Source organism: Pseudomonas sp. FW305-3-2-15-E-TSA4 (assembly GCF_058787295.1).
Genome location: NZ_JBYSZP010000010.1, coordinates 1 through 166187 on the forward strand (window position 1 = coordinate 1; position 166187 = coordinate 166187).

The 166187-nt window shown below is 60.4% G+C and carries 146 protein-coding genes, 3 pseudogenes and 1 riboswitch; of the genes and pseudogenes, 75 read left to right on the plus strand and 74 right to left on the minus strand.

Features of this window, described 5'->3' with window-relative positions; translation table 11 throughout:
* The first annotated feature begins 229 nt into the window (after positions 1-229).
* A riboswitch (cobalamin riboswitch) is annotated at positions 230-451 on the plus strand.
* 123 nt (positions 452-574) lie between these two features.
* The 4 genes from AC3WMV_RS15060 (at position 575) to cobM (ending at position 2720) form a co-directional block, all read left to right on the plus strand.
* Complete coding sequence (locus AC3WMV_RS15060) at positions 575-772, plus strand: CbtB domain-containing protein (protein ID WP_003225486.1); 198 nt, start codon at positions 575-577, stop codon at positions 770-772.
* Positions 773-783: 11 nt separating this feature from the next.
* Positions 784-1482: a CbtA family protein gene (locus AC3WMV_RS15065; protein ID WP_103366942.1), complete on the plus strand. Its 699-nt coding sequence runs from the start codon at positions 784-786 to the stop codon at positions 1480-1482.
* Positions 1479-1892: a cobalamin biosynthesis protein gene (locus AC3WMV_RS15070; RefSeq protein ID WP_098964192.1), complete on the plus strand. Its 414-nt coding sequence runs from the start codon at positions 1479-1481 to the stop codon at positions 1890-1892. Before AC3WMV_RS15065 ends, AC3WMV_RS15070 begins: the two co-directional genes overlap by 4 nt.
* 81 nt (positions 1893-1973) lie before the next feature.
* Positions 1974-2720 (plus strand): precorrin-4 C(11)-methyltransferase, encoded by a 747-nt coding sequence (gene cobM / locus AC3WMV_RS15075; RefSeq protein WP_103366941.1) that lies wholly within the window; start codon positions 1974-1976, stop codon positions 2718-2720.
* A 201-nt stretch (positions 2721-2921) separates the two neighbouring features.
* On the opposite strand, the gene nfuA is transcribed toward cobM, so the two are convergent.
* The 3 genes from nfuA to AC3WMV_RS15090 all read right to left on the minus strand — a co-directional run bounded on the left by nfuA (position 2922) and on the right by AC3WMV_RS15090 (position 7065).
* The gene (gene nfuA, locus AC3WMV_RS15080; protein WP_003225494.1) at positions 2922-3506 is read right to left on the minus strand and encodes a Fe-S biogenesis protein NfuA; all 585 of its coding nucleotides are present in this window, start codon (positions 3504-3506) and stop codon (positions 2922-2924) included.
* 57 nt (positions 3507-3563) lie between these two features.
* Positions 3564-4589, minus strand: a complete 1026-nt coding sequence (locus tag AC3WMV_RS15085; RefSeq protein ID WP_097087279.1) for an acyltransferase family protein — start codon at positions 4587-4589, stop codon at positions 3564-3566.
* 181 nt (positions 4590-4770) lie between these two features.
* Positions 4771-7065 carry a fatty acid cis/trans isomerase gene (locus tag AC3WMV_RS15090; RefSeq protein ID WP_103367199.1) on the minus strand — a complete coding sequence of 765 codons (2295 nt, stop codon included), beginning with the start codon at positions 7063-7065 and terminating at the stop codon, positions 4771-4773.
* A 156-nt stretch (positions 7066-7221) separates the two neighbouring features.
* Here AC3WMV_RS15090 and metH point away from each other — a divergent pair, with 156 nt between their 5' ends.
* Positions 7222-10932: a methionine synthase gene (gene metH / locus AC3WMV_RS15095; RefSeq protein WP_103366940.1), complete on the plus strand. Its 3711-nt coding sequence runs from the start codon at positions 7222-7224 to the stop codon at positions 10930-10932.
* A gap of 50 nt (positions 10933-10982) precedes the next feature.
* Here the strand turns inward: metH and AC3WMV_RS15100 are convergent, their stop codons facing one another.
* On the minus strand, positions 10983-17999 hold the full coding sequence (locus AC3WMV_RS15100; protein ID WP_103366939.1) for an NEL-type E3 ubiquitin ligase domain-containing protein: 7017 nt from the start codon (positions 17997-17999) through the stop codon (positions 10983-10985).
* Between the two features lie 177 nt (positions 18000-18176).
* On the opposite strand from AC3WMV_RS15100, the gene AC3WMV_RS15105 reads away from it, so the two are divergent.
* A complete protein-coding gene (locus AC3WMV_RS15105; RefSeq protein WP_007967863.1) occupies positions 18177-18395 on the plus strand; it encodes a DUF2970 domain-containing protein in 219 nt (72 codons plus the stop codon).
* 6 nt (positions 18396-18401) lie between these two features.
* On the opposite strand, the gene AC3WMV_RS15110 is transcribed toward AC3WMV_RS15105, so the two are convergent.
* A complete protein-coding gene (locus AC3WMV_RS15110) occupies positions 18402-19475 on the minus strand; it encodes an ABC transporter substrate-binding protein (RefSeq protein ID WP_103366938.1) in 1074 nt (357 codons plus the stop codon).
* Positions 19476-19999: 524 nt separating this feature from the next.
* Here AC3WMV_RS15110 and AC3WMV_RS15115 point away from each other — a divergent pair.
* Both AC3WMV_RS15115 and AC3WMV_RS15120 read left to right on the plus strand, forming a co-directional pair.
* The gene (locus AC3WMV_RS15115) at positions 20000-21658 is read left to right on the plus strand and encodes a nitrite/sulfite reductase (RefSeq protein ID WP_007967865.1); all 1659 of its coding nucleotides are present in this window, start codon (positions 20000-20002) and stop codon (positions 21656-21658) included.
* The gene (locus tag AC3WMV_RS15120) at positions 21642-22136 is read left to right on the plus strand and encodes a DUF934 domain-containing protein (RefSeq protein WP_098964198.1); all 495 of its coding nucleotides are present in this window, start codon (positions 21642-21644) and stop codon (positions 22134-22136) included. The genes AC3WMV_RS15115 and AC3WMV_RS15120 overlap by 17 nt, the downstream gene beginning before the upstream one ends.
* A 24-nt stretch (positions 22137-22160) precedes the next feature.
* Here AC3WMV_RS15120 and AC3WMV_RS15125 read toward each other — a convergent pair whose 3' ends face one another.
* Both AC3WMV_RS15125 and sohB read right to left on the minus strand, forming a co-directional pair.
* Positions 22161-26927 (minus strand): NEL-type E3 ubiquitin ligase domain-containing protein, encoded by a 4767-nt coding sequence (locus AC3WMV_RS15125; protein WP_256584851.1) that lies wholly within the window; start codon positions 26925-26927, stop codon positions 22161-22163.
* 244 nt (positions 26928-27171) lie between these two features.
* A complete protein-coding gene (sohB, locus tag AC3WMV_RS15130; protein WP_027613703.1) occupies positions 27172-28203 on the minus strand; it encodes a protease SohB in 1032 nt (343 codons plus the stop codon).
* A gap of 204 nt (positions 28204-28407) precedes the next feature.
* On the opposite strand from sohB, the gene AC3WMV_RS15135 reads away from it, so the two are divergent.
* Together AC3WMV_RS15135 and AC3WMV_RS15140 are read left to right on the plus strand one after the other, a co-directional pair.
* Positions 28408-29118 (plus strand): histidine phosphatase family protein, encoded by a 711-nt coding sequence (locus tag AC3WMV_RS15135; RefSeq protein ID WP_103366936.1) that lies wholly within the window; start codon positions 28408-28410, stop codon positions 29116-29118.
* Positions 29119-29182: 64 nt separating this feature from the next.
* A complete protein-coding gene (locus AC3WMV_RS15140) occupies positions 29183-29500 on the plus strand; it encodes an SCP2 sterol-binding domain-containing protein (protein ID WP_027613701.1) in 318 nt (105 codons plus the stop codon).
* 233 nt (positions 29501-29733) lie between these two features.
* Here the strand turns inward: AC3WMV_RS15140 and AC3WMV_RS15145 are convergent, their stop codons facing one another.
* From AC3WMV_RS15145 to AC3WMV_RS15190, 10 genes are all read right to left on the minus strand, one after another.
* Positions 29734-31308, minus strand: coding sequence for an ABC transporter ATP-binding protein (locus AC3WMV_RS15145; protein ID WP_103366935.1), 1575 nt, complete (start codon positions 31306-31308; stop codon positions 29734-29736).
* Position 31309: 1 nt separating this feature from the next.
* On the minus strand, positions 31310-32332 hold the full coding sequence (locus AC3WMV_RS15150) for an ABC transporter permease (RefSeq protein ID WP_103366934.1): 1023 nt from the start codon (positions 32330-32332) through the stop codon (positions 31310-31312).
* The gene (locus tag AC3WMV_RS15155; RefSeq protein ID WP_103366933.1) at positions 32332-33396 is read right to left on the minus strand and encodes a microcin C ABC transporter permease YejB; all 1065 of its coding nucleotides are present in this window, start codon (positions 33394-33396) and stop codon (positions 32332-32334) included. The genes AC3WMV_RS15150 and AC3WMV_RS15155 overlap by 1 nt, the downstream gene beginning before the upstream one ends.
* Positions 33383-35233: an extracellular solute-binding protein gene (locus AC3WMV_RS15160; protein WP_103366932.1), complete on the minus strand. Its 1851-nt coding sequence runs from the start codon at positions 35231-35233 to the stop codon at positions 33383-33385. Before AC3WMV_RS15160 ends, AC3WMV_RS15155 begins: the two co-directional genes overlap by 14 nt.
* Before the next feature lie 223 nt (positions 35234-35456).
* Entirely contained in the window at positions 35457-38099 is a 2643-nt protein-coding gene (locus AC3WMV_RS15165; RefSeq protein WP_103366931.1) for a TonB-dependent receptor, read from the minus strand.
* A 117-nt stretch (positions 38100-38216) separates the two neighbouring features.
* Positions 38217-38720, minus strand: a complete 504-nt coding sequence (locus AC3WMV_RS15170; protein WP_027613695.1) for an RES family NAD+ phosphorylase — start codon at positions 38718-38720, stop codon at positions 38217-38219.
* Positions 38717-39193, minus strand: a complete 477-nt coding sequence (locus tag AC3WMV_RS15175; RefSeq protein WP_027613694.1) for an MbcA/ParS/Xre antitoxin family protein — start codon at positions 39191-39193, stop codon at positions 38717-38719. Before AC3WMV_RS15175 ends, AC3WMV_RS15170 begins: the two co-directional genes overlap by 4 nt.
* Before the next feature lie 269 nt (positions 39194-39462).
* Positions 39463-42384 carry a TonB-dependent receptor gene (locus AC3WMV_RS15180; RefSeq protein ID WP_103366930.1) on the minus strand — a complete coding sequence of 974 codons (2922 nt, stop codon included), beginning with the start codon at positions 42382-42384 and terminating at the stop codon, positions 39463-39465.
* Between the two features lie 90 nt (positions 42385-42474).
* On the minus strand, positions 42475-43422 hold the full coding sequence (locus tag AC3WMV_RS15185; RefSeq protein WP_103366929.1) for a FecR domain-containing protein: 948 nt from the start codon (positions 43420-43422) through the stop codon (positions 42475-42477).
* Positions 43419-43928 carry a sigma-70 family RNA polymerase sigma factor gene (locus tag AC3WMV_RS15190; protein WP_103366928.1) on the minus strand — a complete coding sequence of 170 codons (510 nt, stop codon included), beginning with the start codon at positions 43926-43928 and terminating at the stop codon, positions 43419-43421. Before AC3WMV_RS15190 ends, AC3WMV_RS15185 begins: the two co-directional genes overlap by 4 nt.
* Positions 43929-44223: 295 nt before the next feature.
* Between AC3WMV_RS15190 and AC3WMV_RS15195 the strand changes: the two genes are divergently transcribed.
* From AC3WMV_RS15195 to AC3WMV_RS15210, 4 genes are all read left to right on the plus strand, one after another.
* A complete protein-coding gene (locus tag AC3WMV_RS15195; protein WP_103366927.1) occupies positions 44224-45942 on the plus strand; it encodes a hydrogenase maturation protein in 1719 nt (572 codons plus the stop codon).
* A gap of 308 nt (positions 45943-46250) precedes the next feature.
* Positions 46251-47114 carry a LysR family transcriptional regulator gene (locus AC3WMV_RS15200; RefSeq protein WP_045122483.1) on the plus strand — a complete coding sequence of 288 codons (864 nt, stop codon included), beginning with the start codon at positions 46251-46253 and terminating at the stop codon, positions 47112-47114.
* Positions 47115-47226: 112 nt separating this feature from the next.
* Positions 47227-48372: a sterol desaturase/SRPBCC family protein gene (locus AC3WMV_RS15205; RefSeq protein WP_103366926.1), complete on the plus strand. Its 1146-nt coding sequence runs from the start codon at positions 47227-47229 to the stop codon at positions 48370-48372.
* On the plus strand, positions 48369-49439 hold the full coding sequence (locus AC3WMV_RS15210) for an SMP-30/gluconolactonase/LRE family protein (RefSeq protein WP_103366925.1): 1071 nt from the start codon (positions 48369-48371) through the stop codon (positions 49437-49439). Before AC3WMV_RS15205 ends, AC3WMV_RS15210 begins: the two co-directional genes overlap by 4 nt.
* A 304-nt stretch (positions 49440-49743) precedes the next feature.
* Here the strand turns inward: AC3WMV_RS15210 and AC3WMV_RS15215 are convergent, their stop codons facing one another.
* Together AC3WMV_RS15215 and AC3WMV_RS15220 are read right to left on the minus strand one after the other, a co-directional pair.
* The gene (locus tag AC3WMV_RS15215) at positions 49744-49908 is read right to left on the minus strand and encodes a hypothetical protein (RefSeq protein WP_166495921.1); all 165 of its coding nucleotides are present in this window, start codon (positions 49906-49908) and stop codon (positions 49744-49746) included.
* A gap of 108 nt (positions 49909-50016) precedes the next feature.
* Positions 50017-50259, minus strand: coding sequence for a DUF465 domain-containing protein (locus tag AC3WMV_RS15220; RefSeq protein ID WP_027613686.1), 243 nt, complete (start codon positions 50257-50259; stop codon positions 50017-50019).
* 204 nt (positions 50260-50463) lie between these two features.
* Between AC3WMV_RS15220 and AC3WMV_RS15225 the strand changes: the two genes are divergently transcribed.
* Entirely contained in the window at positions 50464-50985 is a 522-nt protein-coding gene (locus AC3WMV_RS15225; RefSeq protein ID WP_103367861.1) for a DUF4142 domain-containing protein, read from the plus strand.
* 62 nt (positions 50986-51047) lie between these two features.
* Here AC3WMV_RS15225 and AC3WMV_RS15230 read toward each other — a convergent pair whose 3' ends face one another.
* On the minus strand, positions 51048-51317 hold the full coding sequence (locus tag AC3WMV_RS15230) for a hypothetical protein (protein ID WP_027613684.1): 270 nt from the start codon (positions 51315-51317) through the stop codon (positions 51048-51050).
* A 250-nt stretch (positions 51318-51567) separates the two neighbouring features.
* Between AC3WMV_RS15230 and AC3WMV_RS15235 the strand changes: the two are divergent.
* From AC3WMV_RS15235 to AC3WMV_RS15260, 6 genes and pseudogenes are all read left to right on the plus strand, one after another.
* A pseudogene (locus tag AC3WMV_RS15235) lies at positions 51568-52420 on the plus strand (STAS domain-containing protein).
* Between the two features lie 4 nt (positions 52421-52424).
* Positions 52425-52787: an STAS domain-containing protein gene (locus AC3WMV_RS15240; protein ID WP_095136273.1), complete on the plus strand. Its 363-nt coding sequence runs from the start codon at positions 52425-52427 to the stop codon at positions 52785-52787.
* Entirely contained in the window at positions 52784-53185 is a 402-nt protein-coding gene (locus AC3WMV_RS15245; RefSeq protein WP_103367862.1) for an anti-sigma regulatory factor, read from the plus strand. Before AC3WMV_RS15240 ends, AC3WMV_RS15245 begins: the two co-directional genes overlap by 4 nt.
* Positions 53182-54192 carry an ATP-binding protein gene (locus AC3WMV_RS15250; protein ID WP_103367946.1) on the plus strand — a complete coding sequence of 337 codons (1011 nt, stop codon included), beginning with the start codon at positions 53182-53184 and terminating at the stop codon, positions 54190-54192. Before AC3WMV_RS15245 ends, AC3WMV_RS15250 begins: the two co-directional genes overlap by 4 nt.
* Positions 54185-55060 (plus strand): sensor histidine kinase, encoded by an 876-nt coding sequence (locus AC3WMV_RS15255; protein WP_103367863.1) that lies wholly within the window; start codon positions 54185-54187, stop codon positions 55058-55060. Before AC3WMV_RS15250 ends, AC3WMV_RS15255 begins: the two co-directional genes overlap by 8 nt.
* On the plus strand, positions 55050-56993 hold the full coding sequence (locus tag AC3WMV_RS15260) for a response regulator (protein WP_103367864.1): 1944 nt from the start codon (positions 55050-55052) through the stop codon (positions 56991-56993). The genes AC3WMV_RS15255 and AC3WMV_RS15260 overlap by 11 nt, the downstream gene beginning before the upstream one ends.
* Positions 56994-57189: 196 nt before the next feature.
* Here AC3WMV_RS15260 and AC3WMV_RS15265 read toward each other — a convergent pair whose 3' ends face one another.
* The 3 genes from AC3WMV_RS15265 to AC3WMV_RS15275 form a co-directional block, all read right to left on the minus strand.
* Complete coding sequence (locus AC3WMV_RS15265) at positions 57190-59823, minus strand: excinuclease ABC subunit UvrA (protein ID WP_103367865.1); 2634 nt, start codon at positions 59821-59823, stop codon at positions 57190-57192.
* 177 nt (positions 59824-60000) lie between these two features.
* Positions 60001-62112 carry a hybrid sensor histidine kinase/response regulator gene (locus AC3WMV_RS15270; RefSeq protein WP_103367866.1) on the minus strand — a complete coding sequence of 704 codons (2112 nt, stop codon included), beginning with the start codon at positions 62110-62112 and terminating at the stop codon, positions 60001-60003.
* 133 nt (positions 62113-62245) lie between these two features.
* Positions 62246-62935: a GntR family transcriptional regulator gene (locus tag AC3WMV_RS15275; protein WP_027613675.1), complete on the minus strand. Its 690-nt coding sequence runs from the start codon at positions 62933-62935 to the stop codon at positions 62246-62248.
* Positions 62936-63026: 91 nt separating this feature from the next.
* On the opposite strand from AC3WMV_RS15275, the pseudogene AC3WMV_RS15280 reads away from it, so the two are divergent.
* Positions 63027-63134: pseudogene (locus AC3WMV_RS15280) on the plus strand (flavin reductase family protein); the annotation flags it as partial.
* 167 nt (positions 63135-63301) lie between these two features.
* On the opposite strand, the gene AC3WMV_RS15285 reads toward AC3WMV_RS15280, so the two are convergent.
* The 8 genes from AC3WMV_RS15285 to AC3WMV_RS15320 all read right to left on the minus strand — a co-directional run bounded on the left by AC3WMV_RS15285 (position 63302) and on the right by AC3WMV_RS15320 (position 72014).
* Positions 63302-63961 carry a DUF799 domain-containing protein gene (locus tag AC3WMV_RS15285; RefSeq protein ID WP_027613674.1) on the minus strand — a complete coding sequence of 220 codons (660 nt, stop codon included), beginning with the start codon at positions 63959-63961 and terminating at the stop codon, positions 63302-63304.
* A complete protein-coding gene (locus tag AC3WMV_RS15290; protein ID WP_003225593.1) occupies positions 63958-64326 on the minus strand; it encodes a DUF4810 domain-containing protein in 369 nt (122 codons plus the stop codon). Before AC3WMV_RS15290 ends, AC3WMV_RS15285 begins: the two co-directional genes overlap by 4 nt.
* 28 nt (positions 64327-64354) lie before the next feature.
* Positions 64355-65041, minus strand: a complete 687-nt coding sequence (locus tag AC3WMV_RS15295) for a CsgG/HfaB family protein (RefSeq protein ID WP_167734216.1) — start codon at positions 65039-65041, stop codon at positions 64355-64357.
* A 285-nt stretch (positions 65042-65326) separates the two neighbouring features.
* Positions 65327-68425 (minus strand): error-prone DNA polymerase, encoded by a 3099-nt coding sequence (locus tag AC3WMV_RS15300; protein ID WP_207264406.1) that lies wholly within the window; start codon positions 68423-68425, stop codon positions 65327-65329.
* Positions 68401-69816: a Y-family DNA polymerase gene (locus tag AC3WMV_RS15305; protein WP_103367868.1), complete on the minus strand. Its 1416-nt coding sequence runs from the start codon at positions 69814-69816 to the stop codon at positions 68401-68403. The genes AC3WMV_RS15300 and AC3WMV_RS15305 overlap by 25 nt, the downstream gene beginning before the upstream one ends.
* Before the next feature lie 7 nt (positions 69817-69823).
* On the minus strand, positions 69824-70441 hold the full coding sequence (gene imuA / locus AC3WMV_RS15310) for a translesion DNA synthesis-associated protein ImuA (protein ID WP_007968686.1): 618 nt from the start codon (positions 70439-70441) through the stop codon (positions 69824-69826).
* Positions 70441-71058: a transcriptional repressor LexA gene (gene lexA, locus AC3WMV_RS15315; protein WP_027613669.1), complete on the minus strand. Its 618-nt coding sequence runs from the start codon at positions 71056-71058 to the stop codon at positions 70441-70443. Before lexA ends, imuA begins: the two co-directional genes overlap by 1 nt.
* A 38-nt stretch (positions 71059-71096) precedes the next feature.
* Entirely contained in the window at positions 71097-72014 is a 918-nt protein-coding gene (locus AC3WMV_RS15320) for a LysR family transcriptional regulator (protein ID WP_103367869.1), read from the minus strand.
* A gap of 103 nt (positions 72015-72117) precedes the next feature.
* Between AC3WMV_RS15320 and AC3WMV_RS15325 the strand changes: the two genes are divergently transcribed.
* From AC3WMV_RS15325 to AC3WMV_RS15335, 3 genes are all read left to right on the plus strand, one after another.
* Positions 72118-73860 carry an amidohydrolase gene (locus tag AC3WMV_RS15325; RefSeq protein ID WP_103367870.1) on the plus strand — a complete coding sequence of 581 codons (1743 nt, stop codon included), beginning with the start codon at positions 72118-72120 and terminating at the stop codon, positions 73858-73860.
* Between the two features lie 188 nt (positions 73861-74048).
* A complete protein-coding gene (locus AC3WMV_RS15330) occupies positions 74049-74786 on the plus strand; it encodes a TorF family putative porin (RefSeq protein ID WP_103367871.1) in 738 nt (245 codons plus the stop codon).
* A gap of 223 nt (positions 74787-75009) precedes the next feature.
* Entirely contained in the window at positions 75010-76668 is a 1659-nt protein-coding gene (locus AC3WMV_RS15335; RefSeq protein WP_103367872.1) for a phosphoethanolamine transferase, read from the plus strand.
* Between the two features lie 127 nt (positions 76669-76795).
* Here the strand turns inward: AC3WMV_RS15335 and AC3WMV_RS15340 are convergent, their stop codons facing one another.
* The 11 genes from AC3WMV_RS15340 to AC3WMV_RS15390 all read right to left on the minus strand — a co-directional run bounded on the left by AC3WMV_RS15340 (position 76796) and on the right by AC3WMV_RS15390 (position 87617).
* On the minus strand, positions 76796-77074 hold the full coding sequence (locus tag AC3WMV_RS15340; RefSeq protein WP_103367873.1) for a DUF971 domain-containing protein: 279 nt from the start codon (positions 77072-77074) through the stop codon (positions 76796-76798).
* Positions 77071-78033, minus strand: a complete 963-nt coding sequence (locus AC3WMV_RS15345; protein WP_103367874.1) for a HEAT repeat domain-containing protein — start codon at positions 78031-78033, stop codon at positions 77071-77073. The genes AC3WMV_RS15340 and AC3WMV_RS15345 overlap by 4 nt, the downstream gene beginning before the upstream one ends.
* A complete protein-coding gene (locus AC3WMV_RS15350) occupies positions 78030-78878 on the minus strand; it encodes an ABC transporter ATP-binding protein (protein WP_103367875.1) in 849 nt (282 codons plus the stop codon). The genes AC3WMV_RS15345 and AC3WMV_RS15350 overlap by 4 nt, the downstream gene beginning before the upstream one ends.
* Positions 78878-79660 (minus strand): ABC transporter permease, encoded by a 783-nt coding sequence (locus tag AC3WMV_RS15355; protein WP_103367876.1) that lies wholly within the window; start codon positions 79658-79660, stop codon positions 78878-78880. The genes AC3WMV_RS15350 and AC3WMV_RS15355 overlap by 1 nt, the downstream gene beginning before the upstream one ends.
* 268 nt (positions 79661-79928) lie before the next feature.
* Complete coding sequence (locus AC3WMV_RS15360; RefSeq protein WP_103367877.1) at positions 79929-81332, minus strand: ABC transporter substrate-binding protein; 1404 nt, start codon at positions 81330-81332, stop codon at positions 79929-79931.
* Positions 81333-81557: 225 nt separating this feature from the next.
* On the minus strand, positions 81558-81803 hold the full coding sequence (locus AC3WMV_RS15365; protein ID WP_003225615.1) for a 4Fe-4S dicluster domain-containing protein: 246 nt from the start codon (positions 81801-81803) through the stop codon (positions 81558-81560).
* A 26-nt stretch (positions 81804-81829) separates the two neighbouring features.
* Positions 81830-83560, minus strand: coding sequence for a fumarate reductase/succinate dehydrogenase flavoprotein subunit (locus AC3WMV_RS15370; protein WP_103367878.1), 1731 nt, complete (start codon positions 83558-83560; stop codon positions 81830-81832).
* A 1-nt stretch (position 83561) separates the two neighbouring features.
* Positions 83562-84308 (minus strand): GntR family transcriptional regulator, encoded by a 747-nt coding sequence (locus AC3WMV_RS15375; protein WP_027613658.1) that lies wholly within the window; start codon positions 84306-84308, stop codon positions 83562-83564.
* A gap of 160 nt (positions 84309-84468) precedes the next feature.
* The gene (locus AC3WMV_RS15380) at positions 84469-85437 is read right to left on the minus strand and encodes a Gfo/Idh/MocA family protein (protein ID WP_103367879.1); all 969 of its coding nucleotides are present in this window, start codon (positions 85435-85437) and stop codon (positions 84469-84471) included.
* Between the two features lie 25 nt (positions 85438-85462).
* Positions 85463-86350 carry a Dyp-type peroxidase gene (locus AC3WMV_RS15385; RefSeq protein ID WP_103367880.1) on the minus strand — a complete coding sequence of 296 codons (888 nt, stop codon included), beginning with the start codon at positions 86348-86350 and terminating at the stop codon, positions 85463-85465.
* A 229-nt stretch (positions 86351-86579) separates the two neighbouring features.
* On the minus strand, positions 86580-87617 hold the full coding sequence (locus AC3WMV_RS15390) for an AraC family transcriptional regulator (protein WP_103367881.1): 1038 nt from the start codon (positions 87615-87617) through the stop codon (positions 86580-86582).
* Between the two features lie 210 nt (positions 87618-87827).
* Here AC3WMV_RS15390 and AC3WMV_RS15395 point away from each other — a divergent pair, with 210 nt between their 5' ends.
* The 3 genes from AC3WMV_RS15395 (at position 87828) to AC3WMV_RS15405 (ending at position 89497) form a co-directional block, all read left to right on the plus strand.
* Complete coding sequence (locus AC3WMV_RS15395; protein WP_103367882.1) at positions 87828-88775, plus strand: SphA family protein; 948 nt, start codon at positions 87828-87830, stop codon at positions 88773-88775.
* 253 nt (positions 88776-89028) lie between these two features.
* Positions 89029-89223 (plus strand): type II toxin-antitoxin system RelB family antitoxin, encoded by a 195-nt coding sequence (gene relB, locus AC3WMV_RS15400; protein ID WP_095136765.1) that lies wholly within the window; start codon positions 89029-89031, stop codon positions 89221-89223.
* 16 nt (positions 89224-89239) lie between these two features.
* On the plus strand, positions 89240-89497 hold the full coding sequence (locus AC3WMV_RS15405; protein ID WP_103367883.1) for a type II toxin-antitoxin system RelE/ParE family toxin: 258 nt from the start codon (positions 89240-89242) through the stop codon (positions 89495-89497).
* A 48-nt stretch (positions 89498-89545) separates the two neighbouring features.
* Here AC3WMV_RS15405 and AC3WMV_RS15410 read toward each other — a convergent pair whose 3' ends face one another.
* The 9 genes from AC3WMV_RS15410 to gspG form a co-directional block, all read right to left on the minus strand.
* Complete coding sequence (locus AC3WMV_RS15410) at positions 89546-102043, minus strand: filamentous hemagglutinin family protein (protein WP_103367884.1); 12498 nt, start codon at positions 102041-102043, stop codon at positions 89546-89548.
* 191 nt (positions 102044-102234) lie between these two features.
* A complete protein-coding gene (locus AC3WMV_RS15415; RefSeq protein ID WP_103367885.1) occupies positions 102235-103344 on the minus strand; it encodes a substrate-binding domain-containing protein in 1110 nt (369 codons plus the stop codon).
* 465 nt (positions 103345-103809) lie between these two features.
* Positions 103810-105021: a type II secretion system inner membrane protein GspF gene (gene gspF, locus AC3WMV_RS15420; RefSeq protein WP_103367886.1), complete on the minus strand. Its 1212-nt coding sequence runs from the start codon at positions 105019-105021 to the stop codon at positions 103810-103812.
* Complete coding sequence (gspE, locus tag AC3WMV_RS15425; protein ID WP_103367887.1) at positions 105021-106427, minus strand: type II secretion system ATPase GspE; 1407 nt, start codon at positions 106425-106427, stop codon at positions 105021-105023. The genes gspF and gspE overlap by 1 nt, the downstream gene beginning before the upstream one ends.
* Before the next feature lie 235 nt (positions 106428-106662).
* The gene (gene gspD, locus AC3WMV_RS15430) at positions 106663-109041 is read right to left on the minus strand and encodes a type II secretion system secretin GspD (RefSeq protein ID WP_103367888.1); all 2379 of its coding nucleotides are present in this window, start codon (positions 109039-109041) and stop codon (positions 106663-106665) included.
* Positions 109038-109586, minus strand: coding sequence for a type II secretion system protein GspM (gspM, locus tag AC3WMV_RS15435; RefSeq protein WP_103367889.1), 549 nt, complete (start codon positions 109584-109586; stop codon positions 109038-109040). The genes gspD and gspM overlap by 4 nt, the downstream gene beginning before the upstream one ends.
* A complete protein-coding gene (gene gspL / locus AC3WMV_RS15440) occupies positions 109579-110763 on the minus strand; it encodes a type II secretion system protein GspL (RefSeq protein ID WP_103367890.1) in 1185 nt (394 codons plus the stop codon). The genes gspM and gspL overlap by 8 nt, the downstream gene beginning before the upstream one ends.
* On the minus strand, positions 110760-111713 hold the full coding sequence (gene gspK / locus AC3WMV_RS15445; RefSeq protein ID WP_103367891.1) for a type II secretion system minor pseudopilin GspK: 954 nt from the start codon (positions 111711-111713) through the stop codon (positions 110760-110762). Before gspK ends, gspL begins: the two co-directional genes overlap by 4 nt.
* A gap of 8 nt (positions 111714-111721) precedes the next feature.
* Positions 111722-112180, minus strand: coding sequence for a type II secretion system major pseudopilin GspG (gspG, locus tag AC3WMV_RS15450; protein ID WP_003225640.1), 459 nt, complete (start codon positions 112178-112180; stop codon positions 111722-111724).
* Positions 112181-112328: 148 nt separating this feature from the next.
* Between gspG and gspI the strand changes: the two genes are divergently transcribed.
* Positions 112329-112703: a type II secretion system minor pseudopilin GspI gene (gene gspI, locus AC3WMV_RS15455; protein WP_103367892.1), complete on the plus strand. Its 375-nt coding sequence runs from the start codon at positions 112329-112331 to the stop codon at positions 112701-112703.
* A gap of 245 nt (positions 112704-112948) precedes the next feature.
* A complete protein-coding gene (locus AC3WMV_RS15460; protein ID WP_178085233.1) occupies positions 112949-113587 on the plus strand; it encodes an EcsC family protein in 639 nt (212 codons plus the stop codon).
* A 246-nt stretch (positions 113588-113833) separates the two neighbouring features.
* Here AC3WMV_RS15460 and AC3WMV_RS15465 read toward each other — a convergent pair whose 3' ends face one another.
* A complete protein-coding gene (locus AC3WMV_RS15465; RefSeq protein ID WP_095136351.1) occupies positions 113834-114193 on the minus strand; it encodes a DUF6124 family protein in 360 nt (119 codons plus the stop codon).
* 458 nt (positions 114194-114651) lie between these two features.
* Here AC3WMV_RS15465 and AC3WMV_RS15470 point away from each other — a divergent pair.
* From AC3WMV_RS15470 to AC3WMV_RS15485, 4 genes and pseudogenes are all read left to right on the plus strand, one after another.
* Positions 114652-114816, plus strand: a pseudogene (locus AC3WMV_RS15470) (IS3 family transposase); the annotation flags it as partial.
* Positions 114817-115012: 196 nt separating this feature from the next.
* Positions 115013-116911 carry an ABC-three component system protein gene (locus tag AC3WMV_RS15475; RefSeq protein ID WP_146038493.1) on the plus strand — a complete coding sequence of 633 codons (1899 nt, stop codon included), beginning with the start codon at positions 115013-115015 and terminating at the stop codon, positions 116909-116911.
* Positions 116908-117504, plus strand: coding sequence for an ABC-three component system middle component 1 (locus tag AC3WMV_RS15480; protein ID WP_103367894.1), 597 nt, complete (start codon positions 116908-116910; stop codon positions 117502-117504). Before AC3WMV_RS15475 ends, AC3WMV_RS15480 begins: the two co-directional genes overlap by 4 nt.
* 2 nt (positions 117505-117506) lie before the next feature.
* Positions 117507-120476, plus strand: coding sequence for an AAA family ATPase (locus tag AC3WMV_RS15485; protein ID WP_103367895.1), 2970 nt, complete (start codon positions 117507-117509; stop codon positions 120474-120476).
* A gap of 1071 nt (positions 120477-121547) precedes the next feature.
* On the opposite strand, the gene AC3WMV_RS15490 is transcribed toward AC3WMV_RS15485, so the two are convergent.
* The 13 genes from AC3WMV_RS15490 to AC3WMV_RS15550 form a co-directional block, all read right to left on the minus strand.
* On the minus strand, positions 121548-121910 hold the full coding sequence (locus AC3WMV_RS15490; RefSeq protein WP_103367896.1) for a Mor transcription activator family protein: 363 nt from the start codon (positions 121908-121910) through the stop codon (positions 121548-121550).
* Positions 121907-122374 (minus strand): gp16 family protein, encoded by a 468-nt coding sequence (locus AC3WMV_RS15495; protein ID WP_103367897.1) that lies wholly within the window; start codon positions 122372-122374, stop codon positions 121907-121909. Before AC3WMV_RS15495 ends, AC3WMV_RS15490 begins: the two co-directional genes overlap by 4 nt.
* Positions 122375-122558: 184 nt before the next feature.
* Complete coding sequence (locus AC3WMV_RS15500; RefSeq protein WP_103367899.1) at positions 122559-122801, minus strand: hypothetical protein; 243 nt, start codon at positions 122799-122801, stop codon at positions 122559-122561.
* 1 nt (position 122802) lies between these two features.
* On the minus strand, positions 122803-123492 hold the full coding sequence (locus AC3WMV_RS15505; protein ID WP_103367900.1) for a DUF2786 domain-containing protein: 690 nt from the start codon (positions 123490-123492) through the stop codon (positions 122803-122805).
* A gap of 1 nt (position 123493) precedes the next feature.
* Entirely contained in the window at positions 123494-124120 is a 627-nt protein-coding gene (locus AC3WMV_RS15510) for a DUF3164 family protein (protein ID WP_007969379.1), read from the minus strand.
* Positions 124110-124592, minus strand: coding sequence for a hypothetical protein (locus AC3WMV_RS15515; RefSeq protein ID WP_103367901.1), 483 nt, complete (start codon positions 124590-124592; stop codon positions 124110-124112). The genes AC3WMV_RS15510 and AC3WMV_RS15515 overlap by 11 nt, the downstream gene beginning before the upstream one ends.
* The gene (locus AC3WMV_RS15520; protein WP_103367902.1) at positions 124589-124906 is read right to left on the minus strand and encodes a hypothetical protein; all 318 of its coding nucleotides are present in this window, start codon (positions 124904-124906) and stop codon (positions 124589-124591) included. Before AC3WMV_RS15520 ends, AC3WMV_RS15515 begins: the two co-directional genes overlap by 4 nt.
* 1 nt (position 124907) lies before the next feature.
* The gene (locus AC3WMV_RS15525; protein ID WP_103367903.1) at positions 124908-126089 is read right to left on the minus strand and encodes an ExeA family protein; all 1182 of its coding nucleotides are present in this window, start codon (positions 126087-126089) and stop codon (positions 124908-124910) included.
* Entirely contained in the window at positions 126089-127864 is a 1776-nt protein-coding gene (locus tag AC3WMV_RS15530; protein WP_103367904.1) for a DDE-type integrase/transposase/recombinase, read from the minus strand. The genes AC3WMV_RS15525 and AC3WMV_RS15530 overlap by 1 nt, the downstream gene beginning before the upstream one ends.
* A 3-nt stretch (positions 127865-127867) precedes the next feature.
* Positions 127868-128800 (minus strand): AAA family ATPase, encoded by a 933-nt coding sequence (locus tag AC3WMV_RS15535; protein ID WP_103367905.1) that lies wholly within the window; start codon positions 128798-128800, stop codon positions 127868-127870.
* A 10-nt stretch (positions 128801-128810) separates the two neighbouring features.
* Complete coding sequence (locus tag AC3WMV_RS15540) at positions 128811-129113, minus strand: helix-turn-helix domain-containing protein (protein ID WP_103367906.1); 303 nt, start codon at positions 129111-129113, stop codon at positions 128811-128813.
* Entirely contained in the window at positions 129110-129589 is a 480-nt protein-coding gene (locus tag AC3WMV_RS15545) for a hypothetical protein (RefSeq protein WP_103367907.1), read from the minus strand. Before AC3WMV_RS15545 ends, AC3WMV_RS15540 begins: the two co-directional genes overlap by 4 nt.
* 355 nt (positions 129590-129944) lie before the next feature.
* A complete protein-coding gene (locus tag AC3WMV_RS15550) occupies positions 129945-130157 on the minus strand; it encodes a DNA-binding protein (RefSeq protein ID WP_103367909.1) in 213 nt (70 codons plus the stop codon).
* A gap of 35 nt (positions 130158-130192) precedes the next feature.
* Here AC3WMV_RS15550 and AC3WMV_RS15555 point away from each other — a divergent pair, with 35 nt between their 5' ends.
* The 14 genes from AC3WMV_RS15555 to AC3WMV_RS15620 all read left to right on the plus strand — a co-directional run bounded on the left by AC3WMV_RS15555 (position 130193) and on the right by AC3WMV_RS15620 (position 139319).
* Positions 130193-130651: a hypothetical protein gene (locus tag AC3WMV_RS15555; RefSeq protein ID WP_103367910.1), complete on the plus strand. Its 459-nt coding sequence runs from the start codon at positions 130193-130195 to the stop codon at positions 130649-130651.
* A gap of 9 nt (positions 130652-130660) precedes the next feature.
* Complete coding sequence (locus tag AC3WMV_RS15560; RefSeq protein ID WP_103367911.1) at positions 130661-131092, plus strand: hypothetical protein; 432 nt, start codon at positions 130661-130663, stop codon at positions 131090-131092.
* A gap of 260 nt (positions 131093-131352) precedes the next feature.
* The gene (locus AC3WMV_RS15565; RefSeq protein ID WP_103367912.1) at positions 131353-131901 is read left to right on the plus strand and encodes a hypothetical protein; all 549 of its coding nucleotides are present in this window, start codon (positions 131353-131355) and stop codon (positions 131899-131901) included.
* Positions 131902-132012: 111 nt separating this feature from the next.
* On the plus strand, positions 132013-132513 hold the full coding sequence (locus AC3WMV_RS15570) for a structural protein (protein ID WP_103367913.1): 501 nt from the start codon (positions 132013-132015) through the stop codon (positions 132511-132513).
* A complete protein-coding gene (locus AC3WMV_RS15575) occupies positions 132510-132728 on the plus strand; it encodes a DUF7940 domain-containing protein (protein ID WP_103367914.1) in 219 nt (72 codons plus the stop codon). The genes AC3WMV_RS15570 and AC3WMV_RS15575 overlap by 4 nt, the downstream gene beginning before the upstream one ends.
* Positions 132729-132923: 195 nt before the next feature.
* Positions 132924-133538 carry an SAM-dependent methyltransferase gene (locus tag AC3WMV_RS15580; RefSeq protein ID WP_103367916.1) on the plus strand — a complete coding sequence of 205 codons (615 nt, stop codon included), beginning with the start codon at positions 132924-132926 and terminating at the stop codon, positions 133536-133538.
* 72 nt (positions 133539-133610) lie between these two features.
* The gene (locus AC3WMV_RS15585) at positions 133611-133760 is read left to right on the plus strand and encodes a TraR/DksA C4-type zinc finger protein (RefSeq protein ID WP_238547109.1); all 150 of its coding nucleotides are present in this window, start codon (positions 133611-133613) and stop codon (positions 133758-133760) included.
* Positions 133757-134062, plus strand: a complete 306-nt coding sequence (locus AC3WMV_RS15590) for a DUF2730 family protein (RefSeq protein ID WP_007969405.1) — start codon at positions 133757-133759, stop codon at positions 134060-134062. Before AC3WMV_RS15585 ends, AC3WMV_RS15590 begins: the two co-directional genes overlap by 4 nt.
* A complete protein-coding gene (locus AC3WMV_RS15595) occupies positions 134059-134352 on the plus strand; it encodes a VpaChn25_0724 family phage protein (RefSeq protein WP_034155734.1) in 294 nt (97 codons plus the stop codon). The genes AC3WMV_RS15590 and AC3WMV_RS15595 overlap by 4 nt, the downstream gene beginning before the upstream one ends.
* Positions 134353-134354: 2 nt before the next feature.
* Positions 134355-134906 (plus strand): phage protein Gp27 family protein, encoded by a 552-nt coding sequence (locus AC3WMV_RS15600; RefSeq protein ID WP_103367917.1) that lies wholly within the window; start codon positions 134355-134357, stop codon positions 134904-134906.
* Entirely contained in the window at positions 134903-136507 is a 1605-nt protein-coding gene (locus AC3WMV_RS15605; protein WP_103367918.1) for a hypothetical protein, read from the plus strand. Before AC3WMV_RS15600 ends, AC3WMV_RS15605 begins: the two co-directional genes overlap by 4 nt.
* Complete coding sequence (locus AC3WMV_RS15610) at positions 136504-138000, plus strand: DUF935 domain-containing protein (RefSeq protein ID WP_103367919.1); 1497 nt, start codon at positions 136504-136506, stop codon at positions 137998-138000. Before AC3WMV_RS15605 ends, AC3WMV_RS15610 begins: the two co-directional genes overlap by 4 nt.
* Before the next feature lies 1 nt (position 138001).
* The gene (locus tag AC3WMV_RS15615) at positions 138002-138832 is read left to right on the plus strand and encodes a phage head morphogenesis protein (RefSeq protein WP_103367920.1); all 831 of its coding nucleotides are present in this window, start codon (positions 138002-138004) and stop codon (positions 138830-138832) included.
* Positions 138833-138842: 10 nt separating this feature from the next.
* On the plus strand, positions 138843-139319 hold the full coding sequence (locus tag AC3WMV_RS15620; protein WP_103367921.1) for a phage virion morphogenesis protein: 477 nt from the start codon (positions 138843-138845) through the stop codon (positions 139317-139319).
* Positions 139320-139441: 122 nt separating this feature from the next.
* On the opposite strand, the gene AC3WMV_RS15625 is transcribed toward AC3WMV_RS15620, so the two are convergent.
* A complete protein-coding gene (locus AC3WMV_RS15625; protein ID WP_103367947.1) occupies positions 139442-140740 on the minus strand; it encodes an RES family NAD+ phosphorylase in 1299 nt (432 codons plus the stop codon).
* A gap of 172 nt (positions 140741-140912) precedes the next feature.
* Here AC3WMV_RS15625 and AC3WMV_RS15630 point away from each other — a divergent pair, with 172 nt between their 5' ends.
* From AC3WMV_RS15630 to AC3WMV_RS15665, 8 genes are read left to right on the plus strand one after another with little or no spacing between them, the layout of a single operon-like run.
* A complete protein-coding gene (locus AC3WMV_RS15630; protein WP_103367922.1) occupies positions 140913-141932 on the plus strand; it encodes a phage protease in 1020 nt (339 codons plus the stop codon).
* 8 nt (positions 141933-141940) lie between these two features.
* Positions 141941-142309, plus strand: a complete 369-nt coding sequence (locus AC3WMV_RS15635) for a head decoration protein (RefSeq protein WP_103367923.1) — start codon at positions 141941-141943, stop codon at positions 142307-142309.
* A 13-nt stretch (positions 142310-142322) separates the two neighbouring features.
* A complete protein-coding gene (locus AC3WMV_RS15640) occupies positions 142323-143303 on the plus strand; it encodes a major capsid protein (RefSeq protein ID WP_103367924.1) in 981 nt (326 codons plus the stop codon).
* A 3-nt stretch (positions 143304-143306) separates the two neighbouring features.
* Entirely contained in the window at positions 143307-143738 is a 432-nt protein-coding gene (locus tag AC3WMV_RS15645) for a gp436 family protein (RefSeq protein WP_103367925.1), read from the plus strand.
* Positions 143738-144226: a Gp37 family protein gene (locus tag AC3WMV_RS15650; RefSeq protein WP_103367926.1), complete on the plus strand. Its 489-nt coding sequence runs from the start codon at positions 143738-143740 to the stop codon at positions 144224-144226. Before AC3WMV_RS15645 ends, AC3WMV_RS15650 begins: the two co-directional genes overlap by 1 nt.
* A complete protein-coding gene (locus AC3WMV_RS15655) occupies positions 144223-144456 on the plus strand; it encodes a hypothetical protein (RefSeq protein WP_103367927.1) in 234 nt (77 codons plus the stop codon). The genes AC3WMV_RS15650 and AC3WMV_RS15655 overlap by 4 nt, the downstream gene beginning before the upstream one ends.
* Before the next feature lie 6 nt (positions 144457-144462).
* Entirely contained in the window at positions 144463-145887 is a 1425-nt protein-coding gene (locus AC3WMV_RS15660; protein ID WP_103367928.1) for a phage tail sheath subtilisin-like domain-containing protein, read from the plus strand.
* A complete protein-coding gene (locus AC3WMV_RS15665; protein ID WP_103367929.1) occupies positions 145887-146411 on the plus strand; it encodes a phage major tail tube protein in 525 nt (174 codons plus the stop codon). The genes AC3WMV_RS15660 and AC3WMV_RS15665 overlap by 1 nt, the downstream gene beginning before the upstream one ends.
* 45 nt (positions 146412-146456) lie before the next feature.
* Here AC3WMV_RS15665 and AC3WMV_RS15670 read toward each other — a convergent pair whose 3' ends face one another.
* The gene (locus AC3WMV_RS15670) at positions 146457-146741 is read right to left on the minus strand and encodes a hypothetical protein (RefSeq protein WP_103367930.1); all 285 of its coding nucleotides are present in this window, start codon (positions 146739-146741) and stop codon (positions 146457-146459) included.
* Between the two features lie 157 nt (positions 146742-146898).
* Here AC3WMV_RS15670 and AC3WMV_RS15675 point away from each other — a divergent pair, with 157 nt between their 5' ends.
* Positions 146899-147240 carry a phage tail assembly protein gene (locus AC3WMV_RS15675; protein ID WP_103367931.1) on the plus strand — a complete coding sequence of 114 codons (342 nt, stop codon included), beginning with the start codon at positions 146899-146901 and terminating at the stop codon, positions 147238-147240.
* 35 nt (positions 147241-147275) lie between these two features.
* Here AC3WMV_RS15675 and AC3WMV_RS15680 read toward each other — a convergent pair whose 3' ends face one another.
* Positions 147276-147542 carry a hypothetical protein gene (locus AC3WMV_RS15680; RefSeq protein WP_103367932.1) on the minus strand — a complete coding sequence of 89 codons (267 nt, stop codon included), beginning with the start codon at positions 147540-147542 and terminating at the stop codon, positions 147276-147278.
* A gap of 15 nt (positions 147543-147557) precedes the next feature.
* Here AC3WMV_RS15680 and AC3WMV_RS15685 point away from each other — a divergent pair, with 15 nt between their 5' ends.
* From AC3WMV_RS15685 to AC3WMV_RS15705, 5 genes are read left to right on the plus strand one after another with little or no spacing between them, the layout of a single operon-like run.
* Positions 147558-150236: a phage tail tape measure protein gene (locus AC3WMV_RS15685; protein WP_103367933.1), complete on the plus strand. Its 2679-nt coding sequence runs from the start codon at positions 147558-147560 to the stop codon at positions 150234-150236.
* Positions 150236-151117 (plus strand): phage tail protein, encoded by an 882-nt coding sequence (locus tag AC3WMV_RS15690; protein WP_103367934.1) that lies wholly within the window; start codon positions 150236-150238, stop codon positions 151115-151117. The genes AC3WMV_RS15685 and AC3WMV_RS15690 overlap by 1 nt, the downstream gene beginning before the upstream one ends.
* Positions 151117-151323, plus strand: a complete 207-nt coding sequence (locus AC3WMV_RS15695; RefSeq protein WP_103367935.1) for a tail protein X — start codon at positions 151117-151119, stop codon at positions 151321-151323. Before AC3WMV_RS15690 ends, AC3WMV_RS15695 begins: the two co-directional genes overlap by 1 nt.
* Positions 151311-152423 carry a phage late control D family protein gene (locus tag AC3WMV_RS15700; RefSeq protein ID WP_103367936.1) on the plus strand — a complete coding sequence of 371 codons (1113 nt, stop codon included), beginning with the start codon at positions 151311-151313 and terminating at the stop codon, positions 152421-152423. The genes AC3WMV_RS15695 and AC3WMV_RS15700 overlap by 13 nt, the downstream gene beginning before the upstream one ends.
* 16 nt (positions 152424-152439) lie before the next feature.
* The gene (locus tag AC3WMV_RS15705) at positions 152440-152991 is read left to right on the plus strand and encodes a phage baseplate assembly protein V (protein WP_103367937.1); all 552 of its coding nucleotides are present in this window, start codon (positions 152440-152442) and stop codon (positions 152989-152991) included.
* Here AC3WMV_RS15705 and AC3WMV_RS15710 read toward each other — a convergent pair.
* Entirely contained in the window at positions 152988-153986 is a 999-nt protein-coding gene (locus AC3WMV_RS15710) for an acyltransferase family protein (RefSeq protein WP_103370541.1), read from the minus strand. The genes AC3WMV_RS15705 and AC3WMV_RS15710 overlap by 4 nt on opposite strands.
* Positions 153987-154135: 149 nt before the next feature.
* Here AC3WMV_RS15710 and AC3WMV_RS15715 point away from each other — a divergent pair, with 149 nt between their 5' ends.
* From AC3WMV_RS15715 to AC3WMV_RS15760, 10 genes are all read left to right on the plus strand, one after another.
* Positions 154136-154513: a GPW/gp25 family protein gene (locus AC3WMV_RS15715; protein WP_103367939.1), complete on the plus strand. Its 378-nt coding sequence runs from the start codon at positions 154136-154138 to the stop codon at positions 154511-154513.
* Positions 154497-155618 carry a baseplate assembly protein gene (locus AC3WMV_RS15720; protein ID WP_103367940.1) on the plus strand — a complete coding sequence of 374 codons (1122 nt, stop codon included), beginning with the start codon at positions 154497-154499 and terminating at the stop codon, positions 155616-155618. Before AC3WMV_RS15715 ends, AC3WMV_RS15720 begins: the two co-directional genes overlap by 17 nt.
* Complete coding sequence (locus AC3WMV_RS15725) at positions 155611-156159, plus strand: phage tail protein (RefSeq protein WP_103367948.1); 549 nt, start codon at positions 155611-155613, stop codon at positions 156157-156159. The genes AC3WMV_RS15720 and AC3WMV_RS15725 overlap by 8 nt, the downstream gene beginning before the upstream one ends.
* Positions 156159-157304, plus strand: coding sequence for a hypothetical protein (locus AC3WMV_RS15730; protein WP_178085234.1), 1146 nt, complete (start codon positions 156159-156161; stop codon positions 157302-157304). Before AC3WMV_RS15725 ends, AC3WMV_RS15730 begins: the two co-directional genes overlap by 1 nt.
* 9 nt (positions 157305-157313) lie before the next feature.
* On the plus strand, positions 157314-157892 hold the full coding sequence (locus tag AC3WMV_RS15735) for a phage tail protein (protein WP_256584861.1): 579 nt from the start codon (positions 157314-157316) through the stop codon (positions 157890-157892).
* A gap of 2 nt (positions 157893-157894) precedes the next feature.
* Positions 157895-158347, plus strand: coding sequence for a YiiX/YebB-like N1pC/P60 family cysteine hydrolase (locus AC3WMV_RS15740; protein ID WP_103367941.1), 453 nt, complete (start codon positions 157895-157897; stop codon positions 158345-158347).
* A 138-nt stretch (positions 158348-158485) separates the two neighbouring features.
* A complete protein-coding gene (locus tag AC3WMV_RS15745) occupies positions 158486-158680 on the plus strand; it encodes a zinc finger domain-containing protein (RefSeq protein WP_103367942.1) in 195 nt (64 codons plus the stop codon).
* Complete coding sequence (locus AC3WMV_RS15750) at positions 158649-158801, plus strand: hypothetical protein (protein ID WP_178085235.1); 153 nt, start codon at positions 158649-158651, stop codon at positions 158799-158801. Before AC3WMV_RS15745 ends, AC3WMV_RS15750 begins: the two co-directional genes overlap by 32 nt.
* On the plus strand, positions 158798-159922 hold the full coding sequence (locus tag AC3WMV_RS15755) for a GNAT family N-acetyltransferase (protein ID WP_103367943.1): 1125 nt from the start codon (positions 158798-158800) through the stop codon (positions 159920-159922). The genes AC3WMV_RS15750 and AC3WMV_RS15755 overlap by 4 nt, the downstream gene beginning before the upstream one ends.
* Positions 159913-160524: a formyltransferase family protein gene (locus tag AC3WMV_RS15760; RefSeq protein ID WP_103367944.1), complete on the plus strand. Its 612-nt coding sequence runs from the start codon at positions 159913-159915 to the stop codon at positions 160522-160524. The genes AC3WMV_RS15755 and AC3WMV_RS15760 overlap by 10 nt, the downstream gene beginning before the upstream one ends.
* Positions 160525-160635: 111 nt before the next feature.
* Here AC3WMV_RS15760 and AC3WMV_RS15765 read toward each other — a convergent pair whose 3' ends face one another.
* Positions 160636-161064: a type II secretion system protein N gene (locus AC3WMV_RS15765; protein WP_492561394.1), complete on the minus strand. Its 429-nt coding sequence runs from the start codon at positions 161062-161064 to the stop codon at positions 160636-160638.
* Between the two features lie 133 nt (positions 161065-161197).
* Here AC3WMV_RS15765 and gspH point away from each other — a divergent pair, with 133 nt between their 5' ends.
* Positions 161198-161650 (plus strand): type II secretion system minor pseudopilin GspH, encoded by a 453-nt coding sequence (gene gspH / locus AC3WMV_RS15770; RefSeq protein WP_103369821.1) that lies wholly within the window; start codon positions 161198-161200, stop codon positions 161648-161650.
* A complete protein-coding gene (locus tag AC3WMV_RS15775; RefSeq protein ID WP_103369820.1) occupies positions 161647-162255 on the plus strand; it encodes a type II secretion system protein GspJ in 609 nt (202 codons plus the stop codon). Before gspH ends, AC3WMV_RS15775 begins: the two co-directional genes overlap by 4 nt.
* A 338-nt stretch (positions 162256-162593) precedes the next feature.
* On the opposite strand, the gene AC3WMV_RS15780 is transcribed toward AC3WMV_RS15775, so the two are convergent.
* Genes AC3WMV_RS15780 through AC3WMV_RS15790 form a run of 3 tightly spaced genes read right to left on the minus strand, consistent with a single transcriptional unit; the run spans position 162594 to position 164777 of the window.
* A complete protein-coding gene (locus AC3WMV_RS15780; RefSeq protein ID WP_103369819.1) occupies positions 162594-163532 on the minus strand; it encodes a FecR family protein in 939 nt (312 codons plus the stop codon).
* Between the two features lie 31 nt (positions 163533-163563).
* Positions 163564-164115, minus strand: a complete 552-nt coding sequence (locus AC3WMV_RS15785) for an RNA polymerase sigma factor (protein WP_103369818.1) — start codon at positions 164113-164115, stop codon at positions 163564-163566.
* Positions 164112-164777 carry a secretin and TonB N-terminal domain-containing protein gene (locus AC3WMV_RS15790; RefSeq protein WP_256584967.1) on the minus strand — a complete coding sequence of 222 codons (666 nt, stop codon included), beginning with the start codon at positions 164775-164777 and terminating at the stop codon, positions 164112-164114. The genes AC3WMV_RS15785 and AC3WMV_RS15790 overlap by 4 nt, the downstream gene beginning before the upstream one ends.
* Before the next feature lie 207 nt (positions 164778-164984).
* Between AC3WMV_RS15790 and AC3WMV_RS15795 the strand changes: the two genes are divergently transcribed.
* Positions 164985-165329, plus strand: coding sequence for a hypothetical protein (locus tag AC3WMV_RS15795; RefSeq protein ID WP_103369816.1), 345 nt, complete (start codon positions 164985-164987; stop codon positions 165327-165329).
* A 236-nt stretch (positions 165330-165565) separates the two neighbouring features.
* Here the strand turns inward: AC3WMV_RS15795 and AC3WMV_RS15800 are convergent, their stop codons facing one another.
* Positions 165566-166006, minus strand: coding sequence for a carboxymuconolactone decarboxylase family protein (locus AC3WMV_RS15800; RefSeq protein ID WP_095136362.1), 441 nt, complete (start codon positions 166004-166006; stop codon positions 165566-165568).
* Positions 166007-166187 lie beyond the last annotated feature (181 nt).

Below are 166187 nucleotides of genomic sequence, written 5' to 3' on the forward strand. Positions count from 1 at the left end.
CACAGCGAGAGGAGGTGCAGCGAAGCAAACCGTAGGCGCTGCCCCCGGATGAATACCGGAGCGAAGGAACCCGAGCCTAAGCGAGGGCCGAACGTCAGGGTAAAGCCCTTTTGGTTACTTTTGGGGCGTTTGCCAAAAGTGACCCGCCGTAAGGGCGGAACCGTAATCAGCAACACCCGCAGCAACGGATCCACCCACAAAATTGACTACATTCCCCAACCCATGCTCTCCTACACAACTTGTTACGGGTGCCCTTCACAGGGTGAAACGGGAAACCGGTGAATCATGTGCTTTACTCAAAGCCATGTCAGTCCGGTGCTGCCCCCGCAACGGTAAGCGAGCGAAGCGTCAAATCCACTGTGCCATTACGGCATGGGAAGGTGACGCTTGCCGGTCGGCCAGACGCCAACCCCTCGTGAGCCCGGAGACCGGCCCGCAACACACAGTGCGCATTTTGCGTCACTGAACATAACAAACCCGCGGTGGGCGGGCGCTGTTCGAACCTCTGCGTGCCCGACTCGCAGGGGTTTTCATGCGCTCTATATCACCCGCTGACACTCCAGAGGGAAGCGCCATGTCGATCATCAGCAGCACCGGTAGCAACACCGACAAAATCTCCAGCACCGCCACCTTGAGCCAACGCCTGACCGCCGCGATCTTCGCGTCGATTCTGGGTGCCAGCCTTGTGTACTTCGCCGGTTTCTCGCACATCGAAGCGGTGCACAACGCCGCTCACGATACCCGCCACAGCGCCGCGTTCCCGTGCCACTGAGACCTGCCGACATGATCAAGCGTATCGCGCAAACCGCAGGCTTCACCGGCCTGCTGGCCGCCCTGCTGCTGACGTTGCTGCAAAGCTTCTGGGTCTCGCCGCTGATTCTGCAGGCCGAAACCTTCGAGAAGTCCGAACCGGTGGCCGTTCACGAACACGCCGCCGGCACGGCCGCACACACCCATGACGCCGAAGCCTGGGAGCCGGAAGACGGCTGGCAACGCGTGGTCTCGACCACCGGCGGCAATCTGGTGGTGGCGGTCGGTTTCGCCCTGATGCTCGCTGGCCTGTACACCCTGCGTGCACCGACCAAAACCTCGCAAGGCCTGCTCTGGGGCCTGGCCGGTTACGCGACCTTCGTGCTCGCACCGACCCTGGGCCTGCCGCCTGAACTGCCGGGCACCGCTGCAGCCGATCTGGCGTCGCGGCAAACCTGGTGGATCGGCACCGCCGCTTCCACCGCTGTTGGCCTGGCGTTGATTGTGTTCAGCCGCCACTGGTTGATGAAGCTGCTCGGCGTGGCGATCCTCGCCGTGCCGCACGTGATCGGCGCGCCGCAACCAGAAGTGCATTCGATGCTCGCCCCGGAGGCGCTGGAAACTCAGTTCAAAATCGCTTCGCAGTTGACCAACGTGGCGTTCTGGCTGGCCCTGGGCCTGATCAGCGCCTGGTTGTTCCGCCGCAAAAGCGATGGTCAATACCACGCATGACCGATGACCGCGCAGCGCCGACCTTTGTGGTCGGCCTGGGCTGCCAGCGCGGCTGCCCGGTCAGCACGCTGCGCGCGTTACTCGATCAGGCGTTGCAGGCGCATCGTATAGAACTTGAAGCGGTCAAGGCCTTGGCCAGCATCGACCTTAAACGCGATGAACCCGGCCTGCAGGAACTGGCCAGCCAACTGGCGTTGCCGCTGTTGTATTTCAGCAGCGACGAACTGGCCAATTATCAGCAACGTCTGAGCCACCATTCGCAGATCGCCTACGAGCGTACCGGTTGCTACGGCGTGGCGGAAAGTGCCGCCCTGGCCCTTGCCGAACAGTTGATTCAGGCACCGGCAAAACTGCTGATTTCCCGGCAAAAATACGCTCAGGCGACCTTGGCATTGGCCGGCGCTGCGTAAATTCCCGATAATCCCCCCGTTTGATCATGAGCAATCTTCATCTGAAGCGTTGCCCTGCCCCGTTTTTCACAGGATTTCTTCATGACCGTCTACTTCATCGGCGCCGGCCCCGGCGACCCGGAATTGATCACCGTCAAAGGCCAGCGGCTGATCCGCAGTTGCCCGGTGATCATCTACGCAGGCTCGCTGGTACCGGCTGCGGTGCTGGAGGGGCATCAGGCTGAAACCGTGGTCAACAGCGCTGAATTGCATCTGGAGCAGATCATTGAACTGATCAAATCCGCCCATGCCAAGGGCCAGAACGTAGCGCGGGTGCATTCCGGCGATCCGAGCCTGTATGGCGCGATTGGCGAGCAGATTCGTTATCTGCGCGAGCTGAATATTCCGTTCGAGATCATTCCCGGCGTCACCGCGACCGGAGCGTGTGCGGCGTTGCTTGGCACGGAACTGACACTGCCGGACGTGTCGCAGAGCGTGATTCTGACCCGCTACGCGGACAAGACCGCAATGCCGGCGGGTGAGGAGCTGAGCAGTCTGGCGCAGCATGGCGCGACCATGGCGATTCATCTGGGGGTCAATCATCTGCAAAAGATCATCGCTGAACTGCTCCCGCATTACGGCGCGGATTGCCCGATTGCGGTGATTCACCGGGCGACGTGGCCGGATCAGGACTGGGTGGTGGGGACGCTGGAGGATATTGCCGAGAAGGTTGCGGCCAAAGGGTTTCGGCGTACAGCGTTGATTCTGGTGGGTCGGGTGCTGGGCAGTGAGGTGTTTAGCGAGTCATCGCTGTATCGCGCGGGGCATGCACACCTCTACAGACCCTGAATCATATGGGATTGGGTGCCAACCTGTGGCGAGGGGATTTATCCCCGATGAACTGCGCAGCAGTTCCTTTTCTGGGGCTGCTTCGCAACCCATCGGGGATAAATCCCCTCGCCACACAATAAACAGGCACTCATTAATCAAGTGCATAAAAAAACGGCGCTCACGGGGCGCCGTTTTTCGTGTTCGCAGTGAACACCTTACTCAGTAGTAGGCGTTTTCTTTCTGCGTGTGGTCGGTCACGTCGCGCACACCTTTGAGCTCTGGAATACGTTCGAGCAAGGTGCGCTCGATGCCTTCCTTCAGGGTCACATCGGCCTGGCCGCAGCCTTGGCAACCACCACCGAACTGCAACACGGCGATGCCGTCCTCGACCACATCGATCAGGCTGACCTGACCGCCGTGGCTGGCCAGCCCCGGGTTGATTTCGGTTTGCAGGTAGTAGTTGATGCGCTCGTTGACCGGGCTGTCGGCATTGACCATCGGGACTTTGGCGTTTGGCGCCTTGATGGTCAGTTGGCCGCCCATGCGGTCGGTGGCGTAATCGACGACGGCGTCGTCAAGGAACGCTTCGCTGAACGAATCGATATAGGCGGTGAAGCTTTTCAGCCCCAGCGCGGTATCTTCAGGTTTTTCTTCGCCCGGCTTGCAGTAGGCAATGCAGGTTTCGGCGTACTGGGTGCCAGGCTGGGTGATGAAGACGCGGATGCCGATGCCTGGAGTGTTCTGCTTGGAGAGCAGATCGGCCAGGTAATCGTGGGCGGCGTCGGTAATGGTAATAGCGGTCATGGAAACTCCTCGCAGGCTTGGGCGCAGTTTACGCCAATCATTGCGCCGGACAAAGTCCTAGTATTTTTGTCGGGAAAGATTCTCGACAGGTGCGCGCATCGGTTCGCCCTCGATCCGCGCTTTAAGCCACTGATAGCTGCGTTTTTCCACCCATTCGTAGCTCAACCATGACCCCACACCAATCGCCAGAGCGCAGACGATGAACATCAGATACGGGTTGATTCCGTAGCGTCGCGCGATAAAACCACCAACCGACAACACCAACACGTGCATCAGATACACCGAATAGGAACAGTCACCGAGCCATTTCATCACCCGATTGCGCTCGACGTAGCGCTCCAGCGCCATGCAAGCCATCACTAGCACCGCGCTCGGCACGCCCCAGTTCAATAACCTTGGCGCCGGTGCCAGGTGATAGATCGCCATCATCGCAGCGCCCATCGCCAACAGCGGCAGCCACAGGCCGGCGCCAATCCAGCCCCGGCGATAGAGCACGCCAATGCCGATCCCCAGCAGAAACTCGTAGACGATGTCGGAACGGTAAAACTCGTTGAGCCAGCCGAACGCCTGACACACCGAAAACAGCAACGCGGCGACCACCAGCAAACGCACCTGCCAGCGGAACACCAGCGCGCATGCAAACAACACATAGAAGAGCATTTCGTAGTTGAGCGTCCAGCCGACATTCAGCGTCGGATAAATCCCGTAGCCGCCGGGGTTTTGCGCAGGAATGAATAACAGCGACGCGAGGAAATGCGCCCAATCCACCGTCTGATCCGGCAACATCGGCCGGGCGAACAGCACCAGCAACGCCATCAACAGCGTGTACAGCCAGTACGCCGGGACAATGCGAAACAACCGATACAGCAGAAACCGCGCCGGAGGCAGCGCTTTGCTTTCGGTGGAGAGGAAAATCACCAGACCACTGATGACGAAGAAAACATCGACGCCGACTGCGCCTTTGTCGATGAAGAACTGCCCGACCGGGCCGCGCGCCTTGAAGTCGAAGAAAATCTGCATGAAGTGGTGACAGACCACCGTCCACGCGGCAAGCGCCCGCAGGGCCTGCACTGAAATCAACATCAGCCGCTCCCGATCACAATTGCAAAAACACCACTTCACCCTGTGGGAGCGAGCCTGCTCGCGAAAGCGACGGCAAGTTCAATGTATTCGGCGCCTGACACTCCGCCTTCGCGAGCAGGCTCGCTCCCACAGGGGATTTGTGTGTTACCTGAAGCTGTGACAGTCGGCCTGTATTAAACGATCAAAGATTCTGGTAGCGATTCATGTCCAGCACGCCCTCTTCCACCGGATCGGTTTCGTGGATGTATTGGCTCAGGTCGTGGAAATAGAACCAGAATTGCGGATGACTGCGACGGATCCCCCAACGTTCGACGATTTTTTCGAACTGCTGCGCATCCTTGGCATTCTCCATGGCATCGACAAAGGCCGGCACTTGCTCGGCCGGAATGTTGAAGATGAAATTCGGATAGCTGCTCAGTACGCCCGGGTAGATGGTCAAGGTGTCCAGCCCTGGCTGATAGCGCAGCGACTCGCCCAACAGGAACGCCACGTTACTGTGCGCACGGTTGCGCAGCAGGCTGTACATCTCGCGTTTACCGCTGCGGGTTTCGATGCGCAGCATGGTTGCTTCCGGCAATTGGTCGATAACCTTCAGACCGGCGGCCGGACGTGACGTCAGGCGACTCAGCGCCTGCTCGGCATTCTGCAGCGCCGGGTCGATATTCGGTCGCGAGCAATAGGCGCCGTCACAGCGATTGATCGGATCCGGCCGCGCATTGAGGTCGCCGTAACGCGCCAGCAACTGCATGGCGAAATCGTATTTCGGGTCCTTCGGATCGAGTTTCAGCGCGGTCGGTTTGTCGTCGTCAATGGCTTCGTAGTCGAGCCACATCTTGAACTGGCCACTGCTCTGATACCAATCGTCGAGGTAGTCCTCGCGGGAATCGGCCGGCATCAGGCGCAGGAAGTTCTGCTCGGCACCGTTGCGGATCAGGTCGAAATACAGACGAGTCTGCGCCTGATGGGAGACGTTGCCGAACACATCGAAGTTGACCGCCAACTGATAATAGGTGCGCTCCAGCAGTGGATAGTCGAACAGCCACAGGGTCTGTGGCACTTCGCCGATCAGGCCTTTGGTCACCGACGCACTGTCGAAGTGGCGGAAAATGCTCAGCAGCGCGTTGTCGTTACCGGCCCACAGGGTTGACCAGCTCGGCGCCGGCAGTTCGGCGTAACTGTCGCGGCGCAGGGCTTCGTATTCGTTGCGCTTGTTGCGGTAGTTGTGCCACAGGCTCAGCACACTTCCGACGTCGTCGTTCTGCCCGGGCATTGCCAGCAACGGCGTGGCCTGGCCACGATAGTTGGGATCGGTGATGTACAGATCGTGTTCCGGCGCCTGGAACAGCGCCCAGAAGTTATCGCGGATCACATCCGTCGCAATCTGCCCACGGCACACCGGCCCGCGAATGAAGGTGCGGACGAAGTATTCAGCGTTATCGAGCATGAACTGATAACGCGCCTGCGCCGGAATCGCCTCGAAGGTGGCGAACGGGTTGGCCCGGCTCTGCGGCCCGTATCCCGGCAGCGCGTTGACCTGCCAGTTGCCGCTGTAGAACAGACTCTTCACCCGCGCCATCTTCGCCGCACTCAGCGGATAGGTGATGTGAGTCTTGTGCACGATCACCCCTTGCACCGGCCACAAGCGGTAATACACCTGAGTGCCCGGATCGTCATTCGGGCGACGGGTGGCGATCAGGTCGATCGGCTGCCCTGTCGGCGTGCGCGAACGCACCCACTGGAAGTAGTGCCCCGGCTCGCCGTCCTTGAAATAGATATGCGCGAGGAACCAGTGTTCGAACAGCCAGCGCCCGACCAGACTCTGCCGCGCCCCCGGCGCATTGAGCAGGTTTTCCCACTGGACGATTTGCAGCGCTTCCTTGGCGCTCGGCGCCAGCCCCTGCTCGTCGATCGGCGCACCGGACGCCAGCCAGCGCTGCAGGGTCTGGTATTGCTGATCGGTCAGCCCGGTCACCGCCAGCGGCATGCCTTCTTTCGGGTGCGCGCCGGCATAGCCGTCAAACTCGGCGGGCATCGCGCACATGTTTTCCCGTTGCAGGCCGAGGACGATGTCTTCCGGCAGCTTGGCATTCGGGGTCAGCGGGGTTTTGTGTCCCAGTTCGAGCATCCGCGCCATCAGCGCCGCCTGGCTGCCCTGGGCATCGAGTACCGAGTAGAAGCCTTTCTGCTGCCAGGCACGTTTGCCGAAGGCGTCGTAGAACAGCCGAGTGGTCGGCGCCGCCTGAGTGCGTTCGCCGTCGTAGACCGGCATCTTGCTTGCGCCCCGCCCTGCGCCTTCGCCGCTGCCCAGATTGAGCTGGCACGCCGAGTCGTAGCAGGCATGGCAGGCCACACACTTCTCGGTGAAGATTGGCTGGATGTCACGCGTATATGAAATAGAAGGTGAGATCGCGGGTTCCTGCGCAATGGCGCCCCAGCTTAAGAACAGCAAGAAAATGCTGATGACGCGGTACGACATGCCCATGATCCCGATCGTGAAAAAAACGCCCGCGATTCTACAGTATGACGCTCGTACCAACATGAACGATATTCATGCAAAAGCAGCACGTGCTCCAAAAGCGCACAGGTTTGTTATGATCCCGGCCCTTCGTCATGGTCTTTTCGAGTAGTCCCAATGTCCGATCGCAGCGTCCGCCTTCAAGCTCTCAAGCAAGCCCTCAAAGAGCGCATCCTGATTCTCGACGGCGGCATGGGCACGATGATCCAGAGCTACAAGCTCGAAGAGCAGGATTATCGCGGCAAACGCTTCGCTGACTGGCCGAGTGATGTCAAGGGCAACAACGACCTGCTGGTGATTACCCGTCCGGACGTGATCGGCGGCATCGAAAAGGCCTATCTGGATGCCGGCGCCGACATTCTGGAAACCAACACCTTCAACGCCACGCGCATTTCCATGGCCGACTACGGCATGGAAGAGCTGGCGTACGAATTAAACGTAGAAGGCGCACGACTGGCGCGCAAGGTGGCCGACGCCAAGACCGCCGAAAACCCGGACAAGCCACGTTTCGTCGCCGGCGTGCTCGGCCCGACCAGCCGTACCTGCTCGCTGTCGCCAGACGTGAACAACCCCGGCTACCGCAACGTCACCTTCGACGAACTGGTGGAAAACTACACCGAGGCCACCAAGGGCCTGATCGAAGGTGGCGTCGACCTGATCCTGATCGAAACCATCTTCGACACCCTCAACGCCAAAGCCGCGATCTTCGCCGTGCAAGGCGTGTTCGAAGAGCTGCACATCGAACTGCCGATCATGATTTCCGGGACCATCACCGATGCGTCCGGTCGCACCCTCTCGGGCCAGACCACCGAAGCGTTCTGGAACTCCGTGGCCCACGCCAAGCCAATTTCGGTCGGCCTCAACTGCGCCCTCGGCGCCAGTGAGCTGCGCCCCTACCTGGAAGAGCTGTCGAACAAGGCCAGCACCCACGTTTCCGCGCACCCGAACGCCGGTTTGCCGAACGAGTTCGGCGAGTACGACGAGTTGCCGGCGCAAACCGCCAAGGTCATCGAAGAATTCGCCCAGAGCGGCTTCCTCAATATCGTCGGCGGCTGCTGCGGCACCACCCCGGGCCACATCGAGGCCATCGCCAAAGCCGTCGCCGGTTACGCGCCGCGACAGATTCCGGACATTCCCAAGGCTTGCCGTCTGTCGGGTCTGGAGCCGTTCACCATCGATCGCAGCTCGCTGTTCGTCAACGTCGGCGAGCGCACCAACATCACCGGTTCCGCCAAGTTCGCCCGTCTGATCCGTGAAGATAACTACACCGAAGCCCTGGAAGTCGCCCTGCAGCAGGTCGAGGCCGGCGCGCAGGTGATCGACATCAACATGGACGAAGGCATGCTCGATTCGAAGAAGGCCATGGTGACCTTCCTCAATCTGATCGCCGGCGAACCGGACATTTCCCGCGTACCGATCATGATCGACTCCTCGAAATGGGAAGTGATCGAAGCCGGTCTGAAGTGCATTCAGGGCAAGGGCATCGTCAACTCGATCAGCATGAAAGAAGGCGTCGAGCAATTCATCCATCACGCCAAGCTGTGCAAACGCTACGGCGCTGCGGTGGTGGTGATGGCGTTCGATGAAGCCGGTCAGGCCGACACCGAAGCGCGCAAGAAAGAAATCTGCAAACGCTCCTACGACATTCTGGTCAACGAAGTCGGCTTCCCGCCGGAAGACATCATCTTCGACCCGAACATCTTCGCCGTGGCCACCGGCATCGAAGAACACAACAACTACGCTGTGGACTTCATCAACGCCTGTGCCTACATCCGCGACGAGCTGCCGTATGCGCTGAGTTCCGGCGGCGTGTCCAACGTGTCGTTCTCGTTCCGTGGCAACAACCCGGTGCGTGAAGCGATTCACTCGGTGTTCCTGCTGTACGCGATCCGCGCCGGCCTGACCATGGGTATCGTCAACGCCGGTCAGCTGGAAATCTACGACCAGATCCCGCAGGAGCTGCGTGACGCCGTCGAGGACGTGATCCTCAACCGCACGCCGGAAGGCACTGATGCCCTCCTCGCCATCGCCGACAAGTACAAGGGCGACGGCAGCGTCAAGGAAGCCGAGACCGAAGAGTGGCGCAGCTGGGACGTCAACAAGCGTCTGGAGCATGCGCTGGTCAAGGGCATCACCACCCACATCGTCGAAGACACCGAAGAGTCGCGCCAGTCGTTCGCGCGGCCGATCGAAGTCATCGAAGGCCCGCTGATGTCCGGCATGAACATCGTCGGCGACCTGTTCGGCGCCGGCAAAATGTTCCTGCCGCAGGTGGTGAAATCCGCCCGCGTGATGAAACAGGCCGTGGCGCATCTGATCCCGTTCATCGAACTGGAAAAAGGCGACAAGCCGGAAGCCAAGGGCAAGATCCTGATGGCCACGGTAAAAGGCGACGTACACGACATCGGCAAGAACATCGTCGGCGTGGTGCTGGGTTGCAACGGTTACGACATCGTCGACCTCGGCGTGATGGTCCCGGCGGAGAAAATCCTCCAGGTGGCCAAGGAAGAAAAGTGCGACATCATCGGCCTTTCCGGCCTGATTACCCCGTCGCTGGACGAGATGGTCCACGTTGCCCGCGAAATGCAGCGTCAGGATTTCCATCTGCCGTTGATGATCGGCGGCGCGACCACGTCCAAGGCGCACACCGCCGTGAAGATCGAGCCGAAGTACAGCAACGATGCGGTGGTCTACGTGACCGACGCCTCGCGTGCGGTCGGTGTGGCGACGCAGTTGCTGTCCAAGGAACTCAAGGCCGGTTTCGTCGAGAAGACCCGTCTGGAATACGTCGATGTGCGTGAGCGCACCGCCAACCGCAGCGCCCGTACCGAGCGCCTGAGCTACGCGGCGGCGATTGCCAAGAAGCCACAGTTCGACTGGGCGAACTACACGCCGGTCAAACCGACCTTCACCGGCACCCGCGTGCTGGACAACATCGACCTCAACGTTCTGGCCGAGTACATCGACTGGACGCCGTTCTTCATCTCTTGGGACCTGGCCGGCAAATTCCCGCGCATCCTCGAAGACGAAGTGGTCGGTGAAGCGGCCACCGCGCTGTACAAGGACGCGCGGGAAATGCTCACCAAGCTGATCGACGAGAAGCTGATCAGCGCCCGTGCGGTGTTCGGTTTCTGGCCGGCCAACCAGGTGCACGACGACGACATCGAACTGTACGGCGATGACGGCAAGCCGATGGCGCGCCTGCATCACCTGCGTCAGCAGATCATCAAGACCGACGGCAAGCCGAATTTCTCGCTGGCCGACTTCGTTGCACCGAAAGACAGCGAAGTGACCGACTACGTCGGTGGCTTCATCACCACCGCCGGCATCGGCGCCGAAGAAGTCGCCAAGGCCTATCAGGACGCTGGCGATGACTACAACTCGATCATGGTCAAGGCACTGGCCGACCGTCTGGCCGAGGCCTGCGCCGAATGGCTGCACCAGCAAGTGCGCAAAGAGCACTGGGGTTACGCCAAGGATGAGATGCTGGACAACGACGCGCTGATCAAAGAGCAGTATTCCGGTATCCGTCCGGCACCGGGATACCCGGCCTGCCCGGATCACACCGAGAAAGCCACGCTGTTCACCCTGCTCGATCCTGAAGCCAGCGAAATGCGCGCGGGCCGCAGCGGCGTGTTCCTCACCGAGCATTACGCGATGTTCCCGGCGGCAGCGGTCAGCGGCTGGTACTTCGCCCATCCGCAGGCGCAATACTTCGCCGTCGGCAAGGTCGACAAGGATCAGGTGCAGAGCTACACCTCGCGCAAAGGTCAGGAGCTGAGCGTGACCGAGCGCTGGCTGGCGCCTAACCTCGGTTACGACGAATAAGCGCAACGCTCAGTCCCCGGATCTGCCGGGGACTGACCGTTCAGCGGGTTTTACCCGCCTGACAATGGCCCGGATGTACCGGGCCGTTGTGCGTTGCCGGCAGACAAACCGATCCGTTCAATCTCCTGTCGCGACAATTCGATGAGCCTGGCATTTCGCGCCGCCGCCTGATCGAACAGCCTGCTCAGATACAGCGGATCGTCAGCACTCAGGCCGTCATCCTCGCCCTCCTCCAGCAACTGCGTTTCATCCATTTGCCTGAACGCTTCAGGCTGCTGCTCCTTGAGATAATCCAGCCAGAAATCGCGCTGAATCAGGTCCTCCAGAAATCTCTCGGAGCGTTCCGCGCTGACCACCTCGGCCCGCGCATTGACCAACTGCTGCGGGGTGACACCGGAGGCAAATTTCATGTTTTTCGGCTGCCCGGGCAATTCCAGTCCATCGTCCCAGCCCCCGGTCAGACCGATCCGATAACCGAGGCGGACTTCGGCTTCGTCGAAACCACTGCGCGCAGCGGCCGCTTTTGCCAGTTCATCGACCTTGTCCAGCCGGAACAGCTGCCGCGACAGCGACAACAAGGCCTCGCCGCGGATTCCCGGACGGCCGGCCGGCAAATCGAGCAAGGCGTTGTAGGTGAAGACCTTGCTCTCCAGACCACTGAACGTAAGGATGCGCCCGTCCACGCAAGTCCCGTGTGTGGCCGAGCCGGCGAAAATCACCTCGCGCAGCTCACTGTTGGCGGCCGCCGCCTCCATGACCATCCACACCCGTCGCGTCAGATCGGCGTTGGCTACGCGAAACTCCTGGGTGTCCTGCAATCGGTCAAGCAAATGGAAGAATGCCGCGCTATCCGGTTCCGCCGCCAGTTGATCCCAGAGTTTGTCGCGTACGGACGCCTGCTCCGCAGGCAGATTCGCCAGCCACGGCGCTTTCTGTTGCGCATGGGCCTGTTCGCCCGGCAGGGTTTCGTCGGACTCGATGCTGTCGGTGGTTTCACTGAGCCCGCCGGCAACGTCGTCAGCCATTTCCTCCAGATCGGAACTGGAGAAACCAAGCACTCGCGGGCGGTTACCCGCAGCTTGATAGGTTCTGAGCCTTTCAAGCGACTCCTCCGACAGGTTGTAGTTGTCAGTCAGGTCGGTGCCGTCCATCAGCTCATCGTGCTGACCGTCCAGCGCCTGATCGGGGATGGCGGTGATGTCGTTGCGACTGAGGTTGAGTGTCCGCAGGTGCTGCGCATCCAGCGTCCCGGCCGGCCATTCGGTGAGGTTGTTGTTGCGCAGATCCAGACTTTGCAAATGCTCGAAATAACTGACGTCGAACTCATCAAGATGGTTGTAGCTCAGGTCCAGTGTCTGCAGATTTGGCAGACCGGACAGCGCGGCATACAGCGGCTCGCTGTCAGTGAAGTTGTTGCTGGCCAGCTCGAGTTGCTCGAGCTGCGGCATTTGCCGGACGCCATCAGGCAGCGCTGCGAGTTCATTGCCACTGAGGGTCAGACTGCGCAGGCGGGTGAAAGCCTTGAGAAAGCCGTTGCTGCCCTCGGCCGTCACTCGTGTGCCTGTCAGGTTCAAACTGCCGACATGCCCAAAGTCCTCAGGCAGCGGCGGCAGATCGCCCAATTGCAGGCCGTTGAGATCCAGAACCGCATCGCCCCCGACAGTCGATAACCGTGCGCGCCAGCAGGTGAGGATGCGCCACGCCGCCAGGCTGCGTGATTGCGAGGAGATGACCCAATCGACGCCACGGGTTTCCCGGGTATACAGCCAGCCATTGAGTTGGCGAACGAGGGTTTCAAAGGTCTGACTCCAACCGGTGATCCGCTCGCTGATCTGCACTTCGGTCGCACCCTCATTGCGCAGCGCCTCGATCATTTGCGTGGCTTGTTCATCGCTAAGGGCCGGCTGCACTCGCTGCAGGTCCTGGCGCATCCGTGTCAGCCCGGTACTGACCGGCGCCTGCGTCAGCGGCAGCAACTGGCGGGCCACTGATACACCGTTCTCTGCCGGCGGAAAGGTCGCCGGCACCGGCTGCCGGGCAAACGCATCCAGCGCGCCGGCAGGCAGGCCGAGGGTGTCTTCGAGCCGCCGTTGCGCCAGACGCAGTTCAGCCGACGCCGCGGCGGTCAGCGGCGTACCGGTCAGGTTGGTATTGAGCAGTGCGGTGCTTTCAAGCACGGCAGGCGGCAGCGTGCTGATACGGGTGTCGCGCAGATCCAGCCACGCCAGTTGCGGCAGACCTTCGGCCCCTGTCGGCCACTGTTGCAGGTGCGTTGCCTGCAGGTCGAGGGCCTTCAAGCGCTGCAGGCTGCCAACGTTCATCTCGCTCAGCGGATTGTTCCGCAGATTCAACTGTTCGAGCGCAGGCAATTCACTCAATCCGCGCTCCAGGCCTGAAGCGTCGGTCAACTGGTTGTCGGCCAGATCCAGGTGCACCAGGCGCGAAAGGCTCTGCGGCTCGATCGGCCATTCGTGCAAGGCATTGTCACTCAGATCAAGGGTTCGTACTTCGCTGAACGCACTGAGGAAACCGCGCATCTGCACGGCTGCAACGCGCTGGCCGTTGAGCAGCAGCGTGCGTACATGCGCAAATGCGTCAGCGGGTAACGCCGGCAGTTCGCTGAGCATCAGCCCCGACAAGTCCAGGGTCGAAGCACTGATGGTCGCGCCATAGCGCTTGAACATGCCCTTGCGCCAACTGGTTTTCAGGACATGGGCCAGGTTTGATCGCGCGACAAGTTCGCGCAGCGATTCTTCCGACACCACCACGCGCTGCTGCCACTGACTGAGCTGGCTATCCAGCGCAGCATATTGATCGCTCAAGGCATTGATCGCGGTGAAACGCTGCTGCTCATCCGGCCATTGCTCGAAGAAACGATTGAACACCCCCTCGGGCGACTGATTCACGCCCTCACCCAGGCGCCGCAACTCGCCGCGGCAATAATCCCTGACCATCGTCTCTCGATCGATCAGGTGTTCTGGATGGGTCTTGACGTATTCGTACACGCCCGTGAAGTTTTCCCGGGAGAATCTTGACCAGTCCAGCGACAGCCCCGACCAGAGTTTTCCATGCCCCTGCAACAGTGTTGCCGGCACGGTGCTGATTCCGGTGTCCCTGAGGTTCAGACGTTCCAGGGCCGGTAACTCCAGCGCCCCCGCAGGCCAGTCGAACAATGAATAGGCGACGATTTCCAGCGTGTGCAGATTACGCATGCCACTGACGTCGAAGGCCAGCGGCTGATAGCTCGAGGTGCTGACGCTCAATGCTTCAAGACGGGTCAGTTGAGCCAGGCGTGCCGGCATGTCAGCGGCAAAGGGCATTGCACTGTAAAGCGTCAGGTCAGTGAACTCCGGCATGTTCTGCAACGCCACCGGCACGTTGGTAAATGTTTCAGCGGTGGCATTGATGCGCAGCGCCTTGAGCCTGGGGAAACTGCCCAACAGTTCATCGACGTTGGCATCGGTGATGCACCGCCCCCTGACTCGCAGATCGCGCACATGCGAGAAGTCCGCCGTCAGCACCGGCAACGGGTCATCGCAGATCAGATCGAGGCGTGCCGCACTCACGTGACTATCGGCCAGCGGCGAATTGCGCCAGCTCTGCTTGAGGCTGCGCACCACGCTGAATCGACCGCCGATCATCGACTCCAGCGTCGACTCAGGGGCCGGCACACCTTCCCATTGCGCCAGCCACGATTCGAGTTCCTGCCATTCACGCAGGCGCCTTTGCAACAGCGCGTAGATCTGTGCGTCAGTCCGCCCGGCGGCCAACTGCTTGAGAATGAACCCGCCCGCCTGCTGATCCGTTAGCGCCGGATACACATCCTGCACGCGCGTCACCAGCAACGGATTGACGCCTTCGCCGCGACCGCTGGCGTAATAACCGAGCCCGTGCTGGCGTACCCGCACCGGCGCCTTGAAGCGTTGCTTGTGGCCATGGCGTCTGCTCGCCAGTCGAGCCAGTTCGGCACGGTGTCGGGCCACATACCGGATCAGTGCCCGACGCAGTCCGGCGCTACGCGCAACCTGGGTAAAACCCAGGGCCTGTCGCGACTGGTCGGGCAAGGCATGGAGGATTGAGGCAAAAAAATTGTCGCCGTGACGCGGAATGCTGTTCAGCTCTTCGCCGCGCTCGTTGTACGCCTGATAGACCGGCCCGCGCTTGACCAGATACTTGGTTTGGCCGGCACTTTCGCTGCCGACGCTGTCAATCAACGGCCCGTCGAGGCTGCCTTCGCGCACCTCGAGACGCACCTCGTCCGACCAGCCCGGCAGTCGTTCCAGGGCGCGCAAGGCCAGCCATTGGCTTTCGCTGCCACCCGAATTCTCCATGTGCAGGCCGGCGACCGCATGATTGAAGCGGCGTTGCCGGGCAAATTCACGGGAGATCTCCAGCAACCGCAACGGTACCCGCTCACCGCTTTGCAGGCGCGTCAGTTCCTCGGCGTTCGCCTCCAGCAGCACGCGGATTGCCGCCGAGCTGCCCAACCCCGGTGTGGCGGCTTGTAGCCTGGCGATTCGCGGGTCGTTCAACGCGGGCTCGTCATAGAGCCTGTCGAACATCGCCGGTTGCCGGGTGCGCAAGTAATCGGCGATCTGTTTGCGCAGTTCCAGCGGCCGCGATTCGACCACACGCGCCGGCTCGGCGCCCAGCAGCCAACGTGTTTGCGGCTCATCCAGCGCGGCCAGAATACGCTCAGGCAATTGGCCGTCGAGCACTTCGGCGCGGGTCACCTGGATCGGTGTATGCGTCTGGCCCTCGATCAAGCCTGATTCTGCGCCGAACAGCCGGCTGGGGCCGAACAGCTGCGCTCCGTCGAAGACTTGCAGAATCTTTCCGCTCGGCCAGCGCGGCATTTGCGTGAGCATTGGCAGCGTCAGCAGATACGAATCATCCAGGGGGGTTCCTCGTTCGACCTGATCGATCAGCCGCCCGACCTGCTGATCCGCCTCGTACAAACGTAGCGTATCGGCCAGGGCCAGTGGTGCTGGCTGATGATCGAGGTGCATCTGGCGCAGGGCTTCATCACTGACACCACTGACATCGGCGATTTCGAGCAGTTGCGCATCCGAAAACGCCTCAGTCGAATGCCCGATGCGCCGCAGCAGGGTCAGTCGATCCCAGCTCAGCGGTCGCTCCAGGTTGTGGCGCCAGGCCCCCAGTCGATTGTGCTCAAGGATCGGTTGATACGCCGCAGGATCATGCGGATGGCGGATGCGCCAGCTTTTCAAGGCCTCGTCGTAGTGCGTCTGGTAGACCTTGCCCTGCTGGCGAATGAAGGTCTTGCCGTCGAATCGATACACGCCCTGCGCATCGGGCACGGCACTCGCCGGCAGGACACTGTCGCTGACATAAGCGTCGAGGTCAGGCTTCCACAGGCGGACTGAGCCATCAGGCCGCTCGACCGGCTGCAGATGCTCGATCACGGGCTCGGCGGAGGCCGCCTGGAGTCGGCCTGCGCCCTTGCCGACCGCGCCCATCACGCCAATCAGCGCCAGGTTCTGCGCCACATCGACCAGATGCGCCTTGGCAGCCTGGCGATCACCTTCCGACCATTCGATGGCGCCTTCGAATGATTCATAGAGCAACTGCCCGGCCATCACGGTCATCATGATTTCGCCCAGTACCGGGACGAACATCGACACCATGTTCAACGCCATCATGCCGAGTTCGAGCAGATGACTGAGTTTTTCTGAGCGTACCCGGGCGTCGACGTCTGCTGTGGGGACGGCGTGGGCCTTCGCATCGGCGATGAATTTGGCCCGGTGCTGTTCGTAGAGGTATTGCCACAGATCGGTGTTGTCGGCCCAGATCCCGGCCACGCCTTTGCGCGTGGTTGGCAACGGGTCGAGAAACGGGTCAGGCTGCGGCTCGCGCTTGCCGGGGGCTTCGGGTGGCAGCTCCTTGATCCGCGCGATGGTCGACAATGGCGGTATCAGCTGCGCGACCTTGACCCAGATCGAATGCAACGGGTCACTCGGGGAGTCCGCAGCCTTTTGGGTGAACTGACTGAAATAGTAAGGACGGTCGGCATAGGCCACGAACTGACTGAAAAACTGCTGGTAAGCAGTCGGTCCTTGCGCGGGAGTCGTAGGATCAGTCGCGGTGAACTTGCGTTTGAACACCTCACGCATCTGCGCCATGGTGTAGCGCTTGAGCGGGTGTTGCGGGTCATGGGGAATGTAGACGATGAACTCGTTGGTGTAGCGGTAGCGCTCGCTGATGCTGAACACCACGCAACCGGTCATCCGCCGCTTCATCAGGCTCAGGTCGCGAAACCACACGGCCTTGCCGCCGAGCTGCGGGTGGATCTGGCTGTCCACCACCGACAGAATCATCCGGTAGTCGGCGGGCTCGATGTCCTGTTTCAGCAGCGCCCATTCAGCGGCGGCACGCAACGCGGTTTTCTGGCTGGCAATGAAGTGCCGGCGCAAGGTGTCGGTTTTCTCGAAAAACGTTTTGATCCTTGCCTGATAACGGGCACCGACGTCCAGCGAACGACACAGCGTCAGAAACTGCCTGACCGTGATGCCGATGTCTACTGCCTGAAACTCGCCCGGGGTTGCCGTCTCGACCACGAAACCGGATCTGGCGTGATAGGCACCGGCTTCACATTCCGAAGCCTCGAAGTTGTGCAATGCCGCTTGCAGCAAGGGCAGCTTCAACACTTCGAACGTGGAAACTTCCACTTCCAGCACCCCGAGTTCGAGGGGCCGTCTGAGACACAGCAAGGTCTTGTCGAGATCGACCGTCACGTTGAACTGGTTCTTGAGTGCCTTGCCGAGCAGCGTCTGGGCAAATGCATCGACGCTTTCAAGGCCGGCCATGGTCTTGTCGAGTCGGCTCTGGGCGACAAAGGCCGCCGTGACCCGGTCTTTCAAGGCTTGTTGCTGCTCATTCGAGAAATGGTGATAGCCGTGTGCTGGCCGGGTACTCACCGCTTTCAGCGCGGCTTGCCGCTCGGGCGAAGCGGCAATCAGCCAATCGGGGATCAGCTGCTCCAGCAGCTTGCCGTGAAGGCTGGCGCTGACCGGCGCGCGGGGCAATGTCGGGGGATGAGTGGACATCCTGTCTCTCCTGAAAAATGGGAGGACAGGACACCATGTCCGCCACGGTGATCTGCGGTACATAGTTATCGTATCGGCATGGACGTGTTACCGGACAAGTCTGGAACCCGCGTGCGACCACGGCACAACTCGCTGGATTGACTATGCTGTCGGGACAGCCTTTCGGACGGGGGATTTATGGACGATCCAGTCGACAACAAGCCACCGAGCTTCTGGCAGATGCTGCACAGCGTGATGGCTGCGGCATTCGGCGTGCAAAGCGGGAAAAATCGGGCAAGGGACTTCACCCATGGCAAGCCCAGCCATTTCGTGATCCTGGGGATCGGCTTCACCGCCGTGTTCGCTTTGACGCTGTTTGTCATCGTCAAGCTGGTACTGCATTTCGCCGGGGTCTGACAGGGTTCAGTGCATCAGGATCTGCAGGCTGAACGGGTAGCGATAGGACGCGGGACGGTCCTTGGCCGACAACTTGCGAAAACTCACGCCGTAATCCGGCGCGGCGCCCATGGCCAGCATTTGCTGTGCCTGATGCTTGTCGATCAGTTGCAGCAGCGACAATTGCCGGTCACGTCCGCCATAACGATCCAGATCGACGCCCTGATCGTAATCATGCAACTCCACCAGCGCCCAGCCACCCAGCGTGAAGTGTCCGCCCACCAGCGCGCTCAAGCGCCCGTCGACCACCGCCTGCAACGCCTCGGGTGAGGTATTGACCGCGCTGAACAGCACATCCTTGCCAGGGACTTTGCCGGCTTCGGCAAACGCATGCATGGCGCCGAACGCCATTTCATCATTGGCTGCCCACACCAGCGACACCTTCGGATAACGGCTGACCAGTTGCCGCGCCTGCTCGTAGGCACGCTGCCGGGTCCAGCCGCTGTACACCAGTTGCCGCAGTCGTACCTGCGGATACTCGGCCAAGGCGCGTTGCATGCCCTGCTCGCGCAATTGCGCTGACGGGGTGATCTTCAGGCCGGAAAACGCCAGGACTTCGATCTGTTCGCCCCGCGCCACGGGAGGGTGCAGGCGAATCAGCTCCTTCATCATCAGGTAGCCGCCCTCCTCGTCATTCGGCACCAGGCTGCCGATGCGATCGGCACGCTCGCCGATCAGCGCCTGCTGATCGGGGGTGAGCACCGCGTTGAACATGAACAGCTTGACCCCGCTGCCCTCCGCCATACGCAGGATCTGCGGCGCCACGTACTGCTCGTTGACGAATACCAGATAGTCGGGACGATTCGGTCCCTGCAGGGCAACTCTGGCCTGGGCCAGGGTGAATTCCGGCTGGCGCTGGGAATAGAGAATCTGCAAATCGACGCCCAGGTCGCGGGCGGCCGCCTGCATGAATTGCGAATAGCTGACCCAGAAGGCTTCCTGAGTTGACCCAGGATTGAGGAACAGCACCGACTCGGCCCGGGCCGCAGAGCCGAAAACCGCACCGAACAGCAGAAGGCTGAGGTGGAAAAACTTCAACATGAATGATCCGGGCCCAAGGAAAAATGGCCGCGCATTATAGCCCCCTAATCAGCGGCTATTGACGCCTGGTCCCGTTTTTTGTCCGACAATCGTCGGAAGCGGACCCGGATCGGTCGTTTACTGATGACTGACCCAGAATACCGCCGTCCCTACTACCAGAATAATCAGGAACAGAATGGCCCATGCATCGACACTGCTATCGCTTTTTCTTGCCTTGGTCGGATTGCTCATTGCATCGCCTCTTGTCGGTTTTATCGGTGATTGCAGAAAGACTCGATCACAGTTAAGACGATGATTGTCCCCGCGACAAATGTGGGTTAATCAACAACTATTCTCGTTAGGCGATTTGGTTCTTTACATATACTCAAACATCACTTTTGCGCATAACTGCAAACGGGTATATTGCCCCGGCTCCGTTAGGGAGTGCGCGGCCGTGCGCGCGTAATTGCCGAGGCACCATCGGACTCCAGCAAGCGAAAACGCAGCGTTTTCCGAGTAGCCCAAAGCCTGAGAACAGGACTTATATGTACGTATACGACGAGTACGATCAGCGGATCATCGAGGACCGCGTCAAGCAGTTCCGTGATCAGACCCGACGCTATCTGGCAGGCGAGCTGAGCGAAGAAGAATTCCGCCCCCTGCGCCTGCAAAATGGCCTCTACATCCAGCGTTTTGCGCCGATGTTGCGCGTGGCGGTGCCTTACGGCCAGCTGACTTCCCGTCAGGTGCGCATGATGGCCAAGATTGCCCGCGACTACGACAAGGGCTACGCCCACATCAGTACCCGGCAGAACGTGCAGTTCAACTGGCCGGCGGTGGAAGACATCCCGGACATCCTCGCGGAACTGGCTACCGTGCAGATGCACGCGATCCAGACCAGCGGCAACTGCCTGCGCAACGTCACCACCGACCAGTTCGCCGGTGTCGCTGCCGATGAACTGATCGACCCACGCCCATGGTGCGAAATCGTCCGTCAGTGGACTACATTCCACCCGGAATTCGCCTACCTGCCGCGCAAGTTCAAGATCGCCGTCAACGGTTCGACCGCTGACCGTGCGGCCATCGAAGTCCACGACATCGGCCTGGAGCCGGTCCACAACGCCGCCGGCGAGCTGGGCTTCCGTGTGCTGGTCGGCGGTGGCCTGGGCCGTACCCCGGTGGTCGGCGCCTTCATCAACGAATTCCTGCCATGGCAGGACCTGTTGAGCTACCTCGACGCCATCCTGCGGGTGTACAACCGTTATGGCCGTCGCGACAACAAATACAAGGCGCGGATCAAGATCCTCGTCAAGGCGCTGACCCCTGAAGTGTTCGCGCAGAAAGTCGATGCCGAGATGGAACACCTGCGCGGTGGCCAGACCACACTGACCGAAGCCGAACTGCATCGCGTCGCTAAACACTTCGTTGATCCGGACTACAAGGCGCTGGAGAACCAGACTGCCGCCCTGGCCGAACTCGACAAAGAGCATCCGGGTTTCGCCCGCTGGCGTTCGCGCAACACCCTGGCGCACAAGAAGCCGGGCTATGTGGCCGTGACCCTGTCGCTGAAGCCGACCGGCGTTGCGCCGGGCGACATCACCGACAAGCAGCTCGATGCCGTCGCCGATCTGGCCGAGCGCTACAGCTTCGGTCAACTGCGCACGTCCCACGAGCAAAACATCATTCTCGCCGACGTCGAGCAGAGCCAGTTGTTCACCCTCTGGGGCGAGCTGCGTGAAGGTGGTTTCGCCACGCCGAACATTGGCCTGCTGACCGACATCATCTGCTGCCCGGGCGGTGATTTCTGCTCGCTGGCCAACGCCAAGTCGATCCCGATCGCCGAATCGATCCAGCGCCGTTTCGACGACCTGGACTATCTGTTCGACATCGGTGAGCTGGACCTGAACATCTCCGGTTGCATGAACGCCTGTGGTCACCACCACGTAGGCCACATCGGCATCCTCGGGGTGGACAAGAAAGGTGAAGAGTTCTACCAGGTGTCCCTCGGTGGCAGCGCCAGCCGTGACGCCAGCCTGGGCAAGATCCTCGGCCCGTCCTTCGCCCAGGACGACATGCCGGACGTGATCTCGAAGCTGATCGACGTGTACGTTGAACAACGTACCGAAGACGAGCGCTTCATCGACACCTACCAGCGTATTGGCATCGACCTCTTCAAGGAACGCGTCTATGCAGCGAATCATTAAGAACAACGAGGTGGTCGACGAAACCTGGCACTTGCTGCCCAAGGACGCGACCCTCGACGGCATCTCCAACTGCGACGACCTGATCGTGCCGCTGGCCCTGTGGCGCGATCATGCTCACGCGCTCAAGGCCCGCGACGGCGGGCTGGGTGTGTGGCTGGACGCCGATGAAGAAGCCGAGGAAATCGGTGACGACGTCGCGCAGTTCCAGGTGATCGCGCTGAATTTCCCGGCTTTCACCGACGGCCGCAACTACTCCAACGCCCGCCTGCTGCGTGACCGTTACGGTTTCAAAGGTGAACTGCGGGCGATTGGCGATGTGCTGCGCGATCAGCTGTTCTACATGCACCGTTGCGGTTTCGATGCGTTCGCCCTGCGCGCCGACAAGGACCCGTACGAGGCACTGGAAAGCCTGAAAGACTTCTCGGTGACCTACCAGGCCGCCACTGACGAACCGCTGCCGCTGTTCCGTCGCCGCTGACTCGAATACGCCTTGAGCACCTGCTCAAGGCGTACTTCCCTCCTCTTCTGTATCCGAACTGGCCAGCTCATTGGCCGGATGGCGCGCGAGTGCCTGATCGGTGAGTTGGCGAATCAGCGCCTGACGTTCATTTCTGAAATTGTCGTGAATCGCGTTCATCTGCACCGCTGCCTGATCGCGCGTCAGCTCCGCCTGCTCCTCCAGGCGCGCCAATGCCTGCGAGGTTCGAACATAGACAAGGGCGAAAGCGTCGGGATGCGCCGATTCGAGAAACTCGACCCAGAATCGCTGGCCGATACACCAGTCGGGAAACGCCGAAGAGCCTTGGATACGCATCACGGCCTGATAAGCCTGATCCAGTTCTACCTGCGATACCTCGACATTCAACGGGCTGCTCATCGCCCTTGGCTGCCCAGGCAAATTCAGGCGCTCCGCCAGCCCCACCCGATAGGCCAGACTGAATTCGAGCGCATGCTCGTAGACACTCGGTTGGGCGCGGGTGTTGATCTCTGCCAAGGTCTGCTCTTCCAGCGTTTGCAGGCGAAACAAGCCTCTGAGCAAATGCGTCAGTTGCCGCTCCAGCGGCGCGCCATCGATCCCGGCCGCGACCGTGGCTCGATAACACAGAACCTGGACTTCCATCTCACTGAACACCACAGAATAACCATCGACACTGGTGGCGACGCGCGCCGTGCGGAACAATTCGCTGCGCAACCGCGTGTCTTCAGCGGCCGCCTCGACCACATTCCACACACGCTGGCTGAAATACGGGTACAACCGGGTGTAATCGGCCGTGTGGATCAATTGTGAAAGTACATTGAAGAAATCCCGCGAGCCGGGCGCTGCCCTTACCGCCTCCCAGGTAACGCTGCGCGGTATCGCTTCGACGGCAGGCCTGCCGGTCAGCCAGCGCGCACTCTGACCTTCATACGACACGCTGGGTAGCGGCTGGTGTTGATAGACCCGGGCCATTACACCGAAACTGACGCTGTTCGCCTGCTGATACGTCGCAATCTGTCGCAAGGCGTCAGGCGACAAGGGGTTACCCATCAGGCGAACGGCGCGGGTGACCACCAACGGAGCCCTGAGTACCGCCTCCGGCACCGTGCTTATCTGGTTATCGCGCAGATCGATCAGTTGCGGTCGTTGCAAACCGGTGGTTCCCTCGGGCCAATGATCGATTGCGCAACCGCGCAAGCGCAGTCTTTCCAGATCCGGCAGTGAGCTGACATCCGGGGCATGCGCAAGATCAACATTGAAGTCCAGGCTCAGCACCCGCAGCTTTTTCAATTGCGCCAGTGACGGCACCGATGCAGAAGATAGACGAATACGGTTCTCGCTCAGATCCAGATGCGTCAGCCAGGGCATGCGTTCCAATGTCACCGGTAACTGGGTCAATTGGTTCCCCCTCAGGGAAAGGCTGCGCAAATTTCTGAAATGACGCAAAAATGCCGTCAGCCCCAGCGGCGTAGTGCCGTCCATGATCAGATGCGTGACGTGGCTGAAATCCCCGACCAGCACTGGCAACTCTCCCAACGGCTCCGGGGCGAAAATCAAGGTGTCGGGTGGCGCGTCGCCCGAGGCCCCCGGTTCTCTGCGCCAGCAGCGGATGATCGCGCGCATGGCCCGGGACTTCGCCGACTGTGGAACATCAAGCAATGAGCCATCGATCCCGTTGTACTGCGTTTGCCGCGTCACCCAACGACTCAGGACTTCGCGAATACCGAGAAACTCCAGGCGCAGCAATTCCAGTTTCATCAGCACCAGGATCTCATTGCGGCCCAAGACGTTGAGTAGCGCATGGATCTGTGCAGGGGAATGGGCCGGGTAGAGTTCCTGAATACGGCGCACCATCACTGAAACGCTCACACCTGAGTTCGCCCATGGCCCCGCCGGGGGCCGGTCAGCCAGGGCCATCGGCGAATAGTCGCCGGGACGTTCGCCCATGGTCCTGGCAAACGTTGTTCGCCGCTGCATGGCAAGCTCGGTGATTTTCTCCCGTAGCCCGTTCGCCCCGGCCTCGATCGACAGGCCCAACGCGACCTTGCGTTGCGCCGACAACCCATGCCAGAGGGCCTGGAAATAATGCTCGCGGGTGCGTCCGGAAAATGTTTTCAGCGCAGCATCAGTACCCTGCAGAACGCTGATGCGGTTCGCCAACACATTGATGATCACCCGCTCACTGGATGAGCTTGACGCCGTCGTTGCAACACTGCCGTGACTGCCCGACCACTCCTGTATCTCGATCGCTGAAGCCCCTGACCAGCCCGGCAAATGTTCAAGGGTATCGAGCACCAGGCGATTGGTACTGTGACCACCGCCACTCTCCAGGTACAGGCCTTCATAGGCTCGACACACAGCAATCGCCTGTTGATAGCGGCGCACCTCCTGCGCCAGCCGCAATGGTACGCGGGCAGCGTCCAGCTCCTGCGCTTCGCCATCCAGGGCACTGCCCGCCAACTCCTCGGCAACACTGGCAGGCAGATCGGCAAAGGTCTTCATCAGCAACGCCACCCGACCATTGCTCGGCGCTTCGTGGCGTCGATAAATTCGCTGGAACAACGGCTCCCGTCGCCCTTGTGCCTGTTCGCCGACGATTTGCACCAGTTTGCGCGTCTGAACCGCCGAATCCTGGCTCGTCAAGCCGAGCAAGTTCTTGCGCCGCTGGCTGCCGAGTGCAGCCAGCAGAGAACGGTACAGTTTCCCCCGATGCACATCCTGCTGAGTTATCTTCAGGATCGTGGTGGCGTGGGTTGCGCCATAACGATTGATTGGCGTGCCCGCTGCATCGACGACACTAATGGCGCAGTCTGCCGGCCAACTGGCCGATGTCGTCAGCAGGTGCAATTGCAGGTCAGCATCCGCCATGGGGGCCGACAACGGGATCTGCAGTTGCTCGATAAACTCCGTCACCGCTGCATCGGCGCGAAATCTCCACACCGTGTCGAGCAGCAAGGCCGGCGGATGACCGCGATCTACATGGATCTGACGCAACACGCTGTCTTCGATACCGCAGACAGCCAGAGCCTGCAGCGCACTGGCATCCGACAGCTCCTCGCGGGGATGGCCGAAGCGGCGCAGCAGCTTCAATCGATCCCAGTCCTGAACCAGCTCGCTGTCATGACGCCAGGCACCCCGATCGTTGGTTTCGAGCAGCGGTGCATAGCGGCTCGCCGATTCCGGCGGCGCCTGCACTTCCCACAGCCCGGTCTGAGGTTCGGGGCGCACTGCATAGTGCAGATCATCGAGCGTCAGGTACGCCTGGCCATCGACCCAACGCAAGCCGCGACCATCGCGACGCACTCCGGCAGGCAAGGCCCGACGCTGTTGATACACGTGCAGGTCAGGCTTCCAGAGGCGAGACAGCCCTGAAGCCAGTTTGACCATGCGCAAGCGCTCGATAAAAGCCGATGACCTGACGACTTTGAACGCTGTGCCCACCGCCCTGGTACTCGCAGCGAAAGCCGCCATCAGGATCAGGTTTTCGACGACATCGAAAAAGTAATCCGTTGCCTGTTCCTGCTCGCCTCTGGACCAACTGGCAATCCCTTCATAGACCTGCGAGAGCAACTGCACCGCGGTCACCGCCAACAGAGCCTCTCCGACTACAGGTATGAACGATACAGCGACCAACAGCAGGTCGACCCCGATTGCCTTATAGGTGTCCAGTCGGGCCAGCCGGGTTTTCTCGTCTTCATCGTCGGTTGGGACCACTACGAGCCGAGCGTCGGCCATGGTCTGTTCGACGTGCTGGCGATACATCAGGCTGAACGGGTCACCCGCAAAATCGATGCCGGACAACGTCACGTAGAACGCGGCACGAGGCAGGATTGAATGACTGTGCGGATACAAACGCCCATCGAGTTCGGTCACCCACGCTGCGCGCTCACTGATCTTGATGTAGCGCATGAAGAATTGGCGAAACGCTGCGCCTTTCAACCGCTGGCTCAACTGTTTCTCGAAATCGCTGAAGGATGAATACTCCTTGAGCGGGTGCAACGGATCACCTGGCAGGTAAACAACGCATCGATAGTCGTCATCGGCGTGCTCACTCACCGGGCCGATAAACAGCACACCGTTAAGTGTGACACCCAGCATCTGCAAGCCCTGATAACCCAGGGTGTTGTTGCCCAGTTTGAGCGTGTCCTGGTTATCCTTGACTGCCTGCAACATCTCATGCACTTCGACACTGATATGTTTCTTCAGCAATGCGACGTGCCTATCCACTTCGAACCGACACCGCAGGTTCGCAGTAAACTTGCCGCGTAACGGATGGATCTCAGCATCCACATTGAAGACCGCACGAAGATGAGTCTGATATTGCTTGCCCAAGTCGAGGGTTCGACACAACAGCGCAAACTCGTGGGGCTGGATCGATAATATATTCGCCTCTCGACCGGTTACTTTTTCGGGAATATAGATCAAGGAGGTATCGGTGTAATTTGTGGCCTGAGTCTCGCTGAGTTCGAAGTTTTCGCAGGCGGCCGTGAGCAGATCCCGATCAACTGGCAACACCAGTTTCCTGCGCAAGCCCAAAAGACTGGAGGTGGAGCGCACGTGCTGAAAAATCACCCCGACGATATCCAGCGAGTGGCCGATCTTTTGCGACATGGCGCTGGCCAGTAACGGTGCGCAAAATTCTTCTGGAGACTTGAGGTCCTTCAGAAACGGGTCCATTTCACTCTGGGCGCGATGGCTGGCCATCACGCTTTGATAAAGTGTTTGACGCAGTTCATCCGATGCCGACAGCAGCCAGCCGGGAGCATTGTTCTTGATTAACTCAAAGAACATGCCTTTTTGTTCGGGTGTTAATACAGGCGCGACAGCCTGTACAGGTAAGGAAGACATACTGAATATCTCGAAAACTGAAAGTAGCAACAGCTTATCGAGCAGGCTTTTTTATAAAAGCGCGAATTGCCGATGAAAAACTTCAAGTTCGAATCAACTATTCAAACTCAAACTATACATATATACCGCCACCATAAAAAAACCCCTTCCACCGTTACGGTGAAAGGGGTTTTTCTTTGGCCTTTTCTTACCAGAAGCGTTGCTGGGTCAAGCGGCTCCACCAGCTCAGCAGCACGCGATCCACTGAACCGCTGGCGGCCATGCCGATGCGCTCCTGCAGGCTCTTGCGCTCGGCGTAATGCAGGTGATAAACCTCGGCTTTCTTCGCCCGGTCGGCCAGGTATTCATCGCTGGTCTTGAGCTCGTCGACCAGTTGTTTGTCCAGCGCTGCAACACCAAGCCAGACCTCACCGGTAGCCACTTCATCAATCGCCAGTTGCGGGCGATAGCGCGAAACGAAGTTCTTGAACAGCTGGTGGGTGATGTCCAGGTCTTCCTGGAACTTCTCCCGGCCCTTTTCGGTGTTTTCGCCGAACACGGTCAGGGTGCGCTTGTACTCACCGGCGGTCAGCACTTCAAAATCGATGTCGTGCTTTTTCAGCAGACGGTTGACGTTGGGCAACTGCGCCACCACGCCGATCGAGCCGAGAATCGCGAACGGCGCGCTGATGATCTTCTCGCCAATGCACGCCATCATGTAACCGCCGCTGGCCGCGACCTTGTCGATACACACGGTCAACGGCACGCCGGCTTCGCGAATACGTGCCAGTTGCGAAGACGCTAGGCCGTAGCTGTGCACCATGCCGCCGCCGCTTTCCAGACGCAGTACCACTTCGTCCTTTGGCGTGGCGAGGGTCAGCAGTGCGGTGATTTCGTGACGCAGGCTCTCGGTGGCCGAGGCCTTGATGTCACCGTCGAAATCGAGCACGAACACCCGGGATTTGCTCTCGGGTTTGTTCTTCTGCTTCTTCTCGGATTTTTCCGATTTGGCCTGGCCCTTGCGCAAAGCCTTGAGCTGATCCTTGTCGAGCAGGGTCTGCTCCAGACGTTCACGCAAGCCTTTATAGAAATCGTTGAGCTTGCTGACCTGCAACTGCCCCGCCGACTTGCGCCGGCCCTTGCTGCGCAATGCAGCAAAACTGGCGAGCACCACCAGGATGGCGACCACCAGCGTTACGGTCTTGGCCAGGAAGCTGGCGTATTCGGTGAAAAACTCCACAGAGACTCCTTAAAACAATGCGCGGATGCAAAACACGCGCGGGATGGTTCCAGCATACCCATGCGCCGCCTCGTCGGCCAGCCGTGAAACCTCTGGCAACAGGCCTGTAACGAGCATTTCAAACAAGCGTATGTTTTTTCATTGACAGCACTCTTTCATCCTCATAACCTCGCCAAACCTTCAACGTACCGGGATGACGCGGACGTGGGCAGCATCTATCTGATTCGACATGGCCAGGCCTCCTTTGGTGCAGACGACTATGACGTCCTGTCGCCCATCGGTGTGCGCCAGGCAGAAGTCCTCGGCCAGCACCTCGCCGAGCTGGGAATCCGCTTTGATCGCTGCCTGGCCGGCGACCTGCGTCGTCAGCAGCACACGGCCACCAGTGCGCTGGAGCAATTCAGCGCCAAGGGCCTGTCGGTACCGACGCTGGAGACCGACTCCGCGTTCAACGAGTTCGATGCCGACGCGATCATCCGCGCCCTGATCCCGGCCATGCTCGAGGACGAGCCGGAAGCCATCGACATCCTGCGCAACGCGGCGCAGAACCGCGCCGAATTCCAGCGTATCTTCGCCCTGGTCATCGAGCGCTGGCTGGCAGGCACCTACGACACCCCCGGGCTGGAAAGCTGGCTGGGTTTCGTCGAGCGGGTACAGGCCGGACTGCACCGGATCCTCGAACAGGCCGACGGCAACCAGAAAATCGCCGTGTTCACCTCCGGCGGCACCATCACCGCCCTGCTCCACCTGATTACCCAGATGCCTGCCCGGCAGGCCTTTGAACTGAATTGGCAAATCGTCAACACCTCGCTCAACCAGCTGAAGTTCCGCGGTCGCGAGGTGGCTTTGGCCTCCTTCAACAGTCACGCACATCTGCAACTGCTGAAGGCTCCGGAACTCATCACTTTCCGCTGAGTCCGGATAATTGTGACCCTTGCTGTAATCAACCAGCGCCTATTACCCAAGAAAGGATCGAACCATGACCTCCGTAGCTGATGCCGTAAAAGCGATGCAAGCCAAGTTCAACCCAGCCGCTGCTGCCGGTCTGGATCTGGTTTTCGGTTTCAACATCACCGACGAAGACAAGCACTACGCGCTGATCGTCAAAGACGGTACTTGCGACATCCAGGAAGGTGAAAACCCGGACGCCAACTGCACCCTGGTACTGGACAGCGCAACTCTGAAAGACATCGTCAGCGGTGAAACCGACGGCATGCAAGCGTTCATGGGCGGCAAGCTGCGCGTTGAAGGCGACATGATGCTGTCGATGAAGCTGTCCGAGCTGTTCCCGTCGTAAGACGTCGTTCGTTTTGAAGAAAATCCCGCCCCTGTGGCGGGATTTTTGCGTCTGGCTCCCGGGTTTCGTCATAAACAGGTCATAGGTGGGAGGGGGCTTGCTCCCGAAGACGTCGGATCAGCCACAAGTTTTGCCGCCTGTCACACCGCTTTCGGGAGCAAGCCCCCTCCCACATGGGTCACGTGGCGCACCATAAACCGTGGCATGCACCTTCTACTACGTTGGAGCTGTCATCAACCAGCAAATGATGCCGCCAGCAGCTCCTGCGTATAGGGATGCTGCGCATCGCTGAATAGCGCACTGGTCTCGCCACGCTCCAACACTTCGCCATCCTTCATCACTATCAGGTCATGAGCCAATGCCCGCACCACCGCCAGGTCATGGCTGATGAACAGATAAGTCAGCCCATGCTCTTCCTGCAGCCGCCGCAATAAAGCAACGATCTGCTTCTGCACCGTGCGATCCAGCGCAGAAGTCGGCTCATCGAGCAGAATCAAATCAGGCTTGAGCACCAGCGCTCGAGCGATGGCAATCCGTTGTCGCTGGCCACCGGAGAACTCGTGCGGATAGCGATGTCGGGTCGCCGGATCGAGACCGACTTCGCGCAGCACATCGATCACCGCCTGCTCACGCTCGGCAGCATTCAAGTCGCTGTGTACCTGCAAGCCCTCGGCAATGATCTGCTCCACACACAAGCGCGGGCTGAGACTGCCGAACGGATCCTGAAACACCACTTGCAGGCGTTTGCGTAGCGGCCGCAGCTGCTTGCCGCTCAATTGCTCCAGCGCCTCACCGGCAAAGCGAATGCTGCCCTCGGCGTCGATCAGGCGCAAAATCGCCTGACCCAAGGTCGACTTGCCCGAGCCCGACTCGCCGACAATCCCCAGGGTTTTGCCGCGCTGCAGGTTCAGATCAATGCCCTTGACCGCCTGCAGCCAAGTCTTCGGTCGCAGCCAACCGCCCCCCAGGCGAAAACGCACATGCAGATCGCGCACCTGCAACAAGTTCTGCGCCACATCCCGGCACAGCGCTTCGCCCCCCGGCTCGGCATTGAGCAATTCGATGCTGTAGGGATGCTGCGGCGCACGGAACAGTTGCTCGCACGACGCCTGCTCGACGATCCGCCCACTGCGCATCACCGCCACCCGCTGCGCAATGGTGCGCACCAGATTCAGGTCATGGCTGATGATCAGCAACGCCATGCCGAGCCGCTGCTGCAAGTCTTTGAGCAGCAACAGAATCCTGCGCTGCACCGTCACATCCAGCGCCGTGGTCGGCTCGTCGGCGATCAGCAGTTGCGGCTCGCAGGCCAGCGCCATGGCGATCATCACCCGTTGGCGTTGACCTCCGGAGAGTTGATGCGGATAGGCCTTGAGCCGTTCGCGCGGCTTCTGAATGCCGACCAGCTCCAGCAACTCAAGAATGCGCTCACGGGCTTGCGCGCCCGCCAGGCCTTTGTGCAGCGCCAGACTCTCGCCGAGTTGCCGTTCGATGGTGTGCAGCGGATTCAGCGAACTCATCGGCTCCTGAAAAATCATCGCGATACGGTTGCCCCTTAACTGGCGCAGATAGCGCTCGTGCACGCCGAGCAGCTCCTCCCCGGCATAACGAATGCTGCCGTCGATCCGCGTGATGTTCGGGTCAAGCAACTGCAGGATGCTGTGAGCAGTCACCGATTTGCCCGAGCCGGACTCGCCGACCAGCGCCAGGCATTCGCCCGGACGAATATCGAGGTCGATGCCATGCACCACAGGCTGGCCGTTGAATGCCACACGCAGGTCGCGGATTTCGATCAGGTTATCGCTCATCTCAAGCCCTCGGATCATAAGCATCTCGGCAGGCCTCACCGATGAACACCAACAGAGAAAGAATCAGCGCCAGGGCAAAAAATGCCGTCAGCCCCAACCACGGCGCTTGCAGATTGCTCTTGCCTTGGCCGATCAGTTCGCCCAGTGAGGCGCTGCCGGCGGGCATGCCGAAACCGAGAAAATCCAGCGCCGACAAGGTCGCGATCGCCCCGGTGAGAATGAACGGCAGATAGGTCAGGGTCGCGCTCATGGCGTTGGGCAGGATGTGCCGGCAGATCACCTGCGCGTCGCTGACACCCAGCGCCCGCGCGGCTTTCACGTATTCCAGACCGCGGCTGCGCAGGAACTCGGCGCGCACCACATCGACCAGACTCAGCCAGGAAAACAGCGCCATGATCCCCAGCAACCACCAGAAATTCGGCTCGACGAACCCGGACAGAATAATCAGCAGATACAACACCGGCAGCCCCGACCACACCTCCAGCAATCGCTGCCCGAGCAGATCGACCCAACCGCCGTAATAGCCTTGCAAGGCCCCGGCCGCAATGCCGATCAGCGCACTGGCGGCGGTCAGTGCCAAGGCAAACAGCAGCGACACCCGCGTACCGAAGATCACCCGCGCCAGCACATCCCGCGCCTGATCGTCGGTGCCCAGCCAGTTCTCGCCGCTCGGTGGACTCGGTGCCGGTTCAGTCAGGTCGTAATTCACCGTATCGAAACCGAACGGGATCGGCGCAAACCACATCCGCCCGCCCTGCCCCTCGATCATTTGCCGCACCTGCGCGCTGCGATAGTCCGGCTGGAACGGCAACTCGCCGTCGAAATCCTGCTCGGTGTAGCGCTTGAACGCCGGGAAATACCACTGGCCCTGATACTCGACCAGCAGCGGCTTGTCATTGGCGATCAGCTCGCCGCCTAGGCTCAGGCCGAACAGCAGCAGAAACAGCCACAGTGACCACCAGCCACGTCGATGGGCCTTGAACCGCGTCCAACGGCGCTGTCCGATGGGAGATAGAGTCAACATCAGGCAGTCCTCGCGGTGAAGTCGATGCGCGGGTCGACCAGCGTGTAGCACAGGTCGCCAAGCAGTTTTATCAGCAGGCCGAACAGGGTGAAGATGAACAGCGAACCGAACACCACCGGGTAGTCGCGCGACACGGCCGCCTCGTAGCTGAGACGGCCGAGGCCGTCGAGCGAGAAGATCACTTCGATCAGCAACGAACCGCCGAAAAACACCGTCACCAGCGCCTGCGGTAATCCGGCGACCACCAGCAACATCGCGTTGCGGAACACGTGGCCGTATAGCACCTGACGCTGGCTGAGGCCCTTGGCCCGTGCCGTCACCACATACAGGCGCGAGATCTCGTTGAGAAAGCTGTTTTTGGTGAGGATGGTCAGCGTGGCGAATCCACCGATGACCAGCGCGGTGACCGGCAACACCAGATGCCAGAAGTAGTCCGCGACCTTGGCCCACGGCGACAGCTCGGCGAAGTTGTCGGAGACCAGTCCGCGTACCGGAAACCAGTCCAGCGCGCTGCCGCCGGCAAATACGATGATCAGCAGCAGAGCAAACAGAAACCCCGGCATCGCGTAGCCGACGATGATCGCCACGCTGCTCCAGACATCGAACGCCGAACCGTTGTGCACGGCCTTGCGGATGCCCAGCGGAATCGACACCAGGTAAGTGATCAACGTGGCCCACAAGCCCAGTGACAAGGTCACTGGCAGCTTCTGCCAGATCAGTTCGGTGACGCTGGCACCGCGGAAAAAGCTCTGGCCGAAATCCAGTTGCGCGTAGCTCTTGAGCATCAGCCACAGGCGCTCATCAGCCGGTTTGTCGAAGCCGTACTGGCGCTCGATGTCGGCCACCAGTTTCGGGTCGAGACCCCGGGTGGCGCGGGATTCGCCACCGATGGTTTCGACATGACCACCGCCCACCGCCGCGCCGACACCAATGCCCTGCAACCGGGCAATCGCCTGTTCCACCGGGCCACCCGGCGCGGCCTGCACGATGACGAAGTTGACCAGCAGAATGGCGAGCAACGTCGGCACGATCAGCAGCAGACGCCGCAGGCTATAACCCAACATGGGCGTACTCCTTTTGCTGTTGCTGCATCTGCGTGGCGGTCAGCGCGGTCGGGCTGATTTCCCACCAGGTATCGAGTCCGGCGTCATACAACGGCGCCGTCGCCGGACGACCAAAACGGTTCCACCACACCGTGGAAATTCCCGGTGGGTAGTAATTGGGAATCCAGTAATAGCCCCACTGCAACACCCGATCCAGGGCATGGGCATGGCGCAGCAGGCTTTCGCGGTTATCGGCCTGCACCAGCCCTTCGAGCAAGGCATCGACCGCAGGATCACGCAGCACCATGTAGTTGTTCGAGCCGGGATCGTCGGCGCCGTCGGAGCCGAAGTAATTGAACATCTCGCGCCCCGGCGCCTGACTCACCGGGTAGCCGACCACGATCATGTCGTAGTCGCGATTGCGCACGCGGTTGGTGTATTGCGCGGTGTCGACCTGGCGAATATCGAAGCCGATACCGATCTGCGCCAGGTTGCGCTTGAACGGCAGCAGCAGCCGTTCAAAGCCCTTCTGGCCGTTGAGAAAAGTGAACTGCAGCGGCTCGCCGTTGGCATTCACCAACTGATCGCCACGGGGTTTCCAGCCGGCGGCTTCCAGCAGTTTCAGGGCTTGCAACTGCTCGGCGCGAATGTTGCCGCTGCCGTCGGTTTTCGGCGCTTCGAAGACTTGGGTGAACACCTCGTCGGGGATCTTGCCGCGCCACGGTTCGAGGATTTGCAGTTCCTCGGCGTCCGGCAACTCGGTGGCCGCCAATGCGCTGTGCGAGAAGTAACTGCGCTGGCGCAGGTACATGCTGCGCATCATCTGCCGATTGCTCCACTCGAAATCCCAGAGCATGGCGATCGCCTGCCGCACCCGGCGATCCTGAAACACGGGTTTTTGCAGGTTGAACACGAAACCCTGCGAACCCTGCGCGGCACCCGGCGCCAGATGTTCGCGGAGCAATTTGCCCTGCTCCAGCGCCGCGCCGGCATAGCCGATGGTGTAACTGGTCGCGGAAAACTCGCGGTTGTAATCGAAGCCGCCAGCCTTGAGGACTTGCCGGGAAACATCGGTGTCGGCGAAGAACTCCACGCTCAAGTGATCGAAGTTATAGAGACCACGAGTGATCGGCAGGTCCTTGGCCCACCAGTCGGCGACACGCTGAAATTTCACGCTGCGCCCGGCATCCACCGCGCTGATCCGGTACGGGCCGCTGCCCGGCGGGATCTCGAAACCGGCGCCCTCGGCGAAGTTGCGCGTGCGCCACCAATGTTCGGGCAACACCGGCAGTGTCGCCAGATCCAGTGGCAAGGTGCGGCTGTCGTTGTTCTTGAAGTTGAAGCGCACTTGTGTCGGCGATTCCACCACGACGTCGGCGACATCACGAAACTGCTGGCGATATTTGAGGCTGCCCTGTGTGGTGAGCAGCTCGAAGGTATAGCGCACATCCTCGGCGGTGATCGGCGTGCCGTCGTCAAAGCGGGCCTTGGGATTGAGGTAGAAGCGCAGCCAGCGACGATCCGCATCCAGTTCCATCTGCTGCGCCACCAGACCGTAGACGCTATAGGGTTCGTCCTTGCTGCGATAGGCCAGCGGCGCGTAGAGCCAGCCGTCGATGTCGGCGACGCCGGTGCCTTTGTCGATGTACGGAATCAGGTGATCGAACGGGCCGCTTTCCAGTGAGGAGCGGCGCAACGTTCCGCCCTTGGGCGCGTTGGGGTTGGCGTAGGCCAGGTGTTGAAAGTCCGGGGCGTATTTGGGGGCTTCGCCGTAGACCGTGAGGGCGGGTTGTGGGGCGGCCCAACTGAAGGGGCTTGAGAGCGCAAAAGCGCTGAGCAGAATGAGCCTGGATAGCATTGGCAGATCCTTTCACAAGGTGTTGCTACTGGCCTCTTCGCGAGCAAGCCCGCTCCCACACGTTTTGCGGTGTTCACAAATCCCTGTGGGAGCTGGCTTGCCAGCGATGAGGCCCGAACAATCACCAAACCTTCTGCCTACCTGTGATGTGCAACAGGCCGGCGATTTTTATAGGGCAGGCTTAGATCAATAAGTGACTAAAACCCGCCGCCTCTGGGCATTCTCAGAACTTGTAATTGACCCGCGTGTACAACGTCCGCCCGAACGGGTCGCCGTATTTCGGGTCGTAGCCGCTCTGGAAGGTGTAGGTCTGGTTGCTGAACGGTGGCTCGCGGTCGAACAGGTTCTTCGCGCCGAGGGTCACGCTGAGGGTTTTGCGCCAGGTGTAGGTGCCGGCCAGATCCCAGACGTTGTACGAGCCGACGTAATCGTGGGTCTCGCGGTCGGAGTCGTGGTAACCGCTGGTGTAGCGGTTGGTCAGCGCCACACCGTAGGGACCGTAGTTCCAGCTGCCGGTCAGGCTGTGGCGCCAACGGGCCACGGCGCCGGCCGAGGAAAAGTCGCCGCCACGGAAATCGCCGAGCTTGTCGATGTAGTCGCCCTTGAGCTGCTGTTGGTACTCGTAACGGCTGACATAGGTGCCTTGCAGGCCGATGCCGAAATTGCCGTACGGGGTGCTCGGCAAACGGTAGTCGAAGCTGACGTCGACGCCATTGGTCTTGATCTTGCCGAGGTTGGCCAGCCCGGTGACGATGTGATCAATGGAGCCGTCCGGCTTGCGCACCAGGCGCTCGGGGTACAGCTCCGGGTTCTCGAACACCGCCGATTCCGGGAATTCGGCGATCTGGTTGGCGATGTTGATCCACCAGAAATCCAGCCCGGTGCTCAGGCGCTCGAATGGCTGATAGACGAAACCGAGGGTGACGTTGCGCGCGGTTTCCGGACTGAGGTCCGTATTGCCACCGGTGCGGCTGTAAAACTGCTGGGCGCAGTCGCGGTTGGCGATGCCGCCGTTACTCGGGTTGCCACCGGCACACAGTCGCGGGTCGTTGTAGTTGGCGACGGTGAACGTCGTGAAGTTCGGGTTGTACAGCTCATACAACGACGGCGCGCGAAAACCTTCACTGTAGGCGCCGCGCACCACCAGTTGCTTGAACGGCTGGAAGCGGAACGAGTACTTCGGGTTGGTGGTGCTGCCGAAGTCGCTGTACTTGTCGTGGCGCACGGCGGCGGACAATTCCAGGCTGTCGAGCACTGGCACGTTGACCTCGGCGTACTGCGCCGAGACGCTGCGATCCCCGGCGACGCTGGCATTGGGGTCGACACCCAGGCTCTGCACATCGGCGGCGAACTGGGCGAAGTCCTGATGGAAATCTTCCTTGCGGTATTCGCCACCCAGCGCCAGTGCCGAAGGGCCGGCGCCGAACCAGTCACCGATCTCGCGACTGACACGTCCATCAATCGCCTTCACCCGCCCCACTGCCGTCGAGTAATCGCCGTCCACCGCATTGGCCGCCAGCAGCGCCTGCCCGGCAGCGGTCTGCGCGCCAAACGGATTGATGATGCCGTTGGCAATACCGGCGCTGACGGCGCGGTCATTGACGTAGCCGGCCTCGATGGCATTGACCACTTTGTTCTGGTTGTACGATGCACCGACGTTGTAGTCCCAACCCACCACGCTGCCGTCGAAACTCAACAGCAAACGCTGGCCGGTGTTGTCGTCTTCGTGCTGGCGCGCGCCTACGGCGGTTTCGCGCCAGTTCACATCCACCGGTTGCGTCGGGTCGAGGGCGAAACCGTTGGGGCCGGGAGTAATGCCGTTACCGGGATAGAACGTCGTGCCGGGATTGACCTGATTGCCCATCAGCGTACCGGGGCCGATCTGCGTGCGGTTTTCGTTACGTGCCCAGAAGTATTCGAGGCTGACGTTGTGATCATCCGCGAGCTTGCCGGTGGCTTTGGCGAAAGCCGAGGTCTTCTCGGTTTCCGGCACCAGATCGAGGTAGTTCCACAGGCTCTGGCGGCAGATGCCATTGCGCGCCAGCAACCCCGGTGCATTGCAAGCGGAACTGGCCAGTGGATTGGTGGCGTTGCTGCCCTGACTCCAGTTGGCCGGTGATGCGGTACCCGAGGTGTAATCGAGGCCACGTCCCGGCTGATAGTTGTAGGTGTAGCCACGATCCTCGGCAGCCAGGCGTTGCTGCTTGTCATGACTGACCACGCCAAACACGTTGAAACGGTCATCCTGCAAATCACCGAAGCCCCAACTGCCGCTGAAGTTACGACTTTCACCACCGCCGGCATGGGTCGGCGTGTCGTAGTTGGTGCTCAGTTGGCCTTCGGTGAGGCTGGTCTTGGTGATGAAGTTGATCACCCCGCCGATCGCATCGGTGCCGTATAACGCCGAAGCGCCGTCACGCAGGACTTCGACGCGATCAATGGCGGCGAACGGAATGGTGTTCAGGTCAACCCCGGAGCCATTGATCGCATTGGTCGCGTTGTTACTCAGCCGCCGGCCATTGAGCAGTACCAGCGTCTTGTTCGGGCCGATGCCGCGCAAATCGGCATACGACGCCCCGCCGCTGCTCGAACCCACCGAACGACCGGAGCCGACCGAGGACTGGTTGGCGGAAATCCGGCTGACCAGTTCTTCGGTGGTGCTCACCCCCTGCTCGCGCAGTTCTTCAACTCGCAGAATGGTGACCGGCACCGCGGTTTCCGCATCGACCCGGCGAATCGCCGTGCCGGTGACTTCCACCCGTTGCAACTGGGTCGTGGGTTCGTCGCTAGCGACTGCCGGCAAGGTATTGATCGCCAGCAGCAAGGCCAGGCTCAAACGGGATCTAACGGGTGAAAAATGGATCATGAACAGCCATCCCTGCGTTTTGGTTTATGCAGGGATGTGCAATGGACAGCAGGGTTTTATAGAGCCCGATTTAGACCGTTGGGTGATGAGGTTATGCAAAAAAATGGCAGGTGTGGATCAAGCCAGCTCCATCTCCCTCAGCAACCGTGTATCCAGCCCGAATCGCTCCTGGGAAACCATCCTGAACTGCCCCTCCGCCAACTCGCAGCTCACCAGCAGATTCCACGAGTGCCGGGTTGCCGCCGAAGGGATCAGTACAAACGGATGCTCTGCCAACAACGCATCGGCGAACAATTGTTGATTGGGGGAAGGCTTGGCGGGGCTCAACCAATAAGGATTCGGCACATCCTCCGGCTGGACGATTTTCACTTTTGCTTCGCTGACGACCTCAAAACACGTGAGCACATAAGGTTCACTGTCCAGCGCATCAAAGCTGTGATTGGCTGCCACCTCCAGAATGGCCGACGACGGATCGACTGATGCATAAACGACTCGCCGCCCGGGTATGTTCCATCGGCCACCATTGAGATTCGAACCCATCCCGCTGTCCCACGTCCCGCCATAAACCTCGGGGTCCAGCCGCCAGGCATACCAGTGCTCGTCCCAGGGCAAGGGATTCATGTGTAAACCCCGTATATCAGTTGCCCCAGATACTGCTCCACCATCTGAAACCCCAGTGAATGCCGAATAAACTCCACCGGTACGCGACCGTTCAGGTAGGTGCTGGGCTTGCGCAGCCACTCCTCGGCCCGTGACTGCCTCCCGAAGGCGCGAGTGGCCTTTTCCAGCACCAAGGCATATTGGTAGGCGACGACGCTCTGCTGCGGGTCAAGCCGTACCGTTTTACCTTCCTTCAGTAGTCGGCGTACGGTGCTGACCGACTTGCCGGTGATGCGTTTGACCATGTCGCCTTGCAGATAAAGCTCAGAGGTTGAAAGCATGTTGACGACATCGTTCAGCTCAAAACCTTCGTCGGTCAGGTCAACGATCAGAAAGGCATCGTCACCTATGTTCCGGCCATTCACGAGCAAGTCGACAGGTCTGCCCTCGGCCCTCTTCACCCCCGTCAGCCGGGGTACCTTGACGCTGGGCATCGTGACCTCCTCCATGGGGCATCTGGCACGATCGGTGCGCCAGTGAAGGCGATGGGAATAAGCAGGCGTTTCGTATTCGAGGTGGGGAGTTCGCATAATCCATCCGTTATCAGAGGCCTGAGCGTCCAAGCCGTTTACGACTTCAATGTCATGTCCGATGCTATAGATCGCGCTTCCGACGACCAACCTGAGAATGTCGTCGGAAATATCCCCGTTTCTGCGAAATCCAGACCTGTTTCCGTAGGACATTACCCACGAATACCGCGCGCTCAACTGCCGAAGTGATAACTCACATCCAGCCACCACTGCCGCCCGTACGGGTCATAGTTACCGGTCGGGTAATACGGCCAGCCAGCCGAGTCATCGTGTTTGATCTGGTTGAGCACGTTGTTCACGGTCAGGCCGACGCTGGCGCGGTCGTTGAGCTTGTAGCGCGCGCTGGCGTTGAACACCGTCCATGGCGACAGACGCCCGTCACCCGCGCCGTTGGTCACGGAACCGTAGCGAATGCCCATCAGCGTCGCCGTGGCCTTCTGGTAATCCCAGGTCAGGCTGGCGTTGACCTTGCTGCGCCAGTCGTAGTTGGTGCGTGAGGTGCGCCAGTCCTGAGTCGGAGCTTCGTCGGATTCCTTGTAGAAATGCGAAAGCACCAGGGTATAGCCCAGCGCCGAACTGAACGCGCCGTACTGCCCGGCGCCCCAGCGGATGTTGCTCTTGAAGTCCAGACCGCTGACCCGCTCGCTGGCGGCGTTGATCGCGTTGACCCGCACTCGTTGCAACTGATTCGGATCGATGGCGGCATTCCCCGGATTGCGGTCGATGCGCGCCAGGGTCGACTGGCAGTTGGCCGAGTTGATGTCCTGGGTGCCGTTGCGGCATTCGTTCTCTTGCTGCAACAGGCGATTTTCGTCGACGGTGGTCAGCAGGTCGTCGATCTCGACCCGCCAGAAATCGGTGGAGAAATCGAAATTGCGCGACGGCGACCAGACAAACCCATAGGTCCAGGATTTGCCGCGCTCGGACTCAAGATCCGGGGTGCCGCTCTGGGTGTAGTCGACCCGCCCGCGATCACACGCGCCCTGCACGCCCTGGCTGCAACCGTAGTAGTCGATCTGCGCCGGGTAGTAACCGTTGCTGTCGGACTGGTAGATGTAATTCAGATCCGGCGCGCGGAAACTGGTGCCGTAACTGCCGCGCAGCAAAAGACTGGTGATCGGGCGCCATTCGAGGCCGAGGTTATAGGTTTTCTGCTGCTCGCTGCGGCCGCTGAATTTGTATTGGTCCCAACGCCCGGCGGCGGTGGCCAGCACGGTATCGGTGACCGGAATGCTGAACTCGCCACCCGCCGCGTAGCGCTTGCGCGAACCACCGGAGCTTTGCGCCGGGCTCACGCCATAAAAAGTGCCGTCATTCAGACCGTCGTCCGGGTCGACGCGATATTCCTGCTTGCCCGCTTCCAGCACGCCGGCGAATCCGACCGGGCCGGCCGGCAGGTCAAACAAGTCGCCATTGATCGAGGCGTTGTAGCTGGTGGAAACCGACTTGCTGCGCTGGGTCAGGTTGCTGCGAAACTGCTCCCACTCTTGTGGCGTCAGCGGGCGATCGAGGCGCGAGGCGTCCGGGGCGAACACCGGATAACCGCCACTCACGCCCAATTGCGGGCCGAGGTAGAAATCCTGAATCGATGACAGCGGCGTGTAGCGCGTGGTTCGGACGCTGCGATATTCCGAACGGTTGGCCGCCAGATCGTAGCTCCAGCCGGTGTCGGCGATCTTGTCCGAGAGGCCGAGGGTGCCGGTCCATGAAGTGTCGGTCCACTTGCTGTTGTTGCTGGTGCGACCACCGATTTCCTCTTCACCGTAACGGCGATACCAGCGCTCGAGATTGCCGCTGTTCTGGTTGATGAAGTCCGGCGAAGTAAAAGTCGGGCCACGGGTGTTGTTCTGGATGTGATCGAGGCCATACATCAAGTCGGCAAACACCTGACCGCTGTCGCTGAAGTGCCAGGTGCCGCGGGTGTAGCCGTCGTAGTTTTCCTTTTGCGTCTGGATCGTCCAGTAATCGTTGTACATCTGATCGGTGCGGCAACGACCCGCGTTGTTCAGCAGCTTGTTATCGAAAGTGCCTTGATAGGCGCCGCAACCGGGGCCGAGGTAGCGGTTGTTGCTCAGGTCGCGACGGTAACCGACATCCGCCAGCGGGCCGCTCTGCATGAAACCGCGATCGTCGGCCCAGATCGGATCGCGGTTGGTCAGCTCCAGGCCGAACAAGCCGTCGAAGTCGCCCCAGCTGCCACCGCCGCTGATTTGCAGACGCTGATTGTCGCCACCGCCGCGCTCGCTGGTGCCGCCCTTGAGATTGACGTCGATGCCATTGATCTGCTTCTTGAGGATGATGTTGACCACCCCGGCAATCGCGTCCGAACCGTAGATCGCCGAGGCGCCGCTGCTGAGAATTTCGATACGTTCGATGACTGCCGAGGGAATGTTCGCCAGGTTGGTGAAGTTGACCTTGCCATCGTATGGCGTCGGGTAATCGGCGACGCGCCGGCCGTTGATCAGCACCAGCGTGTGATTGGGGCCGAGGCCACGCAGGTTGATTGCGCTGGCTGCTGGCTGCCAGGTGTTGCCGTAGTCCTCGCCCTGGGTCATGCCGGTGTTTTGCGTCTGCGTTGCCAAGGCGTCGTAGACGTTCTTGTAGCCGCGCGCTTCCATTTCTTCATGGGTGATGACGTTGACCGGGGTCGCGCCATCACTCTGCGCACGGGCGATTCGCGAGCCGGTGACGGTGACTTTTTCCATGCGGTAATCGGCGCTGGTCGCCGGGGCCACAGCGCTGATTTTGGCCGCCACCGGCGTACTCGCCTCGCCTTCGCGCACGCTCAGGCCCTGGGCACTTTGCTCGACTTGCAGGCCGCTGCCGAGCAAGGCCTTCTCGACGGCCTGACGCCCGCCCAACGCACCGCGCACGGCACTGCTGCGCTTGCCTTGCACCAGATTCTGACTGAAGGAAATCGGCACGCCGGTCTGGCGTGAGATATCCAGCAAGACCTCATCCAGCGGGCCGCTGGCGATGTCGAAGGTGTAGACCTGGGCCGCAGAATCCTGCGCATACACCGCGATCGGCCCCAGCCCCATCGCCAATGCGGCGGCGAGGGTCAGGCACGGTAGTTGTTGTTTGAATGAAATCATCAAGGGCTTCCCTGTTGAAGGCGTCTGCAGGGAATGAGCAGCGGGCCGGCGCTTTTTATAGGGCGGCGATTAGGCCAAGAAGTTATGACGCTATAACCGCGCGCCGATGCTGACCCAATAGGGGTTGTGCCAGGTGACGCGGATCGGCAGCGAGCGCTCCAGCAGTTGCAGGGTGCGGTCACTGTCATCGAGCGGATAGAGGCCGCTCAGGCGCAGATCGGCCACTTCGGGACTCAGGTGCAAAATGCCCCGGCGGTAGCGGCGCAGGCTGTCGATCACTTCACTCAGCGGCCGGTCGCGCACTTCCAGGCGACCATGCACCCAGGCGCTTTCCTGGCCGTTGCTCCGTTCGAGGGCGAGAATTTCCTGGGCGTTGAACAGCAGACTTTCCCCCGCCTCCACCACTTGCCGCGCACCGCCGGCGGTGACCACTTCGACCTGCGAATGCAGCATCACCAGCCGCGTAGAATCGTCGCCCTGTTGCACCAGAAATTTCGTCCCTAGCGCCCGCATCCGCCCGTGTTCGGTCGCGACCACAAACGGCCGCGCAGGATCCCTGGCCACATCCACCAACAACTCACCCGAGCGCAACGCCAGCAAGCGTTGAGTCGCATCGAATCGCGCCACCACCCGCGTCCGCGCATTCAGGCTCAGCGCACTGCCATCCTCCAGGGTGAAATCGCGCCGCTCGCCGGTGCCGGTCGCCAACTCCCCCACTTCCGGCAGCCAGCCATAGCGGCGCCCGAGCAACCCGGCCAGCACCGCGACACCGAGCACGCTCAAGCTGCCACTGACAAAGCGCCGCCGGCTCGACGGCGCATTCAGGCTGTGCAGCAGACTGTTGCGCGGCAGCCCGCGCAAGGTCGGGTTGCGCAGCAGGTTCAGGCCACCGCCCATTTGTTCGATGATCCGCTGATGGCGTGGGTCAGCCGCGCGCCACGCTTCGAATGCCGCGCGTTCGCCAGTACTGGCTTCGCCGGACTGCAACAGCGCCATCCACTGCGCCGCCTCATCGATCACCGCTTCGTCCGGCCTCATGCCTGCATCGCCTGATAGCAGCGCTTGAAGGCCTCGACCATGTATTGCTGCACCCGACTGGTGGAAACCCCGAGCCGTTTGCCGATTTCGCTGTAGGTCAAACCGTCGAGCTGATGGTAGAGAAACGCGGCTTTGGCCTTGGCCGACAAGCCATTGAGCAAGCGATCGACCGCCAGTAACGCCTCGATCACCAGTGCGCGTTCTTCCGGTGATGGATGCACCGGTTCCGGCGCCAGCGCCAGGCTTTCCAGATAGGCGCGTTCCAGGTCCTGGCGGCGCCAGCCTTCATAGACCAGCCGCCGGGCGATGGTGGTCAGCAGCGCCCGCGGCTCGCGAATGGCGCTCGGGTCCGGCAGGGCCAGCACCCGTAAAAAAGTTTCCGAGGCGATGTCCTGTGCGCTGTGCGGGCAACCCAGCGTGCGGCCAACGGCAGCGCACAGCCAGCGATAGTCCTTTTGGAACATGTGCCCAATCATCCGGTAATGCGGGTTTTGAACATCCCCCATGCCTTGCTCCCTGAAACGGGTCCCACCCGCTGCGAAAAACCATCGTTCTGCCGGGATCGTCCGGCTCTTGATCAGGCACGACTGTGCAATAGCGTTGAGGACATTTGAAGTAATTAAAAATCAGGACAAGCAAACCTTTGAGAATAAGGCGCTTCGTCGCCGCAGAAATATTGACTGACACAACGTTGACCCTGATCAGTTGCCCGCGCGCAGCCACTCTCTAATCTGCGCGCTTCATCGAACGCCAAGGACGGCTCACCGGGAGCCCGCGGCTATCCCTTCAAGGAAGAAAACCATGCGATCACTGAAGATTATTCTGCTGTCATCGGCCTTCAACGGCCTGACTCAACGCGCCTGGCTGGAACTGCGTCAGGCCGGGCACTCGCCCAGCGTCGTGGTGTTCACCGACGAGGCGTCGGTGTGCGAACAGATCGAACACAGCGGCGCCGATCTGGTGATCTGCCCGTTCCTCAAGGACCGCGTACCGCAGGCGCTGTGGAGCAATGCGCGGCGCCCGGTGGTGATCATCCACCCGGGCATCGTCGGCGATCGTGGCGCCAGCGCACTGGACTGGGCGATCACCAACGAACTGACGCGCTGGGGCGTGACCGCCCTGCAAGCGGTGGAAGAAATGGACGCCGGCCCAGTGTGGGCCACCTGCGAATTCAATCTGCCGTCGGGTTTGCGTAAGTCCGAGCTGTACAACGGTCGGGTCAGCGATGCGGCGATTCGCTGCATTCGCGAAGTGGTCGAGAAATTCATCGACGGCGTGCAACCGGTGGCGCTGGATTACACCGACCCCAAAGTCCGCGGCCGCTTGCAGCCAAACATGAAGCAGGACGACCGCACCTTCAGCTGGCACGACTGCTCGCGGTTCATCAAACGCTGCATCGACGCCGCTGACGGCCAGCCCGGGGTCTTGGCAAGCCTGGCGGGCGGGCAGTATTACGTGTACGACGCGCACCTCGATCAGCGCACCGGCATTCCCGGCAAAATCCTCGCGGTGCATGACGACGCGGTGCTGGTCGCCACCGGCGATCACAGCCTGTGGATCGGCTCGTTGCGACGCAAACCACTGCCCGGCGAAGAGACCTTCAAGCAACCGGCGCGGCATGTGCTGGCCGGGCAACTGGACGGCGTGCCGACCCTCGACTGGTCGATCGCCAGCGAGCCGTTCAACGACGAGGCGTATCAGCCGATCCGCTACCGCGAATCCGGGCATGTCGGCGAGCTGACGTTCGAGTTCTACAACGGTGCGATGAGCACCGAACAGTGCCAGCGCATGGTTGAAGCGCTGCGCTGGGCCAAGTCTCGGGACACTCGCGTGCTGTTGATCAAGGGCGGGCGCGGCAGCTTCTCCAACGGCGTGCACCTGAACGTGATCCAGGCGGCGCAGGACCCCGGCGCTGAAGCGTGGGCGAATATTCAGGCGATCGACGATGTCTGCGCCGAACTGCTCAGCGCGCGGCAACTGGTGGTCAGCGGCGTGACCGGCAATGCCGGGGCCGGCGGCGTGATGCTCGCACTGGCTGCTGACATCGTGTTTGCCCGGGCCGACATCGTGCTCAATCCGCATTACAAGAGCATGGGGCTGTATGGCTCGGAATACTGGACCTACAGCCTGCCCCGCGCCGTCGGCCCGGCGATGGCCGAGCAACTGACCCAGGCCTGCCTGCCGGTCAGTGCCACGCAGGCGCTGCAACTGGGCATGGTCCAGGAAATCGGCCCGCGCTGCCCGGATGAGTTTTCCTTGTGGTTGCTGCAACGGGCCAACGCGGCACTGACCGACCCGACCTACGCTGCCGTGCGCGAGCGCAAGTTGCGGGTTGATCAGGTGCTGATCCAGCAATGTCGGGAAAGCGAACTGCAAGAGATGCAGGAAGACATGCTCTACAACCGCAACCAGTTTGCCGAGAAGTGCAGCCACTTCGTCTACAAGCGCAAGGCCTGCGGCACGCCGGCGCGATTGGTCGAGGAATGGGCGCGGGTGCGCAAGGTTGAGTTGGCGGGTTGAGCTTCACCGCCACTACGGCCTCATCGCTGGCAAGCCAGACTCCCACAGGTTACTGCGGCGCTCACAGAACTTGTGAGCGACATAAAACCTGTGGGAGCTGGCTTGCCAGCGATGGCGGTGGGTCAGGCAATGCTGGTTTGGCAGCCAGACACCATTCGCGAGCAGGCTCGCTCCCACAGGATTTCGGGTCGTTCGCGAAATCGATGGGCCAGCGCAGGACCCTGTGGGAGTGAGCCCGCTCGCGATGAACGATGACGCGGTGGCGAGCCGGCACTTACAATGCCCGCACCTCAGACACCGGCCCGCCCATGGACATCGACCTCGCCCGCACCTTTCTGGAAATCGTTCGCCACGGCAGTCTCGCGGCGGCGGCGCAGAAGCTGTTCGTCACGCAGACAGCGATCACCGCCCGGGTGCAGAAACTCGAAAGTCAGCTGGGCAGTACGCTGTTCGTGCGCAACCGCGCCGGGGCGAAACTGACTGCCAACGGCGAGGCCTTCGTGGTCTACGCCAATCAACTGGTGCAGACCTGGGAAGCCGCGCGGCGCGACCTGCCGTTGCTGGACGGCTATCACAACGTGCTGCACATCGGCGGCGAAGTCAGCCTGTGCAACCCGTTGATGCTCAGCTGGGCCGCCGAACTGCGCGAGAAGATCCCCGGCCACGCCCTGCGCATGGAAATCCGCGACGGTGAAAACCTGTTGCGCCAACTTGAACTCGGCGTGCTCGATGCCGCGCTGGTCTATCAGCCGGAGTACTGGCCCGGCCTGCAGGTCGAGCAGGTGCTGGAAGAAAAACTGATTCTGGTGCGTGCGCCGAACCGCCCGGATCCCTACGTCTACATCGACTGGGGGCCGGATTTTCGGCGCCAGCACGACGCTGCCCTGCCGGACAAGGCCAAAGCCGCGCTGAGTTTCAACCTCGGCCCGTTGGCCCTGCAATACATCCTCGAACATGGCGGCAGTGGCTACTTCCGTACCCGTGTGGTGCGCAGCTATCTGGAAACCGGCGCACTGGAAGCGGTCACCAAAGCCCCGGAATTCGGCTATCCAACCTATCTGGTGTATGCCCGCGAGCGCGACTCGGCGACGCTGCAACAGGCGTTCGATCTGCTGCGCCAGGTAATCGCCACCGATGACGACTGGTCGCAACGCTGGAACCCGCTGAGCTGAGTCGGCCGCTTTACACCGGAGCATGGCGCAACTGACCTCAAGGTGCGGCCTGCACAAACGGCCGGATCGGCTAATCTGCCGGGTATAACAACAATACCCACAGGTGAACGCAGTGAGGCAGACCACCGAGGAATTCCGCAGCCGCTATCGCGCGGCCATTCATCCGTTGTACAACCCGTGGCTGCACGGCGCCTTCGTGCTGCTGTTTGGCGTGCTGGCAATCGGCGCCTTCTGGAGCAGCGCGCATCAGGTGCAGCCGCTGGAATGGCTGAGCGTGCCGCTGACCCTGCTGCTGTTCAACTTTGGCGTGTACATGGTTCATCGCCATCTCGGTCACCACAAAAAGACCTTCGCCAAGCTGTTCTATGCGCGGCATGCCGGCGACCATCACAGCTTTTTCACCCCCGGCCACATGACGTATGACGGCGCCCGCGACTGGCGGGTGATTCTGTTTCCAGCCTGGCTGATCGTCGTGCATACACTGGTTTTTACCCTGCCGCTGTGGTGGCTGCTCGCGCAGTTCAACGCCAATGTTGCCGGACTGTTCGGCGGCTGCATGGTCCTGGGTTATCTGGCCTACGAGGTGTTTCACGCCTGCGAGCATCTACCGCCGAATAATCCGCTGACCCGCCTGCCGTGGATCCGCCAGATGCGGCATCTGCACGAACTGCATCACCGCCGCGAGTGCATGCAGGAGCGTAATTTCAATATCGTTTTTCCGCTGATGGATTACCTGTTCGGCACCCTGTACTGGGAACCGCCACCCGCCCCGTTGCGCTATTCGAGATCGCCCATGACCCGCATGCAGCACCAGATCGATATCGCCGGCGAACCGATCGCCGTGCTCCGCTACGCCGCCAGCGTCAACCACTGGCCCGAGTGGCACCCGTCGTCGCTGAAAATCGACGGCCCGCAAGGCCCGCTGCATGCCGGCGCGCGTTTCGAAGAAGACATTCATGCCGGCGGGCGCGCCGGCCATTTGCGCTGGGAGGTCACCGAGTATCTGCCCGGTCGCCGCTGGTGCGCCAAGGCGCGGGGCGATCATGGCTTGTCGCTGTTGCTGACCTACGAGTGCGCGGCGCAAGGCGACGGCACGCGGTTCGTGCGCACTCTGGATTACCGGTTCGATGGCCTTGGCATGCGCCTGGCCAATCTGCTGCTACTCAAGCGCCGCATCGAACGTGAATCGGCGACCTCGATGCAGGCCCTGCGCGACATGGCGCTCAGGCACCTGACGCTGACGGGGCACCTTTCATGAAGCGCCTGCTGTTATTGCTGGTGATCCTCGTCATCGCGTTTCTGCTGCTGATGCCGACCAAGGTGCAGCCGGTGGCGTGGAAACCGCCAGCGGCGCCGTCACTGAACGAAGGGGTGTACGCGGAAAACCAGCGGCTCAAGGCCGTCGAACAGGTTGGCCCGAGCGACATCGACGGCCCCGAAGCACTGCTGCTGGAGGGCGATTACCTGATCACTGGCCTGCATGACGGGCGCCTGATCCGCACCAGCCTCGATGGCAAAACGCGCAAAGTGCTGAGTGACACTGGCGGCCGGCCGCTGGGCTTGGCGCGGCATCCCAATGGTTTGCTGGTGATTGCCGACGGGGTCAAGGGTCTGCTGTCGCTCGACGCCCAGGGTCAGTTGATTCCTCTGACCACCGAGGCCAATGGCCTGCCTTTCGGTTTTACCGACGACGTGGCGATCGACAAGTCCGGGCACTACGCCTATTTCAGCGATGCCAGCAGCCGCTGGGGCTACGGGCATGACGGTGAGGCGATCATTGAACATGGCGGTGACGGGCGCCTGCTGCGCTATGACTTTCAGACCGGCAAGACCAGCGTGCTGCTGGACAAACTGCAGTTTGCCAACGGCGTGACCCTCGGCCCGGATGACGCTTATGTGCTGGTCAACGAAACCGGCGCCTACCGCATCAGTCGTTACTGGCTGACGGGACCCAAGGCCGGCACCCATGACCTGTTCATCGACAACCTGCCCGGCCTGCCGGACAACCTCGCGTTCAATGGCAGCAACCGCTTCTGGGTCGCGCTGTACGCACCGCGCAGTGCCTTGCTCGATCGGACCGCCGGGCATCCGCTGCTGCGCAAGATGATAGTGCGCGCGCTGACGGTGCTGCCAAAACCGGTGGAGAAACGCGGGTTCGTCCTGGGGCTGGATCTTGAGGGCAAGGTGATCGCCAATCTGCAGGACGCCAGCAGCGGCAATTACTCTCCGATCACCACAGCGCGCGAGTATGGGGACTGGTTGTATCTGGGGTCGCTGAAGGCTACGCACATGGCGCGATTGCCGTTGGCTGATGCATTGAAATGATGCATGGCAAATGTGGGAGCTGTAATTCCAATGTGGGAGCGAGCCTGCTCGCGAAAGCGGTGTGTCAGGCAACGATAATGTTGAATGGGCTGGCCTCTTCGCGAGCAAGCCCGCTCCCACAGGGGAAGCGCATTCCAATGTGGGAGCGAGCTCGCTCGCGAAGGCGGAGTGTCAGGCAACGATAATGTTGAATGGGCTGGCCTCTTCGCGAGCAAGCTCGCTCCCACAGGTTCAAGCGGCTGGCACAACCTTTGTGGACACCTAAAAATCCTGTGGGAGCGGGCTTGCTCGCGAAGTCGGACTGTCAGTTACCGGATCTGTCGAACTTGTCCGGATCTTCGTCTTCAGGAAGATCTTCGTCCGGCTCTTCGGGAAAAGTGGTGGTGTGTGCCGGGCTGTTGGGCTCAGGGTGAGTGGGAACAGGGTCGAAACCGCCCTGCTCTTCACTGGGGAATCTGGGTGTGTTCATGTGGCACCTCGCAAAGAGTCGCTGAGTGAAGACTCTGTACATTCGAGGTGCCGGTCAGGGGCTGCGTTCAGTCATTTCACCATTTTGAAGCGGTGAAGCGACTGACGGTCAGGATCGAGCCTGCAACTGCGCGACGATCTTGTCTTTGACCTGCAAGCGTTTCTCTTTGAGTTTCTTCAGGGTGTCATCGCTGGGTGCATCCGAGGTCGCCGTCTCGGCCTTGACTACTTCGGCGTCCGCCTGGGAATACTTGTTGATCAGTGCATCCAGAAATGGATCCTCGGTGCGTTTTTGCTGGACCTCTTCCTTCGTTAGCTTCAAGTCCTGATACAGGTCATGAGTCACCGGCATGGAACACCTCCGTCAGTTGATCGGCAACCAACGCGACCGATTGCGCTGGCAGTTATCAGAATGGCCTTGGTCGGGCCGTTCTGTCGACCACCTGTCAGACCAGCGGTTGCCGTTCGTCGCCCTGTCGGAAACGCGATCAAACCTTTTTCCGCTGTGCTCCCTCCATTGCATAACTTCAACAAAAACCTGTGTGGAGATACATCAATGGACGGATTCAACCTGCGTCATCTCGTTCTGGCTGTCGCTCTGAGCAGCGGCATGGGCAGTGCCTTCGCCGCCACTTCCAACGACTTCGTCGACAACGCCGCTGCCGGTGGCATCGCGGAGATCGAGACCAGTCGCCTCGCCCTGGAAAAAAGTCAGTCGGCCGACATCAAGGCGTTCGCCAACATGATGATCACCGACCACAGCAAGGCCAACGACGAACTGGCCAGCATTGCCAAGGCCAATGACATCGAAGTCCCGGACACCACGACTCTGGTCAAGCAGGCCAAGGAAAAGATCCTCGACATGCGCGATGAATCCTTCGATGCGGCCTACGCCAACAACCAGGTCAAGGCCCACGAAGAAACCATCGAACTGTTCAAAAAAGAAGCCAACACCGTGACCGACGACAAAGTCAAAGGTGCCCCGGCACTGAAGGCCTTTGCGCAGAAAATGCTCCCGGCATTGGAAAAACACCTGACCGCGGCCAAAGAGCTGCAAGCCAAGCACCCGAGCAAGTAACCCGGGCGCTGTACAGCAAAAGGCCGCATTGATTAATGCGGCCTTTTTTTGTTTCAGCGCGATCAGCCGCCGTCAGTATCGATGTCGGCATCGGTTTCTTCACCGGGCTTCGGGCGATCAGGCTCAGGTTCGAAACCGGGGCTGAACTCGTTGTCGTTGTCGGTGTGTTTGTTCTTCTGATCCACCGCAGGGTCAGCGCTCTGGACTTGTTCGCCCTCGCCCTTCGGCGGGATTGGCGAGCTCTGCCCCGGCACTTGCGGATCGATGGCCGGGTCGTTGCGATTGATCGGTTCGGCGTCCGGTTTCTGCTGCTGTTGCGATTGCTCGTTCATAGCCACCTCGTTTTTCAATGCTGGCGCGACTCAAACCCGCCGGCCTTGTATATTCGAAGCCGCTACGGTGCCAACGTTCAAAACATCGCTGGTTTGAGGGGCGCCGACTAGAGTTACCGGGGCACTTCTTGCGCCAGATCAAAAATATCCCTGAGCAACCGAACAACTATTTTGAACGGCAAAGGTCACTGACTTCGCACCGGTCACTTTTTACAGAACCGGCCCCAATACGCTACGGAGCAACAGGCACATGGCAGCACTGCAGAACAGCACATTCGATGCGATGAAAAACAAACAACCCCCAACTGCTGAGCGAATGGATCAACGGCCTGGAAGCCAGCGGCGCCACCCGCAATCTCAAAGACCATGACCTGCAACAACAGACCAGCGAATTCCTGCAACTGGTGATCAATGGCCTGCAGGATGACAACGGCACCAACATCAATGCGCCGGGTTGGGAAGCCACCCGCCAGTTCCTCGAAAAGCTCTCCCACAGCCGTGCCCAGCTCGGTCAGGATTCGCAACAGACTGCCAGTTTCATCTTCGCCCTGAAGGGCCCGCTGTTTGCCCTGCTGCAAGCGCACTATAAAGAACAGCCAGCGCTGCTCGCCGAACAACTCTGGGAAATTTCCGAACTGTTCGACGCCTTCGGCATGCACACCATCCGCACCTTCCAGAAGTCCCGTGAAGCGGTGATCAAACGCCAACAGGAAGAACTGCTGGAGCTCTCCACGCCGGTGGTCAAGCTGTGGGATGGCGTCCTGGCGCTGCCGATGATCGGCACCCTCGACTCGCAACGTACTCAAGTGGTGATGGAGTCCTTGCTGCAACGCATCGTCGACACCGGTTCGGAAATCGCCATCATCGACATCACCGGCGTACCGACCGTCGACACCCTGGTCGCGCAGCACCTGCTGAAAACCGTGACCGCGATTCGTCTGATGGGTGCCGACTGCATCATCAGCGGCGTGCGTCCGCAAATCGCCCAGACCATCGTCCACCTGGGCCTCGACCTGCAAGGCTTGGTGACCAAGGCCAACCTGGCCGACGCACTGAAGCTCGCCCTCTCCCGCCTGGGCATCAGCCTCGGCAAAGCGGTCTGAGCCGATGGAACGTATCCCGATTCTCCAGATGGGCAAGTTCCTGCTGGTGACCATTCAGGTCGACATGCATGACCAACTCGCCCTCACGTTGCAGGACGACTTGTCCGAGCGCATCAGCAACACTTCGGCTCGCGGTGTGCTGATCGATATCTCGGCGCTGGACATGGTCGACTCGTTCATTGGCCGGATGATCAGCACCATCTCCGGGCTGTCGAAAATCATGGACGCCGAAACCATGCTGGTCGGCATGCAGCCGGCCGTGGCGATCACCCTGGTCGAACTCGGCCTGACCCTGCCCGGCGTCAGCACCGCACTGAACGTCGAGCGCGGGATGAAACTGCTGCAGGAACGAGTAGACCGGCAATGACCGTACGCAGCAGCGGTACTCAACCCATCCATATCGAGCAGGATGTCGTGCTCGCACGCCAGACCGCCCGCAAACTCGCCACCGAATGCGGGATGCGCCTTATCGACCTGACCAAAATGGTCACGGCGGTCAGCGAGCTGGCCCGCAACACCATGGTGTACGGTGGCGGCGACATGGACTGGCAGATTCTCGATGAAGATCACAAGGTCGGGCTGCGCTTGACGTTCCGCGACGAAGGCCCCGGTATTGCCGATATCAAACTGGCGATGACCGACGGCTGGACCTCCGGCAGCGGCATGGGCCTGGGCCTCACCGGCGCCAAACGGCTGGTCGAGGAGTTCGAACTGGACACCGCGCCGGGCAAGGGCACGCGAATAACGATCACCCGATGGACATGAATATCGCAGGGTCACTGACCCAAGTGCTGCTGATCGAAGACAGCAGTCAGATCGGTCACGCCCGGCGCACCGCGCAACGGCTCGCCGAGCAACACGGTTTTGATGCAACCGATGCCGGACGCGTGGCGCTGGTTGCCACCGAACTGGCCAGCAACGTGCTCAAGCACGCCAGCCGTGGCGAAGTTCACCTGCGCCTGCTGCCGCGCCCCGGCGGGTTCGGCATCGAGATGCTCGCGGTCGATCGCGCACACGGCTTTGACCTCGACGCGTGCCTGACCGATGGTTTTTCCACCGGTGGCACCCAGGGTATCGGTCTGGGTGCCGTGGCGCGGCAGACCGAGGTCTTCGACGTGCACGCCGATGCCCGTGGCGCGGTGCTGCTGGCGCGTCTATATCCGCGCGGCGACCACCAATCGGACTTGCGCTACGGCGTCAGCCAGCACTCGTTGCACAACGACCCGGCGTGCGGCGATACCTGGCACCTGGCGTACAACGGCGCGAATGTCAGTGCGCTGATCATCGACGGCCTCGGCCACGGAGAGGATGCCGAACGCGCGGCCAAGGCCGGCGAGCGGGTGTTCGCCGAGACCCCGTTCGCCAGTCCGGTGCTGCTGATGGAGGATATGCACCGCGACATGATCGGCAGCCGTGGCGGCGCCGCCGCGTTCGCCCAGTACAATGCCGCCCGCGACGGCCTGACCTTTACTGGCGTGGGCAACATCGGCGCCAGCCTGCTCACCGCCGACAAGTCGCGCGGGCTGGCCTCGCACCCAGGCATCGTCGGCGGCCAATACCGGAAAGCCCAGCCCTTTGACTATGCTCACGTGAACGGACATCTATTGATCATGTACAGCGACGGCTTGCAGTCCCGTTGGAACCTTCAAGACTACCCCGGTCTGGTGCACCGCCATCCTGCCGTGATAGCCAGCGTCCTGCACCGCGACTTCTGTCGCGGGCGCGACGACGTCACGGTACTGGTCGTTGCCCTGGAGGCCGCCCATGGCTGAGTCGCCAATCCTGAATGCCGCCGAACAGGCTGCGCTGATCGCCCGATTGCAGAGCGAGACCGCCGCCCTGCGCGCAGAACTCGACGAGACCAACCAGGGCGTGCTGGCGCTCTACGCCGAACTCGACACCCAGGCGGAAGAACTGAGGCAGGCCTCGGACCTGAAAAGCCGCTTTCTGTCGTACATGAGCCATGAGTTCCGCACCCCGCTCGGCTCGATCCTCAGCATCAACAGCCTGCTGGCTGACGAACTCGACGGCCCGCTCAGCCCCGAGCAGCACAAGCAGGTGGCGTTCGTCAGCAGCGCCGCCCGCGAACTCAGCGACATGGTCGATGACTTGCTCGATCTGGCGAAGATCGAAGCCGGACGGATCACTATTTCCCCCGCATGGTTCGACATGTTCGACCTGTTCTCCGCCCTGCGCGGGATGTTCCGGCCGATCGTCGATGCGTCGGCGGTGGACCTGATTTTCGAAGAGCCGGTCGGCCTGCCACGCCTGTACACCGACGACAAAAAACTCGGGCAGATTCTGCGCAACTTCATTTCCAACTCGCTGAAATTCACCACCCGCGGTGAAGTGCGGGTTTCGGCGCGCCTGGAAGGCTCGGACAAAGTACGTTTTGCCGTCAGCGACACCGGGATCGGTATCGCGCCGGAGCTGCACGGTGCATTGTTCGAGGACTTCTCGCAGGTCGACTCGCCGCTGCAGAAACGTCTGCGCGGCACCGGCCTCGGCTTGTCCCTGTGCAAGCGCTTCGCTGCCCTGCTCGGCGGCGAGGTCGGGATGGACAGCACACCGGGGGTCGGCTCGACCTTTTTCGTGATCATTCCGCTGGCGCTCGCCTTGGAGAACGTCGATGAAACGTGACATCCGTCTATTGATCGTCGACGACAACGCCGCCACCCGCTACGCCTTGCGCCGGCGCCTGGAGCGCCATGACTACGAGGTGCTGGAGGCCGGCACCGGCAGCGAAGGCCTGGCGCTGATCGCGAGCGAGCCACTCGATGCGCTGATCCTCGACGTCAACCTGCCGGACATGAGCGGCTTCGACATCGTGCGCATCTTGCGTGCTGATGCACGCACCGCGCTGCTGCCGGTGATCCACGTGTCTGCGGCGTCGATCCAGACCGGGGACATCATCACCGGCCTCGATGCCGGGGCGGATGCCTACCTGATTCACCCGGTAGACCCGGACGTGCTATTGGCGACCCTGCGCACTCTGCTGCGGGTACGCGATACCGAAAACGCGCTGCGCGAGAGTGAGGCCCGCTTCCGCGAGATTTTCGTCAACGTCTCGGCGCCGATTGCCGTGCTCGATGCCAACCTGAAAGTGCATGAATGCAACCACGCCTTCACGCAGATGATTCAAGACAACCGCAACCCGGAAACGCTCAGCGAGTGCTTTGATCAAGACCAGGGCGCGATCCTCAACGAGTTGCGCCTGCGGCTGGTCGATGGCGAGCGCTGGAAAGGCACGTTGAACATGCGCGTACAGGGCGAGGTTCGCGAAACCGAGTGGCAGATTTCGCCATATCGCACGCCGCAGCTGAGCCTGGTATTCGTCGAAGACGTCACCGAGCATCGCCACCGCGAGCGCTCGCACCTGGCACAGCTGGACGACACCACCACCCAACTGGCCAAGGAAGTTGCCGAGCGGGTGCGCGCCGAATCGCAGTTGCTGCAAGTGCAGAAGATGGACGCACTGGGCAAGCTCACCGGAGGCATTGCCCACGATTTCAACAATCTGCTGACCGGGATCATCACCAGCCTCGAACTGATCCAGAAACGCATCGCTGATGCCAGGCCCGACAAAGTGCAGCTCTATGCTGAAGCATCGCTGAATTCGGCGATGAGTGCAGCGTCCCTCACTCATCGTCTGCTGGCCTTCGCCCGCCAACAGCCACTGGATACCCGGCCGGTGGACATCAATGAGCAGGTGCGCTCGCTGGAAGAACTGCTGATGCGCACCATCGGCGAACGCATCACCCTCAAACTTGAGCTGACCACCAAACCGGCGATTGCTCTGGTCGACCCGGTGCAGTTGGAAAGCGCTGTGCTGAATCTGGTGATCAATGCCCGGGATGCGCTGCCCAGGGGTGGCAATATCTGGGTCAACACCTATGCGGCGTATTCCCATGGCGACCCGAATCTGGCCGATGGTGCGTATGTCGCGCTGTCGGTGCGCGATGACGGCACCGGTATCGAGCACAGTGTGATCGACAAGGTGTTCGACCCGTTCTTCACCACCAAACCGCTGGGCCAGGGTACCGGTCTGGGGTTGTCGACGATTTACGGTTTCGCCCGCCAGTCCGGTGGCGATGCGCACATCCGCAGCGTGGCACGGCGTGGCACCGAAGTGACCATCATGCTGCCGGCGACGAACGACCCGACCGGCGCCGACATCCCGGCGCCGAAGGTAGATCCGCAGGGTGCCGGCGAGCATGTCCTGATTGTCGAGGACATGCCGGCAGTGCGAATGTTCGTCACCGAAGTGCTGGAAGACGCGGGTTATCGCTGCACGCAGGCGGCGGATATCGAAACCGCGCTGGAGCGCTTGCAGAATGATCCGACGATCGACCTGCTGCTGAGCGACGTCGGTCTGCCGCGCATGAGCGGCCGGGAACTGGCGGACGTGGCGCGGGGCTGGCGTGAAAGCCTGCCGATTCTGTTCATGACCGGTTATGCCGAGACCGCGATCAATCGCCAGGTGTTCCTGGGCAGCGGCATGGAGATGCTGGTCAAGCCGTTCCAGATCAGCGAACTGCTGGACAAGGTCCGCCGCACGCTTGATGGTGCCTGACACACCGCCACCAGGTTGCTCGGTTGAGAACACAGACCCTGTAGGAGTGAGCCTGCTCGCGATGGCGTCAGGTCAGTCAATTCATTTCTGGCTGACACTCCGCTATCGCGAGCAGGCTCACTCCTACAAGGGATTACGGTGTGTCATCTTCCGAGTACACCGCAGCCCCCTGTGGGGGCCAGTAGGAACGGCGTCGCTATCGGCTCAAGGCCCGCGCCAGAAACGGCGCCGTGCGGCTCTTCTTGCTCGCCGCCACTTTCTGCGGCGTCCCCGCCACAACAATCCTGCCGCCCTGATCCCCGGCCCCCGGGCCGATGTCGATCACCCAGTCACTCTGCGCCACCACGCGCATTTCATGTTCGACCACGATCACCGTGTGCCCGGCCGTGACCAGCGTATCCAGTTGTTCCAGCAGCCGATCAACGTCTCGCGGATGCAGTCCGGTGGTCGGTTCATCCAGCACATACAGGGTCGCGCCGCGCTGATTGCGCTGCAACTCTGTCGCCAGTTTGATCCGTTGTGCTTCACCACCGGACAACTCCGTGGCCGGTTGCCCAAGCCGCAGATAACCGAGGCCGATGTCACGCAGTACCTCCAGCGAACGACGAATCCCCGGCTGCCCGCTGAATACCTCTACCGCCTCTTCCACGGTCAGTTGCAGCACCTGCGCAATGCTCAAGCCTTGCCACTGAATCGCCAGGGTCTGCGGGTTGTAGCGCGCGCCATGACAGGTCGGGCACGGCGCATACACGCTCGGCATGAACAGCAACTCGACGCTGACAAAACCTTCACCCTCGCAGGTCGGGCAACGCCCCTTGGCGACGTTGAAGGAAAACTGCCCGGCGTCATACCCCGCCGCCCGTGCCTCGGGCGTGGCGGCGAACAGTTTGCGCACGTTGTCGAACAGCCCGGTGTAGGTCGCCAGATTCGAACGTGGCGTGCGGCCGATGGGTTTCTGATCGACCTGCACCAGGCGCTTGATCGACTCCAACCCCGCAGTCACCTGACCGCTGCTGGCCTGCGGCGCATCGTCTTCGAGGCTGAGTTCTTCCGGCTCGTTCTCAATCAGCGGCCGCCCGAGTTGCGCGCCGACCAGCTCCAGCAATGCCTGACTGACCAGACTCGACTTGCCCGAACCGGAAACCCCGGTGACCGAGGTGAAGCAGCCCAAGGGAAATTCAGCGCTGAGGTTGTGCAGGTTATTGCGGCTGATGCCATCGAGTTTCAGCCAACCGCTCGGCTTGCGCGCGGTGCGGCTCTGCCGCTGGCTCTCGGCAAACAGATAGGCGCGGGTCTGCGATTCGTCGATCTCGGCCAGCCCCGCCGGTGGGCCGCTGTACAACACCTGCCCACCCTTCTCGCCCGCCGCCGGGCCGACGTCGATCAGCCAGTCGGCGCGGCGCATGGTTTCCAGATCGTGCTCGACCACAAACAGCGTATTGCCATCGGTCTTCAAGCGCTGCAAGGCTTCGAACAGCGCCTCGCCATCGGCCGGATGCAGACCGGCGGACGGCTCGTCGAGCACATAGATCACGCCGAACAGTTGCGAGCCCAATTGCGTCGCCAGGCGCAGGCGCTGCAACTCGCCGGACGACAGTGTCGGCGTACTGCGCTCCAGCGCCAGATAACCGAGACCCAGATCGGTCAGGGTGCTGACCCGCTCCAGCAAGTCCTCAGCGATCCGCTGCGCTGCCAGGCGTTTTTCCAGCGACAGGTTCGGCGTGTGGCGTACGTCCGGCGCACCGGCGTGGCTGCTGGCACCGTGGGCCACGCGCTGCTGGCGCGCCTCGCGGGTTTGCGCATGGCTGAGGGTTTCGCCGCTTTCTTCGGCCTGCTGCAGATAGGTCGCCGCAGCCACGGGTTTCAATACTTCGGCCACTTGCAGCAACGGCATCTGCGACAGTTCACCGATGTCGTAACCGGCAAAGGTCACCGACAACGCTTCACGCTTGAGGCGCTTGCCGTCACATAACGGACACGGGCTGCCAAGCATGAACTGCGAAACGCGCTTCTTCATCAGCGCACTTTGCGAATGAGTGAAGGTGTGCAGGATGTAGCGGCGGGCACCGGTGAAGGTGCCCTGATAACTCGGTTCCATCTTGCGCTTGAGGGCGACCCGGGTTTCCTCCGGGGTCAGCCCGGCGTACACCGGCACGGTCGGGGTTTCTTCGGTGAACAGAATCCAGTCACGCTGCTTTTTCGGCAGTTTCTTCCAGGGGATATCGACGTCGATGCCCATGGTCACGAGGATGTCGCGCAGGTTCTGCCCCTGCCACGCCAGCGGCCAGGAGGCCACGGCGCGTTGGCGGATGGTCAGGTTCGGATCGGGCACCATCAGCGCCTCGGTCACCTCGTAGACCCGGCCCAGACCGTGGCACTCCGGGCACGCGCCTTGCGGGGTGTTCGGCGAGAAATCCTCGGCGTAGAGCATCGGCTGCCCCGGTGGATAACTGCCGGCGCGGGAATAGAGCATGCGGATCAGGCTCGACAAGGTGGTCACGCTGCCCACCGACGACCGCGTGCTCGGCGTACCGCGCTGCTGTTGCAGGGCCACGGCGGGCGGCAGGCCTTCGATGGAGTCGACATCCGGCACCCCGACCTGATCGATCAACCGCCGCGCATACGGCGCCACTGACTCGAAATAACGCCGTTGGGCTTCAGCGTACAACGTTGAAAACGCCAGCGACGACTTACCCGAACCGGAAACGCCAGTAAACACCACCAGCGCATCGCGGGGGATGTCGACGTCGACGTTCTTCAGATTGTGCTCGCGGGCGCCACGCACCCGGACCATGCCGGTAGGTGCTTTGGAATTACGCTTGGAAGTCATTGGCTGTCCCTGCAGAAAAATGGGGGTCGAAGCTGAACCCTGTGGTGAGGGGATTTATCCCCGATCGGCGGCGCAGCCGGCGCAGTTACTGCAAATTCCATATAGCTGGGAAAATGCTGGGGAGTGCTGGGGAGTGCTGCGCACTCCATCGGGGATGAATCCCCTCGCCACAGGGAATCAGGCACTCAGCACCGAGCGAATCATCTGCAACAACGCCTCCGGGCCATACGGCTTGCCCAGCAAATGCGTGTCCGGGCTCAACTGGTGGTTGCGCGAAATGATGTCGCGGGTGTGGCCGGAGGTGAACAGCACCGCCACCGGTGGCGTCTGCACCTTGGCCCACGCCGCCAGATCGGAGCTTTTGATCAGCCCTGGCATCACCACGTCGGTGAAAATCAGATCCACTTGCGCGCCGTCCAGCAGCAACTGCATTGCCACGTCGCCATTGCTCGCAGTCAGTACCCGGTAGCCTTCCTCGCGCAGCAATTCCACTGCCGAGGCGCGCACCGCGTCGTTGTCTTCAACCACCAGAATGGTCTCGTGGCCGCCGCTCTGCTGCGGGTCGACGCTCGGCGTCTCATCGAGGACCGGACGCAGGCTGCGCGGAAAGTACAGTTGCACCCGCGTGCCTTCGCCCACGGTGCTGTCGATCTCGACGTGGCCGCCACTCTGTTTGACGAAGCCGAACACCATACTCAGACCAAGCCCGGTGCCCTGGCCGTCGGCCTTGGTGGTGAAGAATGGCTCGAACACCTGCTCGAGCATTTGCGGCGCGATGCCGACGCCGGAATCGCTAACCATCACTCGCACGAAATCGCCGGCAACGATGCCTTTGCCCGCGCAAAAAGTGCTGTCCAGCCGAGTATTAATGGCACTGAGAACAATCGTGCCCTCGCCTTTCATCGCGTCCCGGGCGTTGATCGCCAGATTGAGAATGGCGTTTTCCAGTTGATTGCGGTCGACGTTGATGTGCCACGGGTCCTGCGGCAATTGCACGTCGATCTGAATGGTTTCGCCCAACGCACGCTGCAGCAATTCACCGACTCCGTCGAAGATCTGCCGCGGATCGCACACCGCCGGCGACAACGGTTGGCGCCGGGCAAAGGCGAGCAGTTGCGACGACAGCTTGGCGCCGCGCTCGACCGCTGCCAGCGAGGCGCTGACCCGGCGTTGCACGTTGGCATTGTCCGGCTCATGCCGCGCCAGCAAATGCAGGTTGCCGGCAATTACCTGCAGCAGGTTGTTGAAATCGTGGGCCACGCCGCCGGTCAGTCCGCCGATGGCTTCAAGCTTCTGCGACTGGCGCAATTGCTCTTCCGCCGCCAGCCGGGCATCCACTTCGTTAGCCACCCGCTGCTCCAGGTTGCGCGTGAATTTGAGCAGGGATTCTTCGGCAATCTTGCGTTCATGGATGTCGATCAACACCCCGGGGAAACGAAACGGCGCGCCGTGTTCGTCGAACTCGCAGGCGCCACTGGCGAGCACCCACAGGTAGCTGCCGTCCGCGCGCCGCACGCGGTATTCGGCGTTGTACGGCTCGCCGGTCTGCAGCGAATGACTGACCCGATCATGCACCCACGCCAGGTCGTCCGGATGGATCCGCGACTCATTGACGGATTGCGGCAGGTTGCTCAAGTCCTGATCCGGCGGATAGCAAAAGGTCCGGGCGAAACGCTCGTCGGCCGACAGCACATTGTTCTTCACGTCCCAGACGAACGAGCCGAGCAAGGCCCCGGCATTCAGCGCCAGACGCACCCGTTCGTTGTCGGCCCGATAAGCGTCTTCTGCCGCCTGACGCAGGCGCTCGGAACGCACCAACTCGGTGGTCTCGACCACCATCGCCATCACTCCTGAAGGCACGCCGTCATCGTTGGCCACCGGGCTGTAATACAGATCCATCCAGACATCTTCGGGCACGCCATCGCGCAGCAGCACCAGTTCCTTGTTGCGGTAGGACAAGGTGCCGCCCGCCAGACAGGTGTCGACCACGTGCCGGTTGAACTCGGCGACTTCCGGCCACCCCAGTTCCACCGGTGCGCCTAGCAGATACGGGTGGCGACCACCGGCAAACTGTGAGTAGGCGTCGTTGTAGATCATGTAGCCGGCGTGGCCCCAGAGCATGACCATCGGCAAGGGCGAGGCCAGCATCAATTGCACGGTGCTGCACAAGCTGGCAGGCCAGGTGTCGAGCGGGCCGAGTTCGGTGAGGCGCCAGTCGAACGCGCAAATGCGTTCGGCCATCTCGCCTTTCCAGCCGTCACAACCGTGGCTATCGGATAAAAACTGCATCGATTGACTCGGTGTCCTGTGGTGTTTGCCCGATACATCGCGACGGCAGAACGCCGCGACGCCCGTCTGTTTCGAGCCTCATCGGCCGTAATGGTTTCATTAGAGGTATAGCCGATTTCAGACCAGGCCCGGATCAGACCCCGATCAGGTGCTTGAGGGGATGGTAGCCAGTTTTCATCTTCGCCGCGACGTCGAGAATCGCCTTCTCGATGCCGTTCAAATGCGTGCAGGTCAGTTCGATGGCGGCGCTCTGATCGCCCGCCTCGATGTATTCGATCAGGCGCAGATGTTCGTTGTCACGGCAGGCTTCATGGCTGTCGTCATCCAGTGCAGCGACATACAGCGAGGCGCGGGAAATCAGCTTCTGGAACCAGTCGAGCAGCACCGGGTTGTTGAGGCTGCGCGCCAGTTTGAGGTGGAACTCGCCGAGCAGGTAAATCAGTTGCTCGTGATCGCCTGCCGCGTGGGCTGCGTCCTCCAGTAGCAGGTGCTCGCGCAAGACCTGCATGGCGGCGGTGTCCTTGCGCCGACAGAGTTCGGTGACCATGCCGATTTCGATCAGACGCCGGGTTTCGAACAGCGAGCGGATCTCTTCGTTGCTGGGCAGCGACACCGATGCACCTTTATTCGGCTCGGTGGTGACCAGCCCCTCGGCTTCCAGTTGCTTGAGCGCGGCGCGTACCGACGTGCGGCTGACATTGAACAGTTCGGCCAAGGACGCTTCGCCCAGCTTCATCCCCGGACGCAGCGAACGCTTGCTGATCGCCTGGTAAACCCCTTGGTAGACGCGGTCGACCGTGGTTTCCAGTTTCTTCTCGGTCATTCGAACACTCCTTTAGCCTCGGGCAAACACGGTGTTGCAGCGTTATTCGCCGTTTGCGCAGATAAGTGTGGCGCAGGATATCGCCTTCGGCGTCGAGATGCAGGGTCTGGATACGATTGGTCGGCGGGATGATTTCGATTTGCCGACCCGCTCATTGCAAGCGTGGACGGAAGCAGCGGGCGGTGGCGAGCGGTTTTGGCGGTCGCCAAATAAATCGGCTGCGAAACGCCTTCCCCTTGTGGGAGCGGGCTTGCTCGCGAATGCGCCGGGTCAGTAAAACATTTGGCGACTGACCCACCGCATTCGTCGGAACGCCGCCCGGAGCAAGCCCGCTCCCACAGAGGATTTCAGGCGTGCCGGTAATTGTCAGTCAGTACCGTATTTCGGCGAGCGCGGGCCGTACAACAGGCCGGCGTGCTGACCGGCCGACAACAGGCGATTGCTCGCCACGCCGGCAATCGGATACCCGGCGTCGGTCGAACTGTTGATCACCTGCTTCACCGCGGCGGTGATCAGCATGCCGACCAGGCCGCCACCACTGTTATTGCCGCCCTCTTCGCTCGACGCCCGTGCCGAACCGGTCCACAGCGTGGTGCCGGATTTCAGATCGACCAGCTTGGCGGTGGCGGTTACCGCGGTTTCGCTGCTGATCACCATGTAGCGCGTACCGTACTCGGTCACGGTGATGTACAGCGCAGCGTCGGCGCCGAAGATTTCCTTGAGCTTGTTGGCCGGCGCCTGATGGATGTCATCCGGGGTGGTCAGGCCGTTCTGGCGGAAGGTTTCGTCCACCAGGGTGATCGGCAGCACGTAGTAACCGGCTTCGGCCAATGGGAACGTCACCTGCGACAGCAAGCTGTAGGAAGCCTTGACGTCCGGCGAGGTGTTCAGCGGTGGCAGCACCAGAATGGTCTTCGGCCGTGCCTGTTTGTACGCCGAGTAATCCACGGTTTTCGGCGCGACGCAGCCACCGAGCACGGTCAGGGCCAAACCGGCGGCCAGCAGTTTCAGGGTGCGCGAGATCATTTGGCGTCTCCGGTCTTGGCGTTTTTAAGCAGAAAATCCATGTATGGGCCGGACTCGGGGAACAGCGCTTTCTCGGTGCGGAACTGCTGCACCATCTGATCGTCCTTGCCCATGCTCAAGTACAGCAGGCCCAGGTGCGCGTGGTAGCCCGGCGGCACCGCCTTGCCGGTGGAACGGATCTTCTGCAGGTCGCGCTCCAGCACTTCGGCCTGGGCTTCTTTCGGCTCTTCGCCTTTGAAGTATTCGTAGACCTGCGGTTGGTAGTCTTCCCACTGGTACAGGGTTTTCGGGCTGCTGCAACCGGCCAGCAAGGCGCTGGCGGCCAGCGTCAGGGCCAGCAGCGACCGCGACAAAGTCAGATTCATGGGTGTTGCTCCTTGCAATGAATAACGATCAGTTGCCCGGTTTCCAGGCACCGGCGTTCATGCCATCGACCAGACGATTGATCGCCTCGCGCATGGCCAGATCGAGGACTTTGCCGTTGAGGGTGGAGTCGTACGCAGCAGTGCCGCCAAAGCCGATGATTTCGCGGTTGGACAAGGCGTATTCACCGGCGCCCTGAGTCGAATACACCACTTCGGAGGTGCTGATGTTGACGATGTTCAGGTTGACCTTGGCGTAGGCGACCTGGGTCTTGCCACGGCCGAGAATACCGAACAGCTGGTGGTCGCCGGTTTCCTTGCGGCCGAACTCGGTGACGTCACCGGTGACCACGTAGTCGGCGCCCTTGAGGCGCTGGGCCTGGCCCTTGATCGCCGCTTCCTGCTGGATCTCGCCCATGTTGTCGCGATCCAGTACCGAGAAACGGTTGGTCTGCTGCAAGTGAGTGATCAGGATGGTCTTGGCCTGGCCGCCGAGACGATCAACACCATCGGAGAAGATCCCGCGCATGTAGCTGGAGCGGTTATCGAACTTGCCCACCGCCATCGGCACGCGAGCACCGGTCCAGACTTGCGTGGCGCTCTCGACCTTGGCCACCGGCAGTGCGCGGGAGCTTTCGGTGGCGCACCCGGCAAGGGAGCCGGCGATAGTGCCGAGCACGGCAATCGCAACGCCTGAGACCAACATCCGGGAGATCATTCTCACTGTGCATTCCTTCTGAAAAAAAACGGTGTGTCCCGGCACGGCTACGCGGTGGGGAGCGGAAAAGGGGCGGCATTATGACAAAGTGCCACCATTGGTGACAGAGATTTTTGACGCCAATCAATTGGCTTGCTTGGACACACACAAATCCCCCCTGTGGGAGCGGGCTTGCTCCGGGCGGCGTTCCGACGAAAGCGGTGTGTCAGCCACTTATTTGCCACTGACACACCGTCTTCGCGAGCAAGCCCGCTCCCACAGGGGGGATATGTGGTGTTTTGGAGTTTAGTGAAAGTCGCGGCTCTGCACGCGGATGCCATCCAGCAGCGGACTCAGGTCGCTCAGCCGTCCGGCGATCAAATGCCGTACTTCGCCCTCCCGCTCCCAGCGGCCATCGACCTTGAGCAATTGCGAACCGACCAGCACCTGACGCTGGCGCTCGGCCAGATCGCGCCAGACCACCACGTTGACGTTGCCGAACTCGTCTTCGAGGGTGACGAAGGTCACGCCGCTGGCAGTGCCCGGTCGCTGCCGCCCGGTGACCAGCCCGGCGATGCTCACCGGCCGACCATGCTCGACGTCCAGCAACTCCTGAGAGCTGCGGCAACGCCGGGCCTTGAGTTCGCCACGCAGCAGCGCCAGCGGATGCGGCCCCAGCGTGGTGCCGATAGTCGCGTAATCGGCCTGCAGATCTTCGCCGACACTCGGTTTGGGTAGCAGCACATCGGGTTCTTCCTGACTTGGCAAACCGGCAAACAGGCCCAGCTGTTTCTGCACCCCGGCCACTTCCCAACGCGCACGATGCCGATGGCCGGCCATCCCACGCAACGCCCCCGAATCGGCGAGCAACGCTTGGGCGCGACTGTCGAGCGCGGCCCGCTCGCCCAGATCGGCGACATCGGCAAACGCCCCGCGCGCCCGCGCCGCCTCGATGCGCCGGGCGTCGTCCTCGCGAAAGCCCTTGATCATCCGCAGGCCCATGCGAATCGCCGGTTGCGCGCCGCTGATCGGTTCCAGACTGCAATCCCAGTCGCTGGCGCGCACGTCCACCGGACGGATCTGCAACTGATGCCGGCGCGCGTCCTGCAGAATCTGATCCGGGCTGTAGAAGCCCATCGGCCAACTGTTGATCAACGCGCAGGCGAACGCCGCCGGTTCGTGGCACTTGAGCCAGCAACTGGCGTAGGTCAGCAAGGCAAAACTGGCAGCGTGGGATTCGGGAAAGCCGTAACTGCCGAAGCCCTTGATCTGCTCGAAGATCTGCGCGGCGAATTCCTCGGTGTAGCCGTTTTTCTTCATGCCGGCGGCCAGTCGCGCCTTGTGCGGCTCCAAGCCTCCATGGCGTTTCCACGCGGCCATCGAGCGACGCAACTGATCGGCCTCGCCGGGGCTGTAGTCGGCCGCAACGATAGCGATCTGCATCACCTGTTCCTGAAACAGCGGCACGCCGAGGGTGCGTTTGAGCACCACTTCAAGTTCCGGCGAGGGATAGGTTTCCGGTTCTTCCTTGTTACGCCGGCGCAGGTACGGATGGACCATCCCGCCCTGAATCGGCCCCGGGCGGACGATCGCCACCTCGATCACCAGATCGTAGAACTTCGCCGGTTTCAGGCGCGGCAGCATCGACATCTGCGCCCGTGATTCGATCTGGAACACGCCAATGGTGTCGGCACGGCTGATCATCTCGTAGGTCGCTTTGTCTTTATCAGGGATCGTCGCCAGGCTGAGATCCAGATGGCGATGACGGCGCAGCAAGTCGAAACAACGACGGATGGCACTGAGCATGCCGAGGGCGAGGATATCGACCTTGAGCAGCCCGACCGCATCGAGGTCGTCCTTGTCCCATTGAATGATCGTGCGCTCGGCCATGGCGGCATTTTCCACCGGCACCAGCGTGTCCAACGGCTGTTCGGAAATCACGAAACCGCCGGGGTGCTGCGACAGGTGTCGGGGGAAGCCGATCAGTTGCCCGGTCAGGCTCAGCACTCGACGCAGCACCGGGCTGTCGGGGTCGAAGCCGCCTTCTAGCAAGCGCGCCAGCGGCGGTGTTTCGTCGCTCCAGTGGCCGCAGCAATCGGCCAGTGCATTGATCTGATCCGGCGGCAGCCCAAGGGCCTTGGCCACGTCACGCACCGCCCCGGCAGCGTGGTAGGTACTGACCACCGCCGTCAGCGCCGCACGCCGCCGGCCATATCGGCGAAACACGTATTGCAGGACTTCTTCGCGGCGTTCGTGCTCGAAGTCGACGTCGATGTCCGGCGGCTCGTTGCGCTCTTTCGACATGAAACGCTCGAACAGCAGCGTGGTGCGATCCGGGTCGATCTCGGTGATACCCAAGGCAAAACACACCGCCGAATTGGCCGCCGAACCGCGGCCCTGACAGAGAATCTGCTGATCGCGGGCAAAGCGCACCACGTCGTGCACGGTGAGGAAGTAGCTTTCGTAGCCGAGCTCGGCGATCAGTTTCAGCTCATCGTCGATTTGCTTGAGCACTTTGGCCTGCGGCCCTTTTGGCCAGCGCCAGGCAATGCCTTCTTCGGTCAGTTGGCGCAACCAAGAACTGCCGGTGTGCCCCTGCGGCACCAGCTCCTTCGGATACTGATAGCGCAACTCGCTCAGTTCGAAAGTGCAGCGCCGCGCCAGTTGTACCGAGGCGTCGAGCAACGCCGGCGGATAAAGCTCACGCAACACCTCGAGGCTGCGTAGATGGCGCTCGCCGTTGGGGTGCAGGCGCAATCCGGCCTCGGCCACCGGGACGTGATGGCGGATCGCGGTCATGGTGTCCTGCAGGGCGCGCCGGCCACGGGCGTGCATGTGCACATCGCCGCTGGCCACGGCGGCAATCTGCAACTGCCCGGCCAGACTCAGCAGTGCCGCCAGCCGCCGCTGATCGTCCTGCCCGCGATGCAGCTGCACCGCCAGATACAGGCGCTCGCCGAAAGTCTGCTTCAGCCAACGGCCCTCCTCCACGTCATCGATGCTGTCCGGCACCCACACGGTGAACAACCCCGGCAACGGCTCGTTGAAGTCCTCGCGCAGCACCTGGTACTGGCCCTTCTGTGTACGCCGCCGGGCCTGAGTGATCAAGCCGCACAAGGCCTGATAGCCCGCAAGATTTTCCACCAGTAGTAGCAGTTTCGGGCCGTTGTCGATGCGTATTTCGCTGCCGATGATCAGCGGCAGCTCTACCGATTTCGCCGCTTGCCAGGCCCGGACGATCCCGGCCAGGGTGCACTCGTCGGTGATCGCCAGCGCCTGATAACCGTGTTTTTTCGCCCGCTGAAACAGCTCAAGGGCACTGGAGGCACCGCGCTGGAAACTGAAATTCGACAGGCAGTGCAGCTCGGCATAGTCGTGGTTCATGCAAACCAGCCCTGCAGCCACAACGGACCGCCCTCGCCCACGGCCCGATAGGCCCAGCCCTGCTGACCGGCGCGGTTCTGGATCAGGTAGTAATCGCGGCGCACATCATCACCGTCCCACCAGCCGGACTCGATGCGCTCCGGGCCCATGAGAATCCGCGCCGAACCTTCCGGCACACTCTGCGGTTCGCCGAGCAGCCAGCCCGGACGCTGCACACTCGGCAAACCGCTGCAACGCTGCTTGTCGACGCCGTTCTGCCACGCACATTCGGGGCGGTGGTCGGCCTGAAAGCGCAGGCCCTGCACCGCGTCATCGCCGAGCCGTGCACGCAGACGTTCGCGCAATTGCTCCCAAGGCAAGGTCTGTTGCGGACGGTCATCGAACAGTTCCTGAAACTGCGGCACGAAACTCGGCAGGTCTTCGGCACGCAGGCGAAAGCCGCGCACCGGGGCCTCGACCTGGACTTGCTCCAGTCGCCCGCGGGCCAGTTCGAAGAGCATCGCCGGATCGCGCTCGGCGCTGAGCAGGCCGACCTTGATCAGCGTGTCCGGCAGCCCGGCGTGCTCCAGATGCAAGTCGAAACGCTGCACGCCGCTGTCACGTCCGCAGAGGAACGCCGACAGGTCAGCGGTCAAGCGGCGTAACGGGAACAGCAGCGCCTGATGGGATTGCACGTCGAAATTCAGTTCGATGCGCACATCGAAACGATCCGGCGGCAGATAGAACGCCAAGGCCAGCGGCCGTGCACCGAACAGGGTGTCGAGATGCTTGAGCATCGACGCTTCGAAACGCCGGGCCAGGGCCTGACGCGGCAGGCTCTGCAGTTGTTTCAGGTTGCGCAGGCCCATACGCATCAGCGCGGTGGCGACCTGCGGCTCCAGCCCGACGCGGTCGACAGGCAACTGCCCGAGGTGATGCTGCAGGGCTTCACCGTCAGGTACCACCAGACCGTCGTAGGCATTGGCCAGCACCCGCGCCGCCACCGGATTCGGTGCGGCGACGATGCGATGGCGGAAACCCAGCTCGGTCAGCTCCTTGCGCAGCCGCGCTTCGAACTGCGCCCAGGAGCCGAACAGGCCCAGGCTCGACTCGATCTCGAACACCACGGTACGCGGATAATGCACGCTGACCTGCGCGCTGAAACGATAGGCCCACGCGGCGAGAAACTGCTGCCAGTGCTCGACCTCGGCGAGGTCGTAATCGGCGGTGGCAAAGCCTTTGCTTAGGGCCTGCGCGGCGGTCATCGACTGGCCGGCGCGCAAGCCTAGTTGACGCGCTGCCGGATTAACCGCTTGCAAGACCCGGCGCTGGGCCGGGCCACTGAGCAGCACCAACGGCTCAGCAGGATTGGCACGCTGACGCAGCACGGCGTCGAGGGCCAATTGCGGGAACAGGATACACACCCAGCGCATGACGACCTCAGTGCCCCACGGCAAACGCAATCGGCGCCGTGCGCGCCAGTCCGCCACGGCACTTGAGCACGCGCAACTGGGCCGGTCTGGCGTCGATGGCAATACGCAACGCGGCCGGCGACGGGTTGATTGCCTCGCTCAGCGGGCGCCAGGCAAACGCCAGGGTCTGGCCGGTTTCCGCCGCCACCTGCAAACGCCGCAACGCTCGGTCATCGGCCTTGTGCGGCCAGCACAGCACCGCGCCGCAACTACCCGAACGCAGGCATTGCTCCGCCGCCCACAAGGCATCGCGTTCGCTGGCCTGAATCACCGACAACTGGCGCAGATCGACCCCGGCGTTCGCCCACGCCTGCGGGTACGGCACGAACGGTGGCGCCACCAGCACGATGCGCTCGCCCGCCGCCGACAGCCGCGCCAGCGTCGGCCACACCAGTTGCAGTTCGCCAACACCGGGGCCGGCCAGGAGGATTTCGCTTAGCGCCGCTTCCGGCCAGCCACCGCTGGGCAGTGCCGCATCCAGCGCGGCATGCCCGGTGGGTTGCGGGCTGGCGGCCGGTGGCGCAGGCCGGCCCTTCCAGACCTGGCCGCCATTGAACAGCGTATCGAGTGCAACGACGGCGCCCATCAGCCTTGCCTCACCAGACCGCAGAACACGCCTTCGATGGCCAGGTCCTGATCGTCGCGCACGACAATCGGCTGGTACGCCGGGTTGCGCGGCAGCAGGCGCACTGTAGCGCCGACACGCTCGAAGCGTTTGATCGTCACTTCGCCGTCGAGGCGCGCCACCACGATCTGGCCGTTGAGCGCTTCGGGATTGCGCTTCACTCCCACCAGATCACCGTCGAGAATGCCGTCCTCGATCATCGAATCGCCCTGCACCCGCAGCATGTAGTCGGGCGCACGGGAGAACAGCGCCGGGTCGAGCATCAAGCGGTTATGGATGTCGGCATCGGCACCGATCGGCGCACCGGCAGCCACCCGGCCGAGCACCGGAATGTCGAGCAGCTCCGGGCGCGGCGCTTGCCCGAGCAGGCGAATGCCCCGGGCCTGATGCGGATTGACCTCGATAAACCCGGCTTCGGTGAGCGCCAGCACATGCTTGCGCGCCACGCTGCGCGAGGCAAAACCAAAAGCCTCGCTGATTTCAGCGAGGCTTGGGGGCTGACCGTGTTCGGCGATGCGTTCGCGGATAAAGGTCAGGATGGCGGTACGGCGGGGAGTGAGATTAGTCATGGAGTACATTTGTACTCTTTCGCCTTTTTGCTGGCAATGACCGCCAGTCAGTTCAATCCGCGCTCGGCCAGAAATGCCGAGATGTAATCGATGAACGCCACCACTTTAGCCGTGGCCCGTCGATGGCTGGGGTACACCGCAAGAATATGCGGGCCGAAGCTGTCAGGGTCGATTTCATAATCAGCCATGACCCGCACCAGACGTCCGTCGGCAATGTACGGCGCGGCGCTCCACAGCGGCGTGTGCAGCAAGCCGCGTCCGGCCAATGCGCTGGCCAGCAGCAGGTCGTAATTGTCGCTGCGCAAGCGCGGCGCCGTCGGTTGCGCCAGGCTCAGCCGCTGACCGTCGCGCTCGGCCCACCAGAACTCGCGGCTGAGCAACGGGTGCTGATACAGCAGCCATTCATGCTGCTCAAGAGTTTGCGGATTCACCGGCAAACCCTTGCGCGCCAGATAGTCCGGGCTTCCGCACAACGCCAGCCGATTGCTGCCGACCACCCGGGCGATCAGCCCCGGCAAGTCGTCATGGCCCTCGCGCAAGGCCAGGTCATAGCCGCTTTCCAGCAGATTGACGAACGCGTCGCACAGGTCCACTTGCAGGCTGATCTGCGGGTATTGCTGCAAAAAGCCGTCGCACACCTGATCGAGAAACGCCCGCCCGTACGCCAACGGTGCAGTGATTTTCAGGCTGCCGCGCAGACCGTGCTGCAACTGCTCGATCTCCTCGCTGGCCTCCTCCAGCCGCTGCAACACCAGCCGCGCGGTTTCCAGATAAACCCGGCCGATTTCGGTCAGCAGAATCCGCCGCGTGCTGCGTTCGAACAGCCGCGCACCGAGTTCCGTTTCCAGGTGATTGACCGCTTTGGTCAGGGCCGAAGGTGTCTTGCCCAGTTGCTCGGCCGCGCGGCTGAAACTGCCAAGTTGCGCGGTAACCACGAACATTTTCAGTGCACCCAACTTGTCCATGCTTTTTCCATTCAGGCAAAAACGTTTTTCGTGAGGGAGGCGTTCTGTCGGCCAGTGTCAGCCACTAATCTGGCCATCAGACGCAATAACAAGGAAATCTTCAATGAAAAGATTCATCCCGAGCCTGCTGGTGAGCGCTGTAAGTTTTGCCTCGATGGAAGCCATGGCCGCCGCCGATCTGGTGCTGGTCAACGGCAGGATTTTCACCGCCGATCGCACGCAACCGAAGGTGCAGGCGTTGGCCGTGGAAAACGGCAAGGTGCTGAAAGTCGGCAGCGACGCGCAGATCAAGGCGCTGATCGAGTCCGGCACCCAGGTGATCGACCTCGGCGGCAAGACGCTGATGCCAGGCTTGATCGACAGCCATTCCCACGCGATTTTCGGTGGCCTGGAAATGGTCTCGGCCAACATGGAAGACGAAGTCGTGGCCCTCGACGAACTGGAAAAACGCCTGCGCGCCTGGCGTGACGACGGCAAGGCCAGACATGGCGATGTGCTGAGCATTGCCGGCATGAGCTCAGCGTACTGGGCGCAGGCCGAAGCGCTGGGCAAGACCTTCAACCACGGCGAATGGGCTGACGTGCCGGTGGTGTTCACCGGCAGCGATCACCACACCGCGTGGGCCAACAACGTGATGCTCAAGCGCGCCGGTATTGACGCGGCGTTGCTCAAGACCCTGCCTGCTGCGGAACAAGACACGATCGGCAAACTGGCCAGCGGCGAGCCCAACGGCTTTCTGGTCGATGCCGGTTGGGACCGGGTTGCCGCAAAAATGCCGGTGCCGAGCCCGGCCGATATGCTCACCGCAGCCAAATCCGCGGTGCGCTTCAACAACAGCCTCGGCATCACCGCGTGGATGGACCCCGCCGCCAACGCCGCACCGGGCGAGGCCGTGTTCGCGCTCAAACCCACCGAGAAAACCGTCGGCGTGCTGCCGGCCTACAAAGCGCTGTCGGAAAGCGGCGACATGAGCGTGCACGTCGCAGCGTTGCTGGTCGCCAACCCGAAAAGCCTGCCGTCCGACCTCGACACGCTGGATAAGGTGCGTCTGCAATTTCAGGGCATCCCCAACCTGACCCTGCCCGGGGTCAAGATCTTCGCCGATGGCGTGATCGAGTACCCGGCGCAGAGCGCGGCGATGATCGACCCGTACCGCAATTCGCACAAACAGGGCGAATTGCTGATCGATCCGCAGCATTTCGGCGAACTGGTCAGCGCCATCGACCAGCGTGGCTGGTTGGTACACATCCACGCCATTGGCGACCGTGCGGTGCGTGAATCACTCAACGGCATCGAACGCGCGCGCCAGGATCGGCAGAGCGGCATCACTCACTCGATCACGCACCTGCAGATGGTCAACCCGAAAGAGTTCGCCCGTTTCAAGCCGCTGAACGTGATCGCCTCGATGCAATTGCTGTGGGCCAGTGCCGACGACTACACCACCGACATGATCAAGCCCTACGTCAGCGCCCTCGCCTTTCGTTATCAATACCCGGCGCACTCGCTGCTGAAACAGGGCGCGACGATTGCCGGTGCCAGCGACTGGCCGGTGTCGTCGCCCAACCCGTTCAACGCCATGGCCCAGGCCATCACCCGCGTCGGCCCGCTGGGCGTGCTGAATGCCGACGAGCGTCTGGATCGCGAAAGCATGTTTTACGCCTATACCGTCAACGCGGCGCGAACCATAGGCCTGGACCAGCAGATCGGCTCACTGACGCCGGGCAAACAGGCTGACTTCATCGTGGTCGATCGCGACGTGTTCAGCGTCGACGAAAAAGCCCTGCATGACACCCAGGTGCTGCAAACCTGGTTTGGTGGGCGTCAGGTCTACACCGCCACAAAATAACAACACTGTTCCCCCCTGTGGGAGCGAGCCTGCTCGCGAAGGCGGCGTATCAGTCGCCATCGATGCTGAATGAACCACCGCTTTCGCGAGCAAGCCCGCTCCCACAGGGGCTGTGAGGGTGGCCGAGATTGCATTCCCTCCACGGTTTTCGTACTGCCCAAAAATAATCACAACATCGGGACTTCTCCATGAAAGCCTTGCCCCTGTTCGCCCTCGGTTTTTCCAGTTTGCTGCCCTTGAGCAGCCAGGCGATCCCCCTGAACGACGATTTCGCCGTGCTGGTCGACCTGACCCTGGCCAGCGACTACCGCACCCGCGGCATCTCGCAAACCCAAAATGACCCGGCCGTGCAGGCCGGTCTGACCCTTGCCCACAGCAGCGGTTTGTACGCGGGAGCCTGGAGCTCCAACGTCGACTTTGGCGGTGGCCTGAAAACCCGGCAGGAAGTCGATTACTACGCCGGCTGGCTGTGGCAGGTCACCGAGGATGTCAGCCTCGATCTGGGTTACCTCAAGTACGCCTACCCCAAGGAAAGCCAGTTCAACCAGAGCGAGGTCTACGGGATTCTCGGCGTCTACGGGGTGAAGCTGGCGGCGTATTACTCCAGCGATGCGCCGGGGGTCGACAGCAAGCAGAGCTCGCTCTACACCTATGTCGGTTATGAAACCGGGCTGCCGTTCGATTCCGGGTTGAAACTGCGTTACGGCAACATGGACTTCAAGGACCCGCACCTGTACTCGGCGTCCGGGCATGGCGAGGACAGTTATCGGGAATGGGAGGTCAAGCTGACGCACAACCTGGCCGGGGTGGTGTTGGGCCTGAGCTATATCGATACCGATCTGTCGCAGAGCCAGTGCCTGAGTAACTGGGGGGTCAAGGATGTGTGCACCGCAACGGTGGTCGCCAGCCTGAGCAAATCCTTCTGACCCACCAAAGTACCCATTGTAGGAGTGAGCCTGCTCGCGATAGCGGTGTGTCATTCAACAACGATGTCGGCCGACCCACCGCTATCGCGAGCAGGCTCACTCCTACAGGGTTTTGCGTTGACCTGAGTGTTTGCTACAGGATGTTTACGAAATTTTTACTATTGTTCTTCTACAGTTACGCGCGTTTCCGCGCGTGATCTATTCGAGTAGAGGAATGTCTGTAATGGCTTTGGGCAAAGGACTGCGTTTACCGTCCATCACTTCCACCCGCCTGGTGTTGCTGTTTTCCCTGGCACTGGTGGCGCTGTACAACCTGGCGACCTGGAAGGCGCTGGGTACGCTGATCACCCTGCAAGGCGTGCACAAACTGGCATTTTTCGCCTCGTTCGGTCTGTTCCTGTGGGCGGCGATCACTCTGCTGCTGACTCTGGTGTCATTTCGCTGGACGTTGAAACCGGCGCTGAGCGTGGTCGCCCTGCTCTCGGCCTGCGCTGCGTATTTCATGAACGAATACGGGATCACCATCGACACGGTGATGATCCAGAACGTCTTCGAAACCAACCCGGCCGAGGCTGCGGCGCTGTTCAACGGCAAGCTGCTGGCCTACGTGCTGTTGCTTGGCGTGCTGCCAGCGGTGCTGATCTGGCGCTGGCCGGTGCGTTATCGGCCGTTCTTTCGCGGCGTGCTCAACAAGCTGCTGGTGATTGCCGCTTGCGTGCTGGTGATCGGCGCCTCGGTGGGCGCGTTCTATTCGACCTATGCGCCGATTTTCCGCGAAGAAGACAAGCTCACCCACTTCATCAACCCGACCAATTACATCTACGCCATCAGCAAATACACCAAGCAGCGCCTGGGCATCAAAAAGCACTTTGTGGTGCAGGCCATCGGGGAAGACGCGGTGATGAGCGCGAAAGCCGCCAGCCGCGAGAAGAAGTCGCTGATGGTGTTTGTGGTCGGCGAAACCGCCCGCGCCGATCATTTCTCGCTGAACGGCTATGCGCGCGAGACCAATCCCGAGCTGAGCAAACTGGACATCCTCAACTTCACCCAGGTGCACTCCTGCGGCACGTCCACGGCAGTGTCGGTGCCGTGCATGTTCTCGATGTTCCCGCGTGAGGACTACAGCGACAAGAAAGGCAAAACCTACGAAGGCCTGCTGGATATCCTGCAACGCGCCGGCGTGCAAGTGCTGTGGCTGGACAACAACAGCGACTGCAAAGGCACCTGCCTGCGCGTGCCGCACCGCGACATCGCGAAGAACCAGCCGGGGCCGTTCTGCGACGGCAACAACTGCCTCGATGAGGCGCTGCTGGCCGACCTGCAAAGCTACATCGACAGCCTCAAGGGCCACGCGATCATCGTGTTGCACGCCGACGGCAGCCACGGCCCGGAATACTACGAGCGTTATCCGCCAGCGCTCGAACGCTTCAAGCCGATCTGCCACACCAACCAGTTGGGAAGTTGCAGCCGCGATGAACTGGTGAACGTGTACGACAACACGATCCTCTACACCGACCACTTCCTCGCCAAGGTCATCGAGTTGCTCAAGCGCAATCAGGACACGCTGGATACCTCGATGCTGTACGTCTCCGACCACGGCGAATCGCTGGGTGAAAACGGCCTGTACCTGCACGCCGCGCCCTATGCATTGGCGCCGGAAGCGCAGACGCATGTGCCGATGGTGATGTGGTTTGGCAGCAACACTCTGGCGCAACTGGGGATTGATCGCGATTGCCTGCAAGGCAAGACCGGACAGCCGGACCTGAGCCATGACAACCTGTTTCATTCGGTGCTGGGGTTGTTCGAGGTGAAGACCGCGCTGTATCAGCCTGGGCTGGATGTGTTTCGCGGGTGCCGGCCATCCATGACGGCTGCGCAGTAACCCGGAGTTGCACCTATACCCTTGTAGGAGTGAGCCTGCTCGCGATAGCGGTGTGTCATTCAACAATGATGTCGGCTGATACACCGCTATCGCGAGCAGGCTCACTCCTACAAGGGGCTGTGGCACATCAAGAATCGAGTTGTGCCAGATAGTCCCACGGGTAGATCCCGCGTTGATGGCCGTCACTGAACACCAGTTGCACGCCGTAGCCCTGCGGGTTGATCTCAATCAGGCGAACACGCTCATCCACAAGCGGAGTCACACCTTTCAGGCGAAACGCGCGGCACTGCGAGCACGGGCACTGGCGGCGCAGTTCGGCGTGATTGAACAGCGATTCACGGCCGTCCGGCCAGCTCAGGCGCAGTGTCCGTTCGCTTTGCGAGTTGCTCACCGACAGCGGATTCATTGCAGCTGACTCAAGGCAATCCGCACTGCTTTGCGCACTTCCGGATCACCGTCATCCTGCGCCGCCTGCAACGCCGCCACCGCGCCGCGATCATGCAACTCACCGAGGGCCAGCGCAGCTTCCTTGCGCAGGTTGCTGATGCGATGGTCGAGGGTCTCGATCAAAGCGTCCAGCGCCGGTGCAAAACGCAAGCGACCGAGGCTGCGGGTGGCGCGCAGACGCACTTGCCAGTAGTCATCGCCGAGGGCTGCGATCAACGCCGGACCAGCGTCGCTGTGGCCGACCTTGCCCAGCGTCGTGGCCGCTTCTTCGCGCACTTGCCAGGCAGCGTCCTGCAGCGCTTGACGCAAGGCTGGCAGCACGTCGGCGCCGGACGCCAGACCGAGGGCGCCGGTGGCGGCGCGGCGCACTTCGGTGTCCGGGTCGGCGCTGGCCAGACGCGCCAGAGCCGGCAGTGCGTCGAGCTGCTTGAGCCAGCCGAGCACGCCCACGGCTTCGCGGCGCACGTTGGCGTCGGCATCGCTCAACGCAGTGATAGCAGCCGGTGCGGCCTCGGCGAAACGCAATTCGCGCAAGGCACGGAACGCGGCGATTCGCACGCTGACTTCAGCATGATCGGTCCACGGCAGAATCACCCGGCCTGCCGCCTCACTCTTGAGCAGGCTCAGACTTTGCGCGGCGGCTGCCTGCACTGCCGCAGACGGATCGGTCAGTGCCTGGCACAGCGCAGCCACTACCGGTTCGTCTTCCCACGCTTCCAGCAGCCGCGCAGCTTCGGCGCGGACTTCTTCGGCAGGATCTTCGCTCAGTTTTTCAACCAGCCACAGCAGCCCGTCCGGCTCTTCCAAATCAGCCAGTTCGATCAGGGCAATGCGCCGCACACTGGCATCGTCAGCGGTCAGACGCGGTTGCAGGGCGAGGATGTCGTCGTTATCGGTCACAGCAAAAAATGAGGTCATAGGGCAAATCGCGGCAAGGGGTTTTCGGGAGGCAGGCCGAGCGGGTTGAGGCGCGGCAGCGGGCGGGAGTTGTCGTGGCGCAGCAGGTCGAGACAATGGCGCTTGAGGCGGGAGAATTCGGTGCTGGTCACCAGTTCGCTGGTGCGCGGACGCGGGAAGTCCAGGCGCAGGTCTTCGATGATTCGCCCCGGACGCGCGCTCATCACCAGCAAGCGATCAGCGAGGAACAGCGCCTCGTCGATGTCGTGGGTGACGAACACCACGGTGGTGCGAATCCGTGTCCAGATGTCCAGCAGCAGTTCCTGCATGTTCAGGCGGGTCAAGGCATCCAGCGCGCCGAACGGCTCGTCCATCAGCAGCAGCCGTGGACGGTTGACCAGCACCCGGGCGATTTCCACCCGTTGCTGCATGCCGCCGGAGAGCTGGTCGGGCCAGCGCTCGGCGAAGCCGTCGAGGCCCACCAGTTTGAGCATTTCATCAGCGGCGCGATGGCGCTCGGTTTTACCGATGCCGCGCATCTTCAGGCCGAAAGCCACGTTGTCGCGCACCGTGCGCCACGGAAACAGCGTGTGATGCTGGAACACCATGCCGCGTTGTGGCGACGGCCCGGACACCTCGCCGCCATCGACTTTGAGGCTGCCGGTATGGGCGCTCAAGTGTCCGGCCAGTGCGCCGAGCAAGGTCGATTTGCCGCAACCGGACGGGCCGAGAATGCACACGAACTGGCCCGGTTCGATCTGGCAATCCAGCCCCTGCACGGCTTCGAAGGCTTGCTGCCCCTCACCGAGAACGATCGACAATTGGCGAATATCGATCCGCCCTTCCGGGGTTTGCATTGCGCTCATCAGGCTTTTCCTCGTGGTCGATGCCAGGGCGTGAACAGCCCGCCCAGGCGCTTGATCAGCAGACTGCTGCCCATGCCCAGCACACCGATCAGCAGCATGCCAACGACAATGTCAGCGTAGTTCTGAATGGTGTAGGACTCCCAGGTGTAGTAGCCGATGCCGAACTGGCCGGAGATCATCTCGGCGGTCACCAGACAGAACCACGAGGTGCCCATACCGATGGCGAGGCCGGTGATGATGCTCGGGGCGGCACCCGGCAAAATCACTTCCAGCAGGATCGCCCGGCGCCCTGCACCGAGGCTTTTTGCCGAGGCGATCAGCCGTGGATCAACGCCTTCGACGCCGTGCACGGTGTTGAGCAGGATCGGGAACAGCGCACCGGTGAAGGTGATGAACACCATCGACAGCTCCGACGACGGGAACATCAGGATCGCCAGCGGAATCCACGCCACCGCCGGGATCGGGCGCAGCACTTCCAGCGGTGGCAGCAGCAGGTCTTCGGCCCATTTCGAGCGGCCGATGGCCAAGCCCAGGGCAATGCCGATGATCAATGCCGCGAGATAGCCAGCGAACACGCGGCCGAGGCTCGCGCTCAGGTGCTGCAGCAGCTTGCCGGAGTCGCCCAGGCCCAACGCCGCTTCGATCACCGACAACGGGGTTGGCACGTTGGCGAAAGTGACCAGACCGAGATTCCAGTGGTGGCTCGCGGCGAGTTGCCAGAACAGCAGGCAGAGCGCTATGGAGGTTGCTCTGGTGATCCAGCGGGATTTTGGGATTTTCATGAATCGGGTTTCCATGTTTGGAGCGGTGTGATGGCTGAGATCGCCCCCCTCACCCCAGCCCTCTCCCCCAGGGGGGCGAGGGGGAAAGGGAGCAGATCTTCAAGCCTTTCAAAATCTCGGTTCGGCTCGATAGCGAGCAGATATTCATGATTTTCAAAAACTGAGTTCGGCTCGATATTTCAGGTCGGCTTAGCTCCCGCAAACACCTCGTTCAGTCCCCTCTCCCTCCGGGAGAGGGCTAGGGTGAGGGTGAGTTTTTGATCTTCAATTAGCGGGCAGCCACGGCCTGGGTCGTGGCGTCGGTAAAGTCGAAGACCTTGCCACCCTGCGCCGCCGCATATTGCTGGGCCTGGCCCTTGAGCAGAAACGCGCTCAAGCGGCCCTTGGCGTCGCTGGCAAACCACGCCTGATCAGCGAGCAACTTGATCCCGCTGTCACTGGCCTGCGCATACACCGCGCGGATGTTTTTGCCTTCCTGCTTCAACGCGGCCAACGCGGTGAAGGCCGATTCGGCGGAGGCGTACTGGCGTACTTTGTCTTCGCCGCGCACCCAGATTTCGGCGACGTGGCTGAAGTCGGTGATGGCTTTGCCGGTCACCGCATCCAGCGCTTTCAACGGCGTTTGCGCGTAGTTGGCGAGTTGCGCGGTGTAATCCAGGTTCGAGGCCTTGAAGGCGGCGCGGATGTACTGATCGTCGATGAAGGTGTTGAGGTCGAGGCCACGATCGGCCTTCTTCAGCAGTTTCAGGGTGTCGATCGCGGTGCCCACCGCCTGACGGTATTCCGGCTTCCAGCTCAGGTCGCGGGTCTGCACGCCAAGCGGGCCGTGGAACAGGTAGTTGACCTCGGCATCGACGCCGGTGACTTTGGCGATCAGCTCGCTGTACTTCTCAGGCTCAGCAGCCAGCAACTGATTGGCCTCGATGCTCGCCCGCAGGTAGGCGACGACGATTTCCGGGTATTTTTTCGCGTAGGCCTGATCCACCAGTGCACCGTGGAAAGTCGGCGCGTTGGCCTGAGCGCCGTCGTAAATCTTGCGGGCGAAACCACGGCTCGGGAACAGCTCGGCGAACGGCACGAAATCGGCGTGGGCGTCGATCTTGCCGGCCTGCAATGCAGAGCCTGCGACTTCCGGCGGCTGAGCGATGATGTTCACGTCTTTGAGCGGGTCCCAGCCCTGCTCCGCCACCGCGCGCAGCAACATGCCGTGGGCGGTCGAAGCGAATGGCACCGAGATGGTTTTGCCCTTGAGCTCACTCAGCGCCTGCACCCCGGACGCGCTCGGCACCACGATGCCGTTGCCACTGCCCTTGATGCTGCCCGACAACACGCTGATGAACAGGCTGTGCTTGCCGGCGGTTTCGAACGCCACACCGTTGAACGCGCCGGGGAAATCGGCCATGGCGCCGAAGTCGAGTTTGCCGGCGACCATCTCGTTGGTCAGCGGCGCGCCGCTGGTGAAGTTTTTCCACTGCACGTCGTATTTCGCGTCTTTGTAGGCGCCGTCGTGCGGCAGGTATTTGTCGAGCAGACCGAGTTCACGAATCAACAGGCCGCCGGCGGCGCAATTGATGGTGGTGTCCTGGGTGCCGATGGCGATGCGGATGGTTTCGGCCGAGGCCGACAGGGTGAATGAAGCCAGTACCAGACCGGCGATTGCTGCACGCAACATGGTGTGTTTCCCCTCGAATCATTTATTGGATGTTCGTCTCCGCCGCGATCAGCGCGGTGGGAAACGAGGGGGTCTGTAAATTAGCGTCCGGGGTTTCCGGGTAGCTTTAGGGTGTCGTAGATCTCTGTAGGAGTGAGCCTGCTCGCGATAGCGGTGTATTGGATGTCGATGTGTTGTCTGACACACCGCTATCGCGAGCAGGCTCACTCCTACAGGGGAAAGGGTTCAGCGCAGGAGATAGGGGATGTCGACTTTGACGGCGCCAGTCGGACAATCCTTCTCACACGGCATGCAGTACCAGCATTCATCGAACGCCATGTAGGCCTTCTGTGTGGCCGGGTTGATCGCCAGCAGGTCCATCGGGCAGACGTCGACGCACACGGTGCAGCCCTTTTCGGCGATGCATTTGTCCTCGTCCACGGTGACCGGGGCGTTGGAGCGGAAAAAGATTTCCTGGGCTTGATAGGCCATGGTTCGGACTCTCTTTTTGTGGTGTATCAAGCGGCAAATGCGCCGACCCGCAAGCGGTCATAGGCCTGCATTTCTTCGGCATCGAGCGGGATGATGTACGGCTCGACGGGTTTCTTGAAACTGGTCATGCGGCCGTCTTCACCCTTCTTCAGATGGCAATGGCAGAACCACTCACTGTCGTTGCGCTGCGGGTGATCGACGCGGTAGTGGTACAGGCCCCAACGACTCTCGGCGCGGAACAGCGAGGCGCGCGCGGCCATTTCGGCGCAGTCGCGGATCACGCTGGTTTCCATCGCGCGCATCAGTTCATGGGCGTTGTTGGCCTTCATCTGATCGAGGTCGCGCTCGATGTCGCTGAAACGCTGCAAACCGATCTGCATTTTCCTGGTCACTTTCGGCGGTTGCAGGTAGTCGTTGACGAAGCGCCGCAGCTTGTACTCGACCTGCGCCGGCGGTAGCCCTTGTTCACGATCCAGCGGCGCGTAGACCCGCGCTTTCTCTGTTTCGATCTGCGCGGCATCCAGCGCCGAGAACTCGCGTCCGGCGACAAAATCCGCCGCGTTGTGCCCGGCGAACCAGCCGTAGGTGAACGCGCCGAGCATGTAATTGTGCGGCACCGCAGCCATGTCACCCGCCGAATACAAACCTTTCACCGAGGTCTCGGCCCGCTCGTTGACCCACACCCCGGACGCCGAATGACCGCTGCAAAAGCCGATTTCGGAGATGTGCATCTCGACCATCTGCGTGCGGTAATCGGTGCCGCGATTGGCGTGGAACTGACCACGACTCGGGCGCTCGTTGCTGTGCAGGATTTCCTCGATGTTCTGAATGGTTTCCTCGGCCAGGTGATCGAGCTTGAGGAACACCGGGCCGTTGCCGCTTTCCAGTTCCTGGTGAAACTCCCACATCATCTGCCCGCTCCAGTAGTCGCACTCGATGAAGCGTTCGCCCTTGTTGTTGGCGGTGTAGCCGCCGAGCGGGCCGGTCACATAGGCGCACGCCGGGCCGTTGTAGTCCTTGATCAACGGGTTGATCTGGAAGCATTCGAGGTTCGCCAGCTCGGCCCCGGCGTGATAGGCCATCGCGTAGCCGTCGCCGGCATTGGTCGGGTTTTCGTAGGTGCCCATCAGGTAACCCGAGGACGGCAGACCGAGGCGACCGGCCGCGCCGCACGCAAGAATGACCGCTTTGGCCTTGATCACATGGAAGTCAGCGCTGCGGCAATCGAAGCCCATCACACCGTTGACCGTGCCCTCCTCGTCGGTGAGCAAACGGGTACAGACCAGGCGATTGGTGATGCTCACCCGCGCACGTTTCAACTGGCGATAAAGGACCTTTTTGATGTCGTGCCCTTCCGGCATCGGCAGCACGTAGGCACCCATGTGGTGGACTTTTTTCACCGCGTAATCACCGGTCTCGTCCTTCTCGAACTTCACGCCCCAGCGGTCCAGTTGTTCGATGGTTTCGAAACTGTGAGTGGCGTAGGCGTACACCGCCGCCTGATTGACGATGCCGTCGTTGGCAATGGTGATTTCCTTGGTGTACTGCTCCGGCGTCGAGTGGCCGGGGATGATCGCGTTGTTCAGGCCGTCCATGCCCATGCTGATCGCGCCGCTGCGTTTGACGTTGGCCTTGTCCACCAGCAGCACGCGCAAATCACGGTTCTTCTCTTTGGCCTTGATCGCCGCCATCGGCCCGGCAGTGCCGCCGCCGATCACGACGATGTCGTATTCCTGTTCCAAGGTCTTGCGGGTCATGTCACGCCCCTTTTTGCCGGTCGATCCGCAGGCGGTACTGGAACGCATCGCCACGGTAGTAAAGGTGTTCGAAGTCCAGCGGCTGGCCGTTGGCGTCGTGGGTCAGACGTTCGATGCGCATGATCGGCGAGCCGGCCTCGACGTTCAGCGCCTGGGTCAAATCGCTGTCGGCCAGCACCGCGTCAATCGCCAGATCGGCGTGGCCGAGGGCGATGCCGCAGTCGTTTTCCAGAATCAGGAAGATGTCGCGAGTCACCAGATCGGCCTTCTCCAGCCGTTCGCCAATCGCTTTGGGCAGGTAGGTGATTTCCAGCGAGATCGGTTCGCGGTTGATCAGCCGAACGCGTTTGATCTGCGCCACGGTCTCGCCTTCGGCGACTTGCAGGCGCTCGGCGACACGTTTGTCGGCGGGGATGAATTTGAAACTGCGCAGGCGGTTGATCACCTCGTAACCGCGCCCGGTCATGGACTCGGCGAGGCCTTGCAGGCTGCTGACGTTCTGAAAGGTTTTCGGCTTGGCGACGAAGGTGCCCTTGCCGTGGATCTTGAAGATCAGCCCTTCTTTCTGCAGATCACCCAGCGCCTGGCGCACGGTGATGCGGCTGACTTTGAACAGCGTGCCGAGTTCGCTTTCGGAGGGCATCTGGCTGTCTTGCGGGTATTCGCCATCGAGAATGCGCGCACGCAGGACGTCGCGCAGTTGGGTGTGCAGCGGGACGCTGGGTAAGGAGAGAACGTTATCGGTCATCAGGGATCACTTGTTATAACGAGTTATGACGTGATCTTAGAGACGTTATGACAAGCTTGAGAAATATTGTTTGGGCATAACCTTAGACACAGGTTGACCGGGACTTTTGTGGCGAGGGGATAAATCCCCTCACCACAAGGGTTTGTTTACAGAGGAAAATTCAGGGACGTTTGAGGATCTGGTCCATCACCCAATCGGTCTTCAGGGCTTGCGCGGCGACTGCCGGATGCTGCGAATCACCACGAATATGCGCATTCATGCCCAGCACGTGATGCCACTGAATGTGCTCGTGATGGGGGATCTCCAGGCTGATCTGCTCATCGGCTAACAGCTGAACCGGATGCTCGTCAAACACGGAGAACGCGATCCGACCCTGACTGCCGATAATCTCTACCCGATCCTCGCGCCGATCCGCCACAAAGCTCCAGCAACCCATGCCCAGCGCGCCCGAGGCAAACCGCCAACTGGCGCTGACCGCATCTTCCGCCGCATACAACCCGGCTTGCCGGGCGGTGAAACCGGCGACTTCAGCGATGTCGCCGAGCAGGTACTGGAACAGGTCAAAACCATGGCTGGCCAGATCGGCAAAATAGCCGCCGCCGGCCACGCTCGGGTCGGTTCGCCAGTTGGCGCTGCCGTCCAGATCCGCCGCCGACGGTGCCTTGGTCAGCGTCCAGCTCAGGTGCCGCACCTCACCGATGCGGCCCTGCGCCAGCCATTGCCGAACCTGGGCAAATCGCGGCAACGAACGGCGGTAGTAGGAAACGAACAGGTGCAGACCGGCATCAGCAAACGCCTGCTGCATCTCGCGGCTTTGCCCGGCATTGAGCGCCATCGGTTTCTCGACGCAGCAATGCTTGCCAGCGGCGGCGACTTTCAGGCTGTAAGCGTGGTGGCTGTCGGGTGGCGTGGCGATGTACACCGCGTCCACCTCGGGGTCGTTGATCAGTGCATCGACATCGGTGTAGGCCCGGGCGATACCGTGGCGCGCGGCGTAATCACTCACCGCTTCGAGTCGGCGGCCCATCACCGCCACCAGCGCCGAGCCGGGCGCCTTGTAGAAGGCCGGCCCGCTCTTGCGTTCAGTGACGCTGCCGCAACCGATCATGCCCCAACGCACCACGTCCATGCTCAACTCCCTGTGTTTGAAACACTCAGCCGATGCGCAACGCGCGCAGATCGAGGTGGCCGTCCTTCAGCGGCGGGCACCAGTAGTAGCCGCCGGTGATCGGTCGGCTGATGCGATACAGACCGTCAGTGATGCCGTCTTCCAGACCGCTCATACGCCGCAGTTGGGCCTCGAAGGCGTCCAGCGAAAAACCGAAGGCGAGGAACATCAGGCCGGCGCGATCACCGTCGATCCACGGCATCGAACGGCGCACGACGAACGCTTCGGGGGCGAAGCTTTCCTGGGCGGTGCGTTTGACGTGGGCGGAGACTGGCGCGTCGTCGATCTCTTCGTTGTCGCTCAAGCGACGGCCCATGATGTTGTCCTTGTCTTCGGCGGACAGCTTATGGAAACCCTTGAGGTCGTGCTGCCACTGCTGGATCGCGGCGAAGCTGCCTCCGACCAGACCATCAGCGCCCTCGCCCAGCAACGCGGCGGCAATCGCGGCGTCATCGTGCGGGTTTTCGGTGCCGTCTTCGTAGCCCGTCAGGTCATGGCCATCCTTGTGGCGGAAGGCTTCCTGCATGTCTACCAGGCGCAGCGCCGGGGCCAGCGCGGCTTCCAAGGCGTGGCAGCGATTGAGCAATTCGCCACGATCGACACCGTGCAGCCAGACCCACAGCGCGTGCTGGGTCGACGGGTTTTCCACGCCGACGCCGCTCATGGCCGGAAAGCTGCGCAGACCGTCGATTTGCACGTTCAGGGCTTTGGTCAGGGATTCACCGAAACCGATCACCGCCGACTTGCCGTCCACCAGATTCATCAGGTTGTCGATCGCCTGCGGCAGTGCTTCAACCGACGCAAGGGCAAAAAACAGATGACGTGCTTGCGCAGGAACAGGGGTGGCGAGAATGCCCGGCTGGTAGTAACTCATGTGAACTCCTTGGGAAAGTGCGCGGGAGTTTACCTGTGGCCGGAGGGTTTGTGGGGTTGAGACGCCAATATCGGAGTTCACAGAGTCCTGTGGTGAGGGGATTCATCCCCGATGGGCAGCGAAGCGGCCCCAACCCTGCAATCTCGGACTACTGAAATACCGAGCTTTCAGAATTCGCGACGGCTGCGCCGCCGATCGGGGATAAATCCCCTCGCCACAGTGTTCGTGTTCAGGCAGGAGATGTGTCATGCCGCCACGCACTCGGACTCATTCCCGTCCAGCGCTTGAACGCCCGGCGAAAGCTGCGCACGTCGCTGTAGCCGACTTCTTCGGTAATCCGCTCAATCGGCATGTCCGGATTAGCCAGCAGACTCATGGTCCGCGCCTGGCGCACCTGTTCCAGCAGCGCCTCGAACGTCAGCGCATGCTCGGTCAAACGGCGGCGCAGGGTGCGGCTGCTCATGTTCAGGTCGCCGGCGATTTTTTCGATATGGCTGCCCCGGCTCAGATCCCGGGCAATCGCCCGCTCCACCGCCTGAATCAGATCAAGTTTCTGGTGCACCTGCGCCGCTTCCAGCTCCAGCAGCGCCACTGCCTGACGCAGCGCCAGCGAATGATGATTGGGCAGGTTGACGTCCAGCCATCGCGCGTCGATCAGCATGCGATTGTGCAGGCAGCCGAAGCGCACCTCCGGCCCAAGCAAACGGTGGTATTCGCTCAGGTAATCCGGCGCGGCGTGCACGAACTCCACGGCGATCGGCTTGAAATCAACTCCGGCCAAGGCCCGGCCATACACCAGCAGGCTGGCGAAAAACTCTTCAACGGCGAACACCTGCACGTCGGCAAACGGCAAGCGACATTCGGCATCGAGGTGCACCTGATCACCCACCACATCGACGCTGGACACCACGATTCCGCCGGAGGTGTGCTGATGGCGGATGCCGAGGGCAAAGGCATCGCGCAAGGTCTTGCACAGCGACAGCACATGCCCGAGCAGCCCCAGCGTACCCAACACATTCTGCGCGCCGACCCACAACCCCAGCCCCTGATTGGGCAACACTTTGAGCGCCCGTTGAATCATCGCCACGGCCTGGCGGTAGGAAATCCGCTGCGTCGGATCCTGCAGATCTTCGAGGGTGAAACCCAGGCCACGACACAGGCTTTCGGGGTCGATGCCTTTGTTGTGCACGACTTCGGCGAGGGTTTGCAGGAGGAACGGCGAGACCAGCGCCAATTCAAAAGTGGGGTCTTGGACTTTTACGTTCATGGGGGCTGACATTCCGGATCACGCTTGATTGTTATTTTTGTAACCGGTTATGTCGAAGGAAGTTAGCACAGGGTTGGCCGACTGTCCGCAGAAGTCCCCCTAACTGTCCGCCAATACCCTGCCCCGTCGGGCGCCAAGCGCTTATTTCTAGGGTGCCGGACGTTCTGCGTACCGGCGCCACGTCCCACCACAATAATAATGAGGACAGCCATGAGCCCGAACCGCGCCACTTTCCCCTTGCGTCTGGCACTGACTTTGCTCGGATGCACCGCGTGCCTGCCGGCCCTGGCCACCGAAGCCGGCGTCGACAACATCGGCCCCGGCACCGACGGATTCTTCATGCTGCCGATGGAAGTCGACAGCCTGCCGCAGAACATGGTCGCGTTCAACCTCTACTACAACCATTACAAGTCGACCAAGCTCAACATCAGTTCGTTGGGCGGCAAGGTGCCGAATGTCGAAATCGAATCCACGGCGGTGATCCCGCGTATTGATTACCTGAGCCCGGTGCGCGTGTTCGGCGGACGTCTGGCCGGCTACATCGCCCAGCCCTGGCTGAAGCAGGAAGTCTCGGTATTCGGCCTCAGCGATACCCGCGAAGGCATGGGCGACACCACCGTTGCGCCGATCATCCTGTGGGACATGGGCAAGAACCTGACCCTGGGTGCTGCCGTGGAGATCACCGTGCCCACCGGCGAATACAGCGTCGATCGGCTGGCCAACACCAGCAACAATTTCTACACCTACAAGCCGCTGTTTTCCTTCACCTGGCTGCCGACCGACAAGACCGAAGTGTCGATGAAGACCACTTACAGCTTCAACGAGAAGAACAAAGACACCGACTACAAGTCCGGGCAGATCTTCCACTTCGATTACTCGGCCAGCTACAAGATCACCGACGATGTGATGCTCGGCCTTAACGGCTATTACCTCAAGCAGACCACCGACGACAAACAGTACGGCCACACCGTGCAATTCGCCGGGCAGGATGTGGATGACGGCGTGCGCGGCAAGGTATTCGCGATCGGCCCGGCGTTGCATTTCACCTTTCTCAAATACGCCAGCGCGGAGATTCGCTGGGCCAAGGAGTTTGACGTGGAGAACCGGCCAGAGGGGGAAATGTTGTGGGCGAAGGTGAGTATTCCGTATGCGTTCTGAGTGCATTTGTAGGAAGGTGCGCGCGGATTTGTAGGCTGGAAACCTGAAAAACAGAGTGGAGGAATAGGCCTACAACGGCGGTCGAGATTGCCGGACAACGGAGGGAAACGTCCGGCAGACTCCAAAGGGGCGCTTGCAGATACTGGGCTTCGTCATCCCATGGTTAGTCGAGAGCTCATGGGGTACATCGTCTGCCAGTGACGACAATGGGCCATTCCCCCTTAAACTGCTGAGATTGATCACGGAGATCACTATGAGCTTATTACTTTCCCCGTTTTACTCTGACTTCGAATCCGAAGAAGAGGCAGAGAGCTACGATCGCTGGTTTCGTGCCAAGGTACAGGAGGCACTCGATGACCCCAGCCCTGGCATTCCCCATGATGAAGCTATGGCAATGCTTGACCAGATGCTGGAAGAGATGCGCAGGAAGCGCCGCGCTGCTGCTTGAATAGAGCGATCAAGCTCTGAACGATCTGGCTGACATTATCGATTACGTTGAACAATACAACTCCAACGCTTCCGTGGCTCTACAGCACAAGGTTGGTGCAGCAACGCAAAGGCTTTCATCAATCCCCTATGGTTACCGGGCCGGTCGAGTGCCAGGCACTCGGGAAATGGTGGTCAATCCGAACTATCTGCTGGTCTATCGAGTGAACGGGCGCATCAAAATACTGACGTTAGTCCACACCCGACGACAATACCCACGAACCTCATCAACATAAAAAAAGGGCGGCCAAAAGGCCGCCCGAAGCGTACTACACGAGAGTCTTTTACAACGTCAGCTGCCCGCGTTCCTCCTCAGTCAACTGCTGCTTCGCCTGTTCATCCAGTGCCCCCGCTCCCAGCACCTGCACCGGGCTGTTCGGGTTGTAGCCGGTCGCCGGCGCACGACTGGCGCCATCCCGGGTCGGCGCCAGTTGTTCGTTGCCGAAACTCAGCACCTGCACGGTGAACACCGACGCCTGGTTCTGCCGCGCTGCTGCTTGCTGCTGACGCGCCACGTCCTCAGCGGCCTGGGTTGCCGAAGATGCCGCCGAACTGGCCGAGGTGATCGCCCCGGTGTTCACCGCAGCCACCACCGGTACGCCACTGGTTTTACCCTGTACGGCGATGTTGGCCGCGTTGACCACGGTCAGCGCGGCGATGTTGACGTTGCCCGAGACGCGAATGCCCGCCTCGCCCGCATCGATGGTGCCCAGCGGCGCGATAAGGTCGATGTCGCCTGGTGCGACTTCGGCAATCGGGTTGAGTGTGGCGATACCCGCACCGGTGCTCGGCACCGAAGGCGACAGGGTTACATTGCCCCAAGTGTCGTAAACCCGTTTCGGCGGGGTGTAGACCACAGTGGTTTTCGAGCCGCGACCGGCGTTGATGTCGCCCTCGGCCGACCAGCCGAGGATCGAGCCGCCGAAGGTGGTCATGATCCGGCTCTGCCCCAGCAGAATGCTGCCCTGCGAGTAGAGCTGAATGTTGCCCGAACCCTGGGTGATGATCCCAGCGGTGGACGGTGGCGCCGCGCCTTCGATGCCGAACACCTGACCGCCGCCCGGGGTGAGCATCTGGATATCGCCGCCGAACAGCGTCTTGACCCCTGCTCCGCCATACAGCGTGATGTCGCCGTCGTAACGCAGCGGATTGCCCGCCACATCGGTGCTCGGGAACAGTGCGGCAATGGCGTTGCGACCGCGCAGATAACTGCCTTTGCGCGGACCGTCAGCGTCGTTGTATTCCAGGCCGCCGGCGCGCAGTTCGGCGAAGTACACCTGGCGCGCAAAGATCGCCTGCTCGGCACTTGGCAGCGCGGTATAGAACGCCTGTGCCTGCTCTGCGTTGCCGCTGAAACCGTAGCCGAGCGTCAGCCAGCTCTGCAACTCGTCGAGGTAGGTCTTGACCACTTTGCCCGGCTGGCCGTTGAGAGAGGCATTCGGATCAGCAAGGTTTTGCGGGTTCAGGTAACGGGCGATGAACTTTGTGTAATCCGGCCCCTGCGCGCCTGCGCCCGCCTGCAATACCACGCTGGCACCAGGCCGCAGATCCCCGGCCACTATCGCGCCGAGACTGGTGATGCTGGCGCGGTTTTCCATCAGGATGTTGCGCCCGGCATTGATATCCAGCGTTCCAGGTCCGGCGATATCGAAGCTGCTGTAGAGAATGTCGCGGCCCGCCGAGACGCGCGATACATCTCGCAGGTCATTGTGGACGAACAGGTTGCCGGTGGAAAAAATGTCCTCCTTGCCGCTACTCATTTCCACTGTCGGCACGGCCGCAGGCTGCCCCAGGGCAGTGCCAGAGGCAACGATGTCGCGTCCGGCGATCATCCACACAGGCCCCGCCGCTTCGTACCAGGTGCGTCTGGAAGTGGAAAAGCTCAACGTTTCGCCACTGCGAATGCCCACCAGGTCCCCCGTCAGCGCATAGAATCGCGCCGGCCCCTGTACGTCGTTCGATCCCGAGTAGGTGTTGGGACCAAAGGCAAACAGCGGATATCGCACGTTGCCCTCTGCCGCTACGCCATCGTCGCTGTAGTTGGTGCGCAGCGGTTTTCCGGCGTTGCTGTTGGTGTAAGCATTGAATGCCGGGTTGAACGGGGTAGCCACGGCCATCGGGCTGGCCCCCGACTGGTTGATCGCATAGCCACCGGCGTAGATAGAGTCACCTGCCAGCAGTTCAAGCTGCCCCGACTTCGACGGCGCCAGAAGCAGTGAGTAACCTTGCAGCGGGTAGTTGTTTACGCCAATGAATGTCGCGGATGGCCCTGCATAAACGGACCCTTGGCCCGCCACCGCGCGCAGAATCGATGGGTAGACAAATCGGCCGTCGGTAGGCGAGGTATTGCGGCCCGTGATCAGGCCATTGGATGTACTGAATTCTGCTATCTGTGTGCCCGGCGTCAGGTTCCCGCCAGCCGAGAACAGATCGATTGCCGTGTGGTCAGTCCACAATGAAAAGCCACTGAGGATACCGCCCTGCTCAACGCTTGCGTCGGCCGCCATGATCGGGCTGGCGTTCATCAGACTCACTCGCCCAGGATCCGCGGCACCGCCCAACACCAGATCACCGCGGCTGCTCAGGCTCATGCCCGAGTCACCCGGAATCAGCACAACGCCTCCGGAAGCACTACCGGTGGTCGAGGTAAACGGATCAAGTGCGCGGGTTTCCCGAAGATCATTGAACACGGCGCCGGCGCCGTACTGCAGGTTGATGCCGCCGAGTGCTCCACCCGTCATGTGTGCCGCGCCGCGCAGGTTGATCAGCGCGCCCTGCAGATCATGATTCGGTTGGCCGAAGCCGGTTTCTCCGGCCCGCGCTTGCAGCGAAGGGTTGAGCGTGCCGCCGATACGAATGTCCATGTCTCCACCACCGGTCATCTGCACGCTGCCATCGCTGGCGACTCGACCGGTGCTGCCTACCGCGACGATCAGCCCCTGACCTCGCGGGTAGTTAACGGCATCGCCTACCGGTTTGAGCATGCCGGCATCACCACCAGCCCGCAGGCTGATATTGCCACCGCCCAAGGTACCGAAACCGGTGAAACCCACCAGGTAGGGTTCAGTGTTGATCACCCGATCTGAGTTCATTTGGGTGGAATAACTGCCGAAGTTGATCCACCAGGCCGTGGGCACATCCGGGTTTCCCGTGCCTTGACGCCACAGCCAGTTGCCCACTGCCACACTGGCCATCTGCTCGCGGAACCCGCTCGCTGTCGATTGAGCTTTCGTCCCGACCGAATCACCGGAAACCGAGCCACCGGCATTGATTGTCAGGTTGCCCCCCATCTGCGGATACCAGGCCTGATAGAGGCTGTCGCTGCCGCCGTCGACCCATTTTTCATAAGCGGCACCGGCCGTACCCAACACCGAATCGTTATCCGAAAGATGCCCGCGCGGCTGGTTATAGAGCGGGTCGATATTCGCTGATTGGGTGCCGGCGGTGTACACGCCGAACGGTGAATCCATGCTCAGATTGCCGGCGGCGATCAGGTCGAGATCACCCGTGCCGGTGCGCAGAACACTGAACATCTGCATATGGGCCTTGGCCGTTTTCCCGGGATTGTTGCCGATGCACAGTTCCGGCTGCAGATCACAAATGAATTGGGCCTCCTCGGGAACCGGTTCGTAGTCCGGCCCCATTCCACTGCCTGGCGCCCAGACCCAACGGGCCATGGGTACGCACAAGTCGGCAATCTGCTGGCAGTACTCGAGCATGTCATCAGGGACCGGCTCGTAGGGCGTAAAGAAGGGATTATCCGGAGCCCAGACCAGCTTGCCCGCCGCCGTGGTGATGTTGACGCCGTAATGACTGTCCGCCAGCCGCAGATTGCCTTCCGGGGTCAGCGGTTTGACCGCACGACTATCGGCCGCAGCCAGATCTGCACCGGCGACCACGCGCATCGACCACGACGCACTGCCCGACGGCAGCATGCTGGCCAGCGCCCAGTTCTTGCCTTGTTGTGTGCCGTTGAACGGGCGCAACTCGATCAGGGAAGTGCCTTCGGCGAGCTTCACATCGGTCATCGACGGAATCAGCGAACCGCGCAACAAGGCCAGTTCGCCCTTTAATTTCACTCCGGAGAACGTAGTCAGGTCTGCATCGTAAACGCTGGGCAACGGCACACCCTTGGGCCAGTTCATCGCGTGCAGGGCGGTGGCCTTGTTCAAACGGATCCCGGCACCCAGGCGAGTGTCGGCAGGCAATGTCACGCTGTCGCTGAGCAGTGTACCGGCGGCGTACAGCAGATGACCGTTGCTGTCGTGGATCGCCCCCGCCAGCACGGTGCCGGCGCTGAAGGTATACGCCTCGTTGAGCACAGCTTGAGTCGGCAGCAACGTGCCACTGGCCAGAACCGCTGGTTGAATCATCACGTCGTAATTGAGTGTCGCCCCCAGCGGAAACTGCGTGCCCTCGGCCAGCGTCACTCCACTGCCCGGCACGATCAGATCGCCGCCGAACGGCTGCACACCGGCAATCAGTTTCCAGCCGGCATCGTCCTGGGTTTCCGGTGGCGGCGCGAACCCGTCGTTGATGCTGCCGTAAATATCGAGGTTGCCACCGGCGCGAATCACCAGGCTGCCGGCCTCGCCTGACCCGTACACCGACGGATTCAATTGCGTGTGCGGATTGAGGCTGGCATAGCGATAACCTGAAAGGTCCAGATCACCCTCCACCACCAGATCACCGTCAGCCGTCTTGCTGGCGATTTCCACGCCCGGGCGCAGATGGAACGCGTCGGCGTAAGTGGCGTTGTTCAGCCCGGCGAGTTTGCGTTGCAGCAGATCATTATTGCCCAGTGCGGCGTTGATAAAGTCATTGCTGTCACCGTGAATGCGTTCGAGCATGGCCTGATCAATCACCTGATACGGCCGACCACTGACCGCCGGATCGACACCATCGCGGGCATCGGTGTAGCGGCGCATACCGTTGAGGCCGATGGAGCGAGCGCCCTGAATGGTCAACACACCACTGGCGTCGATGGCGATGTCATTGCTGCCCAGACGCGGCGCGTTCAGCTCCAGCGTACCGCGCAGCATTCCATCGTGTTGCCCCGCGAGGAAACCGGGCACGACATCGGTGCCGTGGCGCAAATCGATCCGCGCGCCGTTGCCCAGCGTGAGCAAACCATCGCCGGAACTCAGTTCGACCGTGGCGCGGTTCGGCGCATCGATGATCTCGCCGTAGCTGTCGACCCGCAGTACGCGACCATGGGCATCGAGCACGCTGCTGCCAGTCAGCGTCAGGCCATTTTTCGCCGACAGACGAATGCTGCCGACTCGTTCGCCGCTGGCATCGATCAGACCGGTCGCCGTCAGGCTGCCATTGTCCACCGAGACATTGACCTCGCTCGCCTTAAGACCATCACCGATCACCAGGTTGCCTTGCTTGAGTTGCAGGCTGCGGCTGCCGTACACCTGCCCGGCGTTCAGACGCTGATTGAGCGCGGCGAATTGCTCGGTGGCGTCACCTCCCAGGCGCTGCGCGCGAATGTCCACGCCACCGGCCTTGTACGGCACCAACGTGCCCCCGGCGTCGTAGTAACCGCTGCTGCCGCCGACAATCTCGCCTTGCAGATCGACCATCCCGGCCGCATCGGCCAGAGCGACGACGCTGAGGTTACCGGCCTGATTGTTCTTCGCCGACAGGTCGATCCGCGAGCCCGCAGCCTGACGGATATTGCCGTTGGCGCTGTACAGCGAGACATCGCCGCCCCAGCTGTATTTGCTGACATCGTTGAACGGCAAGGTACGTCCGGCCAAGTCCAGCACCGCACCATTGCCCAGCGTCAAATCGCCCTCGGACTTGACGGTCAGCTTGCCGCTGGCCAAGGCGATACGGCTGTCGAGCACGACATCGCGGGCTTCAAGGTTCAACTCCGCCCCCAAGGCATTGGCCACCCCGGCAGCCCCGGCGCCGCTGAGCGTCAGGCTGTTGCCGGCCTTGAGCAGGCTGACCGATGCCGCCTCACCGGTGAGCAACGGCGTGCGCAGGTTCAGATTGCCGCCACTGTAGCTGTAACCCTTGAGCGGATCGTAGGCGCCCTGCTCCTGATACACCGCCAGGCTGCCCTTGTGATTGGCGGTGATGCGCTCGCTGGCGCTCAGGTTGACGTTGGCAAAACCCAGCGCCAGACGATTGTTCTGATCCAGTCCGCTGGCCTGAGGCATCGGTCCGTAACCCAGCTCGATCCGCTGAGCCTGAATGTCCAGCGTGCCGCTGCCGGTGCCCGCACCACCCGTGATGACAGCGCCAGGGCTCTGGGTAGCGCCGTTCCAGATCAGGTTGGCCGTGCGGATGCTCGCCACATCGTTGGCATCGCCCAGACCGTAGATCGCCGGGGTGACCAGCACCAGGTTCTGCAGTTTGCTCTGACCGGTCTGTGGATCGATCGTGTCGAGGCTCACGCTGCCGTAGAAATTGAAGGCGTCGCGAGTGGTCAGGCTCAGGGTTTCCAGGGCCGGCGCGGCAAACTGTGTATCACCGCGCAGCAAGCGGTCGAGTACGTTCTGGTTAAGCGTGAGGCCGGCGGGAACGCGGCTGCCCACCGCTGCAAGTGCTTCGGCGCTGCCGGTATTGACCGAGCCGACCGACAGTGCCAGATGACGGGTGCCGAAACGCACCGCTTCACCGAGTTCGAACTGGTTATCCGTAGCAGCAGTGATACTGCCGTTCGAATACAGCAGGGCCGGATTGTTGCACGCACTCGCTGCGCAAGTGCCGATCCGGATGCTGCCCGCGCCGCTGATGCCGCTGGCCGCTTCCGGCGCCAGCACATTGGTCCAGCCGTTGGAAACGACCAACAGGCTGGAACCTTTCGGCTCATAAACGTAACCGGCCAGCGAGTCGTAGGCCACGTTGCCACGCCCCAGCGTATTGATCCCGCCTCCCGCCTCGACCGTGATGCCGCCAAGTGTTGACGTGGTACGCAGCAAAACCTGCGGCGCAGACAGAATCGCCCCTTCACGCAAGACAATACTTTCACTCGCGCCCAGGAAGCCGATGATGTTAGCGGTCGTGTTGTACAAGACATTCGGCATCGCACCGATGGTCAGCCGCCCCGCGTTGAGGCTGTTGAGCGTGTCGGCGTACAGCGACACACCGTTGAAACCCGGTGTCGATGCACGGCCCGCACCCAGTATCTCGAAGCTGCTCCCGGCGTTGCCGCCACGTACCACCGCTGTGCCGGCCATGCCGCCCTCGGCAGCCTCGAACAGCGTGCGCCCGTTGAACTGCAAAGCGATGTCTTGCTTGCCGCCGGAGGCCAGGCGCAGATCCAGTGTCTTGCCGTCCATGGGTGCCAGCGCACGCGGCACACCGCGCCGGGCGGCGTCGCTCTGGATGAATTGAGAGAAACCGGTTTCGTTGTACTGCGAGTAACGACGCAACACATCGGCTGACGTGAGAATCAACTGACTGGCCAGGCTGTCACGCAGGCCGGTATTGGCAATCGACATCTGCCCGCTGCTGGTCCATGAACCATTGCGCAGTGGCAACGCCCCCGTTGTCACGCCGGGTGCTGCCTGACCGTTTACCTCAACCCGGAACGCACCAGGCATCAGGGCAAACGTTGACGGCAACAGTGTGTAAGTACCCGCCGCCAACCCCGGCACACCGGCGCCAATAGTGACCTGCTGGCCGATGCGCGGATCGACTGCACCGGCCTCGGCCAGCATCGGCGCATAGCGGCTCTGGTTGCCGGGCACGATGGCATACACCGGGTTGCTCGCCAGCCCCGGCAGGCTGAAGGTGCCATCAGGCGCATTGCGCACCAGCGGGTTGAAACGTGCATCGGTGGAACCCCCGCGACCGGAGACGAAACCGGCGCCACGCAGATCGCCACCGCCGGACAGGTCGATGACCGCACCGCTTTGCACATCGGCGAACTGCGTGCCGATCGACACGCCTGATGTTTCGCCGGAGATGCCGTTGAGCACCACGGATTTGCCGTTATAGCGATAGTCGATACCGTCCGTGGTGCCACCGTACGGCATGACCAGACCGGCACCGCTGACCGAAGTCAGACTGCCCGGCAGAAGACGAACCTCGTGAGTGGTGCTGAGCAAATCGTCACCCAATACGATCTTGCCCAGCGGTGCACGCAAGACACCGCCCTGTTCGATGTACGCGGCGGAAAAAATCAGCTTTCCGAATGCCGAGTACGGCACCGCAGTCGGTGCCGCGCCGTGGCCGCTGATCCGCAAGGTGTGTTCGGAAACCGGGACCGCGCCCTGATAACCGGCACGCACCTCAGCTTGAACGCCGGTGGCGGGATAGATCTGCGCCGCACCGAGGTTCAAGTCGCCCGGCGTCCACAGCCTGGTTTTCTCCGCGCCATCATTCGGCGCGAGGAAGCGCAGGTCGCCGCTGCTGTCGAGGCTCACCAGACCGAAAGCCCGACGGCTGTATTCAACGGCCGGCGCCGGCCATTGCAGGATCGAACCCTGCACCCCGAACGACAGGCCATTGCTCACATCCAACAGGTTCGCGCTGGCATTGAACGTCGCGTCGGACAATCGAGTCGTCGGGTCTGGGAGCAAGCGTGGGCGTACCATGCCAAAGCCGGCAAAGTAGGTGCCCACCCCCGACAGACGCAAGTACGGCGCACTCAGATCGACCCGTGCCGTGTCTTTGGAACTCTCGGCGAGAGACAACGCTCCGGCGTACAGATTGAGGCTCTGATTCATCCGCAGATTGACGTCGCCGTCGAACGACAACAGGCCATTGCTCAACAGGCTGAGGTTATCGAAACCGCCTGCCATCAAGCCGTCGGCACTCAGCCGGCCCTGACCGTAACGCAAGCCATCGGCGCCTTCACCGGGTAGCAGAAGCGTGGGCAGCAGCCTGTCTCCAGCCCCTTGGCCGATGATCATTTCCCTCGGTACCCGCACCGCATTGCTCGCCGAGTCGGAATACAGCGGCGTCTCCAGCGCCAGTTCCAGACGACCACCGGCCGCTCCGACACCCCCTGCCGCTGCACGCAGATTGCCTTCAACGAATAGGCCATTGTAGGAACTCAGGCTGATCCGCCCGCCCTCCGTCGCAACGCGAGTCGGCCCCTGGCCGGCGATATCCACAACCGCCTCGGTGCCGGAAGCCTCCAGCCGGGCGCCCTGACGCACGATCACATAGGCATCGGCGGCCGTGGCGGTGGCCAGTTTCGCATCGATTTCTCCGCCGATGATGATGCTGCCACCCTTGCCGACCTGACCGTAAGTGCGGCCCAGCGCATCGACTGCCGTATTGGCGCGTCCGGCGACATCCAGCACCGCCTGTTCACCGATCCAGATGGAACGGTCATGCGCGTTCGGATCGGCCACGACAATGGAGGTCGCCGGTTTGTTCGAACCGAACTGCTGCTGACGGATATCAATCGCACCACCCCAGGCATTCAGTTCACCTTCCACGGTGATCTGCCCGGCACCGCGCAGCTTGATGCTCTGCCCCGGATCGACGCTGATCCGCGAACCGCGGCCCAGCGTCAACGTGCTGTTGGCGGCATCAATCAAACCGATCAGGCTGGCCCCGCCCTGCAAGGTCAGGCTGGCGCCGGCGCGTTGGGTCAACAGGCCCTTGGTCGGGTTTTCCTGGAACAGCGTCGGTGACCACAGTTCCAGCGCCGTTCGCGGATCGGCGCCACTGACCTGATTCGGCGCGGCATCAGCGAAACGGTACACCGGCATGTGCACATCGATCGCCGTACCTTCAGCAACGCCCAGCCCATTCAGGCCAATCAGGTTGTAGGCGGAAAAGCCCTTGCGCAAAAGATCGGCAGACAGCTGCAGTGTATCGTCGGCCAGCGCCTTGTCGGTCTGACCGATGAGAATCCTGTTGGCCTGTACCGTCAGCGTGCCGCCTCCAGTGACACCGTAGCCACGCAGATCGCCCGCAAGGTTCAGGTGGGTTTCACCGGGCGCCGAAATCGCACTGGATTCCAGCGTCAGGTCCCCGCCCTTGCCACCCCGGGTCTTGCCGTTGGCCAGCACAGCGCCGCCGGAGGACACATCGAGCAGACTGCCTGCGCCCATATCGATGTCGCCACTGCTGCGGATCGACAGCAAACCGCCATTGAGGTACGCCAGACTCGCACCATCGTCCGGGTTGGTGCGCAGGTTGCTCCACACGCCACGGGTATCGAGTTGCACACCGTCGGCCACGTTGACCTGCGTCGCCTTGCCGACCTTCGCCGTGAGCCGAGTGTCAGCGGTGTCGCTACTGAGAAACTGATTGAGCACGTTGCCCAGCCGCAGGCTACCGCCACGCGCGCTCAGGTCGGCGCCGATCTGCACATCCGGGGAATACAGGGTGATGTCGCCACCGTTATCGACCGTCAGCGCACCGTCAATGGCGATCTGATCCTTGGTCGAAACCTTGAGCGCACCGAGGCGGAATCCGTTGAGCTGATCGTTATCGAGATACAGCTTGCCCTTGCGGGCATCGGACACCACGCCGGTCAAGTCCGGATCGTTGCCAGCGACCGGACGCGCGCCGCCAATCTGCACCTGGTCCAGCGTCGGATTGAGGGTGTAGAGCAGGCCATTCGACGCCGCGACGAAGGTCGGGTCGTAACTGCCGACGATCAACTGCGCACGCCGGGCCAACGCGCTCTGGCTCTGCTGATAGCCGTCGAGCACCGGTTTCGGCGCCTGATTCTGCCGCTCGCCCTGATACACCTCGCCGATCATTTGCCCGTCGAGTACGGCGTTGGCCGTGGAAATCACCAGTTGCCCGGCATCGCGGCCCACGGTGTAACCCGACTCGAAACGCGAGCGCGGGGCAATCAGCGGGCTGTAGTAATAACTGGTCTGGCCCCAGCGTTGGCTGCTGTCTTCATAGCCTTTGTACAGGCCGCTGTAGAGCAGGTCCCCCGGCGCACGCGACACTTCATACAACTTGCCGTCGGCGCCACGCAGCCAGCTCTGGCGGATCTCGCCGCTCTGCACATCCAGGGTGCCGCCGGACAGGTTGATCAACGAACCTTTTTCCGTGACCACGTCGTTGCCGGCAAAACTCACCGTGCCGCCCTGGGCCATCCACTCGCCGACGCTGTGCCCTTGCGTGCCGAGGTAACCGCCGACTTCCAGCAAGCCACCGGCGGTGTACCAGCGATCCGTGGCGTAGCCGTTGGTGCCGGCCGGCACATGCACCAGATCGCGCACATCGACCCAGATGTCATTGCTGTTGAGCGCGCCCTTCTCGCGGTTGACCGAGGCATCGCGCTGCTCGTTGCCTTGCACGTTGATCTTGATGCTGTTGTTTTCCATTGCCACTTTGACGCCGAGGGCGCCGGATACATCGATCATTGCGCCGTCGCGCACCAGGCTGCGGCGTTGTGCGCTGACCGCGACCTGGCCGCCGGTGGCCAGGGTGATCGAGCCATTCTGGAACTCGACACTGCCGCCGCTCTGAATCTCGACGCGTGACTGATCGCCACGGATCCGGTTATTGGCCGTGACGCCCGTCAGCGCGGCCTGATGCTGGCTGTCGAGGGCCGTCAGGTCGCTGCTGTCGAGCATGATCGCCGTCGCACTACCTTGCCCCAGCGTGACGCTGCCGCTGCTGTCGGTGTTCGGGTTGGTCAGGTGAATCGTGCCACGCGTCGCCACTGACGTGCTGGCGAGCAATACACCGTTCTGCACCACCTCATGACCGGTCAGGGTGATGTCGCCGGTGGCGGACTGGATCAAGCCGTTGTTGGTGACATTGCCCGCCACGGCACCGGCCTTGAAACCGGGGATGACTTCGTTGCCGAAGGTGGTGGACAGCGCATTGCCCTCGGTGCCCGAGCCTTTGCGGATGTAGAAACGGTCACCGGCGGCGAGCACGGTCTGGCCCTTGGCGGTACTGATGCTGCCGTCGTTCTGCACGTCGCTGCCGAGCAGCAAGGCATAACCCCCGGAAGCGGTAGACGATGCCGGCTTGTGGGTGTCGATGGAGGCACCGCGTTCCACCAACACCTTGCCGGCGGCATCGGTGAACGTCGGCTGGGTGCCGGTGCTGTCGAAATACAGACCCCGATCACGGAACTGGATATCGGTGATGTTGGCGGCAGCGGCCACCAGGTTGCGCACGTTGACCTGACTGCTGCCGCTGAACACGATCCCATTACGGTTGATCAGCATCACCGTGCCGTTGCCCTTGATCTGACCTTGAATCTGGCTGGCCCGGGCATTCGGGTCGTTGACGCGGTTTAGCACCGCCCAGTTCGACTGCTGGGCGAAATCGACCGTGGTATTGCGACCGACGTTGAAGGTTTCCCAGTTGAGAATGGCCTTGTCGGCGGTCTGCTCGATTGTCACTGTGGTTTTGCCATCGACCTGGGTCTGCTGCGGGCCCTTCGCGTTCTGCCAGCCTTGAGTCAGGCTGTTGTCGACCTTCAAGCCACCCTCGCCCAGGCCGTCCGGCACGAACTGCACCGTGCCCAACGCAGCAGCGCGTCCGGCCGCCTGCGCCGCTTGTTGCGCAGCAATCGCGGCGACCGTGTTATTCAAGGTCTGAATCGAGCGCTGCAACTGCGCATTAGCCTTCTGCTGCTGGGCCAATGGCGGTGTCATCCCCGGCAACCCGCCAATGCTCGGACGCGCCGCTGCGGCCTGCTGCGCTGCCCCCTTGGCGGCAAACCAGTTCGAACTGAACGCCGTCTGCGCCTGCGCGCTACCCGCCACCAGACACAACGCCACCGCGTGCGCCAATGGCTTGAGCAGCCACAGCGCCGGCTCCACGGCATCACGCTGGAAGGACTGAACGTGGGTACGACGACGGGATGGGCGAGCGAGCATCACTACGAGATCCTTTTTTGATTGCCACATATGGCCGCAGGTGCGCAAAAACCTGCTGTTACGACATAGGCCGTTGGCGAGAGGCGCGACCGAACGGATGTCACACAAACTTCATGTTCGGCGTGTATTCGAGCCAAAAAAAATGACGGCAACCCGAAGGTTGCCGTCATCGGTGTTACGACCGCGCGAGCTTACAAAGGACGACCGATAGCGTTGCAGACGCTGGCGTTGTTGATGTCCAGGTTGTTGCCCGAAGTGTTGGTGATGAAGTTGGCGGTCACAGCGGTTTTCCAGGCGTTAGGCACAGCGACGAACTTGTGGGCCTGAGTCGCAGTGTTGTTGCCCGGGTTGCTGTAGTGCTGAGTCAGGAAGGCTTTGACGTCCGCGGCCACGGCTGCATCCTTGTAGCACTGACCGAAGATGAAGTTGGTGTAGGCAGCCAGTTTGTAACCCGAAGTCGGGTTAGCAACCACTGGCGACCACTTGGACGGATCGGCAGCATCGATAGCATTCGCCGGAGGATTGACCGACGACAGCGCCAGCGTCACGTTGAGCGCAGTCGGCTGAACACCGTTGACGCGAGCAACAACAGCGTTGCTGGTGGCATCGACGCCGTCCGGACCTACATAACCGATGGAACCGTCAACCGCGTTCACGGCAGTGGCAACTTCGGAAGTGTTGGCGACGCCGACCCAGTTCGAAGGCAGAGCGATGCCGCCGATACGAGCGCTGGTGAAGGTGGAGTTGGTCGCAAACTGAGTCGGGCAGACCGAGTTCAGGTGACGAGTCAGGATTTCCGAAGTGCCGCTGGAAACGTTGCGATAAACAACGCGGATCGTGGTCGCGTCGGAAGTACCCAGCAGAGCACCCCAGGTGGTTTTCTGGCCCGAGAACACTTCGCACAGCTGAGCGCTGGTCAGGTTCAGCGCGGTCTGGCCGGCTTTTTTGTACGGGATGGCAACCGAAGTGGCCACCGACGGCAGTTGAATCAACGGGCCGTACGAAGCGTTGTAAGTGTTCTTGTAGGTGCTGAGTTCCGAAGCGTTGAGGATCGAGTCGCTACCGGCGAAATGCACGGTGCCGGTGGTGCTGAAACCGGCCGGGTTGTTGGTCAGGAAAGCGGTCTTGCCGGCACCGCTGCCCACGGCGGCGTAGCTGAAGTTGGCTGGCAGGATGCTGTCGGCCGAACCTTTGTACAGAGCGGCTGGCAGAGTGGCGCCACCACCGGTAACGGCCATGGCTTGAGCGGAAGCCAGGGCGGCGACGGTCAGGGAAGCGGCGATCAGAGTGCGCTTGAACATGAAGAATCTCCTTTTCAACGATGGTTGTGAACACAGGTTTTCAGGGGTCTTGCATGACACTGGGAAGACTCACCGCTGACCTTCGCAAGCGCGGTCCGTGGTTAAGTCGCACTGAGAAATTCGCATCTTGCGGTGACAGATAAAGGAAAAAACCTCGGGAGCTGCGCGCTGATTTTCCGACAGTTTTCTCGGGTGTTTGTGGGGGATTGCGAGGGGTCTGGATCGTGGGTTTGGCTGAAACTGGCTGCAGCCGTTGCGGGGTGGTTGCAGATGACAGAAAGGAGAACCCGAGGATGGGGGGAATCAGGGTCGGGTGAGTATCAGGCTGAAGGGAAAATATTTGAATTTTTTGCTGTTTCGGCCGGCGTCATCGCGAGCAGGCTCACTCCTACAAATTGAAATGCATTACACCTGTAGGAGTGAGCCTGCTCGCGATGACGCCAGACCAGACACCCGAAAAATCAGCTACTGCACCAACTGATTGATCTCGATGATCGGCAACAACACCGCCATTACAATCACCAGCACCACCCCTCCCATCACCACAATCATCAGCGGTTCGAGCAATGCGGTCATGCCCATCGCCCGGCGTTCGATATCGCGGGACAGCGTTTGCGCCGCCCGTTCGAGCATCGGTGGCAGTGCGCCGGTTTTCTCGCCGCTGGCGATCAGGTGAATCAATACCGGCGGAAACACGTTCTCCACTCGCAGAGCCGCCGCAAGATTCACCCCTTCGCGAACGTTGGCTGTCGCATCGCTGACACTCAGACTCAAGCGATCATTGGATAACGTCTGCCGCGCCGCCTCCAGCGCGCGCAACAACGGCACCCCGGCACCGCCGAGAATCGCCAGGGTCGAGGCGAAACGTGCGGTGTTCAGGCCCAACACGAAACGTCCGATCAGCGGCAACTTCAGCACCCGATGATGCCAACTCAAACGTGCCGCCGGATTGCGCAGATACAGGCGCCAGCTCCAGAAAACACCGGCGATCAGCGCCGCACACAACCAGCCCCACGCCCGAATGAAATCACTGGCGGTGAGCATCGCCAAGGTCAGCCCCGGCAGATCCTGCCGCGCCTGGGAAAACGCACTGACCACCTGCGGCACCACGTAACTCAGCAGAAAAATCACAATGCCGATCGACACCAGCCCGACCACACCCGGATAGATAAACGCGGTAAGGATCTTGCCGCGCAGGTTATTGCGCTCCTCGATGTAATCCGCCAGCCGCTCCATCACCTGCGCCAGATCGCCGGACTCCTCGCCCGCAGCGATCAACGCGCGGTAGATCTCCGGAAAATCCCGTGGCCGCGCGGCCAGTGACTCGGCCAGACGCATGCCGCTGCGCACGTCGGCGCGGACCGCGCTGAGGGTGTGGGCGATGTGTTTTTTCTCGGCCTGCTCCACTGTCGCGCTGAGCGCCGCTTCCAACGGCAGGCTGGCACCGAGCAGGCTCGCCAGTTGCCGGGTGGCCCAAGCCAGATCGTTATCCGACATACGCGCACTGAACAAGCCACCGCCGCCATGCTGGGCGACGTTGCTTTCCTTGTGCACCGACAACGCGGTCAAACCACGGCTGCGCAACACGCCGAACGCCGCGCCCTGGCTGTCCGCCTCCAGGTGCCCGGACTCGATCTTGCCAGTGGCGTCGGCGGCTTCAAAACGATAGCGATTCATCAGGCGTCCCGGGTCACACGGAGGATTTCTTCAGGGGCGGTGGCACCGCTGCGAATCCAGCGCTCGCCGTCCTCGCGCAGGCTGAACATCCCGGCCTTGGCCGCTGCCGCACGCAAGGCCTGCTCGCCTGCCCCCTGGTGAATCAGGGTGCGGATGTCGTCGTCGATGCAGAACAATTCGTGGATGCCGGTGCGACCGCTGTAGCCGGTATGATTGCAGGCGGCGCAGCCCACCGGGCGCCAGGTGCCCGGCGCTGCCGGGTCTTGCTGTTTGCACTCCTTGCACAGCCGTCGCACCAAACGCTGGGCCAGTACACCGAGCATCGACGAAGCGAGCAAAAACGGCTCGACGCCCATGTCGATCAAGCGGTTGACCGCCGACACCGCGTCGTTGGTGTGCAGCGTCGCCAGCACCAGGTGCCCGGTGAGCGAAGCCTGCACGGCGATTTGTGCGGTTTCCAGGTCGCGGATTTCGCCGATCATGATGATGTCCGGGTCTTGCCGCAGAATCGCTCGCAATGCCAGGGCGAAGGTCATTTCGATCTTGGCGTTGACCTGAATCTGGCTGATCCCCGGCAGGTCGTATTCCACCGGGTCTTCGACGGTGAGGATGTTACTGGTGCTGGCATCCAGTCGCGCCAGCGCCGCATAGAGGCTGGTGGTCTTGCCGCTGCCGGTGGGGCCGGTGACCAGCACGATACCGTGGGGCTGGCGGATCAGGTGATCGAGTCTGGCCAGCACCTGCGCGTCCATGCCCAAGGTTTCCAGATGCAGGCGCCCGGCCTGTTTGTCGAGCAAGCGCATCACCACCCGCTCGCCATGCCCGGTGGGCACGGTCGACACGCGAATATCGATCGGCCGCCCCGCCACACGCAGCGCGATGCGGCCGTCCTGCGGCAGGCGTTTTTCGGCGATGTCGAGCTGGGCCATGATCTTGATCCGCGACACCAGCGAGCCGTGCAATGCCTTGCGCGGCGAGACTACATCGCGCAGGGTGCCGTCGACCCGGTAGCGCACCACCGAATGGGTTTCGAACGGTTCGATGTGAATGTCGCTGGCCTCATCGCGTGCAGCCTGGGTGAGCAAGGCGTTGATCATGCGGATTACCGGCGCACCGTCCTGGGTGTCGAGCAGGTCGGTGATTTCCGGCATGTCCTGCATCAGCCGGTCGAGGTCGACTTCGTTTTCTGCTGCGCCGACTACAGCGGCGGCGCTGCCGGTATCGGCATAGGCCGTGGCGAGCAGACCGTCGAGCTCGTCATCGCGCACGCGCTTGAGCGACGTCTCACCGAACTGCCGCCGCACCTCGCTGATCGACCAGCCGGGCGTCGACGGGCACACCGTCAGCACGCCGTCGCACAACAGAATGCGCTGGGCCTTGGCCCAGGCGTAGGGCAGTGAACTCATCTCAAAACCTCCCCAATCTCTCTGCCTGGAGGTGTTCCTGTGGTGAGGGGATTTCTTATGGAGAGCGGATTTCTTGTGGTGAGGGGATTTATCCCCGATGGGCTGCGCAGCAGCCCCGAAACCTGACATCCGAATCCATCTGACTGACCGCGTGCATAGGTTTTGGGGCCGCTTCGCTGCCCATCGGGGATAAATCCCCTCACCACAGGTTTACTTCTCAGATTGAGGGTCGGATTCAAAAGCGTGTACTCCTTTCGATCGGCACCGCTTTGATCGTCGCGCGAGGTCCCGAAGCCGGAACCGGACTCGGCACCCCCTGCGCCGCCGTCGGCAACTGCGGCGCCTGCATGTCCGGCATTGCCCAGCTGCGTTCCGGTTGCAGCCCGCCCTGGGCGCGGCGCATGAAGTCGTAGCGGTTGAGGGTGATGCTGCGCCCCGCTTCGCTGTCGCGGATGATGTACGGGCGCAGGAATACCATCAGATTGGTCTTGGTGATCGCCCGGCGTTCGTTGCGAAACAGTGCTCCGATCCCCGGCAACGTCCCCAGCCAAGGCACCGCTTCGTTGCTCTGGCTGTAGCCGTCCTGCAGCAAGCCGCCGAGGACCATGATCTGGCCGTCGTCGAGCAGGATGCTGGTGTCGATCGCGCGCTTGTTGGTGACGATCCCCGCCGACGTCGCGCTGGCCGACGCGCGTTCGTCGATGCTGCTGACCTCCTGATAGATATCAAGCTTGACCGTGCCACCCTCGGAAATCTGCGGCCGCACATTCAGCTTCAAACCCACCTCTTCCCGGGTCACGGTCTGGAACGGGTTGTTGCTGGTGCCACCGCCGCCAGTCACGTAGCTGCCGCTGACAAACGGAATGGTCTGGCCGACAAAAATGCTCGCCGCTTCGTTATCGAGGGTCAGCAGGTTCGGCGTCGACAGCACGTTGGTGCCGCCCTTGCTCTTCAGCGCCCTGGCCAGCACTTTCAGGTCGAGGATCTTGCCGATGCCGGGGATGTCCACCGTGCCGTTGACGTAACCGAGGTTCAAACCCTGGGGCAGCACATCGAGACTGGTCTTGCCGTTGAGGTTGATCCCCGAACCGCCAAGATTCGCCCCGCCGATCACGCCTTTACCGCCGAGATTGCCGGTCTGCCACTGCACGCCGAATTCGCTGGCATCGTCCTCACCGACCTCGACGATCAGGCTCTCGATCACCACTTGCGCACGGCGCTGGTCGAGCAAATCGATGACCTCGCGCAGGTTGCGATACAACGGCTCCGGCGCGGAAATCAGCAAGGTGTTGGTGGTCGCGTCAGCCTGAATCGTCACTCCGCCGGCGCTGAACGCAACGTTCTGCTCGCTGGCCTGACTGCCGCCACTGCCAGTCGAACTGCTGCCCTGCGCGTAACTGCCGCCGGTGCTGCCCGTGCTCGACGTGGTCGAGGTGTTGCCGCTGGTTTGCGTGCCGCTCTGCGCACTCGACCCGCCATTGTTGCCGTTGCTGCCCATGGCGCTGAGCACCGAGCGCGCACTGTCGCTGTTGCCGCTGTCGCTCTCGCCGGTGAGCAGTCCGCGCAAGGCCTGCGCCAGTTTCGCCGCTTGCGCGTTACGTAAATAAACCACGTGCAGGTTGCTCGGATTGCTCTGCGCGTTGTCGAGTTTGTAGATCAGATTGCGCGCCAGCTCGGTGCGCTCGGGGCTGCCGGCGCGGATGATGATAGTGTTGGAGCGCGGGTCGCCGATCACCGCGATTTTCTGCGTCGGGTCATTGCCCGGCGCGTCGAGCAGATCGGCGACCATCGGCGCGATGTCGGCAGCGATGCCGTTCTGGATCTGCACCACGTCGGTGTCGATCGCGCTCGGGGTGTCGATGGTCTGGATCAACTGGGCGACGCGGGTCAGGTTCTCGGCGTAATCGGTGACGACGATGGTGTTGTTGCCGGGATAGGCATTGATCGGGTTGTTCGGCGACACGATCGGGCGCAACACCGGAATCAGGTTCACCGCGTTCTCGTATTGCAGGCGAAAGGTGCGGGTGAGCATGCCGTTGCCGGCGGGTTTGTCCGGGCTGTAGATCGGCCCGCCGAGCAGTTTCGCATCGGCTTCCGGCACCACCTGCGCGACGCCGCCGACATCGACCACGCTGAAACCCTGCATGCGCAACGCCGCGAGCAACATGTCATAAGCCTGGCGTGCCGGCACCTGACCTTCCGAGACCAGCGTCAGGCTGCCCTTGACCCGAGGGTCGACCAGAAACTGCTGGCCGGTTGAACGCGACAACGCGCGCACCACCGCTTGAATATCGGCATCGACAAAATTCAGCGTCACCGGCTGCTCGCCCAGCGGATTGCTCGGCAGTGTGCTACCGCGCGGGACGCCGCCACTGCGCGCGCGTTCGGTGATGTTGTGCATCTGCCGTGGTTGCGGCGCCGCTTGTACCTGGGCGCGCTGACGATCGAGCAGCGCATCGCCGCTGCGTTGGGTGTTGGCCAATGGACGGCCGAGTTCGCTGTCCACCAGCAACGGCGGCTGGTTCGGCGGCGTGGTGGTGTTGCTGCACGCGCTCAATGCCATCAGCAGCATCGGTAACGCCATGCGCGCCGGTTTGGATCCTGACCCCTTCATGAAGCTTCCTTAGCGCCCAGCGCCTGATCCATGCGAACGGTGCCTGACAATGTGCCGGCAGTGACTTCGGTCGAAGCGTTGTCGGCGCGTTGCAGACGGGCCTCGACCACTTGCAGAGAAAGCTGTGCCGGAGTGCTCAGCAGCCAGTCGAGCACGGCATCGGCCGGCGCCGCGTCGAACGTCAACTGCCAGGCGCCGGCCTCCCCGGCCTGCAATTGATAGTGCCCGGCCAGACCGGCAGCCAGTAGCGTCTGCTCAAGCGACTGCGCGAGACTTTGCCCTTGCGGACGTACGCTGACCTCGCGCAACAGCACTTCAAGGGCTTCGGTCTGGGCGCGTAACTTCGGCGTTTCGCTTTGCCAGTAAGTGATTTTTTTCAGCGGCGGCTGGATCAGCGCGACCCACACCAACAGCGACAGCAGCACCACCGCCATGCCGCCGACCATGCGTTTCTCACGCAGGGCCAGCGCTTGCCAACGCGCCTGAAGCTGAGCGCTGAAACGCTGCCAGCGGACGCGATAAACCGCGAGCGATGCCTTATTCATCTTCTGCTCCGCTGTCGTCAGCGCTTTCGTCGGGGGTGGTGACTTCGTCGCTCGGGCGCAGCAGCCAGCCTTCATCATCGGCCGTCGCACTGATCCCGACCTGGGCCAATGCGGCTTGCCAATCCTTGTCCTTGTCATTGGCGCTGCGCCGGGCATCCGCCAGCAGACTCAACTGCAAGGTGCCATCGACAAACGTCAGGCGCTCGACCGTGCCGGCCATGAACGGCATGCCACTGCCGGCCTGCAACACCAGTCGATTGAACGGCTGCGCCGGATCCTCCGCCGCACCCTTCTGCCGCGCCGCCAATTGCTGACGCGCCTGCTGCAACGGATTGAGGATCACCGGCAACTCGGGGAACGCCTGCTTCACCCGCAGCGCCATCTGTGCCTTGAGCTGCTGGCCCTGTCTGGCTTCGCGGGCGGCATACAGGTTCAGGCCGATCACCCACACCGCCACCGCCAAGGCGCAAAGCCCCAACGCCCGGCCCCAACCGCGATGCTCGCTGCGCTGCTGTTGCACCGCACCCTGCAAGCCCCAACCGGGCAACGGCCCGACCCAGCGCTGCGCCTCGGCCATCGGCAATTGCGCATCCGGCGGCGGTGCAGAACCGATCCAGTGCAACGGCGTGCCGCAGCTCAACAGCCAATCACCAATCTCCTCGTCGAACAGCGGCTGCACCCGCGCCACCTGCACGCTTTCACGCAGCAACAAATGGCCGTCCTGCCGACAAGCCACCGTGCCCGGCAGCACCGGCAAGCGGTATGCCGCCGAGTACAGACCGCGTAGATTCAGACCGGCCTGTTTCAGCAGTTGCCCCAGATGCTGCAAACGCTGACGCGGCGCCCAGGCGATCTGCACCTGCCCCGATTCATCCCGCGAACTGTGAGCGATGTGCATGTCGTTGCTGTCGCCGAGCATCAAGGCCTGCGCCGCGCATTGCACCGCCGCTGCGGTCTTGTTGGCCGGCAATGGCGGCAGGTCGATGCTCGCCAACAGGCTGTCCGCCGGATGCAGAAAAACGCTGAGCGGTGGCTGCTTGGGTGACTGCCCCAGTTGGCTAAAAGTCAGGCGCTGCTCACGAATGACCTGCCCCTGCCGGTCCAGCCACGCACAGTCCAATTCACTGTCGAGACTCAACTGCGCCAGTGGCGGCAAACTCACACGCAACTGGCTCATACGCCCACCCGCGACCAGATCACTTGCGGCAGACGATCCTCGCTGCGGTGCAACAACGCATCGAGGCTGACCCGACGCTGATCACGCCGCGCCTCGCCGCGCAGACGAAACCAGTCACTGGTGATACCGACCTTGACGCTGGTCAGCTCCAAGTTCGGCATGCGCAAGCGGTTGACGAAATCGCCACGGTTGATGAACCAGCGCCCAGCGTCACGCTCGTTGATCAGCGCCTGCGCCCGCTCCAGCGACAACCCCGGCACATACGCGGCCAGCACCGGCGCAGTGGCGGTATTGCCATTGAGCCAGGTGGTCGCGGGGATCACCGTCAGGTACGGCGCCAGTTTGCCGATGACCGCCTCATTCACGCCCTCGACGCTGCGCAAATCATCAACACTGCGCAGCATCGGCAACTTCGGATTCTGTGGCTTGCGCGAAGCATTCGGCGATGTGGCGCGGCCACTGTCAAAGGCGTTTTTGCTCGCGGTGTTTTCGGCAATCTGCGGGTTCAACAGGTACGGATAAGAGCCGATCACCCGCTGACTGATGCGCTGACTCAACCCGGCACTGATGCCGATCAACTCGCACAACCGCTGAAACGCCTGCACCTGCGCCTCATCGACACGCTCGTTGGCCACCAGATTGCGCAGGTTGAATTTGCCTTGCTCGTCCTCAAGCCGCCCCTCGAAACCGTGCGCATTCAAGCGCTGCGCCCACGGCTGATCGAGCCGGGTCAACGGATCACGCTGCCGCGCATCCCAGAGCAATTGCCGGCTGATCTCCAGCCCGCCGTGCAACAACCAGCGCCCCTGCACCCGCTGCTGATCCGCCTCCAGCGCACGGGTCGAAACGCTCTGCCGCGTCAACATCCCCGCCGCAATCACCGCGACCACCGCCGCAATCAACAGCGCGCTGATGATCGCCATCCCCTGCTGGTTCGATTGGCTGTTCATCACCGGCCTTACAGCTGCCAGGAACCGATATCGGCATTCACGCCGTCGCCGTCAGGCTGACCGTCGGCACCGAGGGAAAAGATATCGATCTCGCCATTCGCGCCGGGGTTGAGGTACTGATAAGGACGACCCCACGGATCGTTCGGCAAACGCTCCAGGTACGAACGCCAGTTACTGTTCTTCGCATCCGCCGGACGCTCCACCAGCACTTTCAAACCCTGACTCTGGCTCGGATAAGTACCGTGATCGAGGCGATACAACTTCAGCGCCTGCATCAAACCGCCAATATCCTGCTTCGCCGCCGTAGCCCGCGCCTGATCCGGCCGATCCAGCACCTTGGGCACCACCATCGCCGCCAGAATCCCGAGAATCACCACCACCACCATGATCTCGATCAGGGTAAAACCCTGCTGCCCACGGGGCATCCGGCTCGGTCGTCTGGGCTGTTTGAACTGCGCGATATCCATCTCGACATTCCCTTGGCTTGATTCGATTCGACGCGCAGTGTTGCAAGAAGATATGTCAGGGATGTTGAAAATCCTCGGGAGTTTTCGTCGTCAAGCCGTCAAGGACGGGGGTTAGGGTCGAGGGCTGTGTTTTGGTTTTGGGCCATCTATGCCTACGCGCTCCCGAGAAAGCGGATTCACCCTGATTGAAGTGCTAGTGGCGCTGGCGATCATTGCTGTGGCGATGTCAGCGGCTGTGCGTGTGGCGGGGTTGATGACGCAGAGCAGCGGGATTTTGCGGGATCGGTCGGTGGCGATGATTGCGGCGCAGACACGCATGGCCGAGTTGCAACTGGAAGGTCGATTGCCGATAGGACTAAAAGCGCAGGACTGTGACCAAGGACGTCTGCTATTGCGCTGCGAACAGGCCATCGCCACGGCTGAAAATGGCCGATTACTCAAAGTCGGCATCCAGGTTTTCAACCGCAACCAAGACGCCCCGCCCCTGGCCCGCCTGGAAACCCTACTGAACCGCCCCCTGTAGGAGCTGCCGAAGGCTGCGATCTTTTGACTTTGCCTTTTAAAGGTTGGCGTTTATCGAGCTCGCAAATGCGTTCCCTCTGTCCCGCTGCATGTAATCGCGGGGTCTGGGCGAGTATTTAAAAAGTGGAGTTATGCCATCAGCGCGGCGGCGAAAGTATTTGGAGGGAATTTGTTCAAAGCGAAGTGATGCAAATAAGCCGGCAGACATGGCATCATAAGGCCACTATTCATGCGCTGAGACTGAAGATGGAACTGATAAGTCAAGAAAAGATAATGCAGGTCCTTGATTGGGCCTACGAGAGATCTGTCAATGGGTTTTCTGGTCTTGATTCTGCCGAGGAGCTCGCAGCCAGCTACGCCAAGGAAGAAAGCTCTGCTTACGATCAAGCTAACTCACTGATTCGCTGGCAAAACACCAAATCGGCCACGTCAGGCTTTATTACCGGCCTGGGTGGATTAATTACACTGCCCGTAGCGTTGCCCGCCAACATCACAAGTGTGCTTTTCGTACAAATTCGCATGATCGCCGCTATCGCCCACCTGGGTGGCTACGACGTGAAGGATGACAAGGTAAAGACCCTCGTTTTCGCCTGTCTCACCGCCAACTCCGCCAAAGAAGTGCTGAAAGACATCGGTATTGTCGTGGGCAACAAACTCGCGATGAATGCCGTGAAGTCGATTTCCGGCAAGACGTTGCTCGAGATAAACAAAAAGGTCGGCTTCAAGCTGTTCACCAAGTTTGGTGAAAAAGGCGTGATCAATCTTGGCAAAGCCGTGCCGCTGCTGGGAGGCTTGATTGGCGGAAGTTTCGATGCCTACACGACCAACACCATCGGTAATGTAGCGCGCGATACATTCACACCAAAAGATGTGGCGACTGCATAACGGGCCACCTCAGCGGTAGCTGCATTTCCCGTTTCCAAGGGAGTGCAGAGCCAAAATCAGCAAACGCGACAAAGGGGACCGATTTATTTTCCGAAAATAAATCCGTCCCCTCTGTCTTTGGCTCCCACTGGTTTCAGCGACTTACACAAAATCTGCAATCAGCATAAAACCCTGTAGGAGCGAGCCTGCTCGCGAAGGCGCCAGAATGAACACCCGATCAATCACCAGGTGATCCCGACACCCGCATCACCCCGGCAACTGCAAATTATCCAACGCCCGATTCACCGCCAACTCCCCGAGCATGATCAACTGCGCAATCCCCGCCAACGCATGACGCTGCGACACCGGCAACAAGCTGGCGATGTTCTGCGCGAGGGTTTTGGCCGAAGCGAGTGTTTCACTGGCATCCACCAGCAGCTCTTCGGTTTTGTTGTCCGCCGTCACGGCATACATCCCACGGGTTTTACGTGGGGGCGGCGTGGAACCGGGCGGACAGAGGTAATGATCGAGCGCGCGGTCGGCGGCTTCGTGGAGTTTTTTGGAATCGATGGATTCGTAGGGGGAAACCGAGGCGGTTTCGGGTGGGTTGGGTGTTGGTTTGATCATGGTGAAGCTCCTTGATTAATGGAGCCGCCACAGTTCGCTGCGAAACGAAGGGAGGTGGCAGCTGTACGCAGGTTCGCAGACCGGGAATCAAGGAACCCGGCATACCCGAAGGTATCCCGCGCACAGCCGCCATGAAGCACCATCGCCAAAAAGGCAACGATTAGGAGCGCTGTGCGCCTTGATTGATCCGGGCTGCGAAACCCGATCGCTGATTCGTCAGCGACCGAACCACAATAGAACCCGCCCCCAAGGCGCACAAGCCGGCGGATTCTGGCGTAGCTGTAGGTAAAGGCGCAAGGATGTGTAGCCTGAGAGAGTGTCTGAAGATGTCTTTTTAAACGTTGACGTTTATCGATACCTTGCTGCGGCACCTCCACGAGGTGGGGACGCCGGCCAGATGATTCTCAGATTTATTTTTTGGAAATAAATCAGTCTCCTTTTGCCGCCCCCCTTTTGCTGAATGGATGCAGACCGTGGGCTACATGACGGCTCAAGAAACGCACCGAGACATCAGTCATTACCTGATGTATCAGTACACTTGGATTCGACCGCACCAGTTCAACGATGGGCTGATCCCGGCTCAGGCCGAGAAAAAACTTAACGTCGTGTCCGAGATTAGTTGACCACTACACTCCGTTCTTTGTTTGACGCGTGCCGAGCCTCAGAGCGACGGCTGAAAAATCCCTTCAGCCGGAGCAAGCATTCGGGCCTTAGGTGAGGGCTATATGCCATACTCAGATTACGATGCCTGATCTAGGCTAGGACTCGCATTCTTAGGGGAAAAATCCCCCAGCAAAATCATATTGTTGGTATAGGGAAATGCTAAAAAAACTTCGTTTAAAAAGATCTGATAATTATGACTGCCACGTCGCCACCTACCATATGGCTAGGATGGTTGTCGAATACATAAAGTGTGAAGAGCATCCATTAAGTTTAGGAAGCGAGCAAGGCTTAGATCACTGGGACGACCTTGTTATTGAAAATAATGACGGCTCACTTAAATATCTACAAGTCAAACGACAGACAAGTAACTTCTCCGCATATAAAACAACACGAGGCAATAAAACAAAGGGGGACGAAGAAGGTAAGCCCCAAGATTTATCCGCATTAGACGATGCTTTTAAAGCACTCTCTTCATTTTACGAAATAATTGCTAAGCATGCTTTGTGTACCAAAACATTCACCCTTGTGCTTCCATACGGCAACATTGAAATAAAAAAAGGGTTAGATGTTAAATCCTTATCAGAATTGTGTGAAGAATGTAGGAAATCTAGTGCCACGGCAAACGGACTAAAAACTCGAGCCGATGGTAAAACCAAGCAAATAATTGAATGGATGAAGAGTTGGTGTGGCTTTCAAAGCATAGACCAGATTTTTTTTGTTTTAAGAAAAATTACAGTCGAATTGCTAGGAGATGAGCGCTCTGTAAATGACCTAACAGAATTAGCACTCTCCCAATGCTTTGATAAGGCTAATGAAGTACGCACTAAAATCTACAACCACCTTCATTTAAATGCTACAGATATCGGTGCTGTTTGCCCAAAACATATTACCCCCTTAGTAATTCAACACTTGAAGAATCGACAACCTTTTTGGGCATTTTACCAGCAACAGAAAGGGTACGTAGGATGGAATGTGGATGGTTTGAACTTCGGAAGAGGATTTGAACCATCTAGCTATGTCGACGCGCTATGGAATGACGGCAGCAACGACTCGGTTCTAATTGTAAATAACTCCGTAGAATTCACCAAAAAATTACTGACCAACAACCCCTTAATTAGATCGCTATTTAGACTTGCGCTCCACCTACCGAGAACTTCGACAGCGGAATTTCCTAATGCAAATATCGGGCTTGAAGTTGCTAGATCGGCCATAAATGGAACATTTGGCACAGCGAAAAATGATTTCGGAAAAGGAGGAATCACCTGGAGAGATGGCATTCGCTCCCTTGCATCAACTAGCACTCGTGTTCTTACGGATAGCGATGACATGGAAGTCGAAGCTCGCCATTTAAGCGAGAAAATGTACGAATTTACCTGGCAAGCAATTATAGACTCGGTGAATGCAAGATTAGGCGATCTTACTGGCGGGCTCGGAAGCGCCACTCAATCTCTTTGGAATAGTTGGGTAGTCAATTTAAATTCTTCCCTAGCAGACAGGAACAAATTTCTCGAAAACATCTTAAGCATTCATGCCGAGCCAAAAACAATTGTGACAGAGCTTCGGATTGGACTTTCAACCGTTGATCTTGTAGCGGAAAGTATCTGGTTTTTACTAATTGTATCAGTTGCGTTGGGAGGGTCCCATGCCAAATGGGACTCAATCAATACCGACCTTGAAACCAAGTTAGTTGGTCTAAGATATTGGGGCGGAAATGACAATGAAGGACTTGTCCGTGAAATGTTCACCGAAGACAAAGAGGAAGTAACCGAATCGATAATCGGGGGAGAAGTAAAACCTGTTTTAGTTCTACCTCACATAAAATCATCCGTAAATGAGATTTACTGCTCAACTCTGGCCGATGACAGCATTTCAGCCAATTCACTAGCCAGCCCAAAGCGTCCAAAATTGCTGGTAACGAAAACAGTAAAACTGACCAGATTAATAAATGATGGAGATATCTTAGGCATTCGCGAAGAGTTAGAGAAAAGTTTGCGCGCACACCAAGAGTCGCGCAATAAGAGCATTAAAAATTTCGGCTCAGGTGACTTAGCATGAATAGCGACGAAATACTAAAAGCGATTTTGGCCATATCTAAAAGCAGATTCGACGTTGTTGGGCCAGAAGCGTCGCTACAACTTTGCTCTTTGGCTGGGGATGAGATTCATGACAGGCAGGTTGTTACTTTAAGAAAGAGCGCTCTTGCTGCGGCTGGGAATAAAACTATTTTGATAGCTTGGCTCCACTCGCCCGATGATATCAAGTATGGAGCTAAGTGGGCAGCTTGTGTAAGAGACGTTTTACCCGAGCCAGAAGCGTCGGATTTATACTTGATTTTGGCAGCTGAAGAATTTTCCGAAGGTATTTGCTCTAACCTCGAGGCGGATGAGCAGTTTTGTCGCAAGTATGCTCTTCGCCCACATGAGACACCCGACGATATGGTTTTGCGTACGTTTTTGGCACCGTTAGACGCTAAAGATGATGATTCTAATATCGCCGATCCTGTTATATCCGCAATGAGGATGACTGGTAAAGGACACGAATGGCTTGATGGCGGGCAACAGGAGTACTGGAAAGAATTATTTTTATCGGATCGAGAAAGCTCCGATATTGCTAGTCTTCTCATCGGTGAAGGGATTCAGGAAGAGTAAATATGGCTACGCTAAATTCAATTGAACTAAGTAATATTCGTCGTTTTTCCTCCAATGTTAGAATTGATATCGGGCCGGGAGCAACGATACTAATCGCGCCAAATGGCACTGGAAAAACAGCTATATTTGAAGCTATAGAACTCGCACTGACAGGGAATATACACCGCCTCGGAAACAGTTATATACCGATAATAAAAGACGGCTTTAAAACCGCTTCCGTCAAACTTAATTTTGATGGATGGAGTCGCGAAATTTCAGTTTCGAAAGCCGGCGTTTTAGAGATTGATCCGGGGCGACTGGATAAACTTTTCCCCGGAGTAGATCCTAGTTACTATCCATACCTCCTTAGACTGACACATCTATTGGATCAGCGAGGAAAGCAGTGGTTTGTGCAAGGCGATTCTGCAAATGCTGGGGAGCAGTTGTCACGTCTGCCGTTAGGACGGGAGGCTGTGCAAATTTTGCAGAAGATGATGCCGATCAAACGGGCTCTCACCCAAGAAAAGAACAATACAGCCAAACAGTTAGAAGCGTCGTCCATTAGCCTTCAACGCTTGGAAAAATTGCAAGCAGAACGATTACAAGCTTTATCATCGGTACGACCTTTGATTTCGTTGGAAAACATCCTGCTAAATGTGGGCATCAAGCAATATGACTTGACCGGAGAAATTCCGGCCGATTTGAGCTTCATGAAAGAACAGATAGGCTCGCTCACCAGAGTTGAGTCTAAAAATCTAGAAGAATTGACGAAGGCTTTCTCTCAGCTTGAAGAGTTTGAGCCTCTTTTAAGTAGGTATCACGATTTACTAGCTCAAAAAGCTGATCGCGAAAATAACATTCAAAACACGTCCACTGCGATTGATCAATCAAAAAAAGAGATCGAAATAATTGATCGCAAAATTGCATCAAGTGAAATCTCTCTAAAAGGAATGGTCGCGAATTACAATTTTGCATCGGAAATACAGCAAAAGCGGATGGAGTTGGAAGCTGAGCTAGCAAAAACTTCTGGCCATGCAAAAGTAATCCAAGAACTAAACTCTTTAAAACTATCAAATCAAAACCTTCTTGCCACTGAAAAAAATAAATACAACCTCCTTAAAAATATTGAGGATCGGCACATCTATGTTTCACGTGTTGCCGCGACACATACAGAAGAGGGGTTGGAAATTTCTGCTGCTCTTCAATCCCTCGAAATCTGGAAAGAATCTCAAAAGGAGTTTGATGAGCTCTCTAATCTTGTTCAACAACTCCAGCTATCTATAATCGACGTTGACACCACTTTAGAGTCTCTCGGCTATCAGGTCGACGTCTTGACCGGGAGGCTCGACGCAGCAAAAGATCAACTTGCTAGCCTCTCTGATACAGAGAACAAACTACGAGCAGCATTAGCCCAAATTTCAACCTGCCTCGACCCCAAGTCTGACGATTGTCCAGTATGCCAGTCCCATGTAGGCGCAGCACATATTAGAATTAGCTTAGACAGTGCAATTCAAGCCGTAACCCCTCAATATTTAACAGCAGCTCATAACGTAGACACTCTCCGAACGGAACTAACTTCTAAACAAAGCGAACTGCAAACGAACAAGGAAAATCGCGGCATTATTTCTCAGAAACTACATAACGCGCTACAGCTTAAGGCTGTAATTCAGGCAAGAATTGACGAATGTTGTAGCAATAAGCTACTTCAAGGGCATAGTGTTTCTGCCGCCGCTGAGCTATTAGCTTCCGCAATGAATAAACTCGCTCTTGAGAAAAAAAACCTAGAGCTTGAAAGAAACGATATCCCTCCAGCAGTGGATCAACTTTCAATTCAATTTGCAATTAATGAAATACAACGCCTCGAATTAGAAGGCGACCAAATAAATTCTCGACTCAGAGAGCTCGAGAGCCAGTCAAAAATCCTAGAAGATAATATTCAGGGTTTGCAAGCTTATTTGTCCGGAATTGAAGAAACCGAAGATGCTACTACCCTTGACGGCAAGCGAAGAGCTCTTTCGGCAACCATTATTGACAACAGTGAATCCCGCAAAATACTTAGCATAAAGCAAGATGACGAGGAGCGAAACCTACAACTGCAAATAGATGGATTGATAGAGGACGACGCTGCGATAAATAAAATATTGTCTTCGTGGATGAATTTGGACATTGAAGGCGACCCTAACCCTAATCTGATAGATTTGAAGCGCCTAAATCTAACTGAGCAGATTGACAGCTCCAGAAGAAAATTGCGCACCCTCGAAAATAGCGAAGAAGAGATAGCCCGCTGGAGCATTCATGTTGAGCACGATAAAATTCAACAAGAAATAGATAGTATGCGAGGGCAATTTTCCGAGCTGGAGTATGGAAATACTATTCGTGCACAAATATCAGAAACTGAAACAAAGCTAGAAAATATCGAACGCACCCGCCTAGCTTTAGACGACTTCTCTACAAAGCTTTCTGAAGAAATTGATGGAATTCAAAAGAAAATATCAATGGTGGTTCCGCTATGGCGGACATTACTCAACCGTATCGTAAGAGAGCCAAGATTCGGAAAGACTGATTTAAGGTATTACTCCGAACGCAATAAAGCAAAAGCGGAAATTCACGTTAACTTAGGGGAGCACGAAGTCTCTGTGGCTAGCATAGCCAGCGAGGCACAGATGACTGATATTCAGTTGTCGTTCTTGTTATCTATGTCGCTTACTCACGCGTGGTCTCCATGGAAAGCTTTGCTGCTGGACGATCCCACGCAGCATCACGACCTAGTGCATGCTTCTGCAGTATTTGATCTTCTGCGCGATTTCATATCAGATCACGGCTATCAGGTTGTTATCGCGACCCATGACGCAGCCCAAGCTCGCTACTTTCTACGTAAGTTGCTTAATGACGGCGTCGAAGCGCGGATCATAAACCTTCACCCTTCTGAGGGTGGGGTTACAGTAAAATCGGGGGGGAGCACTCAAGTTAGCGATAGTACACGAGCGGATTGACGCTGATTTACATACGCGGCGAGAAGATATCTTAGACAGCATTGTGAGGCGCGCCTGCACACTCAGGCGCGGCCTACACTTGAAGTAGAACAAAGCAGAACTGACAGTTCATCCGATGCGAGTCGATCATGGACCAAGCCATCGAAATTTCAGCGCTAGTAACCACGCATACGCATTCGATTGACCATCAAATTACTTTGCAGCGATTCGAGCGCTCACAGGAAGTGAGATGTTTGGCCGACTTAAGGTTTCGGAGGCAAGCAGAACTCTAAAGTTTGAGAGTGCTGGAGTTCGGCATCCTCCCCCGCCTCCCTGCATGAAAAGAAAATGATAAAAAATAGTACCTATGTGGGTAGTGCTCGGCCGCCAGCATGCCGGCAAAGAATAGTGGCTGCATACCACCAGGAAAAGGTAACGCCATGCCCCCCCTGGCAACCTTAGTCTGATCTACTATCCGCAACACTTTTGGTGTTACAGATGCATTTTTATGCAGATCAGTTAGAGCCCTTATTTAAGCATATGCAACGTTTCTATTGATGACGTAACCTTTGATGTGCCTTGATGGTTTCAGCTTGCTGAGAACGTCGTCAGCGAACATCTGCAAGAGGGCCGGTTGGTCGAAGTGCTTGCTGACTGGCAGCCTGCCTCGGTTCTTGTACACCTGCTATATCCGCATCAGCGCTTTCTGTCGCTGGCTGTGAGCGCATCCGCTAATTGGATAGCGGAGCTTATCCGAGACGAATAATCGAAAAAAACGCGAGTCCCCGGCCTTCTTCGCAGCCCCTTTATCGAAGGCTTACTAGGCGTCCACTTTTAGCCGAAAGCGGAGATCCACGACACGCTTTCGGCTGGTCAAAAGCAATCAAGAGCGTGACCAGCGATCCATTTCCAATCGCCCAACTGAAACACCCCAATAACTCCCCCCTAAAAACTTACGGCCTAACTGTTTAGGACTGAGATAAATACCAAGGGGAACGTGAGATAAACCTGGGCCAATCCGGGATAGGCTGGCACAGGTTGGGATGGATTGTGTAATTCAGTTGCAGCCAGTGCAATAAGAAGACGCCCCGCTCAGTCGTCAGTGAGCGGGGCAAACATATCAACCTGACGGCGCGCTATCTCGTCCTTTCGCACTGCCTTGACGATCTTGTAAATCCACTGGAGCGACACGGCGTACTTGCGCGCCAGCTCGCTATGGTTGGTGCCATTGAATTCGTCGTAGATCTGGCGATCACGCCGGCTCAACTTGACCGATAGCCCCATCGGGAAATACAGGTTCTGGCCGCCCCAGTGCGCCGCCATGCGGTCAGAGACCTCCTGCGCCACATGACGAGCGGCGGCTTCCTCCATCGACACCAATTCAACGAGCGCCACCGCGATGTGTTCGGTGAGATCCGTCAACAGTTCCGGGCCTTTGCTTCTGAACTCTGTCATACACCCTCCTGTACGGCGGCCGGGGCCTGTTCGATGCGCTGCTGCCATTGCTTCAGGTTTTCGATGACGCGACTAGCCTGGGAACCCTTGAGCCACTGCAAAGCGTTAATGCCAGTCATGTTCAGAACGAACTTCGCCAGCGCTTCCTCGGACGGATCGCGCACCGCTCCGAGGCCGTGCAAGGTCAGCCAGAGCGACCGGATTTTCCGCGACTGGGCGTCGTCCGCCTTCGGGCGCTCCTGCGCCTTTTTTGGACGAACCATAAACCCGCGCTGCTTGAGCTGTTCCAACACCCGGTGAAGGTTTGGAACGCTCAAGTCAGCGGAGGACGTCGCGCCATCCAATCCCGTCATGCTGGCCAACATCAGGCGGAAGGTGTCGTCATCCATCCGCAGTTCGCGTCGGGCAACGTGAATCAGCTTGATCAAGGACAGCCGGGCTGGGTTGGCAGGCGCTTTTTTCACTTGGCACCTCCCGGCCGCGACCGCGTGCCGTCTTGCGGCTCATTCCGGGCCGCGTGCAGCCGCTGCCGGATCTTGCTGCATTTGATATGGTTGCCTACGACGCGGGGCCGTTGGCACTGGTCGCAGACCGCCTGGAACTCCAACACCCCTGAATTGAGCTTTCCTGTGCTTGTAGAACCCATGATCAGGCTCCCACTGGCCGCTCGGGAGCGGCCCCCGACAGTTCTACTACGGCGCGAATGAAGTCCGCCGATGCGGCAGTCTCCGCCCGCAACGCGGCGCACGCTTTGCGCCTAGCCATTTCACCCAATGCGCGTAGTTCGACGAACCGCTGTACCTGAACCTGCCTTTTGAGCTTCATAAATACAGCGCTCTGACGGCTGCTCTGAGCATTATTCGGGATTGGCGACTGGTTGCTTTTATTCATGTCACACCTCCATCGTCAAACGTGCGCGGGGGTTATGGTTCACAGCCTGATGCAATTGCGCTGACTTGCCTGCCGCGTAGCCGGCGTCGGCCGCGACTTCATCACGCGCCTTGAGCTTACGGCGCTTCAATTCGACGCTTTCGAGTTCTGGGTAGTTCTTCGCCATGTAGGCTTCAACTGCGTCGGCAATGTTGTCTTCGACACCCGCGAAGGCTTCAATTTTGGAATGCACTGCATCGATCCAGGCATTTGCGAAGGCATCACCGCGAGCGACTTTCGTGGCGCGTTTGCAGCGTTTCTGAGATTTCAGGTATTCGCGCCGTGCCTTCTGTAGTTGCCGCTCCAACACCTGGTAAGCGTACCCAGTCAGTTCAGGCGCTGCGGCGCAGCCGATGAAAACAAAGCGAGCCGCGCCGAGAACACTGGTGGTTATGATCAATCGAGCGCCGAACGCAAGACCGCAGACTTGCGCAAGTCTGACCCGCCAAGCCGGCGGCGAGCCTTCAGACCCCGCCAGAACGGAGGCTTGCCCCGCCATGCTTGCAAGTACGTCGCCCATTTCGAGGTTGTACAACTCCATCAATTTATGGGCTTGGCGCAGCGCGATTTCTGCCTCGTGCGGGTTGCTGGTTTTGGACTTCGCCATCTCCAGACACTTTTTGATCTTCTCCAGCGTGCGGTTGTTGTCCATGTCAGACCCCCGCCAAATCAAGTGGGATGGCTTCGTAACGGTCGGTATCGCCAACGCGCTTGTAAAAGCGGATATAGCTGCGGCTGCCCGCGACCTGGATCGCATCGCCGATGGCCTCCATCGCCTTTTTCCAGCGTGGGTCATCAATGTCATGGCGGCGCAGCGACAGGATTCGGGCGGTACGCAGCTCCCCGTTGCGGTCAGCCCGGAATGCGTCATTGATCAATACTTTGACGCCGGGGTGGGAGTTGGCCGTCCATTCATGCGCGCACTCATCAAGCAGCGCCTTGGCTGACTGAAGGTGTTCGTTGAATTCGATCTGATCCTGGTTGGCGCGCATCAGCTTGTAGCGCCCGTCGAAGCTGATCAGGGTCAGATTGCCCTTCGTGCCACGCGACACAACGCCGTACTGCTCTTTGCTGATCTGCAGCAGCGCGTCAATTTCACCGAAAACATGCGCTTTGAACTTGAGCAACATCGCGCTGATGGCCATGGCCTGGTCAACGGCTTCGATCACCACCTTGTCGCGCAGTAGATCCGTAGGCTTGATCGATGCTTCGGGCACCATGCGGCCGAGGGCGTCGACGCGGTAGCCCGGCGGTATTTGCAGAGCATCATTACTGGTCATTGGTTTTACCCTCAAGAAGTTGGCGCAGCTGTTGCGCAGCCACCCGGCAAGTTTCATCAGCGCCCAAGCCGCCGACCTGTACGACCACGCGCTCAACGCCGCCTGATTTGTCGGCCACGGTCACCAGCCAATCACTGATCCGGTTGTAGCCAATCTCCAGCCACAGGAATGGCATCACGGCGTGCGCCTGGTCGAAGGCGTCCAGCAGCTCGGCCTGACGCACAACGCGTTCGCCGGTACGAATGTCCAGAGCGATCAATGCGCGGCGAAGATGCCGGCCGGCATCGTAAAACCGGCTTTCAGCTATGGCGGCGCTGGCCGCCGACAGATGCTCGGCCGGCGCGGATGGGCGGTGCACATGCTCAAGCACTGTTGAAACATGCTTCATTGCATCTGCCCAGGACATGGTCGGCAATTCTGTCCATACAGCGTCTTGCAAGGCCTCAATCGAGGCGTTCAGTGACTGGCTCATTTGTCCTGCTCCTTGACCAAGGTGAACCAGACAACGCCGACGCCCCGAATCGATGCGGTGTTGCGGGCAAGACGCCCTTCGGCGTTGCAGCGCATGCCGCGAAGCTCATGTCCAAAGCGCCGTGCCAGAAGTTCAAGGCTATCGGGGTCAACAAAAATCTTGTTGTCCGCAAGAACCAGCGCCTTGATCACAATTCCGGCCTCACGCATGTCGCGGGTCAGATCATTGAAGGTGGCCAGCTTTTTCGGGAATTCCTCGGTGAGGATGCTCAGGGGCTGAGCCGGGGCCGAAGGTACGAGATGTAGGGCGGCCATCTCACACCCCCTTCACTACGTCAGCGGTAACGATTGGCACACCCAGTTGGGCGGCCAGATTCATCGCCGCGATCATCAAGTTGCCGATGGCCAGCGGGTACAGCAGCGACACCGTTTCATCACGGCCGCCGCTACGCTTTGGCTGAGACAGGCGCGCCGCGATTGCCTGAATGCCGCTTTCGTCGATGACTTCGGCGAGCGGTTTGCCGGCCCGGTCAAAGCGGAATTTCAGAAACTCTTCCAGCCGGGAGGTTTCAATCGGCGTAAGCGTGACCCGCTCGCAGCGCTGAACAACCTCGCGCACATCGGCGTTTCGTTCGCTCAACTTCACGCCCAGCTCCGGCTGGCCGATCATGATGATGCTGACCAGTTTGGTGAACCCGACTTCCAGCTCAAGGATGCGCTTGAGGTGCTTGAGCGTGGGAATCGGCAGGCTGTGGGCCTCTTCGATGACCAGGCAGTGGCGGTAGCCGGCGGCGTGGGATTCCTTCAACGCTTTGTGCAATTGAGCGAATCGCGCCTCAGGGCTGCTCTTAGGTTTGGCCAGCGGTGCAACGGCGGCCATCATCGATTCGGCAATGTGCGTGCTTTTCAGGGATTTGCCTTTGGTGTCGTTATCCTCAGACGCCAGCACGTAGGGTTCAATGATGATCACCGGGTCGTTGTTTTCGGCGATGCGGTTCACCAGGTCGCGCCGAAGCGTGCTTTTCCCCGCGCCCGATTCCCCCTCGACCGCGAGGAAGCCGCCGTGGCGAGCGGTTTGGTACATCACCTCCCGCACATAGCGAATATCCGGGCTGACCCACATGTCCTGAGCGCACTGCAACTCGTCGAACGGGTCGCGGAACAGGCTGAATGCTTTGCGGGTATTTGGCTGAATGGTCTGTTTTGGCAGTAACATAGGTTCGTCCTCCCCGGACGGCTCTTTCTTAAGGGCCGGATCTGCCGTGTTGGCGCACGGCAGATCCACTTCTTCAAATGCGTTGGCGATATCAGCGTCATTCGCGCCGGATTCGGTCAGGAACACACGAATGCGCCCCTGTAATTCGTCACTGTCCAGACTGCGCGGCCATTGGCCGTGGTTCAGCAGCTGGGCGACGGTGGCGCCGCTGAGGCCCAGCGATTCGGCCAAGGCCGATTGAGGGCGGCCCACCCCCTGCAAAACATGCTTCAGTTTCAACATCACTCACCTCCAACCGCTGCCAGCACCAGGCTGAACGGTTTGCGCATGACCTCGACAGGTCGTTTCAGCTCAGCCTCTACGGCGTCGAGCTGCTCTTCGGGAACTCCTTCCGGGTAACGCTGCTGTAGCCAACCAAACGTTTCCGCCGTCCAGAGGTTGCCCAGGCGCGGGCGCAGAAGCTTGGCGGCTTCGACGTGGCTGAGTGGGACAAGCTCGACAGTTGGGGCGTTGACGTTGAGGCTGGTGCCGCGCCGTGGCATGTAGGCCGGCAGCACTGTGTCGTTAACGTGTTTGTGCGGATCGATCAGGCCGCCGAACGGAACGGCCTTGGCTTTGCGGGCCGCTTCGGCGTCCGCCTGATTGGTGGTGCCGGTAGCGATTTGCTCCAGCACTTTGCGAGACAACTGGGCCGGCGTCTCGGCGTGGCGCTTGTACGTTTCGCCGATGGTCGCGGAGGTTTCAGCAAAGCCGAACTCATCCAGCCCGATCCGCTCGACGACGTGATAGTTCTCGCGGCCATCGGCCCCGATCAACACGGCGATTGCCGTGTCTTTGTCGCGCCAGCAGTTGCGGGTGATCAGCAGTTTTTCGCCTACCATCACCTCTGGCACAGAGCTGACATCGAACTGAACGCCACGGAACGAAACACGCAGCAGGTTGCTGACTTTGCGGTATTCCGGCGTGCTGACGGCCAGCTCTCGACAAATCTCAACGCTTGGCGCAAGGCGCAGTTGTTCCTGCCGGATCAACTGCCAGACGCCGTACCGGGTACGCCGGGTGCGGGTATGGACGGAAGTTGCGTTGAAGTACCGCATCCACTGGCCGGCCCACGCGTTGATCTGCTCCAGGCTTTCCGCCGCCTGAAACTTGAGCGCGCTTTCGAATTCCCGTTCGACGATGTTGTGAGCCTGTTCAACTTGGCCCTTCGCCCGAGCGTTGCCGACCTGGTTGATGATCAGGTCAATGGACATGGCGCGGCAGAGGTTACGGAAAATACCGCTGGTCATGGCCGCGCCGGGGTCGGTCATCAGAATCCATGGCACGCCGTGGAATGGGTCAGATTCGCCGCGCTTCTGCATTGCGTTGATCAGGACATTGCACAGGTTCTCTGCCGATTCGGCGCCGAGGACGTACTCGAGGTACAACGTGCCGCTGGTGTGATCTGTAATCACATAGCGCCACAGCCGCTGACGTTCGATCTTCTTCAGGTTGCCGGGCTTGCCGTCGTAGAACTCGGCCTTGTTCATCACCCGCGCCCCGTCATCTGCCAGGTAGAACTGAGTCGAGATCGACGCGTCCACCTGCCAAACGTGGTTTGGGTGCTTGCTGGCCAGCGACACCGCCGGGGCGTCGTGCAACAACTGCTCGGGGTGTAATTTGTAGGCACGTAGTGCCCGGCTGATCGCGCCGTTGGTCAACGGCCGGAACACGCCTGTTTGTTCATCCACGCGGCCGGCCACGATCATGTTGTTACTGCGTAGCCGTTCTACGGCCCGCTCGATGGTGGACAACTGCTTGTTGTTGGCGCGGATCGACTCCAGCAACACAGCCGATATCTTCCGGGCTTCCTCAATCGGCAGCGCGCTGCACCCGGCGTCATTGCGGCGCTTGCGGGGCTTTGCCACACGAATTTCCTTCAGCTTGCGCTGCAAGGTTTGAAGGGACACACCCAGCTCGGCCGCGCCCGCCTGGTAAACGGCGGTACGCTGGCCGTGCGGGGCGTTCTCGGCGCGTTGGGCGATTTGGGCCAACTGCTGGACTTGTACCGGATTCATGGCTTAAGCCTCGGGCGCCGTCATCCACACCGGGGCGCTGCCTTCGGCGTGTTCGGGGAGGTTGAATTCGCTGCGGACGGTGGCGAGGGTGACCTCTAATTGCCGGATCAGATCTGCCTGATATCCCCTGTGGTCTGCCCCGATTGCGGCGCCGTGTTCGGCCATTTGAGCGAATCCGTCACGCAATTCGCCGAGGATCTTGGCCTCGATCTCAAACTGGATGTCTACGACCTCGGCGCGCAAATCTTTGATGACATCGTCCGGCGTGGCGGTTTGGATGCGTTTGCGGTTTTTCTCCAGCTCCTGCTTGGCGCTATCCAGCTCTTTGGCTTTCTTCGCCATGACTTCGCCTTGGGCTTCGTAGTCGGCGTTGACGTCATCAAGCCGCTGAGTCAGTGCCTCTTTTTCTTTGGCGTGTTTGGCAATGACCTCTTCTGCAAGGTCTAGAAATGCTTCCTTATCTCCGGCCTTGGCTACCTCAATCAGCGCGGCTTGCTCGTCTGGCGGGAGGCGGCGGTATTGGCGCAGTTCGCGGTAACCGATGCCCATGCGTGACATCGAATCAAGCGCGGCTTCGCCGAGGGTACGAAGGTTGGCAATGTCTTCATCGACCTGCTGGCGCGAACGGCCAAGCAATGAGCAGAACTCGTCCCAAGTGCCCGCGAACTGCTGACCGTCAGCAGTTTTCTTCCCGCTCAAACCCCGATAAAGCTTGGTTTCCTTGACGTAGGCGAGTTTAGAAGTGCTGACCGTCAGCGAAAATTTTGCAAAGGATTCGGCCATCTGTGCTTGGCCGAGTAGCTGATTAACGAGGTCACGCTCATCGCTATGCGATGCCTGGAGGGAGGCCATTGCGTTCTGATTCGCGGTCAACATTTCGCCGTCCAGAACAGGCAGTTCCGGGCTGTCTACGGGTTGAGTTTTTGTACGTGCCATGCGGTTCTCCTTAGATCTGCGAGCCAGCGGCGACCCGCTGATTGATTTCATGTAGGCGCCCGGTCACACGCGCCATGTGTTCGGCGTGCGCCTGAGCGATTTGAAGCATTGCTACGGAGTGGGCAAATCGGCCGTTATCCAGCTTCACCGCGAGGCCTTCCTCGATCAGAACCTGCACCGCCCGCGTGACGTTGCTTGGGCTGTCGCCGGCTAGCTGCGCCAGTTCCGCGTTGCTTAACCCTGTAATCGTGTGGCCCTTCAATGCTTTGAGAACGCGCAGCACGCGGCCGGCGCTGGATGCGGTGCGAGTCATGGCCGCTCCTCCAGTTCAAGTTGTGGTGTTTGGGTTTGGCTGACATTGCCCCGGTGCCAGGCGAGGCCTTCCATCGCGGCTTGTATCGCGGCCAAGGTTTCATCGGCATCGCAGTTCTTCGCGTAGAAGGCCAACAGCTTGCCCGCCGCTGTGGTGAGTACTTCCTGCAGAGCCTGCGTGTCCTGCGCGGTGCAGTTCCGGCCTGTGGGGATAGCAATGGTCAATTGCCCGGCGCTGGCGGCGATCCAGCGGGTGACGTAATCACAGCCACAAGCGCGCTCGTAGGGCCGGATCAGGTTGGCCGGCATGCGGCCAGTTTGTAACCATTTGTAGACCGACCAGTGATCCGCAACGCCCATTTCATCGGCGATCCGATCCACGCTTTTGTTTTGAATGTCCTTGGCGAAGTCCTTGCACAGCTCCAGCGCATGGCGCAGGGACGTTGGCTGTATGTTTTTCCAGCGACGGCGGCTCATTGGAATGTTCCTACAAGGGCGTCTTCCAAACAAAAAGCCGGTTTGCACATATGCAAAAGGATTACAGCGGGTGCAAATTTTTGGGGTACATTCGCAAACGTGGACATGAGAAATGACCGACCGAATTGAAAGGCTAGAGGCACAAGTGAACGCGCTGGCGCAGGGCTGGTTACGCCTTGCCGCGATACTTGAGGTTGAGGGGTTGGTAACGCCTGGTCGGATTGACCGAGCGCTGCGACCCGTCCAGTGGCCGGGGCAACCGATTGAGGCCGAGGCAACAAGAACGCTTGCATGGCTGTGCGATCAGTTGGCCGAAGCGCGTGACGCCCGCCGGGCTTCCGCTGGAGGATGACCATCACGCGGCCATCGCTGGGGCTGGTTTGAGGCCGAGCTTTACGGCGATCTCATGTGCCTTGCCATAGTTGGCTTTGGCTTGACCATTGAGTACGCGGTAAACCTCGTTACGGGTGTAGCCGTTTTCGGTAGCCCATTCGGTGATGGTTTTGCCGCGTTGGCGAAAGTTTTCTTTCACCTGGTCGGCGGTTAGGGCTTTGGCATGGGTGGCCATGGTGGTGGCTCCTGTGATGCAAAGATGATTGCTGTTTGTTTGATTTATATTGGTGGGATATATACACCGTGTCAACTGATTTGGTGGAACATTTACACCTTCGCTTGCGCGAAGAAATTGACCGGTGCGGCCTTTCGCTGGCCGCAGCGTCCCGTGCTGCCGGCGAAACAAGCCCGCAGCGTTTGAAAGAAGTGGTTTCGGGCCGGCAAAAATGTCCGGCCGACCTTGTGGCGAAGTTGTTGGTTATCGGCGTGGACGCGCAGTACGTCTTGGTAGGCGAACGCTTGCAAGCCGCGAAGCCACAATTGGCGCCAGATGAGGAAATGCTGCTGGACGGATACCGCGCACTAGATGCGGCCAGTAAAAAACGAATGCTTGCTGGCATGATTTTGGGCGAGCCAGGCGGCGCCTTGGGGGCACAGGCGTCAACAACGACAACAGTAACTGGCTCAGGTAACCGTGTAGCGGGAAGGGATTTTCATACGAAGGAATGAGGTGGGGAGATGCAGATAGACGGACATAACAACAGGGTCGCAGGACGCGATTACTACGAAAAAGCAACGCTGAAGCTGACACCGGAACAGCTTGCGCAACTGTCGATTAAACCGTGTGTGAGCTGCGAAACGCGATTTGTCCCGGCGGGTACGAGTACCTGCAATCACTGCCGCCGCGAAGCTATAGCGCAAGAAAATCATAACAAGCTGTCCATCTTCACGTTCGCTGTAATGGTGATTTGGGGACTGCTCTTAACTCAAGCGAACAAAAATGGGGTGCATGTAACTCCTTCATATTTGTTCCAGCTTGGTCTGGCGTCGGCTGCTATCGTTGCTGCGACGGTAGTCTTCTGTTCGCTTATTAGGGCAATCTGGATTGACGCCGGTGATGACATAATCAAAGCGCTTGGCCAATCTTTAATCCGTCTATTCAAGTTGTAACGAAGCAAATTTCGGCTGTTTTTACGCCGCCAACATAAAAAATCAGACACGGCTTATCCATCGAGCGGTATAGCTAGGGGCGTTTAGAATGAAGCAAAACAATAATGACAAAAGCCGAGAACGCGGCGGAAATGACAAACACCGGGTGACTAATGACCAAAGTAACAAAGGGGGCGATATTCATCGCAAGCCTGGTTTTCCGAACGTAGTGGACACCGTCGCCCCGCCCTCGAAAGATCCAGGTAGCGGAGGCGGAAAAGGTGGACGAAGCTGAACTTCAAAGACGCTGGGAAGGACTGCTTTTCGCGGTACGTAGATCCTCACGCTACCATCAGCGCAGGCGCGGATTTTTTGATCGACTTGACCGTACCTCCAATGTCGCATCGATGGTATTTGGATCGGCAGCGTTCGTTGGGGTGCTACAAGGTGATGATTTGAAAAAACTCGCACTTTGGGCGTCTGCCGGGCTTGCTGTCCTCGCCGCTGTAAATCTGGTTATGGGGAGCGCTGTGCGCGCCCGTGACCACAGCGATTTCATGCGTAAATATAATGAGCTTGAACAGAGAATGCTTCAGCCCGCGTCTGAAGAACTTTTGCTTTCCATTACAGCTGACAGACTGAGCATTGAAGCGAATGAGCCTCCTGTATTGCGCGTCCTTGATTGCATCTGCCACAACGACCAACTGCGAGCCGAGGGTGGCGATGCAGGGGAATACGTGACCATCGGGCCTCTACAGCGTCTATTTTCTCCGTTTTTTGACTTCTGCGATGGATCGCTTAAAAAAGTAAAAGATGAGGTCAATACCTGAGCTGAGTTCTCTTTAAACTCGATTAAAAGCCCTCCTGTACCACGCCGCCCATGATGGCGGCGTGTGTATTTCTGGCGCCCGAAAACAGCGGCGCCGCTACAGGAGGCGTCCATGCGACCCGAAAATCCTCGCGGAATCCGCAACTTCAATCCTGGCAACATTCGCCACGCCAAAGGCGTGCGTTGGCAAGGCATGGCCGCCTCTCAAGGCGAAAGCGAATTCGTCCAGTTCACCGCCCCGCGTTGGGGTATTCGTGCAATTGCCCGTGTGCTGATTACTTATCAGGACAAACGCCTCGCCAAAGATGGCAGCCGGATAGATTCCGTGCGCGAGATCATTGAACGCTGGGCACCGCCCACCGAAAACAACACCGAAGCTTACGTCTTGACCGTGGCCCGCGCCGTAGGGTTTGACCCGGACTTCGAAGGCGTTGACGTCTACGACTTTGACGTCATGCGCACCCTGGTCAAGTCCATCATTCGGCATGAAAACGGCCCCGGCCCATTGCCAGGCGGCCAATGGTACGGCGACTCGATTATCGCGGATGGGCTGACGCTGGCGGGCATCGAACGCGGCGCCACTCACGGCCGAACCGCAGGGCTAGCATCATGAGGCTCATTTGCGGTTGGCGCCGCTGCTACAAGCTCTACAGCGTCCAGCTCGGGTTGCTGATTGCCTTCTTTGGCCTCGCGCAACTGGAGCTGTTGCCGATGTGGCAGGCACAGCTTTCGCCCAAGGCATATGCGGCACTGAACAGCGGCTTGGCGCTGGTGCTGTTCATTGCCCGCCTGATCAAGCAAGGCCCGGATCAGGAGGCGCTCAAATGAGGCTAAACCTGTTTGGGCGCGCCTTGGGCGCGCTACTTGCCGGCTTGTTTTGTAGCCATACCTGGGCCGCCACTTATCACTCCCTCGGAACTTGGGGCGGCCCGCAAATCATCCCTTTTAGCCGCCGTGGTAAGACCGGCATCGCCGCCGCGAAACGCCGCGCCCGGAAGTCTCGCAACCGCCGGAGACAGCACCATGGGCGCGCTTGATCAGATTGTCTGGCCGCGCTCGGCCCGGATTATCGCCATTGTCTTCGCCTGCCTGTTGAGCGCACTCGCGGGCGGCGGCGCCACAGCTGGCTTTGCCTTCAGCTACGCAAAAGCGCTGGGGGAAACAGATCTGGCGAACCTCAAAACCGAACAAGCGCAACAGGCCACAAAAGCGGCGAATGAAAGCCGACTGTTGCTGCTTCAGCAGGTCGCACGCGTCAACGAGGCCGAAGCGCTTATGTACGCAACTATCGACCAACTCGCTGAAGAAAAACGCCAACTGCAGGAGCGGATTCCCCATGTCACGACCCAATACATTCCGGCGCCTGGCGCTGCGGCTAAGCCCGTTCCTCATTGCGTATTCACTGCTGGCTGGTTGCGCGACTACAACGCCGCCCTCGGCGTGCCCGCCCCAAGATCCGGCGCCGCTGACCCCGCGTCTGAAAAAACGGCCCGGCCCGCCCCCGGCACTGACGCCGAACTACTGGAAAGCGGCGTCACTCCGGCAGACATCCTTGCCCACGCACAGGACTACGGCGAGTGGGCGCGTACCAATCTCGCCCAGCTCAATGAGCTGCTCGATTTACGAGAAAAGGACTGACGCCATATGGCTGTAGGCGACGTTTCGGAAGACGACAGCGAAGAGGCAGTAAGGCGCGTACGGCAAGGCGAGATGTTTATCCGCTCAGGCGTTTCGGCCTACCGCTGTGAAACCTGCGGCGATGCGATCCCCGAGGATCGGCGCCAGAACGAACCGGGCACGGAACACTGCGCCGATTGTATCGACGCACTGAAACACTCAACACGGCGGGGCTTTCGATGAACATGAATGAAATGAACTTCGGTTTCCAGACCGTGCAGTGGCTGATCCTGACGGTACTCGGCATTTACACCTGGCTCACCAAACGCCAAGCGGCGAGCGCTCAAGAACTGCTGGAGCTGCGCACCCGGATCGTTGCGCTTGAAGAGCACGTGCGGCACCTCCCTGACCAAACCGCCGTGACTGATTTGCTGGGCGATATGAAGGCGGTACGCGCCGAACTGTCGGGGGTCAAGGATGCGCTTGGCCCTTTAGCCCGTTCGCTGGATCGGATCAATGACTACCTGCTGCGAGAAAAGACATGACCCCATATTCCGACTTTCTGCGCCAAGACATGCGGCTGGTGATCCTGCGATTGTTGGTGGAAATGCCCGGCTACCGGGCCAACAGCTCGGTGCTGAACACGGCCCTCGATAACTTCGGCCATACCGCGAGCCGAGACCAGGTGAAAACCGAACTGCAATGGCTGGCTGAGCAAGGCGCCCTCAGCATTTCCGACGTCGGCCCGGTGCTGGTGGCAACCCTTACCGAGCGCGGGCAGGACATTGCCGCAGGCCGCGCCCGCGTTCCAGGCATCAAACGGCCGGGGGCCTGATCATGGCGGGCAAATCCTCGATCAACCGCCTGCCGCCGATGGTCAAGGCGTACATCCAGAAGTTATTGCGTGATGACCGCATGACGCTGGACGACATGCTAGCCGATATCCGCGCACGGTTCCCCAATGAGAAAGCGCCGAGCCGCAGCGCCTTGGGCCGCTTCAAGGTGGGCTTCGATGAACTGACCGAAAAGGCCCGTCAGCAGCGTGAGATGGCCGAGGCATTTGTGGGCGCGTTCGGCGAGGACTCTTCGGACAAGACCGGCGCGCTGTTGGTCGAAGCCATCTCGACGCTGACCTATCAGGCGGCCATGGGCGCGCATGAAAAAGATGAGGTCACCATTGCCGAAGTGTCGGCGCTCGCCCGCGCCGCCAAGGCCACCATGGAGGCGCGAACAATGAGCGTGAAGGAGCGCCAAACCATCGAGCGCGCCGCACGCGAACGCCTGCTCCGTGAGCAAGAGGCCGAACTGGATAGCGCCGTGAAGTCCAAGGGCATGACCGAAGACCAGGCCATGTTCTGGCGCCAGAAATTCCTGGGCGTGAAGCAATGAAACCCTCAGCCAGCACACTGCGCGTTGTCGAATGGGACGAGCTTCCGCCAAGCGTTCAACAGATCCCTGAAGGCTACAATCCGGTTGCCGAAGGGATTCTGATGGCGCACCAGGTGGACTGGCTGCGCATACAAGCACAGATCAAACTTTGCGAAAAAGGCCGCCGTACGGGCATCACCTTTGCTGAGGCATTGGACTCCGTGATTACCGCAGCTTCGCAAAAGTCTGCGGGCGGCATGGACTGTTTCTACATAGGCGACACCAAGGAAAAAGGCCTGGAGTTCATCGGCTACTGCGCCAAGTTCAGCCGCGTGATGGCCGAGGCTCAGGCGTCCGGCGTCAGTGAGATTGAAGAGTTCCTGTTCGATGACCAGGACGAAACCGGCAACACCCGCCAAATCAACGCGTACCGCATCCGCTACGCCTCCGGCTTCAAGATCGTTGCGCTGTCCAGTAACCCGGCCGGTGTGCGCGGTTTGCAGGGCAAGGTGATCATCGACGAGGCCGCGTTTCACCGGGACGTTTCCGCCGTTCTTGACGCCGCCACGGCGCTCCTGATCTGGGGCGGCCGCATCGTCATCATCAGTACCCACAATGGCAAGGGCAATGCGTTCAACCAGATGGTCAACGACATCCGGGACAAACGCTACGGCGACAGCGCCGAAGTCTACCGGGCTACCTTTGACGACGCCGTGGCCAATGGCTTGTTTGAGCGGGTCTGTTTCATGGCCGGCAAAAAAGCTACCGCTGAGGACAAAGAGGCCTGGTACAAGAAGATCCGCAACGCCTACGGCCCGCGCAAAGCTCAAATGCGCGAAGAACTGGACGCCATTCCCCGCGACGGCAACGGCGTATGCATCCCCGGCGTGTGGATCGACGAGGCCATGCGCCCCGGCCGAATCGTTCTGCGCCTGGCGCTGCCAGACGACTTTACCCAGCAGCCCGTTCACCGCCGCGATGCCTATGTTGAGGACTGGATAGAGCGGAATCTGGCGCCGCAGGTGGGCCAACTCGCGCCAGATCTGCGCCATTACCTGGGCATGGATTACGCCCGCCACCGTGACTTCTCTATCGCCTGCCCGATGTCGGTCGACGAGTCGCGCCACCGGGACGTGCCCTTTGTCATTGAGATGCACCGCGTGCCCGCCCGCCAGCAGAAGCTGGTGCTGTTCTACACCTTGCGCCGTCTGCCTCGTTTCAGCGGCGCGGCGCTCGACGCTTCGGGCAACGGCGAAACACTCGCCGAGGAGACCGCCGACGAATTCGGCCAGAACCTCATCAAGCAGGTGAAAATCAGCCGGGCCTGGTATGGCGCATGGATGCCGAAATTTGTCGGGCTGTTTGAAGACAGCACCATCACCTTGCCCCAGGACGACAACCTGCACCAGGACGTGCGCGCCATCGAGACGGTGGATGGCATCCCGATGATTGTTAAGGCCCGTTCACAAGACCTCAAAGACCCGGATCTCTACCGCCACGGCGACTTCGCGGGGGCCGGCGCGCTGGCCAACTTCGCCACGCTGGAAGTCACCTCCGGCCCGGTGTCGGTCAAATCACGCCGCCCCCGTCAGGGCAGGCGCATTACTCAGGGGTTCGCATGAACAAGAAAGGTTTGTGGGTCAGCCCCACCGAATTCGTAAGCTTTGCCGACGCGAAGCGCAGCTCTACGCTCGATCAACATATCGCCACCCGTGGGCGCTCCAGCGCAAGCGGTTCCAGCGGCGTCAATCTGCCCAACCCTGACCCGATCCTCAAAGCACAGGGCAAAGACATTACGGTCTACCGTGATCTCCGCAGCTCGGCACTGGTCGGCGGCAACGTCCGACGCCGCAAGGCCTCCGTACTGTCACTGGAACGCGGCCTCAAGCGTGCCGATGCGCCGACCAAAGTGGAGCGCTTTATTCGCGATTGGCTCACCGACCTCGACCTTGACCGCATCATTCGCGAGCTGCTCGATGCGCCGCTGTTCGGTTATCAACCGGTTGAACTGATGTGGAAACCGGTGGGCATGAATCTGGTACCGGAAGACCTGCTCGGCAAACCGGCCGAATGGTTCTTTTATGACAAGGACAATGAACTGCGCTTTCGCTCCAAGGAAGCGGGCCAAGACGGCGAGCTTTGCGACCCGCAGCGTTTCATTGTTGCCCGGCAGGACGCTACCTACGCCAACCCTTATGGTTTCCCAGATCTGAGCATGTGCTTTTGGCCGGCGACCTTCATGAAAGGCGGCCTGAAGTTTTGGGTTCAATTCACCGAGAAATACGGCAGCCCTTGGGTCATCGGAAAACACCCACGCGGCGCCGCCGACAGCGAAACTGATTTGCTGCTCGATAGCCTTGAGGCCATGGTGCAAGACGCCGTGGCAGCGATCCCGGATGATTCCAGCGTGCAAATCATTGAAGCCGCCGGCAAAGCCGGCAGCGCCGAGGTCTATCGCGAACTGCTGGAATACTGCCGGAGCGAAATCAACGTCGCCATGCTCGGGCAAAACCAAACCACCGAAAAAGACAGCAACCGCGCCAGCGCTACGGCCGGCGCCGAAGTCACCAAAGACATTCGCGACGGCGATGCCGGCATCGTTGCCGCCTCACTGAATGCGTGCATTCGTTTGGTCGTCGACCTCAACTTCGGCTCCGACGTGGCGGCGCCGTTGTACGAGTTGTGGGAACAGGAAGAAATCGACAAGACGCTGGCTCAGCGCGACAAGGCGCTGACGGATTCCGGCGTGAAGTTCACCGATGCGTATTGGAAGCGCACCTACAACCTGCAGGACGGCGATCTCGTCTCGGCGGCGACCACCGTCGATTCGCCAGAGTTCGCCGAGTCGACCGTGCGGCCGCTGCTGGATCAGATTGCACTCGACCAGGCTATCGACAGTCTGCCCGCAGAAGCGCTGCAACAACAGGCCGAGCAGGCCGTTGCCCCATTCATCGAAGCCCTGCAACGCGCCCGCGATGACTCGGAGGCGCTCGGCCTGTTGGCCGAAACGTTCCCACAGATGGACGCGGAGACCCTCCAGCAACAGCTCACGAACCTGTTGTTCATCGCCGATACCTGGGGCCGGCTGAGCGCCAGCGCCGACCGGGAGGATTGACATGGCTGCCTCGGACAAGCGCCTCAGCCCGACCGACCTCAAAGCCATTTTTGGCCTTGAACCCGCGAAGGCAATTGCTTACCTCAAATTCAAGGGCTACGCGATTACCTGGAACTGGCAGGACATGCTCGACCAGGCGCACGACCAAGCCTTCACCGTCGCCAAGGCTATGCGCCTCGATCTGCTGTCCGACATTCGGGCGGCGCTGGAAACCGCGCTACAGGACGGCCAGACGCTCAAGCAGTTCATCACGAATATGCAGCCGACACTGGAATCTCAGGGCTGGTGGGGGCAACAGGTCATTGTCGATAGCGAAGGCGTTGGCGAGCTGGTGCAACTGGGCAGCCCGCGCCGGCTCAAGACGATCTACCAGACCAACCTGCAAAGCGCCTACATGGCCGGCCGCAAGGCGGAGATGGAACAAACTACCGAGACGCACCCGTACTGGATGTACGTGGCCATCCTCGACGGAAAGACCCGACCAAGTCACCGGGCGCTGCACGGCCAAGTGTTCCGCCATGATGACCCGATCTGGTCGGCGATCTTCCCGCCCAATGGGTTCAACTGCCGTTGCCGCGTGGTTGCATTGACCGAGTCGGCCGTCAAACGTCGAGGTCTTTCAGTGGTTTCGAGCGCCGGCCGGTCATTCACCGAAACCGTCGAAACCGGCACGGACAAGCGTACTGGCGAAATCAGAACGACCACGGTTACAGGTTTGCGAACCACCGATGCCGAAGGCCGGGCCATTACCTTCCGCACCGATCCGGGCTTCAACCACGCGCCAGGCACTGGGCTAGCCGAGGCGTTGAAACGCAAAGAAGCGGCCGCTTAGGAGGCGCACTATGTTCACCGTTGAACTGGATCACCGGCGCCTGCAGGACGCATTGCGCAAAGTCGAGTGGGCGGTCGGGGATCTCGCGCCATTGATGCGCAGTACCGCCGCTGAGCTGCTGAGTCAGACCGAAGAAAACTTTGAAAATGAAGGCCGACCTGACTGGGCCGATTTATCGGATGTCACCACCGAGCGCCGGGAAAAGAGCGGTAACTGGCCCGGTCAGATCCTGCAGGTCAGTTCGGCGGGTTTGGCTGCGTCTGTGACCAGCGCTGCAACCGACAGCTCCGCGCTGGTCGGCAGCAACAAACCCTACGCGGCAATGATGCACTTCGGCGGTGACAAATCAGAATTCCCGCATTTGTGGGGAGACATCCCGAGCCGGCCGTTCTTGCCGATGGACGCCGAGGGCGTCATTCAGCCTGAAGCCGAGGACGCAATCCTTGAGCTGGCTCTGCGTCATCTGCAAAAAGCCGCACGCCTGTAGCCCCCTTCAGAGGGGCTATCGAGCCGTTACTGCTATGGTGCACTGATTCCTGCAATAGAAAATCGCCATAAACGCTTTATAAAGCCTTCAGCTATCAAAAACGGCGTGGGCTTGACCCAGCTTCAATAGTCTCGTTCAAAAAAATCGTAGATATCACTTTCAAGCTGGCCATCGATCACCTTTGAGTCTTTCGTTTTGACCATGACTTGTTCGATGCTGTGAACCATCAATGACTCGGGCACAAACTCAATCCCTGGGACTGCAGGCGTACTTTCTAGGGAGTACCAACCGTTTTCGTCAGCAACTGGCGGAAGTGGCTCAGTCGAAATGACCTGAGAGAAGAACACAATGTTTTTGCCTCCCTCATGTTTGTCTTGAGCAGACGCAAAGATGACGCCTTCGATAGGTGGCTCGTGCTGGGTAGCGAGATACTCGGCAATTACTTGGGTTTGAAGATACTCATGCTCCTGATCGGGCACGACTGGGTGGCTGATGATGTTGTGAAAGCTTTTCAGAAACTGCCGCCGTTCTACTTTTCGACGGTAGTCGGGGTCAAAGTAACTCAGGATTTTTCGGTCGTAAGCAACTTCCAACGCGGTGAAGTCGAGCACCCGTATCTTTCTGGTAAGCCTGAATTGCCCACTGATGACTTTGCCCCCGACCGGAGGTCTGAGTTCAGCAATACACGTTCTACGTTCGAAGGCTCCATAGAACACCGGCACTCCGGCCGGACTCATACGACCTGCAGGCGCTAGTTCTTTTGGTGGCGCAGCTAATTGGCCGCTGGGGTTGGCCAAAATAACCGCACTGTGGTCTTTCGGCGGAGTGCAGTCGCGCGCGCGGTAGATCGGCTTACAGTCAGCAGGATCCAGCATCCGAACAACACCCGGACCGAAGCCAGCCACATGATAAGAGTCGATCCCCTCAAACAACCATTCCAAGAACTCTTTTGCTTTGTGATTAAAGAAGCGGCTTTTATGCATGAGTCCGTTTCGGAACTCGATCCAGCTTTCCTGCACCTCAAAGGGAAGATGTTTTTTTCTCGTATAGGCTTCCGCGTCAAAGAAACCCTCATCACCTGGTGACTGATTTACCAGTCTCTCCAAGACATACTCGATGATTGGGTCGTCGTCATCTTCGGCCCGAAGGATCTCACCAATGAAATAGCTCAGTGGGTCACCCTGTTGCTCGGTGTGGCTGATGCGATCCCTGTCCATGTCCCAAATATCTACTAGGTCACCGATCTCAACTGTATCCACCAGAATCTGGGCTATCCCACTGACTAATATGTCCAGCTCGATCGATGGATTTTCCTTTCCGCAGTTCAGGCACTCGGCTCTTGCCCCTGACTTCAATATCCTGTCCCTGAGAAAGTCATCATGTATGCACACGCCGCAGATCGGTTCGAGTATCTCGTCCATTTCAACTCCCAATAGCCCCATTGTGTTGATCAAAAGCGTAGCGGGATGATCTTACCCGCGAACTGTTGAACCAAGGCGCGATTTACCCCAATACACTCTTTAAACTCGATTAAAAGTCCTGGGCCGCCCATTGGCCCAGGCTGTGCGCATCACCTCCACGCAGCGCACAGCCATGAAACCACTGCACATCTTCAAGCCCGGCAGTCACACCGCCATGAACGGCGCCCGAATCGACTTTAGCGAGTCCGATTTGGCCGCCACTGTCAGCGCGTATGACCCGGCCTTGCACGAAGCCCCGATGGTCATCGGGCACCCGAAGCACGACGCCCCAGCGGCCGGTTGGGTCAAGTCGCTGACCGCTACAGCCAGTGGTCTGGTCGCCGAACCACAGCAGGTAGACCCCGCGTTTGCCGAGCTGGTGGACAAGGGGCGCTTCAAGAAAATTTCCGCCTCGTTCTATCACCCCGATGCCGCCAACAACCCGGTTCCGGGCGTGTACTACCTGCGCCACGTCGGCTTCCTCGGCGCCCAGCCGCCGGCCGTGAAAGGCCTGCGCCCGATTGAACTGGCCGATGGCGAAGAAGGCGTCGTCGAGTTCGGCGACTACGGCCACGAACTCAATTCAGACATGTGGCGCCGGTTCCGCGAGTGGCTCATCGGTAAGTTCGACAAAGAAACCGCCGACCAGGTGGCCCCGTCGTGGGCCATCGACAGTCTCTCCGAAATCGCCCGACAGCCTGAGCCGGGCAATCAACCCGCTTTCTCTGAACCGTCCCGATCCACCGAGGTAACCAGCATGTCCGACAAAGACCCCGCCGCCCTTGAGGCAGAGAACAAACGCCTGAAAGCCGACATCGCCAAGCGCGACAAGGCCGCCCGTACCGCCGCGCAAGAAGCCATCCACGGGGCCAACGTCGCGTTCGCCGAGAAACTGGTGGCCGCTGGCATGAAGCCGGTACACGCCCCGGCCGTGATTGCGGCGCTGGATTACGCCGATTCCAGCGAAACCCCGCTGGAGTTCGGCGAAGAGGACGCCCGTGAGCCGTTGGCTGACGGCTTGAAGGCGATCTTCGCTGACCTGGCCGGCGGCGTGAGCTTTGCCGAAATCGCCACCAAGCAGCGCGCCGGCAAGACCGTACCCGAAACCACCAACCCACTGCTGGCCGACGCCGAAGCCCGCAACAAACGATAGGAGGCCCCATGGCCACGTTTAACCAACCGAAAGATCCGGGTGACTTGTTGCTGGTTGAAGTCTGCCCCGGCTGGACGAAGGACAAGGTCACGCTGCTGGGCGGAGTGCATTACGCATTCGGCCAGGTGCTAGCGAAAGTTTCCGGCAAGTACCAGGTGGTCGACCTCGCCGGGACCGGCGCGGCCAAAAAATCGGCGGCGGTTTTGATTGAAGCCGTGGACGCAACTGCCGGCGACCAGCCGGGCGTGGTGGTCTCTCGCGGCGCCGTTCTCGATCTTGCCGAACTGACTTGGCCGGAAGGGATTACGGAAGCGCAGAAGGCCACCGCCCTCGACGAACTCACCGCCCTGGGCATCGTCGCCCGTGCGGCCCTCTGATCTGGAGTACTCCATGAATCTGCAAGACATGTTCAGCGTTGCCAACCTCACCGCCGCCGTGAACAAGCTCCCCGCAATTCCCGGCAAAGTCGGCGCGATGGGGCTGTTCGACGAAAAAGGCGTGACCAGCACCAGTGTGGTTATTGATGAGCGCGAAGGTCGCCTGGTACTTGTGCCAAACACCTCCCGCAATGACGATCCGGCGCCGATGAAGGGCAGCAAACGCAAACGCCGCACCTTCGAAACGCTGCACCTGCCGCTCAACCGGCCGATCCTTCCTAGCCAATTGCAAGGCGTTGCAGCCTTCGGCCAGGAAGACGCGACGGCGCCCGTGGCAACCGTGATCAACGACAACCTGCAGGAGTTGAAAAACAGCATCGAGGCTACCCGTGAATTCCAGCGGGTGGGCGCGCTTCGCGGCAAGTTGCTGGACGCGGACGGCGAAGTCATCAGCGACCTTTTCAAAGAATTCGAAGTCAGCCAGAAAAAAATCACCGTGGCGCTGAGCAATGCCGGCACCAACGTGCGCAAGGCCTGCCTCGACGCCAAGCGCTTTGCTGAATCCAAACTCGGCGGCGTGATGGTCACGGGCTTCCGCGCCCTATGCGGGCCGGATTGGTTCGACGCGATGATCGACCATGAAAAGGTCAAAGCCGCATTTGCCAACTACCAAGAGGCGCAGGATCGCCTCGGCGGCGACGTACGCTCGGGCTTCACCTTCGGCGGCATCGAATTCATCGAATACGACGTCACCGTCAGCGGCCAGCGATTCATCCCGGCCGACATCGCCCAGGTGTTCCCGGTGGCCCGTGGCGTGTTCCGCATGTTCAACGCCCCGGCGAACTACAACGAAACCGTCAACACCATCGGCCAGCCGTTCTACAGCAAGGCCGAGGAGCGCAAATTGGGCAAAGGCTGGGATGTGGAAGCCCAGGCGAACCCGTTGGCCATGTGCCTGTTTCCTGAGGCCTTGGTAGAGCTGAAGGCGGGTTAATCAATGCGCTACTGCACCCGCGCCGATATCGGCAACGCCATCCCGGAGATGACGCTGATTCAGCTCTCCAACGATGACCCGGCCGCGATGTCGCCAAACGAGAACGTGATCGAGGACGGCGTGCGGCAGGCGGAAGAGCTGGTGGATGGCTACCTTCGGGGCCGTTACAACCTGCCGCTCGATCCGGTGCCGACCGTGCTGCGGGATGCGGTGGTGTATCTGGCGCGGCATTGGCTCTATCAGCGCCGCCCCGAGGGCGCGTTGCCGGATGCGGTTAAGGACAGCCGCAAGGACACCATCAAGCTGTTGGAAAGCATACGCGATGGCGTGGTGACGCTGGGCATGCCCACCGGCCACGCCGCCCCGGAGCCGGGCGAAATCCGCGTCCGGGTGCGCAAGCAGCGGTTCGATGCGGACACCTGGGAGCGCTACTGATGAGCGAGGCGCCGACCAAAACCCAAACCGAGCAGTTGATGGAGGCGATGCTGGAGCGTCTGCGGGGCGCCTTCAGCGAAGAGCTGATGGTCGAGCTGTTTCCCGAAAGTCCGCTCCAGTACCGACTTAACCATCCGCGAGGGGCGATTTTGCTGGCTTACGGCAGATCAACCTTTGCCGGTTCAGAAAGTACGGATGCCGTGTTTCAGGCCCGAAGCATGACGCTCCGGCTGACGTTGGTGTTCCGCCAACTCAACGGCAAGGACGGCGTTGTTTCGTATCTCGACCGCATCCGAACCTGCCTCACCGGATGGCGCGCCCCGCACTGCGACCAAGCGTGCCGCCCGGTTTTCGAACACTTCATCGGCCACATGAACGGCGTTTGGCAGTACGCCCAAGACTTCGCCACGCGCGCCACCCAGCTGCAGTTGATGGCCCCGGAAACCGGGCCGCTTTTGACCGAATCCCGATTTGAGGAAATGCAATGAACCTGACCCGTTACCTCTACAAAGGCCCTCAGAGCGCCGCCTCTCTGCGGGTTGGCGAACAGCGAGAGTTGCTGGAAGTGCAATTGTCGCCGGGCAAACCCGTCAAGTTGCCGGCCGACCACGAATACACCCAGGTGCTGCTGGAACTTCAGCATCTGGAACCGCTTGCGCCTGAAGCCAAAGCCGCCGCCAAGGTTTCGCCCGCGCCTCAGAAAGTCGAGAAGGAGTAACGCCCGATGGCCGCTAACTATCTACACGGTATCGAGACGCTGGAAGTCGAGCGCGGCCCGCGCCCGATCAAGGTGGTCAAATCCGCCGTCATCGCCTTGGTCGGCACCGCGCCCACCGGGGCAGTCAATCAACTGATCCAGTCTCTGAACGAAATCGACGGCGCTCAGTTCGGCCCGCACCTCGCCGGCTTCAGCATCCCGGAAGCGCTCGAAGGCATTTACGACTTCGGCGCCGGGACGGTGCTGGTCGTGAACGTCCTCGATCCCGCAATCCACCGCACCAGCGTTGCCGGACAGGAGCGCTCATTCAACGACAACGACCTCCTGCAGCTGGAGCACGGCGCGCTCCAGACGTTGACCCTCAAATCTCCCGAGGGCACCAACACCTACGTCAACGGCACCGATTACTCGGTCGATATGCTGACCGGCCGGGCGAAGCGCTTGCCCACCGGCACCATCCCCGTCAACGGCCCGGTCAAAGCCGATTACGCCTACGCCGATCCGAGCAAAGTCACGCCGGCCGACATCATCGGCGGCGTCACCGTCGCCGGCAAACGAACAGGCCTGAAGGCCTTCCAGGACAGTTACAACTTGCTGGGATACTTCGGGAAGATTTTTATCGCGCCCGGCTACAGCACCCTGAACTCGGTAAGCGTTGAATTGATCGCGGCCGCGACCCAAGTCGGCGGGGTGGCCTACATCGACGCTCCAATCGGAACCACAGTTCAGCAGGTCATCGCGGGGCGCGGGCCGGCCGGCGATATCAACTTCAACACCAGCAGCGACCGGGTGCGTTTGTGCTACCCACACGTAAAGGTCTATGACGCGCCGACTGATGGCGTCCGCCTGCAACCATTGTCGATTCGCGCCGCCGGCTTGCGCGCCAAGATCGATAACGACAAGGGCTATTGGTGGAGCAGCTCCAACCAGGAGCTGACCGGCGTCATTGGTTTGGAGCGCTCGCTCAGCGCCCGGATCGATGACGCATCGAGCGACGTCAACCTGCTGAACGAAAACGGCATCACCACCGTATTCAACTCATTCGGCACCGGGCTGCGCCTGTGGGGCAACCGGACGGCAGCCTGGCCGACCGTGACCCACATGCGCAACTTCGAAAACGTGCGGCGTACCAAGGACGTTATCGACGAATCGATCCGCTACAGCTCGCTTCAATTCGTCGACCAGCCCGTGACTACTTCGCTGATTACCAGCATCACCGAAAGCGTCAATCTGCTGATCCGCAAGTTGATCGGCGACGAGGCACTGCTCGGCGGCGAGTGCTGGTACGACCCGGCTCGCAACCCGCAAACCGAGTTGGAACTGGGCCATGTGCTTTTCAGCTACAAGCTGGGCATTCCGCTGCCGTTTGAACGCGGCACATTTGAAACCGAAATCACCGGGGAATACCTGGTCAACCTGGGGGCACAGTAATGGCCGGCTTCAGCGCTCACCGCATTTCCAACGCCAACGTTTACCTCGACGGCGCCAGCTTTTTCGGGAAGCTGGAAGAAGTCGACCTCGGCTCCATCAAAACCGTGACCAGCGACTTTCAGGGGCTTGGGATGGTCGGCTTGATCGAGCTGCCGGACGGCATCGATAAGCTGGAGGGCAAGTTCGTCTGGAACAGCCTGTACTACGAAGCGGCCAGCAAACTGGTTACACCATTCAAAAGCGTTCAGTTGCAATGCCGCAACAACGTCCAAGTGTTCAACAGCGCCGGCCTCGTCGAGGAGTTGCCGCTGGTCACTACGATGACCATTACCGGCAAGGAGTACCAACTGGGGGGCCACAAGCCGCGAGATCCGACCAAGTATGAAACGCCGTTCTCGGCAACCTACGTGCGTCAGGTTCTGAACGGGCAGGAGATTGTCCTGCTGGATTGGTTGGCCAACATCTTCAAGGTTGGCGGGCAGGATCAATTGTTGAAATATAGGCAAAACATCGGGCAGGCTTAGCGCCGAGTGAAGGGCAGTCAGCATTACAGTTGACTGCCCTTTTTTTTAGCTGGCGAGTGCGTTAGGCACTGAACCGTAAAGTTTGAGAGTCTGCAAGGTAGCAACGTAACTGCTATTTTCGCCCCTGATGAAGTTCTCCTTCACAAGCCAAACAAGCACGCTTTCTAGCATTTCCTCATCGGGGCTTGGGTTGTACCAACCTTCTCGATATTCCCCTTGTGGGAGGTCAAAAGTCGCTGCATTAATCTCTGTCGATACTGGGCAGGTATTCACCAAAAGCTGCAAAACTCTGCCGACCAGACCATTAAACTGCTCTTTGTTGTCACTCATGCTGACCTGCTCCTTGGGAAAAAATACATCGTTGAAGGGAGATGGTAGGTCAACTTCCCTGAACGCGCAGTCTCTTTAAAGTCGATTAAAAGCCAGCGCTGCGGCCGGGTGCGATGCTCAGGGCTCTTTTAGAGCAACCTATTCTGGAGCAACGCACATGGCCGATTTTCTGAGTCTCCCCCTCAAATTTCCCTTCACCTCCGCAGCGGGCACGCATCTCGCGTCGTTGCCTATCAAACGCCTCAAGCGCAAAGACCTTACCGCTGCGCACAGCTACTCGCCCAAAGACGAAGGCGCACAGGAAGATTTTCTTTTCGCGAAGATGACCGGTTTGACTATCGAAGACCTGGGCGATCTGGACGTTTCCGATTCGAAAACACTGTCAGCGGTGTTTCGGGAAATGGTGGACGGCGGAGACATCGCTGCAGTCTTGGGACGCGGCGATGTTACTGATTCTGAGAATGCAGCCGTCGGAGATTCGCCGGCTGTCGATGGATGAGTATTGGATTTGGGTTGACGTGTGTCAGCAGGAAATCAACCGGCGGATCGAACTCGCCGATAGATTGAACGGCCAATGATTGCGGCCAGACCCGCCACCAACCCTGCCAACCAAGCGCCGCCCGCTGCGACAGGGGCGGCTACCGAAGCCAGCAATGGCAACCCGATGCAGAACACGACGACCGCAGCCCACAACGGCAGGTGAGCCAGGCAAAGCCAGGCGAGACCAATCACACCGGCGCCGATGGCCAGTGCATACAGAAAATTGGCGGTGCGTAGAGCGGCTTTTTCAAACATGCCCATAGCGTAGCAAACTTTATGGCTAACGAAGTACTGGTTGGACTAAAGATCGGCGCCGTCGTTTCCGGCAGCCTCAGCGCCGCTTTCGGCTCGGCTAAATCGACCGTACAGCAGCTCGGCCGCGCTACTGACGGCCTCACCGCAAAGCAAAAACTCATCGGCACCGAACTCTCCGCCGCCCTCGCAAGGGGCGGTACGGGCGTTGAGCGGCTACGCCGGCAATACGACCTGGTGGGTCGTTCAATCGACCAACTGAAGGTCAAGCAAGACCGCCTTACCGCGAGCATTGCGCGTGGCGAAACACTCAAAAACAAACGCGGCGAACTGCGCGGGCAGGCGTTGGAAGTGGCCGGTACAGGCGCGGCGCTTGGCGCCCCCATTGTGCAGTCGATGCGCACGGCTATCGAGTTCCAAGACCAGACCCGCGATATCGCCATCACTGGCGGCTTCGATGAGGCGCAGGAGAAAGGCCTCAGCGATGTCATGCGCGGGGCCGCGCTGAGGTGGAACCAGACTCAATCCGACGTGGCCAAGGGCACCGCCGTGTTAATTGCCGGCGGTATTTCAAACGTCAAGGAGCTGGAAGCCTATGCCCCCGTAATGGCCAAAACGGCGACTGCAACGCGGGCAAGTATGAACGATCTCGGGTCGGTGGCCATCGCGCTCAATGACAACCTCGGCATCGGCGCAGCCGGACTCGAGCGCTCCATGAACATGCTGGCGTTTGCCGGCAAAAGCGGCCAGTTCGAACTTGCGGACATGGCCAAATGGCTGCCCCAACTGACGCCACAGTTTGCCGCGCTGGGCATCACGGGCGAGCGCGCCGTCGCCGAAATCGGCGCCTCCCTGCAGATCGCCCGCCGTGGCGCGGGCACCAACGACGAGGCGGCCAACAACTTCAAGAACTTCCTTTCCAAACTCACCGCGCCCGAAACGATCAAGGCGTTTGAGAAGGCCGGCATCGATCTAAAAGGCAGCATGAAGAACCTGGTCAGCGAGGGGCTTTCTCCCGCCGAAGCCATGATCAAGATTCTGACCAAACATCTGGGCACCAAGGGCCCGGCCGCTGCCGCCGCCTATAGCAAAGCGCTGGACATCAAGGATCAGAAAGAACGCGAGACGGCACTCAGCCGGCTCGATGAGGCCTACAAGCTCGGCGAGCTGTTTGCCGACCAGCAGGTGTTGTCTTTCGTGCGCCCGGCGCTGGCAAATCAGAAGGATCTCGGCGGCATCAAGGACGGCAGCAAGGATGCGGCCGATAAAGGCGTGCTCGATCAAGACTGGGCAAAGCGTATGGGCAGCTCGAAAGAACAGCTCAAGGAACTGCGCAACAACCTGGCCGACATCGGCATTTCAGTTGGCAACGCGTTATTGCCGGCCATCGTGGACGTTAGCCGCGCTGTCGTTCCGCTGATGCGTTCGTTTTCTACTTGGGCGGGCGAAAACCCCGAGTTGATCAAGGGCGTCGTTGGACTTGTCGGCGGCTTGCTCGTTGGCAAGATGGCATTTATCGGCGTGGCCTATGGGGCCAACCTGGTGCTGTCGCCATTCGTGGCCATGAAAACCGCCATGACAGCGTTGTCGTCCAAGTGGACGCTTTTACAGGCCGCGTGGCACGGCGGAAAATTCGCCCCGCTGATCAACGGCCTCAGCAAAGGCGCACAAGGAATGCGCGCCGCAGGACGAGCCGCCAGTTGGTTAGGCCGTGCGGTGCTGAACGATCTGCGCTCGGGACTCGGCGCTGTCGCCCGTGGCGCCAGTTGGCTTGGCCGGGCGGCCCTGAACGATCTTCGCTCGGCGCTTAGCGCAGCCGGCCGTGGCGCTGCATGGTTGGCGCGTGGCAGCATGATGCTGGGCAAGGCATTAGGTGGCCAACTCCTTACCGGCTTACGCCTTGTCGGTCAGGCCGTGCTGTGGATCGGCCGAGCGCTGCTGATGAACCCAATCGGGCTGGCCATCACCGGCATCGCGGTCGCGGCCTTCCTGATCTACCGCTACTGGGGGCCGATCAAGACCTTTGTGAGCGGCTTGTGGGCCGAGATCAAAGAGGGTTTCAGCGGCGGAATATCCGGCATTGCACAAACGCTGCTCAATTTCTCCCCGGTGGGACTGTTCTACCGGGCGTTCGCCGCCGTGATGAATTACTTCGGTTTTGAGTTACCCGGCAAATTTTCCGAGTTCGGCGGGATGATCGTGACCGGCCTGGTCAATGGCATTACCAACATGGCCGGCGCGCTGAGGGAAAGCGTGTTGGGCATCGGCTCGTCCATTCAGGGCTGGTTCACGGAGAAACTTGGCATCCAGTCGCCTAGCCGGGTGTTCATCGGGTACGGCGCAAATATCAGCGAAGGCGCCGCCATTGGCATCAGCTCGCAGGCGGGCCTTGTTCGGGAAGCCGCGCTTGGCATGGCCGGACAGACCGGCGTTGACATGGCCCCGCCAAATCCAATGGATGTTTCCAGAGCCGGGATGATGGCGCCCGTTGGCGCCGGCCAATTGGGCGGCGGCCCCGGCGGTGCCGGCGGGCAAATGCATTTTACATTCTCCCCTCAGATCAACGTTCCGGCAGGCGCCGGCATGGATCAAATCAATCAGGGTTTGCAGGCCAGTTACGCCGAGTGGATGCGAATGATGGAGCGCTTTGTACGAGATAAGCGCCGCCTGAGTTACGGCGCTTCAGATGAGGTAACCGCTTAATGTTTGCCATCTTGGGGGACATCGAATTCACCGTTGCCGGCGGCATCACTGGCATGGAACAGAGCGGGTCTGCCGATTGGGCCGAACATGCCCGCATCCAAGGTAAGCCGCTGCTGGAATGGATTGGCGAAGGGCTGGATGGATGCAACCTGACGATTGAGCTGCACCCGCTTCTGGGAGACCCCGAGGCGCGCCTGCAGGCTTTGCGCCTTGCCAAAAGCAAGCACGAACCCTTGGCCTTTGTCATGGGCAGCGGCGAATACCTTGGCCCCTACGTCATCTGCAACATGGGTAAGACGACGCGCCGCGCAACGGGCGTCGGCCAAGTACAGGCCGCCACGGTTCAGCTCAACCTCAAGGAATACACCGGCGCCTTCACCCGCAAGGTTGCCCGGCCTGGGCTACTCGATCCCGCCGTAACCGGCACCGCCGCAGCCGGCGCTGGAACACCGGGGCTGCTCTCGCGCTTGATGCCGTCGCCCAGTACGACGCAGATGGTGCTGGGCCACGCCAAAACCGCCGGCAACATTTTGAAGGCCGGGCAGAACCTCTACGAAACCGTCAAAAGCGGAAACCCCTCAATGATCCTTGGCCAAGTGCCCCAATTGCTCGGCGTCACGGCGCGAGCCATCGAGCCGCTGCAGGGACTGAAAGACATGGCCGGCTTGCTGAAAGACGGCGCCGATCTATCACGGCTCGGCGAAGATGTGCTGGGCGGAGTTATGGGCGCCAGATCGAGCCTCAACCCGGTCGACCTGGGTAACATCGTCGAGCGTTTCTCTGCCTCCAAAGATTCGCTCGATCAAGCATTCACGAAGATGAGCGGCGCCAGCGCCCGGCTTTCGGGCTTGGCGGCGCAAGTACTCACCCGGAGGGCATGATGTTCATTCCGCACACTACGACCGAGGGGCAGCGCTGGGATCAGTTGGCGTGGCATTACTACGGCGATGCGCACCGATACATTCCAATCATTGAGGCGAACCCTCACATTCCGATCACCGCTGAGTTACCCGCCGGTCTGACCTTGGCGATTCCGGTTCTTGAACCGATACCTTCTGCAGAGGATCTGCCGCCATGGATGCGATAAGTCCCTCTCAGGTGCCCGAGGCGCGTTTCGTCCTCAGTTACCAGCAGAGCAACATCACCCGCAATGTCAGCGTGCATCTGCTGTCGCTGACCTACACGGACTTCCTCACCGGCCAGGCTGACAGCCTTTCGGTCGAACTGGAGGACTCCGAGGGCAAATGGCGTGACGCCTGGTACCCCGGCCACGGCGATTCTCTGAGCCTGGCCATCGGCTGGGAGGGCCAGCCGCTGCGGACAGTCGGCCGATTTGAAATTGACCGGGTGGAACTCAATGGCCCGCCGTTCACGGTGACCATAGAAGGCCTGGCCACGGGCATCAAAGCCTCCCTGCGAACAACGGAACACCGGGCTTACGAGAACACAACGCTGGACGCCGTTGCCAAGCAAATCGCCGTACGCCAAGGGCTGGAGCTGGTGGGCAGCATCGAGCCGATCAAGCTCGACCGGCTGACCCAGCAAAACTCCGATCTGGAGTTTCTGCGCGATCTTGCCGGGGAATACGACTACGCCTTCAAGGTGACCGGTTCGCGCCTGGTCTTCCACGCAATCAGTGAACTCGCCAAGGCCGCGCCGGTTGCCAGCTTTGCCCTCGGAGATCTGAGCCGCATAAGTCTGCAGGATCAAATCAAAGACATCCCGCAGGCCGTAGAGGTCAAGCACAAAGACCCGAAGAAAAAGAAACTGGTCGCTTACAAAATGGAGAACGGGGAAACAGTTGCCGTGCCCAGCAGTGTGGGTAAAAGCACGACCAGCGGCGATACAAAAAAGAGCCGCAAACGCAGCGCGTCCGAGGATGAAGCCAAAGCGAAGGCCAAGGCTGAAATTGCCAAGGCGAACCGTGAGAGGACAACCGGAAGTTGGTCATCAATGGGCCGGCCCAACCTCTTCAGCGGGAGCGTCGTTACCTTGGTCGCGGCCGGCATGTTGGGCGGCAATTACCTCATTAACTCGTCGCAGCACCGAATGACCAGGAGCGGCGGCTATACCGTGGAACCGTCAACCTGCCGCGTTTCGGCGCCCTCAATCGGGCTGACGGCCGACAAGATCAAGCCGGATCTGGCGCTTTCGACTTACGGCATTCAAAACGAAACAGTGGCTTGACCATGGGGAACAGATAATGAGCGTCCAACTGGAGTACGGCGAAGTCAGCGCCGTTGATTACTTGAACTGCCAGATTCGCGTTCGGCTCGATGACCGCGACGGCGTTGAGAGCTACTGGTTGAACGTTCCGCAGCGTAACACCCAAGGCACGAAACGCCGTCCGTTGATGCCCGAGCTGGGTGAGCAAGTCGCGGTATTGCTGGATTCTGACGGCGTCGGCGGCGTCTACCTGGGCGGCGTCTACTCAACCGCAGAGCCGCCCCCAGTTACGGATGAAGATACTGACTATGTACGCTTTAGTGACGGGACAACGCTCACTTACGACCGCGCCGAGCATGTCATGGCGTTGGTGTGTGTCGGCCAAACCAAGCTCGTTTGCGATAAGAATCTGGACGTTCAGTGCGGCATGCCGGTGACCGTCAAGGCCCCGCTGGTGACTCTGGACAGTCCAGACGTTAAGGCAACCGGCAACTTCACGATTGCCGGAAATCTGGATGTAGGAGGCAATGTCAACGCCGTAGGATCTGTCATGGATGGCGGCGGCAATTCCAACCACCATACCCATTAAGCCGCTGTTTCGCCGCCCCGCACTTGACCCCCTTCATACTTCGCGCCGGCCCTTAGCGCGTGCCGAAGTTTCAAAGCCGGCCGCTCGACGTAGTAATAAGAAACGCCGCTTAGCAGGAACGACAAGAACAACACCGCCGCAACAATATGGCCGTCGTAAGCAACCGGCCAGAAACCCCGCAGAAAATACATCACCACGAAGTGATTCAAGAATACGCCGTAGCTGATGTTCCCAAGGAATTCATCAATTCGGTGAAATTTGAGCTTCGTCAGTAAGAACACGGCGGGCACGCCCAGCGCTATGCCGGCGGTAACCTCGGCGTTGAAAGGCCGACGCTCGATCAAGCCCGCCATAATCGCCACAAAAACCAACGCGGCCGCCAGGGCGGTGCCCGCAGCGATCGCTAAGCCCTTGGCCTGCGGTTTGTAAAGGTAGCTGCCGCACAGGAACATGAACAGGACGCCCGGCAGCAACCGGTAGCCGTACAGATCGGTGTTGATGAAGCCAAGGCACGCGGCCATGAAGACGGCGGCGGACAAGGCGAAGGCAACGCTCCGCGCCCTGTAGATGATCAGGAACGGGATCACCAGGTAAAAGCACATTTCAAGCCCGAGCGACCAAGCCGGCGGCAAGATCTCCACCCCAGCCGCGCCGAACATGTAGAACCCGAGGGGAACCATAGGCAGGCTTGAGGCGATAGTTTTAAAGGTCAACTCGGCCGCTTGAGGCGTTCCTGGCAGCAGAAAATAGATCACCACGCAGGAGGCGACGAAGTAGAAAAGGAACTGAGGGTAAAGCCGCAAGGCCCTGTCCAAGTAGAACAGGCCGACTTTTTCCGGCGCCTTGTAGTTGCGCTCGATCAGCGAGGTCATTACGAAGCCGCTGATGATCAGGAAGGAAATCACGGCAACCACGCCGGGATTTAACCCCATGAACGTTTTGCCCATATGAGAAACAGCGACCAGAACGGCCAAAAGCAGACGAAAAGCTCCCACTTACACCCCCAAACGTCCTTGTAGTTATGGCGCGTAAATTACGATGCTTTGCGCCAGGAGAACAGGCTTTTTCTACGCCCCGGTATTTTCCTCATCCTCTTTAAACTCGATTAAAAGCCGCCGCTAAGCCACTTGCGCATGATGGGCACATGACGACGCCCATTCCCTATACCAGCATCACCGCCGCGCACTGGCAGCCCGCTCTTGGTACTCCGGGAGAGGTTGTTGAGGGCCTGCGTGACATCGACCAGGCTATCCACATCGTTCTGGCCACGCCGAAAGGCAGCGACCCGCATCGGCCCGAATTTGGCAGTGATCTCCACCTCTACATCGACTGGCCGGAGAACCGGGTAACCCCGCACCTGGTGCGAGAGGCGGTCGACACGATCCGCCGCTGGGAAACCCGCGTGGCTGTTGTAAAGGTCGAGGTGATCATCAATGCCCCACAGATCACGCTGCGCGTGCAGTGGCGGGTAGCCGATGGCGTTCCACAGTTGACGGAGGTGCCCTTTGCGCGAGCTGCCTAAACCTATTTTTATCGATGTGGACCCCGCAGCCACCGAGGCCAAGTTGATTGCCCGCTACGAGGAAAAATCGGGGAAAACCCTATACCCCGCCCAAGTGGAGAGGCTGTTCATTGACCAAATTGCCTACGCCGTAACGCGCCAGGAGGCGGCCGTTCAAAACGCCGGCCAGCAGCTTCTGGTGCGATTCGCGAAAGGCCCGATTCTCGACTACCTCGGCGAACTTGTAGCCACCCCACGGTTGCTGGCTGTTCCGGCCCGGTGCGTGTTGCGCTTCAACATGCCGGCAGCGGTGCCGCAACCGCTTTTAATCCGTGCCGGCGCAAAGGTGAGCACTCAGGACGGCAAACTTGTGTTTCTGAGCGACCAGGACGTGGTCATACCCGCCGGACAGTCCAGCATCACGGCCACGGCGACTTGTTTGACGGCTGGGGCATTGGGCAACGGATGGGCCGCTGGGCAAATCAATAGCCTTGTTAATGGCCAAGCGGCCGGTATGACGGCGGTAAACACTACGACATCCGCCGATGGGGCGGAGGATGAACAGGACGACCGATACCGCGAGCGGATCATTCTTGCGCCGGAAGCGTTCAGCAATGCCGGCAGCCGGGGCGCTTACCGCTATCACGCCTTGGCGGTTCATCAATCAATTACTGATGTAGCCGTTCACGGCCCGGATGAAGGTCAGCCGGATGGCCATGTAGCGGTCTATCCGCTGACGAATACCGGTTTGCCCTCTGCTGAAATTCTTGAGCGCGTCCAAACTCGCCTGAGTGGCGAGAAAGTCCGCCCACTGTGCGACACCGTGCACGCTTACAGCCCGGTAGAGATGCCGTTTCAGATTAAGGCTCATCTTACTTTTTACGCAGAAGCGGATCGTGCCGCCGCGTTGGCGGCCGCCAATGCGGCGGCATATGCCTATGCGCAGGATCGCCGCGCCGGGCTAGGCCGGGACATCGTTCGGGAACAGCTGACCGCTCTCCTGCAGGTAAGCGGCGTCTACCGGGCGGAGCTGGAGCAACCCAGTGCGCTGGCAGTGCTCGAAACGAATCATTGGGCCAATTGCGGGGCAATCCAGCTGATTGACGCGGGGGTGGCCATTGGCTGATCAACAGTTGCCCCCCGCGCTGGCGAGCGATGAGCGCTTCGCAACCTTGTGTGAACTGCTCCAAGAGTCGCTGGACGAGATCGATCTCAACGCGATGCTTGTTTACCTGGTCGACCTGGTGCAACCGGCGACGTTGCCGCATCTCGCCGATCAGTTTTCGCTGATGGATGAGGTGGCTTGGCAATTGGCCGAATCGGTGGACGCAAAGCGCGACCTCATAAAAAACGCCGCCGAGCTGCACCGCTTCAAAGGCAACCCGTGGGCGATTCGGGAAGTATTTCGACTCTTGGGTTTTGGGGCTATCCGTATTGATGAAGGGGTTAGCCCCTCGGAAGGCAAGGCGCCTGTTTGGTCGCTCTATCGAGTCGCTCTCCTGGAGCGAGTTATCACCAACGAACAGGCGGCTATGTTGCGTCGTCTTCTTCTCGCCGTCGCGCCAACACGCTGCCGCCTGGTTGAGTTGGATTACCAGGCCGTGCCCCTTCGTTACAACGGGCTGGCGAACTACGACGGTCAGTACAACCACGGGAGCAGTAACTGATGGCAAACCTACCTGAACCGCCCGAATGGGCGGACGGCGTTTATCAGATCGAGACGCCAGACCCGGTCTTGGGTGGCCCCGACGGCATCGCCAACAAGGCGGCAAGGGCACTCGCTAGCCGCACTGTGTGGCTAAAGGCAAAATTTGAAGGGCTAATCGACGGCACAATTACCGCATTCAAAGCCACCAAACTTGCCGCTGCGAGAAAGTTGTCCGTCAGCGGGGCTGCGACTGGCAGCGCCATGTTTGATGGCAGCGCGGACGCGAATATCTCATTAACCCTCGCCGATAGCGGCGTTGCGGCGGGCACCTATGAGAAAGTTACCGTCAACCTTAAGGGGCTGGTGACGGGCGGCGGCGTTTTAGCCGCCTCCGATATTCCCGGTTTGGATTGGGGCAAAATCGTTTCCGGCAAGCCCACCACACTTGCCGGGTACGGCATTACTGATGCGCTCGGCATTAATGGCACAGCTGTCGCCACCAAGAAGCTGGAAACGCCCCGCACGATTTCGACATCAGGAGCGGCGAGCGGCAGCGCATCGTTCGACGGCAGCGCCAACGCAAACCTCGCCCTGACGTTGGCCGACAGCGGCATAGCGGCAGGCACGTACACCAAAATTGCAATCAACGCCAAAGGCTTGGCTACCAGCGGCGGTGGCCTTGCCGCCGCCGATATTCCGGGGCTGGACTGGAGCAAGATCACTTCGGGCAAGCCCAACTCGTTGGCCGGTTACGGGATCGTCGATAGCTACACGCAGAGCCAGACCAATTGGGTAGTCAGCAACGCCTTCGCGAACTTCTCCGCTCCAAACATCCAGGTGCCGGCATTCATCAACGGTTTCGCTGACAGGAACGTGTCGCGGTTCTGGAAGGCCAACGGGAATGTGTACGTGAATATTGACGCGTCACGTTGGGTCAGTAACGGCGCCGGGGCACTTGTCATGTTCACACTTCCGCCTGGCTTTCGGCCACTCATCAGGATGTGTGGAACGGGAGACTGGGCAACCTCCAGCCCATTTGCGCTTGGTTGGCTGTCATGGCGAGTGGAGGCAAGCGGCGAAGTTGTTTTGGACTACGCGACCGGATCAACAGCCGGCGCTGGCGGGTTCGAATGCCAACTGAGCTTCTGTGTACAAGCGGTTTAAGGGGGCAACATGATTTTTGTCATTGATCAAAATGGCCGGTTTCTCTACGCCGCAGACGCGCCAGGCGAAGCCGCTCACTGGACGGCGGCGCCATTGCCTCAGCCCTGCTGGAATCCGCGATTCAAGGGAACGCGGATCAGGGAAACCGGCGAATGGAAAGGCCAGTGGGAGCATGACGGCGAGCCGGTACCAACTGCCGCTGACTTGTGCGCACGGATCGATAACTACGCTGACCAAGCGCGGCAGACCGTAGCGGGTGACCCGCTCCGGGCGGTCGAATACGAGCGAGCTGCGGGCGAGGCTCAAGCCTTCAAAGATGCCGGATACCCTGAGGACGCAGTGCCGCGTACCGTTGCCGCCTGGGCGATTACGGGGCGGACACCTCAAGAAGCCGCCGATAGTATTTTGACCGAGGCGGCCCAATACGCGGAGGTGCTCTACCAGATCCGCGAGCGACGCCTTGAGGCGAAAGAACTGATCAAAGCAAAACTAGCGGCGGGCTCAATCGATGAGGCCAAGCAGATCGCCGATGAAGCCATCAAGGCTATCCAAGCGGCTGTTACCGGCGTTGGCAACGCGAAGGGTTGACGATGAGCGCCGTACGACTGTTGTTCAGCAGTTCGAATAGCCCTATGGGCGCGGTGATCCGTGCGGCCACCTGGTCGCGTTGGAGCCACGTCGCCTTGGTTGCCGGCGATGAGGTGATCGAAGCGGCGCCGTTCTACGGCGTCCGCCAGCTCACGCTCAATGACGCGATTGGTCGGACAAGAGAAACCGCCCTTGTTGAACTGCCTGCCCGCAACCCCCAAAGGATCATCGGCGCGGCGCGTAGCCAGCTCGGCAAACCCTACGACTGGACGGCCGTCCTCGGCCTGGGGCTGCGCCGTGACTGGCAAGAACGGGAAGCCTGGTTTTGTTCGGAGCTAATCGCCTGGTCGGCCGCCGAAGCGGGAGAACCGTGGTACCGCTGCGAGAGTCTGCGCCGGGTAACGCCGCAGCATTTATGGATGCTTCCGCCAGTGGGCGAGCTTTGTACGTGGTGAGATAAAAGAGGGCGACCGGTTCAGGTGTTCGAGCACCTGAACCTGTCGCCAGTAGGCAGATGTAGCCTGCGAACCAGCCTAGGCCCCCTTGCTCGCGCGAGCGGTCGGGAGCCTACCAGAAGTGCAAAAGGTTTGCAGATGATGCAAGAAGTCCGTTGTGGTCAATGCCGTAGATTGCTCGCGAAGATGCTGCCGCCGAGCGAAGTTCAGATTAAGTGCCCCCGCTGCGGGGCCATCAATCACCAGAAGGCCGTGAGCCTCATTTCTAAAGCGCCACCGAGCGCCGATGATAGAGGCTGTCATGGAAAAGCAACGCAAAGCCCCCGGCCGTAACGGGTTCAAGTACAAACCACAGTTTGGCGTCATCGTGGTTTGCCCAAGTGAATCAGAGCAACAGAGCGCCTTCCAGCAGCTCAAGTCACTCGGCTACAAAGTCCGGGTGGTGTGCGTATGAAGGTTGAGGTTTCGCACCGCTGCTCCGACTTCAACAGCTACCGGGCGGCTCGGGTCAAATCTCTATTCAACGTGCAATCGGGCTGCGACGTCGACGTCGCGGCGGATCTGCCGATTGAGGAGTTGTCGTGGAAGATTGGCGTCGTGGTCGGGCCGTCAGGCTCGGGAAAAACAACGCTGGGCAAGGCCATTGGCGCGCTCTACAGCCCGCGATGGCCGAAAAACCTGCCGATCATTGACGCAATTGACCCGATGGGGTCATTCGATGACGTGACCGGCGCGTTGTCGGCCGTTGGGCTGGGAACAGTGCCGGCGTGGCTCCGGCCGTTCGCGGTGCTTTCAAATGGAGAGCAGTTCCGGGCGAACTTGGCCCGGCTCGTTTGTGAAGCGCCGCGAATGGCCGTCGTCGACGAGTTCAGCTCGGTGGTAGACCGGCAAATCGCCCGCGTGGGCGCCGCCGCTTTCGCCAAGGCGTGGCGCCGGACGGCCGGGCAAGTGGTTCTCCTGTCTTGCCACTACGACATCCTTGATTGGGTACAGCCTGACTGGGTTTACGACACCGGTACCGCCGAATTCCACCGGGGGTGGCTTCGGCCAAGACCAAGCTTTGAGCTTGAGATCCGCGAGGCTAAGCAGCGCGACTATGCCCTGTTTGAGCCGCATCACTATTTGAAGCTGCCGCCAATGGTTGCATCCACTCATTACGTCGGCTGGGTCAACGGCGAACCCGTGGCCCACATCGCGTTTTCAACCCGGCCGGGGCTGATCGAGGCGCGGGCGTGCCGTCTGGTGGTGATGCCGGAGTGGCAAGGCGCCGGGGTGGGAATGCGCTTCCTCAACGCCCTGTCCGGCCAATGGCTGGAGGGGCGCAACCGCTACGGCCGGCCGTTACGCACGCTGTTCCATACCAGCCACCCAGGCCTTGCGGCCGCACTCCGTAGGGACAAACGGTGGACGCAGGTCTCGGCTGCGCTCATTGGTGGCAACTACGCCCGGAGCCGTCAAAGCCTCAAGGAGAGCAATCGTCGTCTCGGCCGACACGCCAGTGCCGGCAGCGGTTTCGGCGGCCACTTTCGGGCGGTTCAGGGCTTTCGTTACCTTGGGGAGAACGCATGCGAGTAGCGATCATCGGTCAGAAGTGGTTGGCGGCCGAGCTTTTGAAGCGTTGCATGGCCGAGGGGCACCAGGTGGTGATCGCCATCGCCCCAGCCCTTGGGGCGGATGGGGAGTACGACAGGCTCTACGCGGCCGCGCAACAAATGGGCGTCCCGGCGGATTGCACGCAAGGGCGCCTGAGCGCTGACCAGGTGCCGGCGTGTGACGTCATCCTGACCGCACACGCCCACGTCTATATAAAGGAAGAAGTCCGCGCCAAAGCAACACACGGCGCGCTGGGCTACCACCCCTCATTGCTGCCAAGGCATCGAGGTAGAGACGCAGTGCATTGGGCGATTCAGATGCGGGAGCCGATCACGGGCGGCTCGGTCTATTGGCTGGACGACGGGGCGGATACCGGGCCAGTACTTGTCCAAGACTGGTGCCACATCCGTTCGGATGACACGGCGCAATTGCTGTGGCGCAGAGAACTTGCCCCGATGGGGCTTCGACTGTTCTCCCAAGCACTGGCGATGCTCGATTCCGGCATCGACTGCAAAGGCCGCCCTCAAGATCCCGATCTGGCGACATGGGAGCCGGGCGTATCAAACAGGCGATTGTCAGGGTGAAACAACGAAGGCCCCGCGAGGGGCCTTCTTTATGCAATTCTTTTGCACTATGCGAAAATCTTTTCAAGTCCATTTATCGCGCATCAAAGCCCGAATTTTTCGCGCCGCGCATCACCTAACCAACCTAGGCATCTCCACCCCCTCCCCCAACCTCTCCACCCCCAACCTTACCCTCTCCCCGCCCTGCTCAATCACCACCCCATCCCCCTCCACCGCCACCAACTTCACCCCCGGCCCCACCCTCTCCCCCTGCAAAAAACTCCTCGGCGGCCCATCATTCAAACTCAAAATCGCCACCGCCCCCCGACTCCCCGCCATCACCCCGCTCACTTTGATGTCCATCGGCGCCGTTTGATTGGAAAACCACTGCAACGCCGGGCTGTCACTGCGTGCCGCGAGCATTTGCGGTGGCGCCGGAGGGGTGTGGGATTCGGCAGAGGTCAGGAGTAGCGACGACCAGGTCGCGACGCCAACCAGGGCGGCGAGCAGTGCGAGGGCCTGGACGGCTTGCGGGGGGGATATGCGGGTGGTGAGCATCATGGGCTGAATCTCCTTTTAGTCCCTGCTGACAGGCTACGCGGCAATTCTCACGGTTTTATTTCACACGGCTTACATGTTGGCCGTGCAGGATGTTTTTTTGGGACGGGGCTGGACGCAACGGAGTGCGCAACCGATGAATGTGGGCAAGCAACGGGGCTTTACGCTGATTGAGCTGATGGTGGTGCTGGTGATCATCGGGATTGCCAGTGCGGCGATCAGTCTGAGTATCAAGCCGGATCCGCTGCAGTTGCTGCGCAAGGACGCCGAGCGGGTGGCGCAGTTGCTGCAGGTGGCGCAGGCGGAGGCCCGCGCCGATGGCCGGCCGATTGTGTGGCTGAGCGATGGCAAGGGCTTTCGGTTCAGTCGGCGCAGTGACAGTGGTCGGGGGTTCGAGCATTTCAAGGATGACCCGCAGTTGCGGCCGCGCACCTGGCAGAGTCCGAAGCTGGAGGTGCGGGTAGAGCCGAAGCAGAAGGTGGTGCTCAACGCCGAGTGGATCAATCCGCCGCTGCAATTGACCCTGTCTGATGGGCTGAATCGGCTGAGTGTACTGCGCGATGCCAGTGGAAGGATCAGTGTGCAATGAACGATCAACGGGGCTTTACCCTGATCGAGGTGATGGTCGCTATTTTGCTGATGGCGGTGGTCAGTCTGATCGCCTGGCGCGGGCTGGACAGTGTGACGCGGGCGGACAGTCATTTGCAGGCGAGCAGTGAGCAGAGTGACAGTTTGTTGCGGGCGTTGAATCAGTTGCAGCGTGATGTGGAGATGCGTGCGGGGATTGAATTGACTGAGCCGAAGAAGGTTGGCGTGGATGATGAGCCGCCGAGTGCGCCGCCTGCGCTGACGGTGCGGAGCAGTGATAGCAAGGGGTTTCGGCTGGATATTATTCGCCGTGCGGCGGATCAGCCTGGGGCTTTGCAGCGGGTGCGGTGGTGGGTCAAGGGGGATACGTTGTATCGGGCTGTGGCTGAGGCGCGCAGTCGTTATCCGTTGCCGGCGCCGGGGGCTGGGGTGGCGGTGTTGCAGGGTGTGAGTGATGTGCAGGTGCGGGTTTGGGAGGTGGATAAGGGTTGGCGGCAGTTGAGTGGGAATCGGCGGGAGGATCCGTTGGGGTTGGAGGTTCGGTTGACGCGGGAGACGGCGCAGGGGGTGGAGCGGTATCGGCAGGTGATGGGGCCGCTGCAGTAGCTAGCATCACTGCATAAACTTGTGGGAGCGGGCTTGCTCGCGAATGCGGTGGGTCAGTTGATGATGAGTTGGCTGAGTGGACGCCTTCGCGAGCAAGCCCGCTCCCACAGTTGGATTGGGTTTGGTCAGTTGGGGAATGGTTGGCTTGGGGGCTGTCATCGCTGGTAGGTCAGCTCCCACAAGCCGGTAGATATTGGTCGGCTGTCGGGCCGTCATCGCGGGCGGGCTCACTCCTACAAGTGGATGGTATGCAGTCTGAGAGAGATGAGTTGGCTGGAAGGTCGTCTTCGCGAGCAGGCTCGCTCCCACAGGGGGTGGTGGGGTTGGTGGGATTGGGGTCAGCTGAGGACGACGACGCCGCCGGGGAGTTCGGTGCATTTGACGCCGTAGGCGTCGCGGATCAGCAGGGCGACGCCGGCGAGTTGGTCGAGGCTGAAGCGGGCCTGTACGCGGCGTTGGCCGAGTTCGCGGTTGAGCAGCAGCAACATGCCGGGGCGGTAGCGGTTGATCTCGTCGATCATCTGGCTGAGGGTTGCGCCGTTGAATACCAGTACCTGTTGGCGCCAGTTCATCACCGCGGCTGTGTCGACGCTCTGCACCGCGCCCACCTGTTGCCCGTCGTAGGTCAGTTGCTCACCGGGCTGCAAACGCAGGCTGCGACCATCGACATTGACGTCCACCGAACCATCAAGGCAAGTCACGCATACTTGCTGATCGGTGTTACGCAGGTTGAACCGCGCCTGACTCGCCCGCAACCACCCTCCTCCGGCCTGCATCGCCAATGGCAACCGCGCGGTCTGCACTTCGACTTCGCCGCTGACCAGCTCAAAACCTTGCACGCCATCATCGCCAGAACGCTGGTTGATGCGGGTCTGAGTGTTGAGTTCCAGGCGCACGCCGTCGGCTGGTTCGAAGCGCTTCTGCTGGCCGACCTCGGTGATGTAATCGGCGCCGAGCCCTTCGAAACCACCGGGAATCGTGCCGCGCACCAGCAGAAACGCCGCCGATGCCGCGATAGCACCACCGAGAAACGCCCGGCGACCGAAGCGCCGAGGCGACTGCAGCATTTCAGCGGCAGGCTGCAGGTTGTGCCACAACACCTTGGCCTCTTCGAAAGCGCAGGCATGTTCGGCGCTTTGCGCGCACCAGTCGCGCAAGGCGCGGGCGTCGGCCACGGTGGCGCGGCCGGAGGTCAGCAGGACCAACCAGTCGTGGGCTTCGCTGTGCAGATTGTCGGCCGCCGATGGCTCGGCAGGTGTCAGTCGAAAGATGTTCAAACGCGCAGATTCTCAACGAAATGATCGGGCACTATTCAGAAGACGGTTTTCCGGCCCCGCGACCGAACCGCTGAAACACTTTTCTTTCCAGTTTCGCTGCGCAGAAGCCCAATGCAGCTTTGATTTCCTTCTCGACCATGCGTGTGGAAATGCCGAAGCGCTGGGAGATTTCCATGTGCGGCGCCTCCTCCAGCCGTGCCGCGATGAAGATTCTGCGACGTCGTGCGGGCAGTTCGTAGAGGGCGCTGAGCAGCGACTGGATTTCCTTCTGCCCACCCACCACTCGCGCCGGATCCAGCGCTTCGTCGCCGATCTGCAGCAGCTCTTCGACTTCCTCGCCGGTGAGCAGGCGCGCATCGGCCTGACGGCGGTCGGCGGCGATGTTCAGGGCCATGCGATAGAGGTAGGCGTTGGGCCGCAGCAGGTTCGGCGGCGTTTCCATGCGGTCGACCCGCAGGTAGGTTTCGTGCAGCACGTCGTTGGCCAGGTCTTCCGAGCCGAGACGGCGGCGCAAGCGCACCCGAAAGTCCTCGTAGGACGTCAGGAACAGCTGGACCATCGAACCTTGTCCGGTGTCTTTCATCCCCCGGAAACTCCTTCCCATTTGGTGCATTCCATGCGTTTCCCTGACGACTCCGGTAACAACAGCAACGTGACCGGCTGACGCAACGCGCTGGGCGTCGGCCGGTCGATCCTGAGATTGCGAAAGCTCTCCACCAGCGCGGTATCGCGCCGTACATCACCGGTGGTGGTGACCAACCGGTTGTGCTGCACCACGCCGTCGCGCCCGACCCAGACCTGCAACACCGCGCGATAACTGCCCGGACGGGTCAGCGGCGAACGGCACAGGTTGCGCTCGATCGCCGCTTGCACCGCGGTGGCGTAACTGCGACTCACGGCGGCGCTTGCCGGCGTGGACTTCTCCAGGGCCGATGGCACGTCCTCGACCTGAGCCACCTGCAAGGTGAACGCATCGTCGCGGGCATAACGCGCCATCAGGCCGCTGCCGCCGAGCAAACGGCGCAGCGCATCAGCAGCGGTGTATTCGCCATCGACCGCCAACGAGCGCCGGCCACGACTCAACTGACTGTCGACCAGCACCGCCACCCCGGTGGCATGGCTGTACTGATCCAGCGCCCGGGCCAGGTCCTGCGCCGGGATGTGCAGCGTCATGCGCAAGTCGGCCGGCACCGGTTCGGCTGTCGCAGCGCCGCTGAACCAGCCAAGCAGCAGCCCCAGACTCACCCGGCGCACAAGAGTCGCTGAACGCTGAAGACCGTCCCTGGAACTGCCTCGCTGCACGGCTGACGTACCCCTGAAAACCGTCATCCTGATGGCTGTTTATGAATCTGGTGTGACGGGCGGTGCAAAAAAACCATCACGGGATTCGCCCAAGGCTTGCACTAGACTGCAATCAGAGAACGGCCGCTTCGGGCCGGCCAGGAGGCTTGCATGAAATCACTGTGGAAATTCGCCCTCGGCGGGCTGCTGCTGAGCGCCTTCGCCAGCGCCCAGGCCGAGCAGCCGCTGGGCTGTGTGGAAGTGACGGTGGGTGGCTACAAGGCGCCGAATTACGACTGCCTGAGCCAGCAGATGGGCAACAATCCCGAGGGTGCTGCCGCTGCGCAGAAGAATCAGGAAGCGCTGAATGTGCCGGTGAACAAGCGGCCACCGAATCAGGTCGGGCTTGCGACGCCGGCGGCGACCAGTACGCGGATGGGCAATACCTTTGGTACTTCAGTCAAACCACAGCGCCCACCCGCCAATAACGGAACATCCCCATTAACCAATAAATGAATCAAACACCTGAGGCTAAGAAACTCACACACCTACACGAAGGGGAAACACACCTGTGGCGAGGGGATTTATCCCCGATCGGCTGCGCAGCAGTCGTCAATCCCGCTGACTCGGTTTATCTGACGGGACCCGCGTCGGATTGTTTTGGGCCTGCTGCGCAGGCCATCGGGGATAAATCCCCTCACCACAAGGAATACCTCAATCACTAGAAATACCCCAATTACAGGGTATGCACGTCAGTCGCTCGGGGTCTGGCGGAAGCTTACGGCCAGACGATTCCAGCTGTTGATGGTGGTGACGGCCATGGTCAGATCCACCAGTTCAGCCTCACTGAATTGCGCTTTGGCCAACTGATAAACATCGTCCGGCACATGGCTTTCAGCCAACAGCGTCACTGCTTCGGCCCAGGCCAACGCCGCCCGCTCACGCGGATTGAAAAAGCCGCTGTCGCGCCACACCGCAATCGCATACAAACGCCGCTCACTCTCCCCGGCCCGCCGCGCGTCCACCGAGTGCATGTCGGTGCAGAACGCGCAGCCGTTGAGCTGCGAGGCGCGGATCCTGATCAGTTGCAACAGCGGCGCCTCGATGCTCAGATCGCTGGTCAGCGCCTCCATGGCGATCATCGCTTTCATCGCCTTGGGCGATGCGTTGTAGTAGTCCAGACGCGGGGACATGGCAGGTCTCGGGAAGCGGAATGATGAGTTCACGGTAAGCGCTGAGCCCTCGGCATTACAGCCCCAATTCCACGAAAAACCGCTACACCACTGCCCCCCGACCAAACACATAACCTTGTAGGAGTGAGCCTGCTCGCGATAGCGGTCATTCAGTCACCGCCATGTTGGATGTGCCGACGTC

Excerpts from the sequence above, each read along its gene's own strand:
- AC3WMV_RS15210 (WP_103366925.1), top strand. The coding sequence starts at position 48,369 with ATGAAGCGCCTGCTGTTATTGCTGGTGATCCTCGTCATCGCGTTTCTG.
- AC3WMV_RS15120 (WP_098964198.1), top strand. The coding sequence starts at position 21,642 with ATGCAGCGAATCATTAAGAACAACGAGGTGGTCGACGAAACCTGGCAC.
- AC3WMV_RS15305 (WP_103367868.1), bottom strand. The coding sequence starts at position 69,816 with ATGCGCTGGGTGTGTATCCTGTTCCCGCAATTGGCCCTCGACGCCGTG.
- AC3WMV_RS15695 (WP_103367935.1), top strand. The coding sequence starts at position 151,117 with ATGTTCATTCCGCACACTACGACCGAGGGGCAGCGCTGGGATCAGTTG.
- AC3WMV_RS15500 (WP_103367899.1), bottom strand. The coding sequence starts at position 122,801 with ATGAATAAAAGCAACCAGTCGCCAATCCCGAATAATGCTCAGAGCAGC.
- AC3WMV_RS15260 (WP_103367864.1), top strand. The coding sequence starts at position 55,050 with ATGAAACGTGACATCCGTCTATTGATCGTCGACGACAACGCCGCCACC.
- AC3WMV_RS15615 (WP_103367920.1), top strand. The coding sequence starts at position 138,002 with ATGGCTGCCTCGGACAAGCGCCTCAGCCCGACCGACCTCAAAGCCATT.
- AC3WMV_RS15125 (WP_256584851.1), bottom strand. The coding sequence starts at position 26,927 with ATGTTCTTTGAGTTAATCAAGAACAATGCTCCCGGCTGGCTGCTGTCG.
- AC3WMV_RS15285 (WP_027613674.1), bottom strand. The coding sequence starts at position 63,961 with ATGATCTCGCGCACCCTGAAACTGCTGGCCGCCGGTTTGGCCCTGACC.
- AC3WMV_RS15740 (WP_103367941.1), top strand. The coding sequence starts at position 157,895 with ATGAGCGCCGTACGACTGTTGTTCAGCAGTTCGAATAGCCCTATGGGC.
- AC3WMV_RS15225 (WP_103367861.1), top strand. The coding sequence starts at position 50,464 with ATGGACGGATTCAACCTGCGTCATCTCGTTCTGGCTGTCGCTCTGAGC.
- AC3WMV_RS15685 (WP_103367933.1), top strand. The coding sequence starts at position 147,558 with ATGGCTAACGAAGTACTGGTTGGACTAAAGATCGGCGCCGTCGTTTCC.
- AC3WMV_RS15230 (WP_027613684.1), bottom strand. The coding sequence starts at position 51,317 with ATGAACGAGCAATCGCAACAGCAGCAGAAACCGGACGCCGAACCGATC.
- AC3WMV_RS15325 (WP_103367870.1), top strand. The coding sequence starts at position 72,118 with ATGAAAAGATTCATCCCGAGCCTGCTGGTGAGCGCTGTAAGTTTTGCC.
- AC3WMV_RS15360 (WP_103367877.1), bottom strand. The coding sequence starts at position 81,332 with ATGTTGCGTGCAGCAATCGCCGGTCTGGTACTGGCTTCATTCACCCTG.
- AC3WMV_RS15660 (WP_103367928.1), top strand. The coding sequence starts at position 144,463 with ATGGCCGCTAACTATCTACACGGTATCGAGACGCTGGAAGTCGAGCGC.
- AC3WMV_RS15575 (WP_103367914.1), top strand. The coding sequence starts at position 132,510 with ATGAGGCTCATTTGCGGTTGGCGCCGCTGCTACAAGCTCTACAGCGTC.
- AC3WMV_RS15265 (WP_103367865.1), bottom strand. The coding sequence starts at position 59,823 with ATGACTTCCAAGCGTAATTCCAAAGCACCTACCGGCATGGTCCGGGTG.
- nfuA (WP_003225494.1), bottom strand. The coding sequence starts at position 3,506 with ATGACCGCTATTACCATTACCGACGCCGCCCACGATTACCTGGCCGAT.
- imuA (WP_007968686.1), bottom strand. The coding sequence starts at position 70,441 with ATGGGCGCCGTCGTTGCACTCGATACGCTGTTCAATGGCGGCCAGGTC.
- AC3WMV_RS15745 (WP_103367942.1), top strand. The coding sequence starts at position 158,486 with ATGATGCAAGAAGTCCGTTGTGGTCAATGCCGTAGATTGCTCGCGAAG.
- AC3WMV_RS15340 (WP_103367873.1), bottom strand. The coding sequence starts at position 77,074 with ATGAATCCGCTGTCGGTGAGCAACTCGCAAAGCGAACGGACACTGCGC.
- AC3WMV_RS15595 (WP_034155734.1), top strand. The coding sequence starts at position 134,059 with ATGACCCCATATTCCGACTTTCTGCGCCAAGACATGCGGCTGGTGATC.
- AC3WMV_RS15385 (WP_103367880.1), bottom strand. The coding sequence starts at position 86,350 with ATGAGTTACTACCAGCCGGGCATTCTCGCCACCCCTGTTCCTGCGCAA.
- AC3WMV_RS15375 (WP_027613658.1), bottom strand. The coding sequence starts at position 84,308 with ATGACCGATAACGTTCTCTCCTTACCCAGCGTCCCGCTGCACACCCAA.
- AC3WMV_RS15085 (WP_097087279.1), bottom strand. The coding sequence starts at position 4,589 with ATGTTGATTTCAGTGCAGGCCCTGCGGGCGCTTGCCGCGTGGACGGTG.
- AC3WMV_RS15510 (WP_007969379.1), bottom strand. The coding sequence starts at position 124,120 with ATGACCAGTAATGATGCTCTGCAAATACCGCCGGGCTACCGCGTCGAC.
- AC3WMV_RS15600 (WP_103367917.1), top strand. The coding sequence starts at position 134,355 with ATGGCGGGCAAATCCTCGATCAACCGCCTGCCGCCGATGGTCAAGGCG.
- AC3WMV_RS15390 (WP_103367881.1), bottom strand. The coding sequence starts at position 87,617 with ATGAACGTAAAAGTCCAAGACCCCACTTTTGAATTGGCGCTGGTCTCG.
- AC3WMV_RS15690 (WP_103367934.1), top strand. The coding sequence starts at position 150,236 with ATGTTTGCCATCTTGGGGGACATCGAATTCACCGTTGCCGGCGGCATC.
- AC3WMV_RS15735 (WP_256584861.1), top strand. The coding sequence starts at position 157,314 with ATGATTTTTGTCATTGATCAAAATGGCCGGTTTCTCTACGCCGCAGAC.
- gspG (WP_003225640.1), bottom strand. The coding sequence starts at position 112,180 with ATGGATATCGCGCAGTTCAAACAGCCCAGACGACCGAGCCGGATGCCC.
- AC3WMV_RS15145 (WP_103366935.1), bottom strand. The coding sequence starts at position 31,308 with ATGAGCGATAACCTGATCGAAATCCGCGACCTGCGTGTGGCATTCAAC.
- AC3WMV_RS15220 (WP_027613686.1), bottom strand. The coding sequence starts at position 50,259 with ATGCCGGTGACTCATGACCTGTATCAGGACTTGAAGCTAACGAAGGAA.
- gspK (WP_103367891.1), bottom strand. The coding sequence starts at position 111,713 with ATGAACAGCCAATCGAACCAGCAGGGGATGGCGATCATCAGCGCGCTG.
- AC3WMV_RS15275 (WP_027613675.1), bottom strand. The coding sequence starts at position 62,935 with ATGACCGAGAAGAAACTGGAAACCACGGTCGACCGCGTCTACCAAGGG.
- AC3WMV_RS15545 (WP_103367907.1), bottom strand. The coding sequence starts at position 129,589 with ATGAGCCGCCGTCGCTGGAAAAACATACAGCCAACGTCCCTGCGCCAT.
- AC3WMV_RS15580 (WP_103367916.1), top strand. The coding sequence starts at position 132,924 with ATGGGCGCGCTTGATCAGATTGTCTGGCCGCGCTCGGCCCGGATTATC.
- AC3WMV_RS15190 (WP_103366928.1), bottom strand. The coding sequence starts at position 43,928 with ATGGGGGATGTTCAAAACCCGCATTACCGGATGATTGGGCACATGTTC.
- AC3WMV_RS15150 (WP_103366934.1), bottom strand. The coding sequence starts at position 32,332 with ATGTTGACTCTATCTCCCATCGGACAGCGCCGTTGGACGCGGTTCAAG.
- AC3WMV_RS15560 (WP_103367911.1), top strand. The coding sequence starts at position 130,661 with ATGCAGATAGACGGACATAACAACAGGGTCGCAGGACGCGATTACTAC.
- AC3WMV_RS15795 (WP_103369816.1), top strand. The coding sequence starts at position 164,985 with ATGAAATCACTGTGGAAATTCGCCCTCGGCGGGCTGCTGCTGAGCGCC.
- AC3WMV_RS15380 (WP_103367879.1), bottom strand. The coding sequence starts at position 85,437 with ATGGACGTGGTGCGTTGGGGCATGATCGGTTGCGGCAGCGTCACTGAA.
- AC3WMV_RS15270 (WP_103367866.1), bottom strand. The coding sequence starts at position 62,112 with ATGCAGTTTTTATCCGATAGCCACGGTTGTGACGGCTGGAAAGGCGAG.
- AC3WMV_RS15465 (WP_095136351.1), bottom strand. The coding sequence starts at position 114,193 with ATGATCAAACCAACACCCAACCCACCCGAAACCGCCTCGGTTTCCCCC.
- AC3WMV_RS15185 (WP_103366929.1), bottom strand. The coding sequence starts at position 43,422 with ATGAGGCCGGACGAAGCGGTGATCGATGAGGCGGCGCAGTGGATGGCG.
- metH (WP_103366940.1), top strand. The coding sequence starts at position 7,222 with ATGTCCGATCGCAGCGTCCGCCTTCAAGCTCTCAAGCAAGCCCTCAAA.
- AC3WMV_RS15110 (WP_103366938.1), bottom strand. The coding sequence starts at position 19,475 with ATGTTGAAGTTTTTCCACCTCAGCCTTCTGCTGTTCGGTGCGGTTTTC.
- cobM (WP_103366941.1), top strand. The coding sequence starts at position 1,974 with ATGACCGTCTACTTCATCGGCGCCGGCCCCGGCGACCCGGAATTGATC.
- AC3WMV_RS15215 (WP_166495921.1), bottom strand. The coding sequence starts at position 49,908 with ATGAACACACCCAGATTCCCCAGTGAAGAGCAGGGCGGTTTCGACCCT.
- AC3WMV_RS15100 (WP_103366939.1), bottom strand. The coding sequence starts at position 17,999 with ATGTCCACTCATCCCCCGACATTGCCCCGCGCGCCGGTCAGCGCCAGC.
- AC3WMV_RS15765 (WP_492561394.1), bottom strand. The coding sequence starts at position 161,064 with ATGATGCTCACCACCCGCATATCCCCCCCGCAAGCCGTCCAGGCCCTC.
- lexA (WP_027613669.1), bottom strand. The coding sequence starts at position 71,058 with ATGTACTCCATGACTAATCTCACTCCCCGCCGTACCGCCATCCTGACC.
- AC3WMV_RS15355 (WP_103367876.1), bottom strand. The coding sequence starts at position 79,660 with ATGAAAATCCCAAAATCCCGCTGGATCACCAGAGCAACCTCCATAGCG.
- AC3WMV_RS15625 (WP_103367947.1), bottom strand. The coding sequence starts at position 140,740 with ATGGACGAGATACTCGAACCGATCTGCGGCGTGTGCATACATGATGAC.
- AC3WMV_RS15160 (WP_103366932.1), bottom strand. The coding sequence starts at position 35,233 with ATGCTATCCAGGCTCATTCTGCTCAGCGCTTTTGCGCTCTCAAGCCCC.
- AC3WMV_RS15415 (WP_103367885.1), bottom strand. The coding sequence starts at position 103,344 with ATGTTCAAGCGCACTCTGATCGCCGCTTCCCTGACCGTCGCCGCCCTG.
- AC3WMV_RS15670 (WP_103367930.1), bottom strand. The coding sequence starts at position 146,741 with ATGAGTGACAACAAAGAGCAGTTTAATGGTCTGGTCGGCAGAGTTTTG.
- AC3WMV_RS15090 (WP_103367199.1), bottom strand. The coding sequence starts at position 7,065 with ATGTCGTACCGCGTCATCAGCATTTTCTTGCTGTTCTTAAGCTGGGGC.
- AC3WMV_RS15630 (WP_103367922.1), top strand. The coding sequence starts at position 140,913 with ATGAAACCACTGCACATCTTCAAGCCCGGCAGTCACACCGCCATGAAC.
- AC3WMV_RS15520 (WP_103367902.1), bottom strand. The coding sequence starts at position 124,906 with ATGGCCGCCCTACATCTCGTACCTTCGGCCCCGGCTCAGCCCCTGAGC.
- AC3WMV_RS15115 (WP_007967865.1), top strand. The coding sequence starts at position 20,000 with ATGTACGTATACGACGAGTACGATCAGCGGATCATCGAGGACCGCGTC.
- AC3WMV_RS15070 (WP_098964192.1), top strand. The coding sequence starts at position 1,479 with ATGACCGATGACCGCGCAGCGCCGACCTTTGTGGTCGGCCTGGGCTGC.
- AC3WMV_RS15515 (WP_103367901.1), bottom strand. The coding sequence starts at position 124,592 with ATGAGCCAGTCACTGAACGCCTCGATTGAGGCCTTGCAAGACGCTGTA.
- AC3WMV_RS15535 (WP_103367905.1), bottom strand. The coding sequence starts at position 128,800 with ATGGCACGTACAAAAACTCAACCCGTAGACAGCCCGGAACTGCCTGTT.
- AC3WMV_RS15540 (WP_103367906.1), bottom strand. The coding sequence starts at position 129,113 with ATGACTCGCACCGCATCCAGCGCCGGCCGCGTGCTGCGCGTTCTCAAA.
- AC3WMV_RS15675 (WP_103367931.1), top strand. The coding sequence starts at position 146,899 with ATGGCCGATTTTCTGAGTCTCCCCCTCAAATTTCCCTTCACCTCCGCA.
- gspL (WP_103367890.1), bottom strand. The coding sequence starts at position 110,763 with ATGAGCCAGTTGCGTGTGAGTTTGCCGCCACTGGCGCAGTTGAGTCTC.
- AC3WMV_RS15715 (WP_103367939.1), top strand. The coding sequence starts at position 154,136 with ATGACGACGCCCATTCCCTATACCAGCATCACCGCCGCGCACTGGCAG.
- AC3WMV_RS15620 (WP_103367921.1), top strand. The coding sequence starts at position 138,843 with ATGTTCACCGTTGAACTGGATCACCGGCGCCTGCAGGACGCATTGCGC.
- AC3WMV_RS15775 (WP_103369820.1), top strand. The coding sequence starts at position 161,647 with ATGAACGATCAACGGGGCTTTACCCTGATCGAGGTGATGGTCGCTATT.
- AC3WMV_RS15605 (WP_103367918.1), top strand. The coding sequence starts at position 134,903 with ATGAAACCCTCAGCCAGCACACTGCGCGTTGTCGAATGGGACGAGCTT.
- AC3WMV_RS15240 (WP_095136273.1), top strand. The coding sequence starts at position 52,425 with ATGGAACGTATCCCGATTCTCCAGATGGGCAAGTTCCTGCTGGTGACC.
- AC3WMV_RS15350 (WP_103367875.1), bottom strand. The coding sequence starts at position 78,878 with ATGAGCGCAATGCAAACCCCGGAAGGGCGGATCGATATTCGCCAATTG.
- AC3WMV_RS15195 (WP_103366927.1), top strand. The coding sequence starts at position 44,224 with ATGCGATCACTGAAGATTATTCTGCTGTCATCGGCCTTCAACGGCCTG.
- AC3WMV_RS15505 (WP_103367900.1), bottom strand. The coding sequence starts at position 123,492 with ATGGACAACAACCGCACGCTGGAGAAGATCAAAAAGTGTCTGGAGATG.
- AC3WMV_RS15140 (WP_027613701.1), top strand. The coding sequence starts at position 29,183 with ATGACCTCCGTAGCTGATGCCGTAAAAGCGATGCAAGCCAAGTTCAAC.
- gspD (WP_103367888.1), bottom strand. The coding sequence starts at position 109,041 with ATGAAGGGGTCAGGATCCAAACCGGCGCGCATGGCGTTACCGATGCTG.
- AC3WMV_RS15585 (WP_238547109.1), top strand. The coding sequence starts at position 133,611 with ATGTTTATCCGCTCAGGCGTTTCGGCCTACCGCTGTGAAACCTGCGGC.
- AC3WMV_RS15475 (WP_146038493.1), top strand. The coding sequence starts at position 115,013 with ATGCTAAAAAAACTTCGTTTAAAAAGATCTGATAATTATGACTGCCAC.
- AC3WMV_RS15705 (WP_103367937.1), top strand. The coding sequence starts at position 152,440 with ATGAGCGTCCAACTGGAGTACGGCGAAGTCAGCGCCGTTGATTACTTG.
- gspM (WP_103367889.1), bottom strand. The coding sequence starts at position 109,586 with ATGAATAAGGCATCGCTCGCGGTTTATCGCGTCCGCTGGCAGCGTTTC.
- AC3WMV_RS15295 (WP_167734216.1), bottom strand. The coding sequence starts at position 65,041 with ATGATCTCCCGGATGTTGGTCTCAGGCGTTGCGATTGCCGTGCTCGGC.
- AC3WMV_RS15645 (WP_103367925.1), top strand. The coding sequence starts at position 143,307 with ATGCGCTACTGCACCCGCGCCGATATCGGCAACGCCATCCCGGAGATG.
- AC3WMV_RS15760 (WP_103367944.1), top strand. The coding sequence starts at position 159,913 with ATGCGAGTAGCGATCATCGGTCAGAAGTGGTTGGCGGCCGAGCTTTTG.
- AC3WMV_RS15165 (WP_103366931.1), bottom strand. The coding sequence starts at position 38,099 with ATGATCCATTTTTCACCCGTTAGATCCCGTTTGAGCCTGGCCTTGCTG.
- AC3WMV_RS15755 (WP_103367943.1), top strand. The coding sequence starts at position 158,798 with ATGAAGGTTGAGGTTTCGCACCGCTGCTCCGACTTCAACAGCTACCGG.
- AC3WMV_RS15550 (WP_103367909.1), bottom strand. The coding sequence starts at position 130,157 with ATGGCCACCCATGCCAAAGCCCTAACCGCCGACCAGGTGAAAGAAAAC.
- AC3WMV_RS15590 (WP_007969405.1), top strand. The coding sequence starts at position 133,757 with ATGAACATGAATGAAATGAACTTCGGTTTCCAGACCGTGCAGTGGCTG.
- AC3WMV_RS15345 (WP_103367874.1), bottom strand. The coding sequence starts at position 78,033 with ATGACCTCATTTTTTGCTGTGACCGATAACGACGACATCCTCGCCCTG.
- AC3WMV_RS15335 (WP_103367872.1), top strand. The coding sequence starts at position 75,010 with ATGGCTTTGGGCAAAGGACTGCGTTTACCGTCCATCACTTCCACCCGC.
- AC3WMV_RS15065 (WP_103366942.1), top strand. The coding sequence starts at position 784 with ATGATCAAGCGTATCGCGCAAACCGCAGGCTTCACCGGCCTGCTGGCC.
- AC3WMV_RS15180 (WP_103366930.1), bottom strand. The coding sequence starts at position 42,384 with ATGATTTCATTCAAACAACAACTACCGTGCCTGACCCTCGCCGCCGCA.
- AC3WMV_RS15635 (WP_103367923.1), top strand. The coding sequence starts at position 141,941 with ATGGCCACGTTTAACCAACCGAAAGATCCGGGTGACTTGTTGCTGGTT.
- AC3WMV_RS15395 (WP_103367882.1), top strand. The coding sequence starts at position 87,828 with ATGAGCCCGAACCGCGCCACTTTCCCCTTGCGTCTGGCACTGACTTTG.
- AC3WMV_RS15530 (WP_103367904.1), bottom strand. The coding sequence starts at position 127,864 with ATGAATCCGGTACAAGTCCAGCAGTTGGCCCAAATCGCCCAACGCGCC.
- AC3WMV_RS15750 (WP_178085235.1), top strand. The coding sequence starts at position 158,649 with ATGGAAAAGCAACGCAAAGCCCCCGGCCGTAACGGGTTCAAGTACAAA.
- AC3WMV_RS15250 (WP_103367946.1), top strand. The coding sequence starts at position 53,182 with ATGAATATCGCAGGGTCACTGACCCAAGTGCTGCTGATCGAAGACAGC.
- AC3WMV_RS15410 (WP_103367884.1), bottom strand. The coding sequence starts at position 102,043 with ATGCTCGCTCGCCCATCCCGTCGTCGTACCCACGTTCAGTCCTTCCAG.
- AC3WMV_RS15800 (WP_095136362.1), bottom strand. The coding sequence starts at position 166,006 with ATGTCCCCGCGTCTGGACTACTACAACGCATCGCCCAAGGCGATGAAA.
- relB (WP_095136765.1), top strand. The coding sequence starts at position 89,029 with ATGAGCTTATTACTTTCCCCGTTTTACTCTGACTTCGAATCCGAAGAA.
- AC3WMV_RS15610 (WP_103367919.1), top strand. The coding sequence starts at position 136,504 with ATGAACAAGAAAGGTTTGTGGGTCAGCCCCACCGAATTCGTAAGCTTT.
- AC3WMV_RS15570 (WP_103367913.1), top strand. The coding sequence starts at position 132,013 with ATGCGACCCGAAAATCCTCGCGGAATCCGCAACTTCAATCCTGGCAAC.
- AC3WMV_RS15105 (WP_007967863.1), top strand. The coding sequence starts at position 18,177 with ATGGACGATCCAGTCGACAACAAGCCACCGAGCTTCTGGCAGATGCTG.
- AC3WMV_RS15680 (WP_103367932.1), bottom strand. The coding sequence starts at position 147,542 with ATGGGCATGTTTGAAAAAGCCGCTCTACGCACCGCCAATTTTCTGTAT.
- AC3WMV_RS15650 (WP_103367926.1), top strand. The coding sequence starts at position 143,738 with ATGAGCGAGGCGCCGACCAAAACCCAAACCGAGCAGTTGATGGAGGCG.
- AC3WMV_RS15170 (WP_027613695.1), bottom strand. The coding sequence starts at position 38,720 with ATGAATCCCTTGCCCTGGGACGAGCACTGGTATGCCTGGCGGCTGGAC.
- gspH (WP_103369821.1), top strand. The coding sequence starts at position 161,198 with ATGAATGTGGGCAAGCAACGGGGCTTTACGCTGATTGAGCTGATGGTG.
- AC3WMV_RS15200 (WP_045122483.1), top strand. The coding sequence starts at position 46,251 with ATGGACATCGACCTCGCCCGCACCTTTCTGGAAATCGTTCGCCACGGC.
- AC3WMV_RS15060 (WP_003225486.1), top strand. The coding sequence starts at position 575 with ATGTCGATCATCAGCAGCACCGGTAGCAACACCGACAAAATCTCCAGC.
- AC3WMV_RS15460 (WP_178085233.1), top strand. The coding sequence starts at position 112,949 with ATGGAACTGATAAGTCAAGAAAAGATAATGCAGGTCCTTGATTGGGCC.
- AC3WMV_RS15490 (WP_103367896.1), bottom strand. The coding sequence starts at position 121,910 with ATGACAGAGTTCAGAAGCAAAGGCCCGGAACTGTTGACGGATCTCACC.
- AC3WMV_RS15290 (WP_003225593.1), bottom strand. The coding sequence starts at position 64,326 with ATGAATCTGACTTTGTCGCGGTCGCTGCTGGCCCTGACGCTGGCCGCC.
- AC3WMV_RS15480 (WP_103367894.1), top strand. The coding sequence starts at position 116,908 with ATGAATAGCGACGAAATACTAAAAGCGATTTTGGCCATATCTAAAAGC.
- AC3WMV_RS15655 (WP_103367927.1), top strand. The coding sequence starts at position 144,223 with ATGAACCTGACCCGTTACCTCTACAAAGGCCCTCAGAGCGCCGCCTCT.
- AC3WMV_RS15370 (WP_103367878.1), bottom strand. The coding sequence starts at position 83,560 with ATGACCCGCAAGACCTTGGAACAGGAATACGACATCGTCGTGATCGGC.
- gspI (WP_103367892.1), top strand. The coding sequence starts at position 112,329 with ATGCCTACGCGCTCCCGAGAAAGCGGATTCACCCTGATTGAAGTGCTA.
- gspE (WP_103367887.1), bottom strand. The coding sequence starts at position 106,427 with ATGAGTTCACTGCCCTACGCCTGGGCCAAGGCCCAGCGCATTCTGTTG.
- AC3WMV_RS15320 (WP_103367869.1), bottom strand. The coding sequence starts at position 72,014 with ATGGACAAGTTGGGTGCACTGAAAATGTTCGTGGTTACCGCGCAACTT.
- AC3WMV_RS15700 (WP_103367936.1), top strand. The coding sequence starts at position 151,311 with ATGGATGCGATAAGTCCCTCTCAGGTGCCCGAGGCGCGTTTCGTCCTC.
- AC3WMV_RS15175 (WP_027613694.1), bottom strand. The coding sequence starts at position 39,193 with ATGCCCAGCGTCAAGGTACCCCGGCTGACGGGGGTGAAGAGGGCCGAG.
- AC3WMV_RS15485 (WP_103367895.1), top strand. The coding sequence starts at position 117,507 with ATGGCTACGCTAAATTCAATTGAACTAAGTAATATTCGTCGTTTTTCC.
- AC3WMV_RS15365 (WP_003225615.1), bottom strand. The coding sequence starts at position 81,803 with ATGGCCTATCAAGCCCAGGAAATCTTTTTCCGCTCCAACGCCCCGGTC.
- AC3WMV_RS15255 (WP_103367863.1), top strand. The coding sequence starts at position 54,185 with ATGGCTGAGTCGCCAATCCTGAATGCCGCCGAACAGGCTGCGCTGATC.
- AC3WMV_RS15785 (WP_103369818.1), bottom strand. The coding sequence starts at position 164,115 with ATGAAAGACACCGGACAAGGTTCGATGGTCCAGCTGTTCCTGACGTCC.
- AC3WMV_RS15245 (WP_103367862.1), top strand. The coding sequence starts at position 52,784 with ATGACCGTACGCAGCAGCGGTACTCAACCCATCCATATCGAGCAGGAT.
- AC3WMV_RS15665 (WP_103367929.1), top strand. The coding sequence starts at position 145,887 with ATGGCCGGCTTCAGCGCTCACCGCATTTCCAACGCCAACGTTTACCTC.
- AC3WMV_RS15525 (WP_103367903.1), bottom strand. The coding sequence starts at position 126,089 with ATGTTGAAACTGAAGCATGTTTTGCAGGGGGTGGGCCGCCCTCAATCG.
- AC3WMV_RS15730 (WP_178085234.1), top strand. The coding sequence starts at position 156,159 with ATGGCAAACCTACCTGAACCGCCCGAATGGGCGGACGGCGTTTATCAG.
- gspF (WP_103367886.1), bottom strand. The coding sequence starts at position 105,021 with ATGAATCGCTATCGTTTTGAAGCCGCCGACGCCACTGGCAAGATCGAG.
- AC3WMV_RS15330 (WP_103367871.1), top strand. The coding sequence starts at position 74,049 with ATGAAAGCCTTGCCCCTGTTCGCCCTCGGTTTTTCCAGTTTGCTGCCC.
- AC3WMV_RS15640 (WP_103367924.1), top strand. The coding sequence starts at position 142,323 with ATGAATCTGCAAGACATGTTCAGCGTTGCCAACCTCACCGCCGCCGTG.
- AC3WMV_RS15155 (WP_103366933.1), bottom strand. The coding sequence starts at position 33,396 with ATGTTGGGTTATAGCCTGCGGCGTCTGCTGCTGATCGTGCCGACGTTG.